Here is a 169,097-nt window from a genome sequence, read left to right on the forward strand (position 1 = left end):
ATCCCGAACTCAGCAGTGAAACGATGCATCGCCGATGGTAGTGTGGGGTTTCCCCATGTGAGAGTAGGTCATCGTCAAGATTAAATTCCGAAACCCCAATTGCGAAAGCAGTTGGGGTTTTGTTTTGTCCGCAGGAAAATCTGTCACGCCCTCTTTCTATGCATTTGCCCGGAGCGTGGCTATCATGCGGGCCTCATTGTGAGGCGAGACTTGCATGCTGACGTTGTTAAAGCTTCTTAAAGATGGCCGATTCCATTCGGGTCAAGCCTTGGGTGCTGCCTTGGGCATTAGTCGCAGTGCGGTCTGGAAGCAGCTTCAGCATCTGGAGGCTGAGCTGGGATTGTCCATTCATAAAGTCAGGGGGCGCGGTTATCAATTGGCTGCGCCGCTGACGCTGCTCGATCCTCTGGAGATCAGGCGTTTGGCACCTGTCTGTGACTGGCCTGTCCTGGTATTCGATTCAATCGATTCCACGAATGCTGAAGCGCTCCGTGCCATTGAGCGGCAACAGGCGGCGCCTTTTCTGGTGCTTTCTGAACGGCAAACTGCTGGTCGCGGGCGGCGCGGGCGAAAGTGGGTGAGTCCATTCGCAGAAAACATCTATTACAGCCTGGTGCTGCGTATAGAAGGCGGAATGCGCCAGCTGGAAGGCTTGAGCCTTGTTGTCGGGCTCGCCGTCATGCAGGCCTTGCGTGAACTCGGTGTTCCGGGTGTTGGTTTGAAATGGCCCAATGACGTTCTGGTCGGTCAGAAGAAAATTGCCGGAATCTTGCTGGAGTTGGTTGGGGATCCTGCTGACGTGTGTCACGTGGTGTTGGGTGTAGGTATTAATGTAAACATGCAGATGACCGACGAGGTTGATCAGCAGTGGACTTCCATGCGGCTCGAGTCGGGAAGGATGTTCGATCGCAATCACCTGGTGGCTGCCCTTGGTGTGATGTTGCAGAAGTACCTGGGGCTTCATCAGTCCGCCGGGTTCTCGGCGATTCAGGCGGAGTGGGAGCAAAATCACCTGTGGCAGGGGCAGGCAGTATCGTTAATCGCCGGTGTTAACCAGATAGACGGTGAAGTGCTGGGTATTGATAGTCAGGGCGCCTTGCGCTTGAAGGTGGGTGGTGTGGAAAAGGTTTTCAGCGGCGGAGAGCTGAGTCTGAGGTTGCGCAATGATTCTTGAGCTCGACTGTGGAAACAGCTTTATCAAGTGGCGCGTGACCGAGACGGGCGCCCAGTTGGTTGTGGGCGAGGGGGTTGTCGATTCGGATCGCGCATTGCTGGAAAGCTTGAGCGCGCTCAATGGGCTCGCTCTCAAGTTTTGTCGGTTGGTCAGTGTAAGGACTGCTGAAGAAACCGATGCGTTGATCTCCCTGTTGAAGGCGTCCTTCGATGTTTCGGTGGTATGTGCGGCTCCGGCACGTGAGATGTCCGGTGTGCGTAACGGCTATGAGGAGTTCGAGAAGCTGGGCCTTGATCGCTGGCTCGCCCTGCTCGGCGGGTTTCATTTGGCGGGTGGCGCGTGCCTTGTACTTGATTTCGGTACGGCTGTTACCGCTGACTTCGTAGCTGCGGACGGCGAGCATCTCGGTGGGTTTATTTGCCCGGGGATGCCGTTGATGCGCAATCAGCTGCGTACTCATACCCGCAAAATTCGTTACGGTGATCTTGCCGCCGAGCGCGCTTTGGAGGATCTCGTTCCTGGTCGTGCTACGGTTGAGGCTGTCGAGCGCGGTTGCTTGTTGATGCTTCGGGGGTTTGTGCTGACTCAGTTGGAGTTGGCGCGTAGCTACTGGGGTGAGGGTTTCGCGGTTTTCCTTACGGGTGGGGATGCGGAGCTGGTCTCCGGGGTGGTGCCTGAGGCAAGGGTGGTGCCGGATCTGGTATTTGTAGGCTTGGCGATGGCTTGCCCTTTGTCCTGAGGTATTTATGCGTTGGTTGTTTTTGCTGCTGCTTGTTCTCAATGTGTTTTATTACATCTGGCATCAACAAGAGGCTCCTCTGCGCGCGAAGGACGTAACACCCTTGAGTTTGTATCGGGGATCTCAGCAGGATATTCGTCTGTTGAGCGAGGCTCCGGACGTGGCGAAGGATAAGGGCAAGGCCGCGCCGGCGGAGTCTGGATGTCTTTTTGTAGGCGGTTTTGCCCGTCAAGACGTCGCTCAGGGGCTTGAGCGCAGATTGACTGGCATGGATGTCAAGTTTCAGGCGTTGCCCAGGGGGGGCGCTGAATCCGCCGGTTATTGGCTGCGCGTAGCCCCGGAAAGCCGGCGCTGGCTGGACGATCTTCAGCTAATAAACCTTTCTAAAGAATTCAATGAGTTAAAACATAAAATAATGCCTTGCGAAGGGGTTGCACCCATCGAATAGTTTGCATAGAATGGCGCCCGCTCCACAGCGAACACCGGAAACGGTTAGCGGTGTGAAGCGAGGTCAGCGCAGCTAAGCTCAGGTTTTTAATGAGAAAAATGCTTGACAGAAGGCTGGCATGATGTAGAATGCCGGCTCGCTTAGGAGGGGTTCCCGAGCGGCCAAAGGGATCAGACTGTAAATCTGACGTCTACGACTTCGAAGGTTCGAATCCTTCCCCCTCCACCATTTTAGCGAGAGCTGTAAGCCTCGCGGGTATAGTTTAGTGGTAGAACCTCAGCCTTCCAAGCTGATGATGCGGGTTCGATTCCCGCTACCCGCTCCAAGTTTACAGGTTTTGCACAGTGTTACGCTCTTGTAGCTCAGTTGGTAGAGCACACCCTTGGTAAGGGTGAGGTCAGCGGTTCAAATCCGCTCAAGAGCTCCATATAACAAGGCAGATATGAAAATATCTGCCTTTGTTTTAGGGGTCTGGATTACATTTCGTGTTCGGTGGTGGCGATTAGGTCGTCGGTGCCGAAGGTGTGGTCGGGCTCGCAGAGTAAAATGTTGTAAAGTCTTCTTCGGGCCGGCATAATGGTCGGCCTGATTTTGTTTTAGGTCAGTAGCTCAATTGGCAGAGCGACGGTCTCCAAAACCGTAGGTTGGGGGTTCGATTCCCTCCTGACCTGCCAGATTCACTCGGTGTGTCTGGCTTTCTTTTCACAGGATCTTCATAGATGACTCCTAAAGCTGAAGCTCAAGGCTCTCGCTTCGATCTGCTCAAGTGGCTAGTAGTAGTCGCTTTGGTGGTTGTTGGCGTTGTTGGCAATCAGTACTATTCTGCTTCGCCGATCCTGTACCGCGTACTGGCATTGCTTGTCATTGCTGCTGTAGCTGCCTTTGTAGGCCTGCAGACGGTTAAGGGCAAGTCTTTCTTTGTACTGGCTAAGGAAGCGCGCACCGAGATTCGTAAAGTCGTATGGCCAACTCGCCAAGAAACCACGCAGACCACGTTGATCGTTGTGGCTGTTGTCCTGGTTATGGCGTTGCTGTTGTGGGGTCTTGATTCCCTGCTCGGCTGGCTTGTCTCCTTGATTGTCGGCTAAGGGTGTCCCGTGGCTAAGCGTTGGTATGTTGTGCATGCTTACTCGGGTTACGAGAAGCATGTCATGCGTTCGTTGATCGAGCGCGTAAAGCTGGCTGGCATGGAAGATGGCTTCGGCGAGATTCTGGTTCCCACTGAAGAAGTGGTTGAGATGCGGAACGGCCAGAAGCGCAAAAGCGAACGCAAGTTCTTCCCTGGCTATGTGCTGGTCCAGATGGACATGAATGAGGGTACTTGGCACTTGGTCAAGGATACTCCTCGGGTAATGGGCTTTATTGGCGGTACTGCTGATAAGCCTGCACCAATTACTGATAAAGAAGCAGAAGCGATTCTGCGTCGTGTCGCTGACGGTAGTGACAAGCCTAAGCCGAAGACGCTGTTCGAGCCGGGCGAGTCGGTACGTGTTAACGATGGTCCGTTTGCCGATTTCACTGGCACGGTCGAAGAAGTTAACTACGAAAAGAGCCGGATCCAGGTCGCGGTGCTCATTTTCGGACGCTCTACTCCGGTGGAGTTGGAGTTCAGCCAGGTCGAAAAGGTCTAGTTGGACAAGCATCCCAACCCCGCAGCCTTAGGCTGTGGGGTTTTGTCGTCACTGGGATAAACGCGCAAGTAACCGGGGAGCCTTTCGAGGCGTTTGAACCCGTAATTGGAGTGCCTCATGGCCAAGAAGATTACCGCTTACATCAAGCTGCAAGTGAAGGCCGCTCAGGCTAACCCAAGCCCACCTGTTGGTCCTGCTCTGGGTCAGCACGGCGTGAACATCATGGAGTTCTGCAAGGCTTTCAACGCCCGTACTCAGGGTCTTGAGCCAGGTCTGCCGACTCCAGTGATCATCACTGTCTACAGCGACCGTAGCTTCACTTTCGAAACCAAATCCACGCCTGCTTCGGTTCTGCTGAAGAAGGCGGCCGGTCTGACCAGCGGTTCCGCTCGTCCGAACACCGTTAAGGTTGGCACCGTGACCCGTGCTCAGCTGGAAGAAATCGCGAAAACCAAAAACGCGGATCTGACTGCAGCTGATATGGAAGCAGCCGTGCGTACTATCGCCGGTTCTGCTCGTAGCATGGGCCTTAACGTGGAGGGTGTGTAATGGCTAAGCTGACCAAGCGTCAAAAGGCTATCGCCGGCAAAATCGAAGCAGGCAAGGCCTACAACTTTGTAGACGCTGCTGCCCTGCTGGCTGAGCTGTCGACTGTCAAGTTCAGCGAGTCGTTCGACGTTGCTGTGAACCTGGGTGTTGACCCGCGTAAATCCGACCAGGTCGTACGTAGCGCTACTGTGCTGCCACACGGCACTGGCAAGACCGTTCGCGTTGCTGTGTTCACCCAGGGTCCAGCTGCTGAGGCCGCTCTGGCTGCCGGCGCTGACCGTGTAGGTATGGACGACCTGGCTGCCGAAATGAAAGGCGGCGACCTGAACTATGACGTAGTGATCGCATCCCCGGATGCAATGCGCGTTGTGGGTCAGTTGGGCCAGATCCTCGGTCCACGTGGTCTGATGCCTAACCCTAAAGTCGGCACCGTAACTCCAGACGTAGCTACCGCGGTTAAAAACGCCAAGGCTGGTCAGGTTCGTTATCGCACCGACAAAAACGGCATCATCCACACTTCCGTTGGCAAGATCGGCTTCGATGCCGTCAAGCTGAAGGAAAACGTTGAAGCCCTGATCGCTGATCTGAAGCGTATCAAGCCAGCTTCCTCGAAAGGTATCTACGTTAAGCGCGTTACCCTGAGCACCACTATGGGCCCAGGTCTGGTCATCGACCAAAGCTCGCTCGACGCGTAAGACACAGATTGGCGCAAGCGATTGCGCCAATTGAAAAATTGGGGTCCCTGCCTGGCGGGGGCTATCCAAGACCGTAGGCGACGCAAGTCTTAAACCTCAAGCCTACGCAGATGGTGCTCCCGGTTCCTTACCGAATCAGACACCAAAACGACATCCGGTTTCGACCAGATGAAACGGTAACAAGCAGGAGTTAAACCCGTGGCAATTAAACTCGAAGACAAGAAGGCCATCGTCGCTGAAGTCAACGAGGCTGCCAAAGTCGCTCTGTCCGCTGTCGTGGCTGATGCCCGTGGCGTAACAGTAGGCGCGATGACCGGACTCCGTAAAGAGGCTCGTGAAGCTGGCGTTTACGTACGTGTTGTACGTAACACCCTGCTCAAGCGCGCTGTTGCTGACACTGAATTCAGTGTCCTCAACGACGTGTTCACTGGCCCTACCCTGATTGCATTCTCCAAAGAACATCCAGGCGCTGCTGCCCGGATCTTCAAAGAGTTCGCAAAGGGTCAGGACAAGTTCGAGATCAAGGCAGCTGCGTTCGAGGGCAAGTTCCTCGCAGCTAACCAAATCGACGTACTGGCAACTCTGCCGACCCGTGACGAAGCAATTTCTCAGCTGATGAGCGTGATTCAAGGCGCAACCAGCAAATTGGCTCGTACTCTGGCGGCAATTCGCGACCAGAAAGAAGCTGCTGCAGCCTAAGGCTCGTCAACTTCTCGCGTTTTTTGTTTTTTTCGATGGTCGCGTAGGCCGTCCCCAATATCAGGAATTAGATTCATGTCTATCTCTCAGAACGATATCCTTGAAGCAGTTGGCAACATGTCCGTAATGGAAGTTGTTGAGCTGATCAAAGCTTTCGAAGAAAAATTCGGCGTTACCGCTGCTGCTGCATCGGCTGGTCCAGCTGCTGCTGCCGCTGTTGTTGAAGAGCAAACTGAATTCAACGTCATGCTGACCGAAGCTGGCGAGAAGAAAGTTAACGTGATCAAGGCAGTTCGTGAACTGACCGGTCTGGGCCTGAAAGAAGCCAAGGCTGTAGTTGACGGCGCTCCTGCCATGGTTCTGGAAGCTGTTGCCAAAGACGCAGCTGACAAAGCCAAAGCAACTCTGGAAGAAGCAGGCGCTAAAGTCGAGCTGAAGTAAGCATCGACTTTGCTCCTCCAGCCCGAGCGTTAAGCGACAGGCTGATGGCTGGTGGCTCTTGCCACCGGCCTTTTTCCGTTATTGGCAGCCGACTGGGTCGGTGCTGATAACGTGCTGTAACCACCCGATGCGGTGGCGCAAACCATGGGGTTTGCACGATTTTCTGGCTGCTCCCGTCGGGAGGGGCCAAACAAGCAGGTGACCAAGCTGGGGAACGCTGATGGCTTACTCATATACTGAGAAAAAACGTATCCGCAAGGACTTTAGCAAGTTGCCGGACGTCATGGATGTGCCGTACCTCCTGGCCATCCAGCTGGATTCGTATCGTGAATTCTTGCAAGCGGGAGCGACTAAAGATCAGTTCCGCGACGTGGGCCTGCATGCGGCCTTCAAATCCGTTTTCCCGATCATCAGCTACTCCGGCAATGCTGCGCTGGAGTACGTCGGATATCGTCTGGGCGAACCGGCATTTGATGTCAAAGAATGCGTATTGCGCGGTGTAACTTACGCCGTACCTTTGCGGGTAAAAGTGCGCCTGATCATTTTCGACAAAGAGTCGTCGAACAAAGCGATCAAGGACATCAAAGAGCAAGAAGTCTACATGGGTGAAATCCCCCTGATGACTGAGAACGGTACCTTCGTAATCAACGGTACCGAGCGTGTAATCGTTTCCCAGCTGCACCGTTCCCCGGGCGTGTTCTTCGACCACGACCGTGGCAAGACGCACAGCTCCGGTAAACTGCTGTACTCCGCGCGCATCATTCCTTACCGCGGTTCGTGGCTGGACTTCGAGTTCGACCCGAAAGACTGCGTATTCGTGCGTATCGACCGTCGTCGCAAGCTGCCTGCATCGGTATTGCTGCGCGCGCTGGGCTATACCACTGAAGAAGTGCTGGACGCGTTCTACACCACCAACGTATTCCACGTGAAAGGCGAAAACCTGAGCCTGGAACTGGTGCCTCAGCGCCTGCGTGGTGAAATCGCTGTCCTGGATATCCTTGACGACAAAGGCAAGGTTATTGTCGAGCAAGGTCGTCGTATCACTGCTCGCCACATCAACCAGCTGGAAAAAGCCGGGATCAAAGAGCTGGAAGTGCCTCTGGACTACGTCCTGGGTCGCACTACCGCCAAGGTCATCGTGCATCCGGCAACCGGCGAAATCCTGGCAGAGTGCAACACCGAGCTGAGCACCGAGATCCTGGCGAAAATCGCCAAGGCCGGCGTTGTTCGCATCGAAACTCTGTACACCAACGATATCGACTGCGGTCCGTTCGTCTCCGACACGCTGAAGATCGACTCCACCAGCAACCAACTGGAAGCGCTGGTCGAGATCTATCGCATGATGCGTCCTGGCGAGCCGCCAACCAAAGACGCTGCCGAAACCCTGTTCAACAACCTGTTCTTCAGCCCTGAGCGCTATGACCTGTCTGCGGTCGGCCGGATGAAGTTCAACCGTCGTATCGGTCGTACCGAGATCGAAGGGTCGGGCGTGCTGTGCAAGGAAGACATCGTCGCGGTACTGAAGACCCTGGTCGACATCCGTAACGGTAAAGGCATCGTCGATGACATCGACCACCTGGGTAACCGTCGTGTTCGCTGCGTAGGCGAAATGGCCGAGAACCAGTTCCGCGTTGGCCTGGTACGTGTTGAGCGTGCGGTCAAAGAGCGTCTGTCGATGGCTGAAAGCGAAGGCCTGATGCCGCAAGACCTGATCAACGCCAAGCCAGTGGCTGCGGCGGTGAAAGAGTTCTTCGGTTCCAGCCAGCTGTCCCAGTTCATGGACCAGAACAACCCGCTGTCCGAGATCACCCACAAGCGTCGTGTCTCTGCACTCGGCCCTGGCGGTTTGACTCGTGAGCGTGCCGGCTTTGAAGTTCGTGACGTACACCCGACGCACTACGGTCGTGTTTGCCCGATCGAAACGCCGGAAGGTCCGAACATCGGTCTGATCAACTCCCTGGCTGCCTATGCGCGCACCAACCAGTACGGCTTCCTGGAAAGCCCGTACCGTGTGGTGAAAGACGCACTGGTCACCGACGAGATCGTGTTCCTGTCCGCCATCGAAGAAGCTGATCACGTGATCGCTCAGGCTTCGGCCACGATGAACGACAAGAAGATGCTGATCGACGAACTGGTAGCTGTTCGTCACTTGAACGAGTTCACCGTCAAGGCGCCGGAAGACGTCACCTTGATGGACGTATCGCCGAAGCAGGTAGTTTCGGTTGCAGCGTCGCTGATCCCGTTCCTCGAGCACGATGACGCCAACCGTGCGTTGATGGGTTCGAACATGCAGCGTCAAGCTGTACCAACCCTGCGTGCTGACAAGCCGCTGGTCGGTACCGGCATGGAGCGTAACGTAGCCCGTGACTCCGGCGTTTGCGTCGTGGCTCGTCGTGGCGGCGTGATCGACTCCGTTGATGCCAGCCGTATCGTGGTTCGTGTTGCCGATGACGAAGTTGAAACCGGTGAAGCTGGTGTCGACATCTACAACCTGACCAAATATACCCGCTCCAACCAGAACACCTGCATCAACCAGCGTCCGCTGGTGCGTAAGGGTGATCGGGTTCAGCGCAGCGACATCATGGCCGACGGTCCGTCCACCGACATGGGTGAACTGGCGCTGGGTCAGAACATGCGCATCGCGTTCATGGCCTGGAACGGTTACAACTTCGAAGACTCCATCTGCTTGTCGGAACGAGTTGTTCAGGAAGACCGTTTCACCACGATCCACATTCAGGAACTGACCTGTGTGGCCCGTGACACCAAGCTTGGCCCAGAGGAAATCACTGCGGACATCCCGAACGTGGGTGAGGCTGCACTGAACAAGCTGGACGAAGCCGGTATCGTTTATGTTGGTGCTGAAGTTGGCGCAGGCGACATCCTGGTCGGTAAGGTCACTCCGAAAGGCGAGACCCAGCTGACTCCGGAAGAAAAACTGCTGCGTGCGATCTTCGGTGAAAAAGCCAGCGACGTTAAAGACACCTCCCTGCGCGTACCTACCGGTACCAAAGGTACTGTCATCGACGTACAGGTCTTCACCCGCGACGGCGTTGAGCGTGATGCTCGTGCACTGTCGATCGAGAAGTCCCAGCTGGACGAGATTCGCAAGGATCTGAACGAAGAGTTCCGCATCGTTGAAGGTGCTACTTTCGAACGTCTGCGTTCCGCTCTGGTCGGCCACAAAGCCGAAGGTGGCGCCGGTCTGAAGAAAGGCCAGGACATCACCGACGAAGTACTCGACGGTCTTGAGCACGGCCAGTGGTTCAAACTGCGCATGGCTGAAGATGCTCTGAACGAGCAGCTCGAGAAGGCTCAGGCCTACATCGTTGATCGTCGCCGTCTGCTGGACGACAAGTTCGAAGACAAGAAGCGCAAACTGCAGCAGGGCGATGACCTGGCTCCAGGCGTGCTGAAAATCGTCAAGGTCTACCTGGCAATCCGTCGTCGCATCCAGCCGGGCGACAAGATGGCCGGTCGTCACGGTAACAAGGGTGTGGTCTCCGTGATCATGCCGGTTGAAGACATGCCGCATGATGCCAATGGCACCCCGGTCGACGTCGTCCTCAACCCGTTGGGCGTACCTTCGCGTATGAACGTTGGTCAGATCCTCGAAACCCACCTGGGCCTCGCGGCCAAGGGTCTGGGCGAGAAGATCAATCGCATGATTGAAGAGCAGCGTAAAGTTGCCGAGCTGCGTAAATTCCTGCACGAGATCTACAACGAGATCGGCGGTCGTCAGGAAAGCCTCGATGACTTCTCGGACCAGGAAATCCTGGACCTGGCTCAAAACCTGCGTGGCGGCGTTCCAATGGCCACTCCAGTGTTCGACGGCGCCAAGGAAAGCGAAATCAAGGCCATGCTGAAACTGGCAGACCTGCCAGAAAGCGGCCAGATGCAGCTGACCGATGGCCGTACCGGCAACAAGTTCGAGCGCCCGGTTACCGTTGGCTACATGTACATGCTGAAGCTGAACCACTTGGTAGACGACAAGATGCACGCTCGTTCTACCGGTTCGTACAGCCTGGTTACCCAGCAGCCGCTGGGTGGTAAGGCGCAGTTCGGTGGTCAGCGTTTCGGGGAGATGGAGGTCTGGGCACTGGAAGCATACGGTGCCGCTTACACTCTGCAAGAAATGCTCACAGTGAAGTCGGACGATGTGAACGGCCGGACCAAGATGTACAAAAACATCGTGGATGGCGATCACCGTATGGAGCCGGGCATGCCCGAGTCCTTCAACGTGTTGATCAAGGAAATTCGTTCCCTCGGCATCGATATCGATCTGGAAACCGAATAACACGTGACGCGAATCGAGAGCGGGGCAGGATTGCCCGCTCTCTGCTCCGCCAGGAGGAAAGGCCTTGAAAGACCTACTGAATTTGCTGAAAAACCAGGGTCAAGTCGAAGAGTTCGACGCCATCCGTATCGGATTGGCATCGCCTGAGATGATCCGTTCGTGGTCGTTCGGTGAAGTTAAAAAGCCGGAAACCATCAACTACCGTACGTTCAAACCTGAGCGTGACGGCCTGTTCTGCGCCAAGATCTTTGGCCCGGTAAAGGATTACGAGTGCCTGTGCGGTAAGTACAAGCGCTTGAAGCACCGTGGTGTGATCTGCGAGAAGTGCGGCGTTGAAGTCGCGCTGGCAAAAGTTCGTCGTGAGCGCATGGCGCACATCGAACTGGCCTCGCCAGTTGCCCACATCTGGTTCCTGAAATCGCTGCCGTCCCGTATCGGCTTGCTGATGGACATGACCCTGCGTGATATCGAACGCGTTCTCTACTTCGAGAGCTATGTCGTTATCGATCCAGGCATGACCACCCTTGAAAAAGGTCAGCTGCTGAACGACGAGCAGTACTTCGAAGCGCTGGAAGAATTCGGCGACGATTTCGATGCCCGTATGGGTGCCGAAGCTGTCCGCGAACTGCTGCACGCTATCGACCTGGAACACGAGATTGGCCGTCTGCGTGAAGAAATTCCGCAAACCAACTCCGAAACCAAGATCAAGAAGCTGTCCAAGCGTCTGAAGTTGATGGAAGCCTTCCAGGGTTCCGGCAACCTGCCAGAGTGGATGGTGCTGACCGTTCTGCCGGTTCTGCCGCCAGATCTGCGTCCACTGGTCCCGCTGGATGGCGGTCGCTTCGCGACTTCCGACCTCAACGATCTATATCGTCGAGTGATCAACCGTAACAACCGTTTGAAGCGCCTGCTGGATCTGTCCGCTCCGGACATCATCGTGCGCAACGAAAAGCGTATGTTGCAGGAAGCTGTCGACGCACTGCTCGACAACGGCCGTCGTGGCCGTGCGATCACCGGTTCGAACAAGCGTCCTCTGAAATCCCTGGCTGACATGATCAAGGGTAAGCAGGGTCGTTTCCGTCAGAACTTGCTCGGTAAGCGTGTTGACTACTCGGGTCGTTCGGTTATTACCGTAGGTCCGACCCTGCGTCTGCACCAGTGCGGTCTGCCGAAGAAAATGGCTCTCGAGCTGTTCAAGCCGTTCATCTTCGGCAAGCTGGAAATGCGTGGTCTCGCTACCACCATCAAAGCTGCCAAGAAGATGGTCGAGCGTGAGCTGCCGGAAGTTTGGGACGTTCTCGCTGAAGTGATTCGCGAACACCCGGTTCTTCTCAACCGTGCACCGACCCTTCACCGTCTGGGTATCCAGGCGTTTGAACCGGTACTGATCGAAGGTAAGGCAATCCAGCTGCACCCTCTGGTCTGCGCCGCGTACAACGCCGACTTCGACGGCGACCAAATGGCCGTGCACGTACCGCTGACGCTGGAAGCCCAGCTCGAAGCGCGTGCGTTGATGATGTCGACCAACAACATTCTGTCGCCAGCCAACGGTGAGCCAATCATCGTTCCGTCGCAGGACGTTGTATTGGGTCTGTACTACATGACTCGTGAAGCGATCAACGCCAAGGGCGAAGGTCGTGTGTTCGCGGATCTGCAGGAAGTTGACCGTGTGTTCCGTGCCGGCGAAGCCGCACTGCACGCCAAGGTCAAAGTGCGGATCAACGAAACCGTCAACGACCGTGATGGCGGCAGCGTGAGCAACACCCGTATCGTCGACACTACTGTCGGCCGTGCCCTGTTGTTCCAGGTTGTGCCAAAAGGTCTGTCGTACGACGTCGTCAACCTGCCGATGAAGAAAAAGGCGATCTCCAAGCTGATCAACCAGTGCTACCGCGTGGTTGGTTTGAAAGAGACCGTAATCTTCGCTGACCAGTTGATGTACACCGGTTTTGCTTATTCGACCATTTCCGGCGTTTCCATCGGTGTTAACGACTTCGTTATCCCGGATGAAAAAGCCCGCATCATCAATGCTGCTACTGATGAAGTGAAAGAGATCGAAAGCCAGTACGCCTCCGGCCTGGTAACCCAGGGCGAGAAGTACAACAAAGTGATCGACCTTTGGTCCAAGGCGAACGACGAAGTTTCCAAGGCGATGATGGCCAACCTCTCGAAAGAGAAAGTCATCGACCGTCATGGCGTCGAAGTCGACCAGGAATCCTTCAACTCGATGTACATGATGGCTGACTCGGGTGCGCGGGGTTCCGCAGCACAGATTCGTCAGCTGGCCGGTATGCGTGGCCTGATGGCCAAGCCGGACGGCTCCATCATTGAAACGCCGATTACCGCGAACTTCCGTGAAGGTTTGAGCGTACTCCAGTACTTCATCTCCACTCACGGTGCTCGTAAGGGCCTTGCGGATACTGCGTTGAAAACGGCTAACTCCGGTTACCTGACTCGTCGTCTGGTAGACGTTGCACAAGATCTGGTTGTAACCGAGATCGATTGCGGCACCGAACACGGTCTGCTGATGACTCCGCACATTGAAGGCGGTGACGTTGTAGAGCCGCTGGGTGAGCGCGTACTGGGTCGAGTTATCGCCCGTGACGTATTCAAGCCAGGTACCGAGGACGTTATCGTTCCCGCCGGCACTCTGGTAGACGAAAAGTGGGTCGAGTTCATCGAACTCAACAGCATCGACGAAGTGATCGTGCGTTCGCCGATCAGCTGCGAAACCCGCTTCGGTATTTGCGCCAAGTGCTACGGCCGCGATCTCGCTCGTGGTCACCAAGTGAACATCGGTGAAGCGGTCGGCGTTATCGCTGCCCAGTCCATCGGTGAGCCGGGTACCCAGCTGACGATGCGTACGTTCCACATCGGTGGTGCGGCAAGCCGGACCTCCGCAGCCGACAGCGTTCAGGTGAAGAATGGCGGTACCGTCCGTCTGCATAACCTGAAGCACGTAGAGCGCGTGGATGGCCACCTGGTTGCTGTGTCCCGTTCCGGTGAGCTGGCCATCGCTGATGACTTCGGTCGTGAGCGTGAGCGTTACAAGCTGCCGTACGGTGCCGTGATTTCGGTTAAAGAGGGTGACAAGGTCGACGCTGGCGCAATCGTGGCCAAGTGGGATCCGCACACTCACCCGATCGTTACCGAAATGAAAGGTACCGTGACCTACGTGGGCATGGAAGAAGGCATCACGATCAAGCGTCAGACTGACGAATTGACCGGTATGACCAACATTGAAGTACTCGACGCCAAAGATCGTCCAGCTGCCGGTAAAGACATCCGTCCTGCCGTGAAGATGGTCGACGACAACGGCAAGGATCTGTTACTGCCAGGCACTGACGTTATCGCTCAGTACTTCCTGCCAGCCAACGCCCTCGTCGGTGTAGCGGACGGTGCGAAGATTGCGATCGGTGATGTTATCGCTCGTATCCCGCAAGAAACTTCGAAGACCCGTGACATCACCGGTGGTCTGCCGCGTGTTGCCGACTTGTTCGAAGCTCGTCGTCCGAAAGAAGCGTCGATTCTGGCTGAAGTCAGCGGCACCATCGCGTTCGGTAAAGAGACCAAAGGCAAGCGCCGTCTGGTTATCACCCCGAACGACGGTAGCGATCCGTATGAAGAGCTGATTCCGAAGTGGCGTCACCTGAACGTCTTCGAAGGCGAACAAGTGAACCGCGGCGAAGTTATCTCCGACGGTCCAAGCGATCCACACGACATCCTGCGTCTGCTGGGTGTGAGTGCGCTGGCCAAGTACATCGTCAACGAGATCCAGGACGTTTACCGTCTGCAAGGCGTGAAGATCAACGATAAGCACATCGAGACCATCCTGCGTCAGATGCTGCGTAAAGTTGAAATCGCTGAATCCGGCGATTCCAGTTTCATCAAGGGCGACCAGATGGAATTGACTCACGTTCTGGTAGAGAACGAGCGTTTGAGCGGCGAAGACAAATTTGTCTCCAAGTTCACTCGCGTTCTGCTGGGTATCACCAAGGCGTCGTTGTCCACCGAATCGTTCATCTCGGCGGCTTCCTTCCAGGAAACCACTCGCGTACTGACCGAAGCGGCGGTAACCGGCAAGCGCGATTACCTGCGCGGCCTGAAAGAAAACGTGGTCGTGGGTCGTCTGATCCCGGCTGGTACCGGTCTGGCGTACCACAGCGAGCGTAAGCGTCGCCGTGATGCCGACAAGCCGTTGCGCGTAAGCGCCAGTGAAGTGGAAGCTGCACTGACCGAAGCGCTGAACTCTAGCGGTAACTGAGTTCTGCGATAAATGAGCGTAAGGCCCTGGCAGCTCCGTTCATCGTATCGAGACAATTTGTCGAGGTTCGATGGGTGGAGAGGTCGGGGCCTTGCCTTGACTGGGGACAAGATCCTCTTTAGACTCTTGTACCCCTAAATTTGGCGGGGATTCGTTCCTGCCATTTTGCTTTTCTTGCAAGACAATAGCGTCGCAAGACAACAGTGGAGCTAGTAGATGGCAACTATCAACCAGCTGGTACGTCAGCCGCGTAAGCGTATCGTCGAGAAATCCGACGTACCTGCGCTGCAGAACTGCCCGCAACGTCGTGGCGTGTGCACCCGTGTGTATACCACTACGCCGAAAAAACCTAACTCGGCACTGCGTAAAGTATGCCGTGTGCGTCTGACCAACGGTTTCGAGGTTTCCTCGTACATCGGTGGTGAAGGCCACAACCTGCAAGAGCACAGCGTGGTACTGATCCGCGGCGGTCGTGTAAAAGACTTGCCAGGTGTTCGTTACCACACCGTTCGCGGTTCTTTGGATACTTCCGGCGTTAAAGGTCGTAACCAGGGTCGTTCGAAGTACGGTACCAAGAAGCCTAAGTAGTAGCGGCTTTTTGTAAGAACTGAATTATCTATTTTTCTGAGTCGATAAGAGTAAGGTCGGAGGCGTCCCGTACAGGGCACCGATTCCGAGCGAACCTGAAGACCGTTTGAGGGCTTATCCATGCCAAGAAGACGCGTAGCAGCCAAGCGCGAAGTGCTTGACGATCCAAAATACGGAAGCCAAATCCTGGCCAAGTTCATGAACCACGTGATGGAAAGCGGCAAGAAAGCCGTTGCCGAGCGTATCGTTTATGGCGCGCTGGAAAAGGTTAAAGAACGCAAGAACAGCGACCCCCTGGAAATCTTCGAGAAAGCTCTCGACGCCATCGCTCCGCTGGTCGAAGTAAAGTCGCGCCGTGTAGGCGGTGCTACTTACCAGGTTCCGGTTGAAGTTCGTCCGTCCCGTCGTAACGCTCTGGCAATGCGCTGGTTGGTAGACTTCGCCCGCAAGCGCGGCGAGAAGTCTATGGCTCTGCGTTTGGCTGGCGAACTGTTGGACGCCGCCGAAGGTAAAGGTGCTGCAGTTAAGAAGCGTGAAGACGTGCACCGTATGGCTGAAGCCAACAAGGCTTTCTCGCACTACCGCTTCTAATTTTAGCGTCACTAATTTTGCGAGGGCTTTATGGCTCGTACTACACCGATTAATCGCTACCGTAACATTGGTATCGTTGCTCACGTGGATGCTGGTAAAACCACCACCACCGAGCGCGTCCTTTTTTACACTGGCAAAAGTCACAAGATGGGCGAGGTGCATGACGGCGCCGCGACCACAGACTGGATGGTTCAGGAGCAGGAGCGTGGTATTACCATTACTTCTGCTGCTATTACCGCCTTCTGGCAGGGTTCTGCGAAGCAGCACAAAGACCAATACCGCTTCAACGTCATTGACACCCCGGGTCACGTAGACTTCACCATTGAAGTTGAGCGTTCCCTGCGTGTACTCGACGGCGCGGTCGTTGTGTTCTGCGGCACTTCCGGCGTTGAGCCTCAGTCCGAAACCGTATGGCGTCAAGCCAACAAGTACGGTGTTCCACGTATCGTTTACGTGAACAAAATGGACCGTGCTGGCGCGAACTTCCTGCGCGTGATCGCTCAGATCAAGCAGCGCCTGGGTCACACCCCGGTGCCTATCCAGTTGGCTATCGGTTCCGAAGACAACTTCCAGGGTCAGATCGATCTGATGACCATGGAAGCGGTTTACTGGAACGATGCTGACAAAGGCATGACTCCACGTCGCGAAGCTATCCCTGCTGAATTGCAGGAGCTGGCTGAAGAGTGGCGCAGCAACATGGTTGAAGCTGCGGCTGAAGCCAGTGAAGAGCTGATGAACAAGTACCTCGAGGGCGAAGAGCTCACCATCGAGGAAATCAAGGGCGCTCTGCGTCAGCGTACTATCGCTGGTGAGATCGTTCTGGCTGTTTGCGGTTCTTCCTTCAAGAACAAGGGTGTTCCCCTGGTTCTTGACGCCGTTATCGACTACCTGCCTGCTCCTGTCGACATTCCTGCTATCAAGGGTTCCAACCCTGATAACGAGGAAGAAGAAATGGAGCGTCATGCAGACGACAACGAGCCGTTCTCGGCTCTGGCGTTCAAGATCGCTACCGACCCATTCGTGGGTACTTTGACCTTCGTCCGCGTTTACTCGGGCGTGTTGGCGTCCGGCGACGGCGTGATCAACTCGGTCAAAGGCAAGAAAGAGCGCGTGGGTCGTATGGTGCAAATGCACGCAAACGCCCGTGAAGAAATCAAGGAAGTGCGCGCTGGTGACATCGCGGCCTTGATCGGCATGAAGGACGTCACCACTGGTGAAACTTTGTGCAACGCTGACAAGCCAATCATCCTGGTTCGCATGGACTTCCCGGAGCCGGTTATTTCGGTTGCCGTTGAGCCTAAGACCAAGGATGACCAGGAAAAAATGGGTATCGCTCTGGGCAAGCTTGCTCAGGAAGACCCGTCTTTCCGCGTCAAAACTGATGAAGAGACTGGTCAAACGATCATCTCTGGCATGGGCGAGCTGCACCTGGACATCCTGGTTGACCGGATGCGCCGTGAGTTCAACGTCGAAGCCAACATCGGTAAGCCTCAGGTTTCCTATCGTGAGCGCATCACGAAGAGCTGCGAAATCGAAGGCAAGTTCGTTCGTCAGTCCGGCGGTCGTGGCCAGTTCGGTCACTGCTGGATTCGCTTTGCACCTGCTGACGAAGGTCAGGAAGGTCTGCAATTCCTGAACGAAGTAGTGGGTGGTGTGGTTCCTAAGGAATACATCCCGGCTATCCAGAAGGGTATCGAAGAGCAGATGAAGAACGGTGTTGTTGCCGGCTATCCGCTGATCGGCCTGAAGGCTACCGTGTTTGATGGTTCTTACCACGACGTCGACTCGAACGAGATGGCGTTTAAGGTGGCTGCTTCCATGGCGACCAAGCAACTGGCCCAGAAGGGCGGTGGTGAGTTGCTCGAGCCGATCATGGCGGTAGAGGTTGTTACGCCTGAAGACTATATGGGTGACGTGATGGGCGACCTGAACCGTCGTCGCGGCATGATTCTGGGTATGGAAGACACGGTTTCCGGTAAGGTTATCCGTGCTGAAGTTCCGTTGGGCGAGATGTTCGGTTATGCGACCGATGTTCGTTCGATGTCCCAGGGTCGCGCAAGCTACTCTATGGAATTCAAAAAATACAATACGGCTCCGTCGCACATCGTCGAAACCGTTACCAAAAAACAAGGCTGATTCAGTCCTTTAGGCAAGGAGTTAATTGTCGTGGCTAAAGAAAAATTTGATCGTTCCCTACCGCACGTCAACGTTGGCACCATCGGTCACGTTGACCACGGTAAAACCACTCTGACCGCAGCTCTGACTCGCGTTTGCTCCGAAGTTTTCGGTTCGGCAATCGTTGATTTCGATAAAATCGACAGCGCTCCAGAAGAAAAAGCTCGTGGTATCACCATCAACACCGCGCACGTCGAGTACAACTCGAAGATTCGTCACTACGCTCACGTTGACTGCCCAGGTCACGCTGACTATGTGAAGAACATGATCACCGGTGCTGCCCAGATGGACGGCGCGATCCTGGTTTGCTCGGCCGCTGATGGTCCGATGCCACAAACCCGTGAGCACATCCTGCTGTCCCGTCAGGTAGGCGTTCCGTACATCGTGGTTTTCCTGAACAAGGCTGACCTGGTAGACGACGCTGAGCTGCTGGAACTGGTTGAGATGGAAGTTCGCGACCTGCTGTCCACCTACGACTTCCCGGGCGATGACACTCCAATCATCATCGGTTCGGCTCGTATGGCGCTGGAAGGCAAAGACGACAACGAAATGGGCACCACTGCCGTTCGTAAACTGGTTGAAACTCTGGACAGCTACATCCCAGAACCAGAGCGCGCTATCGACAAGCCATTCCTGATGCCAATCGAAGACGTATTCTCGATTTCGGGTCGTGGTACTGTTGTGACCGGTCGTATCGAGCGCGGTATCGTTCGCGTTCAAGATCCGCTGGAAATCGTTGGTCTGCGTGACACTACCGTCACCACCTGCACCGGTGTTGAAATGTTCCGCAAGCTGCTCGACGAAGGTCGTGCTGGCGAGAACTGCGGCGTTCTGCTGCGTGGCACCAAGCGTGACGACGTTGAGCGTGGTCAGGTTCTGGTTAAGCCGGGTTCGGTTAAGCCGCACACCAAGTTCACCGCAGAAGTTTACGTTCTGAGCAAGGAAGAAGGCGGTCGTCACACTCCGTTCTTCAAAGGCTACCGTCCACAGTTCTACTTCCGTACTACTGACGTGACTGGTAACTGCGAGCTGCCAGAAGGCGTTGAAATGGTAATGCCAGGTGACAACATTCAGATGACTGTTACCCTGATCAAAACCATCGCAATGGAAGACGGTCTGCGTTTCGCTATCCGTGAAGGCGGTCGTACCGTCGGCGCTGGCGTCGTAGCCAAAATCATCGAGTAATCTCTTTTTTGAGATGGCTTTGATGCTTTGAAAAAGCCCCCGCTCAGCGGGGGTTTTTTTATTGGGTTGACACCTATCTGGGGCGTCTATAGAATTGCGCCTCCTTTTAACGGGCGTATTGCGCCCGGTGGGAATAGCAGCCGGAGTCTGAAATCCAATGCAAAATCAGCAAATCCGTATCAGGTTGAAGGCTTTCGACCATCGCCTGATCGACCAATCAACCCAGGAAATCGTGGAAACCGCGAAACGTACTGGTGCTCAAGTGCGTGGTCCAATTCCACTGCCTACCCGTAAAGAGCGGTTCACCGTTCTGGTCTCCCCGCACGTCAACAAAGACGCGCGTGACCAGTACGAGATCCGTACTCATAAGCGCGTTCTGGACATCGTCCAGCCAACGGATAAAACCGTTGATGCTCTTATGAAGCTTGATCTTGCGGCCGGTGTGGAAGTGCAGATCAGCCTCGGCTAAGACTCGGTCTTAGTCGTGTAACGCTCTGAAATGGGCGGCCATAGCGGGTGAAAGCCCCGTACACTCATGAGGTTTACAACATGACTATTGGTGTAGTCGGTCGTAAATGCGGTATGACCCGTATTTTCACCGAAGAAGGTGTCTCCATTCCGGTCACGGTCATTGAGATCGAGCCGAATCGCGTCACCCAGTTCAAAACTGAAGAGACCGATGGCTATCGTGCAGTGCAAGTCACTGTCGGCGAGCGTCGTGCTTCGCGTGTAACAGCAGCTCAGGCTGGCCACTTCGCTAAAGCGAACGTTGCCGCTGGTCGTACCGTAATGGAATTCCGCCTTGAAGAAGGCGAGTACCAGGCCGGCGATCTGATCAACGCTGAAATCTTCGCCGCTGGTCAACTGGTTGATGTAACCGGTCAGTCCAAAGGTAAAGGCTTCCAGGGTACGATCAAGCGTTGGAATTTCCGCGGGCAAGATAACACCCACGGTAACTCCGTATCCCACCGCGTTCCAGGCTCTATCGGCCAGTGCCAGACTCCTGGTCGTGTATTCAAGGGCAAAAAAATGTCCGGTCATATGGGCGCTGAGCGCGTGACCGTGCAGTCCCTCGAAGTAGTGCGCGTGGACGCTGAACGCAATCTGTTGTTGGTCAAGGGCGCTGTTCCTGGCGCTACTGGCGGCAACTTGGTTGTACGTCCAGCAGCCAAGGCTCGCGGTTAAGGGGAAGCTGACATGCAATTAAATGTAAATGACGCTCAAGCGATCGAAGTTTCCGAACTGACATTTGGCGGCGAATTCAACGAGACGCTGGTTCACCAAGCAGTCGTAGCCTACATGGCTGGCGGTCGTCAGGGTTCCAAGCAGCAAAAGACCCGTTCCGACGTTCGTGGTGGCGGTAAGCGCCCATGGCGTCAGAAAGGTACTGGCCGTGCTCGTGCCGGTACTATCCGTAGCCCAATCTGGCGTGGCGGCGGTACCACTTTCGCAGCTCGTCCTCAGGATCACTCCCAGAAGCTGAACAAGAAGATGTACCGCGCAGCAATGCGTTCCATCCTTGCTGAGCTGGTGCGTACTGATCGTCTGGTCGTGGTTCAGGATTTCGCCGTTGAGACGCCGAAAACCAAAGACCTGCTGGGCAAACTGAACAACATGAGCCTGACCGACGTTCTGATCGTGTCGGACGCTGTTGATCAGAACCTGTACCTGGCTGCTCGTAACCTGCCACACGTAGATGTACGTGACGTGCAAGGTTCCGATCCAGTTAGTCTGATCGCATACGATAAGGTGTTGATCACCGTGTCGGCCGTGAAGAAATTCGAGGAGCTGCTGGGATGAACCAGGAACGCGTATTTAAAGTTCTGCTTGGCCCGCACGTTTCCGAGAAGGCTACGGTTCTGGCAGACAAGAAAGGCCAGTTCGTTTTCAAGGTTGCTACTGACGCAACCAAGCTGGAAATCAAGAAGGCCGTCGAAAGCCTGTTCAGCGTGAAAGTAGAGCGTGTTACTACCCTGAATGTTCTGGGTAAGAGCAAGCGCACTGCTCGCGGTCTGGGCAAGCGTAATGACTGGAAGAAGGCAGTTATCTCCCTTCAGCCAGGCCAAGATCTCGATTTCAGCAGCAGTGCTGAGTAAGGAAGGGGTGCATCATGGCAATCGTTAAATGCAAACCGACTTCCCCTGGCCGCCGTTTTGTGGTCAAGGTGGTCAACCAGGAGCTGCATAAAGGCGCTCCTCACGCACCGCTGCTCGAGAAGAAGTCGAAGACTGGTGGTCGTAACAACAATGGCCGTATTACCACTCGTCACATCGGTGGTGGTCATAAGCAGCATTACCGTATGGTCGATTTCCGTCGCAACGACAAAGATGGCATCGTCGCCACTGTCGAGCGTATCGAATACGATCCAAACCGTACTGCTCACATCGCACTGCTCTGCTACGCAGACGGCGAGCGCCGCTACATCATCGCCCCTAAAGGCGTGAGTGCTGGCGACACGCTGATCGCAGGTGCCCTGGCTCCAATCAAGCCAGGTAACGCTCTGCAACTGCGCAACATTCCAGTCGGTTCTACCGTACACGGCATCGAACTGAAGCCAGGTAAAGGCGCACAGATCGCTCGTTCCGCTGGTGCTTCGGCTCAGCTGATCGCTCGTGAAGGCGTGTACGTTACCCTGCGTCTGCGTTCCGGTGAAATGCGTAAAGTCCTGGCTGAATGCCGTGCGACCCTGGGCGAAGTCTCGAACTCCGAGCACAGCCTGCGTTCGCTGGGTAAAGCTGGTGCCAAACGCTGGCGTGGCGTTCGCCCAACCGTTCGTGGTGTTGCCATGAACCCGGTTGACCACCCACATGGTGGTGGTGAAGGTCGTACCTCTGGTGGTCGTCATCCGGTATCGCCATGGGGCTTCCCGACTAAGGGCGCGAAGACTCGTGGTAATAAGCGTACCGACAAAATGATCGTCCGTCGTCGCAAGTAAATAGAGGGATACGACAGTGCCACGTTCTCTGAAAAAAGGTCCTTTTATCGATCTTCACCTACTGAAGAAGATCGAAGTGGCGGCGGAAAAGAACGATCGCAAACCAGTTAAAACCTGGTCGCGTCGTTCGATGATCCTGCCACAAATGGTCGGTCTGACCATCGCAGTACACAACGGTCGTCAACACGTCCCAGTTCTCGTTAACGAAGACATGGTCGGCCACAAACTGGGCGAGTTCGCCGGTACCCGCACTTATCGTGGGCACGTGGCAGACAAGAAAGCCAAGCGTTAAGGGGTTAGGAAATGGAAGTAGCCGCTAAGTTGTCGGGCGCTCGAATCTCCGCCCAGAAAGCCCGCTTGGTCGCCGACCAGATCCGCGGGAAGAAGGTGGGCGAAGCGCTCAACCTGTTGGCTTTCAGCAGTAAGAAAGCCGCCGAGATCATGAAGAAAGTGCTGGAGTCGGCCGTAGCCAACGCCGAGCATAACGAAGGCGCAGACGTTGATGACCTGAAGGTCAGCACCGTTTTCGTCAACGAAGGGCGTTCGCTGAAGCGCATCATGCCACGTGCCAAAGGCCGTGCTGATCGCATCGTCAAGCGGTCTTGCCATATCACTGTCAAGGTTGCTGACAAGTAACGGAGTCGAAGAGATGGGTCAGAAAGTACATCCCATTGGCATTCGCCTGGGAATCGTCAAGGAGCACACCTCCGTCTGGTACGCAGACGGTCGGACTTATGCGGACTACTTGTTCGCTGATCTGAAGGTGCGTGAGTATCTCCAAGACAAACTAAAAAGCGCGTCCGTAAGCCGTATCGATATCCATCGTCCGGCCCAAACTGCACGTATCACCATCCACACCGCTCGTCCAGGTATCGTTATCGGGAAGAAAGGTGAAGATGTTGAGAAACTGCGTCAGGACCTGACCAAGCAAATGGGTGTGCCTGTGCACATCAATATCGAAGAGATCCGCAAGCCGGAACTCGACGGTATGCTGGTTGCGCAGAGCGTAGCTCAGCAGCTGGAGCGTCGCGTTATGTTCCGTCGCGCTATGAAGCGCGCTGTACAGAACGCAATGCGCATTGGTGCCAAAGGCATCAAAATCCAAGTGAGCGGTCGTCTCGGCGGTGCTGAAATCGCACGTACTGAATGGTATCGCGAAGGTCGTGTGCCACTGCACACCCTGCGTGCCGACATCGACTATGCCAACTACGAAGCTCACACCACCTACGGTGTGATCGGTGTAAAGGTTTGGATCTTCAAAGGCGAAGTAATTGGTGGTCGCCAAGAAGAACTGAAACCACAAGCACCAGCGCCTCGTAAAAAAGCTGCTAAGTAAGGGGTACGCCAAATGTTGCAACCAAAGCGTACGAAGTTCCGCAAGCAAATGACTGGTCACAACCGTGGCCTGGCATTGCGCGGTAGCAAAGTCAGCTTCGGCGAGTTCGCGCTGAAGTCTGTTGCTCGTGGTCGTCTCACCGCTCGTCAGATCGAGTCAGCGCGTCGTGCTCTGACCCGTCACGTAAAACGTGGCGGCAAGATCTGGATCCGTGTATTCCCGGACAAGCCGATCTCCAAGAAGCCTCTCGAAGTGCGGATGGGTAAAGGTAAGGGTAACGTGGAATACTGGGTTGCCCAGATTCAGCCAGGCAAAGTCCTGTATGAAATCGAGGGTGTTTCTGAAGAGCTGGCGCGTGAGGCTTTCGCCCTGGCTGCTGCAAAGCTGCCGCTCGCCACCTCCTTTGTTAAACGGACGGTGATGTGATGAAAGCGAATGAACTTCGTGAAAAATCCGCACAGCAGCTGAACGAGCAACTGCTCGGCCTGCTGCGCGACCAGTTCAATCTGCGTATGCAGAAAGCAACTGGCCAGTTGGGGCAGTCTCATCTGCTCTCGCAAGTTAAGCGTGACATCGCTCGCGTGAAGACTGTGCTCAACCAGCAGGCAGGTAAGTAAATCATGGCTGAAGCCGAAAAAACTGTCCGTACGCTGACTGGCCGTGTTGTCAGCGACAAGATGGACAAAACCATCACCGTTCTGATCGAGCGTCGCGTTAAGCACCCGATCTACGGTAAATACGTTAAGCGTTCGACTAAGCTGCACGCGCACGACGAAACCAATCAGTGCCACATCGGCGACAAAGTCACTATTCGTGAAACTCGTCCTTTGGCCAAGACCAAGTCTTGGGCGCTGGTTGATGTTCTCGAACGCGCTGTGGAAGTCTAAGGACTAGGGGTCGGAGAAATTATATGATTCAGACTCAATCCATGCTCGATGTGGCCGATAACAGCGGCGCTCGCCGTGTTATGTGCATCAAGGTGCTGGGTGGCTCCCATCGTCGTTACGCTGGTATCGGTGACATCATCAAAGTTACCGTCAAGGAAGCAATTCCTCGCGGTAAAGTGAAAAAAGGCCAAGTGATGACTGCTGTTGTAGTCCGCACTCGTCACGGCGTACGCCGTGCTGATGGCTCCATTATCCGCTTTGATGGCAACGCTGCTGTTCTTCTGAACAACAAGCAAGAGCCGATCGGCACCCGTATCTTTGGGCCAGTGACCCGTGAACTTCGTACTGAGAAGTTCATGAAGATCGTCTCGCTCGCCCCAGAAGTGCTGTAAGGAGATCCGACATGCAAAAGATTCGTCGTGACGACGAGATCATCGTGATCGCCGGCAAAGACAAAGGTAAGCGCGGTAAGGTGCTTAAGGTTCTCGCTAACAACCGTCTGGTTATTGGTGGTCTGAACCTGGTCAAGCGTCATACCAAGCCTAACCCGATGTCGGGCGTGCAGGGCGGTATCGTCGAAAAAGAAGCTCCACTGGATGCTTCTAACGTCGCCATTTTCAACGGCGAAACCAACAAGGCTGACCGCGTTGGTTTCAAAGTAGAAGACGGCAAGAAAATTCGTGTCTTCAAGTCGACCCAAAAAGCGGTTGATGCTTGAACACTGCTAGGTAGATGAGACCATGGCACGACTAAAAGAGATTTACCGGAAGGAAATTGCTCCGAAACTTAAGGAAGAACTTAAGCTTTCGAACGTGATGGAAGTTCCGCGCGTTACCAAAATCACTCTGAACATGGGTCTGGGCGAAGCGATCGGCGACAAAAAAGTCATCGAGCACGCTGTTGCTGACCTGGAAAAGATCACCGGCCAGAAAGTCGTTGTGACCTACGCTCGCAAATCCATCGCTGGCTTTAAAGTCCGTGAAGGTTGGCCGATCGGCGTCAAAGTGACCCTGCGCCGTGAGCGTATGTACGAGTTCCTGGATCGTCTGCTGTCGATCTCCCTGCCTCGGGTTCGCGACTTCCGCGGCCTGAATGCCAAGTCCTTCGATGGTCGTGGTAACTACAGCATGGGCGTAAAAGAGCAGATCATCTTCCCGGAAATCGACTACGACAAGATCGATGCTCTCCGCGGTCTGGACATTACCCTGACCACCACTGCCAAGAACGATGATGAAGGCCGCGCTCTGCTGCGTGCATTCAAATTCCCGTTCCGCAACTGATTGGAGTAGGACCATGGCCAAGATGAGCATGAAAAACCGCGAGCTGAAGCGTCAGCTCACGGTTGCCAAGTACGCCAAGAAGCGTGCAGCACTGAAAGCAATCATCGTTGATCTGAACGCAAGTCCAGAAGCGCGTTGGGAAGCTACAGTAGCCCTGCAGAAGCAGCCACGTGACGCAAGCGCTTCGCGCATGCGTAACCGCTGCCGCCTGACCGGTCGTCCACACGGCGTTTACCGCAAGTTCGGCCTCGGTCGTAACAAACTGCGTGAAGCGGCAATGCGTGGTGACGTACCAGGTCTGGTTAAAGCCAGCTGGTAAGTACTGTCAAAGTCTCGGTGGGAAGGTTCGCAAGATCCTGACCACCGGTGGCCTTGAATCTGAATCAAGCCCCTTTTGGGGCTTGATTCATTTCTGGGGTGTGTCTAGAATACCCGGCTCGCCTGAGCCCGTGTTTTCTATACTCGGAGATTCTCGGCGACACGTAGTAGCCGCAAGGCTAATTTTTCTGTATTAGGAGCGTCTAGCCCATGAGTATGCAGGACCCGTTAGCGGACATGCTAACTCGAATCCGTAATGCCCAGATGGCTGAAAAGTCCGTCGTAAGCATGCCATCTTCTACTTTGAAGGTAGCTGTTGCCAAAGTCCTGAAGGACGAAGGTTACATTGCGGGTTATCAGATCAGCAGCGAAATCAAACCACTGCTGTCTATCGAGCTGAAATATTTCGAAGGCCGTCCGGTTATCGAAGAAGTGAAGCGCGTTAGCCGTCCAGGCCTGCGTCAGTACAAGTCCGTCGAAGATCTGCCGAAAGTTCGTGGCGGTCTCGGTGTGTCTATCGTCTCCACCAACAAGGGTGTGATGACTGATCGTGCTGCGCGCGCTGCCGGTGTCGGCGGCGAAGTTCTTTGCACTGTGTTCTAAGGGGGGATAAGCATGTCTCGCGTCGCTAAGAACCCCGTTAAGCTGCCAGCCGGTGTCGAAGTAAAATTCGCAGGCCAACAGCTTTCGGTGAAGGGTGCCAAGGGCACTCTCGAACTGAACATCCATTCGTCCGTTGAGATCGTTGAAGAAGCTGGTGAGCTGCGTTTCGCTGCTCGCAATGGCGATCAACAGACTCGCGCAATGGCTGGTACCACTCGTGCGTTGGTAAACAACATGGTCCAAGGCGTAAGCCAAGGCTTCGAGCGCAAGCTCCAGCTGGTCGGTGTTGGTTACAAAGCGCAAGCAAAAGGCACAGTGCTGAACCTGGCTCTTGGCTTCTCGCACCCAGTGGATTACGAACTGCCGGAAGGCATCACCGCTGAGACTCCTAGCCAGACCGATATCCTGATCAAGGGCATCGACAAGCAGCTGGTAGGTCAAGTGGCCGCCGAGATCCGCGACTTCCGTCCACCAGAGCCGTACAAAGGCAAAGGTGTGCGCTACGCGGACGAAGTCGTCCGTCGTAAAGAAGCCAAGAAGAAGTAGGGCATAGCAAATGACCGACAAAAAAGTTACTCGACTGCGTCGCGCTCGCAAAGCACGCCTGAAAATGCACGAACTCGAAGTCGTGCGTCTCTGCGTGTTCCGCTCTTCGCAGCACATCTACGCCCAGGTCATTTCGGCCGACGGCAACAAAGTCCTGGCATCTGCCTCGACTTTGGATAAAGAACTGCGTGATGGCGCCACTGGCAACATCGACGCGGCCACTAAGGTTGGCCAGCTGGTCGCTACGCGTGCTAAGGCCGCTGGCGTCTCGCAGGTGGCTTTCGACCGCTCTGGCTTCAAGTACCACGGCCGCGTTAAAGCGCTGGCTGATGCTGCTCGTGAAGCTGGGCTGGAGTTCTAAGTTATGTCAAATAACGACCAAAAGCGCGACGAAGGCTACATCGAGAAGCTGGTTCAAGTTAACCGCGTAGCCAAAACCGTTAAAGGCGGCCGTATCTTCACCTTCACCGCGTTGACCGTGGTTGGTGATGGTAAAGGCCGTGTTGGCTTCGGCCGTGGCAAGTCGCGTGAAGTGCCTGCTGCGATCCAGAAGGCAATGGAAGCTGCTCGCCGCAACATGATCCAGGTTGATCTGAACGGCACCACTCTGCAGTACGCAATGAAGTCCGCTCACGGCGCTTCGAAGGTGTACATGCAGCCTGCTTCTGAAGGTACCGGTATCATCGCTGGCGGCGCTATGCGTGCTGTCCTCGAAGTTGCTGGCGTTCAGAACGTTCTGGCCAAGTGCTACGGCTCGACTAACCCGGTAAACGTGGTTCACGCCACTTTCAAGGGTTTGAAAGCAATGCAGTCTCCTGAATCCATTGCCGCCAAGCGTGGCAAAAGCGTCAAGGAGATCTTCTGATCATGGCTACCGTAAAAGTAACGCTGATCAAAAGCATGACCGGCCGCATCCCTAACCACAAACTGTGCGTTAAGGGTCTGGGTCTGCGTCGCATCGGTCACACTGTAGAAGTCCAGGATACTCCCGAGAATCGCGGGATGATCAACAAGGCTTACTACATGCTGCGTGTCGAGGGTTAATCGATGAAACTCAATGATCTGAGTCCAGCGCCGGGTTCCCGTCGCGAAAAGCATCGTCCGGGCCGTGGTATCGGTAGTGGTTTGGGTAAGACTGGTGGCCGTGGTCACAAAGGTCAAACCTCCCGCTCCGGTGGCACCATTGCTCCAGGCTTTGAAGGCGGTCAACAGCCGCTGCATCGTCGCCTGCCGAAGTTCGGTTTCGTTTCCCTGAAGGCCATGGACCGCGCAGAAGTGCGTCTGTCCGAGCTGGCTAAAGTGGAAGGCGACATCGTCACCGTGCAGTCCCTGAAAGATGCCAACGTGATCAACGTCAACGTACAGCGTGTGAAAATCATGCTGTCCGGTGAAGTGACTCGCGCTGTCACTATCGGCAAGGGAATCGGCGCCACCAAAGGTGCGCGTGCGGCTATCGAAGCAGCTGGCGGCAAGTTCGAGGAATAAATGGCTAAGCAAGGTGCTCTCTCTGCGCTCGGCAAAGGCGGTATGTCTGAACTTTGGGCTCGTCTGCGTTTTCTGTTCCTGGCGATTATCGTCTACCGAATAGGCGCACACATCCCGGTTCCAGGTATCAACCCGGACCGACTCGCGGACCTGTTTCGACAGAATGAGGGGACCATTCTTAGCTTGTTCAACATGTTTTCCGGCGGCGCGCTGGAGCGGATGAGCATCTTTGCACTGGGGATCATGCCGTACATTTCGGCATCGATCATCATGCAGCTGATGACAGCCGTCAGCCCGCAGCTGGAGCAGTTGAAGAAGGAAGGTGAAGCTGGCCGTCGCAAGATCAGCCAGTACACCCGCTACGGCACTGTCGTCCTAGCTCTCGTTCAAGCCATTGGCATGTCCATTGGTCTGGCAGGGCAGGGCGTTGCGTTCACTGGTGACTTTGGCTTCCATTTCGTCGCGGTATCCACTTTTGTGGCTGGTGCGATGTTCATGATGTGGCTGGGTGAGCAGATTACTGAGCGTGGTGTTGGCAACGGTATCTCGATGTTGATTTTTTCGGGTATCGTCGCCGGTCTTCCGAGAGCGATCGGGCAGTCTTTCGAGTCTGCACGTCAGGGTGATATCAACATCTTCGCCCTGGTTGCCATCGGTTTGCTGGCAGTAGCGATTATCGGTTTCGTGGTGTTCATTGAGCGTGGTCAGCGTCGTATTGCTGTTCACTACGCCAAGCGTCAGCAAGGCCGCAAGGTTTTTGCTGCGCAGACTAGCCACTTGCCGCTGAAGGTGAACATGGCCGGCGTTATTCCGGCCATTTTCGCGAGCAGCATTTTGCTGTTCCCGGCTTCGTTGGGTGCCTGGTTCGGTCAGTCTGAAGGTATGGGCTGGTTGCAGGACATCTCGCAGTCGATCGCTCCTGGTCAGCCGTTGAATATTCTGCTGTTTAGTGCAGGGATTATTTTCTTCTGCTTCTTCTATACGGCGTTGATGTTCAATCCGAAAGACGTAGCGGAAAACCTGAAGAAGTCCGGTGCCTTTATTCCGGGCATCCGTCCAGGTGAGCAGTCTGCGCGCTACATTGATGGCGTTCTGACTCGCTTGACCATGTTCGGTGCTCTTTACATGACGGCCGTGTGCCTGCTGCCCCAGTTCCTGGTGGTTGCAGCCAACGTTCCGTTCTACCTTGGCGGGACCTCGTTGCTGATCGTCGTCGTGGTTGTGATGGACTTCATGTCCCAAGTACAATCGCACCTCGTTTCGCACCAGTACGAATCCCTGATGAAGAAAGCCAACCTGAAGGGTTACGGCAGCGGCATGCTGCGCTGACCCATAAGGTTCGAGGAGTTGGTGATGAAAGTTCGTGCATCGGTGAAAAAGCTGTGCCGTAACTGCAAGATTATTCGCCGCGAAGGTGTTGTTCGAGTAATTTGCAGCGCGGAACCGCGTCACAAACAGCGCCAAGGCTGAGTGTGATTGTGCTTCAAGCCCGGTAGCTAGTGCGCTACCGGGTTGATTATTTGTTATTACAGCGATATTATCTCGCGCCCTATTTCTTGGCTTCCGGGGCGTAGGTAGCTGTCAATTGGAGTCCCACTGAATGGCCCGTATTGCAGGCGTTAACATTCCAGATAACAAGCATACTGTTATCTCGCTGACCTACATCTATGGTGTTGGTCGCACTACTGCACAGAAAATTTGTGCAGAGACTGGGGTAAACCCAGCAGCAAAGATCAAAGATCTGAGCGACGAGCAAATTGAACAGCTGCGTGGCGAAGTGGCGAAGTTCACCACTGAAGGTGACCTGCGTCGCGAAATCAACATGAAAATCAAGCGCTTGATGGACCTCGGTTGCTATCGCGGTCTGCGTCATCGTCGCGGTCTTCCAGTACGCGGTCAGCGTACCAAGACCAACGCGCGTACCCGTAAAGGTCCGCGTAAGCCGATCCGCAAGTAATCGCCCCAGCGAATCGACAGGAATTTAATCATGGCAAAACCTGCTGCTCGTCCTCGTAAAAAAGTTAAAAAGACAGTGGTTGATGGCATCGCCCACATCCATGCATCTTTTAACAACACCATCGTGACCATCACCGACCGTCAAGGTAACGCTCTTTCCTGGGCTACCTCCGGTGGTTCGGGTTTCCGCGGTTCCCGCAAGTCCACCCCGTTTGCTGCTCAAGTAGCTGCTGAACGTGCTGGTCAAGCTGCGCTGGAATACGGCCTGAAAAACCTCGACGTAAACGTCAAAGGTCCAGGTCCAGGTCGTGAATCCGCAGTCCGCGCTTTGAACGGCTGTGGCTACAAGATCGCCAGCATCACCGACGTGACGCCAATCCCGCACAACGGGTGCCGTCCGCCGAAGAAGCGCCGCGTGTAATCCAGGAGATTGTAAAGAATGGCTCGTTACATTGGTCCAAAATGCAAACTCGCTCGTCGCGAAGGCACCGATCTCTTCCTGAAGAGCGGCGTGCGCGCGATCGAATCGAAGTGCAACATTGAAGCAGCACCTGGTATCCACGGCCAACGCCGCGGTCGCCAGTCCGACTACGGCACCCAACTGCGTGAAAAGCAGAAGGTCCGTCGTATCTACGGCGTTCTCGAGCGTCAATTCAGCGGCTACTACAAAGAAGCTGCTGGCAAGAAAGGTGCAACCGGTGAAAACCTGCTGCAACTGCTCGAATGCCGTCTGGACAACGTTGTATACCGTATGGGCTTTGGTTCGACTCGTGCCGAATCCCGTCAGCTGGTATCGCACAAGTCGATCAGCGTAAACGGTCAGACCGTTAACGTTCCGTCCTACCAGGTTCGTGCTGGTGACGTGGTCGCTGTTCGCGAGAAAGCAAAAAACCAACTTCGCATTGTCCAAGCTCTCGATCTGTGTGCCCAACGTGGCCGCGTAGAATGGGTAGAAGTAGACACTGAGAAGAAGTCGGGCGTTTTCAAGAACGTTCCAGCTCGCAGTGATCTGTCCGCCGACATCAACGAAAGCCTGATTGTCGAGCTCTACTCCAAGTAAGGGCTAGAAAATAGGTGCATCCATGCAGATTTCGGTAAATGAGTTCCTGACACCCCGCCACATTGATGTGCAGGTTGTCAGTCCAACCCGCGCCAAGATCACTCTCGAGCCTCTCGAGCGTGGCTTTGGCCACACCCTGGGCAACGCGCTGCGCCGCATCCTGTTGTCCTCAATGCCTGGCTGTGCAGTAGTCGAGGCCGAGATTGACGGTGTGCTCCACGAGTACAGCGCCATCGAAGGTGTACAGGAAGACGTAATTGAAATCCTGTTGAACCTTAAAGGTCTGGCTATCAAGCTGCACGGCCGTGACGAAGTTACGCTGACCTTGTCGAAGAAGGGTTCGGGGGTGGTTACCGCTGCCGATATTCAGCTGGATCATGATGTCGAGATCGTTAATCCCGATCACGTAATCGCTAACCTGGCGTCTAACGGCGCCCTGAACATGAAGCTCGTAGTAGCTCGTGGTCGTGGTTATGAACCAGCCGACTCGCGTCAGAGCGATGAAGACGAAAGCCGCAGCATCGGTCGCTTGCAGCTTGATTCTTCGTTCAGCCCGGTTCGCCGTATCGCATACGTGGTGGAAAACGCCCGTGTTGAGCAGCGTACTAACCTGGACAAGCTGGTTATTGATCTGGAAACCAACGGTACTCTGGATCCTGAAGAGGCTATCCGCCGCGCTGCAACCATTCTGCAACAGCAGTTGGCTGCGTTCGTCGACCTCAAAGGTGACAGCGAACCTGTGGTAATCGAGCAGGAAGACGAGATCGATCCGATCCTGCTTCGCCCGGTTGACGATCTGGAACTGACTGTACGTTCGGCTAACTGCCTTAAGGCGGAAAACATCTACTACATCGGCGACCTGATTCAGCGTACCGAAGTAGAGCTGTTGAAGACTCCGAACCTGGGCAAGAAATCCTTGACTGAAATCAAGGACGTTCTGGCCTCCCGCGGTCTGTCCCTCGGCATGCGCCTCGACAACTGGCCGCCTGCAAGTCTTAAGAAGGACGACAAGGCGACTGCCTGATCGTCGTAATCACCGAACGTAGTGTTTGGTAAGGAATGAACCATGCGTCATCGTAAAAGTGGTCGTCACCTCAGCCGCACCAGCTCGCACCGCAAGGCCATGTTCCAAAACATGGCGGTGTCGCTGTTCGAGCACGAGCTGATCAAAACTACTCTGCCAAAAGCTAAAGAACTGCGCCGCGTTGCTGAGCCGCTGATCACTTTGGCCAAGACAGATAGCGTTGCTAACCGTCGTCTGGCTTTCGACCGTACTCGTTCGAAAGCTATCGTTGGTAAGCTCTTCAACGACCTGGGCAAGCGTTACGCTACCCGTGAGGGTGGCTACCTGCGCATCCTCAAGTGCGGTTTCCGCGCTGGCGACAACGCGCCAATGGCGTACGTCGAGTTGGTTGATCGTGCTACTGCTGGCGAAGCTGTTTCTGCCGAGTAAGACGTCAAATACAAAAAACCGGGCCTAGTGCCCGGTTTTTTGTGCGCGCTCGAAAAGTGCGACGGCGATTGATTGCCTTCCTATTCGATTAGATATTTTCTATCGATTGGCATCAGTCAATGAATTAGAAGGTGTCATCTGGATCATCAATACTTCCTCTCAGCCGATTAGCCGGCAGTTTGAGACTGACAAAGGAAGAGATCGCATGAGCCAGAATAAAACGCTTACCACCGCCAGTGGCGCTCCTGTCGCCGATAATCAGAATTCCCGTTCCGCAGGCCCGAGAGGCCCGCTGCTGCTCGACGACTTTCACCTGATCGAGAAGCTTGCTCACTTCAACCGTGAAAACATCCCTGAGCGTCGTGTGCACGCCAAGGGTTCAGGTGCTTACGGCACGTTCACCGTAACTCGTGATATCACTCAATACACCAGCGCGAAGCTGTTCGACGCCGTCGGCAAGCAAACACCAACCTTTCTCCGGTTCTCCACGGTCGGTGGCGAGCGCGGTTCGGCTGATACCGAGCGTGATCCACGTGGTTTTGCGTTGAAGTTCTACACCGAAGAAGGCAACTGGGACATCGTCGGCAACAACACGCCGGTGTTCTTTATCCGTGATCCGCTCAAATTCCCGGACTTCATCCACACCCAAAAACGGCTCCCGCAAAGCAACCTCAAAAGCGCGCAGGCAATGTGGGACTTCTGGTCGCACTCTCCGGAGGCGCTGCACCAGGTCACCATCCTGTTTTCGGACCGAGGCATCCCTGATGGTTACCGCCACATGCACGGCTTCGGTAGCCACACCTATAGCCTGATCAGCGCCAATGGCGAGCGTCATTGGGTGAAGTGGCACTACAAGACCAAGCAAGGGATCAAGAACCTGGCGCCGGCAGAGGCAGCGCGCTTGGCCGGGACTGATCCGGATTACGCTCAGCGCGACCTGTTCGAAGCCATTGAGCGCGGTGATTTCCCGAAATGGAGCGTATGCATCCAGATCATGACCGAGTCCCAGGCCGCCGCGCATTATGAAAACCCGTTCGACGTCACCAAAACCTGGTCGCAGAAAGAGTTTCCGTTGATCGAAGTCGGCGAGCTGGAGTTGAATCGCAACCCGCTCAACTACTTTGCTGAAGTCGAGCAAGCGGCGTTCGGCCCAAGCAATATGGTGCCGGGTGTAGGCCTGTCGCCGGATCGCATGCTGCAAGGTCGTGTGTTTGCCTACGCTGATGCCCATCGCTACCGTATTGGCACCAATCACCAGCAACTGCCTGTGAACGCTCCGCGTAGCCCGGTCAACAGCTACCAGCGCGATGGTTCGATGGCGTTTGGCAGTAATGGCGGCGCAACGCCGAATTACGAGCCGAACAGTTATGTCGATTCGCCGAAGCAGGCACCTCGCTATGCCGAGCCAGCGCTCGCCTTAAGCGGTGCGGCTGATCGCTACGATCATCGCGAGGATACCGACTACTACAGCCACGCGGGTGCGTTGTTCCGTTTGATGAGCGACGAGCAGAAAACATTGCTGGTCAGCAACATCGCGGGGGCAATGGCGGGTGTATCGAGTGATGTGGTTGATCGTCAGTTGCAGCATTTCTTCAAGGCCGATCAGGCGTATGGAGAAGCAATCGCAAAGCTGCTGAACGTACAGCTTAACGAAGTCTAAATGAGAAGCAGAACCGCCCTTATTTGGGCGGTTTTTGCGTTATTTCGGCTGCTTTTCTCAGAATATCTTCGCTTTTATTGCGTCTGGCGAGTGACGTTATGGCCGTGTTGGTTCAAACTACAGACTTTCAAGCAGGGAGATGTAGGGCGATGCAAGGCCACCCAGACGTTATCGATTACCTCAACACGTTGCTGACCGGCGAACTGGCCGCGCGTGATCAATATTTCGTCCATTCGCGGATGTATGAGGACTGGGGTTTTACCAAGCTCTACGAACGAATCAACCACGAGATGGAAGAAGAGGCCGGGCACGCTGATGCCCTGATGCGCCGGATTCTGATGCTCGAAGGCACGCCACGCATGCGTCCGGACGATCTCGATGTTGGCACCACGGTCACCGAGATGCTCGAAGCGGATTTGCGGCTGGAGTACAAGGTGCGGGCTGCGCTGTGCAAGGGCATCAAGCTCTGCGAGCAGCACAAGGACTATGTCAGCCGCGAAATGCTACGGGTTCAATTGCATGACACTGAAGAAGATCACACCTACTGGCTCGAGAAGCAGTTGGGTCTGATCAAGCTGATCGGTCTCGAGAACTACCTGCAATCCCACGCCTGATTGCAACTGATACAAAAAAGCCCCTGTCACTGATGAAGTGACAGGGGCTTTTTCATGGGGCCTGGGTTAAGCCCGATCACGCTCCAGCAGCGGTTTCAGGTAGTAGCCAGTGTGCGATTGCTTCATTTCGGCCACTTCTTCCGGTGTGCCGACAGCAATGATCTGCCCGCCTTTTGACCCGCCTTCCGGACCCAGATCCACCAGCCAGTCAGCGGTCTTGATCACGTCCAGGTTGTGCTCGATCACCACCACCGTGTTGCCGTGGTCGCGCAGTCGATGCAGCACGTCGAGCAACTGCTGAATATCCGCGAAGTGCAGGCCGGTGGTCGGCTCGTCGAGGATGTACAGGGTTTTGCCGGTGTCGCGCTTGGACAGCTCGCGGGACAGTTTGACCCGCTGCGCCTCACCACCGGACAGGGTGGTCGCCGATTGCCCGAGCTTGATGTAGGACAGGCCGACGTCCATCAACGTCTGTAGCTTGCGCGCCAGGGCCGGTACCGCGTCGAAGAACACACGGGCCTCCTCGATAGTCATCTCGAGCGTTTCGTGGATGCTCTTGCCCTTGTACTTGATCTCCAGCGTTTCGCGGTTGTAGCGCTTGCTCTTGCACACGTCGCAGGGCACGTAGATGTCCGGCAGGAAGTGCATTTCCACTTTGATCAGGCCATCGCCCTGACAAGCTTCGCAGCGTCCGCCCTTCACGTTGAAGGAGAACCGTCCAGGCCCGTAACCGCGGGAGCGGGATTCGGGTACGCCAGCGAAAAGCTCGCGAATCGGTGTGAACAAACCGGTGTAGGTCGCCGGGTTGGAGCGAGGTGTACGGCCGATCGGGCTTTGGTCGATATCGACGACCTTATCCAGATGCTCCAGACCCTTGATGCTGTCATGAGCGGCAGCTTCAAGCGTTGTTGCGCCGTTCAACGCCGTGGCGCTCAGCGGGAAGAGCGTGTTGTTGATCAGCGTCGACTTGCCCGAACCGGAGACGCCGGTCACGCAGGTCAGCAAGCCGATTGGAATGTCCAGATCGACGTTGCGCAAGTTGTTGCCGCGAGCGCCCTTGAGCGACAGCGACAGCTTTTTGTTGCGCGGTGTGCGCTTGGCCGGCACTTCGATTTTGACCCGGCCCGACAGGTACTTACCGGTCAACGAATCCGGATGAGCCATGACCTCGGCCGGCGTGCCTTCTGCAACGATGTGCCCGCCATGAACCCCCGCGCCCGGGCCGATATCAACCACGTAGTCGGCCAAACGGATTGCGTCTTCGTCGTGCTCGACCACGATCACGGTGTTGCCGATGTCCCGCAGGTGTTTCAGGGTGCCGAGCAATCGGTCGTTATCGCGCTGGTGCAGGCCGATCGACGGTTCGTCGAGGATGTAGAGAACGCCGACCAGACCGGCGCCGATCTGGCTCGCCAGGCGAATACGCTGCGCTTCGCCACCGGACAGGGTGTCTGCACTGCGATCCAGCGACAGATAGTCGAGGCCGACGTTGACCAGGAACTGCAGGCGCTCGCGGATTTCCTTGAGGATTTTGTCGGCAATCTCACCACGACGGCCGGTGAGTTTCAGCCCGCCGAAGTAGTCGCAAGCATCGCCGATGGGCAGATTGGTCACCGCCGGCAAGGTTTTCTCGCCAACCCACACGTGCCGCGCTTCACGACGCAGGCGGGTGCCGCGACAGTCCGGGCATGCCTGGGTGCTGAGGAACTTGGCCAGCTCTTCGCGTACCGAGGCCGACTCGGTTTCGCGATAACGGCGTTCCAGGTTCGGCACGATGCCTTCGAACGGGTGCGAGCGTTTGACGATATCGCCACGGTCGTTCAGGTATTTGAAGTCGACGTTCTGCGAGCCGCTGCCGTGCAGGATCTGCTTCTGCTGATCGGCCGGCAGCTCGTTGAACGGCACTTCCAGGCTGAATTTGAAATGGGACGCCAGTGAACCGAGCATCTGGAAGTAATAGACGTTGCGCCGGTCCCAGCCACGGATCGCGCCTTCGGCAAGCGTCAGCTCGCCATTGACCAGTCGCTTGATGTCGAAGAATTGCTTAACGCCCAGGCCATCGCAGGTCGGGCAGGCGCCGGCCGGGTTGTTGAAGGAAAACAGCTTCGGTTCGAGTTCACTGATGGCGTGGCCGCAAATCGGGCAGGCGAAACGCGCGGAGAAGATCATTTCTTCGCCCGGCTCGTCGTCCATCGGTGCGACCAGGGCGATGCCGTCCGCCAGCTTCAGCGCGGTCTCGAAGGACTCGGCCAGACGCTGTTGCAGGTCCGCACGGACCTTGAAACGGTCGACCACCACATCAATGGTATGTTTTTTCTGCTTGTCGAGCTTGGGCGCTTCGTCCAGTTCGTAGAGCTTGCCGTTGATGCGGGCACGCACAAAGCCTTGGGCGCGCAGCTCTTCGAAGACCGACAGGTGTTCGCCTTTACGCTCGCGGATCACCGGGGCCAGCAACATCAGTTTGCTGCCCTCCGGTTGGGCGAGGACCAGGTCGACCATCTGGCTGACGGTTTGCGCTTCCAGCGGAATATCGTGGTCCGGGCAACGCGGAATACCCACGCGTGCATACAGCAAGCGCAGGTAGTCGTAGATTTCGGTAATGGTGCCGACGGTCGAACGCGGGTTGTGCGAGGTCGACTTCTGTTCGATGGAAATTGCCGGCGACAGGCCTTCGATGGTGTCGACGTCAGGCTTTTCCATCATCGACAGGAATTGCCGGGCGTAGGCCGACAGCGATTCGACGTAGCGGCGCTGGCCTTCGGCGTATAGCGTGTCAAAGGCCAGGGACGACTTGCCGGAGCCGGACAGGCCGGTGATGACGATCAGCTTGTCCCGTGGCAGGGTCAGGTCGATGTTCTTCAGGTTGTGGGTTCGAGCCCCACGAATCAGGATCTTGTCCAAAGTGGCCTCGCTTGGCGGGCGTCGAAAACGTAGGAGTATACGGCCAAATACTGGATGGATGCACACTATCGAATGATGTCTTTGCAGCCTTACATGAAAGGTCTGTCATCTACACGCGGCAAAGCGTCGCGATATACCCTGCCAATCGATGGGACTGGTAGAATCGCCGCCGGTTCACATGAGGTTTTTCCATGCACGATCCCCACAGCGAACGCATGAGTGGCAGCGAGACCCGCGCAGCGAGCGGTCTGGCCCTGGTGTTCGCCTTCCGTATGCTTGGCATGTTCATGGTGTTGCCGGTACTGGCGACCTACGGCATGGACCTGGCAGGAGCGACCCCGGCCCTGATCGGGCTGGCCATTGGCGCTTACGGCCTGACCCAGGCGATTTTCCAGATTCCTTTCGGTTTCATTTCCGACCGCATCGGTCGCCGCCCGGTGATTTATCTTGGGCTGATCGTCTTCGCCCTCGGCAGCGTACTGGCGGCCAACGCCGATTCGATCTGGGGCGTGATCGCCGGTCGCATCCTGCAGGGCGCCGGGGCGATTTCCGCAGCGGTCATGGCGTTGCTGTCAGACCTGACCCGCGAGCAGCATCGAACCAAAGCCATGGCCATGATCGGCGTGACCATCGGGCTGTCGTTCGCCGTCGCCATGGTTGTCGGGCCGTTGCTGACTCGCGCTTTCGGCCTGTCCGGATTGTTCCTCGCTACTGGCGGCATGGCGCTGTTCGGCATCGTGATCGTGATGTTCATGGTGCCGCGCTCCACTGGCCCGCTGCAGCACCGTGAGTCCGGTGTCGCGCGCCAGGCATTGATCCCGACGCTCAAACATCCGGACCTGCTGCGCCTGGACCTGGGCATTTTTGTCTTGCACGCGATGCTGATGTCGAGCTTCGTTGCCTTGCCGCTGGCGTTGGTGGAAAAAGCCGGGCTGCCCAAGGAACAGCACTGGTGGGTGTACCTGACTGCGCTGCTGATTTCTTTCTTCGCCATGATCCCGTTCATTATCTATGGCGAGAAGCGACGCAAAATGAAACGAGTTTTGCTCGGCGCCGTCGTGACGCTGATGCTCACTGAGCTATTCTTCTGGCAGTTCGGCGATAGCTTGCGGACTCTGGTGATCGGGACCGTGGTGTTTTTCACTGCGTTCAATCTGCTGGAAGCTTCGCTGCCGTCGCTGATCAGCAAGGTTTCACCGGCGGGCGGCAAAGGCACGGCGATGGGGGTTTATTCCACCAGTCAGTTCCTGGGATCGGCACTGGGCGGTATCCTCGGCGGCTGGTTGTTCCAGCATGGCGGTTTGTCGGTTGTCTTCCTCGGTTGCGCCGGGCTGGCTGCACTTTGGCTGGTCTTTGCTGTTACCATGCGTGAACCTCCCTACGTGACAAGTCTGCGCTTGCCGTTGTCGCCCGAGGCGATCCGCGAAGCGGGTCTGGTCGAGCGCCTGAAGGCCGTCGTAGGGGTAACAGATGCAGTGATAGTCGCTGATGAGGCGGCCATTTACATCAAATTGGACACCGAACTATTGGATCGCACCACCCTTGAAAGCCTGGTGAACAACCCGGCCGGGGCAGCGTGCGTAGCCTAGGAGAACGTAATGGCCCGTGGGGTTAACAAAGTCATATTGGTCGGCACTTGCGGCCAGGATCCTGAAGTTCGCTACCTGCCGAACGGCAACGCCGTGACCAACCTGAGTCTGGCGACCAGCGAGCAGTGGACCGACAAGCAAACCGGTCAGAAAGTCGAAAAGACCGAATGGCACCGTGTGTCGATGTTCGGCAAAGTTGCAGAAATCGCTGGCGAGTACCTGCGTAAAGGTTCGCAGGTCTACATCGAAGGCAAACTGCAGACTCGCGAGTGGGAAAAAGACGGCATCAAGCGTTACACCACTGAAATCGTGGTCGACATGCAAGGCACCATGCAATTGCTGGGCGGCCGTCCACAGGGCGACCAGCAAGGCCAGGGCGGCGGCGGTAACAACTACCAGCAATCCGCTCCGCGCCAACAGGCTCCTCGTCCTCAGCAATCGGCACCGCAACAGCGTTCGGCCCCGGCTCCACAGCAGGCCGCACCACAGCCAGCTCCGGACTTCGACAGCTTTGATGACGATATTCCGTTCTAGGAATTAGCTTCGAGCCAGGCAAAGCCCGGCACTCCTTAGAGGATGCCGGGTTTTTTGTTGCCTGCACGTTCTCAAGGCCAGTGCAATAAGGGCCGGAATTCTCAGTGATATGATGCAATTCGTCTAAAACTGACACCGGGTTGCCCCATGGATCGCCTGTCTACATTGCTGTCCCAGTTCGGCGTTCGCGCGAGCCTGTTCTACAGTGGCAAGCTCTGCGGAGTGGCTGCTTATGACGGCGCTGACCAGCGCGGTCATATCCATCTGTTGCAGGCGGGCACCGTTACGCTGAAAGTGCCTGGCGGCAGCGATACGCTGATTGACCGCCCCAGCCTGGTTTTCCTGCCGCGTCCCAGTCGCCATCAATTGATCGGCGGTGAACCCGAGGGCGCTCAGCTGTTGTGTGCGTCGCTGGCATTCGACGGCGGTGCCAGCAACCCCATTTCTGCTTCGCTGCCCGATCTTATGGTGCTGTCCCTGGATGAGCTGCCGCTGCTGGCCGATACGCTGACGTGGCTGTTCAGAGAGGCAGCGGATGTGCACTGCGGCAGGGAGGCGGTGCTTGATCGCTTGTTCGAGTTGTTGATCATCCTGCTGTTCCGGCACCTGCTTGATCACCATCAGTTGAGCACTGGAATGATGGCCGGGTTGGCGGATTTGCGGCTGTCCCGTTCGTTGATTCAGATGCACGAGGCGCCACACCAGGCGTGGTCGGTTGCGGAGCTGGCGAATGAGTCGAACATGTCCCGCGCCGCGTATGCGGTGCACTTTCGCTCGGTGTTAGGGCAGACACCTGCTGACTACCTGCTGAGTTGGCGGATCAGTCTGGCGCAGAAGCGCCTGCGTGAGGGGCGCCCGATTACGCTGATTGCCGACGAGGTCGGTTATGAAAGTCCTTCGGCGCTTGCCCGGGCGTTTCGGCGCAAGACCGGTTGTAGCCCTCGGGACTGGATGAAATCTCTGAACGGTGAGGGCGCGGAGCGCGGTCAATCGTTGTAGGCAGAAATGAAAAAGGCCTGAAACATCGAACTGTTTCAGGCCTTTTTCATTGTGAAGTTGTCAGCTCAAGGCGTTTCCAGCTTGGTCAGGGAATGACCCGCCACGAAGAGGGAGGCGGCAAGCAATCCAAGGTCCTTGAGGAGGAACTGGCCCGGTGCAATCGAGATAGCCGGGAAGCCGAGGCCGGGTTCGAACACGCCAGGCGTCGAGAACATGAAGCTCAATGTCGTGACGAACAGCCCGGCGGACAGAGCGCCTCCAATCAGTGAAAGCTTTGGCGACAGCAGGCGGCCGGCGATCAACACGCCAATCGAGACCTCAAGCACCCCCAGCAGGCTGGAAAACAGATCGACGCTGAAGATCTGATACACCCAGCCCAGCAATGGGCTGTTGCTCACCAGTGGAACCAGACCTTCTGCTTCGTAGTGGGTGAATTTCATTCCACCGAACCAGAAGTAGATGACGGCGAGGGCGAAGTAAATGCCGTAGGTCCCGATCGCTGTGGTTTTAACGCCGAGCGATGAGGTGTTCGACGCGCTGACAGTGCTGATATTCGAAGTGTTCATTGTTCAGGCTTCCAGTGAGTTTGGCTAGAAAGTTAAGCCCCCGCGGTTCACCTTGGGAGTGACGCTATTGTTGGCGCTGGCCTGATTCTTTTGGGTTCTGGCGGTATTGCGTTTGGTGCAGATCGTCTAAACGTGCGGACAAAAAAAGCCCAGGGCTTTAGAAGCGCTGGGCTTTTTCATGGGGATGGATTCAGTCGAGAATCAGGTGCGGCAAGAACCGACTCGAATCCTTGGTGATCAGGCTGTTGTCTTCCCGCACACCAATACCCGCCGCCTGATCGGCGATCATCCAGGAGCCGATCAGCGTATAGCTGTCGCCGAACTTCGGAAGCGGGGCGAACTCTTGCAGGATGAAGGGCGCATCCGTGTAGGGCCCGTCCTGTTTTACGATCAGGCCGTCAGCAGTTTGCAGTTCTATGTTGGCGCCTTCCCGCGAGAAGAACGGCTTGCGCACCCAGCCCTTGGGCACCGCTTTGCCCGGGTCGGTATCAAGATGGGCGGCGAGCAGGTTCGGGTGGCCTTTGTTGAACTCCCACAGCAACGGCAGGATGCCTTTGTTGGAGATGATCGATTTCCAGGCCGGCTCGAAAAACTGCGTGTCACTCTGGGCGATCGCTGCACCAAAGGGTTCGTGGAAGATGAACTCCCAGGCATGCAGCTTGAACAGGTGAGGAATCCAGCGATCTTCGAGGTCGACGAAGCGTCCTTCGCTGGTGAGCCCGATGTCTTCGATGTCGATATGCCGTGATTCGATACCGACTTTTTCTGCGACCAGACGCAGGTAATCGGTGGTGCCTTTGTCCTCCATCGAGTCTTTCATCGAGGCGAAGTAAAAGGGCTGTTTGAGCTGCAGTTGGGCGAAAGCCTGATGCAGTTTGGTGTCGATGCTGTTGAACTGGTCGGCCTGCTTGGGCAGCAAACCGCGCTCGATGCATTGCTCCAGCCAGCCCCACTGAAATGCCGCCGCCTCGTACAGGCTGGTGGGCGTGTCGTAGTTCAATTCCAGTAATTTGGCGGGGCCGTTACCGTTGTAGGAAAAATCCAGGCGCCCGTACAGATGTGGGTGGCCTTCGAGCCAAGACGTACGAATCAGGTCGTAGAACGGCGCAGGAATGCTCAGGCGTTCCAGCAATTCTTCGCTCTGAACCACGCGGGCCACCAGGTCCATGCACATCTCATGGATCTCGGTGGTCGGGTCTTCCAGATCGTTTTCGATCTGCTTGAGCGTGAATTGGTAATACGCGCTCTCGTCCCAATAGGGTTCATCGTCAATGGTGTGAAACAGAAAGCCGAGGCTTTCGGCAGTCTGTTTCCAGTCATGCCGTTCTGCGCAGTGGATCTTCTTCATGGCCGTGTTTCCTTAACTGCTCGATCCGCCGCCCCAGCCACTGCGGGCACTGGCCTTGCTGCCGAAGCCGCCACGGGAGGTGGAGGAGGCCACTGAGATCGGCTTGCTGGCCGAGCGGGTGCTTGCCGTGCTGTAGCCGCGGCCGTACTTCGCCTGATCGGACCGGGTAAACGTCGTGCCCTTGGAAATCCGCTGGCCGAGTGTCGAGGAGGCATAGTTGCCGCGGTCATCGCGATAGCGGTACACAGGTTCGGAGTAGTAGCTGTTGCGGTTGTTGCTCAACATGTTGCCGATCAATAAACCGGTCAGCAGGCTGCCGGTGGAGAAGCCTGAACCGCCACTGTTCGCTTGTTCGGCAGGCAATTGCGCTTTGGCGGCGTCCACCTGGGATTGCGTCACCTGGCCATCGGCCGTCAGTTCGAAACCGCCCAGCCTTGGGATGAACTTGCCGGCAGAGTCCTGCTGGCACCAGTCGGCGACGAAGTCGGCGTCGCAATCGGCCTGGTTGTCGTACACCGGCGCAAGGCGACGATGCTCGGCCAGGGCAGTCATGTAGGCGTCCGAGCAGACGTCCACCGGCAGTTTTTCGTCGGCGCATTGCTGGACGGACTGGAAGTTGTATTTCTTCTGTACCGAATAGGTTTTTTCCGTTGGCCCGCAGCCTGATATCGCCATGGCGACCGACGCGGCCAGCGAGAGCTGAACGTACTTGCTTCGTTTCATCCGGATCTCCGCGCGATCAGTTCTGGGAAGGGGTCATGCACGCGGCGTTCAACATGCCGACGCTGATGGCCACTGCCGCGACGTAGATGCCTGCAGCGATTTCACCTTTCTGGATGCGTTCGGACGCGCCTTTGAGCACCAGGCTGGTCATCAGGAATGCCAGCAACTGGACGAACGCGGCAATCACCGCCCAGACGACGAAGTCGAGGATGCTGATCGAATAGGCAATGACATTGCTGGCCGGAATGGCAAACCCGACGATGGCGCCACCCAGGGCGATCGCGGCGGCAACGTTGCCCGAACGGATCAGTTCAAATTCCTTGTGCGGCGTGATTCGGGTGTAGATGAACTGGAACAGGGCGAACAACGCGGCCGCACCGACAATGTACGAAACAAACCCGAGGACCGCGGTTTGGTTCAGGGAAATGGAGAGTGCTTCGAGCATGATTGTTCCTGTTTAGTAAATGGTCAGGTCGGTGGTGTACAGCGAGATGCCCAGCGAAGTGCTCAAGCTGATGCTGCCTTCGGCGTCTTCTTCGACGGAGAACAGCAGGAATTCCCGGCGGTTGGTCAGGCCGGTGTCGCGGGCGTACAACATCGAGTGGTGCTCGATGCGGTAGTTCTCGTCCGGGTTGCTCAACTGCTCGCTCAGCGCCACGAGTTCGGTCTGGCCAGACTCGGTTCCCCATTCACGGGTGTATTCGACACCGTTATGGCTGTAGGTCGGCAAGCCGATCAGGCTGTCGGGGCCGGCCAGTCGGCGTAGCTCCGCTTCACTGCTGATGGTCACGTAGTCGAGGTAGTTGAACAGGATCACCGACTCGACCTGCCCGGCGATATCGCCGGTGGTGTGCACTTGCAGCCAGTGGTCTTCGTCGTTCATGTAATAGCGTGACAGCCAGGCCGATTGGCCGAGCTCGATGGTGCCGGCGCTCCAGATCTGTTGGGCGGCGGGCACGGCCACGGAGGTTTTGCCGTCGAGCAGCAAGGTCAGGGTCGAGTCGAACATCACGCTTTTGCCTGATGCCAGGCCCAGCGGGCCGACGGGCGACTCATTGAGTGGGGCGTTGTCATTGGCGATCCACTTCGAGTTCGAGTTCGAGTTTGGAGCCTCGAGCCCCATCATCTGTTTAAACCATCCCATTGAAGACTTCCTTGAGGGGAGAAGAGGCGATGCAGGCACATTCAAATGCGCTTATGGGGCGGCATTTAACCGAGTGCGCGACGCGGGGGAAAGTACCTTGGCCGCAATAAAACCGGCGAACGCACCAAAGATATGCCCTTCGAACGAAACACCCTGGCGGGGCAGGAAACCAAAGATCAGGCCGCCATACAGCAGCGTCACAACGCTGGCCGTCAGCAGGTTGCCCCAACTCCTCTGGAACCATGCGCGCGCCAGCAGGTACGCCCACAACCCGAACACCCAGCCGCTGGCACCGATGTGGTAGCCGGAAAAACCGAACAGCCAGACCAGCGAGCCGCCCAGCAAAATGATGATGGCGCTGACGGTGAAGAAGCGGTTGCGGCCTTCGACCATGACCAGAGTGCCCAGTATCAGAAAGGCAATCAGGTTGGCGCTCAAGTGAGCGAAGGAGCCGTGCAAAAAAGGTGAGGTAAGGATGCCGATCAGTCCGTGCATCGTTCTCGGCACCAGGCCGAAGGCAACAAGACTGTAGCCGGTCGCTGCATTGAGCAATTGCAGCACGACCATGAAGATCGCCAGAGCGGCGACTGTCTTGAAACCCTTCAGGGCATCCATCCTTGACCTCGACTTGACGTAGGAGCGAGCAAGCTCGCGATGGTCGTTAACGATGACGCGCAAAGCCTGATACCCCGTGGCGTACTCAGGTTTTTCGCGAGCATGCTCGCTCCTACAGGTGCGGCTTCGATTACTCGGCCGATTGTTTCTTCAGGCGTTCCAGAATTGCATTGGCGCTGCCTTCGTTTGGCGTAATGCCGGCCTCGCGAAGTTTGCGTTCCAGATCGTTACCGGTCGACGCTTCTGCCAGTTCATCCTGGGCGTTCAGTTCGGCGGCGCGTTGCTGTTGCTTGGCCTGCAGGCGGTTGAGGGTGCCGACCGCGGTTTCCAGCTTGCCATTTGCGCCGCCACTGGCGATCGAAGCGCTGACCTGGGCTTTCTGAACGCTTTCGCGAGCCTTGGCCATGTCCACTTGCTGGCGCAGGCTTTTGATGCGCGCTTCGGCTTTGTTGATATCCTTGCGCATGTTTTCGGCGTAGGTGCCGAACTCGGTGGCCTGCTTTTGTTCGACGTCCAGCTCATTGGTCAGGGTCGAAATGGCTTCGGCCACTTCCATCGCCAGGTCTTCGCGGTTGGCCTGGATCGCGGCCATGGCCTTGGATTCCAGATCCTTGATCTTGGCGTTGTACTCGCTGACGCGATCAGCCGACAGTTTGTGCTTGGCCATGATGGTGACCAGCTCGCGGCGGGCGCTGGCCAGGGCGCTGTCGGCTTCGCGGATTTCCTGGTCGAGAATGCGCAGGGCCTGTTGATCGACGATGGCTTCGCCGACTTCGGTGGCGCCGCCGCGCAATGCGGTGAACAACTTGCTCCAGATGGACTGAGTCATGTGGACATTCCTTTCCTGATGATTACTTGAAGAAGCGTTCGAAGGCTTCGCTGGCACGCTGTACGTTGTCGACCAGGGTTTTCACCTCGGTCACCACGTTGGTCAGGCTGGAATCGGAGCTCAGCGCGCCGAACATGTTGTAGACAATCTGCCCGTTCGGCATGGACTCGATACCGATCGACGACAACGGGAACATCTCCCGGCTGCGCAGCACGGCATCGTTGAATTTCGGGACGTCATTGATGGATTCGACATCGACCAGAACGGTATCGACGATGATCTGATCACCGGCGATGGCGATGTGAATCGGCAGACCGCCAAACTCGTTCATTTCCAGTTTGATGCTGGGCTCGGAGCTCTGGATCAGGGAAAGCGTGATTTCTTGCGAAGCCACCTCGTCCAGAGCCTGAAGGGCGTTGAAGAGGCTGTCGATGTTCCAGTTGTTGCCTGCGCTCATGTATTTCTCCGACATGAATGAGCCAGCCAGAATCGGTTGGCGTAGCTGTTGCTCCATCTGCTTGAGCAAGCTTCGGTTTTCGGGAAGCACCCAAGTTTCGTGTTTCACATAACCGGCGGCTGCCAGACCCGCGCGCATCTGCTTCATGTAGAAGCTCGACGGCTTTTTCGCGGACGGTTTCGAGCGCTCTCCCTTTGGGCTCTTTGATACGGCAGGCTCGACAGGCGAGTCTGACGGGGAGCGGCTTTTCATGGCAGTGACTCCGTTGTGAACATCTCACGCGTGAGCAACCCTACAGCGAAATCAGAGTGCCATCAATGGCTCACGCGTGAGATTTTATGACCGCCCACAAAAAGGCCCGCGACGAGGCGGGCCTTGGGTTTTTCGACGGGTTGATCAGCGGCTGGCGTTTAGGTATTCGTCGGTGGAAATCACATTGGCGTAGGCAAAGCCCAGGGCCGACATGAACGCGGCATGTACATGGGCGGCCGGAACGGTCGTGCCGTTGAACTCAAGATCACGGGAAGCACAGGCGTCGTGGATCACAATCACGCTGTAGCCCAGATCATTGGCGGCGCGGGTGATGCCGTCGACGCACATGTGGCTCATGCTGCCGACGACCACCAGTTCCTTGACGCCTTGCTCATCGAGGATCGATTGCAGTTCGGTTTCGCGAAACGAGTTGACGAAGTGCTTGAGTACCACCGGCTCGTTGCCCTGGTTGAGGACTTTGGGGTGCAGCTTGGCGCCTTCGGAGTTCGGGGTGAAAAACGGTGCGTCCGGTGAGGTGAACTCGTGGCGGATGTGCACCACCGAATCACCGGCCTCGCGGAAGGCCTTGAGCAAGCGGACGGCGTTGTCTGCGGCGGCATCGGCACCGACCAGCGGCCACTTGCCTTGAGGGAAGTAGTCGTTTTGGATATCGACTACGATGAGTGCTTGCTTGGCCATGACTGTTTCCTCGACGTGCGGGTTGGGTGTGGAATGAAGTATCGGCCCCGCGAGCCCGTTCGAGGATTGGCCGCACCGACAATAGAAGGGGGAAAACTGACAATGGACGCACAAAGGGCAATCGCCGAACTGGGCGTGTTGATCTATCCCGGCGCGCAGATGGCGGCGGTGCATGGGTTGACGGACCTGTTCGGGGTGGCCAACCGGATCGCCGCCGAACATCAGGCCGCGCACTTGCCGTTATTGCGCGTGAGCCATTGGCAGGTCGAGGGCGATCAGCCTCCCGCTCGGGTCTACGACAGCCATCCCGGTGCGGACGATGCTTTGGTAGCGGTATTGATTCCGCCGTCGATCGGCGGGTTTACCGAAGGCCAGGCGCCGCAAGCGCTGATTCGCTGGCTACGCGAGCAACATGCCAGTGGCGCGACCCTGGGCGGGGTCTGCGTGGGCTCGATTCTATTGGCCGAAAGCGGTCTGCTCGACGGCCGTAGCGCCACCACTCACTGGACTTCGGCGAAAACTTTTGCCGAGCATTACCCGGCGATCAAGCTCAAGGCCGATACGCCCATCGTCGACGACGGTGACCTGATCACCACCGCCGGGTTGATGGCCTGGTCCGAGTTGGGACTGCGCTTGGTTGATCGCCTGATGGGGCCGAGCATTGCCACCGGCACCGCGCGTTTTCTGGTGGTGGAACACAGCGACAGCGCCAGCGAGTGCGGCAGTAATTTCGCGCCGATCCTCAGCCACGGCGATGCGTCGATTCTCAAGGTGCAGCACTGGCTGCAAAGCACCGGCGCTACCGATGTATCGCTGACGACAATGGCCGAGCGGGCAGGGCTGGAAGAGCGCACATTCCTGCGCCGTTTTCGCACGGCTACCGGGCTCAAACCCACTGAGTACTGCCAGCATCTGCGGGTCGGCAAGGCGCGGGAAATGCTTGAGTTCACCAACGGCACCATCGATCACATCGCCTGGACCGTGGGCTATCAAGACCCGGGCGCATTTCGCTCGACGTTCAAGAAAATCACCGGGCTGGCGCCGAGTGATTACCGGACGCGGTTTGGGGTGACACCGGTTGCTGCAGCACGGTAATCGCATCACCACTGATCCCCTGTAGGAGCGAGCCTGCTCGCGATAGCGGTGTGTCAGTCACATCAATGTCGAATGTGCTGCCGTCAACGCGAGCAGGCTCACTCCTACAATGGATCTCCACAAAGCTTGAAATCGTGCAATTTGCAGGAAATGCAATAACCGTCGTGCAGAATAAAGCAGGCGTCCTGCCATCACCGTATCTGTAACCACCTGATTGGCAAAGCGTTTTCAGGCAGCCCCGGTTGGCCTGATCTCTGCACCCCTCCAGCTACATTCATCCAGCGTTAATTGAAGGGGGACGCATGACCCCAACAAACCGCAAGAAACTGGTGGTTGCCCATTCGGTGCACCCCGACGCACCGTTGCATGAAGTCGAAACCAATCGCGCGCTGGCCCGCTGGCTGGCGCAAATCCTCGGACTGAAATTTGGCGGCAGCTACGACCCGCAGCAGCATCGAGGTCGGGAACTCTATCTGTTGCCGACACAGACACTGGTGGGCGCCGACGCCGCCCGACAGCTGGGGGTCAAGGGGCCGGACGATTTGTGGGGCGGTTACGTCGAGCATGACTTCATTTGCACCAAAGCCATCAGCCACGGTTTGCTCAACCACAATGCCCATGCGCCGAGAGGCTGGGCGCCGCTGTTCTCCGAACGGGTGCGCAGTGTCGTGCTCGATGGCCTCAGCGTGTTTTCCTTCGAGGATGCGCGGCCAGCGGCGGAACATCTGCTCTACGCCGGCCCGATCCGCCTCAAGCCGATTCACGCCTGCGCCGGACGCGGTCAGGAAGTGATCAAAAGCCTCGACCAGTTCGACGAAATCCTCGCCCGGCCCGAGGCCAAAAAACTGTTCACAGAAGGCGTGGTGCTGGAACAGGACCTGGACAAGGTCTTCACCCACAGCGTCGGCCAGAGTTTCATCGGCAACAAAGTGCTGAGTTACTGCGGTGATCAATACTTGACCCGGGACGCCGAGGGCGAAGACGTGTATGGCGGCTCGAATTTGTTGGTGGTGCAGGGCGGATACGATGATTTATTGAAACTGGACCTGGCGGATGACGTGCGGTTGGCGATCAGGCAAGCGCAGGTGTTCGACAGCGCCGCGGATGAAGCCTATCCCGGTTTCTATGCCTCGCGGCGTAACTACGACATCGCCCAGGGCCTCGATTACGACGGCAAACAACGCAGCGGTGTGCTCGAACAATCCTGGCGCATGGGCGGCGCCAGCAGCGCCGAAGTGGCGGCATTGCAGAGCTTCGTCAACGATCCGCACATGCGCGCGATCCGGGTGTCCTCGGTGGAAACCTACATCGACCAACCGCTGCCGGCGGATGCCATAGAGGTGTACCGTGGACCAGCGCAAAACAGTGACTTTCTTCTCAAGTACGTAACGGTCAATTCCTATGACGGCTAGAAGCGAAAGCATTCAAATCGACATCGACGATGAACAGATGAGCGGGACGTTCCTCAGCCCCAAATCGAAAGTCCCCGGCGTGCTGTTCGTGCACGGATGGGGCGGCAGTCAGGAGCGGGACCTGGAACGGGCCAAAGGCATCGCCGGTCTGGGTTGTGTGTGCCTGACCTTCGACCTGCGCGGGCACACCGGTGGCACCGGTATTCCGCTGACTCGGGTAACCCGCGAAGACAACCTGCGCGACCTGCTGGCGGCCTACGACCGCTTACTCGCGCATCCGGCGCTCGACACCTCGGCGATTGCCGTGGTCGGTACCAGCTACGGCGGCTACCTGGCCTCGATCCTGACGTCTTTGCGGCCCGTACGCTGGCTGGCGCTGCGGGTGCCGGCGCTGTATCGCGATGATCAGTGGCACACGCCCAAGCGTGATCTGGACAAGCTCGACCTGCGCGATTACCGCAGCACGCTGGTGCGCGCCGACAGCAACCGTGCACTGCACGCCTGCTCGGCGTTTACCGGGGATGTGCTGTTGGTGGAATCGGAAACCGATGCCTATGTGCCCCACGCGACCATCATGAGTTACCGCGCGGCGTGCCAGCAGACCCATTCGTTGACGCACCGGATCATCGACGGTGCTGACCATGCGCTGAGTGACCCCGTTTCACAACAGGCCTACACCTCGATCCTCGTGGACTGGATCACGGAAATGGTGGTGGGTGAGCGGTTGAGCATTATTCAGTCCAAGTGATTTTGTGGTGTTCTTGCGGACGCCATCGCGGGCAAGCCTTGCTCCTACAGGTTCTGAGTCGTTCACAAAATGAGTGAACGCCCCAATCCCTGTAGGAGCAAGGCTTGCCCGCGATGGCGTCATATCAAACACCACACATTCACTTGGGTTTCTTCGAAATCCGCAGCGACTTCGCCTTGGCTTCCACCACCAGATACATCACAAGCGTGATCAACAACGGCAACAGAAAGTAAATCGCCCGATACGCCAGCAACCCCGCCACCAGACTCCCCCGCGAAGCCTCGTGTTGCAGCAGCGCGACAAACACCGCTTCCAGCACTCCGAGCCCGGCCGGAATGTGGGTGATGACCCCGGCGATGGCGCTGATCAGCAGCACACCGAGCACCAGCGGATAATCCAGTTTGCTCGGCAGTAGAGTGAAGATCACCGCCGCCATCAGCGACCAGTTCAATGCGCCGAGCAACAGTTGCAGAATCGCCATGCGCAGCGACGGCAAATTGATTTCTACCCCGCGAATCGCCCACTCGCGGCGCTTGGAGAACTGACACGCCGCCAGATAGCCCGCACTGATCAACAGCAACAACACGCCCACCGCTTGCAACGCGCCGCTGCTTAATTTCCAGCCTGGCGGCATCCGGACCAGACCGCTACTGAACACCACGCCGGCGATCAGCATGTAGCCGAACCAGTTGGTGGCCAGGCTCAGACCGAGGATTTTTGCGATGTTGCCTTTGCTCACCCCGAGCCGCGAATACAGCCGATAACGCATGGCGATGCCACCGACCCAGGCGCTCAGGTTGAGGTTGAAGGCGTAACTGATAATCCCCACCGGCAGGATCTGCTTCCACGTCAGGTCCTGGCGGATGTAGGTGCGGCCGATCAAGTCAAAACAGGCGTACACCAGAAAACTCAGCAGGGTCAGGGAGGACGCAATGATCAGCGTCCGAACTTTGAAGTCGGCCAGGGTTTCCAGTACCTCGGCCCATTCGATGCGCTGGGCGAACATCGTCAACAGCACGATCAGCGCCAGGAAAAACAGCATCGTCAGCGGTCGTTTCCAGCGGCTCCAGCGTGACTTGGCCGGATGCTCGGCGTGGGGTGCCGCGTGTGCTTCAGTGCGGCTCATGCTGGTCGCTCCCGGTCGGTGAGGTGAACGCTTTCAAGCGCGGTTTATGCGCCGGCAGCCAACCGGCCCAGGCCGGGAAGTGGCGCAGGAAGTGGAACACCAGAAACCCCACCGTCATGTGCCAGATGCGCCCGCGCGGCGCCTTGTCCACGGACATGACTTTGCAATGGTTATCGCTGAGGTCTTCGAGACGCTCGAACAGCATGCGGTTGAACTCGCGGTCGCGGATCAACACGTTGGCCTCAAGGTTCATCGACAGGCTCAACGGGTCGAGATTGCTCGAACCCACCGTGCTCCAGTCTTCGTCCACCAATGCGACTTTGCCGTGCAGTGGACGGTCGCAATACTCGTAGATTTTCACCCCGGACTTGAGCAGGTAGTCGTAAGTCATGCGCGCCGCGAGTTTGGCCACCAGCACGTCCGGCTGACCTTGTAGAATCAGGCGCACGTCGACGCCACGGCGCGCCGCATTGCGGATCTCACGCAACAATCGATAGCCGGGAAAGAAGTAGGCGTTGGCAATCACCACGCGTTGCTTTGCCTTGCGCAGCTCCTGTCGGTAAACCTGTTCGATGTCGGTCCGGTGATCACCGTTATCGCGGTGTACCAGACGCACCTGACCATCGTGGTCGCTGACCGCAAGCTCCGAACGCCGCTGCCGGCGCCGTTGCCACCAGTACTTGGCGCGCACCGGGCGACCGCATTGCAACAGAGCAAAATGATGAATGTCCGCCACCGACGGCCCTTGTACCTCCACCGAATAATCCTGCTTCGCCTCGGGGCCGAAGTCGGCCAAATGATCGGCGGAAAAATTGATCCCGCCGATGAAGGCGACCGCTCCGTCCACCACGACGATTTTGCGGTGAAGACGCCGGAACCAGTTGGTGCGGATGCCCAGGTGCTTGGGTGCCGGGTCGAATATTTGCAGATGCACGCCAGCAGCGCTGAGGGCTGTGAGATACCCGCTGCTCAGTTCGCCACAGCCAAAACCGTCGAAGCTCGCGGTGACGCGCACGCCCCGTTGAGCGGCATCGATGAGCACTGTCTTCAGCTCCTCGCCGACTTTGTCCTCAAACACGATGAAGGTTTCCAGGAGGATCTCGGTCTTGGCCTGGCGCATGGCCTCGAACACTCTTGGGAAATAGGCTTCGCCGTTTTCCAGCAACTCGACGCGATTGTTGCCTTGCCAGCGGTACTCGACGTCGACCGCGGCGGGCTCGCTCATTGGCGGTGCGGCGATCGGCTGCACGGTGGTTTTTTCCATCGGCGAGGTGCTCATAGCTCGATCTCCACCGACAGCGGCGCGTGGTCGGAAAGGTGTGACCAGGGCCGCGTCGTCAGCACTTGCGGTTGGCTGGCCTTGAGGTTGCGCACGTAGATGCGGTCCAGGCGCAGCGCCGGCAAGCGGGCGGGAAAACTGCGCGCCGGTTTGCCGTGATGCTCGGCGAAAACCTCGCGCAAACCGCAGGGTTTGAGCAGGGCATCGGCGCGCTGGCGCCAGTCGTTGAAGTCCCCGGCGACGATCACCGGTGCATCGCCCGGCAGCTCTTCCAGGCGACGGGCGAGTAGCTTGAGTTGGGCATTGCGGTGGGTTTCGCGCAGGCCGAGATGGACACAAATCGCATGCACCTCCGGGCCTTCGCCGGGCAGGCGCAAGACGCAATGCAGGATGCCACGATTCTCGTGGCCGCTGATCGACACATCGAGGTTGTCGTGACGCACGATCTGGAATTTCGACAGCAACGCATTGCCGTGATCGCCCGCCGGATACACCGCGTTGCGTCCATAGGCGAACTGCGGCCACAGGGTATCGGCGAGAAATTCGTATTGCGGCATCGCCGGCCAATTGGTGTAGCGCTTGGGATGCTGTTCGTGGGTGCCGTGCACTTCCTGCAAAAACACCACGTCGGCGGAGACACTGCGCACGGCTTCGCGCAGCTCCGGCAGGATGAAACGCCGGTTCAGTGCGGTGAAGCCCTTGTGAGTGTTGACCGTCAGCACCGTAAAGCGATGCACCGTGGTCACGACGGTCGCCTGCTCGTCCGTGACGCCGACCGGCTCGGAAATGCTCATGGCAGCGCTCCTTCAGCAACAGGCTCGCCGGGGGCGGTGAGCAGGTCTTTGTCGAGATCGAATCGCTCCAGCAAGCGCCGGGCATCGAAAGGCGCGCGGACTTTGATGTCGTTATCGAAGTAGCAGAATACCTCGCGGGACTTGCGCGCGCTGGCCTTCAGTCTGGGCGCGATCAACTGCGGGTCGTGTGGTTGCTTGCCGTGATGCCAGGCCTCAATCCGATCGCCCCAGCGTTTCAGTGCCTGCGATGTGTAACCGCTGGCGTAGAGCTCTTCGGCACCGTGCAGACGCAGGTAGACGAAGTCGCTGGTGATGTCTTCGCGATACGGCCATTTACCGGCGGTGTCGGCGATCACCAATGCCGTGTTGTAGCGTTTGAGCAGGCGGACGAAGGCCGCGTCGATGAAGCTGTCGTTGCGGATCTCCACGGCGTGGCGCACCGGTTTTTTCTTGTACGCCTTGAGGCTGGCGTGACCATGGAGATGCGAGTCGTGCTGGCGGGCGAGGGCGGCCGCCTGTTCGGTGTCGTGGGGTAATTGTTCGAGGAAGTTTTCGAACAGCTCGGCATCGAATTTGAAGTTGGGTGGAAACTGCCAGAGGATCGGCCCAAGTTTTTCCTTGAGCTCCAAAACCCCGGAAGCAAAGAAATTCGCCAAGGGTTTATGGATGTCCCGCAGCCGTTTTATGTGAGTGATGAAGCGCGGGGCCTTGACGCTGAACACGAAGTTCGACGGGGTTTCGGCGTACCACTGGGCGTAGCGTTCCGGCCGTTGCAGGGCGTAAAACGATCCATTGATTTCAATGCTGTTGACTGCCCGCGACGCGAATTGCAACTCGCGTCTCTGCGGTAAGCCCTTTGGGTAGAAATCCCCCCGCCAGGGCGTGTAGCGCCAACCTGAAATTCCGATGTGAATCGCCGCCATGTCGCCTCCCGTCCGAATGCCCCATTCTTTTGCTGACTGCGGGGCGGCGACGAAAGTTTCGGTGGGGCTACGGACGGTAGGCACCACAAATTCAAATGTGGCAGCTAGCCTGCTAGCGATGGGGCCGGCTGAGGCACTGCAAAAAAGCCTCAACCCCCGACCAAGGTCGCCCCACACAATCCCTAGTGTTGACACCGGATCGCTGGCAGACTGCCAATCCTTTTACGCCGTTTGTTTTGAGGCTGTATGCCAACGTTTTCTCAGCGTCAAGTTTTGCTGGTCATCAGCTGGGTCATCATCTTTGGTGGGCTGCTGCTGGTGATACCGCTGCGGTTGCTGCCGAGTCTGCTGGCCGGGTTGCTGGTGTTCGAACTGGTCAACATGCTCACTCCGCAATTGCAGCGGTTGATCGAAGGCCGGCGTGCGCGCTGGCTTGCGGTGGCGTTGCTGGGGACATTGATTGTCAGCGTGTTGACGCTGATCTTTGCCGGCGCCATCAGCTTCCTGCTGCACGAAGCGGAAAACCCCGGCGCATCCCTCGACAAGTTCATGGGCGTGGTCGATCGCGCGCGCGGGCAACTGCCGCCGTTCATCGATGCCTATCTGCCGGCCAGCGCCGCCGAGTTTCGCGTAGCGATTGGCGAATGGATCAGCAAGCACCTCAGCGACTTGCAACTGGTCGGCAAGGACGCGGCGCACATGTTCGTGACGCTGCTGATCGGCATGGTGCTCGGTGCGATCATCGCCTTGCAGCGCATTCCGGACCTGACCAAGCGCAAGCCATTGGCGGCGGCACTGTTCGATCGCCTGCATCTGCTGGTCCAGGCTTTCCGCAACATCGTGTTCGCACAAATCAAGATTTCCCTGCTCAACACCTTCTTCACCGGGATCTTCCTGGCGGTGGTGCTGCCGATGTTCGGCATCAAGTTGCCGCTGACCAAAACCCTGATCGTCCTGACCTTCCTGCTCGGCCTGTTGCCGGTGATCGGCAACCTGATGTCGAACACCTTGATCACCATCGTCGGCCTGTCGCTGTCGATCTGGGTGGCCCTGGCGGCGCTGGGTTACCTGATCGTTATCCACAAGCTCGAATACTTCCTCAACGCGCGCATCGTCGGCGGGCAGATCAGTGCCAAGTCATGGGAGTTGCTATTGGCGATGCTGGTGTTCGAGGCCGCGTTCGGCCTGCCGGGGGTGGTGGCGGGGCCGATTTATTACGCGTACCTGAAGAGCGAGTTGAAGCAGGTGGGGATGGTTTGATCGGGGAGATGTATTGCCTGATCTGACGTCATCGCGGGCAAGCCCGCTCCCACAGGTATGGCGTATGCGGCGAAAACGGCGCTGTACCTGTGGGAGCTGGCTTGTCAGCGATGGCGGCGACTCGGTTCTGGATCAGCCCATCGAACCGTAACGCTTCGACGCCTCAATCGCCAGACCACTTCCGATACTGCCGAAGATATTCCCTTCCACATGCCGAGCATTCGGCAACATCGCCGAAACGCTGTTGCGCAGCGCCGGAATGCCGCTCGAACCACCGGTGAAGAACACCGTATCGACCTGATCAACCCGCACGTCAGCGTCGACCAGCAACTGGGTCACGCTGTTGCGCACCCGTTCCAGCAGGTTGTCGATGGCCGATTCGAACAGCGCCCGGCTCAGTTCCACGCTCAACCCGGCTTCGATGCGATCCAGCGGCACGTGGCGATGTTCGGCGTGGGTCAGCTGGATCTTGGTTTCTTCGACTTCCATTGCCAGCCAGTGCCCGGCGCGTTGCTCGATCAACTTGAACAGGCGATCGATGCCGCCCGTGTCTTCGATGTCGTAGCGCATGCTGCCCAAGGCCAGTTGCGACTTCTGCGAGTACACCGAGTTGATGGTGTGCCAGGTCGCCAGGTTCATGTGATGGCTGGTGGGCATGTAGGCGCCGCTCTTCATGCGGCTGCCGTAGCCGAACAGCGGCATCAGGCCTTGCAGGCTCAACTGCTTGTCGAAGTCGGTCCCGCCGATGTGCACGCCGCCGGTGGCGAGGATGTCTTCGTGACGGTTGTCGTGGTTGCGGCGCTCCGGCGACAGGCGCACCAGCGAGAAGTCGGACGTACCACCGCCGATGTCGACGATCAGCACCAGTTCTTCTTTCTCGATGGTCGACTCGTAGTCGAACGCGGCAGCAATCGGTTCGAACTGGAACGAGACTTCCTTGAAGCCGATCTTGCGCGCCACATCCACCAGGGTGTCTTCGGCTTCTTTGTCGGCCATCGGGTCATCGTCGACAAAAAACACCGGACGACCCAGCACCACTTCTTCGAATTCCCGACCGGCGGCGACTTCGGCGCGGTTCTTGAGCTGGCCGATGAACAGCCCGAGCAGGTCCTTGAACGGCATCGCCGTGCCGAGGACGCTGGTGTCGTGCTTGATCAGCTTGGAACCCAGCAGGCTCTTGAGCGAGCGCATCAGGCGACCTTCGTAGCCTTCCAGGTATTCGTGCAGCGCCAGACGGCCGTACACCGGGCGGCGTTCTTCGAGGTTGAAGAAGACCACCGAGGGTAGGGTGATCTTGTCGTCCTCCAGCGCAATCAGCGTTTCCACACCGGGGCGCAGCCAGCCGACGGTGGAGTTGGACGTGCCAAAATCGATACCAACGGCACGGGCTGGAGAGGCGTTGTTCATGTCTTTCAAGTTCCGGTTAAAAAACGGCCGCGCAGTGTATGCCAGTGCGGCACAGAATCGAAGGCCGACTATCCGCTAAATCTTGCCACTGCGCCTTGAAAGACGTGCCATCACCCCCAAACTACCCTGCATCAACCGGACAGCCGCGCTGCGACCGCAAGTCGCCTCGCCTGCTGCCGATAAACTTCTGATGCGCTGCCCGGTCACAACCATGAGATCGGTCAAGCCCTGCGCCGCAAACAGGCGCATGCTGTGGCAGGTGGCGCGACCTCGATAACGGATGGTGATTCCCGCGATGGACTTCAAAGACTATTACAAGATTCTCGGTGTGGAGCCGACGGCAGACGACAAGGCGATCAAGGCCGCCTATCGCAAGCTGGCGCGCAAATACCACCCGGACGTCAGCAAGGAAAAGGACGCCGAGGCCAAGTTCAAGGATGCCTCTGAAGCCTATGAAGCGCTGAAAAGTGCCGACAAACGCGCCGAATACGACGACTTGCGCCGCTATGGCCAGCATGGCCAGCCGTTCCAGGGACCACCAGGCTGGCAGAGCCGTGGCGGTTTCGGTGGCGGTGGCCAGGACACCGGCGACTTTTCGGACTTCTTCAGTTCGATCTTCGGTAATCGTGGCCCCGGTTTTGGTGGTGCAGAGTCGCGTCGCAGCAGCGGGCGTCGAGGGCAAGACGTGGAAATGGAACTTGGAATCTTTCTCGAAGAAACCCTCTCGAACGAATCGAAGAAAGTCACCTTCCAGGTGCCGCAATACAACGCCGCCGGCCAGCACGTCAGCAATACCCCGAAAAGCCTGAACGTGAAGATCCCGGCCGGTGTGACCGACGGCGAGCGTATCCGCCTCAAGGGCCAGGGTGCACCGGGTATCGGTGGCGGGGCCAATGGCGACCTGTACCTGACGATCCGTTTCGCGCCGCACCCGAAATTCGACGTCGAAGGCGAAAACCTGATCATCACCCTGCCGCTGGCACCGTGGGAGCTGGCGTTGGGCGCTGAAGTCGCGGTGCCGACCCTGACCGGCAAGATCAACCTCAAGGTTCCGGCCGGCAGCCAGAACGGCCAGCGCATGCGCGCCAAAGGCCACGGCCTGCTGAACAAGGCGGGCGAGCGCGGTTACCTGTTCGTGCAACTGAAGGCGGTCATGCCGAAAAAATCGGACGATGATATCAAGGCCTTGTGGCAGGAACTGGCGAAGAAAGCAGCGTTCGACCCGAGAGAAAATTTCTGATCCAAGACACGGAGTAGCCCGTCATGAGCAACCCCCTGATCGTTCAATTGGACCTGGCAGAATTCTGTGAGGCGACCGATTTGTCGGACGTCTACGTCATCGAAATCGTCGAGCACGGCATCCTCGAACCTCAGGGTGCCGTGCCCAAGGACTGGCGTTTTACCGATTACGAACTGACCCTGGCCAAGCGTGCCGCCAAACTGCGGCACGATCTGGAGCTGGAATGGGAAGGCGTCGCCCTGGCGCTGGATCTGCTTGAAGAAGTGCAGCAACTGCGGGCGGAGAACCGGATGTTGAAGCAGCGGTTGGGGCGGTTGGTGGTTGAATAGTCTTTAGTTGTTTCTATGTTGCCTGTTCTGGCGCTATCGCCAGCAGGCTGGCTCCCACAATTGACTGCGTTCCCCTGTGGGAGCCAGCCCTGCTGGCGATGAACGATAACGCGGTAATCCTGAATTACACCTTTCTGGGTAACACCACGGTAAACAGCGTGCCGTCAGCCTCATTCGAGCTGACCTCAATCGTCCCCTGATGGGCATCCACCACTTCCTTGACGATAAACAACCCCAGCCCAAGGCTGGTGGTGGGTTCGCCGAGTTCTTCGCTGGCGCTGCGCACCAACGGGTCGAAAATCGTTGGAATCGCATCGGCAGGGATCGGTATCCCGTCGTTGTGCACGGTCAACTGAACGCTGGTCGCATCGCCCTTGAGCGTCAAGGTCACTTCACGTTTGTCCGAGCCATGCTGCAGCGCGTTGCCGATCAGGTTTTGCAGCATCTGGTCCAGCCGCCTCGGATCCCACACACCCTGGGTGTCGCCCACGATGTCCAGGGTCGGATCGCATTCGGGCTGGGCGGCGCTGGCCCGGGCGATGGCGTCCTGCGTTGCCTGGGCCAGATCCATGGGGGCCGGCTCGATCGGCAGGCTCTTGCCCAGACGACTGCGCACCAGCTCCAGCAGGTCGTTGACCATCATAGACATGTGACCGGTGCCGCGTTTTATGTGGGTTGCGCACTTCAACGCATCGCCTTCGAGGTTGGCTTTGCGCAACAGCATTTCGGTGGACATGCTCACTGCTTGCAGTGGGGTGCGCAGGTCGTGGCCGAGAATGGCCAGGAAAATGTCCCGCGAGCGATTGACCAGTTCGGCGTAGGTGGCCGTGGACTCGGCCAGGGCTTCATCGATGGCCTCATTGAAACGGATCATGTCCTGAAAGTAGGCCATGTCGGGGGATTCGAGGCTGTTGACCCACAGGCGAATCACGCACGCCCGTAGATGGCGGAATTCGCTGGTCATCTGCACCAGATCGAAACCCACGGTGTGGCGCAGTTCGCCATGGCTGGCGCCGGCCTCATCCAGGCTCGGGGTTTTCTCCGGGCCTTCGCCACGGGACTTGGCCGCTTGTTCACCGGGACTTTGGGGTTTGGTCATGTCCCGCGCTGCGGCCAGCAGAATCGAGCGCGCATGGTCGCGCAACGCCGGGCCATCCATGGTGTCGGCGGCAGGGGTGATGGTTTTGGCGAACAGCTCCCACTCATCGACGATGCGGTCAACGTTTTTGACGATGAACTCGGAAAGACGCATGGCGGTTACCTGAGCATGAAACGGGGGCGGCGAATCGAATAGTAGTCCCTTTGGCGGGAAAAACACGACCGCTCATGCACAGGCACGAACCGAGGCCTCTGTGGCGGTACTTATGTATCGCCGACTCGCTGATTTTCGAACGGTCCGAGCCGTTTCAGCGGGTCGCTCCAACAGTTATTTGGACTTTTGTTTCGGGCGAGGGTGAATAAGCTGGTGACTCCTTTCTTGTCATCAAGGTGACTCAAACGTGTCTGATTTGCATGGAAGCAATTCACAGAAAATGCCTGGAAACCCGGCCAGCGAAAATAACGGCGTGCACTACCGTCGCGTGTTCGATGCGATTCCGGGCGCCATAAAGAATGCGTCGTTGCCGAGACTGAAAGCCCTTCAGGCGCTCAAGCCTCAGGTGCCCGATTGGTACAGCGGTGCGCGGGAAATCGACCGTCAATTCCTCAAGGAACTGTTTGACGAACGCTGGCGCCTGCAAGGCGTGCTGGACACGACGCTGGGCGACTTGCAGCACGACATCAAGGCTTTCGCCGAACCGCTGCTCAGTGCGTCAATGCAGTCGAAATTCGCTACGGTCGAGAACATCCATGAGCTCACCGTGCAACTGGAAGTGCCGAGCAGGATCATCTTCGGCATTGATACCGGGGCCAGTCGCGTCAGGCATTCCACACTGCTCGAAGCGGCGCTGCACAATTTCGAAGAGGCCGAAACTGCCGAAGACGCGTGGCGAAACAGCTCTGGCATCTACTGCAAGGATGGGCGTGGCAGTCTTGCTCTTGAACCGAATATCAAGCTGCCGGAGTTCGCCTCGTTATGCCGAAGTCTGGACATCGGCGCTCAGTATCAGCAGCACATCAAGAGTGTCCTGCTGCCGGCGACCGCACAGGCGCAGCGGACCTTGCAACAAGACTCGATCGCCAGTGAAAAGGCAGCTTTTCATGTCGCCACCCTGATCGCCCGGTTGAAGGGCGACATCAGCGATCATGCCTACGGCAAACTGGGTCAGTTGCGCGAGGGCCAGGTTAACCCCACGTTGTACGACCAGCCGTTGCATTGCCATCGCCTGTCACTGATGGGCTGCAGGCTGACCGGCATCGTGCTGTTCAGTGCGGACGCCGAACCTTCGCAAGTCAAACTTGAAATCGAAGCGTTGACGCCGGCGCTGCTGAGCTTCTGGATCGATTGGTCCCGGCGTATCCCATTACTGCCCGGGCAGGATTACGATCGATTCAAACTGTTGCAGGCTTTTTTCGCCAATGGGCCCCAGGGGTTGAGTGATGAGCTTTTGCGCCGGGAAGATATCTACCAGCAAAGTCGTTTGTCCGGGCCGCTGATCGCCTACGTGCCGGACGATCCGGACCATCCCTTGAAGGAGTATCCGTCGCTGACCGTCTTCATGAAGGAATTGATTGGTCAGTTGAGAAACACGGAATATCAGGCCTTTTTCGGCCGCTTTGTCGCGCAGAAGGACAAAGCGTTGTTTTCCACTCGGGTCAACGAACGCCTCACAACGTTCACCTGGCATGAGCGCGAACCGCTCGACATGGGGCCGTGGTGGCGTGAAACGGCAGTGGAGAATCCCGACGCCGAGCCCGTCACCAATCGTGTTGATGGTGATTTGTGGATAACGCTGTTTCGCGAGCGTCGCAACAAGGCCATCGCCGACGCCAGGCTCATTGCCGTGCCGACCGATGATGAGGACGCGACTGCCCGCTTCAAGCGCTTGACCGGTTATCTATCCATCGGCTGGAACGTGTTCAATTTTGCCGCAATGCTGGTGCCCGGACTGGGTGAAGCCGTGCTCGGGATCATGGTCGCGCAAATGCTTGCCGAGGTGGCCGAAGGCGTCGAGGACTGGAGCAAGGGTGACAAGGAACAAGCCTCGGCCTATTTCAACGGAGTCCTGATCAATTTCGCGCAATTAGCGCTCATGGGCACCGCACATGTGTTGCCCGGCGCCAGTGTCGCGCCGATCAAGGTCGCGCCGTTCGTCGAGGGGCTCAAGCCCGTGGAAATCGGTGGCAAGACGCGATTGTGGAATCCGGACCTCGGCCCCTATGAACAGCCGATCGCTTTGCCGGACGGGGCGAAGGCCAGCGATCAGGGACTGTACCGACATCAGGATCAGGACCTGCTGCGGCTCAATGACAAAAGCTATGAGGTCAGGCAAGACCCGAACACTGGCGAGCATCGTTTGCAACACCCGACCCGCGCTGACGCCTATCAGCCGCTGCTGGAGCACAACGGCGCCGGTAGTTGGAAGACTGAGCTCGACCAACCACTTGAATGGGATCGACGCGCAGTGCTCAGACGTTTGGGGGCTTCGGCGGATGGATTCTCCGATGAAACCCTGGAGCAGGTTCTGACCGTCAGCGGCGTGCACGAAAACACTCTGCGTCGGCTGCATGTAGAACATGAAACCCCAAACGCACTGTTGGCCGATACACTCAATCGCTTCAAGGCCCACAGCGATGCCGAAGCCTGTGCGCAACAGATTCTGGCCAATCGGATTGATGACGAGTGGGCTGACTACTCGCTGCGGCTCATGACGGAATTACGCGGCTGGCCTGGTGACAAGGCCATCGAAGTGTTCGAGGGACCGGACCTGACCGGTACATCGATAAAGGACGGCTACGCCGATGCGTCAACGACCCATACCTTGCAGATAACCAGATCTGAACTGCGAACGGGTCAGTTGCCCCAACGGGTAGTGAGTTTTCTTGATGAACCTGTACTACGCGAACTGCTCGGCGAATGGTACTCCGGTGATGGGCTGAAGCGTGCCCAAGCGCTGCGTGATCAGTGGGCGGCGCAGGCGCGTCAGCGCAAAAGTCAGTTGTTCGAGTTGTTGTACAAGAACCGGACACGGTCGAACGATCCATGGGTGAATCTGCTCAAGGGGGATGGGGCAGAAATCTCCACCAGTCAGGCGCAAGTGCTGCTCAGTGAAGCGCATCCTTCGGATGTGCAACATTTGCGCGAAAAACAACGCGTGCCGTTGCGGCTGGCGGAGCAAACCCGCAAAGCAGCAGAGCAACTGCGCATGACAAGGGCTTATGAAGGCCTGTACCTCGACGGACTGCACAATCGCGATACCGCACGCCTGGAGTTGCATTCGCTGGCCGCTCTGCCGGGCTGGCCTGCGGATCTTCGTGTGGAAATCCGCGAGTACTCATTCGAGGGACCATTGACCGACAGTCTCGGCCCCGTCGACGCGACGACCCGCAAAGTGCTGATTTGGGGCGAGGATGGCAAATACGAAGCACGCGATGACAGCGATCAACACCTGCACGGCGCAGACAATTTGTACGCCGCCGTGCTACACGCCTTGCCCGACGCGCAACGAACAACACTGGGTTTTGGGATCGACGAGGCGTCGCGGCTTGAGCAAGCGATAAAAGCACGCCCGCTGGATCGCTCCGTGTTTGAGCCGATGCTGCGGAACAACCCGAACTTCAAACCGACGTACGACCCGGCCAGCATGCGCCTGCGTGGCGGCATGCCGGGTTACGCACAGCAAGTGCAGCGCGGGATTGGCCTGCGGCGACGGGCGCACGGGTTGTATCCGGGGTTCACGCCAGAGGAAGTTGAGAATTTGCTGACGGAATTCAGCCAGGGCGAAGGCTCGGTGCATGAGCGGCTTGCCGCGCTGGAAGCCGAGTTCAATCAGTTGAACCATGCGATGCAACGCTGGGTGTACTCATCGACGCAGTCGTTTCGCTTCAGCGCCGCGGGCACAGCGGAGTGGAGTGCACGAAATCAGCTCTACAAAATGATCAGGCAATGCTGGCAGCGAACCGGGCCCGAAGGCATTGAGGCTTCCGGCGTCGTACGGCCACAGGCATTGAAACTGGACAACATTCCCAGGCTGAGCCAACTGCTGGAAACCCTTCCCAAGCTGGAAGCCAACTTTGACCACGTCACCAGCCTGAGCCTGCGCGGTGGCGAATTGCGTTCCGCGCACTTGCCGTTCCTCGACTCATTCCATCAGGTGCGCTACCTCAACCTGCAAGACAATCTGCTGACAGCTGTTCCGCAGGTGCTGAAAGACATGCGACATCTCACCGATCTGTTCCTCAACGACAACCGCATAGAGCTGGACGTACTTGCGGTGGACCGATTGAAGAAACTCACTCGTCTACAGATGTTGGGGTTGCGGGGCAATCCGTTGAAGCTTGTGCCGGATATCAGCCGGATGCCGCATTTGCAGGTGCTGTTGCTGAATGACACCGGGCTGGACACCTGGCCGGTCGGGTTGTTTTCGCAGTCGCGGCCACGCAGCATCTATCTTGATCTGAGCCGCAACCCGATCAGACGGATACCCGAAGTTGCCCCTGGCTCGTTTCGCGCCGAGTTGCTGGCGCGCACGGTGATCAGTCGGGAGCCGCGCTGGATATCGCAGGAAAATCTCGACACCCTCAAGTTCTACATCGAGTCGGTCGGCATGGACCCTGAACGTCGGTATCCGCCCCGAGGCGCTGGACAGTGCCGACTGGTGGATGGGCATGACACAAAAACAATGGGAGGCCAGGCAACTTGTGTGGAACGCGGTCGAGGATGAATTCGACTCGATGTCGTTCTTCAATGAAATCCGCCAGCTCACCCAATCCGCTGATTTCAAGGCCGGTGACACTTACCAAACGGAACTGACCGCCAAGGTGTGGCGCATGCTGGAAGCCATGGCCGGCGACAGTGAGTTGCGCGTCAAACTGTTCAGCGAAGCGGCATCCACCACTCAGTGCGTGGATGGCGGTACGCAACTGTTCAACGCCATGGGTGTGCAGGTGCTGATTCATGAGGCTTACGCCCTGGAACGCGCAGACCTGATCGAGGCGCAATTGCTGGAGCTGGCCCTGGGCAAGTCGCGGCTTGATGAGCTCGGGGCCATCGCACGTCAGCGAGTGGCGGCGCGCTTGGCGAAGGGCGAGCAATTGCGTCGCATTGACGGTCTTGGCAATGTCGCCGGCACCATTGATGAGGTCGAGGTTCACCTGGCCTACATGACCGATCTGGCCAAGCGCCTTGATCTGCCATGGCAGGCGCGGGGCATGCAGTTTCGCAAGATCGCCGGGGTCGACAAGGAAATGATCGAGGCGGCGTTCCAGCGGATCAAGGCGCTGGAGGAAGGTGATCTGTTGACTGACCGCGTCTTCGAACAACCGCTCTGGAGAACCTGGCTGGAGTCCACTTACCGCGAGGAACTCAATGGCCTGAAGCGTCGTATCGACGCCACTACCGATTTGCAGGATGCGTTGCAGCGCAGGTCCGAAGGGACGCAATTCACCGCTGAGGAAAAAGCTCGGGTGGAAGCGGAAATCAAGGCGCTGTGTGGTGAGCTGGGCAAACATGAAAGTGATTTCGCGGATGGCCAGCTCATGACGGACGAGGCGTATGTTCAAGCCTTGAATGACATCGACCGGCAGATCACACAACAACTGAAAACGCTGACCCGCGAAGCGATGGTTCGGGCCAAACTGGATCGGCTGCGGATTGAACCTGCTCAGTAATCCCGGAAAAAGCAAAGGCCTCGACACGCTGTGTACGAGGCCTTTGTTTGTGGCGCACCCGCCGATTCAGAACAGGAAGTAACGCTGGGCCATCGGCAGGGTTTCCGCCGGTTCACACCACAGCAAAACTCCATCGGCCTTGACCTGATAAGTCTGCGGGTCGACGTCGATGTTCGGCAGGTAATCGTTGTGGATCAGGTCGGTTTTCTGCACCTCGCGGCACCCTTTGACCACGGCGATTTTCTTCTTCAGCCCCAGCGCTTCAGGCAAGCCTGCTTCGTGCGCTGCCTGGCTGATAAAGGTCAGGCTGGTGGCGTGCAGCGAGCCGCCGTAACTGGCGAACATCGGGCGGTAGTGCACCGGTTGTGGAGTTGGAATCGAAGCGTTGGCGTCGCCCATCAGACTGGCCGCGATGGCGCCGCCCTTGAGGATCAGCGTCGGTTTTACGCCAAAAAACGCCGGGCGCCAGAGCACCAGATCCGCCCACTTGCCCACTTCCACCGAACCCACTTCATGGCTGATGCCATGGGTGATCGCCGGGTTGATGGTGTATTTGGCGATGTAGCGTTTGGCGCGGAAGTTGTCGTTGTCTTGACCGTCCAGCGGCAGGGGGCCACGCTGCTTTTTCATCTTGTCGGCGGTCTGCCAGGTGCGGGTGATCACTTCGCCGACACGGCCCATGGCCTGGCTGTCGGAGCTGATCATCGAGAATGCGCCGAGGTCATGGAGGATGTCTTCGGCGGCAATCGTCTCGCGGCGGATGCGGCTTTCAGCGAACGCCACGTCTTCGGCAATGCTCGGGTCCAGGTGGTGGCAGACCATCAGCATGTCGAGGTGTTCATCGATGGTGTTGCGGGTGAACGGCCGGGTCGGGTTGGTCGAACTCGGCAGCACATTGGCAAAACCGCAGGCCTTGATGATGTCCGGCGCGTGACCGCCACCGGCACCTTCGGTGTGGTAGGTGTGGATGGTGCGGCCCTTGAATGCGCCGAGGGTGGTTTCGACGAAACCGGATTCGTTGAGCGTGTCGGTGTGGATCGCCACCTGCACGTCGTACTGGTCGGCGACGTTCAGGCAGTTGTCGATACTCGCCGGGGTGGTGCCCCAGTCTTCATGCAACTTGAGGCCGATGGCGCCGGCCTTGACCTGCTCGATCAACGGTTCCGGCAGGCTGGCGTTGCCCTTGCCGGTGAGGCCGATGTTCATCGGAAATGCATCGGCGGCCTGGAGCATGCGCGCCAGATGCCACGGCCCGGAGGTGCAAGTGGTGGCGTTGGTGCCGGTGGCCGGGCCGGTGCCACCGCCGATCATGGTGGTCACGCCGCTCATCAGCGCCTCTTCGATCTGCTGCGGGCAGATGAAGTGAATGTGAGTGTCGATGCCGCCGGCCGTGAGGATCATGCCTTCACCGGCGATCACTTCGGTGCCAGCGCCAATGGCGATGGTCACGTTGGGCTGGATGTCCGGGTTGCCGGCCTTGCCGATTGCCGCGATGCGCCCATCCTTGAGGCCGACGTCCGCCTTGACGATGCCCCAGTGGTCGATGATCAGCGCATTGGTGATCAGGGTGTCGACCACTTCGGCGGCCAACAACTGGCTTTGGCCCTGGCCGTCACGGATGACTTTACCGCCGCCGAATTTCACTTCTTCGCCGTAGGTGGTGAAGTCTTTTTCCACTTCGATCCACAGTTCGGTGTCGGCCAGACGGACCTTGTCGCCGACGGTGGGGCCGAACATGTCGGCGTAGGCTTGTCTTGAGATTTTCATGCGCTTGCCTTGAGATTCAATTGATTTGGAGACCGCTCGCATTACTCGCTATCGCAGCCTCGCTGCGCTCGACAGCTCCTACAGGTGTTCGCGCAGCAATCGCGCACCCGGTCCCTGTAGGAGCTGTCGAGCGAAGCGAGGCTGCGATCTTTCGGGACACCGCAATTGTCAGTCGAGATCGCCCATGATCCGTCCGGCAAACCCGAACACCCGGCGATGCCCGGCCAGGTCCACCAACTCGATATCGCGGCTCTGCCCCGGTTCGAAGCGCACGGCGGTGCCGGCGGGAATGTTCAGGCGCATGCCGCGACTGGCGGCGCGGTCGAACGTCAGGGCGTCGTTGGTTTCGAAAAAGTGATAGTGCGAGCCGACCTGGATCGGCCGGTCACCGCTGTTGGCCACGGTCATGCTGATCGTGCGGCGACCGAAGTTGAGTTCGATGTCGCCGGGCTGGATCTGGTATTCACCGGGAATCATCAATGGGCTCCTTGCAGAACTTTGTAATAGAGGGCGGTCGGCTTGTAGAGGCCGCTCGGATCGCAGGCGTAGTCGGGAATTTCACCGGCGCGGGTGTAACCCAGAGCCTTGTAGAAGTCTTCGGCGGGCGAGCCGGCTTCAGTGTCGAGGTAGAGCATGCCGCGTTTGTATTGCAGCGCGGCCTGTTCCAACGCGGTCATCAATTGTTGGCCCAAACCACGACGCCGAGCGTGCTCGCGCACCAACAGTTTCTGCACCTCGGCGCGGTTCAAACCATTGGCTTTCTGGCACAGTCCCAGTTGCACGCTGGCTTGCACCTGTTCGTCCTTGACCACCACCCACAGCAACACATTGCCCTTGTTCAGATTCTCCTGAACCTCATCGAAATACGCGCGGGCCTGCGTGGCATCGAGGTCGGCCATGAAGCCGACGCTGGCGCCATAGCCGACGGCATCGAGCAATAAATCGATCAAACCCTGACGATAGTGCGCAAAGCTTTCAACGTTGACGCGTCGCAGTTGGGCGGGGTTCATGGGCTATCACTCCTTGTTGGCGGCCGGTGGTTGCGCGCCAGGATTGAGGGTCAGTTGCATGAAGGTCAGGTCCAGCCAGCGACCGAACTTGGTGCCCACCTGAGGCATCTGCCCGGTGGTCACGAAACCGATACGCTCGTGGAGACGGATGGAGGCGGCGTTGCCACTTTCGATGGCAGCGACCATCACGTGTTTGCCGCAGCCCTTGGCGCGCTCGATCAGCACGTCCATCAATTTTGGCCCGAGACCGTTGCCACGCTGATCGCTGCGCACGTAGACCGAGTGCTCGACGGTGTGACGGAAGCCGTCGAACGGCCGCCAGTCGCCAAACGAGGCGTAACCCAGCACGGTGTTGTCTGCGTCGACGATCACCAGAATCGGGTAAGCCTGGGACTGTCGGGCGCTGAACCAGGCCTGACGGTTGCCGAGGTCAACGGCCTGTTCGTTCCAGATCGCAGTGGTGTTGAGCACCGCGTCGTTGTAGATGTCGCGGATCGCCGGCAGGTCGGCATGCACCGCGTCGCGTATTTGGTAAGTCATGGCATGGCCTCAGGCGATCGGTTGGTGGACGGTGACCAGTTTGGTGCCGTCGGGGAAAGTCGCTTCGACCTGAATTTCCGGGATCATTTCCGGGATGCCTTCCATCACTTGTTCGCGGCTGAGCAGGGTGGTGCCGAAGTGCATCAACTCAGCGACGGTCTGGCCATCGCGGGCGCCTTCGAGCAGCGCCGCGGAGATATAAGCCATGGCCTCCGGATAATTGAGTTTCACACCGCGAGCCAAACGCCGCTCGGCGACGAGGCCGGCGGTGAAGATCAGCAGCTTGTCTTTTTCACGTGGGGTCAGGTCCATCGTTGGAATCCATTTTTGGCAGAATGAAAATCTTGCGTGTTACACCTTGTAGGAGCTGTGTAGGAGCTGTCGAGTGAAACGAGGCTGCGATCTTTTGATCTGGATTTTGATCTTCAGCGGCACAAAAAGATCGCAGCCTCGTTTCACTCGACAGCTCCTACAGGGAAATGTGTTCAGGTGTTCCATATTCTGGGTGGGACGGCCTCGCGACCCAGCAGGGCGGGGCGCAATAATTTCCAAAGTTCGATCAGCCAGCCTCGGGCAAGTAACGCTTCGCTGGCCAGGCACCGCGCAACCAACAACCCCGGCAACTGCGTCAGATCCCCGCGCACGTTGTGAGTCAGCGAGCGGCACTGTTCCAGCAAATCGCTATCGATCTCGCCCGTCACCAACAAGGTCGCAAACACCGGTTGCCCATCCAGCCCAATCGGCGAATCAAGCAAGCCGTCATCCCCGACAATGCGCTGGCGTTCGTGCCAGAGCAACTGGCCGTCGCGACGGATATCCAGTTGCGCCTGAAAATGCCCGAGGTCGAAGCGTTCGCCGCTGGCCGGGCGACCCAGCGCTACCACGTCCCAGTAGAACAGACGGGCATCGCCTTTCAGATCGATGTGGGTGCTGAGTTCAGCCTGCGCCGCACTGAAAATGATCGTCTCCTGCGGCAGCCATTCCAGTGTCGCACCGGCCGCCACTCGCAAGTCCAGCCGCTGATAGGCGGGACCGGCCGCGCGATACCACTTGGCCGCGCCGGGGCTGGTGATCTGTGCCCAGGCGTCGCTGCCGACGCTGGCCGAGATGTCCAGTCGATCACCCCCGGCAATCCCGCCCGGCGGGTGGACGATGATGTGCTGGCAGACTTCAGGCCCTTCGGCATACAGGTGCTTTTGCACGCGCAAGGGGCCAATGTGACGGCGCTGGACCGGGCGCGTGCTGTCGCCGAAGCGGGCGTAGCCCAGCTCCAGCTCGGCGTGCCAGCTCGGGGTGAACAGCATTGTTTGGGCAGGTAAATTCATGATTTCTAATTATCGTTAGGTCGCTACAGATTAGATCGTGCTCTAAATCGTGACTAGGCCGCGCACACCTTCGGCTTCCATGTTTTCGCCACGTCCCTGCTGCACGATCTCGCCCCGGGACATCACCAGGTATTGATCGGCCAGTTCAGCGGCGAAATCGTAGAACTGCTCCACCAGCAGGATCGCCATGTCGCCACGGGCCGCGAGTTTTTTGATCACGGCACCGATCTCCTTGATCACCGACGGCTGGATACCTTCGGTCGGCTCATCGAGAATGAGCAGGCGAGGGCGGCTGGCCAGGGCACGTCCGATGGCCAGCTGTTGTTGCTGGCCGCCGGACAGGTCGCCACCTCGGCGTTGCTTCATTTGCAGCAACACCGGGAACAGCTCGTAGATGAACGCCGGGACTTCTTTCGCCTCACTGCCGGGGAAGCGTGACAGGCCCATCAGCAGGTTTTCTTCCACGGTCAGGCGACCGAAGATTTCACGGCCTTGCGGCACGTAAGCGATTCCGGCATGCACACGTTGATGCGGCTTGAACGTGGTGATCGGTTTGCCTTCCCAGTTCACCGCACCTTCCTTGGCCGGCAACAAACCCATCAGGCATTTGAGCAGAGTGGTCTTGCCCACGCCGTTGCGCCCGAGCAGGCAAGTGACTTCGCCGACCTTCACGTCAAACGTCAGGCCGCGCAGGATGTGGCTACCGCCGTAGTACTGGTGCAGTTTGTCGACTTGCAGCATTCTCAAATACCCCTCAAATCTCCTGTAGGAGCTGTCGAGTGAAACGAGGCTGCGATCTTTTGATCTTGATCTTCAGTGGCAAAAAAGATCGCAGCCTCGTTTCACTCGACAGCTCCTACAAGCTTCTACAGATTCCTGTGGTGACATCAGCGACCGAGATAAACCTCAATCACCCGCTCGTTATCCTGCACCTGTTCCAGCGACCCTTCGGCCAGCACACTCCCCTGATGCAACACGGTGACGTGGTCGGCGATCGAGCCGACGAAGCCCATGTCGTGTTCCACCACCATCAGCGAATGTTTGCCGGCCAGGCGCTTGAACAGCTCGGCGGTGAATTCGGTTTCGGCGTCGGTCATGCCTGCGACCGGTTCGTCGAGCAGCAGCAGTTGCGGGTCCTGCATCAGCAACATGCCAATTTCCAGAAATTGCTTCTGACCGTGGGACAGCAATCCGGCCGGACGATTGACCGAAGCCGTCAGGCGAATGGTGTCGAGCACTTCGGCGATGCGGTCCTTCTGTTCTCCATTCAGGCGAGCCCGCAGGCTGGCCCACACCGACTTGTCGGTTTTTTGTGCCAGCTCAAGGTTTTCGAACACGCTCAAGGCTTCGAACACCGTCGGCTTCTGGAACTTGCGGCCGATACCGGCCTGGGCGATCTGCACTTCGCTCATCTGCGTCAGGTCCAGGGTTTCACCGAACCACGCTTTGCCATGGCTGGGCCGGGTCTTGCCGGTGATCACGTCCATCAGCGTGGTCTTGCCCGCGCCGTTGGGGCCGATGATGCAGCGCAACTCGCCGACGCCGATGTACAGGTTCAAATCGTTCAGCGCCTTGAAGCCATCGAAGCTGACGCTGATGTCTTCCAGGGTCAGAATGGTGCCGTGGCGAGTGTTGAGTCCGGGGCCGACACGCTGGCCGAGACCGATAGCGTCACGGCTGCTGCCGGCATCCTTGTTGGGCTCCACGGGAAAGAACGCCGGTTCGAGCATGAATTCAGCCGTCGCAGTGACTCTCATTGTTCACCTCTTTTCTTCAGCAAACCGATCACGCCTTTGGGCAGATACAACGTCACGACGATGAACAGTGCGCCGAGGAAGAACAGCCAGTATTCGGGGAACGCCACGGTGAACCAGCTCTTCATGCCGTTGACCACACCGGCGCCGAGCAACGGGCCGATCAAAGTGCCGCGACCGCCGAGCGCAACCCACACCGCCGCTTCGATCGAGTTGGTCGGCGACATTTCACTCGGGTTGATGATGCCGACTTGTGGCACATACAAGGCACCGGCCAGACCGCACAACACCGCGCTCAACACCCACACGAACAACTTGAAACCACGCGGGTCGTAGCCGCAGAACATCAGGCGGTTTTCCGCATCGCGCAGCGCGGTCAGCACCCGGCCGAACTTGCTTTGAGCCAGGCGCCAGCCGATGTACAGGCTCGCCACCAGCAACATCACCGTGGCGAAAAACAGCACCGCGCGGGTGCCCGGTTCGGTGATGCCGAAGCCGAGAATGGTGCGGAAATTTGTGAAGCCATTGTTGCCACCGAAACCCGTTTCGTTGCGGAAAAACAACAGCATGCCGGCGAAGGTCAAAGCCTGGGTCATGATCGAGAAATACACGCCCTTGATTCGCGAACGGAAGGCGAAAAAGCCGAACACCAGCGCCAGCAATCCCGGCGCCAACACCACCAGACAAAGGGTCCAGAGAAAGCTGCTGGTGCCGGTCCAGAACCACGGCAGTTCGGTCCACGACAGGAACGTCATGAAGGCCGGCAAACCGTCGCCCGAGGCCTGGCGCATCAGGTACATGCCCATCGCATAGCCGCCGAGGGCGAAGAACAGACCGTGGCCGAGGGACAGCAAACCGGCATAGCCCCAGACCAGATCCAGCGCCAGGGCGACGATGGCGTAGCAAAGGATTTTGCCGACCAGGGTCAACGTGTAGGCCGAGATGTGAAACGCGCTGTCCGGTGACAACAGCGACAGCAGCGGCAACGCCAACAGCAGAACGAGGATCACCGCGCCGACGGCAATCGAGACTTTGGGGCCGGCTTTTTGGGTCGCGGTAACGAGCAGGGGCTGGTTCATCAGTCGATCACCCTTCCTTTGAGTGCGAAGAGGCCTTGCGGACGTTTCTGGATGAACAGAATGATCAGCGCGAGGATGAGGATCTTGCCGAGTACGGCACCGATTTGCGGTTCGAGAATCTTGTTGGCAATGCCGAGACCGAACGCCGCCAACACGCTACCGGCCAGTTGTCCGACACCGCCGAGCACCACCACCAGGAACGAGTCGATGATGTAGCTTTGGCCGAGGTCCGGGCCGACGTTGCCGATCTGGCTCAGCGCCACGCCGCCAAGGCCGGCAATGCCCGAGCCGAGGCCGAAGGCGAGCATGTCCACGCGTCCGGTGGGCACGCCGCAGCAGGCGGCCATGTTGCGGTTCTGCGTCACGGCGCGCACGTTCAGGCCCAGGCGCGTTTTATTCAGCAGCAACCAGGTCAGCACCACGACAAACAAGGCGAAGGCGATGATCACGATGCGGTTGTACGGCAGCACCAGATTCGGCAGCACCTGAATCCCGCCCGACAGCCATGCCGGGTTTGCCACTTCGACGTTCTGCGCACCGAACACCAGACGCACCAGTTGAATCAGCATCAGGCTGATGCCCCAGGTGGCGAGCAGGGTTTCCAGCGGGCGGCCGTAGAGGTGGCGAATCACCGTGCGCTCCAGCGCCATGCCGATGGCGGCGGTGACGAAAAATGCCACCGGCAGCGCAATCAGTGGATAGAACTCGATGGCCTGTGGCGCGTAGCGCTGGAACATCAACTGCACAACGTACGTCGAGTAGGCACCGAGCATCAGCATCTCGCCGTGGGCCATGTTGATCACGCCGAGCAGGCCGAAAGTGATCGCCAGACCGAGGGCGGCGAGCAGCAGGATCGAGCCCAGGGACATGCCGCTGAAGGCCTGCCCCAGAAGTTCGCCGACCAGCAATTTACGTTTGACTTGGGCGAGGCTGGTTTCGGCGGCGGTGCGCACATTGGCATCGGTCTCGACGCCTGGCTCCAGCAAGCTTTCGAGGCGTGTGCGGGCCAGCGGGTCGCCGGTTTCGCCGAGCAGGCGCACAGCGGCCAACCGCACGGCGGGGTCGGCGTCAACCAATTGCAGGTTGGCCAAGGCCAGGCTCAGTGCGGCGTGGACGCTTTCGTCCTGTTCGCCAGCGAGTTGTTTGTCGAGGAATTTCAGCTGTGCCGGTTTGGCACTTTTTTGCAGTTGCTGCGCGGCGGCCAGGCGCAGTTTGGCGTCGGCGGCGAGCAATTGATGACTGGCCAGGGCGGTGTCGATCAGACCCCGTAGGCGGTTGTTCAGGCGCAAGGTTTTCGGCTGGCCGTCGACGGTCAATTCGCCTTGTTGCAGGGCGTTGATCAGTTCGACGCGGGCAGGATCGGGCTGCGCGGCCCAGGCTTCCAGCAGCTTGGCTTGCTGCACGGGATTGGCGGCGACGAAGTCTTCGGCGTCGCCAGCGTGAGTGGCCATTGGCAACAGGAAAAAAACACAGGCGAGAAGCAAACGATAAAGGGACATAGCTACGTCCTGAAGGGCGACGACGGCCCCTGTAGGAGCCGAGCTTGCTCGCGATGGCGGTGTGTCAGGCATACCGCTATCGCGAGCAAGCTCAGCTCCTACAGGGTTGGGGGCTTGTTCCTGTGGCTTAGTTGCTCTTCATCGCATAGTCCGGCTTCTTGTCGTTACCCGGAATGAACGGGCTCCAAGGCTGGGCACGGATCGGCCCTTCGGTCTGCCACACCACGTTGAACTGACCGTCGGCCTGTATCTCGCCGATCATCACTGGCTTGTGCAGGTGGTGGTTGGTCTTGTCCATGGTCAGGGTGTAGCCGGACGGTGCGGCAAAGGTCTGGCCGGCGAGGGCTTCGCGGACTTTGTCGACGTCGGTGGACTTGGCTTTTTCCGCAGCCTGCGCCCACATATGGATGCCGACGTAAGTGGCTTCCATCGGGTCGTTGGTCACTGCTTTGTCGGCGCCCGGCAGGTTGTGTTTCTTGGCGTAGGCTTTCCAGTCGGCGACGACTTTCTTGTTCGCCGGGTTCTCCACGGATTCGAAGTAGTTCCACGCCGCGAGGTTGCCCACCAATGGTTTGGTGTCGATGCCGCGTATCTCTTCTTCGCCCACCGAGAACGCCACGACTGGAACGTCGGTGGCTTTCAGGCCCTGGTTCGCCAGTTCTTTATAGAACGGCACGTTGGAGTCGCCGTTGACGGTGGAGATAACCGCAGTCTTGCCACCGGCCGAGAACTTCTTGATGTTGGCAACGATGGTTTGGTAGTCGCTGTGACCGAACGGGGTGTAGACCTCTTCGATGTCCTTGTCGGCGACGCCTTTGGAATGCAGGAACGAGCGCAGGATTTTGTTGGTGGTGCGCGGGTAGACGTAGTCGGTGCCGAGCAGGAAGTAGCGCTTGGCGCTGCCGCCTTCTTCGCTCATCAGGTATTCAACGGCAGGGATCGCTTGCTGGTTCGGCGCGGCGCCGGTGTAGAACACGTTCGGCGACATTTCTTCGCCTTCGTACTGCACCGGGTAGAACAGCAGGCCGTTGAGTTCTTCGAACACCGGCAACACCGATTTGCGCGACACGGACGTCCAGCAACCGAACACCACGGCTACCTTGTCCTGGGTCAGCAACTGACGGCCCTTTTCAGCGAACAGCGGCCAGTTCGACGCCGGGTCCACGACTACCGGCTCCAGCATCTTGCCGTTCACGCCGCCCTTGGCGTTGATCTCGTCGATGGTCATCAGCGCCATGTCTTTGAGCGACGTTTCGGAGATCGCCATGGTGCCGGACAACGAATGCAGAATACCGACCTTGATGGTCTCGGCGGCCTGGACAGTCCAGGTCATGCCCATCGCGGCAATGGATGCCGTGAGTGTGAAAGCCTTGATCAAACTGCGACGCTTCATTGTGCGATCTCCATGAACTTATGAATTTTCTTGGTTGGCAGATGCGGACTACTGAAGGGTCTTTAGCAAGGGCTGTGCCCGGTCGGGAAAAGGCAGGGAAATGTCGTTTTAGAGCGGTTGCGCGGTGGGGTGGCGCACCATGAAGGGACGGCTTGCGTGCACTGGTGCGCTGCCATGCGCCAGATTGGCGCACTGATACCTGTGGAGGAAGGAGGTCGGTTAGCGGCGGCGCATCAGGCCTATGAAGAACAAACCACCAATGGCTGCTGTGGCCACGCCAATAGGCAAGTCTTCCGGGGCGATCATGGTCCGGGCAGCAACATCGACCCAAACCAGAAACACACTGCCGAGCAACACGCACACCGGCAGCAATCTTCGGTGTTCAGCCCCGACCAGGCGCCGTGCAATGTGCGGCACCATCAGCCCGACAAAACCGATCGAACCGCTGATCGATACCAGCACCCCAGTCATCAATGAGGCAATCAAAAACACCCGCAAGCGAACGGTGCGCGCATTCAATCCCAGGGTCACCGCCGTTTGTTCGCCGGCCATCAGCGCATTCAACGGTCGCACCATGCCCAGCAGCAGAACCAGGCCGAGCAGCACACTGACGGCTGGAACGGCCAACAACTCCCAACGCGCCAGTCCGAGGCCGCCAAGCATCCAGAACATCACCGCCGAACTGGCGCGGTGGTCGCCCATGAACAGCAGCAAGTTGGCGATCGCCATCATCACGAACGACACCGCCACACCGCACAGCAACAGCCGATCACTGTCCAGGCGACCGTGACGGCTGGCGATCATCAGCACCACCAGCATGCTCAGTAGCGCACCGATAAACGCCGCGATCGGCAAGGTGAGCAGGCCGACGATTTCACCGACGTGCAGCACCACGATCACCGCGCCGAGCGTCGCGCCAGAGGTGACGCCAAGCAAATGCGGATCGGCCAGCGGGTTGCGCGTCACCGCTTGCAACACCGCACCGATCAGCGCCAGCCCGGCGCCCACCAACGCACCGAGCAACATGCGCGGCACGCGGATCAACCAGACGATGTGTGCCTGCCCGGCGCTCCAGTCCGGCACGCCGAAGCCGAACAACTTGTGCAACAGAATCCGCCCCACCACGTCCACCGGCACCCGCGCCGGACCGAAGCCCAGCGACACCACACACGACATCAGTAACAACGCGCCGAGGGCAACCAGCAACAAGACGTAGCGACGATTGATCATGCGCCGTGGAAACCCTTGGCCAGGGTTTCGACGGCCAGCACGTTATCGATTCCCGGCGTGGCTTGCACATAAGGAATGACGATGAAGCGCTGGTGCTTGATTGCGTCCACCGATTGCAGTGCCTTGTTGTTGCGCAAAAATTCAATCTTCTGTGCGGCGGTGACTTCGCCGTAGTCGACGATCACGATCACCTGCGGATTGCGCTCGACCACATTTTCCCAGTTGACCCGGGTCCAGCTCGCGTCGACGTCGTCGAGAATGTTTTGCCCGCCCGCCGCATCGATCAGCGCTTGCGGCATGCCCAAACGGCCGGACGTCATCGCCCGGTCTTCGCCACTGTCGTATAGGAACACCCGTGGTTTGTCGGCGGGCAGGTCTTTGCGGATCTCGGTGACTTGCGTCTGCATCCTGGCGATGACCGCGTTGGCGCGATCCTGCACGTCGAAGATTTTGCCGAGGTTGCGCAGGTCGTTGTAGGTGTCTTCCAGACTGGCCGGCGGACGCTTCATCACGAAGGCGCAAGACTCGGTCAACTCATACACATTGATACCCAGCGGTTGCAGGGTTTGCGGTGTGAGATCACCGCCGACGCGCATCCCGTAATCCCAACCGGCGAAGAAGAAATCGACGTTGGCATTGAGCAGGGTTTCCACCGACGGGTACTTGGCCGCCAGCTCCGGCAAGCCGTCGAGGATGGTCTGCATCTCGGGCGTCACCGACTTCCAGCCAGACACGCCGCTGTAGCCGGCCATCTGTGGCTTGAGGCCGAGGGCGAGCATCATCTGGGTCATGTTGATGTCGTGGCTGACCGCGTGTTTCGGCGCTTGCTGGAAGGTCACCTCACGGTTGCAGCTCTGGATCTTCAACGGGTAGTGCGTGGCCTCGGCCAATGCCTGGGCGCTGCCGAGCATCAGAACGAGGGAAAGGCTGGAGCGCAGAAAATTCATGGTTGGGTAATCCAGGTAATTCGTGGGTAGCCGTGCAGGGGATGTTCATCGATGAGCGCTTCGACGCCGAACACGTTGCGTAGCAGCGCAGCGTTGAGGACTTCTTTCGGCGTGCCGCTGGCCACGATGCGGCCGTGATTGATCACGTACAGCCGATCGCAAAATGCCGCGGCCAGATTGAGGTCGTGGATACTCGCCAGCGTGCCGATTTTCAGGCGTTTGACCAACTGCAGCAGCTCCAGTTGATAGCGTGGGTCGAGGTGATTGGTCGGCTCATCGAGGATCAATAGTTGCGGTTGCTGGGCCAGGGCGCGGGCGAGAATTACTCGCTGTTTTTCGCCACCGGAGAGGATGGTGAACGCGTGATCTTCGAAGCCTTTGAGGCCGACCGATTCCAGTGCCTGGCTCGTGAGGTTTCGATCCTCGACGGTGTCGCCATCGAACAGGCCTTTGTGCGGCGTGCGGCCCATGGCGACCACTTCGTCCACGGTGAGGCCGAAGGCATCGGGAAACTCTTGCAGCACCACGGCGATGCGTTGCGCGCACCAGCGTGAGGATTGCTTCCAGACGTTTTGGTGGTCGAGCCGGACCTCGCCGCTTTCCGGTTTGCTGAAGCGCCAGGCACAACGCAGCAGACTGGTCTTGCCGCTGCCGTTGGGGCCGATCAACCCGACAAACTCCCCGGCAGCTACGTGCAGCGAGGCATCACGCAGCTGGAACTGGTGATGACAGTGGCCGTGACCGAGGGGTGTCCAGGAAATGCTTGTGAGGTTCAGCGAGGGCATGCAGCGGCTCTTGAGGTGATGCTGATGGCCCTATCGCTGGCAAGCCGGCTCCCACAGGTTTTGCGCAAGGCCTGTAGGAGCGAGCTAGCTCGCGATGAGGTCGGGGTGACATGCGCGGGGATTCTACAGACATCTCTAAACCGCGCATCTCGCCTGTTTCATGATGAAGATGAGGCCGACTCAGTCTGCCGGGTGAAGCGCGACAGCACCACGCGATCAAGCACCCACACCACCACCAGCGAAGCCCCCACCAACGGGAACGCCACCGCCAGCGCGAACATGATCACCATTGCGGTTTTCCATTTCGGCAGGTCGTGGCGCAGCGGCGGCACGCCGAATTTGCCTTGCGGACGACGCTTCCACCAGATCACCACACCGCTGACGGCGCTGAGCAGGATCATCAGGCAAATCAGCAACACGATGATCTGGTTGACCACACCGAACATCTTGCCTTCGTGCAGCATCACGCCGATTTCCGTGGCGCGGGCGACGGTGCCGTATTGTTCGTAGCGCACATCGGCGAGGACCTTGCCGGTGTATTGATCGACATGCAGGGTGGCATCGTTGCGCGGGTCATCGGCGAATACGGCGATGGTGAATACGCCGGTGGCGGTGGTCGGGAAGGTGATGCTGTAACCCGGTTCAACCTTGCTTTGGGTGGCGATGTTCTGCACATCTTGCAGGCTGATGGTCGGCGCGGCCGGGCCGGCTTGTGCGCCACCGTGGGCCATGTGTTCGGCGTGATCGCCGGACATCGGCATCGGTGTGTTTTCCATCGCCCATGGCACGGTCTGGCGGGTGGCGCTGTTGAGGCTGCGAGCTTCGACATCGGACTTCGGTACGTCATCCCACATCGCCGCCGGAAAGACGTTCCAAACGGCCGCGTACTGCTGGCCCCAGAAGCCGGTCCAGGTCATGCCGCTGAGCAGCATCACCAGCAACAGGGACGCGCCCCAGAAACCGGTGACGGCGTGCAAGTCGCGCCACAAGATGCGGCCGCGACTGCTCAAACGCGGCCACAAAATACCCGCTGCCTGGCCGCGCGGCCACCACAGGAACACCCCGGAAACCACCAGCACCACGCCCCAACCGGCAGCCATTTCAACCAACCGGTCACCGACGGTGCCAATCATCAACTCGCCGTGGATCGCCCGCGCGATTGCTTGCAGGTTCTTCTTGGCGTCTTGCTCGCCGAGGATGTCGCCGTGGTACGGATCGACGAATACGTTCAGTTCGTTGCCAGCGTTGAGCACGACAAACTGCGCGCTGCGTTCGGCGTTGACCGGTGGCAGGTACTGCTTGATCGTGCCTTGTGGGTACGAGTCTTTGACGCGCTTGAGCAGGTCGTCGGCCGGGATCGTGTGATGGCCGGCGGGTACGTTGAGCATGCTGCTGTACATCAGCGAGTCGAGCTGCGGCTTGAACAGGTAAATGGTGCCGGTCAGGGCCAGCATCACCATGAATGGCGCAACAAACAATCCGGCATAGAAATGCCAGCGCCAGGCCAGGTTGTAGAAATTCACTTTGGGCTGTTTCATCACGTGTGCTCCGCTTGGCTTGGGTCTTTTAGTTGTGTGTTGGCGGTTGCTGCGCAACCGATCGCGAGCAGGCTCGCTCCTACGGGGAGCGGGCTGCCCACGAAACGCTTAGAAACTCATGTCCACCTTCGTCCAGAGCGTGCGCCCCGGTTCCTTGATGGCTTGCGGGTCATTGGCCGGGTAACCGAAACCGGCGTTGCCGGCCAGGTTCAAGTGTTCGGCGTAAGCCTTGCCGAACAGGTTGTCGACGCCGCTGCTGACCTTCCAGTTGCTGTTGATCCGATAGGCACCGTTAAGGGAGAACACGGCGAAACCGGGTGTCTTGTCGAAGTCCTTGCCGACCACGTTGCCTTTGTTCTGGTCAATGCGGTTTTGCGCGGCGACCACTCTCCACAGTGCGCCGGCGCTCCAGTTGTCTTCGCTATAGGTCAGGCCGAAACGAGCATCCAGCGGTGGCATTTGCGGCAATGCACTGCCATCGCTGCTGTTCTTGCCCCAGGCGTAGGCCAGGGTCGCATCGGCTTTCCAGTTTTGGGTGAAGTTGTAGGCAGCGCCCAGTTCGCCACCCATGATTCGCGCGTCGATGTTCTCGGCTTGCGAGGTCATGCCCATCATTCCGGGCGTGTAGTTGAACAGGATGTAATCGCGCACCTGGCCGACGTAAGCCGAGGCCCAGGCTTCGAGAAGTTCGGTCTTGTACTGCAGGCCGAAATCGAGCTGGGTGGTTTTTTCCGGCTTGATCGAATCGAAGGCATTCACCGATCCGGCCGGGCCGGAATTAGGCGAAAACAGCTCCCAGTAATCCGGGAACCGCTGGGTATGCCCCACGCCCACATACAAAGTGGTCGGGCTGTCGGCCAGGTCATGCTCGTAACGGATGAAACCGCTGGGCAAGGTATCGGCGCGGGTGTCGTCGGCGGTCGGGTTCGGCCGGGTCATCATTCCCGAGCCGGTGGTCTGGCGAAAATCCTTGGCCGAAGCGCGGTCCAGGCGTGCACCGCTGATCAGTCGGTCACGCTCGGCGGCGTACCAGGTCAGTTCGCCGAATACCCCGTAGTTATGGAAGTCGGCATCCTTGGTGTACGGCTGGTCCTTGTAGGTGTCGATCCCCATCGCGCTGCGCTGACGGTGTTCGTTGGTCTGCGCATCGATGCCGCTGATCAGTTGCACATCGGCCCAGCGCCAGGTGCCCTTGATTCGAGCACCGAGGGTGCGGCGGTCGACGTTGGACGCCATCGGCCCGGACATCATCCCGGTGCCGGACGGTGTGCGCAGGGTGTAGTTGTCCATGACGTGGTCGGCGTAGTTGTAGTAGACCTGCGCCTCGAGTTTTTCCATCACGTCGCTGATGTTGGATTTTTCAAAACGCAAGCCGAGGCTTTCGCGCTTGAACTGCGAGCCGTCCATGCCGCGCCCGGCGTAACGCGCCTCACCGTCGCCCTTGCCGGCAGTCAGCTCCAGCAGGGTATCGGCATCCGGAGTCCAGCCGAGCGCAACGTCGCCGTTCCATTTGTCATAGCGCGACGGGACGGTGTCGTTGTTGCCATCCCGATAGTCGTCGGCATGCGCGGTGTTGCCGATCACTCGCACGTAACCCAGCGGTCCACCGGCAGCGGCGTCCACCAGTTTGTCTAAACGGCCGTTGGAACCTGCCAGTACGCTGGCGTTCACCCGCGTGCCGAGCTCGCCGAAGCTTTCCGGTTCGCGATCAAAGAGGATGGTGCCCGCCGAAGCGCCCGGGCCCCAGAGCACGGTTTGCGGGCCTTTGATCACGGTCAGCTTGTCGTAGGTTTCCGGCGAGATGTACGAGGTTGGCGCGTCCATCCGACCTGGGCAGGCACCGAGCATCATGCCGCCGTTGGTGAGGATGTTCAGGCGCGAACCGAACATGCCGCGCAGCACCGGGTCACCGTTAGTGCCGCCATTGCGCACCTGGGCGAAACCCGGAATGGTCTTCAGATAGTCCGAGCCATCGCTGGCCGGCACCGGTTGGCGCGGGTCTTTCGGGTTGGTAACGATGGTCAGCGGTGAACTCGGAGCAATGGCGGTGATGACCGTCGGGCTCAGTTCTTCACTGTGACCGGCGTGTTCATCGGCCAGCGCGGAGGGCGCCAGCAACGCACTGCACAGAATCGCAGTGGCGTGCCTGAAACGAATGCTGGATTCGTTCTGGGTAAAAATGGCTTGGGCAGGGCTCAAGCCTGTGTCAGCAGAAAACCTGGACATGACAATTTCCATCGAACAGTCGTAAACGACACGGCCGACAACCAGTGCAATCCCTGTGGGAGCGAGCTTGCTCGCGATGAGGGAGGATCAGCCAACAACTATGTGTATGACCGGACGCCATCGCGAGCAGGCTCGCTCCCACAGGTTGATTTGATTGTCTTGCGGACCGTGTGAAATCAGAGGTGGCTGTTTACGCGACGATGGGCGGGGCGCGGGTGCGGGCGCCGGGGAAGAAGGTTTGCCGGGCATGGCCCAGGCGCGGGGAGGGTATGGTGAACGTACTGACGGGCGGGATATTGAAGGCGACGAAGGACCCGCCGCCGGTCAATGCCGGGCAGTTGAACAGCAGGCTGCAATAGCCGCATTTTTCCCAGATTGCATGGTGCCCGGCCGCAGGCGGGCAATGTTCGGCCGAGGGTTGCGCGCCATGTTCGGCGTGCTCCATGGCCGACATGTCCATACTCATGTCCATCGACATGTTCATGGACATCGGGGTGCGCGAATCCATCGGCATCGACTGGGAAATCAGCGGACCGATAAAGATCATCAGCATGGCGAACAGGCTGATCCAGCTGCCGTGTGTCAGGCTCGATGGCTGACGACGTGGACTGGATGACCTGGCGCTAAGCGGGCGCATGGGCGTGTTCAGCTCAGTTGGTTACTGGACGTGCGCGTGTTGTTGCGTAACCTCGGGCGCCTGCTTCTGCACCGCCACTTCGACCGTCACGTCACCGGACTTCTCGAAGTGCAGGGTCATCGGAAAGCGCTTGCCGTCGCTGAGCAGACTGCGGTCTTTCAAGCCCAGCAGCATTACGTGATAGGCCATCGGGGCAAACGTGACATTGCCACCGGCAGGGATTTCCACACTCGGAACGAGCTGCATTTTCATCAGGTCGTTCTGCATTACATGCTCGTGCAACTGCGCTTCGCCGGAGATTGGCGAGTCGACGCTGAGCAAGCGGTCGGCGGTCGTGCCCGAGTTGTGAATCACGAAGTAAGCCGCGACTGTCGGCGCATTCGGCGGCAACTCCTGCGACCACGGATGGGCGATTTCCAGTGCGCCGGCCTTGTATTCGTGGGCATTGGCAAAGCAGGCAGGCAGCAGCAACGCGACCAGAACGATGAGTTTGTTCAACATGGCAGTTCTCCAGAGCGATTCAAAACGCAGATCAATTGCGAGAAGGAATCACACCAGAGGCGAGGCGCGGGGATTGAGACTCGGCCATTGCTGGCGCGGTGACGGGGAGTTCAGTGATGCGGGGGGTAGGCTTCGATTGGCTTCGAACTGCGCGAAATACAACTGCGGCATATGTCCGGGCAACGCCACCAATGGCGCGGAGCCGGAGCAGCACCAGCAATGCTGCATATTGGAATGATCGTCGTTCTGCGGGGCTTTCTGTTCAATGTCGCCGATGGAGATCGCCACCAGTTTGGTGCCGCCGGACGTGCAGAAACTGCCCCACAACAATTGTTCGACGGGTGACTTCGCCGACTGCGCCATCGCTCCGGACATCGGCATGGCGAGCATGTTGAACAGGACTGCGAAGCAGGCTATCCAGGCAATTGCGAGCCGTTGTCGGGACATGGGACAAAATCCGTTTGGGTGGGTGATCAGGCGCGGGCTATTTAGCCTGATCAGGGCCGATAAGTAAAAAAGCGACGTGCGGTTTGGTGTCGCAGTAAAAACACGTGGCTCAGTGCGCACGTACCGCATGTACTTGTATATCTACTCCCAGCGTAGCTCGAATTACGGCAAATATCGCAGCCAGGTTATCCATGCTTGGGTTGCCTTTGGCAGACAGCATTCGATGGAGACTTTTGCTGGGTTTTGCCGTTTCCTTTGCGAGTTCTTCAAAGCCAACAGTAGCGTTTATGAGGTCGCGCAAGATGATCCGGGCCATTTCAGGTTCGCCGTTAAGAAACAGAGTAGCAGCCTCATCCAACAACGCCTGGGCGAACTCGGGGTCACGTTGGGCACGCTCGGCAATGGTGTGTTTGTAGCTTCGGGTGAGCGCCATGACGTTATCTCCGGTGCCGTTCAGCCTTTTTTCGGGATCGAAATTCGGCTATCAGTGTTTTTGCCTGTTTGATGTCTGTTTTTTGTGTGGATTTATCGCCCCCACCAAAAAGGATGATCAGGCGCTTCCCCTCCTGAACAAGATAGATTCTGTAGCCTGGGCCCCAATTTATCCGGCACTCGCCGAGACCGTCGAACCACTTGATGTTTGATGTATTTCCTAGTTCCAGCCGGAGCAGCGCACTGGATACCTTGAGTGCCGCCTGCGCATTCAAGGTGGAAAACCAGCGACCAAAGGGGCTTGTTTCGTTGTCCTGAACGTATTCTTCGAGTGTGATCACTGGCGGCCCTGAAGGTAACAAATAGGTTACTTATCATGCAAGCCGACCATCCTGCCCTACGAAATGAACTCCAACAACGCGTCAAGTGTTTCCTCAAGCGTCAGAAACTCCCGCTCAACCCCCGGCAACACCGGCCGCTTCAACACCAGCACCGGCACCCCACGCTCCCTCGCCACTTCCAGCTTCGGCTCAGTAGCCGTGCTGCCGCTGTTCTTGCTGATCAACACATCGATCTGCCGACGATCAAACAACTCACGTTCATCATCGATCAGAAACGGCCCGCGCGCGCCGATCACTTCGCAGCGCTCGTTGCCGGGATTAACGTCGAGTGCGCGCAGGGTCCAGAATTGCTCCGGAGGGATTTCGTCCAGGTGCTGCAATGGCTCGCGGCCGAGGGTGAACAGCGGTCGGCGAAAGGGTCTCAGGGCGTTGATCAGCTCGGACCAATCGCTGACTTCGCGCCAGTCATCTCCGGCCTGTGCGTGCCACGCCTGGCGCCGCAGTGCCCAGCAGGGAACACCGCTCAAACGCGCGGCAGTCGCTGCGTTTCGACTGATTTGCGCGGCGTAAGGGTGAGTGGCGTCGAGCAGCAAATCGATGCCTTCATCGCGAATGAACTGTGCCAGACCTTCGGCACCGCCATAACCGCCGACGCGAACCTGGCATCTCAGATCCGTAGGCACCCGGCCGATGCCGGCGAGGCTGTAAATGTGTTCCGGCCCCAAGGTGCGGGCAATGGCCAGTGCCTCGGTCACGCCGCCGAGCAGCAAAATTCGTTTCATTGAAAAGCTCCCGCGTGGCCGACAATCCCGCCCTGGCGGTCGATGGCAAACACTTCCACCTGAACCTGCGCCGGCACCACGCTGCGGGCAAAGTCCAGCGCGTGCCGGCACACCGCATTACCGAGGGCAACACCGGCGGCGCTGGCCATGGCCAGGGCTTGCTGGCTGGTATTGGCGTCGCGGATGCCTTGCTGCAACGCTATGTCAGCGCCGATCGCGGTGGCCCATTCGGCCAGTTGTGGCAGGTCGATGCTTGAATGCCGGCTGTGCAAGTCCATGTGCCCGGCCGCCAGTTTGCTGATCTTGCCGAAGCCACCGCAGATGCTGAGTTTATCCACAGGCACTTTGCGCAGATGCTTGAGCACCGCGCCGACGAAGTCGCCCATTTCGATCAGGGCGATTTCCGGCAGGTTGTAGACCCGGCGCATGGTGTCTTCACTGGCGTTGCCGGTGCAGGCGGCGATGTGCAGGTAGCCGTTGGTTTTCGCCACATCGATGCCCTGGTGGATCGAGGCAATGTACGCGGCGCAGGAAAACGGCCGGACGATGCCGCTGGTACCAAGGATCGACAAACCGCCGAGAATGCCCAGGCGCGGGTTCATGGTTTTCAGTGCCAGGGCTTCGCCGTTCTCGACGTTGACCGTGACCTCGAAACCGCCGCTGTAGCCGAGCTCGTCGGCCAGCCGGGTCAGGTGATCACTGATCATTTTGCGCGGCACCGGGTTGATCGCCGGTTCGCCGACGCCCAGTACCAGCCCGGGACGGGTGACCGTGCCGACCCCGCGTCCGGCGTTGAAGCGAATGCCCGGCTCATGGTTCAGGCGCACGTGGGAGTAGAGCAGTGCGCCGTGGGTTACGTCCGGATCGTCGCCCGCGTCCTTGATGGTTCCCGCTTCGGCACCTTCATTCGCCAGTCGACAGAATTCCAGGCGCATCGGCACGTGCTTGCCCTTGGGCAGGATGATTTCCACCGCGTCCGCCGTTGTGCCAGCGAGCAACAGGCGAGCCGCCGCCAGACTGGTCGCGGTGGCGCAACTACCCGTGGTCAGGCCACTGCGTAGCGGTGCGGGTTGTTCGGCGGTCTCGTCACGCATCAAAAGGCTTCGTCATGTCCAGCACGGTAATCGGCAAGGCCTGGCGCCAGGTATCGAAGTCGCCCAGCGGCTGCGCCTGAGCGATATGAATGCGCGTCAGCTCACCGCCGTGTTGTTCACGCCACGCCATCAGGGTCATTTCACTTTGCAGCGTGACCGCGTTGGCGATCAATCTGCCACCGGGTTTGAGGGCGGCCCAGCAAGCGTCCAGCACGCCTTCGCGGGTGACGCCGCCACCGATGAAAATCGCATCCGGACGTTCGAGGCCGTCGAGGGCTTGTGGCGCGCGGCCGCGAATCAATTGCAGGCCGGGCACGCCGAGGGCATCGCGGTTGTGCTCGATCAGTTGCTGCCGGCCTTCGTCGGCCTCGATGGCCAGTGCCCGGCAACTCGGGTGGGCGCGCATCCATTCGATACCAATCGAACCGCTGCCGGCGCCGACGTCCCACAGCAGTTCGCCGGGGATCGGTGCCAGGCGTGCGAGGGTGATTGCGCGGATGTCGCGTTTGGTCAGTTGGCCGTCATGCTTGAACGCCGAGTCCGGCAGGCCGGCCAGACGTGACAGGCGAGGCGTATTCGGTTCGGCAATGCAGTCGATGGCGATCAGGTTGAGGTCGGCGATGTCGGGATCGGTCCAGTCGCTGGCGATGCCGTCGATACGCCGCTCGGCTTCGCCGCCCAAATGTTCCAGCACGCTGAGGCGACTCGGGCCGAAGCCTCGCTCACGCAGCAGTGCGGCGATAGCGGCGGGACTGCTGCCGTCGTTGCCCAACACCAGCAAGCGCACGCCGCTGAACAATTGCGCGTTGAGTGCGGCGACAGGGCGGGCAACCACCGACAGCGTCACCACGTCCTGCAATGGCCAGCCCATTCTGGCAGCGGCCAGCGAGCAAGAAGAGGGGGCCGGCAGCGTCAGCATTTCATTGGCCGACACCCGCCGCGCAAGGCTGGCCCCGACGCCGAAAAACATCGGGTCGCCGCTGGCCAGAACACAGACAGGTTCGCCACGCAGGGCCAGTACCGGTTCGATCGAGAACGGACTCGGCCAGCATTGGCGCTCGCCACGAATGCATGGCGGCAACAAATCCAAATGCCGTTGACCACCGTAGATCCGTGAGGCACGCAGCAGCGCATGCCGGGCGTTTTTGCCCAGACCTTTGAAACCGTCTTCACCGATGCCTACAACTGTCAGCCAAGGCGACATCTAAACTCCTCATTTGCGGTTGTTCCGACGGGCAGACTTTTCATGCCCTCGAACAAAGCAGGCATAATACCGCGCTTGCGCCCTCAGAGCGCTTTTCCCACCAGCTGGTTGCGCCCTTGAACGAACGCCCTGTATCCAACGCCTTACGCCCCTCGGCCTGTCCGGGGTTGCTGCGTATTGTCCCGGCGCTGGATGGCGGAATCTGCCGGATCAAACTCGGCGGCGGTTCGATCAGCAGCACCCAGGCCAAGGCTGTGGCAAGTGCGGCAGAACATTTTTCCAGTGGCGCGATCGAGGCGACCAACCGCGCCAATCTGCAAATACGCGGGATTGGCTGTGAGCAAACGGCATTGATCGAGAGTCTGCTGGCCGCCGGTCTGGGGCCGCAAAACGCGGCGGGCGATGACGTGCGCAACCTGATGCTCAGCCCGAGCGCCGGGATCGATCGCAAGATGCTGCTCGACACACGTCCATTGGCCGAGCGGATCCTCGCTACGCTGCAAAATCACGAACCCTTTCACGACCTCAGCGCCAAGTTTGCCGTGCAACTCGATGGTGGCGAGGCCTTGGCGATGCTCGAACATCCCCACGACCTATGGCTCTCGGCCTTTGTGCGAGACGACGAGGTGCGGTGGGCGTTCGGTCTGGCGGGTTGCCCAACGGACACGCCCGCAGGTTCGGTGGCACTCGACGATGGCCACAACCTCGTGGTCGCGGTGCTTGAGTTGTTTCTGGAATTGGCGCGACCCGAGCAAACGCGGATGCGTCATTTGTTGGCCGAGTATTCGGTCGAAGACTTCCTGAGTCGACTTGCCGGGCGCCTGTCCTTCCATGCCATGACCGATTGGCGACGCACAGAGGATTCAGTGGTTCTGCACATCGGTGCTCATCCACAGGCCCAGGTCGGTCTTGTCTATGTGGGCGCCATATCGCCACTGGGACGCCTTGACCCTGCGATGCTGCGGGGCGCGGCACAACTGGCGAGCGAGTTCGGCGACGGCAGCCTGCGGTTTACCCCGTGGCAAAGTCTGCTGCTGCCCAATGTTCGCAACCAACACGCCGCTGAAGTCGTTGAGCGACTGGAGCAATTACGTTTTTTGTGCGACCCCGGACAATCGTTGACACGAATGATCGCCTGCACCGGTTCAAGCGGCTGTGGCAAAGGTCTGGCCGAAACCAAGGGCGATGCCCTGCAACTGGCCACTCTGCTGCAACGTCACGGTCACGCGCTGAATGTGCACCTGAGTGGTTGTCCGCGTTCCTGTGCCGCCGCGCACATTGCGCCGGTCACATTGCTGGCCGTCGCCCCCGGCCACTACGATCTCTATTTTCGCGATGCAGCGCAGCCCGGTTTCGGCGCCCTGCACGCTCGCAACCTTACTATCGAAGCGGTCGCGACTTTGCTCGACGCCCGCTCACGGAGCCCCCTTGATGCTTGATTACATCCGCGACGGTCAGGAGATCTATCGCAACTCCTTCGCGATCATTCGCGCCGAGGCCAACCTCGCGCGAATCCCGGCCGATCTGGAAAAACTCGCGGTGCGGGTGATTCACGCCTGCGGCATGGTCGATGCCATCGACGGTTTGCAGTTTTCCGAAGGTGCGGGCAAGGCGGGGCGTGACGCGCTGGCTGCCGGCGCACCGATCCTGTGTGATGCGCGAATGGTCTCCGAAGGCGTGACCCGCGCGCGGTTGCCGGCGAACAATCAGGTGATCTGCACGCTGCGTGACGAGAGCGTTCCAGAGCTTGCCCGCGAACTGGGTAACACCCGTTCTGCTGCCGCGCTGGAGCTGTGGCGTCCTCATCTGGAGGGTAGTGTGGTGGTAATCGGCAACGCGCCAACAGCACTGTTTTATCTGTTGGAAATGCTCGACGCCGGCGCCCCGAAACCGGCGCTGATCCTCGGCTTTCCGGTGGGTTTCGTCGGCGCCGCCGAATCCAAGGCAGCGTTGGCGGCGGACAGCCGTGGCGTGCCTTTTGTCATCATGCAAGGTCGCCTGGGCGGTAGCGCCATGGCCGCCGCCGCCGTCAATGCCCTCGCCACGGAGATCGAATGATGCAGCAACCTGGACGTTTGATCGGCCTTGGCGTCGGCCCTGGTGATCCGGAACTGATTACCGTGAAAGCCCTGCGCCTGCTGCGCGAATCGCCGGTGGTGGCGTACTTCGTCGCCAAGGGTAAAAAAGGCAATGCGTTCGGCATCATCGAGGCGCATCTGCAGCAAGCGCAAAACCTGTTGCCGCTGGTTTACCCGGTGACCACCGAAGCGTTGCCGGCGCCGTTGTCCTACGAACAAGTGATCAGCGATTTTTATGATGAGGCCGCCGTAGCGCTGGCATCGCACCTCGATGCCGGTCGCGACGTGGCGGTGATCTGCGAAGGCGATCCGTTCTTCTACGGCTCCTACATGTACCTGCACGACCGGCTCGCCGAGCGCTACCAGGCCGAAGTCGTGCCGGGCGTGTGCTCGATGCTCGGCGGCGCCTCGGTACTCGGCGCGCCGCTGGTGTACCGCAATCAGAGTCTTTCGGTGTTGTCCGGCGTGCTGCCCCATGACGAACTCAAGCGTCGCCTGGCCGACGCCGACGCGGCGGTGATCATGAAGCTGGGGCGCAACTTTCCCAAGGTTCGCCAGGTGCTGGAAGAACTCGGTCTCGCTGAGCGTGCGTTGTACGTCGAGCGCGCGACCATGGCCAACCAGAAAATCGTGCCGCTGGATCAGGTCGAGCCGATGTCCTCGCCGTATTTCTCGCTGATCATCGTTCCCGGCGAAAGGTGGCAAGGCTGATGACCCGACCAGCTCCGGCGATTGTCATTCTCGGCAATGGCAGCCTCGCCACCGCGCGTACGCTCCAACAGGTTTACCCCGGCGCCCTGATCCATGGGCTGGCCGAACGGGTCGATGGCGCGGACCGTGTCTATCACGAGTTCGGCGCGACCCTTCGAGAACTGTATCAACAGAACACGCCGATCATCGCGTTGTGCGCGGCAGGGATCGTGATCCGCACACTGGCACCGTTGCTGCTCGAAAAGGGCGCCGAGCCACCGGTGCTGGCCGTGGCTGAAGACGGCAGCGCGGTGGTACCGTTGCTCGGTGGCCTGGGCGGTGTGAACGTGATGGCGCGAGAGATTGCCGTCCACCTCGACGTCGCACCGGCCATCACCACCAGCGGTGAACTGCGTTTCGGTACGTGCCTGCTCAACCCGCCCAGCGGTTATACCTTGGGCGATCTGGAACTGGGTAAGCGTTTCGTTTCCGATCTGCTCGCCGGCGAAACCGTGCGCATCGAAGGTTCGGCACCGTGGCTGGCGCAAGCGCAGTTGCCTGAGGATGCACAGGCGCGGCTGGCGGTGCACGTCAGTCATGCCGAACGCATACCGGCGGCCAACGAATTGCTGATCTATCCGCGCAGCGTGTTGGTCGCGGTCAGTGCCAGCGTTGCGGATTTGCCGAGCGTGATTCGCCAGGCATTGCATCAGGCTGCAATTGCCGTGCAGTCGGTGGCCTGTCTGTTGGCCGCCGAAACCGAAATGGCTAGCTCGGCGCTGCGTGAAGCGGCACTCGAACTGGGTGTGCCTTTGCGCTTTTCCAGTGCCGTGGGTGGAGCCGTTGAACTGGCACGTCAGGCTATGGAGCCTGCAGCTTCCATCGTTGGTGATGATGCCGTCGCCATTGCGGTGGCCGAGCGGCCATTGGACCCGTTGCAGATCGGCCGTGCGCGCGGGCGCCTGGCGGTAATAGGTCTTGGGCCGGGTGCGGCCGAGTTGATGGTGCCGGCGGTGAAGGCCGAACTCGCACGCGCCAATGACGTGCTGGGTTACGAAACCTATGTACGCATGGCCGGGCCATTCCGCGCGGACCAGGTGCTGCACTGCACCGACAACCGTGAAGAGATGCAGCGCGCCCGTCACGCTTTCGAGTTGGCGGCCCAAGGGCGGTCGGTGGTGGTGGTGTCGTCGGGCGATCCAGGTGTTTTCGCCATGGCTGCTGCGGTGCTCGAAGCGCTTCACGAATCCGATGACGTTCATTGGCACAACGTCGATCTCGAGATCCTGCCGGGTGTGTCTGCCTCGCTGGCAACTGCGGCCCAGGCCGGGGCACCGTTGGGTCATGACTTTTGTGTGCTGTCGCTGTCGGACAACCTCAAGCCTTGGTCGATCATCGAGAAGCGGCTTGACCTGGCATCCCAGGCAGATCTGGCCCTGGCGTTCTACAACCCGATTTCGCGTTCACGTCCTTGGCAATTGGGGCAAGCGCTGGAGATCGTCGCCCGGCATCGCGTGCCAGAGACTCCGGTGGTTTTGGGGCGCGACATCGGGCGGCCGGGGCAGACGCTACGGGTGACGACCCTCGGGCAACTGACGCCAGATCAGGTTGATATGCGAACCATGGTGCTGATTGGTTCCTCGACCACCTGCGTCTTTCCTCGCGCAGAAGGCGGGTCGTGGGTATACACACCTCGTTGGTATGGCAGTAAGCCGTAAGTTGAAGCGTGGGCCGGTGCAATGCCGGCCCATATTGTTTTTTATTTAAAGTTTTAACTTTTGAGTCGGCAGTTGTGCGTGACCATATCTTGTGGCTTTTTCATGTTTGACCCACTTCAGGTGGGTTGCTAGATTTTGCTTTCCTGCAACGCGTAGGGCTATTTAAGTAACAGGGAAGTGAACGAGATGGCTGAAGATATTGATGAAGCATTCGATTATGCGGCGCAATGGGAATATTTCGGGCTTGCCAAAGTTTTGAGGCCGATGACGCATATGGCAAGTATGAAAATGGCCTCGGAAAAAAGTGACAAGGAATCCGCCGCTGTATTGGGGTCAACCATTGCTGCTTATGATGAAAGACTATCGGGTGATGATCGCGAGGCATTCGACGATACGCTTCTTTATGCGGAAATACGTGCAGACAAATTCTTCAACCGCGAAACCCAGCGCCGCGAATGGTATGGCGAATACAGCACGGCATTGACGAATTGCGGTTGGCCGACCATGAGCGACCCTTACAGGGAGTACATCAGTGGGGAGCTGGACTTCACCATGGACGAGGCTGCGCTACAAATCATCGCCTTGGCCGCCGGTGCCGATAAGCTGAAAGTTTTGCCGCTGATCTCCAACGCCTTTAATTCTCTGGAAAAAAACGAAGGTGCAGTAAAACTGATAGAGCTGAAAAGGAAACGCAATAGAGCCGGTAACTTTCAGGTCGCTCCCTGTGTTTTGCTGGACGGACGGCCAACAATGATTGCGTGTGCCCTGCAGATGGAAACCAGGGAGCTTATAACAAAGATGCTGTTTTTCAAGTATCGAGGTGAAGAAGTTAAAGTATACAGCGCGGCTACCCGTCGGACGTTAAATAGACGTGCGTACAATGTCGTTAAGGATTTTATTCGGGCAGCGGCCGACAAGGCAAGACTCGAATATTTCAAAGTTCGGTTGTAAATAGGATGAAAGCTTTGATGCTCGAAGTTCTATTTTCTTTCGTGGTCTGGAAGGTGAAGCATGGATAGTTTCCGTCAGGAGTCATTTGTCGATACTGGGCTATTAAGCGTGTTGTCGAGTTCATTGGAAAGCCAAATGAAGTGCGACACGTTGTATTCATTACTCGCCTCCCGATTGATGGCGTCGAGTAAATTTCCGAATGCCGGAAGGTTTTCGCAATGGCACAGAACGTTTGCCCAAGCGCTTGAGCGGAACGCTTGGACGCTCCGGGGAGAGCAAGTGCTTCGGCCAACATTTGAAGGGCAAGCCAGCGTCACGCTTAGTGATGTGATCATTCAGGCAATGGCAGGCCCGTCGCTTCGGGAACAGAGTGCGTTAGTACTCGACGCATTGAGTGCCTTCAGCAAAATTCCCACGTATTCACCACCAGCGGTGCGCTTTCGGGAGCGCTGTGTCAGTCAGCGCATGGTCAAGGTGCCAGGGAAGGAAGAGGAGCAACGCTTTACCGTGCATGTTCTGTTTGCAGTGAGCTCACGCAACGCCTGCATGGATTTGTTCCACCTTGAGTTTGAAACGACGCAAGCTGTGGAAGAGCCTTTTTTGCAGCTGGCCTTCTTGACGCGCAGTTTTACTTCACCGGTATCGGTGAAACATCACGCGTTCGAAATGGCGGCGAGGGCGTTTGCTAGAAGCAGGGAGCAAATCATCACCTTTGTACGGTGGCATCAAATGATAGCGGTCACGCCCGATATTGAACCAGGGCAGGATTACGTGACCTGTGGCGCCGTCATGGCACCAAATACCCTTTCACTCCGGTGAAAATAATCTGCGCGGCCAATGCACACACGAACAAACCCATCAACCGGCTGACAATCTGTAACCCCTGATCACCGAGAATGCGCTCGATTCGGCTGGACAAGAAAAGCACCACGCCGACAGTGAAGCTGGCCAGCGCAATACTGAGAATGGCCGTGAGTTTGTCGTCCCAGTGCGGCTGGCTTACGCCCATAACCAGCAAGGCACCGATGGTGCCGGGGCCGACCGTCAGCGGAATGGTCAGCGGGACGATGGTCACGTCCTGCTGCACGTTGTCGGTCTGCACGGCCGACTTGCCTTGGGCCATGCCCAGCGCCGAGATGAAGAGTACGCTGCCGGCGCCAATCCGGAACGCGTCCACGGTGATACCGAAAACGTCGAAAATCACTCGGCCAAACAGATACAGCAACACGCTGGAGACCAGCGTGGCGGTCGCCACTTTCCAGGCCAGCCGACGTTGTTCCTTGCGTGAGTAGCCGCGGGTGAGACTGATGAAGCAGGACAACACGAAGAACGGGCTGTAGAGCACCAGCATCTTCAGGTAAACGCTGAATAACACGTGGAGCATGATTTTGGCTCGCCGCAGGAAAATTGTTGAAACGGAGTCTATCAGCCACTCAATAGTTTGTGTGGATGCATGATTAAAAACTCTTTGCTTATGTGTTCGGTTTGATTCTTGACGAGATTTAATGTTGTGGGGTGCGGTTTTCGATGGGTATGCAAAGTTACAAGTTTCTGTTTGTTGGTTGTTCGTTGTTTGGTTAAGGTTGTTTTGTCAGGTTCATGGAGAGCCTGTTTTAACTAATGGAAAAATATCATGATTGATAGAGAGATGGACGGGTTTGATATTGCTGCAAACATGCAGCGGCTGCGTACGTATCAATTGGATAATGTTCTGGTGAGCGCAGCCGACGGTTCTATTGAAGCCCCCACTAAAGGTGCTATTGTCGGGGAAGGTATTCTGGCTTTTACAGCAAATTTGAGTGCGCAGAATCAGGAAGATGTCCTGCATGCGTTTTTGTTTGCGAGCCTTGTGGCAAATAAAAAGTATCCTCTCGAATCCCAGGGTAAAGAATGGTATGCCCTATTCGTTGAAGTTATGTATAGCGCTGGCTGGCTCCCTACCCAAAAATACTATAACGATATGAACATTGGAGGGACCAGCGTTCGCATGGACCAGCTGGTGCTGGAGATTCTAGGCTCGGTCATAGCGGGAGTGGCACTTCCCGGGCCAGCTAGCGCGTTGATGCTGAAAGTGGCGGGTGACGCCATCAACGCTTTGAAAAAACGCGAAACGGCGCTGACGCTGTATGAGCGAAATTTGCTGGAACATGGTGTGGGCGGGATAGCAGCGGGGACTTGTACTGAAGTAAATGGTGAAGTCACCTTGGCGCTGGGGATGGTTCGGTTTATTCGAGAAAACTATTCCACCAAAGTGTTGTTTGTAGATTGGGATACCCGCAGTGCGAAACTCTATCGTGGTGAGTCCGTATTTCGGAAAGTCCCTTCGCTTGTAGAAAGTAATCGAGAGTATATTCGAGCCCGGCTTGGCGACAATGCAAGGCAGAAGATAGAAAGTTACGATATTTGATTGTTTGTTTTTATTGGGTAGTCGAGCCTCGGCTACCCTTTTTGTCATTGAGGAAGCAATATGAGCAAGGAATGTTCGGTATTTGTTAATGGGGCTGCGATTGTTCTTGTGTCGACTGGTTATGGGGGGGCAAAAGAGAAAGATCTGATGAATTCGATTTTGTTTGCACAGTTGGTCGCGAATAAGCGGGTCATTAAGAACTCCGCAACAAACTGGTCGACAGAGTATTTGGGCGTACTCGGTGATTTCTGGGTACGTAACTTTAAAGTGAGACACGACATTTCACTTGAAAAAAATCAGCTCGCAGCGCCAGTCGAATGGGCTGCCATGGCGATGGCCAATAGTGACGAAGGAGAAGTTCGAGCCCTGGCCGAGTCGTTGGAGTGGATTGCAAGGTTACCCTGCTCTTCGCCCGAACTGAACATGCTGCGCAGCAAAGCACAGCCGGCGTCAGTTGGCGATGAAATGCTTGATCCTGCCTCGCTGAAGGCTGTGCGGCTACTTGTAATTCTTGCGCAGAACCCGCCTTCGATGACTTGCCTTTGTCTGGAGTTCAAGACACGGAAAGCGCTGGAGGGAAACCCATGGACGCAACACTTTCGGGCCGAGGATGTGGATGGTCCTGTGTCGGCGCGTTACTTTCGTGCGACGCTTTCCGAAACCTTATATGAGTTGTATCGAAATGCGATTGCCCTGAAAGTCAGGGACAGGTTGAGTGATAACGTGGTGAGCCTCGCCAAGGCCGTCGATATTTCTACCGTTTTGGCTCATGGGGAGCTGGACCATGAATGACGTCATACCGAAAGGTGCGGCAGTGGTGGGCGGCAGTGTCATTGCATTTGCGGGCGATCTGCCTGACTCACACAGAGAAGACATTTATCTGAGCACGATGTACGCACAACGAGCCACCCGCGCAGCTTTCAACGATGGCTTATCGGGTGACTGGTTTGCCTACTATCGCAACTTGCTCAAGTACGTCGGGTGGGATGTGCCGGCGCCAGAGAGGTTATCACTCAGGCCGGGCGACTCTATGGGTGAGCAGGCGTCGCAAGGTATTTCATCGCGTCTCGGCGAGCGGTTTTCCAGCCCCGTGACTCGTGCGTTGGCAGCATTGGAGCGCGATTCGTTGGCGCTCGATCTATTCGAATCGACGAGTCTTTCGCAGAATGCAGGTTGCTTTCAGATAATTCCCTGTGCATTGAAAGACCCGAACCGGGTCGAGATGGGAATCTATCATCGGCAGTTCCAGATTCGCAGAAGCATATCCCGATTCCTGTTCATTGAGCATGAAGACCTTGTGCACAGCAGTACCGAACAAATGTCGGTGATTACATTTAATACGCTTTACTACGCCCAGTTTCGGGAGAAGGTGAAAAAAGCGGTCTTGTCGCAGTCGATGAAGTACCTTCGGGGGCTGGAAATCTGAGAGTGACGTTCTTGAATGCCGGAACTCAGGTTGTCGAGGCTGTCCGGTTCTGCAGATCACGCTGGGCAACCCAGTGCTCGATCAGCTCGCGCAACTGCGAGAGCTCGACCGGTTTGGCCATGTGCCCATCCATGCCGGCCTGACGTGCGCGCTCTTTATGTTCGGCGAGGATGTGTGCGGTCAACGCCACCACGGGAGTACGAGTCCGTTGGTTGCCGACTTCCCAGGCGCGCAATTGCTGGGTGGCCGAGAAGCCGTCGAGGATCGGCATTTCACAGTCCATCAGCACCAGGTCGTAGCGCTGGGCCTTCATTGCCTGCAAGGCTTCCTCGCCATTGCTGGCGGTATCCGGTTGCAGGTTTAGCTTGCCCAGCATGCCGCGGATAACCTTGGTCGAGATGCTGTTGTCTTCGGCCACCAGAATACGGAAATCGCTGGGCACCTTGACCGGCAGCGTCGGGCCGGACGTGGGTTGCTGCATGACGGCGAGACCCTTGTTGCGCTGGGTCAGTTCATCGGCCAGCGTGGTCTTGAGGGTGTAGCCGGCTACCGGTTTGGCGAGGATGCGTTTGATCCCCGAGTTACGCGCAATGATCTTGCTCGGCGCATTGCTGATGCCGGTGAGCATGATCAGCAGGATGTCGTGGTTCAGGCTCGGGTCTTCCTTGATCTTGGCCGCCAGTTGCATGCCGGTCATGCCGGGCATGTTCTGGTCCAGCAGGACAACATCGAAGTAGTCGCGCAAGTGCGCCTTGGTGCGCAGCAGCGCCAGGGCTTCCTTGCCGGACGCAACGGCACTGACGTTGAGGCCCCAGGCGCTGCACTGCTGCACCAGGACCTTGCGACAGGTGTCGTTGTCATCCACCACCAATACCCGCGCACCTTGCAGCGGGCCATCGAGGTCGGAGGTCGGGTGTTCGAGCCGATCCGGGTCCAGCGGCAAGGTCAGCCACAAGGTGCTGCCCTGGTTGCTGCCACTCTTGATGCCGAATTCGCCTTGCATCAAGCGAATCAGCTGACGGGCGATCACCAGCCCCAGATTTCCGCCCAGACGATTGGCCGACAGGAAGTGCTTGCTGTGCAGTTCGGCGTGCATCAGCGCATCGCGCTCTTCGGCGTCCATCGGTTCGCCGCTGTCCTGCACGGCGATGCGCAGGCGCGGTTTGGCGCTGCGCTCATCAAGGGCGACGACGATCAGGATTTCGCCTTCATCGGTTTTCTTAAGGGCGTTTTCCAGCAGGCTCAACAGGGTCTGGCGCAAGCGGGTCGGGTCACCGCTGATGACCCGTGGCACTTGCGGCTGGATGAAGCTGATCAGCTCGACATTCTGCTGTTCGGCCTTGGCGCGGAAGATACTCAGGCAGTCCTCGATCAGCGCATTGAGATCGAACTGCACGTCGTCGAGTTCGATTTGCCCGGATTCGAGTTTGGAGATGTCGAGAATTTCGTTGATCAGCGTCAGCAACTCGTTGCCGGCGCTATGGATAGTCTGCACATAGTCACGCTGCTTGACCGAGAGTGGCGTACCCAGCAACAGCTCGGTCATGCCCAGAACGCCATTCATCGGCGTGCGGATCTCATGGCTGATCTTCGCCAGGAACTCGGCCTTGGCGTTGATCTCGGCGTTGCTGGCCGCCAGGTCGCGGCTGATGCTGAAGCGATCTTCGGTGATGCGCCGCTGACGCTCGCTCAAGGCGATGCTCATCAGCAAGCCGCTGATGCAAATGAACGCGAGCAGGGTGGTGATCAGGCCATGGGGTTCGATCAGGGTCAGCCCCAGCAGGGCGGGCAGGATGATCAGCGTGCCGAGGTTGAACACCACCATCGCCGCCACGAACAGCCGCGCCGGGCGATAGCCCTTCTGCCAGTGACAGGCGCTGACGAACAGCATGGTCAGGCCCGCAAGGGCGACCAGGCCGTAGGTGATGATGTTCAGCGGCAATGTGTTGACGAACAGCAGCAACAGGCCGCAGATCGTGATGAACAGGATCTCGCCCAACATCAGCTTGTTCAGAGGGTGTGGGCCGAGTGGGGCGAAGAAACGATAGGCGAACATCAGGCCGGCGGGTGCAGTCAGTAACAAGGCGAGGTAGGCGCCGGGTGTCTGCAGGGCCTGCCAGTTCGGCAGCCAGGGCCCTGCCAGATTCAGCAACAGCACCACGCTGAGCATCAGCAAACCTTCGCAGATGGCGAGCCAGACACTGCTGCGTGACCGGGTATAGGCGTAACGAATGAGGTTGTGCAGGATCAGCATGCCGATGCAGCCCAGCAGCAGGCCGTAGATCAACGTCTGGTTCTGGCTGGCCGCGGCTACCACCGCCGATTGCAGGGTGATGAAAGGTCGCAACTGGTGTTCGGAGACCAGTCGCAGGTAAACGTCGAGAGGTTTGTCGACTTGCGGCAACGGCAGCATGAAGTCGCTGCTGGGCAGTGGCCGGTCAGCCTGGGGCTGTTTGTGGCCGGTGCTCGATTGCTCGATCAGCTTGTCGCCGTCCAGCACGTACATATTGAGTTGCAGCAGGTCGGGTGCGAATACTCTCAGCAATTGCTCATGCTTGCCCGGCGCAAGACGAAAGCGTAGCCAGAGCGCACCGTCGGGCTCGGCGGCCGTGATGCGTTCGAGATCGATAGGACTGAATTGGTTGGTATAGCGCGCGGAGCGGACGTCGCTCAGCTGCAGGTCACCCTGTTCGTCGAGCAATACCGCTAGGCCACTGCCTTGTCCGGCCTGAGCCGGGAGCATGCAGAGCAGGGTCAGCAGAGTGACGGTGAAACCTATGGCAATCCTGAGCCAGCGCACGGCGAAATCCCTTCGTAGGTTAATGCCAGAATATAACTATGCGCGGCGCCGGAATAGTCAGGCAAGGGCATGAAGCCCTTGCCCGGCTGAATGGAAGCTTATTCCTGATTTTCGCCACGCTCGCGGGCAATGGCGCGGTAGCCAATGTCCTTGCGATAGAAACAGCCTTCCCAATCAATACTGGCCGCCAGCTTGTAAGCCTGCTGCTGTGCAGCATCGACGCTGGCGCCCATGGCAGTGGCGCAAAGCACACGACCACCGGCCGTAACAACCTGACCGTCTTCAAGAGCAGTACCGGCGTGGAAAACTTTGCCTTCCAGTGCCGCCGCTGCATCCAGGCCGTTGATGGCCGCGCCTTTGGCGTAGTCACCAGGGTAGCCGCCCGCAGCCAGCACGATGCCGACGCTCGGACGTGGATCCCATTGTGCCTCGACCTTGTCCAGCGCCTGTGCCAGCGCCGCTTCTACCAGCAGCACCAGGCTCGACTGCAAACGCAGCATGACCGGTTGGGTTTCAGGGTCGCCGAAACGGCAGTTAAATTCGATAACTTTTGGGTTACCAGCCTTGTCGATCATCAGGCCCGCGTAAAGGAAGCCAGTGTAGACGTTCCCTTCCTCGGCCATGCCGCGAACCGTCGGCCAGATCACCAGGTCCATGACGCGCTTGTGCACTTCGCTGGTCACAACTGGAGCAGGGGAGTAAGCACCCATGCCGCCGGTGTTCGGACCGGTGTCGCCGTCGCCGACGCGTTTGTGGTCTTGGCTGGTGGCCATCGGCAACACGTTCTTGCCGTCGACCATGACAATGAAACTGGCTTCTTCGCCGTCCAGGAATTCTTCGATCACCACGCGCGAACCGGCATCGCCAAAGGCATTGCCCGCCAGCATGTCACGCACGGCGTCTTCGGCTTCGGCCAGGGTCATGGCAACGATCACGCCTTTACCGGCAGCCAGGCCATCGGCCTTGATCACGATCGGCGCACCTTTTTCACGCAGGTAAGCCAGGGCCGGCTCGATCTCGGTGAAGTTCTGGTAGTCGGCGGTCGGAATCTTGTGGCGAGCCAGGAAGTCCTTGGTGAAGGCTTTCGAACCTTCCAGCTGAGCGGCGCCAGCGGTCGGACCGAAGCAGTCCAGGCCACGGGAGCGGAACAGGTCAACGACGCCGGCAACCAGTGGCACTTCAGGGCCAACGATGGTCAGGGAAACGTTTTTCTCGGCAAAGTCCGCCAGTTGCTCAAGGGCCAATACGTCGATGGCGACGTTCTCGCACTTGGCTTCGATGGCGGTACCAGCGTTGCCTGGAGCGACGAATACCTTCTGTACACGCGGATCCTGAGCCACTTTCCAGGCCAGGGCGTGTTCACGGCCACCGCTGCCAATGATCAAAACATTCATTTCAAAAACCTCAAAAATCCGTGGGGCGCTTCAAAACCCCTGTAGGAGCTGTGTAGGAGCTGTCGAGTGAAACGAGGCTGCGATCTTTTGATTTTTTGAATCAAAGTCAAAAGATCGCAGCCTCCGGCAGCTCCTACGTAGCTCTTACAAGAGGAGCGTTGTATCAGTGACGGAAGTGGCGCATGCCGGTGAAGACCATGGCGATGCCGGCTTCATCGGCAGCAGCAATCACTTCCGCATCTCGCATCGAACCGCCTGGCTGGATCACCGCAGTGATACCGACCTTGGCCGCATTGTCCAGACCATCGCGGAACGGGAAGAAGGCGTCGGAAGCCATCACCGAACCGGCTACCTGCAGGCCAGCATGCTCTGCCTTGATCGCAGCAATACGCGCGGAGTTCACGCGGCTCATCTGACCCGCGCCGACACCGATGGTCTGGCGATTCTTGGCGTAGACGATGGCGTTGGACTTGACGTACTTGGCGACTTTCCAGGCGAAGATCAGGTCGTGGATTTCCTGTTCGGTCGGTGCGCGTTTGGTCACGACTTTCAGGTCATCGGCGCCGATCATGCCGATGTCGCGGCTCTGCACCAGCAGGCCACCGTTGACGCGCTTGTAGTCCCAGGCAGCGGCGCGGTCAGCCGACCACTCGCCGCAGGCCAGCAGGCGTACGTTGGCTTTGGCGGCGACGATGGCGCGGGCTTCTTCGCTGACGGATGGAGCGATGATCACTTCGACGAACTGACGCTCGACGATGGCCTTGGCAGTCTCGGCGTCCAGTTCGCGGTTGAAGGCTATGATGCCGCCGAAAGCGGATTCGGTGTCGGTGGCATAGGCCAGGTCGTAGGCCTTGCGGATACCGCCTTCAGCGTCCGGGCTGACGGCCACGCCGCACGGGTTGGCGTGCTTGACGATCACGCAGGCTGGCTTGACGAAGCTCTTCACGCATTCCAGCGCGGCGTCGGTGTCGGCCACGTTGTTGTACGACAGTTCCTTGCCTTGCAGTTGGGTCGCGGTGGCGATGCCGACTTCGGCAGGCTTGGCTTCCACGTAGAACGCCGCGCTCTGGTGCGGGTTCTCGCCGTAGCGCATTTCCTGGGCCTTGATGAACTGGCTGTTGAAGGTGCGCGGGAATTCGCTGCGGCCGGAGGTCGAGAGTGTCTCGGCAGTCTGGTTCACGGTGCCCATGTAGTTGGCGATCATGCCGTCGTAGGCGGCGGTGTGTTCGAACGCCTTGAGCATCAGGTCGAAACGCTGGGCGTAGGTCAGGCCACCGGCCTTGAGGTTTTCCAGGACGCTGGCGTAATCGCCGGCGTTAACCACGATGGCCACGTCTTTGTGGTTCTTGGCCGCGGAACGGACCATGGTCGGGCCGCCGATGTCGATGTTCTCGATCGCGGTCGGCAGGTCGCAGCCTGGCTTGTTGATAGTGGCTTCGAACGGGTACAGGTTGACCGCTACCAGGTCGATCGGCTTGATGCCGTGCTCGTTCATGATGGCGTCGTCGGTACCGCGACGACCGAGGATCCCGCCGTGGATTTTCGGGTGCAAGGTTTTTACCCGGCCGTCCATCATTTCGGCAAAACCGGTGTAATCAGCGACTTCCACTGCGGCAACGCCGTTGTCCTGCAGCAGCTTGAACGTTCCGCCGGTGGAGAGGATCTCGACGCCCAAGGCTTCAAGCTCTTTGGCGAATTCGAGGATCCCGGTCTTGTCGGAAACGCTGATCAAGGCGCGGCGGATCGGCAGGCGGGTAGTCTGGTCGGTCATCTCAATTTCCATCAAAAGCAAAGGAAGTCAGCAAAAAAGGCGACCGGTTTTACGCGGGCGCCTTTCTGGTTTGATTGAATGCTTACAGCAAATCGTACTGCTTGAGTTTCTTGCGCAGCGTGCCCCGGTTGAGTCCGAGCATCTCGCTGGCCTTGGTCTGGTTGCCCTTGACGTAGTTCATCACGCATTCGAGCAGGGGAGCCTCGACTTCGGAGAGCACCAGGTTGTACACATCCGTGACGGCAGCGCCCTCAAGGTGGGCGAAATAATTGTGCAGCGCTTTCTCGACACTCCCGCGAAGGGTCTGACCTTCTTCGCTTGGGGTATTGAGGTGCTGTTTCAAATTCACGTTGTCGCTCACGGGTGTTGTTCCACTCACTAAAGTCTCGGTCATCATCGTCATGCGGCCACCCACTCTCCGTCCCCTGTCAGGCTCTTGTAACGCTCGGCGAAAAACTCCCGAACGTTGGCGCATTGTGTTTCCGTACCATCCAAACGATTGAAGTGGGCGCGAAACTCCCTGGCGCCCGGCAGGGTTGCGAGATACCAGCCCACATGCTTTCGAGCAATGCGTACGCCCATCACGTCTCCATAGAAGGCGTGCAGCGCAGCCAGATGCTCTAGCAGGATGCGTTCCACCTCGACCAGTTCCAGCGCCGGGAGCTTCTCGCCGGTACGCAGGAAATGGTCGATCTCGCGAAAAATCCATGGCCGCCCCTGGGCAGCCCGGCCAATCAACAGGCCATCGGCACCGGTCGCGTCAAGCACGTAGCGGGCCTTTTCCGGCGAATCGATATCGCCGTTGGCGAAAACCGGCATCGACACCGCCTGCTTGATCGCGGCAATGGTGTCGTACTCGGCTTCACCGGTGTACAGATCAGCACGGGTGCGGCCATGGACCGCCAACGCCGTAATGCCTGCCTGCTCGGCGATCTTCGCCACCGTCAGGCCATTCTTGTTGTCCCGGTCCCAACCGGTGCGGATCTTCAAGGTAACCGGCACATCAACCGCCGCCACGACGGCCTGCAGGATCTCGGTGACCAATGCTTCATCTTTCAACAGTGCGGAACCGGCGGCCTTGTTGCAGACCTTCTTCGCCGGACAGCCCATGTTGATATCAATAATCTGTGCGCCCAGTTCGACGTTGGCCCGGGCCGCATCCGCCAGCATCTGCGCGTCGCCACCGGCGATCTGTACCGAGCGTGGCTCGGGATCACCTTCGTGGATCATGCGCATCCGCGACTTGCGGGTGTTCCACAAACTCATGTCGCTGGTGACCATTTCCGAGACTACTAGTCCCGCACCCAATCGCTTGCACAACTGACGAAAGGGTTGGTCGGTGACGCCCGCCATCGGGGCGAGAATCAAGCCGTTGTGTAATGTATATGGACCGATGCGTACCGCCGACATAGGACTTCCCTGTTGTGGGGCCGGATCATTAGAGTTCGAAAAAGGGTTGGCATGATACCCGCTCTCGATGACTGGATAAAGGTCGAATTGAACAAAATCTGAACAGTTATTCTGTTATCGCCAGCGGTTTGGTCCGGGCGGGCGTAGTCAGAAAGCTGTCGTCAATCGGGGGGCAGTGAATCGTTTCACTCGGGCGAGTGGAAGCTCAGGCTGTAGTTCACTGCTTTGGCGCCGGGGTCGAGAATGTCCAGCGCGATGTGAATCGGCGTTTGCGGAGGCATTTCCACCATGCCTTCGAGGTCGCCGTTGAGGTACTCGCCGGGTTTGAAGCGACGACTGGCGATCAGGTGGCCGTTAAGGTCGGCAAAACGCAATTCCAGCAACGGGAAAGGCTGGGAGAAGGTCGCGCGGTTGTAGATGATCGCGTCGACCACCAGTGCGCCGCTGAACTCCGGGTGGCTGCGGACGACCAGATTGCTGCTTTTGATCTTCGCAATGTCGACCTTGGAAGGCACGGTGCAACCGATTTGCGGGCACAGTTGCTGAAACCACGGACGGTACTGGTCCTGGCGCGCCAGTTCGTCGAAGTGGTAGGCGACGTACTGGCCGACGAGTGCGCCGGCGCCGAGCAGGATCATCAATAACCAGAAGAAACGGCGACCCCACGGCGAGCGGCGTTTTTGCCAGTCCAGTTGCAGTGGGTCATCGGTCAGGTCTTGCAAGACTTCGGCACGAACCCCCGGTTCGCCGCGCTCACGGCGTTTTCGCAGCGGCTCGACCGAGGGCAGTTCGTCGTCGATTTCTTCAGTTGTCGTTGCCGACAGGCGTTCGTGATGAAGCGGTGCATCGAGCGGATCGTGCAGGCGAAGCTGCGGCGGCTGCAGTTCGTCGTCCAGCTCTACGGGCTCCAGTGACAGCGACGGTTCGGTGCGGGCGAGTATGCCCGTCTCCTTCAGCGGTTCCTCAGTGTCAGGCGTGTCGAGTGGTTCGAGGTCATCAAGATCGTCGACCGCTTGCGCGCGGTCGGCGGCCGATTCGCTGAACAGGCTGTCGGTGGTCCAGGGTTCCTCGTCATTTTCGACGCTGTCGCGGCGTGCGCTGAGGCTGTCTTCACGAGGCCGGCCGAATTCGGTGGTCGGCTGGATTTCCCGCTGTTCGAGGCGGGCGAGTTCTTCGTCGAGGTCGAGACTGTCCAGATCCAGTTCGGCGGCGGACCATTGCTTTTGGCTGATGGCCCGGGGTTCCGCGGCTGGCGGTGTTTCGACGACAGTCGGAGCGGCCGGCACGACCGGCTCTTTGCCGGCCTGCTCAAGCAATTGCTTGGCAGCGTTGAACACCTGCAGGCATGAGCCACAGCGAACGACACCACGTGCCACGCTCAACTGAGCATGGCTTACGCGGAAGCTGGTTTGGCAATGCGGGCACTGGGTGACGAAGCTGTCGGTCATGCGGCGATCCGGTTTATGCAGGCGTTCATTCTAGCGCCGACGGCCTGTGATGCGCACCCAGCCATCGCGATTGGCGATCGGGTCCAGATCGAAGTCCTTGGCGTAGGCGGCAGCGACGTCGTCGCCTTGCTCGGCAAGGATGCCCGACAGCGCCAGACGCCCGCCGGACTTGACCAGGCCGGACAGTTGCGGCGCCAGGGATACCAGCGGGCCGGCGAGAATGTTGGCGACCAGCACGTCGGCCTGAACCTGCGGCAGATCTTCCGGCAGGTACAGAGGGAAGAGTTCGTCAGCAATATGGTTGCGCCCGGCGTTGTCGCGGGAGGCTTCCAGCGCCTGTACGTCGATGTCGGTGCCGACGGCTTCCTTCGCGCCCAGCAGCAGGGCGGCAATCGCCAGAATTCCTGAGCCGCAGCCGAAGTCCAAAACGTTGCAGTCTTTCAGGTCCTGACCGTCGAGCCATTCCAGGCACAGCGCGGTGGTCGGGTGAGTGCCGGTGCCGAATGCCAGGCCCGGATCGAGCAGCAGGTTTACCGCATCAGGCTCCGGCGCCGCGTGCCAGCTCGGCACGATCCACAGGCGCTGGCCGAAACGCATCGGCTGGAAGCCGTCCATCCAGCTGCGTTCCCAGTCCTGGTCTTCGATCACTTCGCTGTGATGTTCGGGCAGCGGGCTGCCGGTCAGCAGTTCCAGATGGGCCAGCACCGGGCCGGGCTCGGTGCCACCTTCGAACAGAGCCAGCAGGTGCGTGTGCGACCACAGCGGCGTGGTATTGAGTTCCGGCTCGAAGATCGGCTGATCTTCGGCGTCCATGAAGGTCACCGATACGGCGCCCACTTCAAGGAAAGCGTCTTCGTAGGTTTCGGCTTGTTCTGGGCTGATGGCGAGACGGACTTGCAGCCAAGGCATGGCGGGCACCTTTGAAAAATATTGATTGCAGCCTAGCGGGCTGCGAGAAGCGCGCAAGTTTACGCGAGCGGGGCTCAGAAGACGACCATGGCCGAAGATCAAAAGATCGCAGCCTGCGGCAGCTCCTTGTATCTACAGGGGAACGCATTCCAATGTAGGAGCTGCCGCAGGCTGCGATCTTTTGATCTTAAACAACAAAGCCGCCCGAAGGCGGCTTTGTTGATCGGGTCGAAGTTTAGTGCTTCTCGGCAGCCAGCTTGTGCTCGAGGTAGTGAATGTTCACGCCCCCTTTGCAGAAGCCTTCGTCGCGGGTCAGGTCGCGGTGCAGCGGGATGTTGGTCTTGATCCCGTCAACCACGATCTCGTCCAGCGCATTGCGCATGCGCGCCATGGCTTCGTCGCGGGTTGCGCCGTAGGTGATCAGCTTGCCGATCAACGAATCGTAGTTCGGCGGAACGGCATAACCACTGTACAGATGCGAATCGACGCGAACGCCGTTGCCGCCTGGAGCGTGGAAGTGCTTGACCGTGCCTGGGCTCGGCATGAACGTTTTCGGGTCTTCGGCGTTGATCCGGCATTCCAGCGCGTGACCGCGGATGACCACGTCATCCTGGGTGAACGACAGCTTGTTGCCGGCGGCGATGCTGAGCATCTCCTTGACGATGTCGATACCGGTGACCATTTCCGAAACCGGGTGCTCTACCTGGACACGAGTGTTCATCTCGATGAAGTAGAAGCGACCGTTTTCGTACAGAAACTCGAAAGTACCTGCGCCACGGTAACCGATGTCGATGCACGCCTTGACGCAGCGAGCGAAAACTTCCTGGCGAGCTTTCTCGTCGATGCCCGGTGCCGGCGCTTCTTCGAGAACTTTCTGGTGACGGCGTTGCAGCGAGCAATCGCGGTCGCCCAGATGGATGGCATGGCCCTGACCGTCGGAAAGAACCTGGACTTCCACGTGACGTGGGTTGGTCAGGAATTTTTCCAGATAGACCATCGGGTTGCCGAACGCCGCGCCTGCTTCGGTGCGGGTCAGTTTGGCGAAGGAGATCAGGTCTTCTTCTTTATGCACAACGCGCATGCCGCGACCACCACCGCCGCCAGCGGCTTTGATGATCACCGGATAACCCACTTCGCGACCAATGCGCAGAGCGGTTTCTTCGTCTTCCGGCAGCGGGCCGTCAGAACCCGGAACAGTCGGTACGCCAGCGGCGATCATCGCGTGCTTGGCCGAAACCTTGTCGCCCATCAGGCGGATGGTTTCAGCTTTCGGACCGATGAAGGCGAAGCCGGAGTTCTCGACCTGCTCGGCGAAGTCGGCGTTTTCCGCAAGGAAACCGTAGCCCGGGTGAATGGCGGTGGCGCCAGTCACTTCGGCTGCGGCGATGATTGCCGGAATGTGCAGGTAGGAGTGGGCGGCCGATGCCGGGCCGATGCAGACGGACTCGTCTGCCAGACCCAGGTGCATCAGTTCCTTGTCAGCCTTGGAGTAAACGGCGACGGTCTTGATGCCCATCTCTTTGCAAGCGCGCAGGATCCGCAGGGCGATCTCACCGCGGTTGGCGATCAGAACTTTTTCCAACTTCGCAGTCATCAAAGGCTCTCCGCGGTTCAAACGATGGTGAACAGCGGTTGGTCGTACTCAACCGGCTGGCCGTCTTCAACGAGGATGGATTCGATCACACCGCTGGTTTCAGCTTCGATGTGGTTCATCATCTTCATGGCTTCAACGATGCACAGGGTGTCGCCTTTCTTCACGGTCTGGCCGACTTCAACGAAGGACGGCGAGGTTGGCGAAGACTTGCGATAGAACGTACCGACCATCGGCGAACGGGCAACGGTGCCGTTCAACACTGGCGCAGCAGGAGCGGCTGGTGCAGCGGCAGCCGGAGCGGCGGCAGCGACAGGCGCGGCAGCCGGAGCAGGCATTGGAGCCGGTGCGTAGTACTGCTGAGCCGGGGTCTTGCTATGACGGCTGATGCGTACGGACTCTTCGCCTTCCTTGATCTCGAGCTCGTCGATGCCGGACTCTTCCAGCAATTCGATCAGTTTCTTAACTTTACGGATATCCATGAATCATCAACTCCCAAGGGTCGGTCAGGGGCGTTTAACGCTTGTAGTTCAAGTCGTTGCCTGTGTTTCAAGCTGTTCTAGCGCGGCCTCCAGGGCCAGTCGGTAACCGCTGGCGCCAAGGCCGCAGATCACTCCCACCGCTACGTCGGAGAAGTAAGAGTGATGGCGGAAAGGTTCGCGTTTGTGCACGTTGGACAAATGCACTTCGATGAATGGGATGCTCACCGCCAGCAGCGCGTCACGTAATGCGACACTTGTATGTGTAAAAGCTGCTGGGTTGATCAAAATGAAGTCAACGCCTTCGCTGCGAGCGGCGTGGATTCGGTCAATCAATTCGTACTCGGCGTTGCTTTGCAGGTGCAGCAAATGGTGGCCGCCTTCACGGGCGCGGCGTTCCAGGTCCTGGTTGATCTGCGCCAGTGTCGTGGCGCCGTAGGTGCCCGGTTCGCGGGTGCCGAGCAAGTTCAGGTTGGGTCCGTGCAGGACGAGTAGCGTCGCCATCGGCTGTTCCTTTGTTATCCGTGTGCAATTGTCAGAACCCGGCGACTATGCCGCAAAGCCTTTGTGACTGTCCAGTTCTATGCAATAGCCAGCACGATGGCCGATGTTTGCGCGAAATATATGACCGAGTGATTAAATCCGGTCATTTGCTTTCGCAACACGTTCGGCGAAGTCCATCGCATTGATCTCGCCAATCACCCTCACATCGGCGCGTTCGACGCCGTCCTTGCCGAAAAACATCAGCGCTGGAGGGCCGAACAGTTTGTAGCGGTCAAGCAATGCGCGTTGTTCGGCGTTGCTCTCGGTGATGTCGAAGCGAACCAGACGGTAGCCCTTGAGGCGTTCGACAACGGTAGTGTCATTCAGCACTTCGTGCTCGATGACTTTGCAACTGATGCACCAGTCGGCGTACCAGTCCAGCAGCAGCGGGGTGCCGGACGAGCTGGCTTGGGCGAGCACACGGTCGAGATCTGCCGGGGTGCTGACGGTTTGCCAGGCGCTGGTCTCGGGTGCGGCTTCGGTACTGACGACTGTGCGCGACTGGCCGATCGGATTAAACGGATCGCTCTGCCCGCTGAACCCGCCATACCAACAGGCCAGCGCATAAAACAGCAGGAACATTCCGAACAGTTGGCCCAGGCGTTTTCTCGGCGGTTTGTAGACGAACTCCAGGGCACCCATGAACAAACCGACGCCAGCGGTCAGCAATCCGATCAACAGCAAGGTGACTTGGCCCGGCAACACCCGGCTGAGCAAGCCGATCGCCAGCCCCAGCAGCAGCACGCCAATCGCGTTTTTCACGTAGACCAGCCACGGTCCGCTTTTCGGCAGCCACGCCGCGCCACCGGTCGCGACCAACAACAACGGCGCGCCCATGCCGAGGCCGAGCATGAACAGTTTCAAACCGCCGCCCAAGGCATCGCCGCTGGCGCTGATGTACAGCAACGCGCCGGCCAATGGTGCTGAAACGCAGGGCGAAACCAACAGGCTGGAAACCACGCCCAGCACCGCCGCGCCCCATAGCGAGCCACCTTCGGTGCGACCGGCAATGCGGTCCAGTCGAGTGCTGATGGCTTGCGGCAACTTGAGTTCAAACACGCCGAACATCGCCAAAGCGAACACGGCAAAAAACATCGCGAACGGCACCAGTACCCAGGCCGATTGCAGCCGCGCCTGAAGATTCAGCTGCGCGCCGAACATCCCCATCAACGCGCCAAGCAAGGCGAAGCAGATTGCCATTGGCAGCACATAGGCGAGCGACAGGTTGAAACCGCGCCAGCCACCGACCTGACCGCGCAACACCACGCCGGAAAGGATCGGCAGCATCGGCAGCACGCACGGGGTAAAGGTCAGGCCGAGGCCGGCGAGGAAGAACAGTGCCAGTTCGCGCCAGCTCCAGTCATGAGTCGTTGCAGGACTGCCGCTGCCGTCGATGCTCAGGCGCTCGGTTTCCGGCGGATAACACAGACCTTTGTCGGCGCAGCCCTGATAAGTCACGGCCAGGGTGAAGGCGCGCTGATCGGTGCGCGGCAGTTCTACATCGAGAATGCCGTGGTAGACCTCGACATCGCCGAAGTACTCATCGTGCTTTTTTTGCCCGTCGGGCAATTGCGCCGCGCCAAGCACGACCTCGGCTGGTTCAGCGCGAAACTGAAAGCGATGTCGGTAGAGGTAATAGCCCTCGGTGGCGACGAAGCGCAGTTTGATCGATTGCGGGGTACTTTCTACCAGGTTCAATTGAAACGCTTCGCGCACCGGCAGGAAGTCGACGCTGTTGTTGATCGAACCCAGGGTCGAACTGGGGCGACTCTCCAGCAAACCGCTGGCGGAGGCCGGCAGGGCGAGGATCAGAAACAGCAGGCAAAGCAAACGGCGCATGACAATCTCGCGTATCAATGATGCCGGCATGATAGCTGAGAGCGCACGCTGTCGCCGCCCTCTGTAGGAGCTGCCGCAGGCTGCGATCTTTTGATCTTGATCTTAAAAAATCAAAGTCAAAAGATCGCCGCCTGCGGCAGCTCCTACAGGGGGCTATCTGTCAGACGCGGAAGGCTTGAACGGCGGTGTACAACTGCCCACCCAATACCAGCAGGTTTTCTCCCTGCTCACGCCCTTCACCAATGCGCAGCAGGTTATCCCCACCCAATTGATGAATCCGTTCACTGTGATCGCGAATCTCACTGACGGCGCCGCTCTGCTGGGCGGTGACATCGGCGATGCGGACGGCGGTGTCGGAAATGGTCTGGATCGCCCCGACGATTTTATCCAGCGCGCCGTCGGCCGCCTGGGCCTGGTTGGCCGTGGCTTCGGCATGTTCGACCTGGGCGCGCATGCCTTCGACCGATTGCCGTGCGGCGGTTTGCAGGCCGGCGATCAAGGTCTGGATTTCGGCCGTGGCGCCGGCGGTGCGTTGCGCCAGCGAGCGCACTTCTTCGGCCACCACGGCAAAACCGCGACCCATTTCCCCGGCACGCGCCGCTTCAATGGCGGCGTTCAGGGCCAGCAGGTTGGTCTGGTCGGCAATCGAGCGGATCACCGTCAGCACGCCGCCGATGGTCGCGGATTCTTCGGCCAGATGTTCGATCATCTGCGCGTTGCCCTGTACTTCTTCTACCAGCGCATGCAGGCCGGTCAGGCTCAGGCCGATGACTTTCTGCCCTTGCTCCACCGCCAGCCCCGCATGACGACTGGCGTCGGCGGCCTGGCTGGCATCGCCGGCGACTTGCTGGATGGTCGCTTCCAGTTCGCCGAGGGAATCGCGGATCAGCGCTGTGTCACCGGCCTGATGCTCGGCGCCGCTGTGCAGTTCATTGCTCAACTCGGCCAGGGTGCGGCTGCTGCCGGCGACTTGTTCGGCGTTGAGGCGAATGGTCCCCACCAGGGCCACCAGATAGGCGCGCAAGCGATTGAGCGACGCTTGGATGTCATGCAGTTCGCGGTTGGTCTTGCCCAGCTGGATATCCTGGCTGAAGTCACCTTCGGCCCAGGTCGAAAGGGCGGGGGCGAGGTTGGTCAGGGTGCGGGCGAGTTTGCGTTGCAAGGTATCGATCAGCAGCGCGATCAGCAGAATCAGGCCGATCATCAGCCCTTGCATCAGTCGCACCTCGCCCTGGATCTGCCCGTGCTGGGCGCGCACCACCGGCTCCAGGCCGGCGATGGCTTGCTGCACGTCGGCGATTTTCAGGTGGGTCGCGGTGCTGAGGTCGGCGCGTTTCTGGATCTGGTCACGGGTGCGCGCCAGTTCTGCCGGGTAACGGTTGAGCAAACTGTTGAGTTCGCGCTTGAAGCCGACGCCGGCATCTTCGGCGACGGCTTTTTCGGTGTTCTCCAGGCCCATCATCGCGGCGAAATCATCGGTGTTCGATTCGCTGCTGGCTGCCACGCCAAGCAGCGGCAAGGCATCGATTTGCTCGGCTTGGGTGCGGATGTTGCTGACTTCGCGCTCGACATCGGCGGCCAGCTCGCTGCGACCGCTGCTGACCAGTTTGTCCCGGGCCAGCGACAGTTTGCCGAGATGCTGGGATGCGGCGAGTAGCGGTGTCAGGTAGGCCGCGTTGCCTTTGGCGTACTGGCTGAGTTGGTCAAGGCTGGCGCCCAGTTCGCGCTCGGCTTGCAGCAACAGGGCCTGCGGGTCGCCCGCGAGTTTGCCGGCGGCGAGCAAGTCGGTTTTGCTGAATTCGTCGAGGTTCGACAGGCTTGGGCGCAAGGTTTCAGCCAGCGCCGGTGGCAGCTCCCCGAGTTCCTTTTGCAGGTGGTCGATGGCCTGGCTGGCGCTGCTCAAGCGCAGGGCATCGCCGCTGCCGAGGTAGTCCTCGACATTGCGCGCCACTTCATTCTGGAACTGCTGGGACAAACCCAGGTAACGCTCCATTAATAGATAGGGGCGTTCGAGGGCTTTTTGCGACCACCAAAGCGTGGCGCCAAGGGCGACGCACACGGCGACTAAAAGGACGGTGTTGAGATTGGTGAGCAGCTTCAGGCGCATCGCAGGACTACCAACGGCAGAATGGTAAGTGCCTGAAGTTATTGCGTTTCTGTTACAGGGTTATGACGGAAGGGGTCGATTGAGATGAAAAAGTGGCACTTTGCTTTGACGTCTGCGCGGCCTGCACGCGGTTGCGTCCGGCGCCTTTTGCCCGGTACAGCGCCTCGTCAGCCTGACTGGCCATCGACAGGCTGTCTGAGTTTTCGCACAACTCGACCACCCCGGCGCTGAAGGTGCACCACAGATCCTGCGGCTGGGCAGGGTAGTGGATTTCGGCAAAACGCTGACGGATTTCATCCAGTACGTTCCAGGCCGCTTCGAGGTCGGTGTCGGGCATGACGATGGCGAACTCTTCGCCGCCGTAGCGGCCAATGAAGTCGGTCTTGCGCAACCGCTGCTTGAGAAACAGCGCGAGGCTCTTGATCACCCGGTCGCCCATGGGGTGGCCGTGGCTGTCGTTGACCCGTTTGAAGTGGTCGATGTCGAGCATGGCAAAGCTCAGCGGCTTGTTCTCGCGGCGCGCGCGGAACGAGCAGTCTTCGAGCAATTGCAGAATGTGAGTGTGGTTGTACAGACCGGTGAGGCTGTCGCGGACCATCCGCGCCTTGAGGTTGCGTGCCCGCGCCGCGCGGTTGCGCACGGTGGTGATCAGGTGCCGCGGCTTGATCGGCTTGGTCAGGAAGTCATCGCCGCCCTCGCTCATGGCGTCGAGTTGTTTGTCCAGATCGTCCTCGGCCGACAGATAAATGATCGGCACGCTGACATAACGGTCGTTGTGGCGGATCACCTTGGCCAGTTCGGTACCGGTGCAGGCCGGCATGTACATGTCGAGGATGATCAGGTCCGGTTGGAAGTCCGCCAGTTCGGCCATGGCCTGGATCGGTTCGATCAGCGTGCGGGTGACGATCCCGGCACTGTTGAGCAGACGCTCGGTGTGCAGGGCTTGGGCACGGGAGTCGTCGATGATCAGCACTTTATAAGGTTCGTACTGGGCGACGCAGGTCAGGACCTCGATTTTTTCCAGCAGGCTCGACGCTTCCAGGGTGCCGGTGAGGAACTCCTGGCCACCGGCGCGCACGGCAGCGAGTCGGGTCGGGGTATCGGTTTCGTGCAGGCTGAAAAACAGCAGCGGTAAACGATGATCGAGACCTTCCTGGGCTTCGGCGGCCAGTTTCAGGCCAACGCCGGCGCCACTGAAGTCGACGTCCATGACAATCGCTGCGGGCAGACGCTCGACCATCGAGGAACGAAACGCCGCCACGCTGTCGAGGGACTGGGCGCTGAGCCCGAAGAATTCCAGTTGTTTGGCCAGGCGTTCAGCGCGGTCGTGGTCCTGCAACATCACGTAGATCGGCTTGCGCAGCGGCGGCAGGAACGTTTGGTCGAGCTGATCGCCATGCCGCAGACCGGTGCGCGAGAGGCGCTGCATCAAACGGTTGAGGTCGGTGATCAGACCGCTGCTCAGGCGCCCGCGATTGGCGTCAACAGCCTCCAGCGACTGGCCGATGTGGCGTGCCAGTTGCGTGTGTTCCGGCTGTTCGAAGCGCTCGGCGAAACGCAGCAGGCGCAGGTTGGCCTCGCTCAGTTCCGACAAATCGGTGGTGGACCACTCGCTGCGTTGCAGGCGCTGCCATATCTCAAGTATCTGACGTGCCTGATGAATTACCCGCTGGGCAAAGTGGTGCTTGAGGCGCTCGCGGCTGGGGTCTTCTGGCTCGGTCATATCCTGACTACTAGTTAGGGTGCACGCTGAGGTCGACTGGTGGCTCTATGCTAGCACCTCTTTTCAATAACATGAGAGCTGTACGTCAATAATCTGCAAAGCGGACGCATTCAGTTTCTGACTGATGAGTCGGTAATCGAATGTTGATTCTCGTGAAGTGCCTGTTAGCTGGGGCTTTCAAGGGTTCTGCTGCTGTTTATGCAACCATTTCCAAGGGTGAAAGTGAATCTCGTCTGTCAGGCTCTTTCGATTTTTGTCGGCTTAAATAGAAGCGCAATTTCGTGTGCAGGGGCCTAAGGGATTCCCTTAGGGGCTGTGGGCGGATAATTTTCCTCATTAGCCCGACGTCGGGTGCCGGGCCAAGGCACGTTGTTGTATGGTTGTGGTCGAACCGATGAACCCAAGTAATAGAAAGGAAATCGCCATGCTGGACTGGAAGAACCGCGCCGGTAGCGCGCCTGAACGTGCCGCTGAGCCGAAATCGGCCACCCGCAGTTATCTGGGCGGCCTGTTGTTCAGCCGCGCGCTGGTCACGTTGATCGGCCTCTACCTGTTGGTGGCGATTGCTCTCGGTTGGTACTGGAGCCAGGAGCCCGAGCTGTTCCCGGTGCAGCAGACGGCGCAAATGGCTGCCGAGAAAGAAGGCAAGCAAATGGTGGTCGGCTACACCACGGTGGAAACCCTCAAGACCGTTGCCGGCACGTTGCTGACCAAGCAGGGCGGTTACATTTCCAACGACCGTTTCCCGCCGGGCCTGTGGATGGACAACATGCCGAGCTGGGAATATGGCGTGTTGGTGCAGGTGCGTGATCTGAGCCGTGCACTGCGTAAAGACTTCGCCCGCTCGCAGTCGCAGTCCGCTGAAGACGCCGACCTGGCCAAGGCCGAGCCGCGTTTCAACTTCGACAACAAGAGTTGGGTGCTGCCGTCCAGTGAGTCCGAATACCAGGAAGGCATCAACTCCCTGAGCCGTTATCAGGCGCGCCTGTCTGACCCGAACCAGAAGAGCGCGCTGTTTTATGCCCGCGCCGACAACCTGAACAACTGGCTGGGTGACGTCGGCACGCGCCTGGGTTCGCTGTCGCAACGACTGTCCGCCAGCGTTGGCCGGGTCAAGCTCAACACGGCGCTGAAGACCGAGGTCGTGGTACCGGGTGTCGCGCCGCAGGTTGACGAAGAAATCGTCGAAACCCCGTGGCTGCAAATCGACAACGTGTTCTACGAGGCTCGTGGTCAGGCCTGGGCCTTGTCGCACTTGCTGCGCGCCATCGAAGTCGACTTTGCCGATGTACTGGCCAAGAAGAACGCCACGGTCAGCGTGCGTCAGATCATTCGTGAACTGGAAGCCTCGCAAGAGCCGGTCTGGAGCCCGATGATCCTCAACGGCAGCGGCTTCGGCGTGTTGGCCAACCACTCGCTGGTCATGGCCAACTATATTTCCCGGGCCAACGCGGCAGTGATCGATTTGCGTCAATTGCTCAATCAGGGCTGAGTCATGGTCGATAACGCCAGAGAGGCTGCGCACCGTGCGGCCTCTGATGCTGAACAGATCGCCTGGGTCGACGAGCAGGACAACCTGCTCGGCGCACTGGTTCGTTCCGAACTGCGTGAGCGCGGGCTGATCGGGCGCGGTACCTACATCATGCTATTCAACTCCGCTGGCGAACTGTGTGTGCATCGGCGGACGTTGAGCAAGGCGATTTATCCCGGTTATTGGGACGTGGCGGCGGGCGGCATGGTGCTTGCCTCGGAAACCTATGCCGAGTCGGCGGCCCGGGAGCTGGAAGAGGAATTGGGTGTGAGCGGGGTGGAATTGACCGCCCACGATCACTTTTTCTTCGAGGACACCGGCAATCGCCTGTGGTGTTCGGCGTTTTCGGCGGTGTGGGACGGCCCGTTGATCCTGCAACCGGAAGAGGTGCTGGAAGCGCGCTTTATCCCCATTGATCAGGTCATGCAGGAAATCGAGCAAAAGCCTTACTGCCCGGACTCTTTGGCTGCGTTGAAGCGCTATCTTCGTTCCCGTGGCGAAGACGTCGCAAAAGAGGCATAAATTGGCGCCGATTGGCTCTTAGCAATCGGCGTTTTTGCCGTTACACTGCGCGACCTTTTCAAGCTGAACCGGTATTGCTTCCTGTAGGAGCTGCCGCAGGCTGCGATCTTTTGACTTTGCTTTTGATTCAAAATCAAAAGATCGCAGCCTCGTTGCACTCGTCAGCTCCTACATAAAAGAGTTGTACCGTTTCAGTAGCGCTGCCCCTGCCTGAGTGGGGCTTCGCGGTCGATAGCCTTGCCCAAGTGCTGCGACCAGTCTTTGTCCTCCCAAGAGGATTGCCGGTGGCCAAAAAAGCCGCATCCTTCGCCGCCTTAGGTGGCCTGGTATTTTCCACCGACGCAGGTCGTCATTGCCCGGATTGCAGTAAACCGGTGGACGCCTGTATCTGCAAACAGACCGTTATCCCGGCCGGCGACGGCATCGCTCGCGTGCGTCGCGAAAGCAAGGGCCGTGGCGGCAAGACGGTGACCACCATCACCGGCGTGCCGTTGGCTGAAGACGCGCTCAAGGAACTGGCGACCACGTTGAAGAAACGCTGTGGCACCGGTGGGGCGTTGAAAGACGGGATCATTGAAATCCAGGGCGATCATGTCGAGCTACTCTTGGCTGAGCTGATCAAACACGGTTTCAAAGCGAAGAAGTCCGGCGGCTAGCAGCCTCTGTGAAACCCACCTGCGGCTTGATCCGGTTCTGATTGCGTTCAGGCCCGGCGTCGTCACCATGGTTTTCACAGAGCCTGTTCATGACCGGTTTCTAAACTCACTGCCGTCGGCGGGGTCTACCCCCTCGTTGACGAACCGTCATTTTCATTCTTTAGACTGCGCCGGCCTGAATCCAGGCGACGCACTATGACTTCTTTATAGGGGACTTCGATGTCCGTACGACGCACACGCAAAGACGATGGCAGCCAATGGACAGTTGCGGACAGCCGCAGTGTTTACGGGATTCGCCATTGGGGGGCCGGGTATTTCGCGATCAATGACGCCGGTCGCGTCGAAGTTCGTCCGAACGGTCCGAGCAGTTCGCCTATCGACTTGTTCGAACAAGTCGACCAGCTGCGCAAAAGCGGCCTGTCGCTGCCGTTGCTGGTCCGTTTCCCGGACATTCTGCAAGACCGCGTGCGTCAGCTGACCGGTGCGTTCGACGCCAACATTGCGCGTCTGGAATACCAGAGCAAGTACACCGCGCTGTACCCGATCAAGGTGAACCAGCAGGAAGCGGTGATCGAGAACATCATCGCCACCCAGAACGTGTCCATCGGTCTGGAAGCCGGCTCCAAGCCAGAACTGCTGGCGGTGCTGGCGCTGGCGCCGAAGGGCGGCACCATCGTCTGCAACGGCTACAAGGACCGCGAGTTCATTCGCCTGGCCTTGATGGGCCAGAAGCTCGGCCACAATGTGTTCATCGTGATCGAGAAAGAATCCGAAGTCGGCCTGGTGATCGAAGAAGCGGCCTCGTTGAAGGTCAAGCCACAGGTGGGCCTGCGTGTGCGCCTGTCGTCCCTGGCCTCGTCCAAGTGGGCGGACACCGGTGGCGAGAAATCCAAGTTCGGTCTGTCGGCGGCGCAATTACTGTCGGTGGTCGAGCGTTTCCGCGCCGCTGGCCTGGATCAGGGCATTCGCCTGCTGCACTTCCACATGGGTTCGCAGATCGCCAACCTGGCCGACTACCAGCACGGCTTCAAGGAAGCGATCCGTTACTACGGCGAATTGCGCAACCTCGGCCTGCCGGTGGACCACATCGACGTCGGCGGCGGTTTGGGCGTGGACTACGACGGTACGCACTCGCGTAACGCCAGTTCCATCAACTACGACATGGACGATTACGCCGGTGTCGTGGTCGGGATGCTCAAGGAATTCTGCGACGCGCAGAGCCTGCCGCACCCGAACATCTTCTCCGAAAGCGGCCGCTCCCTGACCGCGCATCACGCCATGCTGGTGATCCAGGTGACCGACGTCGAGAAACACAACGACGACGTGCCGCAGATCGAGAACAAGGAAGCGCTGCCGGAAACCGTGCAGTGGCTGGTGGACCTGCTGGGTCCGACCGACATTGAAATGGTCACCGAAACCTACTGGCGTGCCACGCACTACATGAGCGATATCGCTGCCCAGTACGCCGACGGCAAGCTGACCCTGGCCGAAAAAGCCCTGGCCGAGCAATGCTATTTCGCCGTGTGCCGTCGCCTGCACAACTCGTTGAAGGCGCGTCAGCGTTCCCACCGTCAGGTGCTGGACGAACTCAACGACAAGCTGGCCGACAAGTACATCTGCAACTTCTCGGTATTCCAGAGCCTGCCGGACACCTGGGCCATCGATCAGGTACTGCCGATCATCCCGCTGCACCGTCTCGACGAAGAGCCGCTGCGACGTGCCGTGCTGCAGGATTTGACCTGCGACTCCGACGGTAAGATCAACCAGTACGTCGACGAGCAGAGCATTGAAACCAGCCTGCCGGTACACGCGTTGAACGAAGGTGAGGATTATCTGTTGGGCGTGTTCCTGGTGGGCGCCTACCAGGAAATTCTCGGCGACATGCACAACCTGTTCGGTGACACCGATTCGGTGAACATCTACCAGAATGCCGATGGCAGCGTGTACCACGCCGGTATCGAAACCCACGACACCATCGAAGACATGCTGCGCTACGTGCACTTGTCGCCCGAAGAACTGATGACCCATTACCGCGACAAGTGCGCCAATGCCCGCATCAGTACCGCCGAGCGCACTCAGTTCCTCGATGCCCTGCGTCTGGGCCTGACCCGTTCGTCTTACCTGTCTTCCTGAGGTAAGTCCCGCTCACATCAGGTTGTCTGAAAATGTACCGTGCGCTGCGGAAATTTCAGATGACCTGGTGCGGCGTTTCTCTTTTTCCACGCGAAACGACCTACGTCCTCGGCTATCCAAGCCATTTGGTCTTCTTTTCGCGTAGGTCATTTCCTAAGTTGTACTTCGCCTCTCTACTCGGCCATGTCTCTCGGCGAGAATCCCCGGCCGCCCCTCCTGTAGAGAATCGCCGATGTTCGATCCCGTCAACGAACCTGAATTTCGTCTGGTCGTAGCAGGTCTGTCCGACGCCTTCGAGGTCCTGGCCTTTACCGGTAGAGAAGCCATCAGCGAGCCGTTCGTGTTCGACGTGGATCTGCTGATCAACGACCCGGCACTCGACCTCGCCAGCTTGCTGTACCGCTCGGCCGTCTTGCATTTCGGGCCGGCGGGAAACAGCATCCATGGACAACTGCATGAACTGGTGCAGCGCGACCATGGTTCGACGCTCAGGCTTTGCCATGTGCGGCTGGGGCCGAAGCTTTCTTGCCTGGCCCAGCGATTCAGCCAACGTATCTTCAGCGCCCGTTCGGTGCCGCAAATCCTCGACCAGGTGCTCAGGGAACACGGAATTGTCGGCCAGGACCGGCGCTTCGAACTGGACGATGATTATCCGCTGCGGGATTTCTGCACGCAGTACCGCGAATCGGACCTGCAATTCCTGCAACGGCTGTGTGCCCAGGAGCGGATTCACTATCACTTTGAGTCCCCCGCACGCGGACACTGCGTGGTGTTCGCCGATGGGCAGACGCATTTTCCCGTGGGTGACGTGGCGGTCTTCAGGCGCGAGGGTGAACCATCGGCGGTGCGGCGCTTCGAGGTGCAGCGATGCGCCGACAGCGTGCAGCAAAGTGCTGAATGCCACACGGATCTGGCGACGTTGCGCAGTGGGCAATGGATGCCGCTGGTCGACCATCCGGTGAGGGAGTGGAATCAGCTGTGGCTGCTGACCCATATAGAACATCAGGGCAGCCAGGACCCGCTCAACCCTTACCGGAATCAAGTGCGCGCGATGCACTGGGCTGCACCGTTCGAGTCACCGCACTGCGCGCCGAAGCCAAGGATGCACAGCCTGCAACGGGGATGGGTGGTGAGTGTTGATGAGCCACAGCCGGATCCGTCGCGTCCGGTGGCCGTGCAGTTTGACTGGTCGTATCAGGGGGAGGGTGCGACGCCCGGCCACTGTTGGCTGCCGTTGGCGCCGCCGTTGCAAACGGCCAGTGGCGCGCCGTTGAACGAGGGTGTGGAGGTGGTGGTGAGTTTCATCGAAGGCGATCCGGATCAGCCATTGATCACCGGGGTGCTTCACCAGCCCAAGCAGGGTGAAAAGGCTGATGCGGCGGGGGGCGCCCCCGTCGATGAGCACCCGCCCGAAGGCGTGCAGGACTGGCTGCGATCGGGTGAGCCTTTGCTGTTGTTGTGTCTGATGCCTGGTGGCGGCAGCTTCAATCATTGCGCGCAGGCGCTTTGCACCTGCCGGACGGCAGTGCGACTTGGCCAGAGCGGTGCGGCATGAACGCCGTGCACACGCCCGATGCGCCCCCGCAATGGCTGTTGCTGGATGTACCGGGCACGCCGCAGGCGGGTGTGATGTTGAAAAGCAGGTTTGCCCAGGCCCGATGGTTCTGGCTGTTTGAAAATACCGAATGGCATGCGTTGGGTGAACAAGGCCCGGCGCTGATCGACCTGCGTAGCTGCCCGGAGTTGGCCCAGATATGCGAGCGCGATGCTCAGCACTGGCGTGGCTTGCTGTTGGTCAGCGAGGCCTCGACGTCGACGTTGCTGGCGCACTTGCGGCGCATGCTCACGGTCAGTTTCGGTCTGCACCATCGCGCCTTGCTGAGTTACTACAACCCGCACACCGCCAGCTATTTTTTCGACGCCTGCGATGCCGGGGAACTGACTCGCTGGTTGGGGCCGATCAGCCAGATGCGCTGGTTTGGTGGCACCTGGGCCGACCGGGCGATTGGCAGTCAGGGCTGGCAGCAGTTGCTCAATCCCGGGGTGGCCGTCAGCCCTTTGACCGTCGAAGAAAACCTAAGCCCCCGGCAACGGGAAAAACTGCAAACCTGCCTGCTGGAACAGCACGCCTGGCACTGGAGCCGATCTACCGCGACGGACTACGCGTGGATGTGGTCCCATTTGCAGGAAGGGCTGGCGCTGGGTTTCAGCGAGCGCCCGGTGCTGGATGACTGGTTATGGTTGCGCCTGCTGCATCCTTACGCAGCGCTTTTGTCGCCATTGACCGGACAAACCCAGCAGGAGCGGCTCGACAGCCTGCGCAACCGCTGGCAGAGCGATCAATCCTGAACGTCGGCCGGTCAGTGGGCGCGGGCGAACCAGCCGTCGTTGCGACGCAGGCGCCAGGCGATCACGCCGAGGGTCAGGCTGCGCAGCACCATGAACAGCAGGAAAGTTATCCACAGTCCATGGTTGCCCAAACCTTGCAACGCCCAGGCGAACGGCACCAGCAACACCACTGTCAGCAGCATGCCGTTGCGCATTTCACGGGCGCGGGTGGCGCCGATGAACAAGCCGTCGAGCAGGTAGCTCCAGACCGCAATCAACGGCAGCGCCGCGAGGTAGGGCAGGTAGATGAACGCGGTGTCGCGCACGCTGGTGATGTCGGTCTGCATCTCGATGAACAAGTGCCCGGCCAACAGAAATAGCGCAGCAAAGCCCAGGCTCGCCAGCAACGACCAGCCGCACGCCACCACCAGAGAGCGTCGCAGGGCATCGCGGTCACGGGCACCGATGGCATGCCCGCACAGGGCTTCCACGGCGTGGGCCAGACCATCGAGGGCGTGGGCAGTCAGCAGCAAGCCGTTGAGCAGCAGGGCGTTGGCGGCGACAGTGGCATCACCCAGACGCGCGCCTTGCACGGTGATCAGGAAAAACACCGATTGCAGGGCCAGGCTGCGCAGGAAGATGTCGCGGTTGACCGCCAGCAGCGGTCGCCAGCTGTGCCACAGCCGCAATGCGCTCCAGACGATATGGCCGGGGTAAGCGCGCAAGGCGTGGCGAGTCATCACCAGGCCGATCAGGGCGCCGGTCCACTCGGCGATCACCGAGGCACGGGCAGCACCGACCACGCCCCATTCCAGACCGAGGACAAACCACAGGTTCAGGGCGATGTTGACCAGATTGGTGGTTAGCAGAATCGCCAGTGGAGCACGGGCGTTTTGTGTGCCGAGGAACCAGCCGACCAGCGCATAACTGGCCAGTGCCGCTGGCAGGCCGAACAGCCGCGTGTGGAAAAACTCGCGGGTCATCTGGTCCAGTTCGGCTGACGGCTGCATGAAGTGCAGCGCGACCCCGCTCAACGGCACGCCCACGGCGCCGAGCACAATCGCCAGGCCCATGGCCAACAGCAGGCCCTGCAACAAAATCTGCCGCAACGCCGCGCCATCGCCACGCCCGGCGGCTTGAGCTGCGAAACCGGTGGTGCCCATGCGCAGAAAGCCCACGGCCCAGGCCAGAAAGGTGTACAGGCTGGCCCCGATCGCGACGGCACCGAGTTGATGGGCATGGGGCAGGTGACCGATGACGGTGCTGTCGACCAGCGCAACCAGCGGTACGGAAATGTTCGAGAGAATCATCGGCGCCGCCAGCGCCCAGACCCGACGATGGGTAGGACGGTCGCGCCAGTCGGCAATCAGGTTGGACATGCAGGCTCCTTGGGGGAGCGGGCATTGTAGCGACACATCGGCAATCTGCCGCGATCGAATGTGGGGGGTGTCAGTGCATGATCCAGCTGAGCAACCAAAGCCCCAGCATCAACCAGATGATCCCCATGATGAACGCCGCATTCATGAACGCGCGGATCGCCGACCACAAGAGCACCAGCCCCAGGATCAAGATAACGATGCTGATGATCGAGGTGTCCATGCCCAGGGCGCGGGATAAGCCTTCGACAAAGTTGCTGCTGGCACGGCTCACCAACTGGAAAAGGCCACTGAGGGCGTCAACGATGAAACGGATGACGGAGCCAAGTGCCTGACCGAGCCATTCGAAAAAACCTTCTACCTGCATGGAATGAGCGTCCTGATGAATGAGATGCACGGTTGGGCCATTGATCACCGTACCGAGTTCCCCACAAGCATAGAGGGTTGCGCTGTAACTGTGGGAGCCGGCCTCTCTTTGTCACTTGCCTTCACCCGCCATCCCCCCGAAGCTATACGCCTTCAGGAGAGCCCGATGAACCTTGTTGAACTGACCGAACGCCTGCACGCCATCCGTGACCGCAATGACTGGCGGCAATTTCACAGCCCGAAAAACCTGGCCATGGCCGCGAGTGTCGAAATGGCCGAGCTGGTGGAGATTTTCCAGTGGCTGACCGAAGACCAGTCACGGCAATTGCCGGCGGACAAACTGGCCCATGCCGGCCAGGAAATCGGTGACATCGTGCTTTATCTACTGTTGCTGTGCGGCGAGTTGGGGCTGGACATGAATGACGTGGTGCGCAGCAAACTGGCCGACAGCGAGCGGAGGTTCAGCTGATGAGCGACCGTCATTTCGATCAACTGGCGACCCGTTTCGCCGAAAAAATCTACGGCGGTGCCAAAGGCGCGATTCGCCTGGCGGTGTTGCAGGCCGACCTGGCCGAATCCTTGCCGGACCGACCGCTGCGCGTGCTGGATATCGGCGCCGGGCTTGGCCACATGTCGTTGTGGCTGGCCGAACGCGGGCATGACGTCACGTTGGCCGAGCCTGCCGAGCCGATGCTCGAAGGCGCCCGCCAGCGTTTCGCCGAGGCCGGGCAAACGGCTACGTTCATTCAGGCACCGTGGCAGGAACTGCTCGGTCAGCTCACCGAACCCTATGATCTGGTGATGTGTCACGCCGTGCTGGAATGGCTGGCCGAACCGCACGCGATCCTGCCGGTGTTGCATCAACTGACCAAGGCCGATGGCTGGCTGTCGCTGGCGTTCTACAACCGCGATGCGCTGATTTACCGCAACTTGCTCAAGGGCCACTTCCGCAAGATGCGCAAGAACGACATGGCCGGCGAGAAGCAGAGCCTCACCCCGCAACAACCGCTCGATCCACGGGAATTGGCGGCGCAACTTGACGGCTTGTGGCGGGTCGAAAGCCAGAGTGGAGTGCGGGTTTTTCACGACTACATGCCGGTGGAATTCCAGGCCCGCGCCGAACTGCTGGATTTGCTCGAAATGGAACTGGCGCACCGCCGTCACCCAAGCTTTGCCGGGCTTGGGCGTTATTTGCACTGGATCTGTCGGCCGATCTGATCGGAGCCCGAAATGAAAAGTCGTACAGGGTTGTTGCTGATCTGTCTGGGTTTGGCTGCCTGTCAGGGCAGCAACCCGTATGTGGCGTCCTCCAATCCCATTCCACCGGCGCCACCGCAGGCGGCCAACACCTTCGACCGCAGCGCCTACCCTGCGCCGCCCCGCGACTACGGACGCTACCGCAGCTGGGCCTGGCTCAACGGGCAAATGCCGCCGGGCACCGCATGGGCGGACTCGGCGCAGGTTGCCGAAGCGGTCAGCAGTGCGCTCGATCAACGCGGCTTGCGTCCGCTGCATGACAATCGTCCGGCCGACCTGTTCGTCAGCGCCGATCTGCGGATGGAAACCCGTTTACGCCAGGTCCGCGATGATTACTACGACGGTGGCTACTACGGTGGTTACGGCGGTTACGGCGGTTACAACCGCTATGGCAGTGGCTACGGTGGCTACGCCACTGTGCCGATCATTCGCACCTATCAGGAACAGGTCGTGGTGGTGCGTGTGGATCTGTTCGACGCGCAAAGCGGTCAACCGGTGTGGAGTTCCAGCGCCGAAACCAGCAACCGGGGCACCCAAAGTCAGCAAGCGGATGCCATACGGGAGGCTGTAGAAAAGGCAATGTCGGCGTATCCTCCCAGTTAGCTTCTGTAGATAAGAAGCATTTCGCAGGTTCATGTCTTCAATCGGAGAATCATCATGTTCCGCCGTTTCGCTTTACTGGCAGTGGTCGCGCTGCTCAGTGCCTGCGCCGCCAACCAGGTCAATCATGACTTCGATGCCAGCCGCGACTTCGCCGCCTATCGCAGCTGGAGCTGGAAAGAACCGGTCCTGCAATACCGCCCCGATGACCCACGCATCAAGAGCGACCTGACCGAGCAGCGCGTCCGTCAGTCGGTAGCCGATCAACTCGATCAGCGTGGCCTGCGTCCGGCCGCAGCGGGTGCCAAGGGTGATTTGAATGTGCAGACCTACCTGATAGTCGAAGAGCGCCAGCAACAGGTGACCACCAACTATGGCGGCGGTTGGGGCAACCCGTGGTACGGCTACTGGGGCGCGCCGATGTACAACGAAACCCGTCTGGTTAACTACAAAGTGGCGACCATCCAGATCGACCTGCTCGACGGCAAGGACGGCAAACTGGTGTGGCGCGGCAGCGACGAGCAGATACTCAGCCGCACACCGAACCCTACCGATCGCAGCAATGCGATACGCGAAACGGTGACCCGGATATTGGCGAACTATCCACCCAAGTAAACACCACATATTCCCTGTAGGAGTGAGCCTGCTCGCGATAGCGATGTATCAGTCAGCATTTGCGTCGACTGTCACGCTGCTATCGCGAGCAGGCTCACTCCTACAGTTGTTTTCCGGTGGCAGAAATGGCGAGTTGCCAGCAGTCTCGCCATCCCTTGTCTACACTGCGTTAACCAATGGAGGTAGCGCTCGGCAGTGCGCCGGCAAAGGAGTGCGCGATGTCGCCTCGCATGCAGTTACGCGGCCCGGCCCGGCAACGGGGGGCGATCGGTTTGATGGCGGCCGGCACCTTGTTGGCGGCCCTGGGGTTTACGCTGCTGGTGATCGATTCCGGCAGGCTCTATCTGGAACAACGCAAGCTGCAGCGGGTGGCGGACACCGCGGCACTTGAAGCCGTGACCCGCGATGGCAACTGCAAGTCCGGCCAGAGTGCAACCACCTACGCCACGCAAAGCGCGACGCGCAACGGGTTTACCGTCAACGCGGACAATACGCTGGTGGTCAATTGCGGCACCTTGCAGACCGGCGCGGATAATTTTCGAGCGTTTGCTCCCGACTCCACGAAAACCGCTGCCGTGCAAGTCACCGTCAGCCGTCCCGTCACCACCAGCGTGGCAGCGGGCATAGGTGCATTGCTGTCCGGCGGGCCGGTTAGTCTCACTACCCTGCTCAGTGCCACCGCCGTCGCCGCCGAGCCCAAACAGACGCTGGCGCAACTGAGTATCCGAAGCACTTTGCTGGGAGTCGATAGCGCCCGATCAAACCTGTTGAACCCACTGTTTTCGACGCTGCTGGGGGGCAATGTCAACCTGACCGTCGGCGGCTGGGACGGCTTGGTCAAGACCGATATCAACCTGCTGAAATTCATGGATCAACTCGCCATCGAACTGGGCGTTACGGCCGGCAACTACACCGCGCTGCTGAACACGCAAGGCAGTGTCACCAAGTTCATCAAGGCTGCGGCCACTGTAGCGGGTCAGAGCGGCGCCACGGTGGAAGTCAAAACCGCGTTGGCCAATCTGCAACTATCGGCCTCCGCCGCGTCGCCCATCAAGCTGGGTGATCTGCTGCAATTGCAAACCGGCGCGCAAGCGCAAGGGCTGGACGCCACGGTGCAGCTGTTCCAACTGATCCAGGGGTTTGTCCAACTCGCGAACAAGAACAGCGCGGTGAACGCCGTGTTGCCGGTGAATTTGTTGGGATTGGCAGGCGTGACGACCCGCATAAAAGTCATTCAGCCGCCGCAGTTTTCGGCAGTCGGTGACCCGGCGTTGGCGAAAGTCGCGCCGCTGGGGGTGAACAGGATTTATGTGAGTACGGCGCAGATTCGTGTTTTGGTGGCGGTTGATCTGTCGCTGATAGACCCCGTTCTGCAACTGGTCAACTCGCTGTTGTCCACGGCGGTGGGTTCGGTCAATACATTGCTGGGGATTGGTTGCATACTCGGCAACTGCACACAGACCGATCTGAAAATACTGCCCAATGGGCTGAGCCTCGACGTCGGCATCGAAGCAGGCAAGGGCAGCAGTTACGTGACCGATTACTCCTGTGCCACCCCAACCAGCAAGAGTCTCACTGCCACCACCAACATTGCGGCGGTACAAGTCAAAGTCGGCCAGATAGACGATGCCGTCTGGCTCTCGTCCTCACCTTCTCCAAGCCTGTCGCCATTGCCGCTAGTAGATATCGGTTCGAAAACCTGCCACTTGTTCAGCTGTGGCGCGCGTACCCCCTTCGGTGGTGGCGGCAGCGAAATCATGATCGACAGCCCGATTGCCGGCAAAACCGAACCCAATTACACCTTCGTCAATCCCCATGAGATCAACGTGTCACCGGTTCCAAGCCACCCGGTTACCGTGACCGGGGTGGTCGGCGGCCTGAAGAGCACACTGGGCGGGGTCACGTTGATTCAACATACGCCGACCATCGGCAGCTTGTTGGGATCGCTGCTCAGTATGCTGTTGTCGACGCTTTCCCAGGTCGTTTCGTTGTTGATCACCGCCATCAGCGGCCTGCTCGCACCGCTGGTCGACCCAATCGTGGACAATCTGCTGATGAACCTCGGCATCGACATCAACAAAGTCGACGTCGGTTTCAACCTGACCTGCGGTGAGAAAGGCAAAGCCTATCTGGTGATCTGATCCGCCGGCACAACCGGCAATTCAATGCAGAACCGCGCGCCTTCGGTGGAGTTCCTGACGCTGAGTTTGCCGCCCATGTTCTCGACAATGCCGTAGCTCACCGACAGCCCGAGACCCGTGCCGACGCCCACCGGTTTGGTGGTGAAAAACGGTTCGAAAATCCGCTCCAGCAAACGGTGATCAATGCCGCCGCCGTTGTCCTCGACCCACAGCCGCACCGACTGCTCATGGCGCTCGGCGTACACGGCGATCCACGGTTTGAATTCTGGATGGCCTTCACGCTTGCCGAGTAATGCGTCCCGTGCGTTGACCATCAGATTGATCAATACTTGCTCAAGCTGATCGACATGGCCGCGCACCAACACCTCAAAACCCGTCTCACTGATGCGCAAATCCACGCCTTTGCCGCGCATGCCTTCGGCCAGCAGCGACAGCGTGCCTTCGATGGCCTGGACCGGGTTGAACGGGTGCTCTTCGATTTCCGAGCGACGGCCGAACACGCGCATGTGATCGACCACGCGTGCGGCGCGCTGCACCTGCGCATCGATGCGGTTGAGTTTGTCGGTCAGGTAATCAATCTGCGCATCGCCGTTGCTCAGGCGCTTGAGCACATTGACGATGGCCATGCGCATCACGTTCAGCGGCTGGTTGATTTCATGGGCCAGGCCTGTGGCCATTTCGCCGAGGGTGGCCATTTTCGCGCTTTGCGTGAGTTGCTGTTGCGAGCGACGCACTTCGGTGTTGTCGCGACCCACGGCTTGAATTTCCAGCAACTGGCCTTGCGGGTCGAACACGCCGCGATCCGACCAGACCCACCACGCATGTTCGCGGCCGGGCAGTTGCAGGTTGATCTCGGCGGTACTCACCGGAAACTCGGGGCTCAGCTGACTCAGGCGTTGGGTGAATGCCTCACGCTGTTCCTGGGACATCCAGTTGCCCAGGTTCACCCCCGGCAATTGTTCCGGCGTGCACTCCAGATACGTCGCCAGCGGCTTGTTGCCGAAGGTCAGGGTCAGGTCCGGGCGATAGCGGCAGATCATCGCTGGCGAGTCTTCCACCAGAATCCGGTAACGTTCCTCGCTCTGCTTGACCCGCTCGGTCGCCAGGGTCGCTTCGGTGACGTCCAGCCACAGGCCAACGGCTTCCACCGGCAGGCCAAGGTCATCGCGCAGCAGCTTGGCTTCATCGAGCAACCAGTGGTAATCGCCACGACTGTCGCGCAGCCGATAGCGGCTGCTCACCGAGCCTTCGCGCAGCAGTTGGCGAGTGCGTTCGAAATAGCGGTCGCGGTCCTCGGGGTGAACCCGTTCGACCAACGCGGCGCCGGTGCATTCGGCGAGAGTCCAGCCGAGCAACGGCCCCAGGCTGTCGCTGAAGAAGGTCGGTTGCAATGCACCTTCGACATAGCGCTGCACGTAAATGACCGCGGGCGAACGGGCGATCAGATTGTCCAGCCGCGCATGGGCCGCGGCGGTGTTTTGTTCCTGGTTCTTGATGTCGCTGATGTCGAGCATGAAACCGACCAGACGGCGGTTCTTGCCGACGCCCAGGGCTTGGCCTTGCAGGCGATACCAGGCGGGCGTCGAGGTGTTATCGAGGGGACGCAGGCGCACGCACAGCAATAGCGGCGTGCTTTCATCCTGCAAGGTTTGCAGGCGACTGCGCAGCTCTTCGCGGTCGGCTGGGTGCACCTGATCAAGCCAGTCCTGCACGGGCAAACGCAGGATCCCGAGGTTCAGCGTGCTGGCCAGTGAGGGGGCCAATTGCACCTCGGCGCTGTCGCTGAACACTTCCCACCAGCCTGTGCCAAGCAAGGCTTGCAGCGACTCAAGGCGTTCCAGTTGCAGGTGATGCCGGTGTTCGCGCAAGCGCTCCAGCACGGGCGCGGCGAGCGCGGCAGCGAATTGCAGCCAGTCAATCATCCCGACGTCGGGCGCTCGTTGCTGCACCGACCAGCAACCACACAACAACCAGGCCGCCACCCCTTGGGCATCGTGATAGGGCACGACGAAACCCTCGGTATTGCCGAAGGTGCCTTGCAGGCGCGGATGCTCCATCAGATTGAGGTGCTGGGGCGCGGAGCCGTTGAGGCTGTCGAGGCCGGTGCCCAGGCGCTGCCCCGTTTGCCAAAGCTGCGGCGCGTCGAAACCTTCGTAGTGCTGGTGAATCTGCCAACCCTGTTCCTGCTCATCGAGCAATGCCAAGGCGATGCACGGGATCTGGAAACGCTGGGCCAGGCTTTGCAGTTGTTCGCTCAGCACCTCGGGTAAACGCGTCAGGCTGCACACGCGCAAATGCTCGCCGATCTGCGCTGCCAGCAACTGACATTGATCACGCAGGCGCGATTGCCGGCGTTCGAGCAGCAGGTCGCCAATATCCAACAGCTGCAATAACCAGACATCGGCCAACGGCTGGACCCAGCCACGCAGATGCAGGGGCTGGCCACTGAGGCCGTAAAAGTCCAGGTCCAGTTGCTGCCCTTGCCAGTCAGCCGGTGAACCCTCGACCACGAGACTGCAATGGGGCAACAGGAAGTCGAGCAGATGCGGCGCCTGCGCAGTGGGTACCTGTTGCGCGAGCAGATGCCGCAACGGCCCCGTCAAATGCAGCACCTGGCCTTCGGCATCCAGATGCATCTGCAAACCGACACTCAGCACGCTCAGCGGCTTCAGGGATTGCGCAGGCGGTGAAGGGTGACGGTTGAGCAGACGCCCGAAGAGTTTGTCCCCGGCACTCAAAATTGAAGGCTCGAACTGGCGGTGAGCGTGGCGGGCAAATTCGGCACCGGGCCGATACCCGGCAGGTTCAGAAACGGAATGACCGCACTCAATTTGTTGGTGGGATAGTTAATGCTGACCTTCAACACACCGGCTGTAAAAGTGGTGGTCGTGTCGGTATCTACATTGAATTGCAGCGCGGTAGGGATCCATGCCAGTTGCCGCTTCAACTCATCATTGACCACCGTTTTCAACGCGGTTTCGTAACTCGGTGTGTTCGGGTCCAGCGCCACGCTACGGCGCACGGCTTCGGCGGTGGACTGGTTGAAAGATTGCATCAGCAACAGCGGCAGGCTGTACGTGACGATTGCATAGAACACTGCGAAAAAGATGACGAACACCAAGGCAAATTCAATTGCGGCGGCGCCTTTTTGCTTGCGGGGGAGGTTGGTTTTCATGAGTGCGTCTACCCTGACCATCACTGCGTAATGTCAGCATAGAATCATTCAGCCAAAAGGGATGTTTTTTACCGAATGCAAAGCTTTGTCCTACTGATCTGGCTGGCGCTGTGCGCCGCGCAGGATGCCCGGGAGCGCCATATCGCCAATGCCCTGACGTTGGGCGGCGGGGCATTGGCCCTGGCCTGGTTGCTGTGGAGCGGCACCACCTGGCTAGGCGCACCTGCCGAACAAGGCGGCTGGGCGGCGCTGCTGGCACTGGCCTTCACCTTGCCCGGTTATGCGATGCGAAGGCTGGGTGCGGGCGATGTAAAACTGATGACCGCGCTGGGCCTCGCGACCGACGGTCGGCATGTGCTGGGCGTGTTTATCGGCGCCGGATTGGCCAGCGTGTTTTGGTGGCTGCTGGCGCCAAGAGTCTGGCTGCTTATCGGTCAAGGGTTTAGAAGTCATATCCGTTACCTGGAGCCAGGAATGTCAAAGAAACAACCCTTTGCGCCCTTCTTGCTGGTGGGTTTTTTGCTGACGTTGGCCTGGCTCCGCTAGTCGTTCGTTTTGTACAGAGTGGCCAAGAGCGACTACTTTCATACAAGAGTTGTACAGCCTTAAGCGGTGGATACAGGAACGGTCAGCCTTTGACCTTGCAGGGAGTTGCACGTGAACAAGCGTACCTCGGCAGTAAAAATCCTTGTGGTCGATGATCAGCCCTCGATCGTTGAAGAACTCTGCGAATATCTTGAGAACAATGGTTACCGTTGTGTGCCTTGCGAGTCCGGCCATCAAGCCATCGAACGATTCAATGACGACACCGACATCGGGCTGGTGCTCTGTGATTTGCACATGCCTGGCCTGGACGGGATTCAATTGGTTCAGGAGCTTCAGCGGTTGTCCGGCAAGCATCGCGCGTTTGAAGCGATCATGTTGACCGGGCAGGCGGACAAGCAGGATGTGATCAAGGCCCTGCGTGCCGGGATTGCCGATTACTACCAGAAGCCGATTGACCTGCACGAGTTGCTCGAAGGTTTGCAGCGTCAGGAGGTGGCGTTGCATGAGCGGCAGAAGACGCTGCAGTTGGGGCATTTGAATCAGAAGCTGCAATACCTGTCCGAGTCGATCGATGATTTGTACCAGGACCTGGACAAGGTTCGGCGTACGCCGTATTCGTCGGCTTCGACGGATGACGGTGATGTCAGCGATGTGGATCGGGTGGAGATGCCGGCGATTTTCAATCAGTTGTCACCTCGGCAGCTGGATGTGGCGCGGTTGGTGGGCAAGGGGCAGACCAATTATCAGATTGCCTGTGAGTTGGGGATTACCGAGAACACGGTGAAGTTGTATGTGTCGCAGGTTTTGCGGTTGACGCATATGCATAATCGGACGCAGTTGGCGTTAGCTTTGTCGCCTAGTAATTCGGGGATGCGGCAGAGGGTTACGGCGCATTGAGTTTTTTGGGGTCGGAGTACATATCCGTTGCTGCGGTAACGGAGGCTTAGGGTTTCGCCCTTACGGCGACTCACTTTTTTACAAGCGCCGGAATGCCGGCCCAGCTAAAAAGTAAGCAAAAAACGCTCGCCCCTTACGTACGGCCCCTCGCTAGAGCTCGGGGTTCCTTCGCTCCGGCATTCATCCGGGGGCATCGCCTCCGGTCTGCTTCGCGACGACCTCCTCTCGATGTGTGCGGCTTCGCCGCACGGCGCTGCGCGCCACTCCCCGGATGAACACCTCCACTCAGCCTGCCGATGGGGCGGGTGGATCAAGATCAAAAGCGGCAGGCGAGCTAACGCTCGGCCTGTTGAGTGGTGAGAAGCAACTCGGTGGTGTGTGCTGATCTGCTTTTGCTTTTGCTTCTCTGTAGGAGCAAGGCTTGCCCGCGATGGCGGCCTGTCAGCCGACCAATTTCTTTCGAATGCACACAATCCAATTGCAGGAGTGAGCCTGCTCGCGATGACGGCCTGTCAGGCGACATCGATGTTGAATCCACCGCCCTCATCGCGGGCAAGCCCCGCTCCCACAATAATCTCGGTTGTTCGCAAATCTGGGGTACACCCACCAACCCTGTGGGAGCTGGCTTGCCAGCGATGGCGGCCTGTCAGCCGACCAATTTCTTGCGAATGCACCCAATCCAACTGTAGGAGTGAGCCTGCTCGCGATGACGGAGTGTCAGGCGACATCGATGTTGAATCTGCCGGCCTCATCGCGAGCAAGCTCGCTCCCACAATAATCTCGGTTGTTCGCAAATCCTGGGTACGCCCACTAACCCTGTGGGAGCTGGCTTGCCAGCGATGGCGGCCTGTCAGCCGACCAATTTCTTGCTACTGCACCCAATCCAACTGTGGGAGCCAGCCTGCTGGCGATGGCGGCGGAACAGTCGACGATGTTTAACGGTGGATAAAAACACCGGAACCTTCCCACACGTTTTTCAGGTTGTCCGTCGGACGTGCGATCTCTAGCCTTTGTTCGTCACTGCAAATTCAGTGATCGGGTTTGGTCGCCCGGGTTTAGAATGGCGCACAGTGCCGCGCGAGCGGCATTTTGGTGTTTGCTCAATGGCGAACTGTGCGTGGGAGGGCCTAGGCCCTGCCGGGTTTCCATTCCCTGGTCGACCAACCTGCGTTCAGTTCGCCACCCTTCTGCTTGGTCGCAGTGGTGGCGAACTCCAATCTTCGAATGGAGCTTCACCATGATCAAACCAACCCCAAATCCCCCCGAAACCAACCCCGCTTCCCCCTACGAATCTACCCACTCAAAAAAGCTTCACGAAGCCGCCGATCGTGCGCTGGATTACCATCTCAATCCCGACAAAGACTCGGCACCCCCGCGCCAGCCCAGCTCGATGTTCGTCATCGTTCCCGACATCAACACCGAAACCCTGTTGGCCCACGCATGCGAATCGTTGGCGTCAGCCAGCATCATGGCCAGTGACCTCGCGGGGTTTCTGGACAGTCCGCATCGCAATGCATTGCTGGGTATTGCGCAGATCATCATGCTCGGTGAGCTGGCCGTGAATCGGGCGCTGGATAACCTCGATCCGCAGGACTAGCGCAATTAACAGGCCGCGTCGTCGTTCATCGGGAGCAAGCTTGCTCCCACAATAATTCGGATGCTCGCAAATCCTGGGTACACCCACTAACCCTGTGGGAGCTGGCTTGCCAGCGATGGCGACCTGTCAGTCCACCAATTTCTTGCGAATGCACCCAATCCAACTGTGGGAGCCAGCCTGCTGGCGATGGCGGCGGAACAGTCGACGATGTTTAACGGTGAATAAAAACACCGGAACCTTCCCACACGTTTTTCAGGTTGTCCGTCGGACGTGCGATCTCTAGCCTTTGTCTGTCGCTGAAAACTCAGCGTCCGGGCGTCGCGGCTCGATTCTTGAGGCATAATCGCTCCACCTGACAACAGCACGATAGGTGTCTGTCGTTTTGTGTCATGGCGACTGTGCGTGGGATACCTTCGGGTATGCCGAAATGCCTCTGGGATCGGTCCGCGAACCCGCGTACAGCTGCCACCCAAAATTGCGTCGCGGCAATTTGGACGTGGCTCCATTTCATCCCAGAGGTGTAGCAATGATCAAACCAACCCCAAATCCCCCCGAAACCGACCCCGCTTCCCCCTACGTATCTACCCACTCAAAAAAGCTCCACGAAGCCGCCGACCGTGCGCTGGATTACCATCTCAATCCCGACAAAAACTCGGCATCCCCGCGCCAGCCCAGCTCGATGTTCGTCATCGTTCCTGACATCAACACCGAAACCCTGTTGGCCCACGCATGCGAATCGTTGGCGTCGGCCAGCATCATGGCCAGTGACCTCGCGGGGTTTCTGGACAGTCCGCATCGCAATGCATTGCTGGGTATTGCGCAAATCATCATGCTCGGTGAGCTGGCAGTGAATCGGGCGCTGGATAACCTCGATCCGCAGGAATAACGCCAATACCTGTAGGAGCTGCCGCAGGTTCGGGCCGCGTTCGGACGATCTTTTGATCTTTAAAATCAAAGTCAAAAGATCGCAGCCTGCGGCAGCTCCTACAAAAAAGCGACTATTCCCCCGCCCCACTGTCCACTTTCCCCCCCTCATACTGATCAAAAAACGCCGGTATCTCATGCTGAAAGCTCTTCAGCCAGCGCTGCATCGCCAGTTCACGTTCGGTGGCGCTGGCGGTTTGTGGCTTGTCGGAGGCGAAGGTATTGCGCGATTGCAGTTGCAGCCAGCCTTCGGTTTCCTGCTGTTGCGGTGAGGCCGGGCCGGCGTCGATGGCGTGGCTGGCGAGGGGCAGGGCCAGCAGGCCGAGGCAGCAGAGGGTGGTCGGTTTCATGTGGGTTCTCCCTACTGAAGCGCCGGGTTGGTGACGGCGGCGACCTGGGCGGCAATGGTGGCGCCGGATTTGGCCGGGGCCTTGAGTTTTTCGGCGCGGGCCTGGGCTTCGGTGACTTGGGCCGGGCTCAGGCCGAGGCGGCTGACCAGTTCGGCGGCGCGGTTCCAGTCGTCCTGGTAGATCAATAAAGTCACCAGATTCACTGCAGCCAGTTGATCGCTTTGCTTGAGTTCGATGGCGGTGAGGAATTCGAATTTGGCGTCTTCGACCCGCAATTGATTGAGGTACACCACGCCCAGGTCGTTGCGGATTTTTTCATCGGTGGGCGCCAGTCGTGCGGCCCGTTGCAGGTGGGCTTGTGCCTGACCGTGATCGCCCGAGGCGGCGGCAAGTTGGCCCAGACCGTGTTCGGCTTCGGCGGCCATGCAGCCACCGAGCAAGCTGCGGTACAACGGCTCGGCTTCGCTGCGGTCCAGCAGTCGATAAACCTTGGCCTTGCGCAGGCGTACGTCGGCGAGGTTGTCCGTCAGGCTTTGCAGGTTGGCCAGGCTGGCGTGGAGTTTGCCGTCCTTGGCCATGTCGTCGGCGAGGTTCAGCGACAGCTGTTGTTCGGAACTCAATTTGCCGCAACTGGCGGAGTCGGTCAGGGCGCTCCAGGGTGTCTGGCCGTTGCTCGCGCAACCGCCCAGCATCAGCAGACTCAAACCGGCAATCAGTGCTTTCATCAGGTTCCCTCTCAGGAAGCAAAGGCCCGGGCCAGGGCGGTGAAGCCCGGGCCGGCCAGTACGATCAACAACGCCGGGAAGAGAAACAGCATCATCACGACGGACATTTTTGCGGACATCTTGGAGATGTATTCCTGCAGGCGCGTCAGGCGCCGGTCATCGAGCAACAGCTTGAGCGCCAGCAGGGATTTCATTGCACCGCCGCCCTGATGGATCAGCTGTTGCAGGATCACGCAGGTGTCGGTGAATTCATCCACCGCCAGCAGGCGAGTGGCTTTGTGCAGTTCTTCGCCCAGTTCCAGGCCGGAGTCGACACGGGCCAGTACCAGGCGCAATTCATGGGTCAGGATCGGCAGCAGTTGTTTGCCGTCGTTGCTCAATACGCGCAGCGATTGCTCCACCGCCATGCCTGATTCAAACAGGATGCGCAGCAGCGGAATGAAGGTGGAGATTTCGATCGCCAGTTTTTTCTGCCGATGATGCGCGGCCGCCGCCAACAGGCGTTTGGGCAACAGATAACCGATGCCGAGAGCGAATGCCGGGGCGATCCACTGATTGACCACGTTGGGGAAAAACAGACCCTGGATCAGCAGGCACAAGATCAGCGCCAGCACGGGTGCGCCAACCTGGAACGCCGCGAACATGGCGCGCTTGCGTGCGGTGCGCCAGCCGAGGGCGTTGAGCAGCGTCTGGGTTTCGTTGTCGAGCTTGACCGATTGCTGACCGACCCGGCTGGCGCCCAGTGCATGCAGCCACTGGCTGAAACGATTGTCGCTCGGGGTTTTGCCGTCCAGGCGCTGCACCACCTGACGGGCACGTCGGCGCAGCTCCAGCACGACACTCAACAGCAGCAACGAGGCCGTTATGAACAGCAGCGAGCTCAGCAACATGGACAGGTTCATAGGCTGCGCAACATACGCCACAGCGCCAGACACCCGAACACCTGCAAGGCGATCGCGCTCACCAGCATCATTTGCCCGGAGCCGTCGTTCCACATGGTTAGCAGGTATTTCGGATTGGAGATCAGAAAGTAGGCGGCGACTGTGATCGGCAGCAGCGCCAGGACCACCGCCGTGACCCGGGTTTCGCCGGTCATGGCGCTCAGCTGGCGAGCGGCTTGTTCACGTTCGCGGATCATCTTGATCAGGTTTTCCAGCAGCTCGCTGGCGTTGCCGCCGTAGCGGTGGTTGACCTTCAGGCCGAGGGCGAACAGGCGCAGTTCGTCTTTGTCGTACAGTTCGGCGAAGTCCGAAGCGGCATCCGGCAGGCTGACACCCAGCTGCACGTTGCGCTGCACCCGGCCCAGTGCGTGCTTGAGTGGATTCTCGGCGGCGTCGATGGCACCGAGCACGGCATCGGCCAGGGTGCGTCCGGACTTCAGGCTGCGCACGGTGTGATCGAGCAGCGGCGGCAATTGTTCGATCATGCGCTTGAGCCGGCGCTGGTATCGCCACTGCACATACAGCCGCAAAACCACCGGAGGCAGCAGCAACAGCACGAGCAACCCCAGCCAGCCGCCCGCGACCAATCCGAGTAAGGCGCCCAACCCCCAAAGTGTCAGCCATAACCCCAACCGTTCCATGGGTCGACCCAGGCCTGCGCGCAAAAAGGCGCGCTCCAGTGCCACCCACGAGGTTTTCTGCACCACGCGTTCCGGTTGCCCTTGAGTCAGGCGTTCCAGTGCGCGCTCGGTGCCGGGTTGGCGCAGCCCTCGGATGAGCAGGCGCACCGACAGACCGAGCAGTGACAGGCAAACGAGGGTGAGCAGCAACGGTTTGAGCATGCCGTGGCCTTCAGTACGCGTTGGAGGAGAGCGTCGCCTCGCGACGCAGTTTGTCGCCGGCGGGGTTGGCCGCTTCGCGCATGAAGCCGAAACCTGTGCGCCGATCGAGGCGGAACAGGGTATTGGTGACGTACACGTCTTCGCGGATGCCGATCACCTCGACCACTTCGCTGACGCAACGGCGGCCATCGGGCATGCGCGTCAACTGGATCACCACATCCAGCGCTGCGCAGATCATTTGCCGCAGCGTCCGTTCGGCGATGCTGCGGCCCGTCAGGCCGACCAGGGTTTCGAGTCGCAGCAAGGCATCCTGGGCATTGTTGGCGTGCACGGTACTCATGGAGCCGTCGTGGCCGGTGTTCATCGCGGTGAGTACGTCGACCACTTCGACTCCGCGAATCTCGCCGAGGATGATCCGGTCCGGACGCATCCGCAGGGCGTTGCGAATCAGGTCGCTGGCCTTCACTTCACCATGGCCTTCGGCATTCGGCGGACGGGTTTCCAGGCGCACCACATGCGGGTGGCCAAGTTGCAATTCGGCGACGTCTTCGATGGTTACCAAGCGTTCGTGGGGGTTGATCAACTGGCTGAGAATGTTCAGCAGCGTGGTCTTGCCGGTGCCGGTGCCGCCGCTGATAAGAATGTTGCAGCGCTTGCCTACGGCTTCTTGCAGGAACTCGAAAATCGCCTGATCGATGGTTTGCGTGGCCATCAGGTCGGTGCTGTTGAGCATGTCCTGGCGGAATTTTCGAATCGACAGGCACGGGCCGTCGAGGGCAATCGGTGGAATGATCGCGTTGACCCGGCTGCCGTCCGGCAGGCGTGCATCGACCATCGGCGAAGACTCGTCAAGCCGCCGGCCCAGCGGCGCCAGAATGCGCTGGATGACACGCTCGACGTGGTGCGCATCGATGAAACGCAAATCGCTCTGATGCAATACGCCGTCGCGCTCGATGAACACCCGGTGCGGGCCGTTGACCAGAATCTCGGTTACCGACGAGTCGCGCAGCAGCACTTCCAGTGGGCCGAATCCGGTGAGCTCGTCGACGATTTCTTCGGCCAGTCGCTCCATCTCGTAACGGGAAATCGCCAGGTGCAAACGCGCGATGTACTCGGCGACTTTGTCGATGACGAACTGCGACAGCACTTGCCGCGAACCTTCCAGCAGGTTTTTGCCGGACTCTTCGATGGCATCGATGATGTAGCGGTGCAGCACCAGTTTCAGGCCATCGTGATCGGTGTTGCCGGCCACCGCACGCGGGCTGGCGCCGAACAGTTTTTCTGCGCTCATTGCACACCTCGCAAGCGACTGAACCAGGACTTGGGTTTGGCCAGGCTTTCGGAGCGTTTGGCCAGGCGTTCACCGAGGGTGCGCAGGCTTTGGGTGAGGACTTCGCGGGGCGCCAGTTCAAACAGGGTCACTCCCTGGTTCTTGGCGTTCAGGCGCACCTCCGGGCTGTAGGCGAGGGTGGCGATGATTTCCATGCCGAAGCTTTTGCCCAGGGCATCGGAGTCCGGTGCGACGCTGCGCAGGTAGCGATCGATCAACAGCCTGGCGTGATCGAGTTTCATGCCTTTTTCGCGCCACAGGTTTAGCACCGCGAGATTGCGCCGGCAGTCGATCACGTTCTGGTCGGTGTACCACAACAGCTTGTCGCAGTGGCTGACGAAGGTGCGCAAGGCTTCGCTGTCCGGTTGGCCGGTGAGGTTCACCACGATGTGCTGGAAGTGTTGGCGCAGGGCGCTGAGCAGCATGTACAACTCGGCAGCGCTGGTGTGTTCCAGCGCTTCATCGTTGCTGGCGTAGGCGAGGATACGTAGCCCCACTTCGCAACGGGTGAAGGCGCTGTCGATCAGCGTCGCGTCGAGGCGGCGCACATGGCGCAAGGCATCGCCGAAATGAAACGAACTCTCCAGTCCCAGCAAGGCCAGGCTGTCGCCGCGCGGCAATCCGAGATCGAGCAGCAGGGTTTGCTGGCCGCTCTTTTGTACTACTTGCGCCATATGGTTGGCGAGCAGCGCGCCATCGGCATTGCTCTGCACCCCGTACAGCACGGTCAGGCCGCCAAGCTGAGTGTTCGGCGCCACGGGCGGCAGGCGTTTGCCCAAGCGGCGCACCAGACCGGCGACTTCACTGGAGCGCGAGCCATAGGCGACGAAATCCCGCGCCCCGGCGCGCATGGCATTGAGCACGAGTTGGTTGTCCATGCCGTCGCCCAGCGCGACGATGGCCAGCATCGGCTTGGCTTCCAGTGCACCTTCGATCAGCGCGCATTGGGCGACCACGTGTTCCCGATCAAGGCCGACAAACACCAGGCTGGCGAAGGTCACGTCTACCAGCGCCAGCAGTTCGTCGAGGCTGCCGCCACCGGCGCTGACCACTTGGCCCAGCGGGGTGAGGGCGCCTTGCAGCCACTCCAGATCGGTGCTGTTGCGCGTGATCGCAAGAAAGGTCTGACTCAGGTTCTGGCTCATTGCGATAGCCCGCTGCGTTTATCGAAGTCGCCGTTTTCGAGGAAGTACAGGCGATACCAGTTCGGGTCGTAATTGCGCAGTTTTTCACCGGGCAGCGACGGCAGTGGTGCGTTGACGGCCAACGGCTGCACCAGGTGCGGCGTGACGATCATCAGCAGTTCCCGTTCTTCGCGATTGATCGAGGAGCTGCGAAAGAACGCGCCGAGGATCGGGATGTCACCCAGCCCCGGAAACTTGTTCACCTGCGAAGTGTTTTGCGTGCTGATCAAACCGCTGATGACAAAACTCTCGCCATCGGCCAGGGAAATGCTGGTGTCGGTGCGGCGGATGGTGAAGGCCGGCACCGTGGTGCCGCCGATGGTCACGGCGTTGTTGTAGTCCAGTTCGCTGACTTCGGGGGCGACCTTGAGGGCGATCTGGTCATTGCTGACCACCGTCGGCGTGAGCGTCAGGCGGATGCCGAATTCCTTGTATTCGATGGAGTAGCTGTTGCTGTTTGCGCTGGGGATCGGGATCGGAATTTCACCGCCCGCCAGGAAGCTTGCGCTCTGTCCGCTGATCGCCACCAGGCTCGGCCGCGCCAGGGTGTAGGCAAAACCGCTGCCTTCCATGGCATTGATGATGGCGAGGAAGTTACCGCCACCGGCGACGATGTTGAACATGTCGTTGGCCAACGGAATGCTCGGCACGGCAATGCGTGGATCGAGGTTGCGCAGCGGAAACACCCGTGGCGTCACTGCTGTGCCGGGCACGGTGCCGGGGGAGCCGAACAGGAAGTTCGAGTTTTTGCCGTAGATCGAGGTGCTGGCCTCTTTCAGTTTGGTGCGGCTGACTTCGACGAAGCGGATGTCGGTCTGCACCTGCGATGGCAGCAAGGGATCAGCGGACGGTAATTGTCGCGCAGTGGTCATGGCTGTTGTTGCGCGACCCTGGACGAACACCATGCTTTGGCGCGGTGCGCTGGCGCAGGCGGTCCAGACCATCAGGCTGGTCGTGCCGGGGGCGACGCCGGTGAGCATGAACGCCTGATTGCCATTGACCCGCACGTCGGCGATTTTCGGGTCACCGACGGCGATCCGGGTAATCGCCACGGGTGACTGCAGTTCCTGTTGCTGACCTTCGCCAACTTCCAGTGCGGCCGGCAATGGGCCGAGCGTGGCGCAACTGCCGGTTGCAGCGATTGCCGACGCCAGTGGCAAGCCGCTCAGCAAGGTGGCCCAGAACAAGCCGTTGAACAACGGCGTAATACGTCTGCGCATTAAAAGGCGTCCTTGCTCGATTCAGGGGGTCTTTTGAGTGATTTCATTGCCGCGGATGACTTCCACATTCGACTTGCGCGGCGCGGCGGCACCGCTGGCGACGACAGGTTTGGGCGGCGATGTCATGGCCAGTTGATTGAACTGAATCAGCTGGCGATTGGCGTTCGCGATGTTGGCCGGGGCATCGCTTTCGCCGGCCCAGTAACGGGACAGGCGTTTTTCATCGGCGCTGCGCACGGCCAGGCGTAACACCCCGGCCTGCGCGGCGAGCATCAAGCGGCTCAGCAGTTGTTCGGGCACGGCGAGCAGCACGGTGCGGGCGCCAACGCGCTGTTGTTCCTGTCTGAGTCTGTCATCGTTGCTGCGGGCCGGGCTGGCGGGTTGGCCGTCGTTGGTCAAGCCCATTTGCTCGCCCACTCCCAGCACACGCAAGGCAGGGACCACCAGTTGTGCCGAGGGCTGAAGGTTGTCGGTGTCGCCGCGCAAAAACAGCAGCACATCAACATAGTCCCCCGGTGTCAGTTGACCTGCGGCATTGATCACTTCATCCACGGCGACGGCGAGGGCGCGTTCATCGGGGCGAATCATCCGCGCCAGCGTGCTGCCGGCTTCAAAGCTTTCGTCGCTCAGCCAACTACCGGCGCTGAGGGCGCGCCACGGTGTGCGGCCAATGGCTTGATCGAGGCGGGTCAGGCTGCCGGCGGGAACGGTGCGGAGTTTTTCCAGGGCAACGTCGGCGGCGGTGATTTGCACAAACGGGGCGATGTCACGTTGCAGAACCACCACGGGCTGGCGGGTGGTGTCTTCTTCCTGCGGCACAGGTGCCTGAGCGGTGGTTCCCGGTGTGGTGGTCGCGGGTTGCGCAACGGCGGCAGCGGCCGGTTGACGGTTTGACGTGAAGCCCCAGTAACCGGCAATGACAGCGCCCACCAGAGACAATCCGGCAAGACTCAAGATGAAACGGCTGTTCATGACGGCTCTCCCTTTCCTGCTGCTAACGACCTCGTCTATCCAACGAGAAAACTTCGCAATCAGGCAGCTATGAACATAAAACTATTTCGCTATTTGACCGTAGCGCAGCTAGAGCAAAACGCCATTACCGAAGGCTAAAAATCCAGTGAAAGTAAAACTTTACGATGAAATGTCATGTTTTTTGACGTCAACGAAACGACTAATACTTTCGTGTTAATGCGTATTTACAGTTGTTGGGTAGGGGAATGCCGACAATGCTGGTGCTGGCACAGGGGAATCATGTTGCGCTTATGCAACACCCGGTGCTCCAGGAGATAGGTCATGTCTTTTTCGAAGCTTGTTCAGAAGGTCAAATCGGAAGTCGCTTTTTACAAGGGGCTGATCAAGGATACCGAGGGTGCTTCGGGTATTGAGTACGCGATTATTGCTGCCATGGTGGCGGTGGTGCTTGCCGGATTCAGCACAGGCGTCAAAACCTCTATCACAACGACTTTCACGGCGATCAAAGCTGCGTTGTGACAAAGACGCCGGTCATCGGCGATTGTTTCAAAGTGATCCTAACGTCTGCGCTCAGTCCATTGCAGGGTTGCCTTATGAACGCTCCAGCATCGCCGCGACAGCAACTTCTTCTGGTCGATGACGAAGAAGATGCATTGCTCGAACTGGCGGAATTGCTGGAGGGTGAGGGGTTCAACTGTTTTACCGCTACGTCGGTCAAGCTTGCACTGCAACACCTGACGCGCTATCCCGATATCGCGCTGGTGATCACCGATTTGCGCATGCCGGAAGAGAGTGGCATGTCGCTGATCAAGCGTTTGCGCGACCATACTTCGCGGCAGCATTTGCCGGTGATTGTGATGTCCGGGCATGCGGATATGGACGATGTGAGTGACATGTTGCGGTTGCAGGTGCTGGATTTGTTTCGCAAGCCGATTTATCACGTGAGGTTGTTGGAGACTTTGAATAATTTGTTTCCGATGCCGCAGGTTTATTTGGTCAAGGGGTGATCTGCGTCTTGATTGATTTTGGTACATATCCGTTTCTTCGGTAACGGCTACTTATGGTTTCGCCCTTACGGCGAGTCCCTTTTGTCAAACGACACAAAAGGAACCAAAAGGTCTCGCCCCTTACGTACGGCACCTCGCTAGAGCTCGGTGTTCCTTCGCTCCGGCATTCATCCGGGGGCATCGCCTCCGGTCTGCTTCGCGACGACCTCCTCTCGATGTGTGCGGCTTCGCCGCACGGCGCTACGCGCCCACCCCCGGATAAACGCCTCCACTCAGCCTTCCGATGGGGCGGGTGGATCAAGATCAAAAGCGGCAGGCGAGCTAACGCTCGGCCTGTGGAGTGGTGAAAAGCTTGGGTGTACGCCGCGTTGCTCTACTGTGGGAGCTGGCTTGCCAGCGATGGCGGCCTGCCAGCCAACCAATTTCTTACGGATACACCCGTCTCCTGTGGGAGCCAGCCCGCTGGCGATGGCGCCCTCTCAGCCAACCCATCTCCTACAACTGATAACTAAAACTAACGCTATACCGCGGCCGCCGATTGAAAGTATCCAGCGCTTCCTCCGACATCGCCTTGGCCACCTCCAGCGCAATGTTGTAGTACCGGGCATCGCCAAACCGCAAACCCACCGCCGCCGATGACATGTCATTGGCCTTGACGGGCAAATCGTTGAACCAGGTCTTGGCCCGGTCCAGCACCACATACGGTTGCAGGACCCGCACCCAATTCCCCTCGCGATTGAAGCTGTAGTTCACCTCGTAGGCCACGCCCCAACCCTTGTCGCCGGATGCCTGGTCGTCGGGGTAGCCACGCCCGAAGTTTTGTCCGCCGAACACGGCGCGCTCGCTGTCGGGCAAGGTGTCGTCGCTCCAGTACAGCGCGGCGGACAGTACGCCTTGCCAGTTGTCGAAAAACTTGTCGCTTTGCACACCCGATAACCGCAGCCGGAAGAAGTCCAGGTCGAGGGTGGTGTTGTTGGTTTTTGCGCCCATGCCGTCGATGCCCTGATACAAGCCGCCGCTGAGGATACGCAGGCGTTGCGCGTCGGCTTTGCGCCAGTCGCTTTCGAACGCCAGGGCGCGGATGTCGGTGCGTTCTTCGACGCTGAGCGGGAAGCCAACCACCGTGTAGCGGGTCTTGTCATTGACCGCATAAAGACGCGAACCGGCGCTGAGCAATTCGTTGGGCGAGGCGATCACGGGATGACTGAAGCCGATCGAGTAGCGATCGTTTTCCCGATGGGGTTTGAGTTCGAGGCCGTTGTCCAGTTGCACATTCGTGCCCGGGTCGGCGCGGTAGCGCGAGGCGGATAGCGCCAGTTGCGTGCCTTCGGCATTGAGGAACTGGTTGTAGTCCAGACGGTAGTAATGTTCGTCATCATCGCCCGGTGGAAACAGGCCGCTGAGGCTCAGTTGTTCACCCATCACCGTCTGGGAATTGCTGCTCACACCGAGCAATGCCTGGAGACCGTTGCGATTGTCTTCGGTGGTGCTCATCGTACTGGTGAAAGGTTTGCGGCTGGCCTGGGCGATCAGTTGGGTTGCGCCGTCGGTGGTGCCCGGTGGCGGCACTTGCGCCTGCAAGCTCACGCCGGGGATGCGGCTCATCAGTGTGGTGTAGCGTTCGAACGTTTTGCGGGTCAGCGGTCGTTCGGCCTGGAGCTTGGCCACCAGTTTATCCAGCAAACCTTTGACCCGTCCGACGTCGCCCTGCAGTTGATAATCCTTGATGTAACCCTCCACCAGCACCACGCGCGCCACGCCGTTTTCGAACGTCTGTTGTGGCAGGAAGGCGTAGGACAGCAGGTAGCCATCCTGTTGATAGCGACGCGTGATGTTGCGGGTCGCCTCGATCAGATCGGCCATGCTGGTTTCGTGGCCCAGCAGCGGCTGATAGACCGCAGCCAGTTCGTTCAACGGGTAGATCGTCCCGCCTTCGATCTGCACGGTTTTCAGGGTGACTTTGGTGCCCATCATCAGCGGTTGGGCCCGGGTCGCGCCGGGTTCCGGGACTTGCAGTGGCGCGGCAGTCGGACGATAAGCGTCGGCGGGCAGGTTCGGCACGGGCAGGTTGCGGATGGTTTCGTTGCTATTGAGAAAACTGGGCAAGATGTCGGCGAGGAGGGGGGAGCTGAGGGGCAATAGCAGCAAGCAAGCCATAACGCGCATGGGACACTCCTTGTTTGCGTATGGATCTCCATGATCCAAAGAAAAGGCGGAAGACTGAGCAGGATCTTCCGCCTCCAACCAAGCGTAGGCGCTGTAGGTATGGCCGTCGATGCGGCCAGGTGCAAATCAGCGGCGGTTGCCGCCCAGTGCGCCGGTCAGTCCGCCCAGCACGCCACCGAGACCACCGGTTGTGCCAGTGCCGCCATTGACCAGGCCGCCGGCGGCAGTGACGGTCCCGCCCACGGTGGTGACTGTATTGCCCAGTGCGGTGACCACCGGGTTGGCGTTGCTGCCGGCAATCGCGCCGCCGAGGTTGGCGACCGCAGCGCCGGCCTGGCCGGTTAGGCTGGCGACGGGGGCACCGATCCCGGTGGCGCCGCCGATGTTTTGGGTGAGCCCGGAAACGGCGGTTGTGACCGGGTTGATCGCGGCCCCAACGTTCGTACCGAGTGTGGCCAAAGGCGCGGTCGGGCCGGTGCTGGCGATGCCGCTGCCGCCGAGTGCGCCACCCACCGTCGCGATCAGATTGCCGCCGGCAACTCCATTCACTCCGGCTGCACTGACCACGCCATTGGTGTTGCCGATATTCAGTCCGGCACCGACGTTCACCACGGCGCCACCCACCGTTTCGAGCAAGCCGCTGCCGCCCGATCCGCTGCCATTGGACACCAGACCGCCCGCCTTGCCGACCGTGGTCCCGGTGTTGCTCAGTGCGCCGCCCACGGTGTTGGTCAATGCATTGCCATTGCCGGCATCGGTGACCTTATCGCCCACGCCATCGACGCTGTCGCCGACCTTCTTGACGATGCCTTTGAGTGGATCACCCAGACCGGTCGCGTCACCGATCTTGTCGGTGGTGCTCTCGACCATGGCGATCACCGGCACGAGTTTGTTGCCGACTTCTTTGGTCACCGAGCCCAAGGGACCGGTCGTGGTGGCGGTGCTCAGGGTGTCGCCTAGCATGGTGACTTTCTCGCCGACGCCATCCAGTACCGGTGCGACTCGGGTCACTACACCGCCGACGACAGGAACACTGTTGGTGGCGGTAGCGAGTTTGCCGCTGACATCGGACACGCCGTTGCCGACATCCTGCACCACGCCACCCACCGCCGACGCCGTGACGCCGAGACCGTTCGGATCGGTGCCCAGTTTGCCCAGGCCATTGGCGACGCCGTCGCCCAGTGTGCTCACCACGTTGCCGGTTGTGTTGGCCACGCTTTGCACCACGCCACCGACCACCGGCACTGAGCCCAGCGAGTCGCCGATCTGCCCGACACCCTCGCCGACGCCACCCACGGTGGTGCCGACATCCTGTATCAGCGTGGTGGTCACCAGCGGTGCCGCGCCGGGGTTGGTCGGGGTGGTGGGATCTGTCGGATCTGTCGGGTTGGTGGGATTGGTCGGGTCGGTGGTGCCGCCGCCAGTGCCACCCGTTCCGCCGCCACTGCCGCCCGTTCCTCCGGTGCCCGCCGTGGTTTCACTGTCCGGCGAGGAACTGTCGGAGCTGCTGTGATGGCCGCCACCGCCGCTGCTGCAACCGGCCAGGCCGAGGGAGAGAATGAGCGCCAATGCTGTTGCCGATTTGCACCACACTTGAGTGTTCATGAGTGAGAGTCCTTGCACCTGTAACAACGTCGTTGTCTTCGATGGCTGACCGGTTCTGTCGCCGGCCATGTCTTCGTCCGTTGTCCACATGACAATCGCAAGGGCTCTACGACGCCACTCTCAACTTGGTATTAAACCGTTTTATACAGGCGCTGGCGTGCTGCCCAAGTGCTAATACCTTGGGTATAGGCGCGGATGAAAATGCTTTTTAAATCAATGGCAGATGTTGGCGGGGCGGGATGGGGCGAGGGGATGAAAACTTAAGTGATATATACACAATTGACCATGTTTGAGCGCCGAAAAAGATCGCAGCCTGCGGTTGGAATGTATCCCCTTGTAGGAGCTGCCGCAGGCTCGGGCCGCGTTCGGACGATCTTTTGATCTGTCAGGCAATCGGCCGCCAATGCCCGACCATATGCTCAAGATCCCCGGCCCCGATCAATTGCAGATCACCACTGGACCCCGCCGCGCTGGCCAGCAATGCGACTTCGCTGGGCAGGCGCACCGGTTTTCTGAACTGCACCGCAATCTCGATGTTCGCCGTCGGCAGATGGTCGGCCAGCGCGGCCAGTGTGCGGGCCTTGTTCCATAGCCCGTGGGCGATGGCCGAGGGGAAGCCGAACAACTTTGCACTGGCCGCGCTCAGGTGAATCGGGTTGTAGTCGCCGGAGACTTTGGCGTAGCGCCGGCCGATGTCGGAAGGCGCTTTCCATTGCGCGACCTGCGTCAGCGTCAGCGTCGGAACGAGCACCTCTTCGACAGGCTCGCCTTCGAGCTTGACCCCACGACAGAGCATCTGGCTCTGCGCTTCCCACAACGGCCCCAACTGATCGTCCAGGGTCGTCAGCAGATCGAAGGTCGCCCCTTTGGCGTGAGGTTGCAGGTTCTGCACCTGCACGCTGACCCGCACTCGATTGACCCCGCCCATGGGTCGCAATATACGAATGCGATTGCTGAGGTGAATCAGCCCCAGCAGCGGAAACGGAAACTCTTTGGCGGTGAGCAATTGCATCTGCAAGGCGAAAGCGAGGATGTGCGGATAAGTCGGCGGCAGCAGGCTGTTGTCGGCGAAACCGCAGACTTGGCGATAGGCTGCCAGGCGTTTCGGGTCGACGTCGACCCAACAGCGCAAACCTGAATCGGGCAGGGTGGTGCCGGTAATTTTTCGTCGCGTCGCTGCTCGCGCGTAAAGCCCCGGCAGGCTTGGTTCGCGGTTGAGCGTGTGCCAGTCAGTGATCATGTTTAAGCCCCCAGAACACTTTGCCCGCAGACGCGCAAGGCCTGTCCGGTGAACGCGCCAGTGCCCGGTTGCGCCAGCCACGCCACCGCTTCGGCGACGTCTTGCGGCAGGCCGCCCTGGCCCAGCGAACTCATGCGCCGCCCGGCTTCGCGCAGGCCGAACGGAATGTGGGCGGTCATCTGGGTTTCGATGAAACCGGGCGCGACGGCGTTGATGCTGATGCCGCGTTCTTGCAGCAGCGGTGCCCAGGCTTGCGCCAGACCGATCAACCCGGCCTTGCTCGCCGCATAATTGGTTTGTCCGCGATTGCCGGCGATGCCGCTGATGGACGCCAGCAGGATCACCCGACCGTCGTCGCTCAGGCTGCCGTTGTCGAGCAAGGCCTTGGTCAGCACTTGCGGCGCATTGAGATTGACCGCGAGCACCGCGTCCCAGAATTCCGGGGTCATGTTGGCCAGGGTTTTGTCGCGGGTGATGCCGGCGTTGTGCACCACGATGTCGATGCCGTCCGGCAATTGTTCGATCAATTGCGTGGCGGCGTCTTCGGCGCAAATATCGAGGGTGATGCTGCGCCCGCCGAGGCGTGCGGCGAGGGCTTCGAGATCGGTTTTGGCGGGTGGCACGTCGAGCAGGATGACGTCGGCGCCGTCGCGGGCCAGGGTTTCGGCGATGGAGGCGCCGATGCCACGCGCCGCGCCGGTAACCAATGCCTTGCGCCCGGCCAGCGGTCGCGTCCAGTCACTCACCTGCGTATCGCAGGCGTTCAGGCGAATCACCTGGCCGGAGACGAACGCGCTTTTCGGCGAGAGGAAAAACCGCAGCGGCCCTTCCAGTTGATCTTCTGCACCTTCGCCGACATGGATCAGCTGCAAGGTGCCGCCGCTGCGCAGCTCTTTGGCCAGCGAGCGACTGAAACCTTCCAGAGCGCGCTGCACGCTGGCCGCGAACGGATCGCTCAGGGTCTGTGGATCACGCCCGAGAATCACCAGATGCGCGCAGTGATCGAGGTTCTTCATCAGTGGCTGAAAGAACTCGCGCAGCTGTTTGAGCTGATCGGTTTGCACCAGATCACTGGCATCGAACACCACGGCCTTGAGTTTCGGCCCGTGGCCGGGAATCCATGCAGTGGCCATCGAAGGCTCGGTGCCGTAGCTGTAGATCGCATCGGTCAGGCGGTTGGCGAAGGCGCTGACTTTCTCCGCCAGCGGCCCGCCACCGATCAGCAACGCACCGTCTACAGGCCGCAGCCGGCCTGCTTGCCAGCGTTCCAGGCGGGTCGGCGAAGGCAGGCCCAGGGCCCCGACCAGACGATGGCCGATGGAGGAATTGGCGAAGTCGATATAGCGGTCAGACATGGAACGCGCTCCGAAAGCTGGGGTTCAAAGTGTGGACCATGAATGGCGATCAGTCGTTCGATCCACGAGATTAGGCCTACGCTTGATCACAGCACATCGGTTGATCCCGAATTCTCTGTGACCATGCAATCCCTGTAGGAGCCGAGCTTGCTCGCGATGGCGGTGGGTCAGTCGACTTCAATGTAGCTGAGATACCGCCATCGCGAGCAAGCTCGGCTCCTACAAGGGAGCGGTGTTCAAACTTGATTTATCGAAGGAGCTTTTCATGACTCAACTGCACCGCGTCGCGATCATCGGCGGTAACCGGATTCCTTTCGCCCGTTCCAACGGACCGTACGCCACCGCCAGTAACCATGACATGCTCACCGCCGCGCTCGAAGGTCTGATCGAACGCTACAACCTGCATGGCCTGCGCATCGGTGAAGTGGTTGCCGGGGCAGTGCTCAAGTTGTCGCGAGACATGAACCTCACCCGCGAGTGTGTGCTCGGCTCACGGCTATCGCCTTCGACCCCGGCCTACGACATCCAGCAAGCCTGCGGCACCGGGTTGGAAGCGGCGTTGCTGGTGGCGAACAAGATTGCCTTGGGCCAGATCGAGTGCGGCATTGCCGGAGGCGTCGACACCACATCGGATGCGCCGATCAGTGTCAGCGAAGGCCTGCGCAAGATCCTGCTGCAAGCCAACCGCGCCAAGAGCACCGGCGATAAACTGAAAACTTTCCTGCAATTGCGGCCACGGGATTTCATCCCCGAGTTCCCGCGCAACGGCGAGCCGCGCACCGGTCTGTCCATGGGGCAGCATTGCGAGTTGATGGCGCAGACCTGGAACATTTCTCGCGAAGCTCAGGATCAACTGGCGCTGGAGAGCCATCAGAAACTCGCCGCGTCCTACGCCGAAGGTTGGCACAACGATCTGATGACACCGTTCCTCGGCCTCACCCGCGACAACAACCTGCGCCCGGATTCAACGTTGGAAAAGCTTGCCGCACTCAAACCGGCTTACGAGAAAAGCGCCAAGGGCACGTTGACCGCAGGAAACTCCACGCCGTTGACCGATGGCGCGTCGCTGGTGTTGCTGGGCAGCGAGCAATGGGCCAAGGAGCGCGGCTTGCCGATTCTTGCCTACCTGCGCGATGGCGAAGCGGCGGCGGTGGATTTCGTCAACGGTGCCGAAGGCTTGCTGATGGCGCCGGTGTACGCCGTGCCGCGCTTGCTGGCGCGCAACGGCCTGACTTTGCAGGATTTCGACTACTACGAAATCCACGAAGCCTTCGCCGCGCAAGTGCTCTGTACCTTGAAGGCCTGGGAAGATCCGGAGTACTGCAAAACCCGCCTCGGCCTCGATGCGCCACTGGGCTCGATCGACCGCAGCCGACTCAACGTCAAAGGCAGTTCACTGGCAGCGGGGCATCCGTTTGCCGCTACGGGTGGGCGCATTGTTGCCAACCTGGCGAAGCTGTTGGATGCGGCGGGGAAGGGGCGTGGGTTGATTTCGATTTGTGCGGCGGGCGGGCAGGGTGTGACTGCCATCATCGAACGTTGAAAATTGTTATGGGTTGAAACCAGAAACCTGTGGGAGCTGGCTTGCCAGCGATGGGGACCGCGCATATGACATCTCTGTTGCCTGACACACCGCTATCGCTGGCAAGCCAGCTCCCACAGGGGATTAGCGGTGTTGAATAGATTGGGGGCATGAATTAACTTCGCTCTCATCAGCCGTCTCGCAACACAAGGCTCGTCAATGCCGACCAACGGACAAATCTCCCTCGAACGCAGCATCCCGCCGATCACCGCGCTACCGCGCCCGCTGTACGCCCGGGTGGAGAGCCTCAATGCCGGTTCGTGGACGCCGTCCCATCGCCACGACTGGGTGCAGTTTTCCTACGCCATCAGCGGCGTTCTCGGCGTGCACACCGCCGAGGGCAGTTTCTTCGCGCCGCCGCAGTGGGGGATCTGGATTCCGGCGGATCTTGATCATCAGGTGGTGACATCTATGCGCGCCGAGATGCGCAGCCTGTACGTACGTCGCGAAGATTGCCAGTGGGCCGACGGGCGTTGTCGGGTGCTGGAAGTGACGCCGCTGGCCCGGGAGCTGATCAAGAGTTTTTGTTTGTTGCCGGTGGAGTATCCGCAAGGCGACAGTCAGGAAGCGCGGCTGGTGGGTGTGTTGCTGGATCAATTGGCGACGCTGCCGGAAGTCGGATTTTCCCTGCCGTTGCCACGCCATGAACGGTTGTTGGGATTGTGCAACGAGCTGATCGAAAACCCCGAGCAACACGCGACCTTGCAGGCATGGGCAGAGCGCTTGGGCACGTCGGAGAAAACCCTGATGCGTTTGTTCCAGCGCGAAACCGGGTTGAGTTTTCGCGGCTGGCGCCAGCGTATGCGGCTATTGTCGTCGTTGAGTTTGCTGGAGGAGGGGGACAGTGTGACCAATACTGCATTGGCCTGCGGGTATGACTCGACGTCGGCGTTTATTGCGGCGTTCAAGGGGTTGTTCGGGTTTACGCCGGGGGAATTGTTCAGGCAGTAATGGGGCTAAAAGATCGCAGCCTGCGGCAGCTCCTACAGGGTATGCACCGATCCCGTGTAGGAGCTGCCGCAGGCTGCGATCTTTTGATCTTCAGGTTCTGAACCGGCGAACCAACCCATCCAGCTCATTCGACAACCCGGCCAGGCTCTGGGAATCCAGGCGCGCCGAGTTGGCCAGTTCCGCCACCAGTTGCGCATCGCCATGGATCTGGCTGATATGGCGGTTGATGTCTTCGGCCACTTGGTGCTGTTGTTCCGCCGCCGTGGCGATCTGGGTGTTCATGTCGCGGATTACGTCCACCGACTCGCGGATCTGCCCGAAACTGCTGCGTGCTTCGCCGATGCGGGTGACCGATTGCTGCGATACTTCCAGGCTCGCATGCATTTGCTGGGTCACCTGGCTGGTGCGCTTGGCGAGGTTGCCCAGCAGCCCGTCGATTTCTGCCGTGGAATCGGCCGTGCGCTTGGCCAGCGCCCGCACTTCGTCGGCCACCACCGCAAATCCACGACCTTGTTCACCGGCGCGTGCCGCTTCGATGGCCGCGTTCAGGGCCAGCAGGTTGGTCTGTTCGGCGATCGAGCGAATGGTCCCGAGGATCGACTGGATGTCGTTGCTGTCGCGCTCAAGCTGTTGCATCGACTGCGCTGACTGTTCGATTTCCTGGCTCAGGCGATCCACGCTGTTTACCGCCGCATCGATCTGTTGCTGACCTTCACGGGCCTGACGCTGGCCGCTGTCCGCCGACTCGGCGGCCTGGCTGCAAGAGCGTGCCACTTCGTTCGCGGTGGCGACCATTTCGTGGAACGCCGTGGACACCATGTCCACCGCTTCACGCTGGCGCCCGGCGGCTTCAGCCATGTCGCTGGAAACCTGGGTCGAGCTCTTCGAGGTGGCGAGAATCTTGGTCGCGGCGCCGCCGATGCTCTGGATCAGGCTGCGAATCGCGGTGAGGAACTGGTTGAACCAGTTGGCCAGTTGCGCGGTTTCATCGCTGCCACGCACTTGCAGGTTCTTGGTCAGGTCACCTTCACCTTGGGCGATGCCTTCCAGGCCGTCGGCCACGCTGCGGATCGGCCGCACGATGACGCTGGCGAAACTGGCACCGACAATGGCGAAGACCACGGCCAGCACGGCGGCGATGATCGCGATCAACCAGGTCAGTTGGGTCGCGGTGCTCATCACGTCGCTTTGCTTGATCAGGCCGATGAAGGTCCAGCCCAGTTGCTCGGACGGCCAGACGTTGGCCATGTAGCGTTCGCCGTTGAGTTCGACTTCGACCAGGCCTTTGCCGGCCTTGGCCAGTTGCGCATAACCGTCGCCGAGGCTGCCAAGGGCTTTGAAGTTGTGTTCCGGTTGCTTCGGATCGACCAGCACGGTGCCGGAGTTTTCCAGCAGCATCAGGTAGCCGGTTTCGCCGAGCTTGATCTGTTTGACCAGTTCGGTGAGCTGTTTGAGCGACACGTCGATGCTGACCACGCCGCCGTTGGTGCCCAGCTTGTTGTCGATGGTGCGTACGGTGCTGACATAGGACGTATCGTTTTCGGCCCAGTAATAGGCCTCGGTACGGAACGGCTTACCCGGTTTGGCCTGGGCCGCCTTGTACCACGGACGCTGGCGCGGATCGTAGTTGGCCAGCTTGGCATCGTCCGGCCACGACACATAACCACCCGCGGCGGTGCCGAGAATCGCGTAGGCATAGGATGGGTGAGCGTTGCCCAGGTCCTGCAGGAAACCGAAGAGTTTTTTGTCCGACTCGCCCTGAGGAATGCTGGCGGCGTTGGCGCTCATGTAGGTCTTGAGGCTGTCGTCGGAGTTGGTGATCAGCGGTTGCTTGGCCAGATACTCGACGTTCTGGCTGATGCCGTCGAAGAACAGTTGCATGGCATTGCTGACCTGACGGATTTCGCGACCGCTGTTGTCGACGAATTCGTCCTTGGCATCACTGCGCAAGTTCAGCACAACGAGGGTGGCGACCAGCACCACGGGCAAGCAGGCGATGATTGCAAACGCCCAGGTCAACTTCTGTTTGATGTTCATCCGCGCTCCAGATTTTCTTGTAGGCCCACGCAGTGCAGATGACTCGCGGTTTTTTGGCAGCCGTAAACGTTTTTTGGTCAACCCGGGTCCATGAGTGCGACATCGCTATTGTTGGTGCTGCAATTGTCGGACAAATCAGTTTGTCACTAAGGACTTCGGCTGTTGTCGGAGGAAATTGAGGCCTGTTCCGAAAAATCCTGCGAACGGTCGTGTCCAGGTGTCAGCTTCTGTCACAAATGCCCATGCAGCCCCCGGACAACAAGTGCTTCAGGCTCGGTTATGATCCGGGGCGGACGGGGGATGGGGCGCAGGTTTTCGTGATGAAACCGGCACATTGTGTGCATCTGCAATGTTCATAGGTCGGCACCCCCTCCCCCGATTGGGTGGATTGCCGTATAACGAATGACTTTCGCGTGTTTGGTAATAAAGGACCCACAATAAAAGCTGATGAAGACTCCAAAACGCATTGAACCCCTGATCGAGGACGGTCTGGTCGACGAGGTGCTGCGCCCACTCATGAGTGGTAAAGAAGCAGCTGTTTACGTAGTGCGCTGCGGTAACCAGTTACGTTGCGCGAAGGTCTACAAGGAGGCGAACAAACGCAGTTTCCGTCAGGCGGCCGAGTATCAGGAAGGCCGCAAGGTGCGCAACAGCCGTCAGGCCCGGGCCATGGCCAAGGGTTCCAAGTTTGGTCGCAAGGAAACCGAAGACGCCTGGCAGAACGCTGAAGTGGCGGCACTGTTCCGCCTGGCCAACGCCGGTGTCCGGGTGCCCAAGCCGTATGACTTCCTTGAAGGCGTGCTGCTGATGGAATTGGTGGCCGACGAGTACGGCGATGCCGCGCCGCGTCTGAACGACGTGGTGCTGGAGCCAGACCAGGCGCGCGAGTATCACGCGTTTCTGATTTCGCAGATCGTGCTGATGCTGTGTACCGGCCTGGTGCACGGTGACCTTTCCGAGTTCAACGTGCTGCTGACTCCGACCGGCCCGGTGATCATCGACTTGCCGCAAGCCGTGGACGCAGCGGGCAACAACCACGCGTTCAGCATGCTGGAGCGGGATGTGGGCAACATGGCGTCCTATTTCGGCCGGTTTGCGCCGGAGCTGAAAAAGACCAAGTACGCCAAGGAAATGTGGGCCTTGTTCGAAGCGGGCACCTTGCACCCGGCCAGCGTATTGACCGGCGAGTTCGACGAACCGGAAGAGTTGGCCGACGTGGGTGGCATCATGCGCGAGATCGAGGCCGCGCGCCTTGATGAAGAGCGCAAGCAAGCGGCCCGTGCCGCTGATGACGCACCACCCAACAAAGCCGAAGAGCCGCCTCCGCCGTGGATGCAGTGATCGGTTAAACAAAAACCCGGCTTCGGCCGGGTTTTTTGTAGTCCCCTGTAGGAGCTGCCGAAGGCTGCGATCTTTTGATCTTTGCTTCTAAAATCAAAAGATCGCAGCCTTCGGCAGCTCCTACATACAAGCCGATTTTCAGTTGCAACACCCCGACTCGAGATTCTTCAAAATCGGACAATCCGGCCGGTGATCCCCCTGACAGTGCTCAACCAGATCCTGCAACGTATCGCGCAACTGCCCCAGTTCGCGGATCTTCTGGTTCAACTCATCGATATGCTGCCGGGCCAGGGCCTTCACATCGGCGCTGGCGCGCTGGCGGTCCTGCCACAGGGTCAGCAGCTTGCCGACCTCTTCGAGGGAAAACCCCAGGTCCCGGGAGCGCTTGATGAACGCCAGCGTATGCAGGTCGTCATCGCCGTACATCCGATAACCGCTGTCGGTGCGATGGGCCGCCTTGAGCAAACCGATGGACTCGTAATAACGGATCATTTTTGCGCTCAGGCCACTATGGCGAGCCGCTTGGCCGATGTTCATCGGTTGTCCTCCAGATCCTTGGGCTTCCAGGTTTTCAACAGTAACGCATTGCTGACCACGCTGACGCTCGACAATGCCATCGCCGCACCGGCCAGCACCGGATTGAGGAAACCGAAGGCCGCCAGTGGAATGCCGATCAGGTTGTAGACGAAGGCCCAGAACAGGTTCTGCCGGATCTTCGCGTAGGTCTTGCGGCTGATCTCCAGCGCCGCCGGCACCAGACGCGGATCGCCACGCATCAGGGTGATCCCGGCTGCATGCATGGCCACATCGGTGCCGCCGCCCATGGCGATGCCGATGTCAGCCGCCGCCAAGGCCGGTGCATCGTTGATGCCGTCACCGACCATTGCCACCACGCCGGTTTTCTTCAGCGCCGCGACGGTGGCGGCTTTGTCCGCCGGCAGCACTTCGGCGTGTACGTCGGTGATGCCCAGCGCCTCGGCGACGACTTTGGCACTGCCGCGATTGTCACCGGTCAGCAGGTGGCTGCTGATGTGCCGTGCATTGAGTTGCTGCACCGCTTGCAGAGCGCCGGGCTTGAGCGTGTCACCGAAGGCGAACAGGCCCAACACTTTCGGCGCGGGGCTTTGCTCGATCAGCCAGGACAGCGTCCGGCCCTCGGTTTCCCACGCAGTGGCTGAGTCAGCCAAAGCGCCTGTGCTCAGACCGCTTTCTTCCAGCAGGCGCCGGTTGCCCAACGCCAAACGACGACCATCCAGGTTGCCAGCGATACCGCGCCCGGTCAGGGATTGGCTGTCAGTGACATCGGCCACGGACAAATCGCGTTCTTTACACGCATCCAGTACAGCTTTGGCCAATGGATGCTCGCTGCCCCGTTGCAGAGCTCCGGCCCATTGCAGCAGGGTGGCTTCGTCACCATCGACGGCACTCAAGTGGGCGATACGCGGCGTGCCCGAAGTCAGGGTGCCGGTCTTGTCGAACACCACCGAACTGACTTCATGGGCACGCTCCAGCGCTTCGGCGTCCTTGATCAGAATCCCGTAACGCGCCGCCACGCCAGTACCAGCCATGATCGCCGTCGGCGTAGCCAGACCCAGTGCACAAGGGCAGGCGATCACCAGCACCGCGACGGCGTTGATCAGCGCGGTTTCCAGCGGCGCGCCATACAGCCACCAACCGACCAGCGTCGCCAACGCCAGCAGCAGGACCACCGGGACGAAAATCTGGCTGACTTTATCCACCAGTTTCTGGATCGGGGCTTTCGCCGCTTGAGCGTCTTCCACCAGACGGATGATGCGGGCCAGCACGGTTTCCGCGCCAAGTGCTTGCGTGCGAACCAATAGCCGACCTTCACCGTTGATTGCGCCACCGGTTACCTTGTCTCCGGGTTGTTTGGGCACCGGCAGGCTTTCGCCGCTGATCAACGCTTCATCGGCATGACTCTGGCCTTCGACCACTTCACCGTCCACCGGGAAACGTTCGCCGGGTTTGACCATTACCAGATCATTGAGGCGCAGGGCGCTGATGGCGACGTCCCGTTCTTGGCCGTCAATCACCTGAATCGCCCGCTCCGGACGTAACGCTTCAAGGGCGCGAATGGCGCTGGCGGTCTGGCGCTTGGCGCGGCTCTCCAGATATTTGCCCAGCAACACCAGAGCGATCACCACCGCCGAGGCTTCGAAATACAGATGCGGCATGCGGCCTGCAGCGGTGGCCCACTCGTAGACACTCAAGCCATAACCGGCGCTGGTGCCGAGCGCGACCAGCAAATCCATGTTGCCGGCACCGGCGTGCACGGCTTTCCACGCGGCCACATAAAACCGTGCGCCGAAGATGAATTGCACCGGTGTGGCCAAGGCGAATTGCGCCCAGGCCGGCAGCATCCAGTGCACGCCGAACGGTTGCAGCAGCATCGGTAACACCAGCGGCAAGGCGAGGGCGATGGCCGCGATCAAGGCCCAGCGCTCGCGGTGCAGACGGGATTGTTGATTGTCGGTTTGTGGGTGCTCGGCTTCCCAGACGCTCGCGGCGTAACCCGCCTTGGTCACGGCAGAAATCAAGGCTTGCGGATCGATCTGCCCGAGCAGTTCCAGGTGCGCGCGTTCGTTGGCGAGGTTGACGCTGACGCTCTTCACCCCCGGCACTTTGTTCAGTGCCCGCTCGACGCGACCGACGCAGGAGGCGCAGGTCATGCCGTCGATGCTCAGTTCAATCGACTGCTGCGGCACGCTGTAACCGGCCTTTTGCACCGCATCCATCAAGGCTGGCAGGCTGTCGGCAGGCGCCTGAACCCGGGCCTGTTCGGTGGCCAGGTTGACGCTGACGGCACTGGCGCCGATGACTTTGCTCAAGGCACGCTCGACACGCCCGGCGCAACTGGCGCAGGTCATGCCGGCAATCGGCAGATCGAAAGTGGTGGATTCGGACATCGGTCGCGCTCCCTGTAGAAGATGCCTACAGGATCAACCTTGCCATGCTGGCAAGGTCAAGCGCCATTTTCAAAGCAAAAGTTCGCAGCCTTCGGCAGCTCCTACAAAATTATGTGTACGCCTGTAGGAGCTGCCGAAGGCTGCGATCTTTTCACAGACGACTCAGTACCCCAAGCCTGCGCGTTTCAGGTACATCCCTTCCTGCGTCATCGCAATCCGGTACTTGAGCACGTCGCCGGCCCTGAGCTGGATGTCCTGCGAACCCGGTGCGAGCATGCCCGGGTTGCAGCCCGCTGCCTGACCCGGCAGCAGTTTGAGGCGCAGGGACACATTGCCCGGCGGCAGGTTGAACGAAGTGCTTTGCTCTTGAAACAGCCGCGCCGCCAATTGATCCTGGATATACACGCCGATCTCGCAATTGGTCGCGACTTCCAGGCGCTCGCGGGAAATGATCAGCACGCCATAGTCCTCCCCGGCGGCATGGGCCGAGGGCAGGGCGGCGAAAAGGCTGAGGAAGCCAAACAGGCTGAAAGCTGACCAGCGCATGGCTGAATCTCCTGAGTCGAGTCATAGATGAACGCAGCTTGGCCGAGCGCGGCGCCGATTGCCAGCCCGGCAGATCACTGCAGAACTTGACCTTGCCACGGTGGCAAGCTCAAGACTGTACTCAGCCTCATTCATGAGCCTCATTAAAGGAGTCATTCCATGCAAGTGTTCAATGTTGAAGGTATGTCCTGCGGTCACTGCGTCAGGGCCATCACTCAGGCTGTTCAGGCTCAGGACCCGGCAGCCAGCGTGCGCGTCGATCTGGCGGCGAAAGAGGTCGGTGTCGAAAGCGCGCTCACCGCGCAGCAGGTGATCGACGCGATCAGTGAAGAAGGCTACAGCATCAAATTAGCCTGATCTTTTTAATAGTTAGCGAGCTATCGGAATGTTCAAGGCGTCCATGCGCGGCTAGACTGTCGGGCTGCCGACCTCTGCCTCACTGGATGCCTGATGAACTTCCGCACAATTCTGATTCTTGGCGCCTTGAGCGCATTCGGTCCGCTGGCGATCGATTTCTACCTGCCCGCGTTCCCGGCCATGGCGCTTGCCTTCGGCACTGACGAAAAACACGTTCAACTCACGCTGGCCGCGTATTTCCTCGGCTTGTCCATTGGCCAACTGGCTTACGGACCGGTAGCGGATCGTTTCGGGCGGCGCCTGCCATTGCTCATGGGCGTTGGCCTGTTCACCGCCGCTTCGCTGGCGTGCGCCTATGCGCCGAACCTGGAATGGCTGATCGGCGCACGCTTCGTCCAGGCACTGGGCGGTTGCGCAGGGATGGTGATCTCGCGGGCGGTGGTCAGTGATAAATGCGATGCAGTGGGCTCGGCAAAAGTCTTTTCGCAGCTGATGTTGGTGATGGGCCTGGCGCCGATCCTCGCGCCGATGCTCGGCGGTCTGTTGGTGAACACCACAGGTTGGCAGTCGATCTTTCTGGTGCTGACCGGTTTCAGCGCACTGGCCGGTTTAGCCGTCGCACTCGGATTGCCGGAAAGCATGCCCGCCCATCTGCCACGCCAACCGTTGTCAGGGGCGCTGAGACAATACGGTCGGTTGGTGAAGGAGCCGGTATACCTCGGCCATGCGCTGACCGGTGGTATCGCCATCGCCGGGATGTTTTCCTACATCGCGGGTTCGCCGTTCGTCATCATCAAGCTTTATGGCATCCCGGCCGAGCATTTCGGCTGGTTCTTCGGTGCCAATGCGGCGGGCTTCATTCTGGTGGCGCAGGTCAACGCACGATTGCTGGCCAAGCGTGGGCCGGCATTCCTGTTGACGCGCGCCGTGTGGGTTTACCTGGGCGCCGGGCTGGCTTTGCTTGCCGTGAGTGCAATGCACACGGCACAACTGTGGCCGTTGTTGATTCCACTGTTCATCTGTATCGCCAGCCTCGGCTGCATCCTGCCCAACGCGTCAGCGTGCGCGATGAACGGCCAGGGTGCTCGCGCCGGCAGCGCTTCGGCGATGCTCGGTTGCCTGCAATTCAGCGTCGCCGCCGGTGCGGCCGCGCTGGTGGGTGTTTTGCACGATGGCAGCGCCATGCCGATGGCCATGGTCATCAGCCTGTGCGGAATTCTGGTGGTGAGCGTGGCGATGCTCACCCGGCGTTTGCAAAATGCCCGGGCACTGGCGCAAGCCCAGGTTTGAGAGCGATTCAGCCGGCAGCGCGCTGCGAGTGAAGGGCGGGGATTGGGTGAGGGGCTTGAATGCGTGCTTCAAGGGTGCGCATGAAATTTCGGGCTTCGGTTTCGCTGCGGAAGGTTACCGCATGCTGGTCCAGGCGGACCTGCCACTGGGATTTTGCCAATTCTTTTATCAGGATCTTCATAGCTGAACTCCTCTTGTAAAAGACGTCTAGTGAAAGATGTTTCGTAAAAGGGTGCCTCGCAGGAAATTCGATTGTAGACCTGAATACGATCGCTATTGTGACAAGGGTCAACTGTCGGACTGACGGTTTGTAACAAAAAACATCGCAGGCTCCGGGTCAGCCTGCGATGTTTTTTTTCGGGTGTTTAGAACCCTTCCAGCACAATCTTGCCCTTGGATTTGCCGCTTTCCAGCAGGGCATGAGCACGACGCAGATTCGCCGCATTGATGGTGCCGAAGTGTTCGCCAACCGTGGTTTTCAGTGTCCCGGCATCGATCAGCTGCGCCACGCGGTTGAGCAGGTTGTGTTGCTCGATCATGTCCGCAGTTTCGAACAGCGAGCGGGTGTACATGAACTCCCAATGCAGCGACAGGCTCTTGCGTTTGAGCTTGGTCACGTCGAGGGATTTCGGGTCATCGATCAGCGCCAGTTTGCCCTGTGGCGCCAGCGCCTCGACCAATTGATCCAGGTGATGGTCAGTCTGGGTCAGGCTGGCAACGTGGGTCACTTGATTGATGCCGGCGCGCTTGAGCTCTTCGCTCAGTGGCTGGCTGTGATCGATCACCTGATCGGCGCCCAACTCTTTCACCCAGCTCTGGGTTTGCGGACGCGAAGCGGTGCCGATCACCTTCAGACCGGTGAGCTGTTTGGCCAATTGCGTCAGGATCGAGCCGACACCGCCGGCTGCACCGACGATCAGAAGGCTCTGGCCTTCGTCGGTTTTACCTTCGCGCACTTGCAGGCGTTCGAAGAGCAATTCCCATGCGGTGATCGCCGTCAGGGGCAGGGCGGCGGCTTCAGCGAAACCCAGGGTTTTCGGCATATGGCCGACGATCCGCTCATCCACCACATGCAGTTCGCTGTTGCCGCCAGCGCGGGCAATGGAGCCGGCGTAGAACACTTTGTCCCCAGCCTTGAACAAGGTCACTTCACTGCCGACGGCTTTGACCACACCGGCCACGTCCCAGCCCAGCACTTTGGCGGCGCCACCTTCAGGCTGGACGTTCTGACGGACCTTGGTGTCCACCGGGTTGACCGAAATGGCTTTGACCTCCACCAACAGGTCGCGCGGCCCGGCGAACGGCTCCGGCAGTTCGATGTCTTGCAGGGATTTTTCGTCGCTGATCGGCAGGGACGCGTAATAGGCAATGGCTTTCATCAATAACTCCGCGAATTAACTGGATAGAAGAACAAATCAGGCGAGGGTGCGCAGGCGCTTGAGTTCGAAATGTTCGAGGAAGTCAGGGGCCTTGGCGCGGAAGTTCTGGATATGCGCACTGTCGTCGTGGGCTTGCAGGGCTTCGTCGCTGCTCCAGTGTTCGATCATGTAGAAGGCCAGCGGATTGGCCTGATCCTGATGCAGGTCGTATTGCCCGCAACCGGCTTCGGCGCGGGTCGGTTCCACCAGCGCCCGCAGGTGTTGTTCAAGGGCATCCTGCTGGCCGGGTTTGGCGATGAGGGTGGCAATAGCGGTAAAAGGCTGGGACATCGGCGACTCCGGGAACGGGCTGAATTCGATGGGCAGATGATTGGCTATTTCTCCTGAAGATAAAAGCCGCTAAAAGAGCAGTCTCTTTCAATATTTTTTTGATAATCGGGGCTTCAAATGCTGCGTTTCGATGACTTGCAGTTGTTCGTTCGGGCGGCGGACCTCGGCAGCCTGTCGGCGGCTGCGCGGGGCATGGACATGTCGGCGGCGGTGGCCAGCGCGGCGTTGAAGCGCATCGAACAGCAACTCGGTGTCCGCTTGCTCGCCCGCTCGACCCGCAGCTTGCGCCTGACCGCCGAAGGTGAAGGCTTTCTCGAATATGCCCGCGCGGCCCTGAGCAACCTCGACGAAGGTCGGCGTTTGTTGGCCAGTGGCCAGGATCAGGTCAGCGGTGTGTTGCAACTGTCGGCGCCATCGGACTTCGGTCGCAACCTGCTGCTGCCGTGGCTGGACGAGTTTCAGCGCGAACATCCGAAACTCACCGTGCGTTTATTGCTGGGTGACCGCATCGCCGATCTGTTCCGCCAACCGGTGGACATTGCCCTGCGCTACGGCGAGCCGGAAGACTCCAGCCTGGTGGCACTGCCCATCGCCCCGCAAAACCGCCGCGTACTGTGTGCCGCGCCGAGTTATCTGGCCCGACATGGCGAGCCACGGCAACTGGAGCAGTTGGCTCAGCACAATTGCTTGCTGTTCATGCTCGGCAGCCGGGTCCACGACCACTGGAGTTTTCACGATGGCAAACGCGAGGTCGGCCTGACCGTCAGCGGTGACCGTTTCAGTGACGATGCCGATGTCGTGCGCCTGTGGGCGGTGGCAGGAGCCGGGATTGCCTACAAATCGTGGCTCGATGTGGCCGCCGATGTGCTCGCCGGTCGCTTGAAGGTACTGATGCCGGAGCTGCTCTGTGAGCGTGCACCGCTGAATCTGTTGTGCGCCCATCGCGCACAATTGAGTAAGCCGGTGAACCTGTTGCGGGAAATGCTTGCCAGTCGTTGCGCCCGGTTGAGCAGTCATTTTCCGGGGTTCTCGGGAATCGATCATTAGTCGCAGGCAAAAAGCGAAATTTCCCTCAGGAACTATCACCTTCACCGGTTTGCGGAGGGCAGGAACCTGCGCTCAACCCGCCTATACTAGCGCTCGCCTCATGTACGCAGCGTTCATCGCAATAGTGCAGCCATGCTCGATTCGGCTGTGCCCCATGCCCCATCACCAGACCTCTGCAACCGGTGCCCGGTGATGGTGGGTATGAGCGAAGGTGTTGCCTGGTTTGTGGCGGTTTCCACGTCTTGGCCGACGGCACAATACTGGTCAAGATGTCTCCGAGCAGTAGACGAAACGATTCAACAGGGAGTGAATTCATGGAACATGCACCTTGCATCAGCCAGATAGCCACCTTACTGGCTGACCCAAAGCGCAGCACAATGATGTGGGCCTTGATGGACGGCTCGGCGCGCCAAGCCGAAGAACTGGCCCTGTTGGCCGGGCTGTCACCGTCTTCGGCCAATGCCCACCTGGGGCGCTTGTCTGCCGGAGGTCTGTTGAAAGTCGAAACCCGCGCACGCAAACGCTTCTTCCGTCTGGCTGCCCCCGAAATCGGTGCCGCGATCGAAGCGTTGGCCAGTGCCACGCTGGCCAGCGCCCCCCAGGACATCCCGGATATTTTCAAACGCACCCCGCCCTTGGCGAAACCTCAGGCGCTGCGCTCGTCATTGTTGCGCGCGCGACTTTGCGACGACCATTTGGGTGGCACGCTGGCGGCGGATATGTACCAGCGCTTGCTGGATGCCGGCTGGATTGAGCAGTTTGATCAACGGATCACGATCACACTCAAGGGCTCCACCGAGTTGGCGGCGCGTGGTGTATTCATCCAGGCACTGGCCCATCGTAATGGCAAGTCTGCGTGTGCCTGTCCTGACTGGAGCGAAAGGCGCCCGCACATGGGCGGGGCGTTGGGAGCGGCGTTGTTGCAGCTGTTCATGCAATCGGGCTGGTTGAGCCTGCCCAACGATTCGCGTGCCTTGCAGGTCACCGCTGCCGGGCAGCGTGAAATCCACCGATTCGCCAGGGACACCGAGCTGGAGATGGCGCTTTAAGGGCCGAACACCAAACCTGTAGGAGCGAGCCTGCTCGCGATGGAGTGTCAGTTGACGCGTGCCCGACTGATACACCATCGCGAGCAAGCTCGGCTCCTACAATGCGATTTGCTTGTTTAAGGTTTCACCAACCGCGCATCCAGGCTGTTCTGCGCCAGGCGCTTGGCCTGATCCTGGGTCATGCCCAGATCGGTGTACAGCGCATGGAAGTTCTCGGTGACATAACCGCCGAAGTACGCCGGGTCATCGGAGTTCACGGTCACTTTCACGCCACGTTCGAGCATTTCGAGAATGTTGTGCTGCGACATGTGATCGAACACGCAAAGCTTGGTGTTGGACAGCGGGCACACGGTCAGCGGGATCTCCTCGTCGATGATCCGCTGCATCAGGCGCTCGTCTTCGATGGCGCGCACGCCATGGTCGATGCGCTGGATTTTCAGCAGGTCGAGGGCTTCCCAGATGTACTCGGGCGGGCCTTCTTCACCGGCGTGGGCGACGGTCAGGAAGCCTTCGTGGCGGGCGCGGTCGAACACGCGCTGGAACTTGCTCGGCGGGTGGCCCATCTCCGAACTGTCCAGACCGACGGCGACAAACGCATCGCGGAATGGCAGCGCCTGGTCGAGGGTTTTTTCCGCTTGTTCTTCGCTCAAGTGACGCAGGAAACTCAGGATCAAACCGCTGGTGATGCCCAGTTGCTGTTCACCGTCCTTCAGCGCTGCGGCGATGCCGTTGAGCACCACTTCAAACGGGATGCCACGGTCGGTGTGGGTCTGCGGATCGAAGAACGGTTCGGTGTGAATCACGTTCTGTGCTTTGCAGCGCAGCAGGTACGCCCAGGTCAGGTCGTAGAAATCCTGGGACGTACGCAGCACATCCGCGCCCTGGTAATACAGGTCGAGGAATTCTTGCAGGTTGTTGAAGGCGTAGGCCTTGCGCAGGGTTTCGACGTCGCTCCACGGCAGGTCGATCTTGTTGCGTTCGGCCAGGGCGAACAGCAACTCGGGTTCCAGCGAACCTTCAAGGTGCAGGTGCAGTTCTGCCTTGGGCAGGGCATTCAGCCAGTCGTACATAATTCTTTTCTCATCAGGTGCAATGGTCGCCATTCTACAGATGCTAGCCGCAACAATTGGTAAAACCTGACCAGCCGGTTCATTACACGGTTTCCTGTTCCCGTCGATAAGCGTAGGTATCGGCGAAGCGCGAGAGCAGGAATTCGGCGCAGGTGGTGGTCGGATATTTCGCCGGGTGCTGTGCATCCTGGCATCCGGGCAGACATTCTATGCGCGTGTCGGGGTGCGGTTCGGCGAAGAACGGCATCGAATAGCGATCCACCCCCAGCGGACTGATCACCCGGTGCGGCGTCGACAGATAACGGTCGTTGCTCCAGCGCGCCATCATGTCGCCGAGGTTGACCACGAAGGTGCCCTCGATCGGCGGCGCATCGATCCATTCGCCTTTTACGTTCCTGACTTGCAGGCCACCGGCGGCATCCTGGTAGAGCAAAGTGATGCAACCGTAATCGGTGTGCGCGCCGGCACCTTGTTGCTCGGCGGAACTGGCGGTGTGGCGCGGTGGGTAATGGATCATCCGCAATACGCTGACCGGCTCGCTGAAGCGCGAATCAAAAAAGTCGCGCTCGATGCCTAGCGCCAACGTCATTGCCCGCAGCAGTGTTTGCGCGAGTGCCTGCATGTCGACGTAGTGCTGCTCCATCAGCGCTTCCCATCCGGGCAGTGATGGATGACGGTTGGGGCCGCGCAAGGGTTTCTCTGCCAGCACGTCTGGATGCTCGGCCGGCAAGTGCAGACCCATGTCGAAGGTTTCTTTGAGGTCGCTGGGTTTGCTCGGGTCGAGTTGTTCGGTGGCGATGGCGCCGTAGCCGCGATGGTGGCGGGTCTGGGTGATGTCGATCTTGAGTTTTTCGTCGGCGGGTTGAGCAAAGAAACGCTTGGCGTTGTCGAGCACCGCGTCGATGCGCGCAGCGGAAATCGGGTGGCCCTTGATATAGAAGAAGCCCCATTCGCGGCAGGCGTGGTCGATTTCTTTTGCCACGGCGAGCCAGCCGGATTGGTCGTCGCTGTAGAGCGGGGCGATGTCGATGATGGGGAGGCTATTCATACTCAATCCTTGAAAGCGCTAGGATTCCCTGTAGGAGCTGCCGCAGGCTGCGATCTTTTGATCTTGATCTTCTGAAAACAAGAT

Annotated in this window: 168 protein-coding genes, 4 tRNA genes and 1 pseudogene; 93 read left to right on the top strand and 80 right to left on the bottom strand. The window is 59.1% G+C overall.

The window, feature by feature from the left end; all coding sequences use genetic code 11:
• Nucleotides 1–214: 214 nt before the first annotated feature.
• The 49 genes from birA (at nucleotide 215) to bfr (ending at nucleotide 35,606) form a co-directional block, all read left to right on the top strand.
• Nucleotides 215–1,174: a bifunctional biotin--[acetyl-CoA-carboxylase] ligase/biotin operon repressor BirA gene (birA, locus tag ACM110_RS21475; protein ID WP_416129374.1), complete on the top strand. Its 960-nt coding sequence runs from the start codon at nucleotides 215–217 to the stop codon at nucleotides 1,172–1,174.
• Entirely contained in the window at nucleotides 1,164–1,913 is a 750-nt protein-coding gene (locus ACM110_RS21480) for a pantothenate kinase (protein ID WP_416129375.1), read from the top strand. Before birA ends, ACM110_RS21480 begins: the two co-directional genes overlap by 11 nt.
• Before the next feature lie 7 nt (nucleotides 1,914–1,920).
• Nucleotides 1,921–2,361: a hypothetical protein gene (locus ACM110_RS21485; protein WP_416129376.1), complete on the top strand. Its 441-nt coding sequence runs from the start codon at nucleotides 1,921–1,923 to the stop codon at nucleotides 2,359–2,361.
• Nucleotides 2,362–2,504: 143 nt separating this feature from the next.
• A tRNA-Tyr gene (locus tag ACM110_RS21490) sits at nucleotides 2,505–2,589 on the top strand.
• Between the two features lie 23 nt (nucleotides 2,590–2,612).
• Nucleotides 2,613–2,686: transfer RNA gene (locus ACM110_RS21495), tRNA-Gly, on the top strand.
• Nucleotides 2,687–2,712: 26 nt separating this feature from the next.
• Nucleotides 2,713–2,788: transfer RNA gene (locus tag ACM110_RS21500), tRNA-Thr, on the top strand.
• Between the two features lie 171 nt (nucleotides 2,789–2,959).
• Nucleotides 2,960–3,035: transfer RNA gene (locus ACM110_RS21505), tRNA-Trp, on the top strand.
• A 45-nt stretch (nucleotides 3,036–3,080) separates the two neighbouring features.
• Nucleotides 3,081–3,449, top strand: coding sequence for a preprotein translocase subunit SecE (gene secE / locus ACM110_RS21510; RefSeq protein WP_338583431.1), 369 nt, complete (start codon nucleotides 3,081–3,083; stop codon nucleotides 3,447–3,449).
• A 9-nt stretch (nucleotides 3,450–3,458) separates the two neighbouring features.
• On the top strand, nucleotides 3,459–3,992 hold the full coding sequence (gene nusG / locus ACM110_RS21515) for a transcription termination/antitermination protein NusG (protein ID WP_007933727.1): 534 nt from the start codon (nucleotides 3,459–3,461) through the stop codon (nucleotides 3,990–3,992).
• A 117-nt stretch (nucleotides 3,993–4,109) separates the two neighbouring features.
• Nucleotides 4,110–4,541, top strand: coding sequence for a 50S ribosomal protein L11 (gene rplK, locus ACM110_RS21520; protein ID WP_007933726.1), 432 nt, complete (start codon nucleotides 4,110–4,112; stop codon nucleotides 4,539–4,541).
• The gene (gene rplA, locus ACM110_RS21525) at nucleotides 4,541–5,236 is read left to right on the top strand and encodes a 50S ribosomal protein L1 (RefSeq protein ID WP_003186095.1); all 696 of its coding nucleotides are present in this window, start codon (nucleotides 4,541–4,543) and stop codon (nucleotides 5,234–5,236) included. Before rplK ends, rplA begins: the two co-directional genes overlap by 1 nt.
• Nucleotides 5,237–5,434: 198 nt before the next feature.
• Entirely contained in the window at nucleotides 5,435–5,935 is a 501-nt protein-coding gene (rplJ, locus tag ACM110_RS21530; RefSeq protein ID WP_007970413.1) for a 50S ribosomal protein L10, read from the top strand.
• A 75-nt stretch (nucleotides 5,936–6,010) separates the two neighbouring features.
• The gene (gene rplL, locus ACM110_RS21535) at nucleotides 6,011–6,376 is read left to right on the top strand and encodes a 50S ribosomal protein L7/L12 (protein ID WP_034148078.1); all 366 of its coding nucleotides are present in this window, start codon (nucleotides 6,011–6,013) and stop codon (nucleotides 6,374–6,376) included.
• 220 nt (nucleotides 6,377–6,596) lie between these two features.
• Nucleotides 6,597–10,670, top strand: coding sequence for a DNA-directed RNA polymerase subunit beta (gene rpoB / locus ACM110_RS21540; protein ID WP_338583428.1), 4,074 nt, complete (start codon nucleotides 6,597–6,599; stop codon nucleotides 10,668–10,670).
• Nucleotides 10,671–10,734: 64 nt separating this feature from the next.
• Nucleotides 10,735–14,934 carry a DNA-directed RNA polymerase subunit beta' gene (gene rpoC, locus ACM110_RS21545; RefSeq protein ID WP_338583426.1) on the top strand — a complete coding sequence of 1,400 codons (4,200 nt, stop codon included), beginning with the start codon at nucleotides 10,735–10,737 and terminating at the stop codon, nucleotides 14,932–14,934.
• Between the two features lie 216 nt (nucleotides 14,935–15,150).
• On the top strand, nucleotides 15,151–15,522 hold the full coding sequence (gene rpsL / locus ACM110_RS21550) for a 30S ribosomal protein S12 (protein WP_002555494.1): 372 nt from the start codon (nucleotides 15,151–15,153) through the stop codon (nucleotides 15,520–15,522).
• Nucleotides 15,523–15,642: 120 nt separating this feature from the next.
• Entirely contained in the window at nucleotides 15,643–16,113 is a 471-nt protein-coding gene (rpsG, locus tag ACM110_RS21555) for a 30S ribosomal protein S7 (RefSeq protein ID WP_002555493.1), read from the top strand.
• 30 nt (nucleotides 16,114–16,143) lie between these two features.
• Nucleotides 16,144–18,249, top strand: coding sequence for an elongation factor G (gene fusA / locus ACM110_RS21560; RefSeq protein WP_416129377.1), 2,106 nt, complete (start codon nucleotides 16,144–16,146; stop codon nucleotides 18,247–18,249).
• Nucleotides 18,250–18,279: 30 nt separating this feature from the next.
• Complete coding sequence (gene tuf / locus ACM110_RS21565; protein WP_338583422.1) at nucleotides 18,280–19,473, top strand: elongation factor Tu; 1,194 nt, start codon at nucleotides 18,280–18,282, stop codon at nucleotides 19,471–19,473.
• Nucleotides 19,474–19,630: 157 nt separating this feature from the next.
• Nucleotides 19,631–19,942 (top strand): 30S ribosomal protein S10, encoded by a 312-nt coding sequence (gene rpsJ, locus ACM110_RS21570; protein WP_003186070.1) that lies wholly within the window; start codon nucleotides 19,631–19,633, stop codon nucleotides 19,940–19,942.
• An 80-nt stretch (nucleotides 19,943–20,022) separates the two neighbouring features.
• Nucleotides 20,023–20,658 carry a 50S ribosomal protein L3 gene (gene rplC, locus ACM110_RS21575; protein ID WP_003186059.1) on the top strand — a complete coding sequence of 212 codons (636 nt, stop codon included), beginning with the start codon at nucleotides 20,023–20,025 and terminating at the stop codon, nucleotides 20,656–20,658.
• Between the two features lie 12 nt (nucleotides 20,659–20,670).
• Nucleotides 20,671–21,273: a 50S ribosomal protein L4 gene (gene rplD, locus ACM110_RS21580; protein WP_003228735.1), complete on the top strand. Its 603-nt coding sequence runs from the start codon at nucleotides 20,671–20,673 to the stop codon at nucleotides 21,271–21,273.
• A complete protein-coding gene (gene rplW, locus ACM110_RS21585) occupies nucleotides 21,270–21,569 on the top strand; it encodes a 50S ribosomal protein L23 (protein WP_002555488.1) in 300 nt (99 codons plus the stop codon). The genes rplD and rplW overlap by 4 nt, the downstream gene beginning before the upstream one ends.
• A 14-nt stretch (nucleotides 21,570–21,583) precedes the next feature.
• The gene (gene rplB, locus ACM110_RS21590; protein WP_008018194.1) at nucleotides 21,584–22,408 is read left to right on the top strand and encodes a 50S ribosomal protein L2; all 825 of its coding nucleotides are present in this window, start codon (nucleotides 21,584–21,586) and stop codon (nucleotides 22,406–22,408) included.
• Between the two features lie 16 nt (nucleotides 22,409–22,424).
• Nucleotides 22,425–22,700 (top strand): 30S ribosomal protein S19, encoded by a 276-nt coding sequence (gene rpsS / locus ACM110_RS21595; protein ID WP_002555486.1) that lies wholly within the window; start codon nucleotides 22,425–22,427, stop codon nucleotides 22,698–22,700.
• Between the two features lie 11 nt (nucleotides 22,701–22,711).
• Nucleotides 22,712–23,044 (top strand): 50S ribosomal protein L22, encoded by a 333-nt coding sequence (gene rplV / locus ACM110_RS21600; protein WP_003103908.1) that lies wholly within the window; start codon nucleotides 22,712–22,714, stop codon nucleotides 23,042–23,044.
• A gap of 13 nt (nucleotides 23,045–23,057) precedes the next feature.
• On the top strand, nucleotides 23,058–23,744 hold the full coding sequence (gene rpsC, locus ACM110_RS21605) for a 30S ribosomal protein S3 (RefSeq protein WP_003176422.1): 687 nt from the start codon (nucleotides 23,058–23,060) through the stop codon (nucleotides 23,742–23,744).
• A gap of 12 nt (nucleotides 23,745–23,756) precedes the next feature.
• On the top strand, nucleotides 23,757–24,170 hold the full coding sequence (gene rplP / locus ACM110_RS21610; protein ID WP_003228729.1) for a 50S ribosomal protein L16: 414 nt from the start codon (nucleotides 23,757–23,759) through the stop codon (nucleotides 24,168–24,170).
• Nucleotides 24,170–24,361 carry a 50S ribosomal protein L29 gene (rpmC, locus tag ACM110_RS21615; protein WP_002555481.1) on the top strand — a complete coding sequence of 64 codons (192 nt, stop codon included), beginning with the start codon at nucleotides 24,170–24,172 and terminating at the stop codon, nucleotides 24,359–24,361. Before rplP ends, rpmC begins: the two co-directional genes overlap by 1 nt.
• Nucleotides 24,362–24,364: 3 nt before the next feature.
• Nucleotides 24,365–24,631 carry a 30S ribosomal protein S17 gene (rpsQ, locus tag ACM110_RS21620; RefSeq protein ID WP_003176419.1) on the top strand — a complete coding sequence of 89 codons (267 nt, stop codon included), beginning with the start codon at nucleotides 24,365–24,367 and terminating at the stop codon, nucleotides 24,629–24,631.
• Between the two features lie 23 nt (nucleotides 24,632–24,654).
• A complete protein-coding gene (gene rplN, locus ACM110_RS21625; protein WP_002555479.1) occupies nucleotides 24,655–25,023 on the top strand; it encodes a 50S ribosomal protein L14 in 369 nt (122 codons plus the stop codon).
• Nucleotides 25,024–25,034: 11 nt separating this feature from the next.
• Complete coding sequence (gene rplX / locus ACM110_RS21630; protein ID WP_003176416.1) at nucleotides 25,035–25,349, top strand: 50S ribosomal protein L24; 315 nt, start codon at nucleotides 25,035–25,037, stop codon at nucleotides 25,347–25,349.
• Nucleotides 25,350–25,371: 22 nt separating this feature from the next.
• On the top strand, nucleotides 25,372–25,911 hold the full coding sequence (rplE, locus tag ACM110_RS21635; protein WP_003210069.1) for a 50S ribosomal protein L5: 540 nt from the start codon (nucleotides 25,372–25,374) through the stop codon (nucleotides 25,909–25,911).
• A gap of 13 nt (nucleotides 25,912–25,924) precedes the next feature.
• A complete protein-coding gene (gene rpsN, locus ACM110_RS21640) occupies nucleotides 25,925–26,230 on the top strand; it encodes a 30S ribosomal protein S14 (protein ID WP_003176414.1) in 306 nt (101 codons plus the stop codon).
• A 209-nt stretch (nucleotides 26,231–26,439) separates the two neighbouring features.
• Nucleotides 26,440–26,832: a 30S ribosomal protein S8 gene (rpsH, locus tag ACM110_RS21645; RefSeq protein ID WP_017848802.1), complete on the top strand. Its 393-nt coding sequence runs from the start codon at nucleotides 26,440–26,442 to the stop codon at nucleotides 26,830–26,832.
• A gap of 12 nt (nucleotides 26,833–26,844) precedes the next feature.
• Nucleotides 26,845–27,378 (top strand): 50S ribosomal protein L6, encoded by a 534-nt coding sequence (gene rplF / locus ACM110_RS21650; protein WP_003176412.1) that lies wholly within the window; start codon nucleotides 26,845–26,847, stop codon nucleotides 27,376–27,378.
• A 10-nt stretch (nucleotides 27,379–27,388) separates the two neighbouring features.
• A complete protein-coding gene (gene rplR, locus ACM110_RS21655; protein WP_003186037.1) occupies nucleotides 27,389–27,739 on the top strand; it encodes a 50S ribosomal protein L18 in 351 nt (116 codons plus the stop codon).
• A gap of 3 nt (nucleotides 27,740–27,742) precedes the next feature.
• Nucleotides 27,743–28,243 carry a 30S ribosomal protein S5 gene (rpsE, locus tag ACM110_RS21660; protein WP_003186035.1) on the top strand — a complete coding sequence of 167 codons (501 nt, stop codon included), beginning with the start codon at nucleotides 27,743–27,745 and terminating at the stop codon, nucleotides 28,241–28,243.
• Nucleotides 28,244–28,245: 2 nt separating this feature from the next.
• Nucleotides 28,246–28,422, top strand: a complete 177-nt coding sequence (gene rpmD / locus ACM110_RS21665; protein WP_003176408.1) for a 50S ribosomal protein L30 — start codon at nucleotides 28,246–28,248, stop codon at nucleotides 28,420–28,422.
• A 3-nt stretch (nucleotides 28,423–28,425) separates the two neighbouring features.
• Nucleotides 28,426–28,863: a 50S ribosomal protein L15 gene (rplO, locus tag ACM110_RS21670; RefSeq protein WP_003228720.1), complete on the top strand. Its 438-nt coding sequence runs from the start codon at nucleotides 28,426–28,428 to the stop codon at nucleotides 28,861–28,863.
• Complete coding sequence (secY, locus tag ACM110_RS21675) at nucleotides 28,864–30,192, top strand: preprotein translocase subunit SecY (protein ID WP_003228718.1); 1,329 nt, start codon at nucleotides 28,864–28,866, stop codon at nucleotides 30,190–30,192.
• A 24-nt stretch (nucleotides 30,193–30,216) separates the two neighbouring features.
• Nucleotides 30,217–30,333 (top strand): 50S ribosomal protein L36, encoded by a 117-nt coding sequence (gene rpmJ, locus ACM110_RS21680; protein ID WP_002555468.1) that lies wholly within the window; start codon nucleotides 30,217–30,219, stop codon nucleotides 30,331–30,333.
• A gap of 130 nt (nucleotides 30,334–30,463) precedes the next feature.
• Entirely contained in the window at nucleotides 30,464–30,820 is a 357-nt protein-coding gene (gene rpsM / locus ACM110_RS21685; protein ID WP_009045849.1) for a 30S ribosomal protein S13, read from the top strand.
• 30 nt (nucleotides 30,821–30,850) lie between these two features.
• A complete protein-coding gene (gene rpsK, locus ACM110_RS21690) occupies nucleotides 30,851–31,240 on the top strand; it encodes a 30S ribosomal protein S11 (RefSeq protein WP_002555466.1) in 390 nt (129 codons plus the stop codon).
• Between the two features lie 18 nt (nucleotides 31,241–31,258).
• Nucleotides 31,259–31,879, top strand: coding sequence for a 30S ribosomal protein S4 (rpsD, locus tag ACM110_RS21695; RefSeq protein ID WP_003176404.1), 621 nt, complete (start codon nucleotides 31,259–31,261; stop codon nucleotides 31,877–31,879).
• Nucleotides 31,880–31,901: 22 nt separating this feature from the next.
• The gene (locus ACM110_RS21700) at nucleotides 31,902–32,903 is read left to right on the top strand and encodes a DNA-directed RNA polymerase subunit alpha (protein WP_007924176.1); all 1,002 of its coding nucleotides are present in this window, start codon (nucleotides 31,902–31,904) and stop codon (nucleotides 32,901–32,903) included.
• Nucleotides 32,904–32,945: 42 nt separating this feature from the next.
• Nucleotides 32,946–33,332, top strand: coding sequence for a 50S ribosomal protein L17 (rplQ, locus tag ACM110_RS21705; RefSeq protein ID WP_007970429.1), 387 nt, complete (start codon nucleotides 32,946–32,948; stop codon nucleotides 33,330–33,332).
• A gap of 205 nt (nucleotides 33,333–33,537) precedes the next feature.
• Nucleotides 33,538–34,992 (top strand): catalase, encoded by a 1,455-nt coding sequence (locus tag ACM110_RS21710; protein ID WP_416129378.1) that lies wholly within the window; start codon nucleotides 33,538–33,540, stop codon nucleotides 34,990–34,992.
• A 149-nt stretch (nucleotides 34,993–35,141) separates the two neighbouring features.
• Nucleotides 35,142–35,606, top strand: coding sequence for a bacterioferritin (bfr, locus tag ACM110_RS21715; RefSeq protein WP_007970123.1), 465 nt, complete (start codon nucleotides 35,142–35,144; stop codon nucleotides 35,604–35,606).
• A 66-nt stretch (nucleotides 35,607–35,672) separates the two neighbouring features.
• Here bfr and uvrA read toward each other — a convergent pair whose 3' ends face one another.
• On the bottom strand, nucleotides 35,673–38,507 hold the full coding sequence (uvrA, locus tag ACM110_RS21720) for an excinuclease ABC subunit UvrA (RefSeq protein ID WP_416129379.1): 2,835 nt from the start codon (nucleotides 38,505–38,507) through the stop codon (nucleotides 35,673–35,675).
• A gap of 191 nt (nucleotides 38,508–38,698) precedes the next feature.
• Between uvrA and ACM110_RS21725 the strand changes: the two genes are divergently transcribed.
• From ACM110_RS21725 to ACM110_RS21735, 3 genes are all read left to right on the top strand, one after another.
• Nucleotides 38,699–40,096, top strand: a complete 1,398-nt coding sequence (locus ACM110_RS21725; protein ID WP_416129380.1) for an MFS transporter — start codon at nucleotides 38,699–38,701, stop codon at nucleotides 40,094–40,096.
• A 9-nt stretch (nucleotides 40,097–40,105) separates the two neighbouring features.
• A complete protein-coding gene (locus tag ACM110_RS21730) occupies nucleotides 40,106–40,630 on the top strand; it encodes a single-stranded DNA-binding protein (protein WP_019693874.1) in 525 nt (174 codons plus the stop codon).
• Nucleotides 40,631–40,777: 147 nt separating this feature from the next.
• Complete coding sequence (locus tag ACM110_RS21735) at nucleotides 40,778–41,629, top strand: AraC family transcriptional regulator (protein ID WP_416129381.1); 852 nt, start codon at nucleotides 40,778–40,780, stop codon at nucleotides 41,627–41,629.
• Nucleotides 41,630–41,694: 65 nt separating this feature from the next.
• On the opposite strand, the gene ACM110_RS21740 is transcribed toward ACM110_RS21735, so the two are convergent.
• The 9 genes from ACM110_RS21740 to ACM110_RS21780 all read right to left on the bottom strand — a co-directional run bounded on the left by ACM110_RS21740 (nucleotide 41,695) and on the right by ACM110_RS21780 (nucleotide 48,262).
• The gene (locus ACM110_RS21740; RefSeq protein WP_416129382.1) at nucleotides 41,695–42,195 is read right to left on the bottom strand and encodes a YkgB family protein; all 501 of its coding nucleotides are present in this window, start codon (nucleotides 42,193–42,195) and stop codon (nucleotides 41,695–41,697) included.
• A 190-nt stretch (nucleotides 42,196–42,385) separates the two neighbouring features.
• Nucleotides 42,386–43,543, bottom strand: coding sequence for a glutathionylspermidine synthase family protein (locus ACM110_RS21745; protein ID WP_416129383.1), 1,158 nt, complete (start codon nucleotides 43,541–43,543; stop codon nucleotides 42,386–42,388).
• Nucleotides 43,544–43,555: 12 nt separating this feature from the next.
• Complete coding sequence (locus tag ACM110_RS21750; protein ID WP_338583407.1) at nucleotides 43,556–44,266, bottom strand: DUF1190 domain-containing protein; 711 nt, start codon at nucleotides 44,264–44,266, stop codon at nucleotides 43,556–43,558.
• Between the two features lie 16 nt (nucleotides 44,267–44,282).
• Nucleotides 44,283–44,711 carry a DUF350 domain-containing protein gene (locus ACM110_RS21755; RefSeq protein ID WP_416129384.1) on the bottom strand — a complete coding sequence of 143 codons (429 nt, stop codon included), beginning with the start codon at nucleotides 44,709–44,711 and terminating at the stop codon, nucleotides 44,283–44,285.
• 12 nt (nucleotides 44,712–44,723) lie between these two features.
• Nucleotides 44,724–45,410, bottom strand: coding sequence for a DUF2491 family protein (locus ACM110_RS21760; RefSeq protein ID WP_416129385.1), 687 nt, complete (start codon nucleotides 45,408–45,410; stop codon nucleotides 44,724–44,726).
• Nucleotides 45,411–45,461: 51 nt separating this feature from the next.
• The gene (locus tag ACM110_RS21765) at nucleotides 45,462–46,025 is read right to left on the bottom strand and encodes a rhomboid family intramembrane serine protease (protein WP_338583403.1); all 564 of its coding nucleotides are present in this window, start codon (nucleotides 46,023–46,025) and stop codon (nucleotides 45,462–45,464) included.
• A gap of 130 nt (nucleotides 46,026–46,155) precedes the next feature.
• On the bottom strand, nucleotides 46,156–46,854 hold the full coding sequence (locus tag ACM110_RS21770) for a PspA/IM30 family protein (RefSeq protein ID WP_416129386.1): 699 nt from the start codon (nucleotides 46,852–46,854) through the stop codon (nucleotides 46,156–46,158).
• Between the two features lie 22 nt (nucleotides 46,855–46,876).
• Nucleotides 46,877–47,563, bottom strand: coding sequence for a YjfI family protein (locus ACM110_RS21775; protein WP_416129387.1), 687 nt, complete (start codon nucleotides 47,561–47,563; stop codon nucleotides 46,877–46,879).
• Between the two features lie 144 nt (nucleotides 47,564–47,707).
• A complete protein-coding gene (locus tag ACM110_RS21780; RefSeq protein ID WP_338583399.1) occupies nucleotides 47,708–48,262 on the bottom strand; it encodes a cysteine hydrolase family protein in 555 nt (184 codons plus the stop codon).
• A 102-nt stretch (nucleotides 48,263–48,364) separates the two neighbouring features.
• Between ACM110_RS21780 and ACM110_RS21785 the strand changes: the two genes are divergently transcribed.
• From ACM110_RS21785 to ACM110_RS21795, 3 genes are all read left to right on the top strand, one after another.
• Nucleotides 48,365–49,357 (top strand): GlxA family transcriptional regulator, encoded by a 993-nt coding sequence (locus ACM110_RS21785; RefSeq protein ID WP_416129388.1) that lies wholly within the window; start codon nucleotides 48,365–48,367, stop codon nucleotides 49,355–49,357.
• Nucleotides 49,358–49,659: 302 nt separating this feature from the next.
• Entirely contained in the window at nucleotides 49,660–50,769 is a 1,110-nt protein-coding gene (locus ACM110_RS21790; protein WP_416129389.1) for a DUF3182 family protein, read from the top strand.
• The gene (locus ACM110_RS21795) at nucleotides 50,759–51,517 is read left to right on the top strand and encodes an alpha/beta hydrolase family protein (RefSeq protein ID WP_416129390.1); all 759 of its coding nucleotides are present in this window, start codon (nucleotides 50,759–50,761) and stop codon (nucleotides 51,515–51,517) included. Before ACM110_RS21790 ends, ACM110_RS21795 begins: the two co-directional genes overlap by 11 nt.
• Nucleotides 51,518–51,656: 139 nt before the next feature.
• Here the strand turns inward: ACM110_RS21795 and ACM110_RS21800 are convergent, their stop codons facing one another.
• Genes ACM110_RS21800 through ACM110_RS21815 form a run of 4 tightly spaced genes read right to left on the bottom strand, consistent with a single transcriptional unit; the run spans nucleotide 51,657 to nucleotide 55,639 of the window.
• Nucleotides 51,657–52,643, bottom strand: a complete 987-nt coding sequence (locus tag ACM110_RS21800) for a lysylphosphatidylglycerol synthase domain-containing protein (protein WP_416129391.1) — start codon at nucleotides 52,641–52,643, stop codon at nucleotides 51,657–51,659.
• Nucleotides 52,630–53,922, bottom strand: a complete 1,293-nt coding sequence (gene clsB / locus ACM110_RS21805) for a cardiolipin synthase ClsB (RefSeq protein WP_416129392.1) — start codon at nucleotides 53,920–53,922, stop codon at nucleotides 52,630–52,632. Before clsB ends, ACM110_RS21800 begins: the two co-directional genes overlap by 14 nt.
• A complete protein-coding gene (locus ACM110_RS21810) occupies nucleotides 53,919–54,716 on the bottom strand; it encodes an endonuclease/exonuclease/phosphatase family protein (RefSeq protein WP_416129393.1) in 798 nt (265 codons plus the stop codon). The genes clsB and ACM110_RS21810 overlap by 4 nt, the downstream gene beginning before the upstream one ends.
• A complete protein-coding gene (locus ACM110_RS21815) occupies nucleotides 54,713–55,639 on the bottom strand; it encodes a DUF72 domain-containing protein (RefSeq protein WP_416129394.1) in 927 nt (308 codons plus the stop codon). The genes ACM110_RS21810 and ACM110_RS21815 overlap by 4 nt, the downstream gene beginning before the upstream one ends.
• A gap of 246 nt (nucleotides 55,640–55,885) precedes the next feature.
• Between ACM110_RS21815 and ACM110_RS21820 the strand changes: the two genes are divergently transcribed.
• Entirely contained in the window at nucleotides 55,886–56,899 is a 1,014-nt protein-coding gene (locus tag ACM110_RS21820) for an AI-2E family transporter (RefSeq protein WP_416129395.1), read from the top strand.
• A gap of 132 nt (nucleotides 56,900–57,031) precedes the next feature.
• On the opposite strand, the gene ACM110_RS21825 is transcribed toward ACM110_RS21820, so the two are convergent.
• Nucleotides 57,032–58,306 (bottom strand): Hsp70 family protein, encoded by a 1,275-nt coding sequence (locus tag ACM110_RS21825; protein WP_416129396.1) that lies wholly within the window; start codon nucleotides 58,304–58,306, stop codon nucleotides 57,032–57,034.
• Nucleotides 58,307–58,601: 295 nt separating this feature from the next.
• On the opposite strand from ACM110_RS21825, the gene ACM110_RS21830 reads away from it, so the two are divergent.
• Together ACM110_RS21830 and ACM110_RS21835 are read left to right on the top strand one after the other, a co-directional pair.
• Nucleotides 58,602–59,546, top strand: a complete 945-nt coding sequence (locus ACM110_RS21830; RefSeq protein WP_416129397.1) for a DnaJ C-terminal domain-containing protein — start codon at nucleotides 58,602–58,604, stop codon at nucleotides 59,544–59,546.
• Between the two features lie 23 nt (nucleotides 59,547–59,569).
• Nucleotides 59,570–59,875 carry a chaperone modulator CbpM gene (locus tag ACM110_RS21835; protein ID WP_338584471.1) on the top strand — a complete coding sequence of 102 codons (306 nt, stop codon included), beginning with the start codon at nucleotides 59,570–59,572 and terminating at the stop codon, nucleotides 59,873–59,875.
• Between the two features lie 124 nt (nucleotides 59,876–59,999).
• Here the strand turns inward: ACM110_RS21835 and ACM110_RS21840 are convergent, their stop codons facing one another.
• Nucleotides 60,000–61,127 (bottom strand): sensor histidine kinase, encoded by a 1,128-nt coding sequence (locus tag ACM110_RS21840; protein WP_416129398.1) that lies wholly within the window; start codon nucleotides 61,125–61,127, stop codon nucleotides 60,000–60,002.
• Nucleotides 61,128–61,374: 247 nt separating this feature from the next.
• Between ACM110_RS21840 and ACM110_RS21845 the strand changes: the two genes are divergently transcribed.
• A complete protein-coding gene (locus ACM110_RS21845) occupies nucleotides 61,375–65,697 on the top strand; it encodes a dermonecrotic toxin domain-containing protein (RefSeq protein ID WP_416129399.1) in 4,323 nt (1,440 codons plus the stop codon).
• A complete protein-coding gene (locus ACM110_RS21850; protein WP_416129400.1) occupies nucleotides 65,642–66,643 on the top strand; it encodes an NEL-type E3 ubiquitin ligase domain-containing protein in 1,002 nt (333 codons plus the stop codon). The genes ACM110_RS21845 and ACM110_RS21850 overlap by 56 nt, the downstream gene beginning before the upstream one ends.
• Before the next feature lie 66 nt (nucleotides 66,644–66,709).
• Here ACM110_RS21850 and ureC read toward each other — a convergent pair whose 3' ends face one another.
• The 24 genes from ureC to cbiE form a co-directional block, all read right to left on the bottom strand.
• Nucleotides 66,710–68,410 (bottom strand): urease subunit alpha, encoded by a 1,701-nt coding sequence (gene ureC / locus ACM110_RS21855; protein WP_416129401.1) that lies wholly within the window; start codon nucleotides 68,408–68,410, stop codon nucleotides 66,710–66,712.
• Between the two features lie 168 nt (nucleotides 68,411–68,578).
• Nucleotides 68,579–68,887, bottom strand: a complete 309-nt coding sequence (locus ACM110_RS21860) for an urease subunit beta (protein ID WP_416129402.1) — start codon at nucleotides 68,885–68,887, stop codon at nucleotides 68,579–68,581.
• A complete protein-coding gene (locus tag ACM110_RS21865; protein WP_416129403.1) occupies nucleotides 68,887–69,420 on the bottom strand; it encodes a GNAT family N-acetyltransferase in 534 nt (177 codons plus the stop codon). The genes ACM110_RS21860 and ACM110_RS21865 overlap by 1 nt, the downstream gene beginning before the upstream one ends.
• A gap of 6 nt (nucleotides 69,421–69,426) precedes the next feature.
• On the bottom strand, nucleotides 69,427–69,960 hold the full coding sequence (locus ACM110_RS21870; protein WP_416129404.1) for a GNAT family N-acetyltransferase: 534 nt from the start codon (nucleotides 69,958–69,960) through the stop codon (nucleotides 69,427–69,429).
• 9 nt (nucleotides 69,961–69,969) lie between these two features.
• On the bottom strand, nucleotides 69,970–70,272 hold the full coding sequence (gene ureA / locus ACM110_RS21875) for an urease subunit gamma (RefSeq protein ID WP_007907366.1): 303 nt from the start codon (nucleotides 70,270–70,272) through the stop codon (nucleotides 69,970–69,972).
• A 173-nt stretch (nucleotides 70,273–70,445) separates the two neighbouring features.
• Nucleotides 70,446–71,285: an urease accessory protein UreD gene (locus tag ACM110_RS21880; RefSeq protein ID WP_416129405.1), complete on the bottom strand. Its 840-nt coding sequence runs from the start codon at nucleotides 71,283–71,285 to the stop codon at nucleotides 70,446–70,448.
• Nucleotides 71,286–71,327: 42 nt separating this feature from the next.
• Complete coding sequence (gene urtE / locus ACM110_RS21885) at nucleotides 71,328–72,026, bottom strand: urea ABC transporter ATP-binding subunit UrtE (RefSeq protein ID WP_008031204.1); 699 nt, start codon at nucleotides 72,024–72,026, stop codon at nucleotides 71,328–71,330.
• Nucleotides 72,027–72,172: 146 nt separating this feature from the next.
• Complete coding sequence (urtD, locus tag ACM110_RS21890) at nucleotides 72,173–73,042, bottom strand: urea ABC transporter ATP-binding protein UrtD (RefSeq protein WP_416129406.1); 870 nt, start codon at nucleotides 73,040–73,042, stop codon at nucleotides 72,173–72,175.
• Nucleotides 73,039–74,118, bottom strand: a complete 1,080-nt coding sequence (gene urtC / locus ACM110_RS21895) for an urea ABC transporter permease subunit UrtC (RefSeq protein WP_338584480.1) — start codon at nucleotides 74,116–74,118, stop codon at nucleotides 73,039–73,041. Before urtC ends, urtD begins: the two co-directional genes overlap by 4 nt.
• Nucleotides 74,118–75,617 carry an urea ABC transporter permease subunit UrtB gene (urtB, locus tag ACM110_RS21900; protein ID WP_338584481.1) on the bottom strand — a complete coding sequence of 500 codons (1,500 nt, stop codon included), beginning with the start codon at nucleotides 75,615–75,617 and terminating at the stop codon, nucleotides 74,118–74,120. Before urtB ends, urtC begins: the two co-directional genes overlap by 1 nt.
• A 127-nt stretch (nucleotides 75,618–75,744) precedes the next feature.
• Nucleotides 75,745–77,010 carry an urea ABC transporter substrate-binding protein gene (urtA, locus tag ACM110_RS21905; protein WP_416129407.1) on the bottom strand — a complete coding sequence of 422 codons (1,266 nt, stop codon included), beginning with the start codon at nucleotides 77,008–77,010 and terminating at the stop codon, nucleotides 75,745–75,747.
• 219 nt (nucleotides 77,011–77,229) lie between these two features.
• Entirely contained in the window at nucleotides 77,230–78,240 is a 1,011-nt protein-coding gene (locus ACM110_RS21910; RefSeq protein ID WP_416129408.1) for a FecCD family ABC transporter permease, read from the bottom strand.
• The gene (locus ACM110_RS21915) at nucleotides 78,237–79,187 is read right to left on the bottom strand and encodes an ABC transporter substrate-binding protein (protein ID WP_416129409.1); all 951 of its coding nucleotides are present in this window, start codon (nucleotides 79,185–79,187) and stop codon (nucleotides 78,237–78,239) included. The genes ACM110_RS21910 and ACM110_RS21915 overlap by 4 nt, the downstream gene beginning before the upstream one ends.
• Nucleotides 79,184–79,972 carry an ABC transporter ATP-binding protein gene (locus ACM110_RS21920; protein WP_416129410.1) on the bottom strand — a complete coding sequence of 263 codons (789 nt, stop codon included), beginning with the start codon at nucleotides 79,970–79,972 and terminating at the stop codon, nucleotides 79,184–79,186. Before ACM110_RS21920 ends, ACM110_RS21915 begins: the two co-directional genes overlap by 4 nt.
• Before the next feature lie 158 nt (nucleotides 79,973–80,130).
• A complete protein-coding gene (locus ACM110_RS21925; protein ID WP_416129411.1) occupies nucleotides 80,131–81,510 on the bottom strand; it encodes a PepSY-associated TM helix domain-containing protein in 1,380 nt (459 codons plus the stop codon).
• Between the two features lie 108 nt (nucleotides 81,511–81,618).
• Nucleotides 81,619–83,736 carry a TonB-dependent copper receptor gene (locus ACM110_RS21930; protein ID WP_416129412.1) on the bottom strand — a complete coding sequence of 706 codons (2,118 nt, stop codon included), beginning with the start codon at nucleotides 83,734–83,736 and terminating at the stop codon, nucleotides 81,619–81,621.
• Nucleotides 83,737–83,926: 190 nt separating this feature from the next.
• Nucleotides 83,927–84,373, bottom strand: a complete 447-nt coding sequence (locus ACM110_RS21935) for a DUF2946 domain-containing protein (protein ID WP_416129413.1) — start codon at nucleotides 84,371–84,373, stop codon at nucleotides 83,927–83,929.
• A gap of 21 nt (nucleotides 84,374–84,394) precedes the next feature.
• Nucleotides 84,395–84,874, bottom strand: a complete 480-nt coding sequence (locus tag ACM110_RS21940; protein WP_416129414.1) for a copper chaperone PCu(A)C — start codon at nucleotides 84,872–84,874, stop codon at nucleotides 84,395–84,397.
• A 48-nt stretch (nucleotides 84,875–84,922) separates the two neighbouring features.
• Nucleotides 84,923–85,321, bottom strand: a complete 399-nt coding sequence (locus ACM110_RS21945) for a DUF2946 domain-containing protein (protein ID WP_416129415.1) — start codon at nucleotides 85,319–85,321, stop codon at nucleotides 84,923–84,925.
• Between the two features lie 109 nt (nucleotides 85,322–85,430).
• Nucleotides 85,431–85,754, bottom strand: coding sequence for a transcriptional regulator (locus tag ACM110_RS21950; protein ID WP_338584490.1), 324 nt, complete (start codon nucleotides 85,752–85,754; stop codon nucleotides 85,431–85,433).
• Nucleotides 85,755–85,758: 4 nt separating this feature from the next.
• Nucleotides 85,759–86,094, bottom strand: coding sequence for a type II toxin-antitoxin system RelE/ParE family toxin (locus ACM110_RS21955; protein WP_416129416.1), 336 nt, complete (start codon nucleotides 86,092–86,094; stop codon nucleotides 85,759–85,761).
• A 56-nt stretch (nucleotides 86,095–86,150) separates the two neighbouring features.
• On the bottom strand, nucleotides 86,151–86,876 hold the full coding sequence (locus ACM110_RS21960) for a cobalt-precorrin-6A reductase (protein ID WP_416129417.1): 726 nt from the start codon (nucleotides 86,874–86,876) through the stop codon (nucleotides 86,151–86,153).
• On the bottom strand, nucleotides 86,873–87,970 hold the full coding sequence (locus tag ACM110_RS21965; protein ID WP_416129418.1) for a cobalt-precorrin-5B (C(1))-methyltransferase: 1,098 nt from the start codon (nucleotides 87,968–87,970) through the stop codon (nucleotides 86,873–86,875). Before ACM110_RS21965 ends, ACM110_RS21960 begins: the two co-directional genes overlap by 4 nt.
• The gene (cbiE, locus tag ACM110_RS21970; RefSeq protein ID WP_416129419.1) at nucleotides 87,963–89,174 is read right to left on the bottom strand and encodes a precorrin-6y C5,15-methyltransferase (decarboxylating) subunit CbiE; all 1,212 of its coding nucleotides are present in this window, start codon (nucleotides 89,172–89,174) and stop codon (nucleotides 87,963–87,965) included. Before cbiE ends, ACM110_RS21965 begins: the two co-directional genes overlap by 8 nt.
• A gap of 116 nt (nucleotides 89,175–89,290) precedes the next feature.
• On the opposite strand from cbiE, the gene cobG reads away from it, so the two are divergent.
• From cobG to ACM110_RS22000, 6 genes are all read left to right on the top strand, one after another.
• Nucleotides 89,291–90,613 carry a precorrin-3B synthase gene (cobG, locus tag ACM110_RS21975; protein WP_416129420.1) on the top strand — a complete coding sequence of 441 codons (1,323 nt, stop codon included), beginning with the start codon at nucleotides 89,291–89,293 and terminating at the stop codon, nucleotides 90,611–90,613.
• Nucleotides 90,606–91,232, top strand: a complete 627-nt coding sequence (locus ACM110_RS21980) for a precorrin-8X methylmutase (protein WP_416129421.1) — start codon at nucleotides 90,606–90,608, stop codon at nucleotides 91,230–91,232. Before cobG ends, ACM110_RS21980 begins: the two co-directional genes overlap by 8 nt.
• Nucleotides 91,232–91,963 (top strand): precorrin-2 C(20)-methyltransferase, encoded by a 732-nt coding sequence (locus ACM110_RS21985; RefSeq protein WP_416129482.1) that lies wholly within the window; start codon nucleotides 91,232–91,234, stop codon nucleotides 91,961–91,963. Before ACM110_RS21980 ends, ACM110_RS21985 begins: the two co-directional genes overlap by 1 nt.
• A complete protein-coding gene (cobJ, locus tag ACM110_RS21990; RefSeq protein WP_416129422.1) occupies nucleotides 91,963–93,660 on the top strand; it encodes a precorrin-3B C(17)-methyltransferase in 1,698 nt (565 codons plus the stop codon). Before ACM110_RS21985 ends, cobJ begins: the two co-directional genes overlap by 1 nt.
• Nucleotides 93,661–93,846: 186 nt before the next feature.
• Complete coding sequence (locus tag ACM110_RS21995; protein WP_416129423.1) at nucleotides 93,847–94,611, top strand: hypothetical protein; 765 nt, start codon at nucleotides 93,847–93,849, stop codon at nucleotides 94,609–94,611.
• 60 nt (nucleotides 94,612–94,671) lie between these two features.
• Nucleotides 94,672–95,430, top strand: a complete 759-nt coding sequence (locus ACM110_RS22000; RefSeq protein WP_416129424.1) for a hypothetical protein — start codon at nucleotides 94,672–94,674, stop codon at nucleotides 95,428–95,430.
• Here ACM110_RS22000 and ACM110_RS22005 read toward each other — a convergent pair.
• On the bottom strand, nucleotides 95,399–95,995 hold the full coding sequence (locus tag ACM110_RS22005) for a MarC family protein (RefSeq protein ID WP_416129425.1): 597 nt from the start codon (nucleotides 95,993–95,995) through the stop codon (nucleotides 95,399–95,401). The genes ACM110_RS22000 and ACM110_RS22005 overlap by 32 nt on opposite strands.
• A gap of 249 nt (nucleotides 95,996–96,244) precedes the next feature.
• On the opposite strand from ACM110_RS22005, the gene ACM110_RS22010 reads away from it, so the two are divergent.
• The 3 genes from ACM110_RS22010 to ACM110_RS22020 are packed head-to-tail and all read left to right on the top strand — an operon-like array spanning nucleotide 96,245 to nucleotide 98,444.
• Nucleotides 96,245–97,018, top strand: coding sequence for a hypothetical protein (locus ACM110_RS22010; RefSeq protein WP_416129426.1), 774 nt, complete (start codon nucleotides 96,245–96,247; stop codon nucleotides 97,016–97,018).
• Nucleotides 97,019–97,078: 60 nt separating this feature from the next.
• Nucleotides 97,079–97,810, top strand: coding sequence for a hypothetical protein (locus tag ACM110_RS22015; protein WP_416129427.1), 732 nt, complete (start codon nucleotides 97,079–97,081; stop codon nucleotides 97,808–97,810).
• Nucleotides 97,803–98,444 carry a hypothetical protein gene (locus tag ACM110_RS22020; protein WP_416129428.1) on the top strand — a complete coding sequence of 214 codons (642 nt, stop codon included), beginning with the start codon at nucleotides 97,803–97,805 and terminating at the stop codon, nucleotides 98,442–98,444. Before ACM110_RS22015 ends, ACM110_RS22020 begins: the two co-directional genes overlap by 8 nt.
• A 25-nt stretch (nucleotides 98,445–98,469) precedes the next feature.
• On the opposite strand, the gene ACM110_RS22025 is transcribed toward ACM110_RS22020, so the two are convergent.
• The 13 genes from ACM110_RS22025 to gcbA all read right to left on the bottom strand — a co-directional run bounded on the left by ACM110_RS22025 (nucleotide 98,470) and on the right by gcbA (nucleotide 116,458).
• Nucleotides 98,470–101,244 carry a response regulator gene (locus ACM110_RS22025; RefSeq protein WP_416129429.1) on the bottom strand — a complete coding sequence of 925 codons (2,775 nt, stop codon included), beginning with the start codon at nucleotides 101,242–101,244 and terminating at the stop codon, nucleotides 98,470–98,472.
• A gap of 98 nt (nucleotides 101,245–101,342) precedes the next feature.
• Nucleotides 101,343–102,638: a phosphoribosylamine--glycine ligase gene (gene purD, locus ACM110_RS22030; RefSeq protein WP_416129430.1), complete on the bottom strand. Its 1,296-nt coding sequence runs from the start codon at nucleotides 102,636–102,638 to the stop codon at nucleotides 101,343–101,345.
• Nucleotides 102,639–102,801: 163 nt separating this feature from the next.
• Nucleotides 102,802–104,409 carry a bifunctional phosphoribosylaminoimidazolecarboxamide formyltransferase/IMP cyclohydrolase gene (purH, locus tag ACM110_RS22035; RefSeq protein WP_416129431.1) on the bottom strand — a complete coding sequence of 536 codons (1,608 nt, stop codon included), beginning with the start codon at nucleotides 104,407–104,409 and terminating at the stop codon, nucleotides 102,802–102,804.
• A gap of 82 nt (nucleotides 104,410–104,491) precedes the next feature.
• Nucleotides 104,492–104,812 (bottom strand): DNA-binding transcriptional regulator Fis, encoded by a 321-nt coding sequence (gene fis / locus ACM110_RS22040; RefSeq protein ID WP_015093301.1) that lies wholly within the window; start codon nucleotides 104,810–104,812, stop codon nucleotides 104,492–104,494.
• Nucleotides 104,809–105,819, bottom strand: a complete 1,011-nt coding sequence (dusB, locus tag ACM110_RS22045) for a tRNA dihydrouridine synthase DusB (RefSeq protein WP_338584506.1) — start codon at nucleotides 105,817–105,819, stop codon at nucleotides 104,809–104,811. The genes fis and dusB overlap by 4 nt, the downstream gene beginning before the upstream one ends.
• Before the next feature lie 185 nt (nucleotides 105,820–106,004).
• Nucleotides 106,005–107,267, bottom strand: coding sequence for a DUF3426 domain-containing protein (locus tag ACM110_RS22050; RefSeq protein ID WP_416129432.1), 1,263 nt, complete (start codon nucleotides 107,265–107,267; stop codon nucleotides 106,005–106,007).
• 30 nt (nucleotides 107,268–107,297) lie between these two features.
• On the bottom strand, nucleotides 107,298–108,176 hold the full coding sequence (prmA, locus tag ACM110_RS22055) for a 50S ribosomal protein L11 methyltransferase (RefSeq protein ID WP_416129433.1): 879 nt from the start codon (nucleotides 108,174–108,176) through the stop codon (nucleotides 107,298–107,300).
• Between the two features lie 235 nt (nucleotides 108,177–108,411).
• A complete protein-coding gene (accC, locus tag ACM110_RS22060; RefSeq protein WP_338584509.1) occupies nucleotides 108,412–109,770 on the bottom strand; it encodes an acetyl-CoA carboxylase biotin carboxylase subunit in 1,359 nt (452 codons plus the stop codon).
• Between the two features lie 17 nt (nucleotides 109,771–109,787).
• Nucleotides 109,788–110,249 carry an acetyl-CoA carboxylase biotin carboxyl carrier protein gene (accB, locus tag ACM110_RS22065; protein WP_416129434.1) on the bottom strand — a complete coding sequence of 154 codons (462 nt, stop codon included), beginning with the start codon at nucleotides 110,247–110,249 and terminating at the stop codon, nucleotides 109,788–109,790.
• Between the two features lie 48 nt (nucleotides 110,250–110,297).
• Complete coding sequence (gene aroQ, locus ACM110_RS22070; RefSeq protein ID WP_338584511.1) at nucleotides 110,298–110,750, bottom strand: type II 3-dehydroquinate dehydratase; 453 nt, start codon at nucleotides 110,748–110,750, stop codon at nucleotides 110,298–110,300.
• 132 nt (nucleotides 110,751–110,882) lie between these two features.
• Nucleotides 110,883–112,628, bottom strand: a complete 1,746-nt coding sequence (locus tag ACM110_RS22075; protein WP_416129435.1) for a protein-disulfide reductase DsbD — start codon at nucleotides 112,626–112,628, stop codon at nucleotides 110,883–110,885.
• Nucleotides 112,629–112,788: 160 nt separating this feature from the next.
• Nucleotides 112,789–114,735, bottom strand: a complete 1,947-nt coding sequence (locus ACM110_RS22080; protein ID WP_416129436.1) for a methyl-accepting chemotaxis protein — start codon at nucleotides 114,733–114,735, stop codon at nucleotides 112,789–112,791.
• A gap of 52 nt (nucleotides 114,736–114,787) precedes the next feature.
• Nucleotides 114,788–116,458 carry a diguanylate cyclase GcbA gene (gcbA, locus tag ACM110_RS22085; protein WP_416129437.1) on the bottom strand — a complete coding sequence of 557 codons (1,671 nt, stop codon included), beginning with the start codon at nucleotides 116,456–116,458 and terminating at the stop codon, nucleotides 114,788–114,790.
• Between the two features lie 424 nt (nucleotides 116,459–116,882).
• On the opposite strand from gcbA, the gene ACM110_RS22090 reads away from it, so the two are divergent.
• The 6 genes from ACM110_RS22090 (at nucleotide 116,883) to ACM110_RS22115 (ending at nucleotide 123,649) form a co-directional block, all read left to right on the top strand.
• Nucleotides 116,883–117,950 (top strand): DUF2333 family protein, encoded by a 1,068-nt coding sequence (locus ACM110_RS22090; RefSeq protein WP_416129438.1) that lies wholly within the window; start codon nucleotides 116,883–116,885, stop codon nucleotides 117,948–117,950.
• A 3-nt stretch (nucleotides 117,951–117,953) separates the two neighbouring features.
• The gene (locus ACM110_RS22095) at nucleotides 117,954–118,511 is read left to right on the top strand and encodes an NUDIX hydrolase (protein ID WP_416129439.1); all 558 of its coding nucleotides are present in this window, start codon (nucleotides 117,954–117,956) and stop codon (nucleotides 118,509–118,511) included.
• 284 nt (nucleotides 118,512–118,795) lie between these two features.
• Nucleotides 118,796–119,167 carry a translation initiation factor Sui1 gene (locus ACM110_RS22100; protein WP_063341676.1) on the top strand — a complete coding sequence of 124 codons (372 nt, stop codon included), beginning with the start codon at nucleotides 118,796–118,798 and terminating at the stop codon, nucleotides 119,165–119,167.
• A 219-nt stretch (nucleotides 119,168–119,386) separates the two neighbouring features.
• Complete coding sequence (gene speA / locus ACM110_RS22105) at nucleotides 119,387–121,300, top strand: arginine decarboxylase (protein ID WP_416129440.1); 1,914 nt, start codon at nucleotides 119,387–119,389, stop codon at nucleotides 121,298–121,300.
• 232 nt (nucleotides 121,301–121,532) lie between these two features.
• Complete coding sequence (locus tag ACM110_RS22110; protein ID WP_416129441.1) at nucleotides 121,533–122,855, top strand: type VI secretion system Vgr family protein; 1,323 nt, start codon at nucleotides 121,533–121,535, stop codon at nucleotides 122,853–122,855.
• A complete protein-coding gene (locus tag ACM110_RS22115) occupies nucleotides 122,852–123,649 on the top strand; it encodes a DUF4123 domain-containing protein (protein ID WP_416129442.1) in 798 nt (265 codons plus the stop codon). Before ACM110_RS22110 ends, ACM110_RS22115 begins: the two co-directional genes overlap by 4 nt.
• Before the next feature lie 11 nt (nucleotides 123,650–123,660).
• Here ACM110_RS22115 and ACM110_RS22120 read toward each other — a convergent pair whose 3' ends face one another.
• Nucleotides 123,661–125,007, bottom strand: coding sequence for an MATE family efflux transporter (locus ACM110_RS22120; RefSeq protein WP_416129443.1), 1,347 nt, complete (start codon nucleotides 125,005–125,007; stop codon nucleotides 123,661–123,663).
• A gap of 70 nt (nucleotides 125,008–125,077) precedes the next feature.
• Nucleotides 125,078–125,371 (bottom strand): hypothetical protein, encoded by a 294-nt coding sequence (locus tag ACM110_RS22125; RefSeq protein WP_338584522.1) that lies wholly within the window; start codon nucleotides 125,369–125,371, stop codon nucleotides 125,078–125,080.
• A gap of 165 nt (nucleotides 125,372–125,536) precedes the next feature.
• Here ACM110_RS22125 and ACM110_RS22130 point away from each other — a divergent pair, with 165 nt between their 5' ends.
• The 5 genes from ACM110_RS22130 (at nucleotide 125,537) to ACM110_RS22150 (ending at nucleotide 129,983) form a co-directional block, all read left to right on the top strand.
• Nucleotides 125,537–125,839 (top strand): MazG-like family protein, encoded by a 303-nt coding sequence (locus ACM110_RS22130; protein WP_150704093.1) that lies wholly within the window; start codon nucleotides 125,537–125,539, stop codon nucleotides 125,837–125,839.
• On the top strand, nucleotides 125,839–126,588 hold the full coding sequence (locus tag ACM110_RS22135) for a methyltransferase domain-containing protein (RefSeq protein ID WP_416129444.1): 750 nt from the start codon (nucleotides 125,839–125,841) through the stop codon (nucleotides 126,586–126,588). Before ACM110_RS22130 ends, ACM110_RS22135 begins: the two co-directional genes overlap by 1 nt.
• A gap of 12 nt (nucleotides 126,589–126,600) precedes the next feature.
• On the top strand, nucleotides 126,601–127,230 hold the full coding sequence (locus ACM110_RS22140) for a DUF4136 domain-containing protein (protein ID WP_416129445.1): 630 nt from the start codon (nucleotides 126,601–126,603) through the stop codon (nucleotides 127,228–127,230).
• Nucleotides 127,231–127,284: 54 nt separating this feature from the next.
• A complete protein-coding gene (locus tag ACM110_RS22145; RefSeq protein WP_416129446.1) occupies nucleotides 127,285–127,842 on the top strand; it encodes a DUF4136 domain-containing protein in 558 nt (185 codons plus the stop codon).
• A 218-nt stretch (nucleotides 127,843–128,060) separates the two neighbouring features.
• Nucleotides 128,061–129,983, top strand: a complete 1,923-nt coding sequence (locus ACM110_RS22150) for a pilus assembly protein TadG-related protein (RefSeq protein ID WP_416129447.1) — start codon at nucleotides 128,061–128,063, stop codon at nucleotides 129,981–129,983.
• Here ACM110_RS22150 and ACM110_RS22155 read toward each other — a convergent pair.
• A complete protein-coding gene (locus ACM110_RS22155; RefSeq protein ID WP_416129448.1) occupies nucleotides 129,968–132,721 on the bottom strand; it encodes an ATP-binding protein in 2,754 nt (917 codons plus the stop codon). The genes ACM110_RS22150 and ACM110_RS22155 overlap by 16 nt on opposite strands.
• Nucleotides 132,718–133,158 (bottom strand): TadE/TadG family type IV pilus assembly protein, encoded by a 441-nt coding sequence (locus ACM110_RS22160; RefSeq protein WP_416129449.1) that lies wholly within the window; start codon nucleotides 133,156–133,158, stop codon nucleotides 132,718–132,720. Before ACM110_RS22160 ends, ACM110_RS22155 begins: the two co-directional genes overlap by 4 nt.
• A gap of 75 nt (nucleotides 133,159–133,233) precedes the next feature.
• On the opposite strand from ACM110_RS22160, the gene ACM110_RS22165 reads away from it, so the two are divergent.
• The 4 genes from ACM110_RS22165 (at nucleotide 133,234) to ACM110_RS22180 (ending at nucleotide 137,084) form a co-directional block, all read left to right on the top strand.
• Entirely contained in the window at nucleotides 133,234–133,704 is a 471-nt protein-coding gene (locus ACM110_RS22165) for a prepilin peptidase (protein ID WP_416129450.1), read from the top strand.
• A gap of 111 nt (nucleotides 133,705–133,815) precedes the next feature.
• A complete protein-coding gene (locus ACM110_RS22170) occupies nucleotides 133,816–134,601 on the top strand; it encodes a response regulator (RefSeq protein ID WP_416129451.1) in 786 nt (261 codons plus the stop codon).
• A gap of 1,237 nt (nucleotides 134,602–135,838) precedes the next feature.
• Entirely contained in the window at nucleotides 135,839–136,198 is a 360-nt protein-coding gene (locus ACM110_RS22175; RefSeq protein ID WP_416129452.1) for a DUF6124 family protein, read from the top strand.
• Nucleotides 136,199–136,724: 526 nt separating this feature from the next.
• Nucleotides 136,725–137,084 carry a DUF6124 family protein gene (locus tag ACM110_RS22180; RefSeq protein WP_416129453.1) on the top strand — a complete coding sequence of 120 codons (360 nt, stop codon included), beginning with the start codon at nucleotides 136,725–136,727 and terminating at the stop codon, nucleotides 137,082–137,084.
• Nucleotides 137,085–137,196: 112 nt separating this feature from the next.
• On the opposite strand, the gene ACM110_RS22185 is transcribed toward ACM110_RS22180, so the two are convergent.
• Genes ACM110_RS22185 through cpaB form a run of 8 tightly spaced genes read right to left on the bottom strand, consistent with a single transcriptional unit; the run spans nucleotide 137,197 to nucleotide 144,686 of the window.
• Nucleotides 137,197–137,472 (bottom strand): DUF3613 domain-containing protein, encoded by a 276-nt coding sequence (locus ACM110_RS22185; RefSeq protein WP_416129454.1) that lies wholly within the window; start codon nucleotides 137,470–137,472, stop codon nucleotides 137,197–137,199.
• An 11-nt stretch (nucleotides 137,473–137,483) separates the two neighbouring features.
• The gene (locus tag ACM110_RS22190) at nucleotides 137,484–138,197 is read right to left on the bottom strand and encodes a tetratricopeptide repeat protein (protein WP_416129455.1); all 714 of its coding nucleotides are present in this window, start codon (nucleotides 138,195–138,197) and stop codon (nucleotides 137,484–137,486) included.
• An 11-nt stretch (nucleotides 138,198–138,208) separates the two neighbouring features.
• Complete coding sequence (locus ACM110_RS22195; RefSeq protein WP_416129456.1) at nucleotides 138,209–139,087, bottom strand: type II secretion system F family protein; 879 nt, start codon at nucleotides 139,085–139,087, stop codon at nucleotides 138,209–138,211.
• A gap of 8 nt (nucleotides 139,088–139,095) precedes the next feature.
• Entirely contained in the window at nucleotides 139,096–139,980 is an 885-nt protein-coding gene (locus ACM110_RS22200; RefSeq protein ID WP_416129457.1) for a type II secretion system F family protein, read from the bottom strand.
• Between the two features lie 10 nt (nucleotides 139,981–139,990).
• Nucleotides 139,991–141,271 carry a CpaF family protein gene (locus tag ACM110_RS22205; RefSeq protein ID WP_416129458.1) on the bottom strand — a complete coding sequence of 427 codons (1,281 nt, stop codon included), beginning with the start codon at nucleotides 141,269–141,271 and terminating at the stop codon, nucleotides 139,991–139,993.
• Nucleotides 141,268–142,455 (bottom strand): AAA family ATPase, encoded by a 1,188-nt coding sequence (locus tag ACM110_RS22210; protein WP_416129459.1) that lies wholly within the window; start codon nucleotides 142,453–142,455, stop codon nucleotides 141,268–141,270. Before ACM110_RS22210 ends, ACM110_RS22205 begins: the two co-directional genes overlap by 4 nt.
• Entirely contained in the window at nucleotides 142,452–143,714 is a 1,263-nt protein-coding gene (locus ACM110_RS22215; RefSeq protein ID WP_416129460.1) for a type II and III secretion system protein family protein, read from the bottom strand. Before ACM110_RS22215 ends, ACM110_RS22210 begins: the two co-directional genes overlap by 4 nt.
• A 21-nt stretch (nucleotides 143,715–143,735) precedes the next feature.
• Nucleotides 143,736–144,686 (bottom strand): Flp pilus assembly protein CpaB, encoded by a 951-nt coding sequence (gene cpaB, locus ACM110_RS22220; RefSeq protein ID WP_416129461.1) that lies wholly within the window; start codon nucleotides 144,684–144,686, stop codon nucleotides 143,736–143,738.
• A gap of 321 nt (nucleotides 144,687–145,007) precedes the next feature.
• Between cpaB and ACM110_RS22225 the strand changes: the two genes are divergently transcribed.
• Together ACM110_RS22225 and ACM110_RS22230 are read left to right on the top strand one after the other, a co-directional pair.
• Nucleotides 145,008–145,205, top strand: coding sequence for a Flp family type IVb pilin (locus ACM110_RS22225; protein WP_416129462.1), 198 nt, complete (start codon nucleotides 145,008–145,010; stop codon nucleotides 145,203–145,205).
• Nucleotides 145,206–145,279: 74 nt separating this feature from the next.
• Nucleotides 145,280–145,693, top strand: a complete 414-nt coding sequence (locus tag ACM110_RS22230; protein ID WP_416129463.1) for a response regulator — start codon at nucleotides 145,280–145,282, stop codon at nucleotides 145,691–145,693.
• Between the two features lie 495 nt (nucleotides 145,694–146,188).
• Here ACM110_RS22230 and ACM110_RS22235 read toward each other — a convergent pair whose 3' ends face one another.
• The 4 genes from ACM110_RS22235 to ACM110_RS22250 all read right to left on the bottom strand — a co-directional run bounded on the left by ACM110_RS22235 (nucleotide 146,189) and on the right by ACM110_RS22250 (nucleotide 152,059).
• Entirely contained in the window at nucleotides 146,189–147,859 is a 1,671-nt protein-coding gene (locus ACM110_RS22235) for a ShlB/FhaC/HecB family hemolysin secretion/activation protein (protein ID WP_416129464.1), read from the bottom strand.
• Between the two features lie 126 nt (nucleotides 147,860–147,985).
• Nucleotides 147,986–149,464, bottom strand: a complete 1,479-nt coding sequence (locus tag ACM110_RS22240; protein ID WP_416129465.1) for a collagen-like triple helix repeat-containing protein — start codon at nucleotides 149,462–149,464, stop codon at nucleotides 147,986–147,988.
• 385 nt (nucleotides 149,465–149,849) lie between these two features.
• Nucleotides 149,850–150,704: a MaoC family dehydratase gene (locus tag ACM110_RS22245; RefSeq protein ID WP_416129466.1), complete on the bottom strand. Its 855-nt coding sequence runs from the start codon at nucleotides 150,702–150,704 to the stop codon at nucleotides 149,850–149,852.
• 2 nt (nucleotides 150,705–150,706) lie between these two features.
• A complete protein-coding gene (locus ACM110_RS22250) occupies nucleotides 150,707–152,059 on the bottom strand; it encodes a 3-oxoacyl-ACP reductase (RefSeq protein WP_416129467.1) in 1,353 nt (450 codons plus the stop codon).
• Between the two features lie 265 nt (nucleotides 152,060–152,324).
• Between ACM110_RS22250 and ACM110_RS22255 the strand changes: the two genes are divergently transcribed.
• Both ACM110_RS22255 and ACM110_RS22260 read left to right on the top strand, forming a co-directional pair.
• Nucleotides 152,325–153,602, top strand: coding sequence for an acetyl-CoA C-acetyltransferase (locus ACM110_RS22255; RefSeq protein WP_416129468.1), 1,278 nt, complete (start codon nucleotides 152,325–152,327; stop codon nucleotides 153,600–153,602).
• A gap of 198 nt (nucleotides 153,603–153,800) precedes the next feature.
• Nucleotides 153,801–154,592 carry an AraC family transcriptional regulator gene (locus tag ACM110_RS22260; RefSeq protein ID WP_416129469.1) on the top strand — a complete coding sequence of 264 codons (792 nt, stop codon included), beginning with the start codon at nucleotides 153,801–153,803 and terminating at the stop codon, nucleotides 154,590–154,592.
• 90 nt (nucleotides 154,593–154,682) lie between these two features.
• Here ACM110_RS22260 and ACM110_RS22265 read toward each other — a convergent pair whose 3' ends face one another.
• The gene (locus ACM110_RS22265) at nucleotides 154,683–155,450 is read right to left on the bottom strand and encodes a methyl-accepting chemotaxis protein (RefSeq protein WP_371920820.1); all 768 of its coding nucleotides are present in this window, start codon (nucleotides 155,448–155,450) and stop codon (nucleotides 154,683–154,685) included.
• Between the two features lie 90 nt (nucleotides 155,451–155,540).
• Nucleotides 155,541–156,629, bottom strand: a pseudogene (locus tag ACM110_RS22270) (cache domain-containing protein); the annotation flags it as partial.
• A gap of 447 nt (nucleotides 156,630–157,076) precedes the next feature.
• Between ACM110_RS22270 and ACM110_RS22275 the strand changes: the two are divergent.
• Nucleotides 157,077–157,970 (top strand): PA4780 family RIO1-like protein kinase, encoded by an 894-nt coding sequence (locus ACM110_RS22275; protein ID WP_338584549.1) that lies wholly within the window; start codon nucleotides 157,077–157,079, stop codon nucleotides 157,968–157,970.
• Between the two features lie 138 nt (nucleotides 157,971–158,108).
• Here ACM110_RS22275 and cueR read toward each other — a convergent pair whose 3' ends face one another.
• The 3 genes from cueR to ACM110_RS22290 all read right to left on the bottom strand — a co-directional run bounded on the left by cueR (nucleotide 158,109) and on the right by ACM110_RS22290 (nucleotide 161,443).
• Entirely contained in the window at nucleotides 158,109–158,507 is a 399-nt protein-coding gene (cueR, locus tag ACM110_RS22280; protein ID WP_416129470.1) for a Cu(I)-responsive transcriptional regulator, read from the bottom strand.
• A complete protein-coding gene (locus ACM110_RS22285; protein ID WP_416129471.1) occupies nucleotides 158,504–160,897 on the bottom strand; it encodes a heavy metal translocating P-type ATPase in 2,394 nt (797 codons plus the stop codon). Before ACM110_RS22285 ends, cueR begins: the two co-directional genes overlap by 4 nt.
• Nucleotides 160,898–161,059: 162 nt before the next feature.
• Entirely contained in the window at nucleotides 161,060–161,443 is a 384-nt protein-coding gene (locus ACM110_RS22290) for a hypothetical protein (RefSeq protein WP_416129472.1), read from the bottom strand.
• 159 nt (nucleotides 161,444–161,602) lie between these two features.
• Here ACM110_RS22290 and ACM110_RS22295 point away from each other — a divergent pair, with 159 nt between their 5' ends.
• Together ACM110_RS22295 and ACM110_RS22300 are read left to right on the top strand one after the other, a co-directional pair.
• On the top strand, nucleotides 161,603–161,800 hold the full coding sequence (locus ACM110_RS22295; protein WP_416129473.1) for a heavy-metal-associated domain-containing protein: 198 nt from the start codon (nucleotides 161,603–161,605) through the stop codon (nucleotides 161,798–161,800).
• 93 nt (nucleotides 161,801–161,893) lie between these two features.
• The gene (locus ACM110_RS22300; RefSeq protein WP_416129474.1) at nucleotides 161,894–163,090 is read left to right on the top strand and encodes a multidrug effflux MFS transporter; all 1,197 of its coding nucleotides are present in this window, start codon (nucleotides 161,894–161,896) and stop codon (nucleotides 163,088–163,090) included.
• A 7-nt stretch (nucleotides 163,091–163,097) separates the two neighbouring features.
• Here ACM110_RS22300 and ACM110_RS22305 read toward each other — a convergent pair whose 3' ends face one another.
• The 3 genes from ACM110_RS22305 to ACM110_RS22315 all read right to left on the bottom strand — a co-directional run bounded on the left by ACM110_RS22305 (nucleotide 163,098) and on the right by ACM110_RS22315 (nucleotide 164,799).
• Nucleotides 163,098–163,271 (bottom strand): hypothetical protein, encoded by a 174-nt coding sequence (locus tag ACM110_RS22305; protein WP_416129475.1) that lies wholly within the window; start codon nucleotides 163,269–163,271, stop codon nucleotides 163,098–163,100.
• A gap of 184 nt (nucleotides 163,272–163,455) precedes the next feature.
• On the bottom strand, nucleotides 163,456–164,469 hold the full coding sequence (locus tag ACM110_RS22310) for a zinc-binding alcohol dehydrogenase family protein (RefSeq protein ID WP_416129476.1): 1,014 nt from the start codon (nucleotides 164,467–164,469) through the stop codon (nucleotides 163,456–163,458).
• A 36-nt stretch (nucleotides 164,470–164,505) separates the two neighbouring features.
• Nucleotides 164,506–164,799, bottom strand: coding sequence for a putative quinol monooxygenase (locus ACM110_RS22315; RefSeq protein WP_416129477.1), 294 nt, complete (start codon nucleotides 164,797–164,799; stop codon nucleotides 164,506–164,508).
• A gap of 117 nt (nucleotides 164,800–164,916) precedes the next feature.
• Here ACM110_RS22315 and ACM110_RS22320 point away from each other — a divergent pair, with 117 nt between their 5' ends.
• Nucleotides 164,917–165,846, top strand: a complete 930-nt coding sequence (locus tag ACM110_RS22320) for a LysR family transcriptional regulator (RefSeq protein WP_416129478.1) — start codon at nucleotides 164,917–164,919, stop codon at nucleotides 165,844–165,846.
• Nucleotides 165,847–166,160: 314 nt separating this feature from the next.
• A complete protein-coding gene (locus ACM110_RS22325) occupies nucleotides 166,161–166,895 on the top strand; it encodes an ArsR/SmtB family transcription factor (protein ID WP_416129479.1) in 735 nt (244 codons plus the stop codon).
• A gap of 116 nt (nucleotides 166,896–167,011) precedes the next feature.
• On the opposite strand, the gene ACM110_RS22330 is transcribed toward ACM110_RS22325, so the two are convergent.
• Nucleotides 167,012–167,965: an adenosine deaminase gene (locus ACM110_RS22330; protein ID WP_416129480.1), complete on the bottom strand. Its 954-nt coding sequence runs from the start codon at nucleotides 167,963–167,965 to the stop codon at nucleotides 167,012–167,014.
• Between the two features lie 82 nt (nucleotides 167,966–168,047).
• Nucleotides 168,048–169,013 (bottom strand): 2-oxoglutarate and iron-dependent oxygenase domain-containing protein, encoded by a 966-nt coding sequence (locus ACM110_RS22335; RefSeq protein ID WP_416129481.1) that lies wholly within the window; start codon nucleotides 169,011–169,013, stop codon nucleotides 168,048–168,050.
• Nucleotides 169,014–169,097: the final 84 nt, after the last annotated feature.

It is taken from the genome of Pseudomonas sp. NFX98, from assembly GCF_047784845.1.
GTDB lineage: Bacteria > Pseudomonadota > Gammaproteobacteria > Pseudomonadales > Pseudomonadaceae > Aquipseudomonas.

Bases quoted from the DNA above. Each gene is read 5' to 3' on its own strand.
- birA (WP_416129374.1), top strand. From the start codon at position 215: ATGCTGACGTTGTTAAAGCTTCTTAAAGATGGCCGATTCCATTCGGGT.
- ACM110_RS21480 (WP_416129375.1), top strand. From the start codon at position 1,164: ATGATTCTTGAGCTCGACTGTGGAAACAGCTTTATCAAGTGGCGCGTG.
- ACM110_RS21485 (WP_416129376.1), top strand. From the start codon at position 1,921: ATGCGTTGGTTGTTTTTGCTGCTGCTTGTTCTCAATGTGTTTTATTAC.
- secE (WP_338583431.1), top strand. From the start codon at position 3,081: ATGACTCCTAAAGCTGAAGCTCAAGGCTCTCGCTTCGATCTGCTCAAG.
- rplK (WP_007933726.1), top strand. From the start codon at position 4,110: ATGGCCAAGAAGATTACCGCTTACATCAAGCTGCAAGTGAAGGCCGCT.
- rplA (WP_003186095.1), top strand. From the start codon at position 4,541: ATGGCTAAGCTGACCAAGCGTCAAAAGGCTATCGCCGGCAAAATCGAA.
- rplL (WP_034148078.1), top strand. From the start codon at position 6,011: ATGTCTATCTCTCAGAACGATATCCTTGAAGCAGTTGGCAACATGTCC.
- rpoB (WP_338583428.1), top strand. From the start codon at position 6,597: ATGGCTTACTCATATACTGAGAAAAAACGTATCCGCAAGGACTTTAGC.
- rpsL (WP_002555494.1), top strand. From the start codon at position 15,151: ATGGCAACTATCAACCAGCTGGTACGTCAGCCGCGTAAGCGTATCGTC.
- rpsG (WP_002555493.1), top strand. From the start codon at position 15,643: ATGCCAAGAAGACGCGTAGCAGCCAAGCGCGAAGTGCTTGACGATCCA.
- fusA (WP_416129377.1), top strand. From the start codon at position 16,144: ATGGCTCGTACTACACCGATTAATCGCTACCGTAACATTGGTATCGTT.
- rpsJ (WP_003186070.1), top strand. From the start codon at position 19,631: ATGCAAAATCAGCAAATCCGTATCAGGTTGAAGGCTTTCGACCATCGC.
- rplC (WP_003186059.1), top strand. From the start codon at position 20,023: ATGACTATTGGTGTAGTCGGTCGTAAATGCGGTATGACCCGTATTTTC.
- rplD (WP_003228735.1), top strand. From the start codon at position 20,671: ATGCAATTAAATGTAAATGACGCTCAAGCGATCGAAGTTTCCGAACTG.
- rplW (WP_002555488.1), top strand. From the start codon at position 21,270: ATGAACCAGGAACGCGTATTTAAAGTTCTGCTTGGCCCGCACGTTTCC.
- rplB (WP_008018194.1), top strand. From the start codon at position 21,584: ATGGCAATCGTTAAATGCAAACCGACTTCCCCTGGCCGCCGTTTTGTG.
- rplV (WP_003103908.1), top strand. From the start codon at position 22,712: ATGGAAGTAGCCGCTAAGTTGTCGGGCGCTCGAATCTCCGCCCAGAAA.
- rpsC (WP_003176422.1), top strand. From the start codon at position 23,058: ATGGGTCAGAAAGTACATCCCATTGGCATTCGCCTGGGAATCGTCAAG.
- rplP (WP_003228729.1), top strand. From the start codon at position 23,757: ATGTTGCAACCAAAGCGTACGAAGTTCCGCAAGCAAATGACTGGTCAC.
- rpmC (WP_002555481.1), top strand. From the start codon at position 24,170: ATGAAAGCGAATGAACTTCGTGAAAAATCCGCACAGCAGCTGAACGAG.
- rpsQ (WP_003176419.1), top strand. From the start codon at position 24,365: ATGGCTGAAGCCGAAAAAACTGTCCGTACGCTGACTGGCCGTGTTGTC.
- rplN (WP_002555479.1), top strand. From the start codon at position 24,655: ATGATTCAGACTCAATCCATGCTCGATGTGGCCGATAACAGCGGCGCT.
- rplX (WP_003176416.1), top strand. From the start codon at position 25,035: ATGCAAAAGATTCGTCGTGACGACGAGATCATCGTGATCGCCGGCAAA.
- rplE (WP_003210069.1), top strand. From the start codon at position 25,372: ATGGCACGACTAAAAGAGATTTACCGGAAGGAAATTGCTCCGAAACTT.
- rpsN (WP_003176414.1), top strand. From the start codon at position 25,925: ATGGCCAAGATGAGCATGAAAAACCGCGAGCTGAAGCGTCAGCTCACG.
- rpsH (WP_017848802.1), top strand. From the start codon at position 26,440: ATGAGTATGCAGGACCCGTTAGCGGACATGCTAACTCGAATCCGTAAT.
- rplF (WP_003176412.1), top strand. From the start codon at position 26,845: ATGTCTCGCGTCGCTAAGAACCCCGTTAAGCTGCCAGCCGGTGTCGAA.
- rplR (WP_003186037.1), top strand. From the start codon at position 27,389: ATGACCGACAAAAAAGTTACTCGACTGCGTCGCGCTCGCAAAGCACGC.
- rpsE (WP_003186035.1), top strand. From the start codon at position 27,743: ATGTCAAATAACGACCAAAAGCGCGACGAAGGCTACATCGAGAAGCTG.
- rpmD (WP_003176408.1), top strand. From the start codon at position 28,246: ATGGCTACCGTAAAAGTAACGCTGATCAAAAGCATGACCGGCCGCATC.
- rplO (WP_003228720.1), top strand. From the start codon at position 28,426: ATGAAACTCAATGATCTGAGTCCAGCGCCGGGTTCCCGTCGCGAAAAG.
- secY (WP_003228718.1), top strand. From the start codon at position 28,864: ATGGCTAAGCAAGGTGCTCTCTCTGCGCTCGGCAAAGGCGGTATGTCT.
- rpmJ (WP_002555468.1), top strand. From the start codon at position 30,217: ATGAAAGTTCGTGCATCGGTGAAAAAGCTGTGCCGTAACTGCAAGATT.
- rpsM (WP_009045849.1), top strand. From the start codon at position 30,464: ATGGCCCGTATTGCAGGCGTTAACATTCCAGATAACAAGCATACTGTT.
- rpsK (WP_002555466.1), top strand. From the start codon at position 30,851: ATGGCAAAACCTGCTGCTCGTCCTCGTAAAAAAGTTAAAAAGACAGTG.
- rpsD (WP_003176404.1), top strand. From the start codon at position 31,259: ATGGCTCGTTACATTGGTCCAAAATGCAAACTCGCTCGTCGCGAAGGC.
- ACM110_RS21700 (WP_007924176.1), top strand. From the start codon at position 31,902: ATGCAGATTTCGGTAAATGAGTTCCTGACACCCCGCCACATTGATGTG.
- rplQ (WP_007970429.1), top strand. From the start codon at position 32,946: ATGCGTCATCGTAAAAGTGGTCGTCACCTCAGCCGCACCAGCTCGCAC.
- ACM110_RS21710 (WP_416129378.1), top strand. From the start codon at position 33,538: ATGAGCCAGAATAAAACGCTTACCACCGCCAGTGGCGCTCCTGTCGCC.
- bfr (WP_007970123.1), top strand. From the start codon at position 35,142: ATGCAAGGCCACCCAGACGTTATCGATTACCTCAACACGTTGCTGACC.
- ACM110_RS21725 (WP_416129380.1), top strand. From the start codon at position 38,699: ATGCACGATCCCCACAGCGAACGCATGAGTGGCAGCGAGACCCGCGCA.
- ACM110_RS21730 (WP_019693874.1), top strand. From the start codon at position 40,106: ATGGCCCGTGGGGTTAACAAAGTCATATTGGTCGGCACTTGCGGCCAG.
- ACM110_RS21735 (WP_416129381.1), top strand. From the start codon at position 40,778: ATGGATCGCCTGTCTACATTGCTGTCCCAGTTCGGCGTTCGCGCGAGC.
- ACM110_RS21740 (WP_416129382.1), bottom strand. From the start codon at position 42,195: ATGAACACTTCGAATATCAGCACTGTCAGCGCGTCGAACACCTCATCG.
- ACM110_RS21745 (WP_416129383.1), bottom strand. From the start codon at position 43,543: ATGAAGAAGATCCACTGCGCAGAACGGCATGACTGGAAACAGACTGCC.
- ACM110_RS21750 (WP_338583407.1), bottom strand. From the start codon at position 44,266: ATGAAACGAAGCAAGTACGTTCAGCTCTCGCTGGCCGCGTCGGTCGCC.
- ACM110_RS21755 (WP_416129384.1), bottom strand. From the start codon at position 44,711: ATGCTCGAAGCACTCTCCATTTCCCTGAACCAAACCGCGGTCCTCGGG.
- ACM110_RS21760 (WP_416129385.1), bottom strand. From the start codon at position 45,410: ATGGGATGGTTTAAACAGATGATGGGGCTCGAGGCTCCAAACTCGAAC.
- ACM110_RS21765 (WP_338583403.1), bottom strand. From the start codon at position 46,025: ATGGATGCCCTGAAGGGTTTCAAGACAGTCGCCGCTCTGGCGATCTTC.
- ACM110_RS21770 (WP_416129386.1), bottom strand. From the start codon at position 46,854: ATGACTCAGTCCATCTGGAGCAAGTTGTTCACCGCATTGCGCGGCGGC.
- ACM110_RS21775 (WP_416129387.1), bottom strand. From the start codon at position 47,563: ATGAAAAGCCGCTCCCCGTCAGACTCGCCTGTCGAGCCTGCCGTATCA.
- ACM110_RS21780 (WP_338583399.1), bottom strand. From the start codon at position 48,262: ATGGCCAAGCAAGCACTCATCGTAGTCGATATCCAAAACGACTACTTC.
- ACM110_RS21785 (WP_416129388.1), top strand. From the start codon at position 48,365: ATGGACGCACAAAGGGCAATCGCCGAACTGGGCGTGTTGATCTATCCC.
- ACM110_RS21790 (WP_416129389.1), top strand. From the start codon at position 49,660: ATGACCCCAACAAACCGCAAGAAACTGGTGGTTGCCCATTCGGTGCAC.
- ACM110_RS21795 (WP_416129390.1), top strand. From the start codon at position 50,759: ATGACGGCTAGAAGCGAAAGCATTCAAATCGACATCGACGATGAACAG.
- ACM110_RS21800 (WP_416129391.1), bottom strand. From the start codon at position 52,643: ATGAGCCGCACTGAAGCACACGCGGCACCCCACGCCGAGCATCCGGCC.
- clsB (WP_416129392.1), bottom strand. From the start codon at position 53,922: ATGAGCACCTCGCCGATGGAAAAAACCACCGTGCAGCCGATCGCCGCA.
- ACM110_RS21810 (WP_416129393.1), bottom strand. From the start codon at position 54,716: ATGAGCATTTCCGAGCCGGTCGGCGTCACGGACGAGCAGGCGACCGTC.
- ACM110_RS21815 (WP_416129394.1), bottom strand. From the start codon at position 55,639: ATGGCGGCGATTCACATCGGAATTTCAGGTTGGCGCTACACGCCCTGG.
- ACM110_RS21820 (WP_416129395.1), top strand. From the start codon at position 55,886: ATGCCAACGTTTTCTCAGCGTCAAGTTTTGCTGGTCATCAGCTGGGTC.
- ACM110_RS21825 (WP_416129396.1), bottom strand. From the start codon at position 58,306: ATGAACAACGCCTCTCCAGCCCGTGCCGTTGGTATCGATTTTGGCACG.
- ACM110_RS21830 (WP_416129397.1), top strand. From the start codon at position 58,602: ATGGACTTCAAAGACTATTACAAGATTCTCGGTGTGGAGCCGACGGCA.
- ACM110_RS21835 (WP_338584471.1), top strand. From the start codon at position 59,570: ATGAGCAACCCCCTGATCGTTCAATTGGACCTGGCAGAATTCTGTGAG.
- ACM110_RS21840 (WP_416129398.1), bottom strand. From the start codon at position 61,127: ATGCGTCTTTCCGAGTTCATCGTCAAAAACGTTGACCGCATCGTCGAT.
- ACM110_RS21850 (WP_416129400.1), top strand. From the start codon at position 65,642: ATGACACAAAAACAATGGGAGGCCAGGCAACTTGTGTGGAACGCGGTC.
- ureC (WP_416129401.1), bottom strand. From the start codon at position 68,410: ATGAAAATCTCAAGACAAGCCTACGCCGACATGTTCGGCCCCACCGTC.
- ACM110_RS21860 (WP_416129402.1), bottom strand. From the start codon at position 68,887: ATGATTCCCGGTGAATACCAGATCCAGCCCGGCGACATCGAACTCAAC.
- ACM110_RS21865 (WP_416129403.1), bottom strand. From the start codon at position 69,420: ATGAACCCCGCCCAACTGCGACGCGTCAACGTTGAAAGCTTTGCGCAC.
- ACM110_RS21870 (WP_416129404.1), bottom strand. From the start codon at position 69,960: ATGACTTACCAAATACGCGACGCGGTGCATGCCGACCTGCCGGCGATC.
- ureA (WP_007907366.1), bottom strand. From the start codon at position 70,272: ATGGACCTGACCCCACGTGAAAAAGACAAGCTGCTGATCTTCACCGCC.
- ACM110_RS21880 (WP_416129405.1), bottom strand. From the start codon at position 71,285: ATGAATTTACCTGCCCAAACAATGCTGTTCACCCCGAGCTGGCACGCC.
- urtE (WP_008031204.1), bottom strand. From the start codon at position 72,026: ATGCTGCAAGTCGACAAACTGCACCAGTACTACGGCGGTAGCCACATC.
- urtD (WP_416129406.1), bottom strand. From the start codon at position 73,042: ATGAGAGTCACTGCGACGGCTGAATTCATGCTCGAACCGGCGTTCTTT.
- urtC (WP_338584480.1), bottom strand. From the start codon at position 74,118: ATGAACCAGCCCCTGCTCGTTACCGCGACCCAAAAAGCCGGCCCCAAA.
- urtB (WP_338584481.1), bottom strand. From the start codon at position 75,617: ATGTCCCTTTATCGTTTGCTTCTCGCCTGTGTTTTTTTCCTGTTGCCA.
- urtA (WP_416129407.1), bottom strand. From the start codon at position 77,010: ATGAAGCGTCGCAGTTTGATCAAGGCTTTCACACTCACGGCATCCATT.
- ACM110_RS21910 (WP_416129408.1), bottom strand. From the start codon at position 78,240: ATGATCAATCGTCGCTACGTCTTGTTGCTGGTTGCCCTCGGCGCGTTG.
- ACM110_RS21915 (WP_416129409.1), bottom strand. From the start codon at position 79,187: ATGAATTTTCTGCGCTCCAGCCTTTCCCTCGTTCTGATGCTCGGCAGC.
- ACM110_RS21920 (WP_416129410.1), bottom strand. From the start codon at position 79,972: ATGCCCTCGCTGAACCTCACAAGCATTTCCTGGACACCCCTCGGTCAC.
- ACM110_RS21925 (WP_416129411.1), bottom strand. From the start codon at position 81,510: ATGAAACAGCCCAAAGTGAATTTCTACAACCTGGCCTGGCGCTGGCAT.
- ACM110_RS21930 (WP_416129412.1), bottom strand. From the start codon at position 83,736: ATGTCCAGGTTTTCTGCTGACACAGGCTTGAGCCCTGCCCAAGCCATT.
- ACM110_RS21935 (WP_416129413.1), bottom strand. From the start codon at position 84,373: ATGCGCCCGCTTAGCGCCAGGTCATCCAGTCCACGTCGTCAGCCATCG.
- ACM110_RS21940 (WP_416129414.1), bottom strand. From the start codon at position 84,874: ATGTTGAACAAACTCATCGTTCTGGTCGCGTTGCTGCTGCCTGCCTGC.
- ACM110_RS21945 (WP_416129415.1), bottom strand. From the start codon at position 85,321: ATGTCCCGACAACGGCTCGCAATTGCCTGGATAGCCTGCTTCGCAGTC.
- ACM110_RS21950 (WP_338584490.1), bottom strand. From the start codon at position 85,754: ATGGCGCTCACCCGAAGCTACAAACACACCATTGCCGAGCGTGCCCAA.
- ACM110_RS21960 (WP_416129417.1), bottom strand. From the start codon at position 86,876: ATGAAACGAATTTTGCTGCTCGGCGGCGTGACCGAGGCACTGGCCATT.
- ACM110_RS21965 (WP_416129418.1), bottom strand. From the start codon at position 87,970: ATGCGTGACGAGACCGCCGAACAACCCGCACCGCTACGCAGTGGCCTG.
- cbiE (WP_416129419.1), bottom strand. From the start codon at position 89,174: ATGTCGCCTTGGCTGACAGTTGTAGGCATCGGTGAAGACGGTTTCAAA.
- ACM110_RS21980 (WP_416129421.1), top strand. From the start codon at position 90,606: ATGCTTGATTACATCCGCGACGGTCAGGAGATCTATCGCAACTCCTTC.
- ACM110_RS21985 (WP_416129482.1), top strand. From the start codon at position 91,232: ATGCAGCAACCTGGACGTTTGATCGGCCTTGGCGTCGGCCCTGGTGAT.
- cobJ (WP_416129422.1), top strand. From the start codon at position 91,963: ATGACCCGACCAGCTCCGGCGATTGTCATTCTCGGCAATGGCAGCCTC.
- ACM110_RS21995 (WP_416129423.1), top strand. From the start codon at position 93,847: ATGGCTGAAGATATTGATGAAGCATTCGATTATGCGGCGCAATGGGAA.
- ACM110_RS22000 (WP_416129424.1), top strand. From the start codon at position 94,672: ATGGATAGTTTCCGTCAGGAGTCATTTGTCGATACTGGGCTATTAAGC.
- ACM110_RS22005 (WP_416129425.1), bottom strand. From the start codon at position 95,995: ATGCTCCACGTGTTATTCAGCGTTTACCTGAAGATGCTGGTGCTCTAC.
- ACM110_RS22010 (WP_416129426.1), top strand. From the start codon at position 96,245: ATGATTGATAGAGAGATGGACGGGTTTGATATTGCTGCAAACATGCAG.
- ACM110_RS22015 (WP_416129427.1), top strand. From the start codon at position 97,079: ATGAGCAAGGAATGTTCGGTATTTGTTAATGGGGCTGCGATTGTTCTT.
- ACM110_RS22020 (WP_416129428.1), top strand. From the start codon at position 97,803: ATGAATGACGTCATACCGAAAGGTGCGGCAGTGGTGGGCGGCAGTGTC.
- purD (WP_416129430.1), bottom strand. From the start codon at position 102,638: ATGAATGTTTTGATCATTGGCAGCGGTGGCCGTGAACACGCCCTGGCC.
- purH (WP_416129431.1), bottom strand. From the start codon at position 104,409: ATGACCGACCAGACTACCCGCCTGCCGATCCGCCGCGCCTTGATCAGC.
- fis (WP_015093301.1), bottom strand. From the start codon at position 104,812: ATGACGATGATGACCGAGACTTTAGTGAGTGGAACAACACCCGTGAGC.
- dusB (WP_338584506.1), bottom strand. From the start codon at position 105,819: ATGTCGGCGGTACGCATCGGTCCATATACATTACACAACGGCTTGATT.
- ACM110_RS22050 (WP_416129432.1), bottom strand. From the start codon at position 107,267: ATGACCGACAGCTTCGTCACCCAGTGCCCGCATTGCCAAACCAGCTTC.
- prmA (WP_416129433.1), bottom strand. From the start codon at position 108,176: ATGCCTTGGCTGCAAGTCCGTCTCGCCATCAGCCCAGAACAAGCCGAA.
- accC (WP_338584509.1), bottom strand. From the start codon at position 109,770: ATGACTGCGAAGTTGGAAAAAGTTCTGATCGCCAACCGCGGTGAGATC.
- accB (WP_416129434.1), bottom strand. From the start codon at position 110,249: ATGGATATCCGTAAAGTTAAGAAACTGATCGAATTGCTGGAAGAGTCC.
- aroQ (WP_338584511.1), bottom strand. From the start codon at position 110,750: ATGGCGACGCTACTCGTCCTGCACGGACCCAACCTGAACTTGCTCGGC.
- ACM110_RS22075 (WP_416129435.1), bottom strand. From the start codon at position 112,628: ATGCGCCGTTTGCTTTGCCTGCTGTTTCTGATCCTCGCCCTGCCGGCC.
- ACM110_RS22080 (WP_416129436.1), bottom strand. From the start codon at position 114,735: ATGCGCCTGAAGCTGCTCACCAATCTCAACACCGTCCTTTTAGTCGCC.
- gcbA (WP_416129437.1), bottom strand. From the start codon at position 116,458: ATGACCGAGCCAGAAGACCCCAGCCGCGAGCGCCTCAAGCACCACTTT.
- ACM110_RS22090 (WP_416129438.1), top strand. From the start codon at position 116,883: ATGCTGGACTGGAAGAACCGCGCCGGTAGCGCGCCTGAACGTGCCGCT.
- ACM110_RS22095 (WP_416129439.1), top strand. From the start codon at position 117,954: ATGGTCGATAACGCCAGAGAGGCTGCGCACCGTGCGGCCTCTGATGCT.
- speA (WP_416129440.1), top strand. From the start codon at position 119,387: ATGTCCGTACGACGCACACGCAAAGACGATGGCAGCCAATGGACAGTT.
- ACM110_RS22110 (WP_416129441.1), top strand. From the start codon at position 121,533: ATGTTCGATCCCGTCAACGAACCTGAATTTCGTCTGGTCGTAGCAGGT.
- ACM110_RS22115 (WP_416129442.1), top strand. From the start codon at position 122,852: ATGAACGCCGTGCACACGCCCGATGCGCCCCCGCAATGGCTGTTGCTG.
- ACM110_RS22120 (WP_416129443.1), bottom strand. From the start codon at position 125,007: ATGTCCAACCTGATTGCCGACTGGCGCGACCGTCCTACCCATCGTCGG.
- ACM110_RS22125 (WP_338584522.1), bottom strand. From the start codon at position 125,371: ATGCAGGTAGAAGGTTTTTTCGAATGGCTCGGTCAGGCACTTGGCTCC.
- ACM110_RS22130 (WP_150704093.1), top strand. From the start codon at position 125,537: ATGAACCTTGTTGAACTGACCGAACGCCTGCACGCCATCCGTGACCGC.
- ACM110_RS22135 (WP_416129444.1), top strand. From the start codon at position 125,839: ATGAGCGACCGTCATTTCGATCAACTGGCGACCCGTTTCGCCGAAAAA.
- ACM110_RS22140 (WP_416129445.1), top strand. From the start codon at position 126,601: ATGAAAAGTCGTACAGGGTTGTTGCTGATCTGTCTGGGTTTGGCTGCC.
- ACM110_RS22145 (WP_416129446.1), top strand. From the start codon at position 127,285: ATGTTCCGCCGTTTCGCTTTACTGGCAGTGGTCGCGCTGCTCAGTGCC.
- ACM110_RS22150 (WP_416129447.1), top strand. From the start codon at position 128,061: ATGTCGCCTCGCATGCAGTTACGCGGCCCGGCCCGGCAACGGGGGGCG.
- ACM110_RS22160 (WP_416129449.1), bottom strand. From the start codon at position 133,158: ATGAAAACCAACCTCCCCCGCAAGCAAAAAGGCGCCGCCGCAATTGAA.
- ACM110_RS22165 (WP_416129450.1), top strand. From the start codon at position 133,234: ATGCAAAGCTTTGTCCTACTGATCTGGCTGGCGCTGTGCGCCGCGCAG.
- ACM110_RS22175 (WP_416129452.1), top strand. From the start codon at position 135,839: ATGATCAAACCAACCCCAAATCCCCCCGAAACCAACCCCGCTTCCCCC.
- ACM110_RS22180 (WP_416129453.1), top strand. From the start codon at position 136,725: ATGATCAAACCAACCCCAAATCCCCCCGAAACCGACCCCGCTTCCCCC.
- ACM110_RS22185 (WP_416129454.1), bottom strand. From the start codon at position 137,472: ATGAAACCGACCACCCTCTGCTGCCTCGGCCTGCTGGCCCTGCCCCTC.
- ACM110_RS22190 (WP_416129455.1), bottom strand. From the start codon at position 138,197: ATGAAAGCACTGATTGCCGGTTTGAGTCTGCTGATGCTGGGCGGTTGC.
- ACM110_RS22195 (WP_416129456.1), bottom strand. From the start codon at position 139,087: ATGTTGCTGAGCTCGCTGCTGTTCATAACGGCCTCGTTGCTGCTGTTG.
- ACM110_RS22200 (WP_416129457.1), bottom strand. From the start codon at position 139,980: ATGCTCAAACCGTTGCTGCTCACCCTCGTTTGCCTGTCACTGCTCGGT.
- ACM110_RS22205 (WP_416129458.1), bottom strand. From the start codon at position 141,271: ATGAGCGCAGAAAAACTGTTCGGCGCCAGCCCGCGTGCGGTGGCCGGC.
- ACM110_RS22210 (WP_416129459.1), bottom strand. From the start codon at position 142,455: ATGAGCCAGAACCTGAGTCAGACCTTTCTTGCGATCACGCGCAACAGC.
- ACM110_RS22215 (WP_416129460.1), bottom strand. From the start codon at position 143,714: ATGCGCAGACGTATTACGCCGTTGTTCAACGGCTTGTTCTGGGCCACC.
- cpaB (WP_416129461.1), bottom strand. From the start codon at position 144,686: ATGAACAGCCGTTTCATCTTGAGTCTTGCCGGATTGTCTCTGGTGGGC.
- ACM110_RS22225 (WP_416129462.1), top strand. From the start codon at position 145,008: ATGTCTTTTTCGAAGCTTGTTCAGAAGGTCAAATCGGAAGTCGCTTTT.
- ACM110_RS22230 (WP_416129463.1), top strand. From the start codon at position 145,280: ATGAACGCTCCAGCATCGCCGCGACAGCAACTTCTTCTGGTCGATGAC.
- ACM110_RS22235 (WP_416129464.1), bottom strand. From the start codon at position 147,859: ATGCGCGTTATGGCTTGCTTGCTGCTATTGCCCCTCAGCTCCCCCCTC.
- ACM110_RS22240 (WP_416129465.1), bottom strand. From the start codon at position 149,464: ATGAACACTCAAGTGTGGTGCAAATCGGCAACAGCATTGGCGCTCATT.
- ACM110_RS22245 (WP_416129466.1), bottom strand. From the start codon at position 150,704: ATGATCACTGACTGGCACACGCTCAACCGCGAACCAAGCCTGCCGGGG.
- ACM110_RS22250 (WP_416129467.1), bottom strand. From the start codon at position 152,059: ATGTCTGACCGCTATATCGACTTCGCCAATTCCTCCATCGGCCATCGT.
- ACM110_RS22255 (WP_416129468.1), top strand. From the start codon at position 152,325: ATGACTCAACTGCACCGCGTCGCGATCATCGGCGGTAACCGGATTCCT.
- ACM110_RS22260 (WP_416129469.1), top strand. From the start codon at position 153,801: ATGCCGACCAACGGACAAATCTCCCTCGAACGCAGCATCCCGCCGATC.
- ACM110_RS22265 (WP_371920820.1), bottom strand. From the start codon at position 155,450: ATGGCTGAAGCCGCCGGGCGCCAGCGTGAAGCGGTGGACATGGTGTCC.
- ACM110_RS22275 (WP_338584549.1), top strand. From the start codon at position 157,077: ATGAAGACTCCAAAACGCATTGAACCCCTGATCGAGGACGGTCTGGTC.
- cueR (WP_416129470.1), bottom strand. From the start codon at position 158,507: ATGAACATCGGCCAAGCGGCTCGCCATAGTGGCCTGAGCGCAAAAATG.
- ACM110_RS22285 (WP_416129471.1), bottom strand. From the start codon at position 160,897: ATGTCCGAATCCACCACTTTCGATCTGCCGATTGCCGGCATGACCTGC.
- ACM110_RS22290 (WP_416129472.1), bottom strand. From the start codon at position 161,443: ATGCGCTGGTCAGCTTTCAGCCTGTTTGGCTTCCTCAGCCTTTTCGCC.
- ACM110_RS22295 (WP_416129473.1), top strand. From the start codon at position 161,603: ATGCAAGTGTTCAATGTTGAAGGTATGTCCTGCGGTCACTGCGTCAGG.
- ACM110_RS22300 (WP_416129474.1), top strand. From the start codon at position 161,894: ATGAACTTCCGCACAATTCTGATTCTTGGCGCCTTGAGCGCATTCGGT.
- ACM110_RS22305 (WP_416129475.1), bottom strand. From the start codon at position 163,271: ATGAAGATCCTGATAAAAGAATTGGCAAAATCCCAGTGGCAGGTCCGC.
- ACM110_RS22310 (WP_416129476.1), bottom strand. From the start codon at position 164,469: ATGAAAGCCATTGCCTATTACGCGTCCCTGCCGATCAGCGACGAAAAA.
- ACM110_RS22315 (WP_416129477.1), bottom strand. From the start codon at position 164,799: ATGTCCCAGCCTTTTACCGCTATTGCCACCCTCATCGCCAAACCCGGC.
- ACM110_RS22320 (WP_416129478.1), top strand. From the start codon at position 164,917: ATGCTGCGTTTCGATGACTTGCAGTTGTTCGTTCGGGCGGCGGACCTC.
- ACM110_RS22325 (WP_416129479.1), top strand. From the start codon at position 166,161: ATGGAACATGCACCTTGCATCAGCCAGATAGCCACCTTACTGGCTGAC.
- ACM110_RS22330 (WP_416129480.1), bottom strand. From the start codon at position 167,965: ATGTACGACTGGCTGAATGCCCTGCCCAAGGCAGAACTGCACCTGCAC.
- ACM110_RS22335 (WP_416129481.1), bottom strand. From the start codon at position 169,013: ATGAATAGCCTCCCCATCATCGACATCGCCCCGCTCTACAGCGACGAC.